This is a genomic window from Candidatus Tisiphia endosymbiont of Micropterix aruncella (assembly GCF_965178575.1).
GTDB lineage: Bacteria > Pseudomonadota > Alphaproteobacteria > Rickettsiales > Rickettsiaceae > Tisiphia.
The window spans coordinates 230,686-461,371 of sequence record NZ_OZ238268.1 but is presented as its reverse complement, the minus strand read 5'-3'; the positions used below and the strand labels follow the sequence as shown (position 1 = coordinate 461,371).

213 protein-coding genes, 7 tRNA genes and 3 pseudogenes are annotated in these 230,686 nt (G+C 32.8%); 107 read left to right on the top strand and 116 right to left on the bottom strand.

Going from position 1 to position 230,686, the window contains the following annotated elements:
• Window positions 1-240: 240 nt before the first annotated feature.
• Complete coding sequence (locus ACN1AG_RS02200) at window positions 241-1,152, top strand: Rpn family recombination-promoting nuclease/putative transposase (protein WP_417905331.1); 912 nt, start codon at window positions 241-243, stop codon at window positions 1,150-1,152.
• Here ACN1AG_RS02200 and ACN1AG_RS02195 read toward each other — a convergent pair.
• Window positions 1,141-2,868: an aminopeptidase P family protein gene (locus ACN1AG_RS02195; RefSeq protein ID WP_417905330.1), complete on the bottom strand. Its 1,728-nt coding sequence runs from the start codon at window positions 2,866-2,868 to the stop codon at window positions 1,141-1,143. The two genes, ACN1AG_RS02200 and ACN1AG_RS02195, sit on opposite strands and share 12 nt — an antisense overlap.
• A 24-nt stretch (window positions 2,869-2,892) precedes the next feature.
• Complete coding sequence (locus ACN1AG_RS02190; RefSeq protein ID WP_417905329.1) at window positions 2,893-3,618, bottom strand: helix-turn-helix domain-containing protein; 726 nt, start codon at window positions 3,616-3,618, stop codon at window positions 2,893-2,895.
• 329 nt (window positions 3,619-3,947) lie between these two features.
• On the opposite strand from ACN1AG_RS02190, the gene ACN1AG_RS02185 reads away from it, so the two are divergent.
• A complete protein-coding gene (locus ACN1AG_RS02185; RefSeq protein WP_417905328.1) occupies window positions 3,948-4,175 on the top strand; it encodes a hypothetical protein in 228 nt (75 codons plus the stop codon).
• 338 nt (window positions 4,176-4,513) lie between these two features.
• Here ACN1AG_RS02185 and ACN1AG_RS02180 read toward each other — a convergent pair whose 3' ends face one another.
• The 14 genes from ACN1AG_RS02180 to ACN1AG_RS02115 all read right to left on the bottom strand — a co-directional run bounded on the left by ACN1AG_RS02180 (window position 4,514) and on the right by ACN1AG_RS02115 (window position 17,329).
• Window positions 4,514-5,341: an LpxI family protein gene (locus tag ACN1AG_RS02180; protein WP_417905327.1), complete on the bottom strand. Its 828-nt coding sequence runs from the start codon at window positions 5,339-5,341 to the stop codon at window positions 4,514-4,516.
• Window position 5,342: 1 nt separating this feature from the next.
• Window positions 5,343-6,161 carry an acyl-ACP--UDP-N-acetylglucosamine O-acyltransferase gene (gene lpxA / locus ACN1AG_RS02175; RefSeq protein WP_417905326.1) on the bottom strand — a complete coding sequence of 273 codons (819 nt, stop codon included), beginning with the start codon at window positions 6,159-6,161 and terminating at the stop codon, window positions 5,343-5,345.
• A gap of 2 nt (window positions 6,162-6,163) precedes the next feature.
• Window positions 6,164-6,598, bottom strand: a complete 435-nt coding sequence (gene fabZ / locus ACN1AG_RS02170; protein ID WP_417905325.1) for a 3-hydroxyacyl-ACP dehydratase FabZ — start codon at window positions 6,596-6,598, stop codon at window positions 6,164-6,166.
• The gene (lpxD, locus tag ACN1AG_RS02165) at window positions 6,595-7,620 is read right to left on the bottom strand and encodes a UDP-3-O-(3-hydroxymyristoyl)glucosamine N-acyltransferase (protein WP_417905324.1); all 1,026 of its coding nucleotides are present in this window, start codon (window positions 7,618-7,620) and stop codon (window positions 6,595-6,597) included. Before lpxD ends, fabZ begins: the two co-directional genes overlap by 4 nt.
• 220 nt (window positions 7,621-7,840) lie before the next feature.
• A tRNA-Phe gene (locus ACN1AG_RS02160) sits at window positions 7,841-7,916 on the bottom strand.
• Between the two features lie 455 nt (window positions 7,917-8,371).
• Window positions 8,372-9,874, bottom strand: coding sequence for an Npt1/Npt2 family nucleotide transporter (locus ACN1AG_RS02155; RefSeq protein WP_417905323.1), 1,503 nt, complete (start codon window positions 9,872-9,874; stop codon window positions 8,372-8,374).
• A gap of 424 nt (window positions 9,875-10,298) precedes the next feature.
• Window positions 10,299-10,946, bottom strand: a complete 648-nt coding sequence (locus ACN1AG_RS02150; protein WP_417905322.1) for a hypothetical protein — start codon at window positions 10,944-10,946, stop codon at window positions 10,299-10,301.
• Between the two features lie 29 nt (window positions 10,947-10,975).
• On the bottom strand, window positions 10,976-12,403 hold the full coding sequence (locus ACN1AG_RS02145) for an NAD-dependent succinate-semialdehyde dehydrogenase (RefSeq protein ID WP_417905321.1): 1,428 nt from the start codon (window positions 12,401-12,403) through the stop codon (window positions 10,976-10,978).
• 619 nt (window positions 12,404-13,022) lie between these two features.
• The gene (locus ACN1AG_RS02140) at window positions 13,023-13,259 is read right to left on the bottom strand and encodes a hypothetical protein (protein ID WP_367364511.1); all 237 of its coding nucleotides are present in this window, start codon (window positions 13,257-13,259) and stop codon (window positions 13,023-13,025) included.
• A 69-nt stretch (window positions 13,260-13,328) separates the two neighbouring features.
• Window positions 13,329-13,661 (bottom strand): iron-sulfur cluster assembly accessory protein, encoded by a 333-nt coding sequence (locus tag ACN1AG_RS02135; protein ID WP_341753739.1) that lies wholly within the window; start codon window positions 13,659-13,661, stop codon window positions 13,329-13,331.
• A 4-nt stretch (window positions 13,662-13,665) separates the two neighbouring features.
• Complete coding sequence (gene iscU / locus ACN1AG_RS02130) at window positions 13,666-14,049, bottom strand: Fe-S cluster assembly scaffold IscU (RefSeq protein ID WP_341753738.1); 384 nt, start codon at window positions 14,047-14,049, stop codon at window positions 13,666-13,668.
• A gap of 60 nt (window positions 14,050-14,109) precedes the next feature.
• Window positions 14,110-15,366: an IscS subfamily cysteine desulfurase gene (locus ACN1AG_RS02125; RefSeq protein ID WP_417905320.1), complete on the bottom strand. Its 1,257-nt coding sequence runs from the start codon at window positions 15,364-15,366 to the stop codon at window positions 14,110-14,112.
• Between the two features lie 111 nt (window positions 15,367-15,477).
• Complete coding sequence (locus tag ACN1AG_RS02120; protein ID WP_417905319.1) at window positions 15,478-16,641, bottom strand: cysteine desulfurase family protein; 1,164 nt, start codon at window positions 16,639-16,641, stop codon at window positions 15,478-15,480.
• A 256-nt stretch (window positions 16,642-16,897) separates the two neighbouring features.
• Complete coding sequence (locus tag ACN1AG_RS02115) at window positions 16,898-17,329, bottom strand: Rrf2 family transcriptional regulator (protein ID WP_341757553.1); 432 nt, start codon at window positions 17,327-17,329, stop codon at window positions 16,898-16,900.
• Between the two features lie 164 nt (window positions 17,330-17,493).
• Here ACN1AG_RS02115 and ACN1AG_RS02110 point away from each other — a divergent pair, with 164 nt between their 5' ends.
• The 5 genes from ACN1AG_RS02110 to ACN1AG_RS02090 all read left to right on the top strand — a co-directional run bounded on the left by ACN1AG_RS02110 (window position 17,494) and on the right by ACN1AG_RS02090 (window position 23,359).
• The gene (locus ACN1AG_RS02110; RefSeq protein ID WP_417905318.1) at window positions 17,494-18,276 is read left to right on the top strand and encodes a hypothetical protein; all 783 of its coding nucleotides are present in this window, start codon (window positions 17,494-17,496) and stop codon (window positions 18,274-18,276) included.
• 237 nt (window positions 18,277-18,513) lie between these two features.
• A complete protein-coding gene (locus ACN1AG_RS02105) occupies window positions 18,514-20,652 on the top strand; it encodes an LPS-assembly protein LptD (RefSeq protein ID WP_417905317.1) in 2,139 nt (712 codons plus the stop codon).
• Between the two features lie 10 nt (window positions 20,653-20,662).
• Window positions 20,663-21,550 (top strand): SurA N-terminal domain-containing protein, encoded by an 888-nt coding sequence (locus ACN1AG_RS02100; protein ID WP_417905316.1) that lies wholly within the window; start codon window positions 20,663-20,665, stop codon window positions 21,548-21,550.
• The gene (rsmA, locus tag ACN1AG_RS02095) at window positions 21,550-22,413 is read left to right on the top strand and encodes a 16S rRNA (adenine(1518)-N(6)/adenine(1519)-N(6))-dimethyltransferase RsmA (protein ID WP_417905633.1); all 864 of its coding nucleotides are present in this window, start codon (window positions 21,550-21,552) and stop codon (window positions 22,411-22,413) included. Before ACN1AG_RS02100 ends, rsmA begins: the two co-directional genes overlap by 1 nt.
• 181 nt (window positions 22,414-22,594) lie before the next feature.
• The gene (locus tag ACN1AG_RS02090; RefSeq protein WP_417905315.1) at window positions 22,595-23,359 is read left to right on the top strand and encodes a polysaccharide deacetylase family protein; all 765 of its coding nucleotides are present in this window, start codon (window positions 22,595-22,597) and stop codon (window positions 23,357-23,359) included.
• 567 nt (window positions 23,360-23,926) lie between these two features.
• Here ACN1AG_RS02090 and ACN1AG_RS02085 read toward each other — a convergent pair.
• The 4 genes from ACN1AG_RS02085 to ACN1AG_RS02070 all read right to left on the bottom strand — a co-directional run bounded on the left by ACN1AG_RS02085 (window position 23,927) and on the right by ACN1AG_RS02070 (window position 28,534).
• Window positions 23,927-24,712, bottom strand: a complete 786-nt coding sequence (locus ACN1AG_RS02085; protein ID WP_367364503.1) for a succinate dehydrogenase iron-sulfur subunit — start codon at window positions 24,710-24,712, stop codon at window positions 23,927-23,929.
• A gap of 80 nt (window positions 24,713-24,792) precedes the next feature.
• Complete coding sequence (ftsH, locus tag ACN1AG_RS02080) at window positions 24,793-26,682, bottom strand: ATP-dependent zinc metalloprotease FtsH (RefSeq protein WP_417905314.1); 1,890 nt, start codon at window positions 26,680-26,682, stop codon at window positions 24,793-24,795.
• Between the two features lie 11 nt (window positions 26,683-26,693).
• Entirely contained in the window at window positions 26,694-28,127 is a 1,434-nt protein-coding gene (gene tilS / locus ACN1AG_RS02075) for a tRNA lysidine(34) synthetase TilS (protein ID WP_417905313.1), read from the bottom strand.
• Window positions 28,127-28,534: a hypothetical protein gene (locus ACN1AG_RS02070; RefSeq protein WP_417905312.1), complete on the bottom strand. Its 408-nt coding sequence runs from the start codon at window positions 28,532-28,534 to the stop codon at window positions 28,127-28,129. The genes tilS and ACN1AG_RS02070 overlap by 1 nt, the downstream gene beginning before the upstream one ends.
• Before the next feature lie 259 nt (window positions 28,535-28,793).
• On the opposite strand from ACN1AG_RS02070, the gene ACN1AG_RS02065 reads away from it, so the two are divergent.
• Both ACN1AG_RS02065 and ACN1AG_RS02060 read left to right on the top strand, forming a co-directional pair.
• Window positions 28,794-29,318: a hypothetical protein gene (locus tag ACN1AG_RS02065; RefSeq protein WP_417905311.1), complete on the top strand. Its 525-nt coding sequence runs from the start codon at window positions 28,794-28,796 to the stop codon at window positions 29,316-29,318.
• A gap of 448 nt (window positions 29,319-29,766) precedes the next feature.
• Window positions 29,767-31,272: an Npt1/Npt2 family nucleotide transporter gene (locus tag ACN1AG_RS02060; protein ID WP_417905632.1), complete on the top strand. Its 1,506-nt coding sequence runs from the start codon at window positions 29,767-29,769 to the stop codon at window positions 31,270-31,272.
• A 341-nt stretch (window positions 31,273-31,613) separates the two neighbouring features.
• Here the strand turns inward: ACN1AG_RS02060 and cyaY are convergent, their stop codons facing one another.
• From cyaY to ACN1AG_RS01995, 13 genes are all read right to left on the bottom strand, one after another.
• Window positions 31,614-31,925 carry an iron donor protein CyaY gene (cyaY, locus tag ACN1AG_RS02055; protein ID WP_417905310.1) on the bottom strand — a complete coding sequence of 104 codons (312 nt, stop codon included), beginning with the start codon at window positions 31,923-31,925 and terminating at the stop codon, window positions 31,614-31,616.
• A 2-nt stretch (window positions 31,926-31,927) separates the two neighbouring features.
• Window positions 31,928-32,896 carry an endolytic transglycosylase MltG gene (gene mltG / locus ACN1AG_RS02050; RefSeq protein WP_417905631.1) on the bottom strand — a complete coding sequence of 323 codons (969 nt, stop codon included), beginning with the start codon at window positions 32,894-32,896 and terminating at the stop codon, window positions 31,928-31,930.
• A gap of 452 nt (window positions 32,897-33,348) precedes the next feature.
• Window positions 33,349-33,735: a TfoX/Sxy family protein gene (locus ACN1AG_RS02045; protein WP_417905309.1), complete on the bottom strand. Its 387-nt coding sequence runs from the start codon at window positions 33,733-33,735 to the stop codon at window positions 33,349-33,351.
• On the bottom strand, window positions 33,713-34,042 hold the full coding sequence (locus ACN1AG_RS02040) for a DUF2672 domain-containing protein (protein ID WP_417905308.1): 330 nt from the start codon (window positions 34,040-34,042) through the stop codon (window positions 33,713-33,715). The genes ACN1AG_RS02045 and ACN1AG_RS02040 overlap by 23 nt, the downstream gene beginning before the upstream one ends.
• Before the next feature lie 3 nt (window positions 34,043-34,045).
• Window positions 34,046-35,713, bottom strand: coding sequence for an energy-dependent translational throttle protein EttA (ettA, locus tag ACN1AG_RS02035; protein WP_417905307.1), 1,668 nt, complete (start codon window positions 35,711-35,713; stop codon window positions 34,046-34,048).
• Between the two features lie 147 nt (window positions 35,714-35,860).
• A complete protein-coding gene (locus ACN1AG_RS02030) occupies window positions 35,861-36,352 on the bottom strand; it encodes a GyrI-like domain-containing protein (protein WP_417905306.1) in 492 nt (163 codons plus the stop codon).
• Window positions 36,353-36,371: 19 nt separating this feature from the next.
• A complete protein-coding gene (gene fsa, locus ACN1AG_RS02025) occupies window positions 36,372-37,022 on the bottom strand; it encodes a fructose-6-phosphate aldolase (RefSeq protein WP_417905305.1) in 651 nt (216 codons plus the stop codon).
• A complete protein-coding gene (locus ACN1AG_RS02020; RefSeq protein WP_417905304.1) occupies window positions 37,023-37,895 on the bottom strand; it encodes a ParB/RepB/Spo0J family partition protein in 873 nt (290 codons plus the stop codon).
• Entirely contained in the window at window positions 37,892-38,656 is a 765-nt protein-coding gene (locus tag ACN1AG_RS02015) for a ParA family protein (protein ID WP_417905303.1), read from the bottom strand. The genes ACN1AG_RS02020 and ACN1AG_RS02015 overlap by 4 nt, the downstream gene beginning before the upstream one ends.
• Window positions 38,631-39,230: a 16S rRNA (guanine(527)-N(7))-methyltransferase RsmG gene (gene rsmG, locus ACN1AG_RS02010; protein ID WP_417905302.1), complete on the bottom strand. Its 600-nt coding sequence runs from the start codon at window positions 39,228-39,230 to the stop codon at window positions 38,631-38,633. The genes ACN1AG_RS02015 and rsmG overlap by 26 nt, the downstream gene beginning before the upstream one ends.
• Window positions 39,230-41,077: a tRNA uridine-5-carboxymethylaminomethyl(34) synthesis enzyme MnmG gene (gene mnmG, locus ACN1AG_RS02005; protein ID WP_417905301.1), complete on the bottom strand. Its 1,848-nt coding sequence runs from the start codon at window positions 41,075-41,077 to the stop codon at window positions 39,230-39,232. The genes rsmG and mnmG overlap by 1 nt, the downstream gene beginning before the upstream one ends.
• 10 nt (window positions 41,078-41,087) lie before the next feature.
• Window positions 41,088-41,510 carry a nucleoside-diphosphate kinase gene (gene ndk, locus ACN1AG_RS02000; RefSeq protein ID WP_417905300.1) on the bottom strand — a complete coding sequence of 141 codons (423 nt, stop codon included), beginning with the start codon at window positions 41,508-41,510 and terminating at the stop codon, window positions 41,088-41,090.
• An 89-nt stretch (window positions 41,511-41,599) separates the two neighbouring features.
• A complete protein-coding gene (locus ACN1AG_RS01995; protein WP_417905299.1) occupies window positions 41,600-42,886 on the bottom strand; it encodes an MFS transporter in 1,287 nt (428 codons plus the stop codon).
• A 187-nt stretch (window positions 42,887-43,073) separates the two neighbouring features.
• Here ACN1AG_RS01995 and ACN1AG_RS01990 point away from each other — a divergent pair, with 187 nt between their 5' ends.
• Window positions 43,074-43,253 (top strand): DUF2706 domain-containing protein, encoded by a 180-nt coding sequence (locus tag ACN1AG_RS01990; protein ID WP_417905298.1) that lies wholly within the window; start codon window positions 43,074-43,076, stop codon window positions 43,251-43,253.
• Window positions 43,254-43,323: 70 nt separating this feature from the next.
• Window positions 43,324-44,040, top strand: a complete 717-nt coding sequence (locus ACN1AG_RS01985) for a ComF family protein (RefSeq protein WP_417905297.1) — start codon at window positions 43,324-43,326, stop codon at window positions 44,038-44,040.
• A gap of 58 nt (window positions 44,041-44,098) precedes the next feature.
• Here the strand turns inward: ACN1AG_RS01985 and ACN1AG_RS01980 are convergent, their stop codons facing one another.
• Window positions 44,099-50,404 carry an autotransporter domain-containing protein gene (locus tag ACN1AG_RS01980; protein ID WP_417905296.1) on the bottom strand — a complete coding sequence of 2,102 codons (6,306 nt, stop codon included), beginning with the start codon at window positions 50,402-50,404 and terminating at the stop codon, window positions 44,099-44,101.
• Window positions 50,405-50,847: 443 nt separating this feature from the next.
• On the opposite strand from ACN1AG_RS01980, the gene rplU reads away from it, so the two are divergent.
• From rplU to ACN1AG_RS01955, 5 genes are all read left to right on the top strand, one after another.
• Complete coding sequence (gene rplU, locus ACN1AG_RS01975; protein ID WP_341753929.1) at window positions 50,848-51,165, top strand: 50S ribosomal protein L21; 318 nt, start codon at window positions 50,848-50,850, stop codon at window positions 51,163-51,165.
• Between the two features lie 24 nt (window positions 51,166-51,189).
• Window positions 51,190-51,435, top strand: a complete 246-nt coding sequence (gene rpmA / locus ACN1AG_RS01970; protein WP_417905295.1) for a 50S ribosomal protein L27 — start codon at window positions 51,190-51,192, stop codon at window positions 51,433-51,435.
• 281 nt (window positions 51,436-51,716) lie between these two features.
• On the top strand, window positions 51,717-52,937 hold the full coding sequence (locus tag ACN1AG_RS01965) for an aspartate kinase (protein WP_417905294.1): 1,221 nt from the start codon (window positions 51,717-51,719) through the stop codon (window positions 52,935-52,937).
• 8 nt (window positions 52,938-52,945) lie between these two features.
• Window positions 52,946-53,545: a phosphatidylglycerophosphatase A gene (locus tag ACN1AG_RS01960; protein ID WP_417905293.1), complete on the top strand. Its 600-nt coding sequence runs from the start codon at window positions 52,946-52,948 to the stop codon at window positions 53,543-53,545.
• A gap of 245 nt (window positions 53,546-53,790) precedes the next feature.
• Window positions 53,791-53,867: transfer RNA gene (locus ACN1AG_RS01955), tRNA-Arg, on the top strand.
• Here the strand turns inward: ACN1AG_RS01955 and ACN1AG_RS01950 are convergent.
• From ACN1AG_RS01950 to ACN1AG_RS01935, 4 genes are all read right to left on the bottom strand, one after another.
• Complete coding sequence (locus ACN1AG_RS01950; RefSeq protein WP_417905292.1) at window positions 53,838-55,394, bottom strand: recombinase family protein; 1,557 nt, start codon at window positions 55,392-55,394, stop codon at window positions 53,838-53,840. The genes ACN1AG_RS01955 and ACN1AG_RS01950 overlap by 30 nt on opposite strands.
• A gap of 84 nt (window positions 55,395-55,478) precedes the next feature.
• Entirely contained in the window at window positions 55,479-55,679 is a 201-nt protein-coding gene (locus tag ACN1AG_RS01945) for a hypothetical protein (RefSeq protein ID WP_417905291.1), read from the bottom strand.
• A 10-nt stretch (window positions 55,680-55,689) separates the two neighbouring features.
• Complete coding sequence (locus ACN1AG_RS01940) at window positions 55,690-55,878, bottom strand: hypothetical protein (protein WP_417905290.1); 189 nt, start codon at window positions 55,876-55,878, stop codon at window positions 55,690-55,692.
• A complete protein-coding gene (locus tag ACN1AG_RS01935) occupies window positions 55,862-56,110 on the bottom strand; it encodes a hypothetical protein (RefSeq protein ID WP_341757964.1) in 249 nt (82 codons plus the stop codon). Before ACN1AG_RS01935 ends, ACN1AG_RS01940 begins: the two co-directional genes overlap by 17 nt.
• 324 nt (window positions 56,111-56,434) lie before the next feature.
• On the opposite strand from ACN1AG_RS01935, the gene ACN1AG_RS01930 reads away from it, so the two are divergent.
• The 25 genes from ACN1AG_RS01930 to ACN1AG_RS01810 all read left to right on the top strand — a co-directional run bounded on the left by ACN1AG_RS01930 (window position 56,435) and on the right by ACN1AG_RS01810 (window position 75,164).
• On the top strand, window positions 56,435-56,908 hold the full coding sequence (locus ACN1AG_RS01930; RefSeq protein WP_417905289.1) for a hypothetical protein: 474 nt from the start codon (window positions 56,435-56,437) through the stop codon (window positions 56,906-56,908).
• Window positions 56,905-57,726, top strand: coding sequence for an ATP-binding protein (locus ACN1AG_RS01925; RefSeq protein ID WP_417905288.1), 822 nt, complete (start codon window positions 56,905-56,907; stop codon window positions 57,724-57,726). Before ACN1AG_RS01930 ends, ACN1AG_RS01925 begins: the two co-directional genes overlap by 4 nt.
• Before the next feature lie 2 nt (window positions 57,727-57,728).
• Complete coding sequence (locus tag ACN1AG_RS01920; RefSeq protein ID WP_417905287.1) at window positions 57,729-58,265, top strand: hypothetical protein; 537 nt, start codon at window positions 57,729-57,731, stop codon at window positions 58,263-58,265.
• Between the two features lie 2 nt (window positions 58,266-58,267).
• Window positions 58,268-59,038, top strand: coding sequence for a hypothetical protein (locus ACN1AG_RS01915; protein WP_417905286.1), 771 nt, complete (start codon window positions 58,268-58,270; stop codon window positions 59,036-59,038).
• Between the two features lie 8 nt (window positions 59,039-59,046).
• Window positions 59,047-59,694, top strand: coding sequence for a hypothetical protein (locus tag ACN1AG_RS01910; protein WP_417905285.1), 648 nt, complete (start codon window positions 59,047-59,049; stop codon window positions 59,692-59,694).
• Window positions 59,695-59,796: 102 nt separating this feature from the next.
• A complete protein-coding gene (locus ACN1AG_RS01905) occupies window positions 59,797-61,452 on the top strand; it encodes an AAA family ATPase (protein WP_417905284.1) in 1,656 nt (551 codons plus the stop codon).
• Window positions 61,453-62,257: 805 nt separating this feature from the next.
• A complete protein-coding gene (locus tag ACN1AG_RS01900) occupies window positions 62,258-62,746 on the top strand; it encodes a hypothetical protein (protein ID WP_417905283.1) in 489 nt (162 codons plus the stop codon).
• Window positions 62,747-63,142: 396 nt separating this feature from the next.
• A complete protein-coding gene (locus tag ACN1AG_RS01895; protein WP_417905282.1) occupies window positions 63,143-63,586 on the top strand; it encodes a hypothetical protein in 444 nt (147 codons plus the stop codon).
• Between the two features lie 20 nt (window positions 63,587-63,606).
• Complete coding sequence (locus ACN1AG_RS01890) at window positions 63,607-64,191, top strand: hypothetical protein (RefSeq protein WP_417905281.1); 585 nt, start codon at window positions 63,607-63,609, stop codon at window positions 64,189-64,191.
• A 314-nt stretch (window positions 64,192-64,505) separates the two neighbouring features.
• Entirely contained in the window at window positions 64,506-64,745 is a 240-nt protein-coding gene (locus tag ACN1AG_RS01885) for a type II toxin-antitoxin system Phd/YefM family antitoxin (RefSeq protein ID WP_417905280.1), read from the top strand.
• Entirely contained in the window at window positions 64,742-65,119 is a 378-nt protein-coding gene (locus tag ACN1AG_RS01880; protein WP_417905279.1) for a type II toxin-antitoxin system VapC family toxin, read from the top strand. Before ACN1AG_RS01885 ends, ACN1AG_RS01880 begins: the two co-directional genes overlap by 4 nt.
• 56 nt (window positions 65,120-65,175) lie before the next feature.
• Window positions 65,176-65,640, top strand: a complete 465-nt coding sequence (locus ACN1AG_RS01875; protein WP_417905278.1) for a hypothetical protein — start codon at window positions 65,176-65,178, stop codon at window positions 65,638-65,640.
• Between the two features lie 33 nt (window positions 65,641-65,673).
• Entirely contained in the window at window positions 65,674-66,615 is a 942-nt protein-coding gene (locus ACN1AG_RS01870; protein WP_417905277.1) for a phage terminase large subunit family protein, read from the top strand.
• 185 nt (window positions 66,616-66,800) lie between these two features.
• Entirely contained in the window at window positions 66,801-67,160 is a 360-nt protein-coding gene (locus tag ACN1AG_RS01865; protein ID WP_417905276.1) for a hypothetical protein, read from the top strand.
• A gap of 71 nt (window positions 67,161-67,231) precedes the next feature.
• Entirely contained in the window at window positions 67,232-67,486 is a 255-nt protein-coding gene (locus tag ACN1AG_RS01860) for a type II toxin-antitoxin system Phd/YefM family antitoxin (RefSeq protein WP_341754388.1), read from the top strand.
• 13 nt (window positions 67,487-67,499) lie between these two features.
• On the top strand, window positions 67,500-67,793 hold the full coding sequence (locus ACN1AG_RS01855) for a type II toxin-antitoxin system RelE family toxin (protein WP_410520702.1): 294 nt from the start codon (window positions 67,500-67,502) through the stop codon (window positions 67,791-67,793).
• Between the two features lie 6 nt (window positions 67,794-67,799).
• Complete coding sequence (locus ACN1AG_RS01850; RefSeq protein WP_417905275.1) at window positions 67,800-68,408, top strand: DUF2460 domain-containing protein; 609 nt, start codon at window positions 67,800-67,802, stop codon at window positions 68,406-68,408.
• A complete protein-coding gene (locus ACN1AG_RS01845) occupies window positions 68,405-69,262 on the top strand; it encodes a DUF2163 domain-containing protein (RefSeq protein ID WP_417905274.1) in 858 nt (285 codons plus the stop codon). The genes ACN1AG_RS01850 and ACN1AG_RS01845 overlap by 4 nt, the downstream gene beginning before the upstream one ends.
• Window positions 69,263-69,268: 6 nt before the next feature.
• Window positions 69,269-69,730: an NlpC/P60 family protein gene (locus ACN1AG_RS01840; protein WP_417905273.1), complete on the top strand. Its 462-nt coding sequence runs from the start codon at window positions 69,269-69,271 to the stop codon at window positions 69,728-69,730.
• Window positions 69,727-69,951, top strand: coding sequence for a hypothetical protein (locus ACN1AG_RS01835; protein ID WP_417905272.1), 225 nt, complete (start codon window positions 69,727-69,729; stop codon window positions 69,949-69,951). The genes ACN1AG_RS01840 and ACN1AG_RS01835 overlap by 4 nt, the downstream gene beginning before the upstream one ends.
• Window positions 69,952-70,115: 164 nt before the next feature.
• Window positions 70,116-73,565, top strand: a complete 3,450-nt coding sequence (locus ACN1AG_RS01830) for a baseplate multidomain protein megatron (RefSeq protein WP_417905271.1) — start codon at window positions 70,116-70,118, stop codon at window positions 73,563-73,565.
• A gap of 280 nt (window positions 73,566-73,845) precedes the next feature.
• A complete protein-coding gene (locus ACN1AG_RS01825) occupies window positions 73,846-74,181 on the top strand; it encodes a DUF2793 domain-containing protein (RefSeq protein ID WP_417905270.1) in 336 nt (111 codons plus the stop codon).
• A gap of 74 nt (window positions 74,182-74,255) precedes the next feature.
• Entirely contained in the window at window positions 74,256-74,459 is a 204-nt protein-coding gene (locus ACN1AG_RS01820; RefSeq protein ID WP_417905269.1) for a hypothetical protein, read from the top strand.
• Window positions 74,460-74,466: 7 nt separating this feature from the next.
• Entirely contained in the window at window positions 74,467-74,757 is a 291-nt protein-coding gene (locus ACN1AG_RS01815; RefSeq protein WP_417905268.1) for a hypothetical protein, read from the top strand.
• Window positions 74,758-74,768: 11 nt separating this feature from the next.
• The gene (locus ACN1AG_RS01810) at window positions 74,769-75,164 is read left to right on the top strand and encodes a D-Ala-D-Ala carboxypeptidase family metallohydrolase (protein ID WP_417905267.1); all 396 of its coding nucleotides are present in this window, start codon (window positions 74,769-74,771) and stop codon (window positions 75,162-75,164) included.
• Between the two features lie 55 nt (window positions 75,165-75,219).
• Here the strand turns inward: ACN1AG_RS01810 and ACN1AG_RS01805 are convergent, their stop codons facing one another.
• On the bottom strand, window positions 75,220-75,603 hold the full coding sequence (locus tag ACN1AG_RS01805) for a helix-turn-helix domain-containing protein (protein WP_417905266.1): 384 nt from the start codon (window positions 75,601-75,603) through the stop codon (window positions 75,220-75,222).
• 379 nt (window positions 75,604-75,982) lie between these two features.
• Between ACN1AG_RS01805 and ACN1AG_RS01800 the strand changes: the two genes are divergently transcribed.
• A complete protein-coding gene (locus ACN1AG_RS01800) occupies window positions 75,983-76,132 on the top strand; it encodes a hypothetical protein (protein WP_417905265.1) in 150 nt (49 codons plus the stop codon).
• A gap of 254 nt (window positions 76,133-76,386) precedes the next feature.
• Window positions 76,387-77,001 carry an HD domain-containing protein gene (locus tag ACN1AG_RS01795; RefSeq protein WP_417905264.1) on the top strand — a complete coding sequence of 205 codons (615 nt, stop codon included), beginning with the start codon at window positions 76,387-76,389 and terminating at the stop codon, window positions 76,999-77,001.
• 38 nt (window positions 77,002-77,039) lie between these two features.
• On the opposite strand, the gene ACN1AG_RS01790 is transcribed toward ACN1AG_RS01795, so the two are convergent.
• From ACN1AG_RS01790 to ACN1AG_RS01775, 4 genes are all read right to left on the bottom strand, one after another.
• The gene (locus ACN1AG_RS01790; protein ID WP_417905263.1) at window positions 77,040-78,371 is read right to left on the bottom strand and encodes an MFS transporter; all 1,332 of its coding nucleotides are present in this window, start codon (window positions 78,369-78,371) and stop codon (window positions 77,040-77,042) included.
• A 134-nt stretch (window positions 78,372-78,505) separates the two neighbouring features.
• Window positions 78,506-79,606, bottom strand: coding sequence for a hypothetical protein (locus ACN1AG_RS01785; protein ID WP_417905262.1), 1,101 nt, complete (start codon window positions 79,604-79,606; stop codon window positions 78,506-78,508).
• Window positions 79,607-79,736: 130 nt separating this feature from the next.
• A complete protein-coding gene (locus ACN1AG_RS01780; protein WP_417905261.1) occupies window positions 79,737-80,357 on the bottom strand; it encodes a hypothetical protein in 621 nt (206 codons plus the stop codon).
• A 22-nt stretch (window positions 80,358-80,379) separates the two neighbouring features.
• Window positions 80,380-81,780 carry a hypothetical protein gene (locus ACN1AG_RS01775; RefSeq protein ID WP_417905260.1) on the bottom strand — a complete coding sequence of 467 codons (1,401 nt, stop codon included), beginning with the start codon at window positions 81,778-81,780 and terminating at the stop codon, window positions 80,380-80,382.
• Between the two features lie 345 nt (window positions 81,781-82,125).
• Here ACN1AG_RS01775 and ACN1AG_RS01770 point away from each other — a divergent pair, with 345 nt between their 5' ends.
• Window positions 82,126-83,244 carry an MFS transporter gene (locus ACN1AG_RS01770; protein ID WP_417905259.1) on the top strand — a complete coding sequence of 373 codons (1,119 nt, stop codon included), beginning with the start codon at window positions 82,126-82,128 and terminating at the stop codon, window positions 83,242-83,244.
• Here the strand turns inward: ACN1AG_RS01770 and ACN1AG_RS01765 are convergent.
• A complete protein-coding gene (locus tag ACN1AG_RS01765; protein WP_417905587.1) occupies window positions 83,231-84,121 on the bottom strand; it encodes an IS982 family transposase in 891 nt (296 codons plus the stop codon). The two genes, ACN1AG_RS01770 and ACN1AG_RS01765, sit on opposite strands and share 14 nt — an antisense overlap.
• A 304-nt stretch (window positions 84,122-84,425) precedes the next feature.
• Window positions 84,426-85,133, bottom strand: a complete 708-nt coding sequence (locus tag ACN1AG_RS01760; protein WP_417905258.1) for an HD domain-containing protein — start codon at window positions 85,131-85,133, stop codon at window positions 84,426-84,428.
• 372 nt (window positions 85,134-85,505) lie between these two features.
• Between ACN1AG_RS01760 and ACN1AG_RS01755 the strand changes: the two genes are divergently transcribed.
• Window positions 85,506-86,831, top strand: a complete 1,326-nt coding sequence (locus tag ACN1AG_RS01755) for an MFS transporter (RefSeq protein WP_417905257.1) — start codon at window positions 85,506-85,508, stop codon at window positions 86,829-86,831.
• On the opposite strand, the gene ACN1AG_RS01750 is transcribed toward ACN1AG_RS01755, so the two are convergent.
• The gene (locus tag ACN1AG_RS01750) at window positions 86,731-87,474 is read right to left on the bottom strand and encodes an HD domain-containing protein (RefSeq protein ID WP_417905256.1); all 744 of its coding nucleotides are present in this window, start codon (window positions 87,472-87,474) and stop codon (window positions 86,731-86,733) included. The two genes, ACN1AG_RS01755 and ACN1AG_RS01750, sit on opposite strands and share 101 nt — an antisense overlap.
• A 370-nt stretch (window positions 87,475-87,844) precedes the next feature.
• On the opposite strand from ACN1AG_RS01750, the gene ACN1AG_RS01745 reads away from it, so the two are divergent.
• A complete protein-coding gene (locus tag ACN1AG_RS01745; RefSeq protein ID WP_417905255.1) occupies window positions 87,845-89,152 on the top strand; it encodes an MFS transporter in 1,308 nt (435 codons plus the stop codon).
• Here ACN1AG_RS01745 and ACN1AG_RS01740 read toward each other — a convergent pair.
• The gene (locus ACN1AG_RS01740) at window positions 89,085-89,750 is read right to left on the bottom strand and encodes an HD domain-containing protein (RefSeq protein ID WP_417905254.1); all 666 of its coding nucleotides are present in this window, start codon (window positions 89,748-89,750) and stop codon (window positions 89,085-89,087) included. The two genes, ACN1AG_RS01745 and ACN1AG_RS01740, sit on opposite strands and share 68 nt — an antisense overlap.
• A 166-nt stretch (window positions 89,751-89,916) precedes the next feature.
• Between ACN1AG_RS01740 and ACN1AG_RS01735 the strand changes: the two genes are divergently transcribed.
• From ACN1AG_RS01735 to ACN1AG_RS01690, 10 genes and pseudogenes are all read left to right on the top strand, one after another.
• Complete coding sequence (locus ACN1AG_RS01735; protein ID WP_417905253.1) at window positions 89,917-90,288, top strand: hypothetical protein; 372 nt, start codon at window positions 89,917-89,919, stop codon at window positions 90,286-90,288.
• A 3-nt stretch (window positions 90,289-90,291) separates the two neighbouring features.
• On the top strand, window positions 90,292-90,732 hold the full coding sequence (locus ACN1AG_RS01730; RefSeq protein ID WP_417905252.1) for a PH domain-containing protein: 441 nt from the start codon (window positions 90,292-90,294) through the stop codon (window positions 90,730-90,732).
• Window positions 90,733-90,877: 145 nt separating this feature from the next.
• Window positions 90,878-91,933 carry a PDDEXK nuclease domain-containing protein gene (locus tag ACN1AG_RS01725; protein ID WP_417905251.1) on the top strand — a complete coding sequence of 352 codons (1,056 nt, stop codon included), beginning with the start codon at window positions 90,878-90,880 and terminating at the stop codon, window positions 91,931-91,933.
• Between the two features lie 121 nt (window positions 91,934-92,054).
• Window positions 92,055-92,540, top strand: coding sequence for a TraD N-terminal domain-containing protein (locus ACN1AG_RS01720; RefSeq protein ID WP_417905250.1), 486 nt, complete (start codon window positions 92,055-92,057; stop codon window positions 92,538-92,540).
• A gap of 95 nt (window positions 92,541-92,635) precedes the next feature.
• A pseudogene (locus ACN1AG_RS01715) lies at window positions 92,636-93,910 on the top strand (type IV secretion system DNA-binding domain-containing protein).
• 39 nt (window positions 93,911-93,949) lie between these two features.
• On the top strand, window positions 93,950-94,654 hold the full coding sequence (locus tag ACN1AG_RS01710) for a hypothetical protein (protein WP_417905249.1): 705 nt from the start codon (window positions 93,950-93,952) through the stop codon (window positions 94,652-94,654).
• A gap of 284 nt (window positions 94,655-94,938) precedes the next feature.
• Window positions 94,939-96,564, top strand: coding sequence for a hypothetical protein (locus tag ACN1AG_RS01705; RefSeq protein ID WP_417905248.1), 1,626 nt, complete (start codon window positions 94,939-94,941; stop codon window positions 96,562-96,564).
• A 65-nt stretch (window positions 96,565-96,629) separates the two neighbouring features.
• Window positions 96,630-97,529: a tetratricopeptide repeat protein gene (locus tag ACN1AG_RS01700; RefSeq protein ID WP_417905247.1), complete on the top strand. Its 900-nt coding sequence runs from the start codon at window positions 96,630-96,632 to the stop codon at window positions 97,527-97,529.
• A 95-nt stretch (window positions 97,530-97,624) separates the two neighbouring features.
• The gene (locus ACN1AG_RS01695; RefSeq protein ID WP_417905246.1) at window positions 97,625-98,503 is read left to right on the top strand and encodes a tetratricopeptide repeat protein; all 879 of its coding nucleotides are present in this window, start codon (window positions 97,625-97,627) and stop codon (window positions 98,501-98,503) included.
• 3 nt (window positions 98,504-98,506) lie between these two features.
• Window positions 98,507-98,710 (top strand): tetratricopeptide repeat protein, encoded by a 204-nt coding sequence (locus ACN1AG_RS01690; RefSeq protein ID WP_417905630.1) that lies wholly within the window; start codon window positions 98,507-98,509, stop codon window positions 98,708-98,710.
• 53 nt (window positions 98,711-98,763) lie between these two features.
• On the opposite strand, the gene ACN1AG_RS01685 is transcribed toward ACN1AG_RS01690, so the two are convergent.
• The gene (locus ACN1AG_RS01685; RefSeq protein ID WP_417905245.1) at window positions 98,764-98,946 is read right to left on the bottom strand and encodes a hypothetical protein; all 183 of its coding nucleotides are present in this window, start codon (window positions 98,944-98,946) and stop codon (window positions 98,764-98,766) included.
• 88 nt (window positions 98,947-99,034) lie between these two features.
• Between ACN1AG_RS01685 and ACN1AG_RS01680 the strand changes: the two genes are divergently transcribed.
• The 4 genes from ACN1AG_RS01680 to ACN1AG_RS01665 all read left to right on the top strand — a co-directional run bounded on the left by ACN1AG_RS01680 (window position 99,035) and on the right by ACN1AG_RS01665 (window position 101,140).
• Window positions 99,035-99,858 (top strand): IS5 family transposase gene (locus ACN1AG_RS01680; protein ID WP_417904739.1). Its coding sequence is split into 2 segments (ribosomal slippage): window positions 99,035-99,422 and window positions 99,422-99,858, totalling 825 coding nucleotides; the frame shifts between segments, so codons are not numbered across the junction.
• Complete coding sequence (locus tag ACN1AG_RS01675) at window positions 99,845-100,174, top strand: AAA family ATPase (protein WP_417905244.1); 330 nt, start codon at window positions 99,845-99,847, stop codon at window positions 100,172-100,174. Before ACN1AG_RS01680 ends, ACN1AG_RS01675 begins: the two co-directional genes overlap by 14 nt.
• A 16-nt stretch (window positions 100,175-100,190) precedes the next feature.
• Window positions 100,191-100,322, top strand: coding sequence for a S16 family serine protease (locus tag ACN1AG_RS01670; RefSeq protein WP_417905243.1), 132 nt, complete (start codon window positions 100,191-100,193; stop codon window positions 100,320-100,322).
• A 116-nt stretch (window positions 100,323-100,438) separates the two neighbouring features.
• Window positions 100,439-101,140 (top strand): HD domain-containing protein, encoded by a 702-nt coding sequence (locus ACN1AG_RS01665; RefSeq protein WP_417905242.1) that lies wholly within the window; start codon window positions 100,439-100,441, stop codon window positions 101,138-101,140.
• On the opposite strand, the gene ACN1AG_RS01660 is transcribed toward ACN1AG_RS01665, so the two are convergent.
• A complete protein-coding gene (locus ACN1AG_RS01660; RefSeq protein ID WP_417905241.1) occupies window positions 101,103-102,413 on the bottom strand; it encodes an MFS transporter in 1,311 nt (436 codons plus the stop codon). The two genes, ACN1AG_RS01665 and ACN1AG_RS01660, sit on opposite strands and share 38 nt — an antisense overlap.
• 507 nt (window positions 102,414-102,920) lie before the next feature.
• Between ACN1AG_RS01660 and ACN1AG_RS01655 the strand changes: the two genes are divergently transcribed.
• The 6 genes from ACN1AG_RS01655 (at window position 102,921) to ACN1AG_RS01630 (ending at window position 109,373) form a co-directional block, all read left to right on the top strand.
• Window positions 102,921-103,187 carry a hypothetical protein gene (locus ACN1AG_RS01655; protein WP_417905240.1) on the top strand — a complete coding sequence of 89 codons (267 nt, stop codon included), beginning with the start codon at window positions 102,921-102,923 and terminating at the stop codon, window positions 103,185-103,187.
• A complete protein-coding gene (locus ACN1AG_RS01650) occupies window positions 103,184-104,293 on the top strand; it encodes a hypothetical protein (protein ID WP_417905239.1) in 1,110 nt (369 codons plus the stop codon). Before ACN1AG_RS01655 ends, ACN1AG_RS01650 begins: the two co-directional genes overlap by 4 nt.
• Before the next feature lie 23 nt (window positions 104,294-104,316).
• Complete coding sequence (locus ACN1AG_RS01645) at window positions 104,317-105,030, top strand: hypothetical protein (protein ID WP_417905238.1); 714 nt, start codon at window positions 104,317-104,319, stop codon at window positions 105,028-105,030.
• A 350-nt stretch (window positions 105,031-105,380) separates the two neighbouring features.
• The gene (locus tag ACN1AG_RS01640) at window positions 105,381-106,745 is read left to right on the top strand and encodes an MFS transporter (protein ID WP_417905237.1); all 1,365 of its coding nucleotides are present in this window, start codon (window positions 105,381-105,383) and stop codon (window positions 106,743-106,745) included.
• 141 nt (window positions 106,746-106,886) lie between these two features.
• Complete coding sequence (locus tag ACN1AG_RS01635) at window positions 106,887-107,987, top strand: IS4 family transposase (protein ID WP_417904556.1); 1,101 nt, start codon at window positions 106,887-106,889, stop codon at window positions 107,985-107,987.
• 36 nt (window positions 107,988-108,023) lie between these two features.
• Window positions 108,024-109,373, top strand: coding sequence for an MFS transporter (locus tag ACN1AG_RS01630; protein WP_417905236.1), 1,350 nt, complete (start codon window positions 108,024-108,026; stop codon window positions 109,371-109,373).
• A gap of 18 nt (window positions 109,374-109,391) precedes the next feature.
• On the opposite strand, the gene ACN1AG_RS01625 is transcribed toward ACN1AG_RS01630, so the two are convergent.
• Window positions 109,392-110,060 carry an HD domain-containing protein gene (locus ACN1AG_RS01625; protein ID WP_417905235.1) on the bottom strand — a complete coding sequence of 223 codons (669 nt, stop codon included), beginning with the start codon at window positions 110,058-110,060 and terminating at the stop codon, window positions 109,392-109,394.
• A 289-nt stretch (window positions 110,061-110,349) separates the two neighbouring features.
• On the opposite strand from ACN1AG_RS01625, the gene ACN1AG_RS01620 reads away from it, so the two are divergent.
• The 3 genes from ACN1AG_RS01620 to ACN1AG_RS01610 all read left to right on the top strand — a co-directional run bounded on the left by ACN1AG_RS01620 (window position 110,350) and on the right by ACN1AG_RS01610 (window position 116,728).
• On the top strand, window positions 110,350-110,898 hold the full coding sequence (locus ACN1AG_RS01620; protein ID WP_417905234.1) for a hypothetical protein: 549 nt from the start codon (window positions 110,350-110,352) through the stop codon (window positions 110,896-110,898).
• Between the two features lie 116 nt (window positions 110,899-111,014).
• Complete coding sequence (locus ACN1AG_RS01615) at window positions 111,015-113,693, top strand: UvrD-helicase domain-containing protein (RefSeq protein ID WP_417905233.1); 2,679 nt, start codon at window positions 111,015-111,017, stop codon at window positions 113,691-113,693.
• A 35-nt stretch (window positions 113,694-113,728) separates the two neighbouring features.
• Window positions 113,729-116,728, top strand: coding sequence for a sodium:solute symporter family transporter (locus ACN1AG_RS01610; protein ID WP_417905232.1), 3,000 nt, complete (start codon window positions 113,729-113,731; stop codon window positions 116,726-116,728).
• Here the strand turns inward: ACN1AG_RS01610 and ACN1AG_RS01605 are convergent.
• A complete protein-coding gene (locus ACN1AG_RS01605) occupies window positions 116,718-117,341 on the bottom strand; it encodes an HD domain-containing protein (protein WP_417905231.1) in 624 nt (207 codons plus the stop codon). The genes ACN1AG_RS01610 and ACN1AG_RS01605 overlap by 11 nt on opposite strands.
• A 514-nt stretch (window positions 117,342-117,855) precedes the next feature.
• Window positions 117,856-118,782, bottom strand: coding sequence for a hypothetical protein (locus ACN1AG_RS01600; protein WP_417905230.1), 927 nt, complete (start codon window positions 118,780-118,782; stop codon window positions 117,856-117,858).
• Window positions 118,783-118,904: 122 nt separating this feature from the next.
• Here ACN1AG_RS01600 and ACN1AG_RS01595 point away from each other — a divergent pair, with 122 nt between their 5' ends.
• The 4 genes from ACN1AG_RS01595 to ACN1AG_RS01580 all read left to right on the top strand — a co-directional run bounded on the left by ACN1AG_RS01595 (window position 118,905) and on the right by ACN1AG_RS01580 (window position 122,014).
• The gene (locus tag ACN1AG_RS01595) at window positions 118,905-120,053 is read left to right on the top strand and encodes an IS4 family transposase (RefSeq protein ID WP_417905229.1); all 1,149 of its coding nucleotides are present in this window, start codon (window positions 118,905-118,907) and stop codon (window positions 120,051-120,053) included.
• 485 nt (window positions 120,054-120,538) lie between these two features.
• Window positions 120,539-120,748 carry an ankyrin repeat domain-containing protein gene (locus tag ACN1AG_RS01590; RefSeq protein WP_417905228.1) on the top strand — a complete coding sequence of 70 codons (210 nt, stop codon included), beginning with the start codon at window positions 120,539-120,541 and terminating at the stop codon, window positions 120,746-120,748.
• Window positions 120,749-121,001: 253 nt separating this feature from the next.
• Entirely contained in the window at window positions 121,002-121,727 is a 726-nt protein-coding gene (locus tag ACN1AG_RS01585; RefSeq protein ID WP_417905227.1) for a hypothetical protein, read from the top strand.
• A 95-nt stretch (window positions 121,728-121,822) separates the two neighbouring features.
• Complete coding sequence (locus ACN1AG_RS01580) at window positions 121,823-122,014, top strand: hypothetical protein (protein WP_417905226.1); 192 nt, start codon at window positions 121,823-121,825, stop codon at window positions 122,012-122,014.
• A 387-nt stretch (window positions 122,015-122,401) separates the two neighbouring features.
• On the opposite strand, the gene ACN1AG_RS01575 is transcribed toward ACN1AG_RS01580, so the two are convergent.
• Together ACN1AG_RS01575 and ACN1AG_RS01570 are read right to left on the bottom strand one after the other, a co-directional pair.
• Entirely contained in the window at window positions 122,402-124,660 is a 2,259-nt protein-coding gene (locus ACN1AG_RS01575; RefSeq protein WP_417905225.1) for a tetratricopeptide repeat protein, read from the bottom strand.
• 206 nt (window positions 124,661-124,866) lie between these two features.
• Window positions 124,867-125,091, bottom strand: a complete 225-nt coding sequence (locus tag ACN1AG_RS01570) for a hypothetical protein (RefSeq protein ID WP_417905224.1) — start codon at window positions 125,089-125,091, stop codon at window positions 124,867-124,869.
• A 262-nt stretch (window positions 125,092-125,353) separates the two neighbouring features.
• Between ACN1AG_RS01570 and ACN1AG_RS01565 the strand changes: the two are divergent.
• Both ACN1AG_RS01565 and ACN1AG_RS01560 read left to right on the top strand, forming a co-directional pair.
• Window positions 125,354-126,243 (top strand): annotated as a pseudogene (locus ACN1AG_RS01565) (Rpn family recombination-promoting nuclease/putative transposase).
• Window positions 126,240-126,365 carry a hypothetical protein gene (locus ACN1AG_RS01560; RefSeq protein ID WP_417905223.1) on the top strand — a complete coding sequence of 42 codons (126 nt, stop codon included), beginning with the start codon at window positions 126,240-126,242 and terminating at the stop codon, window positions 126,363-126,365. Before ACN1AG_RS01565 ends, ACN1AG_RS01560 begins: the two are co-directional and overlap by 4 nt.
• A 129-nt stretch (window positions 126,366-126,494) precedes the next feature.
• On the opposite strand, the gene ACN1AG_RS01555 is transcribed toward ACN1AG_RS01560, so the two are convergent.
• Both ACN1AG_RS01555 and ACN1AG_RS01550 read right to left on the bottom strand, forming a co-directional pair.
• Window positions 126,495-126,860 (bottom strand): hypothetical protein, encoded by a 366-nt coding sequence (locus ACN1AG_RS01555; RefSeq protein WP_417905222.1) that lies wholly within the window; start codon window positions 126,858-126,860, stop codon window positions 126,495-126,497.
• Window positions 126,842-127,213 carry a hypothetical protein gene (locus tag ACN1AG_RS01550; protein ID WP_417905221.1) on the bottom strand — a complete coding sequence of 124 codons (372 nt, stop codon included), beginning with the start codon at window positions 127,211-127,213 and terminating at the stop codon, window positions 126,842-126,844. Before ACN1AG_RS01550 ends, ACN1AG_RS01555 begins: the two co-directional genes overlap by 19 nt.
• A gap of 235 nt (window positions 127,214-127,448) precedes the next feature.
• Between ACN1AG_RS01550 and ACN1AG_RS01545 the strand changes: the two genes are divergently transcribed.
• A complete protein-coding gene (locus ACN1AG_RS01545) occupies window positions 127,449-127,871 on the top strand; it encodes a helix-turn-helix transcriptional regulator (RefSeq protein WP_341757985.1) in 423 nt (140 codons plus the stop codon).
• A 17-nt stretch (window positions 127,872-127,888) separates the two neighbouring features.
• Here the strand turns inward: ACN1AG_RS01545 and ACN1AG_RS01540 are convergent, their stop codons facing one another.
• Entirely contained in the window at window positions 127,889-130,156 is a 2,268-nt protein-coding gene (locus tag ACN1AG_RS01540; protein WP_417905220.1) for an NB-ARC domain-containing protein, read from the bottom strand.
• Entirely contained in the window at window positions 130,146-131,549 is a 1,404-nt protein-coding gene (locus tag ACN1AG_RS01535; RefSeq protein ID WP_417905219.1) for a hypothetical protein, read from the bottom strand. The genes ACN1AG_RS01540 and ACN1AG_RS01535 overlap by 11 nt, the downstream gene beginning before the upstream one ends.
• Window positions 131,550-132,077: 528 nt before the next feature.
• Here ACN1AG_RS01535 and ACN1AG_RS01530 point away from each other — a divergent pair.
• Window positions 132,078-133,323, top strand: a pseudogene (locus tag ACN1AG_RS01530) (AAA family ATPase).
• A 31-nt stretch (window positions 133,324-133,354) separates the two neighbouring features.
• Here ACN1AG_RS01530 and ACN1AG_RS01525 read toward each other — a convergent pair.
• From ACN1AG_RS01525 to rpoH, 13 genes are all read right to left on the bottom strand, one after another.
• Complete coding sequence (locus tag ACN1AG_RS01525; RefSeq protein ID WP_417905218.1) at window positions 133,355-134,515, bottom strand: MFS transporter; 1,161 nt, start codon at window positions 134,513-134,515, stop codon at window positions 133,355-133,357.
• A 751-nt stretch (window positions 134,516-135,266) separates the two neighbouring features.
• Complete coding sequence (locus ACN1AG_RS01520; protein ID WP_367363849.1) at window positions 135,267-135,785, bottom strand: IS630 family transposase; 519 nt, start codon at window positions 135,783-135,785, stop codon at window positions 135,267-135,269.
• Entirely contained in the window at window positions 135,757-136,119 is a 363-nt protein-coding gene (locus ACN1AG_RS01515) for a helix-turn-helix domain-containing protein (protein WP_417904510.1), read from the bottom strand. Before ACN1AG_RS01515 ends, ACN1AG_RS01520 begins: the two co-directional genes overlap by 29 nt.
• A 124-nt stretch (window positions 136,120-136,243) precedes the next feature.
• Window positions 136,244-137,149: an LD-carboxypeptidase gene (locus tag ACN1AG_RS01510; RefSeq protein WP_417905217.1), complete on the bottom strand. Its 906-nt coding sequence runs from the start codon at window positions 137,147-137,149 to the stop codon at window positions 136,244-136,246.
• Between the two features lie 75 nt (window positions 137,150-137,224).
• Window positions 137,225-137,299, bottom strand: a tRNA-Thr gene (locus ACN1AG_RS01505).
• Window positions 137,300-137,457: 158 nt separating this feature from the next.
• Window positions 137,458-137,793, bottom strand: a complete 336-nt coding sequence (locus tag ACN1AG_RS01500) for a YraN family protein (protein WP_417905216.1) — start codon at window positions 137,791-137,793, stop codon at window positions 137,458-137,460.
• Between the two features lie 206 nt (window positions 137,794-137,999).
• A tRNA-Met gene (locus tag ACN1AG_RS01495) sits at window positions 138,000-138,076 on the bottom strand.
• Between the two features lie 61 nt (window positions 138,077-138,137).
• Entirely contained in the window at window positions 138,138-138,614 is a 477-nt protein-coding gene (rpsI, locus tag ACN1AG_RS01490) for a 30S ribosomal protein S9 (protein WP_341757523.1), read from the bottom strand.
• Window positions 138,615-138,620: 6 nt separating this feature from the next.
• Window positions 138,621-139,088, bottom strand: coding sequence for a 50S ribosomal protein L13 (gene rplM / locus ACN1AG_RS01485; protein WP_341753937.1), 468 nt, complete (start codon window positions 139,086-139,088; stop codon window positions 138,621-138,623).
• 120 nt (window positions 139,089-139,208) lie between these two features.
• The gene (locus ACN1AG_RS01480; protein ID WP_417905629.1) at window positions 139,209-140,450 is read right to left on the bottom strand and encodes a PQQ-binding-like beta-propeller repeat protein; all 1,242 of its coding nucleotides are present in this window, start codon (window positions 140,448-140,450) and stop codon (window positions 139,209-139,211) included.
• A gap of 296 nt (window positions 140,451-140,746) precedes the next feature.
• Window positions 140,747-141,400: a DUF2659 family protein gene (locus ACN1AG_RS01475; protein WP_367364537.1), complete on the bottom strand. Its 654-nt coding sequence runs from the start codon at window positions 141,398-141,400 to the stop codon at window positions 140,747-140,749.
• A gap of 28 nt (window positions 141,401-141,428) precedes the next feature.
• On the bottom strand, window positions 141,429-142,181 hold the full coding sequence (ybgF, locus tag ACN1AG_RS01470) for a tol-pal system protein YbgF (protein ID WP_417905215.1): 753 nt from the start codon (window positions 142,179-142,181) through the stop codon (window positions 141,429-141,431).
• 350 nt (window positions 142,182-142,531) lie between these two features.
• Window positions 142,532-143,416, bottom strand: coding sequence for an RNA polymerase sigma factor RpoH (gene rpoH, locus ACN1AG_RS01465; RefSeq protein WP_341753940.1), 885 nt, complete (start codon window positions 143,414-143,416; stop codon window positions 142,532-142,534).
• Window positions 143,417-143,551: 135 nt separating this feature from the next.
• Between rpoH and ACN1AG_RS01460 the strand changes: the two genes are divergently transcribed.
• From ACN1AG_RS01460 to ACN1AG_RS01440, 5 genes are all read left to right on the top strand, one after another.
• Window positions 143,552-144,112, top strand: a complete 561-nt coding sequence (locus ACN1AG_RS01460; protein ID WP_417905628.1) for a cytochrome c oxidase assembly protein — start codon at window positions 143,552-143,554, stop codon at window positions 144,110-144,112.
• A gap of 336 nt (window positions 144,113-144,448) precedes the next feature.
• On the top strand, window positions 144,449-145,243 hold the full coding sequence (gene map / locus ACN1AG_RS01455) for a type I methionyl aminopeptidase (protein WP_417905627.1): 795 nt from the start codon (window positions 144,449-144,451) through the stop codon (window positions 145,241-145,243).
• Window positions 145,244-145,251: 8 nt separating this feature from the next.
• Window positions 145,252-145,932 carry a RadC family protein gene (gene radC / locus ACN1AG_RS01450; RefSeq protein WP_367364542.1) on the top strand — a complete coding sequence of 227 codons (681 nt, stop codon included), beginning with the start codon at window positions 145,252-145,254 and terminating at the stop codon, window positions 145,930-145,932.
• Window positions 145,929-146,948: a UDP-phosphate alpha-N-acetylglucosaminyltransferase gene (locus tag ACN1AG_RS01445; RefSeq protein WP_417905214.1), complete on the top strand. Its 1,020-nt coding sequence runs from the start codon at window positions 145,929-145,931 to the stop codon at window positions 146,946-146,948. Before radC ends, ACN1AG_RS01445 begins: the two co-directional genes overlap by 4 nt.
• Complete coding sequence (locus ACN1AG_RS01440) at window positions 146,929-147,249, top strand: DciA family protein (RefSeq protein ID WP_417905213.1); 321 nt, start codon at window positions 146,929-146,931, stop codon at window positions 147,247-147,249. Before ACN1AG_RS01445 ends, ACN1AG_RS01440 begins: the two co-directional genes overlap by 20 nt.
• Window positions 147,250-147,264: 15 nt before the next feature.
• Here the strand turns inward: ACN1AG_RS01440 and metG are convergent, their stop codons facing one another.
• The gene (gene metG / locus ACN1AG_RS01435) at window positions 147,265-148,803 is read right to left on the bottom strand and encodes a methionine--tRNA ligase (RefSeq protein WP_417905212.1); all 1,539 of its coding nucleotides are present in this window, start codon (window positions 148,801-148,803) and stop codon (window positions 147,265-147,267) included.
• A gap of 108 nt (window positions 148,804-148,911) precedes the next feature.
• Between metG and ACN1AG_RS01430 the strand changes: the two genes are divergently transcribed.
• Window positions 148,912-150,399 carry a carboxypeptidase M32 gene (locus tag ACN1AG_RS01430; protein WP_417905211.1) on the top strand — a complete coding sequence of 496 codons (1,488 nt, stop codon included), beginning with the start codon at window positions 148,912-148,914 and terminating at the stop codon, window positions 150,397-150,399.
• A 460-nt stretch (window positions 150,400-150,859) separates the two neighbouring features.
• On the opposite strand, the gene ACN1AG_RS01425 is transcribed toward ACN1AG_RS01430, so the two are convergent.
• A complete protein-coding gene (locus tag ACN1AG_RS01425; protein WP_417905210.1) occupies window positions 150,860-152,812 on the bottom strand; it encodes a primosomal protein N' in 1,953 nt (650 codons plus the stop codon).
• Window positions 152,813-152,996: 184 nt separating this feature from the next.
• Between ACN1AG_RS01425 and ACN1AG_RS01420 the strand changes: the two genes are divergently transcribed.
• Entirely contained in the window at window positions 152,997-153,710 is a 714-nt protein-coding gene (locus ACN1AG_RS01420; protein WP_417905209.1) for an HD domain-containing protein, read from the top strand.
• Here the strand turns inward: ACN1AG_RS01420 and ACN1AG_RS01415 are convergent.
• From ACN1AG_RS01415 to hemE, 4 genes are all read right to left on the bottom strand, one after another.
• The gene (locus ACN1AG_RS01415; protein WP_417905208.1) at window positions 153,637-154,992 is read right to left on the bottom strand and encodes an MFS transporter; all 1,356 of its coding nucleotides are present in this window, start codon (window positions 154,990-154,992) and stop codon (window positions 153,637-153,639) included. The two genes, ACN1AG_RS01420 and ACN1AG_RS01415, sit on opposite strands and share 74 nt — an antisense overlap.
• A gap of 218 nt (window positions 154,993-155,210) precedes the next feature.
• Window positions 155,211-155,648: a protoporphyrinogen oxidase HemJ gene (gene hemJ / locus ACN1AG_RS01410; protein WP_417905207.1), complete on the bottom strand. Its 438-nt coding sequence runs from the start codon at window positions 155,646-155,648 to the stop codon at window positions 155,211-155,213.
• A 202-nt stretch (window positions 155,649-155,850) separates the two neighbouring features.
• Complete coding sequence (gene hemH / locus ACN1AG_RS01405; RefSeq protein ID WP_417905206.1) at window positions 155,851-156,939, bottom strand: ferrochelatase; 1,089 nt, start codon at window positions 156,937-156,939, stop codon at window positions 155,851-155,853.
• Window positions 156,917-157,936 (bottom strand): uroporphyrinogen decarboxylase, encoded by a 1,020-nt coding sequence (gene hemE / locus ACN1AG_RS01400; RefSeq protein ID WP_417905205.1) that lies wholly within the window; start codon window positions 157,934-157,936, stop codon window positions 156,917-156,919. Before hemE ends, hemH begins: the two co-directional genes overlap by 23 nt.
• Before the next feature lie 394 nt (window positions 157,937-158,330).
• Here hemE and ACN1AG_RS01395 point away from each other — a divergent pair, with 394 nt between their 5' ends.
• The 6 genes from ACN1AG_RS01395 (at window position 158,331) to ACN1AG_RS01370 (ending at window position 165,335) form a co-directional block, all read left to right on the top strand.
• Window positions 158,331-159,176 carry a pyruvate, water dikinase regulatory protein gene (locus ACN1AG_RS01395; protein WP_367364552.1) on the top strand — a complete coding sequence of 282 codons (846 nt, stop codon included), beginning with the start codon at window positions 158,331-158,333 and terminating at the stop codon, window positions 159,174-159,176.
• Window positions 159,177-159,406: 230 nt separating this feature from the next.
• Entirely contained in the window at window positions 159,407-159,724 is a 318-nt protein-coding gene (trxA, locus tag ACN1AG_RS01390) for a thioredoxin (protein ID WP_367364553.1), read from the top strand.
• A 75-nt stretch (window positions 159,725-159,799) separates the two neighbouring features.
• Entirely contained in the window at window positions 159,800-160,537 is a 738-nt protein-coding gene (locus ACN1AG_RS01385; protein WP_367364554.1) for an ABC transporter ATP-binding protein, read from the top strand.
• Window positions 160,537-161,313, top strand: a complete 777-nt coding sequence (locus ACN1AG_RS01380; protein ID WP_417905204.1) for an ABC transporter permease — start codon at window positions 160,537-160,539, stop codon at window positions 161,311-161,313. Before ACN1AG_RS01385 ends, ACN1AG_RS01380 begins: the two co-directional genes overlap by 1 nt.
• A 235-nt stretch (window positions 161,314-161,548) precedes the next feature.
• Window positions 161,549-164,821, top strand: coding sequence for an FAD-dependent oxidoreductase (locus tag ACN1AG_RS01375; RefSeq protein ID WP_417905203.1), 3,273 nt, complete (start codon window positions 161,549-161,551; stop codon window positions 164,819-164,821).
• Window position 164,822: 1 nt separating this feature from the next.
• A complete protein-coding gene (locus ACN1AG_RS01370) occupies window positions 164,823-165,335 on the top strand; it encodes a methylated-DNA--[protein]-cysteine S-methyltransferase (protein WP_367364556.1) in 513 nt (170 codons plus the stop codon).
• Window positions 165,336-165,504: 169 nt separating this feature from the next.
• Here ACN1AG_RS01370 and ACN1AG_RS01365 read toward each other — a convergent pair whose 3' ends face one another.
• The gene (locus ACN1AG_RS01365) at window positions 165,505-166,068 is read right to left on the bottom strand and encodes a NifU family protein (protein ID WP_367364557.1); all 564 of its coding nucleotides are present in this window, start codon (window positions 166,066-166,068) and stop codon (window positions 165,505-165,507) included.
• Window positions 166,069-166,111: 43 nt separating this feature from the next.
• A tRNA-Leu gene (locus tag ACN1AG_RS01360) sits at window positions 166,112-166,197 on the bottom strand.
• A gap of 658 nt (window positions 166,198-166,855) precedes the next feature.
• Here ACN1AG_RS01360 and ACN1AG_RS01355 point away from each other — a divergent pair.
• Window positions 166,856-167,773: a hypothetical protein gene (locus ACN1AG_RS01355; RefSeq protein WP_367364558.1), complete on the top strand. Its 918-nt coding sequence runs from the start codon at window positions 166,856-166,858 to the stop codon at window positions 167,771-167,773.
• Complete coding sequence (locus ACN1AG_RS01350; protein WP_417905202.1) at window positions 167,758-169,557, top strand: glycosyltransferase family 2 protein; 1,800 nt, start codon at window positions 167,758-167,760, stop codon at window positions 169,555-169,557. Before ACN1AG_RS01355 ends, ACN1AG_RS01350 begins: the two co-directional genes overlap by 16 nt.
• 272 nt (window positions 169,558-169,829) lie before the next feature.
• Here the strand turns inward: ACN1AG_RS01350 and nuoH are convergent, their stop codons facing one another.
• The 4 genes from nuoH to ACN1AG_RS01330 form a co-directional block, all read right to left on the bottom strand.
• Window positions 169,830-170,843, bottom strand: a complete 1,014-nt coding sequence (nuoH, locus tag ACN1AG_RS01345; protein WP_417905201.1) for an NADH-quinone oxidoreductase subunit NuoH — start codon at window positions 170,841-170,843, stop codon at window positions 169,830-169,832.
• Window positions 170,840-172,900 (bottom strand): NADH-quinone oxidoreductase subunit NuoG, encoded by a 2,061-nt coding sequence (gene nuoG, locus ACN1AG_RS01340; RefSeq protein WP_417905200.1) that lies wholly within the window; start codon window positions 172,898-172,900, stop codon window positions 170,840-170,842. Before nuoG ends, nuoH begins: the two co-directional genes overlap by 4 nt.
• 176 nt (window positions 172,901-173,076) lie before the next feature.
• Entirely contained in the window at window positions 173,077-173,472 is a 396-nt protein-coding gene (locus tag ACN1AG_RS01335) for a TrbC/VirB2 family protein (RefSeq protein WP_417905199.1), read from the bottom strand.
• Between the two features lie 272 nt (window positions 173,473-173,744).
• Window positions 173,745-174,098 carry a TrbC/VirB2 family protein gene (locus ACN1AG_RS01330; RefSeq protein ID WP_417905198.1) on the bottom strand — a complete coding sequence of 118 codons (354 nt, stop codon included), beginning with the start codon at window positions 174,096-174,098 and terminating at the stop codon, window positions 173,745-173,747.
• A gap of 213 nt (window positions 174,099-174,311) precedes the next feature.
• Here ACN1AG_RS01330 and ACN1AG_RS01325 point away from each other — a divergent pair, with 213 nt between their 5' ends.
• The gene (locus tag ACN1AG_RS01325) at window positions 174,312-175,202 is read left to right on the top strand and encodes an IS982 family transposase (RefSeq protein WP_367363772.1); all 891 of its coding nucleotides are present in this window, start codon (window positions 174,312-174,314) and stop codon (window positions 175,200-175,202) included.
• A gap of 312 nt (window positions 175,203-175,514) precedes the next feature.
• On the opposite strand, the gene ACN1AG_RS01320 is transcribed toward ACN1AG_RS01325, so the two are convergent.
• From ACN1AG_RS01320 to ACN1AG_RS01260, 13 genes are all read right to left on the bottom strand, one after another.
• The gene (locus ACN1AG_RS01320; RefSeq protein WP_417905197.1) at window positions 175,515-176,840 is read right to left on the bottom strand and encodes an MFS transporter; all 1,326 of its coding nucleotides are present in this window, start codon (window positions 176,838-176,840) and stop codon (window positions 175,515-175,517) included.
• 284 nt (window positions 176,841-177,124) lie between these two features.
• Window positions 177,125-177,619 (bottom strand): ATP F0F1 synthase subunit B, encoded by a 495-nt coding sequence (locus tag ACN1AG_RS01315; protein ID WP_417905196.1) that lies wholly within the window; start codon window positions 177,617-177,619, stop codon window positions 177,125-177,127.
• The gene (locus ACN1AG_RS01310) at window positions 177,619-178,098 is read right to left on the bottom strand and encodes an ATP F0F1 synthase subunit B' (protein ID WP_417905195.1); all 480 of its coding nucleotides are present in this window, start codon (window positions 178,096-178,098) and stop codon (window positions 177,619-177,621) included. Before ACN1AG_RS01310 ends, ACN1AG_RS01315 begins: the two co-directional genes overlap by 1 nt.
• Before the next feature lie 6 nt (window positions 178,099-178,104).
• Window positions 178,105-178,329, bottom strand: coding sequence for a F0F1 ATP synthase subunit C (locus ACN1AG_RS01305; protein ID WP_341748043.1), 225 nt, complete (start codon window positions 178,327-178,329; stop codon window positions 178,105-178,107).
• Between the two features lie 176 nt (window positions 178,330-178,505).
• Window positions 178,506-179,234: a F0F1 ATP synthase subunit A gene (locus tag ACN1AG_RS01300; RefSeq protein WP_341754091.1), complete on the bottom strand. Its 729-nt coding sequence runs from the start codon at window positions 179,232-179,234 to the stop codon at window positions 178,506-178,508.
• Window positions 179,234-179,503, bottom strand: coding sequence for an AtpZ/AtpI family protein (locus tag ACN1AG_RS01295; protein ID WP_417905194.1), 270 nt, complete (start codon window positions 179,501-179,503; stop codon window positions 179,234-179,236). The genes ACN1AG_RS01300 and ACN1AG_RS01295 overlap by 1 nt, the downstream gene beginning before the upstream one ends.
• A 121-nt stretch (window positions 179,504-179,624) precedes the next feature.
• Window positions 179,625-180,821, bottom strand: coding sequence for a radical SAM family heme chaperone HemW (gene hemW, locus ACN1AG_RS01290; RefSeq protein ID WP_417905193.1), 1,197 nt, complete (start codon window positions 180,819-180,821; stop codon window positions 179,625-179,627).
• Window positions 180,822-180,866: 45 nt separating this feature from the next.
• On the bottom strand, window positions 180,867-181,208 hold the full coding sequence (locus tag ACN1AG_RS01285) for a nucleotidyltransferase family protein (protein ID WP_417905192.1): 342 nt from the start codon (window positions 181,206-181,208) through the stop codon (window positions 180,867-180,869).
• Window positions 181,174-181,659, bottom strand: a complete 486-nt coding sequence (locus ACN1AG_RS01280; RefSeq protein ID WP_417905191.1) for a nucleotidyltransferase substrate binding protein — start codon at window positions 181,657-181,659, stop codon at window positions 181,174-181,176. The genes ACN1AG_RS01285 and ACN1AG_RS01280 overlap by 35 nt, the downstream gene beginning before the upstream one ends.
• Before the next feature lie 167 nt (window positions 181,660-181,826).
• Complete coding sequence (hemA, locus tag ACN1AG_RS01275) at window positions 181,827-183,071, bottom strand: 5-aminolevulinate synthase (protein ID WP_417905190.1); 1,245 nt, start codon at window positions 183,069-183,071, stop codon at window positions 181,827-181,829.
• A gap of 43 nt (window positions 183,072-183,114) precedes the next feature.
• The gene (gene mutL, locus ACN1AG_RS01270) at window positions 183,115-185,142 is read right to left on the bottom strand and encodes a DNA mismatch repair endonuclease MutL (protein ID WP_417905189.1); all 2,028 of its coding nucleotides are present in this window, start codon (window positions 185,140-185,142) and stop codon (window positions 183,115-183,117) included.
• Complete coding sequence (locus ACN1AG_RS01265; protein ID WP_341753834.1) at window positions 185,117-185,290, bottom strand: zinc-finger domain-containing protein; 174 nt, start codon at window positions 185,288-185,290, stop codon at window positions 185,117-185,119. The genes mutL and ACN1AG_RS01265 overlap by 26 nt, the downstream gene beginning before the upstream one ends.
• A 92-nt stretch (window positions 185,291-185,382) precedes the next feature.
• Complete coding sequence (locus ACN1AG_RS01260; RefSeq protein ID WP_417905188.1) at window positions 185,383-186,054, bottom strand: phosphatase PAP2 family protein; 672 nt, start codon at window positions 186,052-186,054, stop codon at window positions 185,383-185,385.
• A 31-nt stretch (window positions 186,055-186,085) separates the two neighbouring features.
• Between ACN1AG_RS01260 and ACN1AG_RS01255 the strand changes: the two genes are divergently transcribed.
• From ACN1AG_RS01255 to ACN1AG_RS01245, 3 genes are read left to right on the top strand one after another with little or no spacing between them, the layout of a single operon-like run.
• A complete protein-coding gene (locus tag ACN1AG_RS01255; protein ID WP_417905187.1) occupies window positions 186,086-186,832 on the top strand; it encodes an MBL fold metallo-hydrolase in 747 nt (248 codons plus the stop codon).
• A 1-nt stretch (window position 186,833) separates the two neighbouring features.
• The gene (locus ACN1AG_RS01250) at window positions 186,834-187,556 is read left to right on the top strand and encodes an amino acid ABC transporter ATP-binding protein (protein WP_417905186.1); all 723 of its coding nucleotides are present in this window, start codon (window positions 186,834-186,836) and stop codon (window positions 187,554-187,556) included.
• Window positions 187,553-188,257, top strand: coding sequence for a TIGR02281 family clan AA aspartic protease (locus ACN1AG_RS01245; protein WP_417905185.1), 705 nt, complete (start codon window positions 187,553-187,555; stop codon window positions 188,255-188,257). Before ACN1AG_RS01250 ends, ACN1AG_RS01245 begins: the two co-directional genes overlap by 4 nt.
• Window positions 188,258-188,932: 675 nt before the next feature.
• On the opposite strand, the gene ACN1AG_RS01240 is transcribed toward ACN1AG_RS01245, so the two are convergent.
• The 4 genes from ACN1AG_RS01240 to uvrB form a co-directional block, all read right to left on the bottom strand.
• Window positions 188,933-189,736 carry a DsbA family protein gene (locus tag ACN1AG_RS01240; protein ID WP_417905184.1) on the bottom strand — a complete coding sequence of 268 codons (804 nt, stop codon included), beginning with the start codon at window positions 189,734-189,736 and terminating at the stop codon, window positions 188,933-188,935.
• Window positions 189,737-189,963: 227 nt separating this feature from the next.
• The gene (locus ACN1AG_RS01235) at window positions 189,964-193,716 is read right to left on the bottom strand and encodes an acyl-[ACP]--phospholipid O-acyltransferase (RefSeq protein WP_417905183.1); all 3,753 of its coding nucleotides are present in this window, start codon (window positions 193,714-193,716) and stop codon (window positions 189,964-189,966) included.
• An 82-nt stretch (window positions 193,717-193,798) separates the two neighbouring features.
• The gene (locus tag ACN1AG_RS01230) at window positions 193,799-196,084 is read right to left on the bottom strand and encodes an N-6 DNA methylase (RefSeq protein ID WP_417905182.1); all 2,286 of its coding nucleotides are present in this window, start codon (window positions 196,082-196,084) and stop codon (window positions 193,799-193,801) included.
• A gap of 290 nt (window positions 196,085-196,374) precedes the next feature.
• The gene (uvrB, locus tag ACN1AG_RS01225; RefSeq protein ID WP_417905626.1) at window positions 196,375-198,363 is read right to left on the bottom strand and encodes an excinuclease ABC subunit UvrB; all 1,989 of its coding nucleotides are present in this window, start codon (window positions 198,361-198,363) and stop codon (window positions 196,375-196,377) included.
• Between the two features lie 74 nt (window positions 198,364-198,437).
• On the opposite strand from uvrB, the gene grxC reads away from it, so the two are divergent.
• The 3 genes from grxC (at window position 198,438) to ACN1AG_RS01210 (ending at window position 199,256) form a co-directional block, all read left to right on the top strand.
• On the top strand, window positions 198,438-198,710 hold the full coding sequence (gene grxC, locus ACN1AG_RS01220; RefSeq protein WP_341754140.1) for a glutaredoxin 3: 273 nt from the start codon (window positions 198,438-198,440) through the stop codon (window positions 198,708-198,710).
• A gap of 375 nt (window positions 198,711-199,085) precedes the next feature.
• Window positions 199,086-199,162, top strand: a tRNA-His gene (locus ACN1AG_RS01215).
• A 17-nt stretch (window positions 199,163-199,179) separates the two neighbouring features.
• Window positions 199,180-199,256 (top strand) — tRNA-Arg (locus ACN1AG_RS01210).
• Window positions 199,257-199,284: 28 nt separating this feature from the next.
• Here the strand turns inward: ACN1AG_RS01210 and hemF are convergent.
• Both hemF and ACN1AG_RS01200 read right to left on the bottom strand, forming a co-directional pair.
• Complete coding sequence (hemF, locus tag ACN1AG_RS01205; protein ID WP_417905181.1) at window positions 199,285-200,118, bottom strand: oxygen-dependent coproporphyrinogen oxidase; 834 nt, start codon at window positions 200,116-200,118, stop codon at window positions 199,285-199,287.
• 44 nt (window positions 200,119-200,162) lie between these two features.
• Window positions 200,163-201,443 carry an MFS transporter gene (locus ACN1AG_RS01200; protein ID WP_417905180.1) on the bottom strand — a complete coding sequence of 427 codons (1,281 nt, stop codon included), beginning with the start codon at window positions 201,441-201,443 and terminating at the stop codon, window positions 200,163-200,165.
• Window positions 201,444-201,705: 262 nt separating this feature from the next.
• On the opposite strand from ACN1AG_RS01200, the gene ACN1AG_RS01195 reads away from it, so the two are divergent.
• The 4 genes from ACN1AG_RS01195 to tsaD all read left to right on the top strand — a co-directional run bounded on the left by ACN1AG_RS01195 (window position 201,706) and on the right by tsaD (window position 207,642).
• Entirely contained in the window at window positions 201,706-203,283 is a 1,578-nt protein-coding gene (locus tag ACN1AG_RS01195) for a patatin-like phospholipase family protein (protein ID WP_417905179.1), read from the top strand.
• Window positions 203,284-203,915: 632 nt separating this feature from the next.
• On the top strand, window positions 203,916-204,770 hold the full coding sequence (locus ACN1AG_RS01190; RefSeq protein WP_417905178.1) for a cytochrome c oxidase subunit 3: 855 nt from the start codon (window positions 203,916-203,918) through the stop codon (window positions 204,768-204,770).
• 392 nt (window positions 204,771-205,162) lie between these two features.
• On the top strand, window positions 205,163-206,611 hold the full coding sequence (gatB, locus tag ACN1AG_RS01185; RefSeq protein WP_417905177.1) for an Asp-tRNA(Asn)/Glu-tRNA(Gln) amidotransferase subunit GatB: 1,449 nt from the start codon (window positions 205,163-205,165) through the stop codon (window positions 206,609-206,611).
• The gene (gene tsaD / locus ACN1AG_RS01180; protein WP_417905625.1) at window positions 206,608-207,642 is read left to right on the top strand and encodes a tRNA (adenosine(37)-N6)-threonylcarbamoyltransferase complex transferase subunit TsaD; all 1,035 of its coding nucleotides are present in this window, start codon (window positions 206,608-206,610) and stop codon (window positions 207,640-207,642) included. Before gatB ends, tsaD begins: the two co-directional genes overlap by 4 nt.
• Here tsaD and ACN1AG_RS01175 read toward each other — a convergent pair.
• Window positions 207,637-208,884 (bottom strand): multidrug effflux MFS transporter, encoded by a 1,248-nt coding sequence (locus ACN1AG_RS01175; protein WP_417905176.1) that lies wholly within the window; start codon window positions 208,882-208,884, stop codon window positions 207,637-207,639. The two genes, tsaD and ACN1AG_RS01175, sit on opposite strands and share 6 nt — an antisense overlap.
• 98 nt (window positions 208,885-208,982) lie before the next feature.
• A complete protein-coding gene (locus tag ACN1AG_RS01170) occupies window positions 208,983-209,687 on the bottom strand; it encodes a winged helix-turn-helix domain-containing protein (protein WP_417905175.1) in 705 nt (234 codons plus the stop codon).
• A 471-nt stretch (window positions 209,688-210,158) separates the two neighbouring features.
• On the opposite strand from ACN1AG_RS01170, the gene rpsF reads away from it, so the two are divergent.
• Genes rpsF through rplI form a run of 3 tightly spaced genes read left to right on the top strand, consistent with a single transcriptional unit; the run spans window position 210,159 to window position 211,407 of the window.
• Window positions 210,159-210,527 (top strand): 30S ribosomal protein S6, encoded by a 369-nt coding sequence (rpsF, locus tag ACN1AG_RS01165; protein ID WP_341757819.1) that lies wholly within the window; start codon window positions 210,159-210,161, stop codon window positions 210,525-210,527.
• Between the two features lie 27 nt (window positions 210,528-210,554).
• Entirely contained in the window at window positions 210,555-210,839 is a 285-nt protein-coding gene (gene rpsR / locus ACN1AG_RS01160; RefSeq protein WP_367364796.1) for a 30S ribosomal protein S18, read from the top strand.
• Between the two features lie 13 nt (window positions 210,840-210,852).
• A complete protein-coding gene (gene rplI / locus ACN1AG_RS01155) occupies window positions 210,853-211,407 on the top strand; it encodes a 50S ribosomal protein L9 (RefSeq protein WP_417905174.1) in 555 nt (184 codons plus the stop codon).
• Between the two features lie 180 nt (window positions 211,408-211,587).
• On the opposite strand, the gene ACN1AG_RS01150 is transcribed toward rplI, so the two are convergent.
• From ACN1AG_RS01150 to ACN1AG_RS01135, 4 genes are all read right to left on the bottom strand, one after another.
• The gene (locus ACN1AG_RS01150) at window positions 211,588-211,839 is read right to left on the bottom strand and encodes a BolA/IbaG family iron-sulfur metabolism protein (protein WP_417905173.1); all 252 of its coding nucleotides are present in this window, start codon (window positions 211,837-211,839) and stop codon (window positions 211,588-211,590) included.
• 585 nt (window positions 211,840-212,424) lie between these two features.
• Window positions 212,425-213,975 (bottom strand): patatin-like phospholipase family protein, encoded by a 1,551-nt coding sequence (locus ACN1AG_RS01145; protein ID WP_417905172.1) that lies wholly within the window; start codon window positions 213,973-213,975, stop codon window positions 212,425-212,427.
• A 176-nt stretch (window positions 213,976-214,151) separates the two neighbouring features.
• Window positions 214,152-214,703 carry a hypothetical protein gene (locus ACN1AG_RS01140; RefSeq protein ID WP_417905171.1) on the bottom strand — a complete coding sequence of 184 codons (552 nt, stop codon included), beginning with the start codon at window positions 214,701-214,703 and terminating at the stop codon, window positions 214,152-214,154.
• Window positions 214,704-215,275: 572 nt separating this feature from the next.
• Complete coding sequence (locus ACN1AG_RS01135; protein WP_417905170.1) at window positions 215,276-217,783, bottom strand: valine--tRNA ligase; 2,508 nt, start codon at window positions 217,781-217,783, stop codon at window positions 215,276-215,278.
• A gap of 158 nt (window positions 217,784-217,941) precedes the next feature.
• Here ACN1AG_RS01135 and ubiA point away from each other — a divergent pair, with 158 nt between their 5' ends.
• Entirely contained in the window at window positions 217,942-218,799 is an 858-nt protein-coding gene (gene ubiA, locus ACN1AG_RS01130) for a 4-hydroxybenzoate octaprenyltransferase (protein ID WP_417905624.1), read from the top strand.
• Between the two features lie 29 nt (window positions 218,800-218,828).
• Here ubiA and ACN1AG_RS01125 read toward each other — a convergent pair whose 3' ends face one another.
• From ACN1AG_RS01125 to cysS, 8 genes are all read right to left on the bottom strand, one after another.
• Complete coding sequence (locus ACN1AG_RS01125) at window positions 218,829-221,639, bottom strand: 2-oxoglutarate dehydrogenase E1 component (protein ID WP_417905169.1); 2,811 nt, start codon at window positions 221,637-221,639, stop codon at window positions 218,829-218,831.
• A 443-nt stretch (window positions 221,640-222,082) separates the two neighbouring features.
• Entirely contained in the window at window positions 222,083-222,985 is a 903-nt protein-coding gene (locus tag ACN1AG_RS01120) for a HEPN domain-containing protein (RefSeq protein ID WP_417905168.1), read from the bottom strand.
• 218 nt (window positions 222,986-223,203) lie between these two features.
• Window positions 223,204-224,289: a phospho-N-acetylmuramoyl-pentapeptide-transferase gene (gene mraY / locus ACN1AG_RS01115; protein ID WP_341757811.1), complete on the bottom strand. Its 1,086-nt coding sequence runs from the start codon at window positions 224,287-224,289 to the stop codon at window positions 223,204-223,206.
• Window positions 224,286-225,656, bottom strand: coding sequence for a UDP-N-acetylmuramoyl-tripeptide--D-alanyl-D-alanine ligase (locus ACN1AG_RS01110; protein ID WP_417905167.1), 1,371 nt, complete (start codon window positions 225,654-225,656; stop codon window positions 224,286-224,288). The genes mraY and ACN1AG_RS01110 overlap by 4 nt, the downstream gene beginning before the upstream one ends.
• An 18-nt stretch (window positions 225,657-225,674) precedes the next feature.
• The gene (gene tsf / locus ACN1AG_RS01105; RefSeq protein WP_367364597.1) at window positions 225,675-226,592 is read right to left on the bottom strand and encodes a translation elongation factor Ts; all 918 of its coding nucleotides are present in this window, start codon (window positions 226,590-226,592) and stop codon (window positions 225,675-225,677) included.
• 389 nt (window positions 226,593-226,981) lie between these two features.
• Window positions 226,982-227,869, bottom strand: coding sequence for a 30S ribosomal protein S2 (gene rpsB / locus ACN1AG_RS01100; RefSeq protein WP_341757808.1), 888 nt, complete (start codon window positions 227,867-227,869; stop codon window positions 226,982-226,984).
• A gap of 192 nt (window positions 227,870-228,061) precedes the next feature.
• Window positions 228,062-229,141 (bottom strand): hypothetical protein, encoded by a 1,080-nt coding sequence (locus ACN1AG_RS01095; RefSeq protein WP_417905166.1) that lies wholly within the window; start codon window positions 229,139-229,141, stop codon window positions 228,062-228,064.
• Between the two features lie 144 nt (window positions 229,142-229,285).
• On the bottom strand, window positions 229,286-230,668 hold the full coding sequence (cysS, locus tag ACN1AG_RS01090) for a cysteine--tRNA ligase (protein WP_417905165.1): 1,383 nt from the start codon (window positions 230,666-230,668) through the stop codon (window positions 229,286-229,288).
• Between the last annotated feature and the right edge of the window lie 18 nt (window positions 230,669-230,686).

Below are 230,686 nucleotides of genomic sequence, written 5' to 3'. Positions count from 1 at the left end.
ATTAAATAACAACCTTCATAGAACCTAATGAGTTTCTGAACCAAGTTTTTTGAAAATTGAAAAAATGTTATAATTATTTCAATTTTAGGTATATTTTTAGTTGACTAGCTAATGTATAAGTTATAAAAATGTCTTTTAGGTAGCTTCTTGGTATAAGCATTATTTATCGAATATTACTTAGTGCTTGAGAGTTTTTTTGCTATACTACTAATGAGTATTATATAATTTAAGTTATTTATTATGGCTATTTCCCGTTTTCTCGATCCAAAAAATGATTTTTGCTTTAAGCAAATCTTTGGTACAGAGAAAAATAAAGATATATTAATTCACTTCCTTAATGATATTTTAGGATATCAGGGAAAGGATCAAATTATTGAGGTTAGTTTTCTTAAAACCATCCAAGATCCTGTAATTGCTGCATATCGGCAATCTATTGTCGATGTTTTGTGTAAAGATCAGAATGGCACACAAGTAATTGTTGAAATGCAGGTTAGCGAACATAAGGGATTTGAGAAAAGAACTCAATTTTATGCAGCTAAAGCCTATTCACAGCAGATACTTAAAGAAGATAAAAATCATAAGAAGTTAGCAGTATATGCTAAACTAAAAGGGGTGATATTCCTAGCTATTGCCGATTTCATCATGTTCCCAGATAAGAAAGATTGGAAATCAACACATCGAATGTTGGATAACAAGACTTATGAACATGATCTCAAGGATTTTTACTTTATCTTTGCTGAACTGCAGAAATTCCATAAAACCATTGACCAACTAGAAACTATTGAGGAAAAATGGATGTATTTCTTTAAACATGCCCATCATAGTACTTTAATAGAAATGGAGCATTTAATTGGTCACGATATTATTATTAAAAGAGCTTTCCAAGCAATAGACCAAGCTTCTTGGTCAGAAGAAGAGCTAAATACCTATGATCATATAACCAAAACCCAACTAGATAATCTAGCAGTAGAGCAGTTCAAAATCGAACAAGCTGAAAAAGCTGCTGAAACTAGAGGCGAGGCTAGAGGTGAAAAGAAAAAAGCTATAGCTATAGCTATAGCTAAAATTTTACTTAAAGAAAATATGACGTCTGAGTATATAGCAAAGATTACCGGTTTGAGTATTGAAGAAATCAATAAGCTAGAAAAGTAATTGATTACTTAACCATTTCTGTCCTCTAATTGAAAGTAGAGGATAAACTTGTTGTTTAATTTTTTGATAGTATTGTTCTATATAATTTATCTCATCTGCGTTTAGCATTCTGCGATCTATTAAATCTTTTGCATAAGGAACAAGGGTAAGCGTGTCAAACTCTAGATAATTTTCATCCTGTAAAGTATTTTTGACATACATCAGATTTTCTATTCTAATGCCAAATTCGTTCGTTTTATAATAACCTGGCTCATTGGATACAATCATACTAGGTTCTAGAATAACGTTACTGCGTAAACTAATATTTTGTGGTCCTTCATGAACACTTAAGAAACTACCAACACCATGACCTGTACCATGTGGGTAATCTTGTCCATCTCTCCATAAAAACTGCCGAGCTAGCACATCTAAATTAGCTCCAGTAATAAGATTAACTGGAAACTTAATCATCGACAAAGCAATATGCCCCTTAAGAACTTGAGTGTAACGTAATTTTTGTTCTTTGGTAGGGTATCCACCTATAGCAAGAGTCCTAGTTACATCAGTAGTACAACCGTTATATTGACCACCAGAATCAATTAATAATATGCCTTTACCTAAGATTTTCTTTGCCCCCGTGTTTGTTGCTCGGTAATGAATTATAGCACTATTTTCCTTAAAGCCACATATAGTCGGGAAGCTATCCATAACATATTGATCTTGTTTAAATCTAAACCCTGTTAATATTGCTCCTAAATCATATTCAGTTTGATCTTGTAAATTTGGTAGTTCGAATAAATATGCAAAGAATTCGCATAGTGCCACCGCATCCTTAATATGGAAATTAATTGCATGGTTAATTTCAATATCGTTTTTACGGGCTTTAGCTAATTGACAAGGATCATTAATTTTTTCTATTATCTTAGTGCTTAGCAAATCTATGATATAATTTGAAGTGAAGTTTTCGTCAATTAGGACTTTATTAGCTTGACTCAATATATCAGCAAATTGTGCTGAAGGTAAGATAGTTATATGAGGACGAGCAAGTATAATATCTTGATCCACCCTATTTGGATTAGTAAATAAATATAGTTGATCCTTAGTGATTAGGACTATACCAAGCATCAATGGTGAATATGGAATGTCACTTGCTCTGAGATTTAATAACCAGCATATTGAATCTGCTGCAGTAACAATCATGGTATCTGCAGAATATTTAGTGAGTAGATTACGGCACATGGTAATTTTATCACTATACGATTGACCAGCAAACTTATCATCATAAATATATATTTTTGATGATGGCTCAGCCGGCCTATTACGCCAAATTTGATCTACTAAATTATTAGATACCTTATGTAAACGAGGCTTTATTTTAGAAAATATTTTTAACTTAACATTAGTGAAGAGTTTCGCATCATACCCCAATATACCATCATTACCTAAATAATCATCCCAAGGAAAATAGGGTAAATCTTTAATATCAAAAATCTCAAAAATTTTTGGATCTAGTTCACGCTTACTTTGTTCTAGATAACGACCATCTGTGAAAAAGATAACATTATTTTTGCAGATCACCACAATACCGTTTGACCCACTAAAGTTAGTCATATATTGCAGTCGTTTAGCACTTTCATGAACATACTCGCTAAGATATTGATCATTAGACGGTACTATATAGGCATCTATTTTATACTTAGCAAAAAGGGCTCTAATATTGCTAATACGTTCTTGCATTAAATTACCATCGATAAAAAAGATTTATCTTCCTCTGCTGCTATTAGGTGATTTCTTAATTAAAGAACTCACATGGCTGGGAGCAACATTATCTGTAGTCAGAGCCTTAGGTGATATATCACTTGCAATGGATTTCCCAATAAGTTGAGCGGCTTTTAGAACTTCAGGACTCAATGTTTTTAAGTTACCTAAAGATCTGTCTACCTGTTTCTCTCTTCCAAGCTGCGAAGTTCTACCTAGCATTCCATCAATAGGAGCTTTAAAATAATCAGCAATAGCTATAACCGCTTCGGTACTTAGCATTTTTTGGTTATTATCATCTTCTCTTAAAAAAGGACGAAGGGTGTCTTCACTACGACCAATTTTTGATCCTAATTCGTATTGAGTCATTTGGTTTTTGTTCATCTTCTCGGTGATAAAGCTCTTCAAATTAGCACTTAATGCTTCTGGAGATAGTTGCATATATTCTTGTTTTTCTTGAGGCTCAAATTCCTTTCTACCTAGCACTTCATCAATAGAGCAGTCAAAATAATTTGCAAGTTTGATTATGTTTTTTATTTCAGGACGTCGATTACCCAACATCCCTCTCATAGTAGTCGGAGGGATGCCTGCAAGTTCAGCAAGATCACTTGCCTTTAGTTGTTTTTCTTCCATTTTATTCCCAAGGAATTCTTTTATATTTTCAATCCAGCCCATTGTAAATATTTTTTTTATAAAATTGATCCGTGAAAAACGGTTTTTTCTTGACAATAAAAAATTGTCACAGTAAAGTTGTTTATCTTACTAAATGAACCAAAGAATTATTTAGTAAGATAAACTTTAAAAACTAAAACTATTTAGTACATAAATTCAACTACTAAATATAGGTAAGTTGAATAAAAACGAAATAATACTAAATGTTAGTTAAGCACAAAACCTCAATCATAAAAGGAAATGCCTTATGAATATATACAATATTTGCTCAGTAATCAAATTTATTCTTGCTTATTTAGCAACTTTATTTTTAAAAATGCAACCTCAACTACCCTATCTAATAATGAATAGGAATATTTTACCTACAATCATAGTAAGAGGGTTTTATGCAAAATGATCTTAATGATAAAGATCTAAAACAACTATATAGCAAGATTATGACTATATCAGGTTACATAATTGCCATGAGATCAGAGTGTATAAGAGGAGCTAAGAAGACTGAAGATGCTCTAAAAATCCTAATCAAGCGTACATATGACATTAGAGGTGGACTTTGGATATGTTTGATTACTATATGGTTTTTAACCATACTTTTTTTGCAGAAAAACTTTTAGCCAGTACTTATTAAATTTACAAACTTAAAATTGGAAGACGGAAAGCTAGACTTTATGTTACATTCACCGTTCGACACGTTCATAAAATGCACTAAAATCGAAGAATATTTAAAATCTAAGTCTAATAGTTCCTTAAAAGGAACAGTGCTTACAGTGAACGTGTTTGATTCGGAATGATCGAGTATTAATGCAGAAAGTGTAAATTGTAATCGGTTTTGACATTGCAAGCTTGGATCAAAAACGCTAACGTAAGTAATACTACTTACAGGGCAAAAAAGACGTCCCTGCGAAAGTAGGGGCTGTAAGATAAAATCTATTGCCTTAATTCTTTAGATACACTAAGTAAGTTTAATAAAAAGTCCGCATTCATTAGCGAGGCCAATAGTTCTTTCTATCTCTAAAATAATCACTTTATCTTTCTGTATGGCTAATCCTTTATAACCATAATTAGCTAAGTTACTTATTGTCTTTGCTCCTATTGTAGGTATATCAATTCTAGTATCTTGGCCTTTCTTCATCATTTTAATAAGTACACCACCTGTAGAATTTTTACGTAAATATGAACATCTTTCTATTAAATTATCTGTACCCTCAGCCGCCTCAATACCTATAATATACCCATTATCAACAATTACTGACTGTCCTACATCAAGACATCCGATACTATCTAATAGCTTTATCCCCAGTTCGATATCTGTATTATCTATTCTAGATGGAACAGCTATGGTCATAACATCATTATTTGTTCTTAATATTTCATAACTAGAAACTACTTTAAACCCTTTCTCTTCTAGGAAATCTGTCACTATACTAAGAAGTTTATCATCTCCTAAAAATTTTTGTTTCAATATGCGTGCAAGTAACCTTGATCCCATTAAATCTACTTTAATTGATCGCAAATTAGGACGATTTACACCACCAGCAAGAATTATATTTTTTACATCATACTTACGAAAATATTCAATTATTGGCTTAACCATACCGATTTTAAAAAATTGGTGGATAAAATCCTTATACAATACCGGATTTGCTTCTCCCTCCAAAGCTGCGATATAACATTGCCCGCCTTGCTTAATGAAACTATTGGCGAGTGAAATTGGCAATAAGCCATTTCCTGCTATAATTCCAATTATACTCTTTTGCTTTAAAGGGTATATTTGCAACATTTTACCTACTTACCTTATCATGCTCAACTTGTCTTGGCTGACAAAATGCTCTAGTAAGATCCTGTTTTATAAAAGTGATAATTTGTTCTACAATAGGATTACCTTTATATTGCTTTAAAACTATCTCAATTCTATCAGTAAAAATACCTTCGCCAATAAAAATCTCATCTACGGCTTTTATAGTATCAAGCGTTTCCTGATTATCAAAGCCACGTCTTTTCATCCCAACTAAGTTTATTCCTTCAAGAAATGCCCTTTCATTTGTAACTACTCCAAATGGAATCACATCTTTGCTCACTGCAGACATACCCCCCACCATCGAATGTTGTCCTATACGTACGAATTGCAGAACAGCAGAAAGCCCTCCTATAATGGCATAATCATCAACTTTAACGTGACCACCTAGGCTAGCATAGTTTGCAAAAATTACATTATTTCCTACGATGCAATCATGTGCTATATGTACTCCAACCATAAATAAACCATTATTACCTACAGAGGTAACCATACCACCACCTTTACTACCAGCTTGAATAGTTACATATTCTCTAATAGTATTATTACTGCCTATGATAACCTCTGACTCTTCTCCCTCATACTTAAGTATTTGAGGGGGCTGACCAATAGAAGCAAATGGATATATAACTGTATTAGCACCAATTTTTGTTTTTCCCTCTATAACTACGTGTGATTTTAACTCAATATTATCCGCCAAAACCACATCCGACCCAACAGTACAAAAAGGACCGATTCTGACATTTGCACCAATCGAAGCCTTTGAATCTACCATGGCAGTTGCGTGTATAGCTGATAAGGTCATTGTTAATTCCTATTTTTAACCATTGCAGTAAATTTACTCTCTGCAACTATCTGATCATTGACTTTGCTGTTACTTGAAAATTTCCAAACAGAACCTCTATTTTGTTCTATTTTAGCATAAATATGTAATGTATCACCTGGCTCAACAACTTTACGAAATTTTGCCTCTTCAATAGTCATAAAGAAAACATCTTTATCTTTGAAGTCCATTGATTTGGCTACTAAAATAGCAGATAGTTGAGCCATAGCCTCAATAATTAGCACACCAGGCATTACTGGTTTTGTGGGAAAATGACCAGTAAACTGCGGCTCGTTAAAAGTAACATTCTTGATACCAACAATAGACTCATTAAGTTTAAATTCTAGCACCTTATCTATTAATAAAAATGGATAACGATGAGGTAGCATTTCCATTATTTCTCTAATATTAATTGTCATCTATATCCCGTTTTTTTGTTTACAAGTTGCTTCATAATTACTGATTGTTTATGCCAATCTCTAATTGGTACTGCAGGATATCCACCAACTGTAGTTCCTAGTTCAACATCTTTTATCACGCCAGATTGGGCTGCTACTTGGACTTTATCGCCTAGTACTATATGTCCGGATATGCCTGACTGCCCTCCTAAAGCACAATATGCTCCTACCTTAGTACTACCTGCTATACCTGCTTGGGCAACAATAACTGACCCCCGTCCTATTATAGCATTATGTCCTATCTGCACTAAGTTATCTATTCTACAAAAATCTTCTATTATTGTATCATTTATCGATCCTCTATCAATAGTAGTATTACTACCTATTTCAACATTATTACCTATTTTTACCATACCAGTGTGCAAAATTTTCTTATGAATTCCTTTATCTGTTGCAAAACCGAATCCATCTTGTCCAATTCTCGCTCCCGCTAATATTACCACATCATCACCTATTATACTGTAACTTACTGAAACATTTGAGTATATTAACGCTCTATTACCTATTACTACTCCAAAATCTATACTCGTCCCAGATTCTATAATGCAATTATCTCCTATTATAACATGATCTTCAATAACAACGTTATGCCCTATATAACAATTACTTCCTATAGTGGCAGAATCTGAAATATAAGCAGATGGCATAATTTTGTTAGGATAAGTTTTTGCTTTACTATAAAACAAATCTACTAATTTTGCATAAGCAAAATACGGATTTTTTGTTTTTAATAAAATTGTTCCATTATTAGATTCGTGCAAAAAATTCTCTGGGACTATGCAGCACGAAGCTTTAGTGTTTTGGAATTGAATAATATATTTGTTATGAATTAAAAAACTTATATCACCAACATCAGCCTCTTCTAATGACTTAACATTATGGATTAACAAATCATTTGAGTATACTATCTCAGTATCTATTAATTTTACAATTTCTGATAATTTATAAGGAGCAGATTTCTTATAAAAACGTGAGTTTATCATGGTTATTTAATTTTACAAAATAATGGCGACAGTATAAACGCTAGTTAGAAAATACTCAAGTTTTCTTACAATAATTTACCCCAGTTCGGGATAAGAATTAGTTAATTCTTATCCCGAGTTCGCGTAATTTGTATTTCAGAATATTGTTCATGATTGTATAATAGTTATTATACAATCTAGATATTTCATAAAGTATACGATAAAAGATTTATCATAGAGATGGTGGCCAGAGCCGGAATCGAACCGGCGACACAAGGATTTTCAGTCCTTTGCTCTACCAACTGAGCTATCTAGCCGTATAAACAGACATATTGTGTAATAAACTCAAATCAATTGACTACAGCTAAAGATTCAAGGCAGAGTTTCTTATAACTAATTAAAAAAACTTTGTCCATATAATTTTTTAAATGATAAAGAGTATATAATTTTTATCTAGACAAATAACCCTGCATTCTCTCTGATTCCCCTTCAATGCCACCCCTACGAAAGCAGGGGGCTAGAAAAGTCTAAATAGTTTTCTTGGCTATTTTTTTAGACCCCTGCCTACGCAGGGGTGACATCGAAGGTGCTTAGAATAATAATTAATGTCGAATGCTCTAGTTTTAGATGACAACCGACTTAAACCGGACACTAGTACGCGGAAGCTAGGATGACATCGTTTTTGCTCCTGTAAACACTATCACTTATGTTGGAGTTTTTGATCCACGTTGGTCAAATACTGCGTAGTCCCATCAATCTAACTTCGTTACAACTAACTTTCGGATTTGACATCAGATATCTGAACTTTATATTCCTTATTAAGTGCTTTGATCGCGTATAGCCACAATATTACAATAACAAAAAACACACCAGCAAAATAAGGTGTAGCTTCAGTGAAGGTAAAAGCAGGGAGCAAGATAAAGAATGTTGACTGGATAATACCACCACCAGATTTACCGAACCTACCACCTATAACTTCTACCGCCGCTTGACCTTTAGTTCTAAGATCTTTATCAAGAGGAATATATGCCATATTTTTAGTAGCGTCAAATAGTGAGTATTTTGTTGCCTTACTTAAAATATTTTGAATCATGCCAATCATCACTGCTACTGCTAAAGGTCCAGAAGTGAATAAACCAGTAATATACATCGCGATAGTACTATCAAAGAAAATAAAGGCAAAAAAAGCAACCCCGGTAATTAACATCATCAAAGGAGTAATCATAGCGGCTGTGAACCAAGAAACCCTTCTTAGAATATTACTGCCAATAATCATGAATAATATAGCTGTAACACCTTGCCAAGCCTGAAATTGCCCCATATACATGGTATATTCTTCTTTAGTTGGATATAGCTGCTGAATTTTTGATTTCCATACACCTTCTACAAGATTTACTGACACACCATAACATATAATTAGTAAGGCAATAAGTCCTAAATATTTTGAGCTAAAAATCATTTTGAAGCTTTCTATGAGAGATAACTTAACCTTGCCTTTCTTGGTTGCTTTACTTGTTGAGTCATATAAAGTAGGATCGGTTAAAACATGCTGATTCATCCATCTATATAACAACATGATAACTACAGCACTACTCATCATAATAATAAGTAGTGGCGTAAATTTCAGTTCTTCTGAAACTATTTGAGTTTCTTTGCTTAAAAAATAGCCAAGTATTAATGCAGTGACTGGTAAAGATAAATTCGCTAACATACCAAACATAGAATAAAAACGCTTTGCCTCTTCAGTCTTAGTAATTTGGTTAGCAAATTGCCAAAACAATAAGCTAAGCATCATACTTCCCCAAAGTTCTGATATAGCATAAAAGATAGCAAGACTCCACTGACCAATTACCCTAATAAACCACTTAAAATTTGGATATTCATTACTCAATGCATCGATTGTTTCGGGATTAGGATGCACTAACTCTGGGTAAGGATATAAGATAAAAGTGAATAGGACAAAATATGCAAGAAAAAAACTAGTTACAGCATAAAAAACATTTTCTTGTTTTAACACATCACAAAGCTTTACGTAAGCAACCATAAATAGTACTGCCATTGGTAAAACAACATAGGTTTTTACAAAACTTATTGATTCAGGACCAATAGCTGTTACCACAAATCCATCTTTTATCGATCTAAGAGTGGAATAGTTGAGCAAAATACAAAACATCATAGCCGCCATCGGCAAAAATTTCTTATTTTCATGCCCTTCAATTGGCCAAACTACTCTTCTCATTTCTGAGAAATAACTATTATTTTCCACCTTATTCATACTATTTGATTATCATTATAAGTCAGTGGACTTATACAGATATATACAAGAAAAGTCAAACGAAATGATTATTTTTTGCTAGATAAGTCTAATTATTACTCGATAATCAAGTTTTTTCTAAGGCATACAATTCACCCCAATTTGGGATAAGAATTGATAAATTCTTATCCCGAATTCGCGTAATTCAGGGTAGTTTATGTCATCCGAGCTACGGCGGGGATCTCAAAAACCTTTACGTCTAATACCATTTCCCATTATTAACTACGCTAATACTACAGTTGTAGTTACTCCCCAGAGCTGTCATTCCCGCGTAGGCGGGAATCTACCGTCTTGCTAGAATGACATCTTCTCGACTTCTTTGCATGACTTTTAAACTGCCATGAATTATATAACTCAATAAAAACTTGATTATCGAGTGTACACTCTAGTTTTGGTTTTGTACTTCTTCTCCTAGTAGTGACACATATGTCGAAGAGGTGCTAACAGTATCATCACTAACACTACTCTGATATCCAAGATTAACTTCGCCATTATAGGAATAAGAAGCTTCAGCCTCCTCGTATGCAGATGTTGGTAAACAATTAGGCGTTAACTTGCTGTGTAATTTAATGAGATTGCTGCATTTAGCTATTTGACTATTTACTATTTCTATATTCACTCCTTCAGCATGAATATCAGATTGAGCTTTTCTCACTACTGCTACAAACTCATCTATTATAACCTGCATAGACTCAGGAACTTCTACCCGGTATTTAGGCAGCATTTCAGTACATTTTTTGGGTGTAAGCTGTAAGGCTGCTCCATACATTAGAGTTTTTATCTCGACATCTTCTTTCTCATTGCTACAAACATGGCAACGGCAATTAAAAAAGGCAAAAGCAGCTTTTACATTGCCTAAGCACAAAGATAGCCAAAAACTTTTTGCAGCCTTACTCCAGTTATCATTTATATTTTCCTGTTGTCCATTATCAAATTCTAATGAAACTGCCTTTTTGCTATAATATATTCCTAATTTATAAAAATTTTCAGCTGTATATTTTTCTTCTCCTGCCTTTTTTCTTGATTTTGCCATGTTGATATCTTCCTTAAGTTATATAAGGATTAATTATACAAATTTATAGATTTACTATTCAAATACTCAAATATCCCCTCATCCGAACCTTCCACTCCAAATCCTGAATTCTTGCGTCCGGCAAATGCTGCTTTGGCATTAGCAGGTAGTGAATCATTAATTGATACCATACCAAAATCAAGTTTTTCTGCCATTATTTGAGCTGTGGATATATTTTTGCAATATATATAAGCTTGCAATCCATACTCCGTATTATTGGATCGAGCTATAACCTCATCTATATTAGCAAATTTATAGCAGGCAAGAACCGGTCCAAATATCTCTGTTGTAAAAATCTCCATATTATCCTGACAGTTGCTAATAATTGTTGGCTCAAAAAAATTATTATGAGCTTTACCTCCACATATGATTTTCCCACCTTTATTTTTAGCATCTTCGATCAATTTTAAAATCTTATCTGTAGCTGCTTTGTTAATCAGTGGCCCTATAACTGATTCAGGATCAAAACCATCCCCTACTTTAAGGTTAGCAAATTTCGTAGTAAGAATCGATAAAAATTTATCATAAATTGTCTCTTCAATAAATATTCTGTTAGGAGAAGTGCAAGATTGTCCACTATTCCTGATCTTTCCTAATATAAGCTCACTTGCAGCCTTCTCTAGATCAACGTCACTTAATACAATAAATGGTGCATTACCGCCAAGTTCTAGAGACAAACGCTTCATAGTAGCACTAGAGTTTTGGTATAATATCCTCCCTACCCTAGTAGAGCCAGTAAATGATAATTTACGAATTCTAAAATCATTGCAAAATATCTGCCCAATATTATTGGCATCACCTGTGATAATATTTAGTACTCCAGTTGGCATGCCAGCATCACTTGCAAGTTTAGCCAAAATCAATGCAGAAAAAGGAGTGAATTCCGATGGTTTAAGTATAACACTGCAACCAGCAGCTAGTGCTGGGGCAACTTTTCTTGCTACCATGCTACTTGGAAAATTCCACGGAGTAATTGCACAAACCGGACCAACCGGTTCATATTCGGTAATAATTTTGTGATTTATTGATTTGCCAAGCTTGATTTTACCTTGAATATTATAAATATTACTGGCAAACCAATCAATAAACGATGCTCCATATGCTACCTCCCGCTTTGCATCTTCTAATATTTTCCCTTGCTCTAAGGTAATTATACAGGCTAATTCATCAATATTCTCTAATATTAAAGAATGCCATTTTCTTAATATGATGATTCTTTGTTCAAAAGAAGTCTGTGACCAATCTTTAAAAGCTCTAACAGAACTGTGAATAGCACCAACAATTAAATCATTGGGCAAATTTGGTATCGAGCCAATTACCTTGCCATTCGCAGGATTTGATACTTCCAACTGTTCTTGGCAATCTAGCCAATTTCCATCTATGTAATTTTTTTTATTAACGAAATCTAATAATTGCATGATCTATCACACATATTTAATTATTAAAAAGGTAACTTATAACCTCTTGCTTGAAGCTGCTGCCAGCAGGGTAATTTAAAAGTCGGGCTGCAAGCCTAATAGATAAAGGAAAAAGTGCTTAATATGCACTCGATGTCATCCCAGCGAAAGCTGGGATCTAAAAAAAATAGCCTGAAAGACTATTAAGTAATATAGATCCCGCTACCTACGCAGGAATGACATCGGTAGTGGTTAAACTTACATACTATAACAACTAATGACGGTGACTTTTAAATTACCTTGGCTAAACACATGCTTCCTAGACATTTTTCCAACAGAGCCACTATACCAGTTAAAATCATCATTTAAAGATATCGCTGTGTGTTCCCGTACGTTCTAGCCTTAATACTTCATCGTTTAAGTAATATCCAGTCAGGTTCTATATGACAATTCCAAATATTATTCATATTTACAATTTTGTGTAAACAATATTTGGTAGGTAATAACAAATGATGTTCTACACCTTAATTAATATTTTTTACCAACAAATCAGTTGTTTCTATTAATTTTGTAATGTTTTTACCACGTTTGTGCATTATAGATAATTCTTTCTCAAATCGTCTAGTAGCACTTTGTATAATCATATCAAGTTTAGTTTTTTGTACATTTCTTCATAAGATGGATATGTATTTATATTTAAGCCTTCTCTTGATTCTTTTAATGTTTTAACAGATTCTTCGTTTAATTTCTTTTCTTGATGTATTCTAATATATATAGCTTCTCTTACAAAATTCATTATTGTATCTTTTCTGTACGCAGTGTGAATTTTTAAGAACTGATGTAGTTCATTAGGAATATCGATACTTAGCCTTGTCATTTTCGTACTCATTATTTAGTAGCTACTTAAGTAAGTATATCAGTAAATTATAAAAACAGAAATATTTTTTTATATATTAAACGACTTTCCACACCCACAACTACCTTTTTCGTTTGGGTTATTAAAAGTAAACCCGGATTTAAACTTGTCTTCTACATAATCCATTTCACTTGCTAGAATATACATCAGAGCTTTTGGATCGATTAATATTCGTACACCTTTATCTTCTATCACCTCATCAAACTTATTCTTGTCATCCGCATATTCTACGTAATAAGATAGACCAGAACAGCCACCAGATTTTACCCCAACCCTAATACCAAAAGATGGTTTATTACGTTTGCCTATCAATAGCTTTATTTGCCTAGCTGCTGCATCAGTCAATGACATAATATTTTTCATAAGTCTACTGCAATTTTTTAGTTTTATAATCAGCTATTGCAGCTTTTATTGCATCTTCTGCCAATAAAGAGCAATGGAGTTTTACTGGCGGTAAAGATAGTTCTTTGGCTATTTCAGTATTTTTTATACTACCAGCCTCATCAATAGATTTACCCTTAACCCATTCTGTTACTAAAGAACTTGAAGCAATAGCAGAACCACAACCAAAGGTTTTAAATTTGGCATCTGTAATAATTCCATCTTCACTAACTTTAATTTGTAGCTTCATTACATCACCGCATGCAGGAGCTCCAACAAGACCTGTTCCAACATATGCATCATTTTTATCTAATGACCCTACATTACGAGGATTTTCATAGTGATCCAGCACTTTTAGACTATATGCCATTTTATTTCCTATCTATATTATAATAATTATAAGCAACCTACGCTGCACAACAATGACACATCAATGTGTTGCCCACTTGATTTGCTTTAAGTTAACTCCCTCTTGCACCATCTCCCAAAGAGGGCTTAGCTCTCTTAATTTATTAATTTTTGACGCTATTAACGCTGCAGCATAATCGATTTCTTCTCTAGTAGTAAATCTACCAATACCAAACCTAATAGAGGTATGTGCCATTTCTTCATCAACACCCATAGCTTTTAGCACATATGATGGTTCAAGCGAAGATGATGTACAAGCAGAACCGGATGAAACGGCTAAATCTTTAATAGCTAGTATCATAGACTCACCTTCCACATAAGCAAAACTTAGATTTAGATTCCCCTTATATCTATTATGCCTAGCACCGTTTAGGTAAACGTCGGCAATTTCTTTAGTAATATTATCATAAAACCTATCAAAAAGCTCTTCTACATGCTTAGCATCTTTTTGCATCTCAAGCAGAGCTATTTCAGCAGCTTTGCCAAGCCCAACAATTAAAGGAGTTGGTAGAGTCCCAGAACGCATACCTCTTTCCTGCCCTCCACCATTTAAAATCGGCACTAATCGCACCCTAGGTTTTTTCCTTACATATAAAGCCCCAATACCTTTAGGACCATAAATTTTATGCCCGGAAATACTTGCCAGATCAATGTTACAATCATTAACATCTATGGAAATTTTACCATATCCTTGGGCAATATCTGAATGAAAGAATACTCCTCGTTCACGACAAATTTTGCCAATTTCTTTAATTGGTTGGATAACACCAATCTCATTATTTACAGCCATCACCGATACCAGTATAGTTTGATCTGTTATGGCATTTTTCAATATTTCTAAATCAATCAAACCACTTGGCTGAATTGGCAAATATGTTACCTTAAATCCTTCATCTTCTAAATGTCTACAAGCATCTAAAACGCATTTATGTTCACTTACCACCGTCACTATATGATTTTTTTTATTACCATAGAATTTAGCAATTCCTTTAATAGCTAAATTATTAGATTCAGTAGCACCAGAAGTAAAAATAATCTCTTTAGGATCTGCTCCAATAAGCCTCGCTACTGCTTTTCTCGACAACTCCACAGCTTCTTCAGCTTCCCAACCAAAGGAATGACTCCTAGAATGCGGATTACCAAATTTAGTGGTAAAATATGGCAGCATACATTCCAGAACCCTTGTATCCATAGGAGTTGTCGCTTGATAATCCATATAAATTGGTAGTGATTTACCACTTAATTTTACTTTTTGTCTTAATTTTTCTAATTCATCCATACTAGTTACTCTTTTAGCGTTCCTGTGATTTTTAAGATCATCCCTGTACCTAGAAGGGTTATACGTCATTGCGAGGAAGTAGCATTGCTACGACGAAGCAATCCAAGAAAATTAGATATGGATTGCTTCGTCGCTACTAAAGTAGCTCCTCGCAATGACGTTTAAGTTAGAAGCGTATATTTCTTCAAATGCTTTAATAAACGTTACAACATCTTGGGTAGTTTGTTGATAATCAAAGCTGACTCTAATCGAAGACCTAGTATCATCCTCACTAAACCCCATATTCGATAAAACATGTGACTTACCAACTTTCCCTGATGAACAGGCAGAACCGGAACTAACTGCTATACCCCGTAAATCGAAAGCTATCAATTTGGTTTGTGCATCAGTGTTAGGTACGATTATCAACGTGGTATTTGGTAATCTTTCAACATCTTTCGACACTATTTTAACATTTTTATAGTTGCACAAATTTTGCTCCAAATATGTCTGTAATTTCTTCATTTTTTTATATCTATCTTCTATCTCTGTAGTCGTTATTGATGACACAAGCCCGAACGAAGCAATCGCTAGTACATTTTCTGTACCTGAGCGGATGTTTCTCTCTTGCCCTCCACCAATCATCATTGCTTTAAGTGTATGCTCTGCTTTAGCAATCAACGCACTACTTCCCTGTACTCCTCCCAATTTATGACTTGATATAGTAGCAAAATCAACTCCTAATTCTTTAATATTGACCGATATTTTGCCAACTGCCTGAACACAATCACTATGAAATACTGCCCCATATTTTTGGGCAATTTTAACCAGCTCTTGTACATTTTGCACAACACCACTTTCATTATTAGCTAGCATTACAGACACGAGCTTTTTATTGCTATGACTAACCGATAGCAGTTCTCCTAAATGCTGAGCATCAACAATGCCATCACTATCGACACGAATAATTTTAATATTATTTCTATATTTAACATGATCAAAGATCGATAAATGTTCTATGCTAGAAACAAAAATTTCTCCGTCATAATAATTATTCATCAGCAAATTATTACTTTCTGTGCCAGAGGAAGTAAAAATAACCTGATATTCTCTAGAATTTATGTCAACGCCCACAGATCTTGCAACTTGCTCCCTAGCTGTTTCTACTAAACTCCTAGCATAACGTCCTTTGGTATGAATAGAAGACGGATTATATGCTGCTTCGAGCAAATTCTTCATAAGCTCCTTAACCTTAGGATGAACGTTAGTAGTAGAATTATGGTCTAAATATAACATATAATAACCTCTGTTCGATATAACATTACCGTGTCCTCAGTTCGATGTAACAAGTTATATTGTTAAGCATCAACTGCGAACAATGTCATCCCTGCGAAAGCAGGGGTCTAAAAAAGTAGCCTAATAGGACAATTGAACATTTTTAGATCCCTGCTTTCGCAGGGATGACATATGAGGACACGGTAATGTTACATCAATATTTGAGGTTATAATAACATAATTTATTCGTCCACTAATACATAAGTTAAAATAATTTTCAAAAACTTTTAGAGCTATCTAGTGTATCAGCTAGCATATCAGCTACAGAGATGGTGTCAAAATAGTTCCTTATATGCTTACTTAAACCTAACCATAAATGATGAGCGTTACATTTTACTTTATTAGGTACGCAACTATTCTGAGATTTTCCTAAACATCTTGTCATTTCAATATTCTCATCTACCGCATCAATAATATTAGTAATCTTGATATTATTTAGTTTTTCATTAATGATGTAACCACCTTTTGGACCTTTCGCTGATCTAACTATATTAGCTTTCTTAAGTTTTGCAAAAATTTGCTCCAAATAGTTAACCGGTATATTTTGTTTTGCCGAAATCTCTGCCAAGGTAACAGGCATATCCGACATTTGAGATGCGATTTCTAAGATAGCCATTACAGCATATCGTCCCTTTGTAGTTAATTGCATACAACAACTCCACTATAATAACATTACTATATAATATCCTACTAATTTAGTCAAGTATTATTTTATCATAAAAAAACCCATTGACAGTAAAAAAATCGTTAACTACACTTTACTTATTACTACTATTAAAATTGAATTAATATTATAAATAATGGAGAGTAACTATGTCTAAGAACCAAGAAGATGATGCCACCTCTACAAGTAAAGAAACAATAGAAAAGCAACATAAAAAATTTTTAGATTCTTTAGAAAAGTCCCGGACAGAACTTGAGGGAAAGTCAGTAGAGGAAATCAAAAAATTAAGTACATTGGAATTGGCTAAGTATTTTTGTGATGTTCATCTGCTTATTAAATATTATCAAGAATACCACCAAACTTATTCTGATTCCTCTATTACTAGTAAGGAGCTAAAGCACAAAGCGTATATCTATCTAGAGGAACACAGTAAACCTGATATAGGTAAGTTTATAACAGTCTTTGACACGCTGAAAACTAATATCTTACAATTGCAAGAATACATTTCAAGTAATTTTGGAAGTCCATTCACTATATGGATTGAACCTATTATGGAATCTATGAATAATTTGCAAAACCTAAATCCTGAAAATCTTGAAAATATGATCAATAATATGGAGCTAGTACCTGTTATTGTTGGTTTTAAACAATTATTAGGTAATCAGTCCCTAAAAGACCCCTTGGCAACTTGGGAAATGATTATTAACAAAGGTGGTAAGGATGCCGTTGCAAATCTTACTGAAGAAGATAAAATTGCTATTGCTGCTAGTGAGGAAGAGCTAGAACTAGAACTAACTTTATTGCAAATTGATAATAAGATCGACCGTTTGAAAGAAGAAGAAAAGGTGCTAGAGATCCACTTGCAAGGTGAATATGTTTCTCAAGTACCTACAACTGGTTCTGGTAATTTGGGTGACGATGATTTAGCTTAAATGAACTGGCATAAATAGACCTAGGCTGTATCCTTGTAGGGCACATTGCCATCGATAACCTTACTTTGTCGAAAGTTCGAAGGTATAGCTAATCGAATTAGCTATAGAACAACCTAATTTTAAAAATTACTACTATTTAACGTCGGATTATCGTATAAATATATCAAATTTAGTATATAGTATTATATACTATATGACCGCATTTTATATACCCCCTCACTTCAAAAGTTATCTTTAATGCGAATTTTCTGCAATATATTGATTATTATTACTTTGTTATCGGTTTTTGGTTTTGCAATAGCTGACAAGCAAGGGATGAACAAACAATTTAGCTTTATGTCAGCGGATTATATTGAATATAACCAAAAAGAACAGCTTATTTATGCTAAAGGTGATGTTCAAGTTATATTGGATAATTACTTCCTAACAGCTAATTCTTTGATTTATGATATAGGGCAAGATAAACTTTGGGCTGAAGGTGATATTAGAATTAAAGATCAGCAAAATAGAGTTATTCTAGGAGATATTGTTATATTAAAAGACAAACTAAAGGCAGGGATAATCTCAGATTTTATTTTATATTTTGGTGATAATACACTATTAGTATCAAAATTAGCAGAAAGAGTAAATGAAGATGTTTTTCGTCTGCATAATACTACCTTTACTCCATGCAAAATACTATGTAACCAAAAACCTATTTGGCAAGTTTCTGCAAAAAATACTGAGATATATCTTAATAAGAATAAAATGGTTTATAATCACCTATTTTTTGAGGTATATGGTGTACCAATCTTGTATATACCATATTTTTCTCATCCAACACCTAAGGCTCCCGCAGAATCGGGAATATTGATACCTAGAGTGCGGGATAATGCTTTGGGAATACCGCTATATTATAGAGCTAAACCTAATCTAGACTTTACTCTAACCCCTAGGATTTTTTGGCAAAAGCATAATATTATATATAAAATTTTCGAACTAGAAGCTCGTTACAAACCGAATAAAACTGATTATATATCTTTAGACGCTAATTATGGTAAAGTACCATACTCTATAAAAGATGGTGATGTAACGATAAAAAACCGTAAGGTGAACTCATATTATCTATTAAGCAATGGTAATTTTACCAAAAACGATTATAGATACGGATTTAGGTTACAACGTACTTCTGATAAAGCTTATTTAAAAAATTACTATAACAATTATACTCCGTATTTAATGTCTAAGTTATATTTAGAACATGTCAATAATTATAATTACTTATTGACGGAAGGAATATATTTTGAAGGGTTGGGAACAAATGATTCTAGTAGTACGAATCCATTAATTTTCCCCAAGGTTAGAACCAAGAATGTTATACCTCTAAATGACGAAGAAACTAGTAACTTAGTTGTAGAGAATAATGCATTAATCTATAAAGAAAGAAGTGGAAAGGAACTAGGTCGAGTTGCATTACAACTGGCAGTGGATAATAATTTTTTAACTGAGGCAGGTCATTTGTTTAATGTTACCTTACGGAATAGATCAGATGTATATTTTATTAATCACTTATATCCAAATGATTCTAGGACTAATCATGTTCTAACTAGAAATACACCTGAAATCCAAAATATTTGGCGTTACCCATTAGCTGGATCAATTTTTGATAAAACTAGCCTGTTTGTAGAACCAATTATATCCGTAACTATTGGACGTAGACATAATTCTAATAAGAAATTTTCCTTTATTGATCCATCAAAATATGAACTATCAGAAAATAATATATTCAATTCGAATCGCTATAGTGGTATAGATTATCATGAATTTGGCAATAGATTAAGTTATGGGGTTAATTCTTCTATACTATCGGAAGAGAATTATACAAGTTTATTTCTAGGACAAACCTATAACACTGCTATTAATGCTAACTCTATTAATAATATCGAAAATGTTGGTAGAATTGCTAGTAGTTTTGCTGATAAGATAGAGCTGTTCTATAGATTTAGAAAAAGTAGAAATTTTGATCCAATTAGAGATGAATTAGGTGGAAGCCTTAACTCTAAGAAAATTCAGTTAACTGCTGGATTGGTTCAGATTTCAAATTTACAGAAATATTATTTTACAGATAAATTAACTGATAACAAAATAAGGCAATTTTACTATAATTTCACTTATCAATTAACAGAAAATTGGTCAGTTGCCTATGATATGAGAGTAAATTGGCCAAAAAGCAAACTAAATGTTCTTTCTAAGAGTATCCAGGTGACATACTTGAATGATTGTGTTAGAATAGCCGGAAAACTTTCAGACAATTATATGGTAGATGGTAGTAGGGGAATAAAAAAGAATTCTGCTGTACCTGCTATTTCTATAGGTTTAAAAATATTAAATATGTGAGTCTAAAATTATGAAGAAGTTATTTTGTTTAGTTGCTATCGTTTTTAACCTAGCTATAGCGAAAGCAGAATTATCCAATATAGTTGCATTAGTTAATAATGAGCCAATTACATTACATGAATTTTTAGCTAGAAAACACATGATCATGGCACTTAACAATATTAACAATCCTGATTCTCAAACAGATAAGCAACTTGACAGGATGGCAATTAACAGCGTGATTAATGATTTATTGCTTTATCAGTCTGTAAACGGTAAAAAAAGTTCTGATAGTGAGTTAAATGAGTCTATAGAGACTATTGAGCAACGTAATAAAATGGCAAAAGGACAATTAATGCAACTTTTGAAGAGTAAATCTGTAGATATTAATAGTTTTAAATCTCAGATTGGTGCTGAAATTATCAAAATGAATATTTTATCTAGTATTTCTAGATCAGTTGCTATTAGTGCAAAAGAAGTTGATGCTATAATATTAGCGACTAATTCAAAAGATGCAGAAATATCGGCTCAAATCTTTACTTCAAAAGATAAACAGGATAAAACTTTGCAAAAGATGTATGGGTTACAAAAACGCCTTACAAATTGTCACGATATCAAAGAATCTTTATATAAAGATTTTTCTACGTTAGAGATAGTTAATCAAAATTTAAGTACTCTAGATTCTACGCTACAAACAATTCTCAAGGATTTAAATACAGCAGAGAAAAGTAGTGTTTTCGAGATGCAAGATGGGTTTAAGTTAATCTTAATGTGTAATAAAAAGATAGTTAATGTTACTCTAGATGAAAATGATTATGTAGTAAATCTTCTGACCAATAAAAAAATGTCACAAAAAGCCCAAAAATACTTTGAGGATATGCGTAAGAAAGCATATATCAAAATAATGCTACCTTTGTGATATACTCGAATGATCCGAGTACACTACCTTCGATCGCCAAGCATGCCAGCCAACATGGTATTGTTCCTATTAAGAAATATGGTCAAAATTTCATTTTTGATAGTAGTCTATGTGATAAAATAGTTCGCGTAAGCGGTCTCCGAGAAAATGACTCTGTATTAGAAGTTGGTCCTGGTACAGCCGGACTCACTAGAGCTATCCTTTCCCACAGCCCTAAATCTTTAACTGTGGTTGAAACTGACGCTAGATGCATACCGTTACTGACGGAAATAAGAGAGTTATACCCTAATCTGCATATTATTCATTCAGATGCTTCTAAATTTGATCTATCAATCTTAAGTCATGACAAAACACATGATAAAATAACTATTATTTCAAATTTACCTTACCAAATAGGTACAGAGTTAGTCATAAAATGGTTAAAAAAATCATACTTAATAAGTAGTATGACTTTAATGCTGCAAAGAGAGGTTGTAGAGCGAATATGTGGTAAAGTTGGGACAAAATCTTATGGCAGATTATCAATAATATGTCAGTTACTTTGTTCAGTCGAAAAATGCTTTGATGTTAATCCGCAAGCTTTCTACCCTGCACCAAAAGTCCACTCTGCAATAGTGAGACTCGTGCCTTTTGATAATCCATTAACATCTGAACTAATTGGGAAAGTTGAACTAATTACTAGACTAGCCTTTAGTGAACGTCGTAAAATGATTAAATCATCTTTGAAGAAACTAACCCCGCACATAGAAGATTTGTTATCTCGATTAAAGATTGATAATTCTTCTCGATCTGAAAATTTATCACCACAAGATTATTTGTCTTTAGCAAAATTATACTCAAATGAACCACTACATCGCTATTAATATCACTACCAGTAAATATTTATTGTTAATTGTCAATTTTTTACTTTGGTATACTTGGTAATGTAATGGTACAATTCTATTTACGGTAAAAGCAACCTACTTAACACGCGAATTCGGGATAAGAATTTGCCAATTCTTATCCCGAATTGGGGTTTAACCATATAATCTCAGGTATATATTTATGAGAATAACCAAAATCTTCCTAATCTATTGTTTCGTAGCTATAGTAAATCTACCTTATGCATTATGTGCAGATACAAATAAAACAATTTATATAACATCTGATGATGGTCCTCTTGGAGGAACCAAAAATGTTATTAATGTCATGACCCAAAAAAAGACTCCTATTACCATGTTCATGGTAGGATTACATTATGATAATTCGAGTCCTAGCCTAAAGAAAGCTGTTGATCTAGCTAAAAAAAACCCTTTTATTGAAATAGGAAATCACAGCTATACTCACGCTAATAACCACTATAGGAATTTTTATCATCATCTTCCGGATGTAATTAAGGATCTTAAAAAAAATAATACTGTTTTTGGTTTCACTGGTTCACATATCAATACTAGACTACCAGGTAGAGATGTATTCCGTCTCCCTAACCTAAGTAAAGATGATCCATATATTTCAAAAGAAGAAGATAAAGTAGAAAGAATAGATGATGATGGAATATATAAAAATGGCTTCTATCTATATGGCTGGGATTTAGAATGGACACATAATCAGCATGGCAAGCCAATTCAATCCTTAGATGAATTAGTGCAAGAGATAGAAGATAAATTTAACAGAAATGATACTGTCTTACCTAATAAATTAATTTTACTTATGCATGATGAAATGTTTCAAGACCAATTTAATGGCAAAGAAAATTTAAGTCAGTTAGTTGATCTTTTGCATAAAAGAAATTATAAGTTTGATTTTATTAAAAATTATCACGTAGAGTGATTTTTATCTATAAATGCTTTAAAGAATTGGATTAGAAAATAAATGGTGAGCGAATAATTTATATTAACCTCGAGTATCGATGTAAGAATAATTATTATTCTCTGCACGCTCGATGTCATCCCTGCGAAGGCAGGGATCTAAAAATGTTTAAGCACTTAATCCTTGCTACTTCTTTAGACCCCTGCCTACGCAGGGGTGACATCCCCCACAATAGAGATGATACTAGGTCTAGTATTAACTTGTTACATCGAATTGAGGTTATATTAATAACAAGTATATTTTATTTAAGATTAGCTCTAGGGTAATTTGAAAATCACAATCAATAGTTACCGTATGTAGTAGCATGAACTATCAAAGATGTCATTCCCGCGTAGGCGGGAATCCATAATATCTAATAGTCTTTGCAGGCTATTTTTTAGATTCCCGCCTACGCGGGAATGACATCGTTTTTGATCCTGTAAGTACCATTACTTACGTTGGTGTTTTTGATCCATGCGGGCAATGCCTACGCGGGAGTAACATCAAGGATACACTAATGCTATATTGAACTTAGGTTGTCTATTCGCTTTACACTCCGTGACGTTCTATTATTTGGCTTTTTATCTCTGCAATAGCTTTAGCTGGATTTAAACCTTTCGGACAAGTTTTTGTACAGTTCATAATCGTATGACAACGATATAATTTAAATGGATCTTCTAAAGCATCTAAACGCTCTCCAGTATACTCATCCCTAGAATCAGCAATCCACCGATAGGCTTGTAGTAAAATCGCAGGTCCTAAATATTTATCACCATTCCACCAATAACTTGGGCAAGAGGTGGAACAACACGCACATAATATGCATTCATATAAACCATCTAGTTTCTCTCTATCCTTAAGAGACTGCAATCTTTCAGTATTGGAAGGTGGCGGACTGTCAGTTTTTAGCCAAGGTTCTATTGATTCATATTGAGCATAGAAATGCGACATATCAGGCACTAAATCTTTTACTACCTTCATGTGCGGTAGAGGATATATCTTGACATCACCACGAATTTCTTCAATAGACTTAATGCAGGCAAGTGTGTTAGTTCCATCTATATTCATCGCACAGCTACCGCAAATTCCTTCACGACAAGAACGCCTAAAAGTCAAGGTAGAATCTATTTCATTTTTTATTTTAATTAAGGCATCTAGAACCATTGGACCTGTCTTGCATAGATCTAACTCATAAATATCAATTCTAGGATTTTCTTCAGAATCTGGGTCATATCTATAAATTCTGATATTACGTAACTTAACCGCTTCTCCAGAATGTTGATATGTAGTACCTTTACGGACTTTAGAATTAGGTGGTAATCTAAGTTCTGCCATGTTTATTCCTTATCCAAAATTCTAACTATATTTCAGAGCAATTTAAAAGCACACTTCTCTACCGTAGCCACAACTTTAAATTACCCTGCTGTTCTTTTCTGATTTAGTTTCTTAACTTTTACAGTACCACCATGGTCATTTTTTATTGGAAATAAATTTTCCTCTTCTGAATTCATAGACCTACCACTAAGCAAGTTTTTAATCTGCTGACCGGACAATGTCTCATGTTCAATCAATACTTTAGCTAATAAATGAAGTTGATCAATATGTTTAGTTAATATATTTTTGGCAAAATCATAGCCTTTTTCAATAATTTTTCTCACTTCTGTATCAACTAATTCTGCTGTATGTACAGAAGTATGACCTGCTCCCCTACCACTAGTATACAGATCTTCATTACTCGAACCATGATATACTGGTCCTATTGCATCACTTAACCCCCAGTCCGTTACCATAGCTCTAGCCATTTGGGTTGCCATTTTAATATCTGAAGAAGCCCCAGAAGTAACTTTATCTCTGCCAAAAATAAGCTCCTCAGCTACCCTGCCAGCCATTGCCACCGCTATATCAGCTTCCATTTTATCACGTGGCATAGAAAAACGATCATTTTCAGGAAGTCGCATAACCATTCCAAGTGACCTACCCCTTGGAATAATAGTTGCTTTGTGAATTGGATCAGAAGCAGGACAATACAACCCAACCAATGCATGCCCTCCCTCATGATAAGCAGTTAGTTTTTTCTGCTCATCTGACATAACCATAGAACGTCTTTCTACACCCATTAACACTTTATCTTTTGCCTCTTCTAAATCTGCCATACTTACTTCTTTTTTACCCTTGCGAGCAGCAATTAATGCAGATTCATTGACAAGATTAGCAAGATCTGCTCCTGAAGATCCAGGAGTTCCTCTAGCTATGATTCTAGCGACTATATTTGAGGCACATTTTATTTTCTTCAAATGTACTTGTAAAATTTGTTCTCTACCATCAATATCTGGATTAGGAACAGTAATTTGGCGATCAAATCTCCCAGGTCTTAGCAACGCTGGATCCAATACATCTGGTCTGTTAGTTGCAGCAATAATAACTACCCCTTCATTATCCTCAAACCCATCCATTTCGACCAGCATTTGATTTAGTGTTTGTTCACGTTCATCGTTGCCACCACCCATACCAATACCTCTGTGTCGACCTACTGCATCTATTTCGTCAATAAAAATTATGCAAGGAGCATTGCGTTTACCTTGTTCGAACATATCACGAACACGGCTAGCACCAACGCCAACGAACATTTCAACAAAATCAGAGCCAGAGATACTAAAGAATGGGACATTTGCCTCGCCGGCTATAGCTTTTGCTAGGAGAGTTTTACCTGTTCCAGGTGATCCTATAAGTAAACATCCCTTTGGAATTTTACCACCAAGTTTTTGGAATTTGCTTGGGTCTCTAAGGAAATCAACAATTTCAGTTAATTCTTCTTTAGCTTCGTTAATTCCAGCAACATCTTTAAAAGTAATTTTCGGGCCTTTATCTGAAACTAGCTTAGCTTTAGATTTACCAAAACCCATGGCTTTTCCTCCACCTTGCATTTGACGCATGAAAAATACCCACCCACCTATCAAAAGAATCATTGGAAACCACGAAACAAATATGTTAAACAACAAGTTCATTTTTGTATCAGGTGGCACTATTTCAATATGAACCGAATTGCTATTTAGGCGATTTATTAGATCTGGATAGTCAGCAGCATAAGTCGAAAAAGAAGATCCATCACTTAGAGTTCCATCAATTATTCTACCCTGAATTTTAACAGAACTTATTGCTTTTTCATCAATTTTGGTTAAAAAATCTGAAAAAGCGATATTACTTTTTCCTCCAATAAAACCATCATTTTGAAACGCATGAAAAACAAGTACTATTAAAACAAAAATCGACACCCAAATTAGAACATTCTTACTTTGATTATTCATCTACTACTCACCTAACAGAAATGTGTAAAACGCGATATAAAATTAGGAGAGAAAGAAACACTAAGCCTTCTCCCCAAACCTTGGTCATTATAATACGATATATGGGGTATGGCTATAACTTTTTCAAGTATCTTGACTACTGGTAGGGTGAATAAAATAGCTATATGATTGTTAAAACTTGTGTCTTTCAGTATTTTAAAATCTAAATCTTGCCTTATTTTACTATAATCCTTGATCGTTAGGTTACTGATCAAATAACCTGAATTATTAGACCTCTTGTATAATTCTACTTCTGCTGGTAATTTGGGCGTCGGGGCTAGACTCGAATCCTCACATACGTTATTCGTACTGCTTGCGGTTCTGTGTTCCGGCTCTCCTACAAATTCCTGAGCTAGAGCGAATTCTAGTTCATTGATATAGAAATGAAATCTACCATCCCATGCATCTACATTATTAAGTCTAATATCTATAGGTAAATTCCTACCAAATTCTCGGTAAATTATTAGATTACTACTAATTTTTTTAATCACGCAACCATGGAGTGTCTTAATAAAGTCTATTTTTTGTTGTAATAGTTCTGTTATCATGCTTATTGAGCCTGATCTACTAGTGCGGTTCTTACCGCTAATAATGATAAGTACAAAACTGATTACCTGTAGTGTTATTGCACTAGAAAATTCTGCAAATTTTAATAAATTTACAGTAGCAAAACCGAAATCATAAATTTTTACTGATTCTGCAATGCAAGCAATCAATTCCGGTTGCCATTTTTCTTCTACTACTTGGTTAATTCTAGATTGTTGAGAAATTATTTGATTCTTTATAGATTCTCCTCCTAGGGATAGCTTTTTTCTAATGATATTTCGTTGATATTTGTCAGATTCATTAGATTTATCTTCAAACCATTTTACATTATTGGTAACTAAATATGCAATTAACTGTTGTTTCGGAATGTTAAATAATGGTCTCACTATTTTAACATTATTATACCAACTAATATTGCTAGCACTAAGTCCAAATAGGCTACTTTTTTTTTCTAATCTCAGACAATAATTTTCAATATAATCATCCAAGTGATGTGCTGTTAAAATTGTCAATATATCTAATTTGCTACATAAATCAGTCATTAATTTATAACGACCTTCTCTAGCCCTTGCTTGTAAATTAGAAAAATTATTTTGGTGATCGAAATGAAGCTGGTGATATCTATGTCCCAATTTATGGCTTAAGTCTCGTACATACTCATGCTCCATCTTAGACTGCTCTCGTAAATGATGATTAACTAACATCACTACTAGCTTAATACTATTAGTGCTAGCCCATTTATGTGTTAACATTAAAAGGGCTATGGAATCAGAACCACCCGAAATAGCCAATGCGATAGACCTCAGGTGAGGTCTATCAACTAGCCTTTCAATATTATGCTGAAATTGTTCATAAAGCATTATTTAGGCAAATCTTTTTTGTCAGATTTTTTCTCAATAGAGCTAGTATCCTCTTGGTTTTCAGCTGAATTTTTGCTTAAGGATAGTATTCTTTTTTTATAGTCTCGTTCTTTGGCAAGATAGTTTTGAGCTTCTTGTGAGATTTTTTTATATAATTCACGTTTTTGGCCATTAATTTTAGCCACTTCTATTCTATATTTTGTTATTTCTTCTCTTAGTTCTGCTGAAATTCCTGCAGCATAAGACTTGAAATCACTCTCAATTTTTTGTAATTCATCATTAGTGCTACTACTAATATTAGTTTTATTGGCATTTGATTTTGCAACTGTTGTACTTGCCAAGCTATTTGAACTTAGTAATAGTAATCCTATTATAGTAGTAATTAATCTCTGTTTTTTTATCATCATACGCTCCTAAAATGTTTTTATATATTTTTTGCTAAACGTGAAATCTAGCAAAATTTAATATACACTATAATAATCCTCTTTAGTCAATCAAAAGATACTGAGAAAATCTTTTTAACACCAAATAATATCATAATTTTTAATATACTATTATATTTAGAATATTAATCATTAAATATAATGATTTCACTTGATATTAATTGATACTTTATCTAAAGTAGTTGAATGCAACAAATTTGTTAATGTACAAGGAGGAAAAAATATGAGACGTAACAACCTTACTCAGGGAGACTGGGCTAATCATTACCGGAAACATAATTTTTTAAAACAAGATAAAGCTCTTCCTAAAGTAGAGCCTCTTAAGTCGTATACAGCTAAAGATATGCTGTTATTGACAACTCTTTCTATGATTCGCCCTAACTCAATAGATAATAAAGATAGTTTGCCAGCACATTATATTGTAAAATGTGCAACAAGTGAGGGTTATACATTAGAGGGTACTACTACCTTTGATGGTATTACTACTCCTAAAAATAATACTACTGAAAAACCAATTTCTCACGATCAGGATGTTAGTAGTACAATGTTAACAGGAGCAATTTTAGGCATAGCTGGTAGTTTAGCTGCTGGTTCTGTTATTATAGGTTCTGTCGCTATATACATAGCATGTAAAAGTTCTGACAGTAAGAACGAAAACGTTGATCACCCAATAGATATAATAACAACACCCCAATATGTACTAGAAGAGACTCAAGATATATCTTTAGCAGGTAATACAGCAACGTAGGTAGAACAGTAATAAAAATAATATAGTATCAACTCTTCGCTGCTTTCAAGAATTATTTTTTAAAAGCAGCATGGATGAACCGTAGTCACATATAACGTCAATTCGGGATAAGGATTAGTAAAAATGCTTTAGCTATAACTAATACAAGATTTTGGATATGTATAAATTGCATTTCTGTGAATTCATACATTAATTGCTCTTCGTAGTGTATATATGTCTGCTATTTTTACTAATCCTTATCCCGAATTAACGTATATAGCTAACTCGAGAGCGGTTAAATTTATGTTTATATCAACTATTGATTGTGACTTTTAAATTACCCTGCTCAAATTCGTGCTTATTCTTCTTGACACTAAAGACAATAAGCTTTAATATGTAACCCTAACCAATAAATAAGTAGGTTAGGCCTTATATGGCAGTTATTTCTAAAATTTTTTCGTATCTCTCTATAACTCACAATACATCACCTACCTCAAAATTAACAAATAGACTGTCAGAATATGTCTTTCCTATCGAAAGGCATGAATTATCTAAATTTCTATATGTAACATTGTTGATGTTTTGTATTTTATTTATACAAAATATTATCAGAGCCTTAAAAGACAGTTTGGTTAATACCATGATTGGTACCGAAACTGTATCATTCCTTAAATTTTGGGGGGTTCTACCTTCGGCATTTCTGCTGTCGATAATCTATGTGAAATTAGTAAATAACATGAAAGGAGAATATATATTCTACCTTATATTGTCAATTTTCCTACTATTTTTTGCCTTATTTGCCTTTTATATTTTTCCTAATCATCTAGCATTACATTTGAGTAGTGAACATGCTGGCGTTTTAATAAAGTCTTATCCAAACTTGAAATGGTTTATATTACTTTTATCTAATTGGAGTTTTTCTCTGTTTTATATTATAGCAGAATTGTGGCCAAGCGTGATATTTGCATTACTTTTTTGGCAATTTGTTAATAATATAACCTCGGTGGAACAATCGAAAAGATTCTATCCTTTATTTGGACTTTTTGCTCAAACGGGACTTTACATATCAGGTAAGTTTCTAGAAAATTTAGCTTATTTAAATCAATCTTTAATTAAAAAGTTTGACCTACAACATACAGAGACTGAACTTTCAGTACAAATTATATTAGGTTGTGTACTGGTATTAGGCGTAATAGCATTGGCAACTTTTTGGATGCTGAACCATAAAATATTAGATAAAGTTCAGGTAGAAAAACTGCAATTTTCTGTCAAGAAACAATCGTTAACTCTTATAGAAAGTTTTAAAATGATTATTGCTTCAAGATATATTAGATTAATTGCTACATTACTTGTTTGTTATGGTATAGCTATAAATTTAGTTGAAGGACCTTGGAAAGCATCAGCTTCAAAGATTTATAAAACACCTACGGAATTTGCTGCTTTTGTTGGCAATTACCTAAGTATTACTGGTATATTTACCATTTTATTTGTTATTCTTGGCTCTAATATTGTAAGAAGGTTGGGCTGGTTTACAGCAGCAAGTATAACGCCAATAATGGTCTTTATAACTGGCATGCTATTTTTTTCAGTATCTAACTTTGATGGGTTTGCTGCCATAATAGTGGTTAGCTTCATGCTAACTGATCCTTCTTTGATTGCTATTACAATGGGACTAGTAAACAATGTTCTAAGTAAATCAAGTAAATATACTTTATTTGATTCTACAAAAGAAATGTCATATGTTCCTCTAGATACCGAACTTAAGACAAAAGGTAAAGCAGCTGCCGACGTAATTGGTACTAAACTTGGAAAGTCAGCAAGTGCCCTTCTCCAGTCTTTAATATTTATTATTTTGCCTTGTGCGACTTATCAATCTATTTCTATATATTTAATGATAGTATTTGGCATAATTTGTACCATATGGATTTGGGTGATTAAAGAATTAAGTAAAGAGTACAATAATATAACATCATGAATCTTAGATATTATTCCTTAAATTTAAGATAATAACTAATATACTCAAATGATTTGAAGAATTGGATTTGAAAATGAATGGTGAGCATGCGAATCAATGATATTTTCAAAAAACAATTCTTCAAAGCAGAAGAGTATAGCTACAATCATAGTACCCTACATTTTTCTATAATCGTCATCGCAAGGCATCTTTAGATGCCTTGGCGATCTAGGTAAACAGCGAAGCTGTTTTTTCTAGTACGCTTCGCGTAATCTTGGATTGCCGCGTCGTCGCTTTCAGCGACTCCTCGCAATGACGATTATCAGCCATTTTAATAGTGGTTATATAAAAAATGTAGGGTACTATGAGCTACAATTTAGCATATTAATTTTTAACTCCTGCTCTAAAATAACAACTAGATCATCAGAGGATTTTGATTTCCATTTACCAGCAACATAATAAAAATGGTAAGGACCACTAATCGGTGAAGATAACCAAATTTCTTTAGCAGCTGAGTGTTTGTTAATAACAAATACTCCTTGGTTAGTAGTTAGGGTTAGAATATCACCTTGAAAATCAATATCGATAAGACAATTCTTATCTTCTGCTTCAATTGTATCGGCAATTAAAGATATTGTTTTTTCAGCCAATTTGGCAAATTCAGTATTGTCCATACTTAATGCTCCTTCAAACTGTTGCGATAAATCTCAACATACTTATTGTGATCGTTAAGGTTATTGGAAAAATTATGTCCTCCCTTAATGTTCACAACAAAATATAATGAATCAATTTTAGCAGGATTTACTACAGCTTCTAAAGATTTCACTCCAGGGCAAGAAATAGCTCCAAGTGGTAAATTAAAGACATAATATGTATTATAGGGTGATTGGATAGCTAAGTCTTTTTTAGTTAATCGCCTTGCTAGTTTATCTTTCCCAAGTGTTATAGCATAAATCGTCGTTGGATCTGCTTGCAATTTCATATGTTTGGTAAGACGATTTAGAAATACAGCAGCAATCAAAGGTTTTTCTGCATCTAAGCTAGCTTCCTTCTCTACAATGGATGCTAAAATTAAGACGTCAAGACGGGTTTTTAATGGGGAATTGGGTGATAATTTCTCCATGACTTTGTCAAGCTGCAGGGACATTAATTTTCGCATTTTATCAATGATCTGCTCTTTTTGATCACCATATGAAAAAAAATAAGTAGATGGCATTAAAAATCCTTCAGGAATTGTTCCTAGAATCTCACCAATTAAGCGTTCTTCATTATTAATCTTTTGTATTATTTCATGCACAAGCATACCCTCGGGTATAATCATTTTATGAATAATCGATTTGCCACTGGACAATATTTTTAAAGTTTGCATTGGAGAAATATTTTGAGTAAAAATATATTCCCCACTTTTTATAGGATGTTTTAATGAATATATTTTTGTAAGAAATGCAAATAAATAAGGATATTTAATGATTTTGTTATCATTTAATATCGTAGTAATTTGATTAATCGACAATTTAGGCTTGATTATTAGAGTTTTACTTTCTGCAAGTAAACCAGGTACAAATAAGTAAAATATACAAAAATTGATTCCGCTGATCAACAAAATCAATGTAATAGTTACAAAAACAATTTTTATTTTTAGTATTTTCTTAAACAAGCTATACCTAATTAGAATTAGATGATTTCAGAAGATTATAACATAAAATAAACTAGCACTAATAGTATACTTTAGAATAAAAAATCAAGAATTGCGTTGTCGTCTTCAGGAGCAGCATTGACCATAGTACCCTACTTTTTTCTATAATCGTCATCGCGAGGCATCTTTAGATGCCGTGGCGATCCAGGTAAACAGCGAAGCTGTTTTTTCTAGCACGCTTCGCGTATCCTGGATTGCCGCGTCACCGCTTTCAGCGACTCCTCGCTAATAGACAATCAGCAGCAATTTTAATAGTGGTTATATAAAAAAAAGTAGGGTTCTATGAGCATTGACATACGCCTCAACTTCTTCTTCACTTTGTAATTGTTCTCTTAAGTAATTAGCAAATTTTTCCATATGATCTCATATAACGCGAATTCGGGATAAGAATTAACTAATTCTTATCTCGAATTGGGGTATATACTCAAATGATTTAAAGCATGAGGTATTTTCTTGGAATTAATAGATACATTAAACGCCATAGAGACCCATTTTCCAAGTGCTTCCTCTTGATCTAAAATTTCAGGTAATACTTTCCAATATGATATAGTTACCAGCTTATTTTTGCTATTATAGGTAAATGGCTGTGAGCCAAAAGATTTAAAATATTTAGCGGCGAAGCTATCTGCTTTAAAATATAGCTCACTTTCTGCAATAATCCCTATTATCACTCTATCTTTATATATACCATAACTACCGAACATCGCACGAGTAGTTATTTGACCGAAAGGTGCTAATATATCTTTTATATATTCAATAAATTCATTATTTCTTACAATCTTGTACATACTTTGTACTTTTTATTTTTATAAGCTCATCATACTTTGCTTTAAGTTCATCTAGAGAATAATTACCATCATAATAGCCTTGGATATTAATGATTCTTTCTAAATAAAAATTCAACTGCTCAGCATTATTCTTTAGAATATCGTTATCAATTTTTAAGTCTTTCGTAATATAGGCCAATGCTTGATTTTTGATAGCTGAGCAGTATAATTTAAATTCTTGAATTTTTTTTATAATGCTTGGAATATCTTCTGGCTTCATTACTATCAGTGCTACTAACATAACCACTAATATTTCTCCTAGAGACATATTTTATACTAACTTTTTATGACGATATTTAGGATTAATAATATTTTCCCCTGTTAAATTAATCATATAATCATGGTAATCTTGGTAATTTCCTTCAAACCATGTAGCATTTCCATCTTTATCAAAAGCAATAATATGTGTTGCTATTCTATCTAAAAACCAACGATCATGGCTTATTACTAATACACATCCAGCAAAATCCAAAATCGCATCTTCCAAGGCTCGTAACGTATCAACATCAAGATCATTCGATGGTTCATCAAGTAATATAACGTTAGCTCCCTCTTTTAGTAATTTGGCTATATGCACTCTATTACGTTCACCACCAGAAAGTTGCCCTACTTTCTTCTGTTGGTCTCCACCCCTAAAATTAAAGGCTGCACAATAAGCTCGACTTTTCATTGATCTAGAACCAAGTTGTAACTCTTCAAGACCTGAGGAAATCTCATCCCACACAGTCTTGTTATCGTCTAAATCATCTCTTGATTGATCAACGTAACCAAGTTTAACAGTTTGTCCTAATTTAATAGAGCCGTGATTTGGATCAGTTTTGCCAGTGATAATGTTAAATAAAGTTGATTTACCTGCTCCATTTGGACCTATAATACCAACAATAGCTCCTGGAACAACCTTAAAGCTAAAATCTGATAACAACACCTTATCACCGTATCTCTTTGCTATATGCTCTGCCTCTATAACTAAATCGCCTAAGCGTGGACCATTAGGTATAATAATTTGTGCAGTGCCGGATCTTTGTTCTTTTTGTTTGGTCAACAAATCCTGATAGGCGGTAATTCTAGCCTTACTTTTTGATTGCCTAGCTTTTGGTGATTGACGTATCCATTCAAGTTCTCTTTTTAATTGTTTACTCCTATCATCTTCTTCTTTATCTTCAAGCTCTAATTTTGCTTGCTTTTGCTCGAGCCAAGCAGTGTAATTAGAATGCCATGGAACACATCTACCACGATCCACCTCTAATATCCAATCCGTTACATTATCAAGAAAATATCGATCATGGGTAATAACTACTACAGTACCTTTATAATTTTTTAAATAATTTTCTAGCCAAGATACCGATTCAGCATCTAAATGGTTTGTCGGTTCATCAAGTAATAACATATCAGGCTTTTCTAGTAAAAGTTTACATAACCCAACTCGCCTTTTTTCCCCACCTGAGATTTTTGTAACATCAGCATCTTTATCTGGACACCTTAATGCAAACATAGCAATCTCTATTTCCCTCTCTAAACTCCAAGCATCACAACTATCTATTTTCTCCTGTAGATCAGCCTGTTTTGCTAGAAGTTCGTTCATTGCATCATCTGACATTTCCTCAGCAAATTTATAGCTTATTTCATTAAATTCATCGATTAAAGCTTTCTTCTCACTTAAACTTTCCATAATATTATCAAAAACATTTCTAGTAGGATCAAGATGCGGCTCCTGAGCTAAATAGCCAACTCTAATCCCACTAGCTACAAAAGCCTCACCGTCATATTCTTTGTCAATACCTGCCATAATTTTTAGAAGAGTAGATTTACCTGCACCATTTGGACCAATAATACCAATTTTTGCCCCTGGTAAGAAGGATAAATACGTTTCTTTTAAGATTTGTTTACCATTGATAGTCTTACTTAGACCATTCATAACATAAACATATTGATATGACATAACTCTTAATTCCTTTATTGTCGATTATTTTTTATAATTTACTTGTAGCTTTTAACTTTATAAATAGTTGGTGGAAAGATTAACCTTAATATATATGAATTAATTCTATAGTTTTTGTAACATAAAGTATAAATTACTTTTTGCAGTTTAATTAATACCTATATAGATATCTACTATTGCGTTTTTGTAATCTATACTACGTTCATCATAAATTTCAAAATCTGCACGATAACTTCTAGTACCCCCCAAAGATTCTGATGACATTTGCCAAATTTTTTGCCAACTATTTATTACAATATCAGGCATTGAACCAGCTTCAGTGGTAAACTTTATATATTTTTGTTCAGGAATAATTAAACTATCTAGACCTTTTGGAATAACTGCAATGTCACTACTCTCTTCTCCAAGAAAATAACTATATTCTCCTGTATGATCACTTTCATACTCAGTATATACAGAAAAAATAACATTAGGATTTACCCTATTAGGGATTCTACTAGCAAAATCCTGCTGAAGAAACTTTTGAAAGCAAGAAGCAATTTGGGCTGTTTCAGGGTTCAGCTCAACTATGTTGGAAGTACGCACCTTATTAATACCTACAAGCTTTATAGTCTTTAATTGTAATTGAGTTTTTTTCATATATTCACCTTTTTAATTATTAAAACTTTAATCCAGATTTAGCCCAATCTCTATTAAAAACCTCTAAACCTGAATCTGTTAGTGGATGATCTAATAATTGTTTGATAATTTTACTAGACATTGTAGCAACATCAGCTCCATACATAGCAGATTGATAAACATGGTTAGGGTTTCTTATAGATGCCGCTAGGATTTTTGTCTGATATTGATAATTATCATACATCTGTCTTATATCGCTTATTAAACTCATACCATTTTGACCTATATCATCAAGCCTACCTATAAAAGGTGATACATAATATGCTCCAGCTTTTGCAGCAATAAGAGCTTGATTAACCGAAAAGCATAGTGTCATATTTACTTTCTTTCCTTTATCTGCAAAATACTGGCACACTTTAATACCATTCCATGTCATAGGTAATTTAATAACAATATTATTTGATATTCCTAAAATTTTATTACCTTGGCTAATCATAGTGTCAACATCATTGGCAGCTACTTCCACACTAACATCAGAGCGTACTATCTTACATATCTTAACAATGGTTGATCCAAAATCATCTTTTGTCTTAGACATCAAAGAAGGATTAGTAGTTATACCATCAATGATACCCAATTGGTTAATCTCATCAATTTCTTTAATATCAGCACTATCTAAAAAAATTTGCATTTAATTTAACCTCGACAAAATTGAATCAAGTTCCTCTAAACTATTATAGTGAAATATTAATTTTCCACCAATTGGATAGTCTTCAATAGTTACTTTTATATTAAATCTTTCTGACAATGATTTAGCTAATAACTGTAAATCATTATCTTTACTACCTTCTTTTAGGAATTTCTTTCCTACACGTTTCTCATGTTCTGGGGCTTTTGTATATTCATTTTTGGACCAGTGTCTTACCATATCTTCAGTTTGACGAACGTTTAAATCATTCTCAATAATATAATTAGCTATTATCTCAGCCTGCTCATGATTAATTAAACATCTTGCATGTCCCATAGTTAAAAACCCATCATTTATTTTATCTTTGATAGATTGTGGCAATTGATTTAGCCTTAATAAATTCGCTACATGACTACGACTTTTGCTAAGTTTTTCTGCTAGCTGCTCTTGTGTATAACCAAACTCTTTTATTAACCGCTCAAATCCTTCTGATTCTTCTATAACCGATAATTCCTCCCTTTGAATATTTTCAATTAGAGCTATTTCTATAATCTCTTTATCATTTAAATCTTTTATAATTGCAGGAATATCAGTAACCTTAGCTATCTTACAAGCACGCCAACGTCTCTCACCAGCTATAATTTTATATTTCCCATTGCTAATTGAACTAACAATAATTGGTTGTAACAAACCATTATTACTTATGGAATCGGCTAATTCTTTTATTTTATCATACTCAAATTTTTTCCTTGGTTGATTATTCCTAGCTTCAATTTTGTCGATATCTATAATTTTTACTAATTCATCTTTCTCTATAGTAAAAACCTCTTCTCCAAGCAAAGCTGACAACCCTTTACCTAAACCTTTGTTTTTCATATATTTCTACCTAAAATCTCTTTAGTAAGTTCCATATAAGCAATAGAGCCAGCACATTTATGATCGTAAATAATTGCTGGCTGACCGTAAGATGGTGCCTCAGATAGTTTTATATTCCTTGGAATAACTGTCTTAAATACCAATCTTCCTAAGCATTTTCTAACGTCCTCTTCCACTTGCTCAGTTAATAGATTGCGTTTATCATACATAGTAAATAAAATACCAGCAATTTTTATTTTTGGGTTTAGACTCTTCTCTATAATTTCAATTGTTTTTAGTAAATGACTTAACCCTTCTAATGAATAAAAATCGCACTGCATAGGAATTAACACATTATCACAAGCAACTAACGCATTGACTGTCAGCAGATTAAGAGATGGAGGGCAATCTATCATAACATAATCATAGTCATCGACTAAGTTATTTAATAAATCTGATAATAAATATTCTCGCTTTTTTATACTTAATAAATCCGACTCAGCACCAGACAAATTAGTATTAGCTGTAATTAATTGTAAATTTGGAATATTTGTTTGTATTATAGCTTCTTCAATAGGCTTTGAACCTGTTAATACCTGATAAATAGTAACCTTTCTATCTTGTTGATTTATACCAAAGCCAGTGCTACTATTTCCTTGAGGATCTAAATCTATTACTAAAATTTTTTTATCCATTACAGATAAAGCTGTCGATAAATTTACAGTAGTCGTAGTTTTAGCAACTCCACCTTTTTGATTAACTATCGCAACTATTTTTGTCATGTATATTACTAATTTCTAGAATTTTACTATTATTAGAAGTCTCACTATCATATACCGAATGACAAAAAGACCACCTCTTTTTGGCAATCTCAATTTCTTTTTGATACTGCTCACCTTTAAATAACAAATACTTATTTTTTACATTAATATGTTTGGTATAAACAAATATTTTCTCTAACTGAGCAAATGCCCTAGAAGTTAATATATCACAATCTAATTTAATATCTTCTATTCGTTGATTAACCACCTTTACTTTGTTACTAGAAATTTTAGAAGCTTGCAATAAAAAAATAGACTTTCTTATATCAGATTCCACTAAAGTAACATTCTGTATCCCTGCAATAGACAATACTATCCCTGGAAATCCACCACCCGAACCAACATCTACTAAATGGATATTTTGCTCATTTATGTATTTCATTAATTGCAAAGAATCTAAAATATGTCTTACCCAAAACTCATGTTCAGTATTACAAGAAACGAGATTAATAGTTTTATTCCATTTCAATGTTAACGATTGATATTTTTCAAGAGCATTTATTGTTTCACGTGAAATATTATCATAGTTAAGCATTAATTTCTATGTCTTGTTTTCATATAAATTATAATTGCTATTAAAGCGGCTGGAGTAACACCGGATATTCTTCTAGCCGCACCAATAGTATCTGGTTTATGATGATGTAGTTTTTCTCGTACCTCTGTAGACAAACTTGGTATTTTAAAATAATCAATATCATCATCTAACAATTCCAACTCTTCTTCTTTAAATAATTGAATATCTGCATTCTGTCTAATCAAATAAGAGGAATACCTTGATTCGATATAAAGATAATGAAGAAGTTTTCTATTTAATGAAACAAGCTCTGGAAAGATTTCTATTGTTTTATCGACACCAAAATTTGGTAATCCTAGCAAATCAAAGGCTGTTTTATGCGAACCATCCTGTGAGATAGACACACCTAGATTAGCTAACTTAGTGGTTGTTAAAGAAATATTTTTTACAATATTTTCTGCTTTATGAATATCTTCACATTTTTTGTTAAAAATCTCTTTGCGTAAATCAGATACAATACCAAAATCTATAGCCATTTGAGTTAGTCTTAAATCTGCATTATCTGCCCTAACTGAAAGCCTATATTCAGATCTAGAAGTAAACATTCTATAAGGCTCTGCTGTACCAAGAGTAATTAAATCATCAATCATAACACCAATATAGGCATCTGCTCTAGTCAAAATAAAATTTGATTGACTTTTTAGTGATAAAGCTGCATTAATACCTGCTATGATTCCTTGCCCCGCCGCTTCTTCATAACCAGTAGTGCCATTAATTTGACCAGCAAAGTATAACCCCTCAACTTTTTTTGTTTCTAACGTTGCTTTTAATTCTCTAGGATCAACATAATCATATTCTATTGCATAGGCTGGTCTTAACATTGTAGCCTTCTTAAGACCAGGAATTGTCTTTAGTAATGCTAGTTGTATATCTTCAGGTAATGATGTAGATATACCATTTGGGTATATAGTATGGTCATCCAAACCTTCAGGTTCTAAAAATATTTGATGACTTGCTTTAGAAAACCTAGTAACCTTATCCTCAATAGATGGGCAATATCTTGGCCCTATGCCCTCGATTTGTCCAGAATACATAGCTGATTTATCTAAATTATTTCTAATAATTTCATGAGTTTGTTCAGTTGTTCTAGTAACGAAACAATTTATTTGCTTTACCTTAATAGAATCTGTAAGTTCAGAGAAAGGGCGTGGTACGGCATCTCCAGCCTGCACTTCTACTTCGTTATAATCAATTGTTCTCCCATCTATTCTTGGAGGTGTACCAGTTTTTAACCTACCAAGAGAAAAACCTAGATCTTTTAATGTCTTAGATAAGCCGTATGATGGTCTTTCACCCACTCTACCAGATGGGATTTTTTTAGACCCTATATGAATGAGTCCAGATAAAAACGTACCTGTAGTCAACACAGTTTTTTGACATTCAATTCTCGTACCATCGTCTAAAATCAATGCTTTTACTTTAGAGTCTTGGATTTCAATATTTTCTACAGATGCATATAAAATTGTCAAATTTGGGTGATTTATCAAAGCATTATACATAGCTTTTTTATAAAGTTTTCTATCAGCTTGAGCTCTTGGTCCCCAAACTGCTGGTCCTTTACTTTCATTAAGCATCTTATAATGTATACCAGCTTGATCTATAATTTTACCCATAAGCCCATCAAGTGCATCTACCTCTTTCACTAGAGTACCTTTTGCCACTCCACCTATTGCAGGATTACAAGACATTTCACCAAGATTATCTAGCTTTAGAGTGATTAAAAGAGTATCTACACCACGACGTGCAGAAGCGGAAGCTGCCTCACAACCAGCATGACCACCACCAATAACTACAACGCTATATTTCATAAGACTTAAGTTATTCTACAATTTCTTTTTTAGTAAAGAATAATTGCACTTCTCTTTCTGCACTTTCTAAACTATCAGAACCATGGATACTATTAGCCTCAATATTCTCTGCAAAATCTTTTCGAATTGTGCCTAGTTCAGCATCATTTGGGTTAGTAGCCCCCATTATTCTACGATTTTTTAAAACAGCATTTTCCCCTTTAAGCACCTGCAAGACGACTGGACCAGAAATGATATATTCCACTAAACTATTAAAAAATGCCTTTGACCTATGTTCTGCATAGAAATTCTCTGCTTGATCTCTAGTTAGAATAGTCATTCTTTGAGCTACTATTTTTAGTCCAGTATTTTCTAAGTAAGAAATAATTTTACCAATTAGGTTTCTTTTCGTAGCATCTGGCTTAATCATTGAAAATGTATATTCTTGAGTCACGGTAAACCTTTATTAATTTATTGTTAATATTTATATAAATTTATATATTTTTGGCAAGCAAATTCTGATAGCACAGTTAAAGTAGTACTTTATACAATTTTTCTAGAACTATAATTCCAAGTTAAGGAAAAAAGTATTGCCCCCAAGAAAGCAGAAAAGATAAAAAATAAAAAAACACCATTCCAACCTAAATTATCAGAAATCCAACCAACACATACCCCAGCCAATGCAGCACCAAGATAACCAAATAGACCTGAAAGACCGTTAGCCGTACCAACTGCTTGTTTATTAGTAAAATCTGCTGTAGCAACACCTATTAAGACTTGCGGTCCAGATACAAAGAAACCAGCCAAAGCAAGAATAATCATGCTAAATATTTCATACTCGTTTGGTATTTGCCAAAATAAAATAAGAGTAAAAGCCAAAACAAACATAAATACTGAACCAACTGGTCCACGTCGTCCTTGAAATAGCTTGTCTGACATCCATCCAGCAACAACACCACCAATTAAACCTAAGATGTCATAAGAAGCAACTTGTAGGCCAGCTTGAGCAATAGTAACGTTTTTTAGTTCACGTAAAAATACGGGTGCCCAAAAAATTACACCTGACCGTACAATATAAACAAACATATTAGCAAAACACACATACCACACTAGCCTATTACAAAATACAATTTTTATTAGTTGCCTCGTTAATAAATTATCACCATCGCTTCCAAGAGATATATCACATTCTTTATACTCTTCCACTATGGGTAAATTAACCTCATTGGGAGAATTACGTAATCTATTAAATAAAAATAACGATATTAATAATGCCATTATTCCAGGAATTATAAATGCTGCTTCCCAACCATAAACGTCTATTAAATAGCCACACACTATCATAGTAGTTGCTCCACCAATTTGATTAGAAGTAGCCCCCAAAGACCATTTCATTCCTAATTCCTTAGAAGCATACCAATAAGTCAACATACGTGTTGCAGGCGGCCAGCCCATGGATTGAAACCAATTATTCAGAATCCATAAAAGACCCAGTGAGGTTATACTAGAAGCAAAACCCGATAACAATGTTATGATGCCTACAAGGGCAAGACCAATCACCATAAATATACGAGCATTTGATCTATCGCTAAAGAATCCATTACACAATTTTCCTACACCATAAACTATAGAAGAGGCTGTTAAAATCCAGCCAAGTTGAGTTTTTGTTACCTCAAAATGATCCATTAAAGCAGGCATTGCAATATTAAAATTCTGACGACAAAATATGAATGTTGAATAACCAATAATTATTGAATATAAAATTCTAATACGCCAGCTATTATACTTTCTAGCATAAGGAGGTCTTTCTTTGAATGTGGTACTTACCATCGTTTCCTCAGGTTATTACTTGCAAATATTTGAAGAGAGTATATATGCTTGTCAGGGAAAATACCACAAGCTATTATGTATTTTGTATCTAAAGCTTATTTTTTATCAAATGTACTTGAGATTTATTGCGAACTAGGTTAACCTCCTATAGAATCTAAGGTAATAAAATTAATTCTAAATGACAATTATGACAAAATTATTAAGATTTTCTATGTTTTTTGTTATACTCTTGCAGTTATTATCATGCACTCCTGGTCCTCCTTACGAGATTAAAAGCCCTTGTGTGTCTATTGAATCAACAGATTCTTCTAGTACTAGCAACCCATGTGTTCGTAGACCGGTAAATTTAACTAGAGATATTGCCTAAACCCCCATTTGGGATAAGAATTGACAAATTCTTATCCCGAATTCGCGTCTAAAGGTTTGCTTTTATAATAATGTACAAAATCAGTAGATTTTATAATTATCTAATAGATTATATCTTGCCAGCAAGATGTTTGTCTTGTGCTGAAATGACTGCCACTAAAGAGGATTTTTGTCTAAATTGTTGGAAGAAACTTGATTTTATTACAAAACCTTACTGCAATATTTGTGGTTGTAGATTAGATATATCAATTTTAGATAATATGTGTTGTGCAAAATGCTTTCAACATAAACCTTGCTATGACATGTCTCGTAGCTTAATTAAATTTAATGAGCATAGCAAAGAAATAATTCATGCCTTTAAATATCAAGATAAAACTATTTTCTCCAAAACTTTCAGCAAATTACTTTATAGACAATACCACAGCGAATTTCAAGATATTGACCTGATTATTCCAGTTCCAATGAATAGGTTCAAAAGATTGTTTAGAATGTATAATCCTGCTTTGATTATGGCTCAAGAAATCAGCAAACTACTAAAAAAACCGGTAAGTCCTGACGTATTAATTAAGTCAAGATGGACCAAATCCCAAACTTTTTTATCTAAAAAAGAACGAGAAAAAAACTTATCAAATAGCCTTATACTCAATAAAAAATATCAAATTATAGACCAAAAAATATTATTAGTAGATGATGTATTGACCACTGGCACTACCATTAACAAATGTGCTAAAATCTTAAAGGATTCCGGGGCTAAGAGTGTTTACGTTATGACAATTGCCATGACATAAATGGCAGGAAGGTGTCATTCCGGCGTGTAGGCGGGAATGACATCTTTTTTCGTTCTACTTAAAAATTCACTTTAACCTTCAAACTACCTTGGTGACCAATATATTTGCTGGCAATGTTAGCATTATAGGTAACGCCACATTCCATCATATTATATTTCGCAGTTAAGCCAGTACCAACAGTGAAGGAGGTCTTAGCAGGTTTAACTAATCTAGTCGATAATGGTTCATTTATCCCATCTAACCTTGCATCAATAATTGGTGCTTTTCCTTTGAAGTCATGATTAACGTAACCATGCAATTCTGGTATTAACAGTACTTCGTTAACCTTCAAGGTTATCGCAGTTCTTAACCCCAAAATACCTTCAAGTTTATTGTACGACCTTTTCTTAACAGCTAGGTTTTGGAATTTTGTACCAGTTTCCGTATAGCCAGCATCCTTAAATTGCAAATATCTGAGTCCAATTGTTGGGGTAATCATTAACTTTTCAGAAGCTTGATAATTATACCCTGCAAGTAATTGACCACTATAAGAAATAGATTTATACTTAGCAGCAGCAGTCTCTAGAGCAGTAACAGTTCTCACCTTCGTTGCGATCAGGCGTCCTTCTGAGTTCTTAACCCTAGTTATGCCATATGATGCTATAGCTTCAGTAAACCAATTATTTGGAAAATTATATAAACTATATAAAGAGAAGATATTAGTCTTGCCGTTAGTTTTATCACCAACCTTCTGATTTTGATGAGACATTTGTGTGTTAATTCGGCTATAAGCTGCACCAAGTAGCAGATTATCATTTACTAAACCATCAAATCCAACTATTCCACCAGCTGATTTCGATTTATAACCACTAACTCCTTCATACATTTCTTGGCAAGCAGTACCATAGAATGGACTACCCCATACTCCATACATTACCTGATCATCATCACCAGACCCTATAGCTGATGCAGGATTATGCATTCTCATATACTGTCTTGAAGCAATTTGGATAGCAGTTTGAGATATCAACGTTCCCATTATTGCAGATGTTTTTGCAAGACTCTCTCCTATTGAATGTTCATTACCAGGCAATAGTTTCTCAATCGCTAAATGGGCATTCTTTTGATCCATTTTACCAAGTTCGCCTCTGAATTTAGCAGCATCACCTGTTGCATTCAGCAATTGTTTATTAACAAACTCTTGTTCATGTGGTGCATATTTAGCAGAGTCTTTAACTAAAACTTTATTAGAAATGTCAGTTATATACAGTTTTAGATCACTAGAATCCATGGACCACTTTACAAAACGGTTTTGTTCACCAGTTGAGTCAAGACTAACTTTACTATTATCAATTGCAACAAGACCTTTACCATCAACTGACGAAATCACAAAATACTGAGTACCCCCTTTAGGAATTTTGTTAACATCAGTCTGAGCGTTCACTTTTATAATCAGCTGGTCTGCTTTCGATAAATCCAATTCACTATCTTTCTGAACCTCTATATTACCACCTGCTCCACTTGATGTATCGTAGGCAGTAACTAGTTCTATCTTTCCTGTCAGCTGTGCCTTACCAGTATATTGTAATTTATTAGCTGCAAGATCTACGGTGAAATCTTTAGCTGCTAAATTACCAGTTATAGAGGCTGTTTTAGGTAATATAATTATCTTAGCTTTATCTGCCTTAATATTAGCAAACCTAATATTTTGTTCTAATATTACAAACTTATTTGCAGCAAAACTTACTTCTGTTCCATCAGCAGTTTGTTTAAACCAAACATTATCGACAAACGTTACCTTACCACCATTAATTTTGGCATCAACCAGTACTGCATTATCAAATTTTGCAATACCTGCATTTTTTATTTCATCCGAAACAATTTGTGTACTATAGGCAAAACTTTTCAATAATCTTGATAGGCTAGACCCATCTACAGTGAGGTTTGGCACAGATATAGTTCTGTTTTTAGTACCAGCAAAAGTTGCAGTCTTATCATTAGCAATTGTTATTTGCTTAGAATAAACATCACCTTTTACCGTAGCATTATTATCAAAAGTTACATCAGACAATCTTAATTTTTCTGTTCCAAGGTTATAAGCAAAGCTTCTATCCGAGTTGAAAACTACTTTACCAGTATTATTATCTTTAGTTGATACATCGGAATAGACAGCACTATTAATAGTAATTTTATGATCACCCAGTAATTTAATAGATTTTAACCTATTCTTCTCTGACCCAATATCTTGTATTCCAGTGCTAAAATCTGCAGCTAATGCAAGAGTATGAACATTATTACCAACAGTACTAATGCCATCTACAGTACTTGTTCCATTTAAAGTTAAAGTTGCCTCTTTAGCATTAGAGAAGCTAATATTCTTCGCCGAAACTGCTTGGGTAATCGCTACATCTGCTCCCGCTATTTCTAGAGTATATACTGAATTTCCAGCACCTATTGTACTACTAACGGTTATAGCTTCTTTAGCATTACTAAATTTAACCGTACCTTGACCGGCTGCCTCTCCCTTAATATCATGGGTCGTCACAGTACTAGCAAACTCAGCAGTTGCCCCATTAGATATTATGATGTCCTGATTATTATCAGTTTGAACTTTGTCGCCAAATCTAGTAGTACCAACTTGGACTTCTATAGTACCAACAGGATTTTTGTCCGTTCCAACTACACCAGTAACGCCATTGTTGCCTTTGAATATTAAACCAACTGCAGTTCCTCCTGTTGAATTAATAGAACCTGTTAAATTACAGTTCGTAGCAAAAATTAAATTATTATTACCATTACCTTGAATTTCTTTAATATTATGATTGACACCTGCTAATTGTACATCACCTACCCCAGCTTTTAACACCTTTAAGTTAGTAATCTGCCTTGTTACTGTAGCATCTCCTAGGAATTCTAATGTTCCATTAACACCACCAATTATACTACCATTGATGTTCTTATTAGGTGCCAACCTAACTGTACCATCCTTATCTTGGAAATCTACATTACCTGTAATATCACCATTAGCGGTAAGTACAGTATTCGTAGCAAATAAAATATTGCTATTAACCGCACCCAATGTTAGTTCATTTACATTTAATTCTATATTTTTGCTATGAATGGTAATCTGCTGAGTGTTAAATTTACCAGCACCAGAAAAAATTACCTTTTTTAGGTTATTACCACCAGTACCTAAAGATAAGCCTACCCCAGCAATCGTCAATGTTTCTCCATCCACAACAGAATGAAGCTCAACTATACCCTTACCATCAGCACCTGCAGCACCTGGATCTAAATTATTTACCAAAGTTATAGTTTTATCTCCAGCAGCACTATTCCGTAAGGTTAACTGAGCATCTGCATGGTCAAAAGTAATCTGATCAGCCTTAGTAGCATTTAAATTAAAAACACCGTGTTCTGCATCAAGTATGTAAGTTGCTGGACCGGCACCAGCACCAAAATCCGCCCCAATATGAATATTTTTAATCTGTGCTGAAGTAGCACTTTTATCGGTAAATCTTGCCCCATTAATAATGTGCAACACTTGTGCATTATGGACGTCAAGTTTATTAGCAGCACTTCCTACAATGGTAACTCTACCAGCAACAAGCAATCCATTTAGTGCATCACCAGCACCAAAACTCTTTCCTCCTGCAGATTGTAGAGTTAAAGTTGCATTCTTACCTTCCATAAACACAAAACCACCACCACCAGCAAGTCCTGGTAAATCATCGTGAAAAATTATGGTGCTATCATTATTTTTTGTATATAAACCCAAGATCGAATCTGCATGCAAGAAATTAATCTTTTGATGAACAGCAGGATCAACTAGACCAAGAAGATTAACATGACCTTTTGAAGCATCTATTGTTAGAGTCCTAGCAGCAGGAGCAATAGTACCTATATTTATGGTTTTAATATTTCCAATCTGTGCATTTGTGGCTGTAAGGTTAGTACGAACATTTAAAGTACCATGATCACCATGCTCTATTGCTGAGTCGAAAGTATAAGGTCCAGCAGCACCGTTAAATGTCAGTGTTCCATCCTCAACAGCATCAAAAGTAACTTTCCCTCCAAAATGACCACCAATTGTTACAGCATGACCAACAGCATTACCAAAGTGAAGATCATCAGTATAGACACTTCCTCTTAATGTAGTAACACCGCCGGTAATAATTTGGTGAAGTCTCGCACCATCAGCACCAATATCCCCAGTTACCGTACCAATTCCTGCAAAGGTTAATGTTCCTGTACCAACTCCACCCGCAGTAACAGCACCAGTGATTGTCTGAGCAGCTCCTAGAGTAATTGTACCTGCATGACCTTTGAAGTTCACATTACCCGTAATCCCCAAAGCAGCATTTAAATTACCAGCCGCATTAAAATTCACATTACCCCTCATCAAACCTGCAGCGGTAACATCAGCAGCATCATGGTTAATATTAAAATTTCTAGCATTGGATGCACCCCCTAACTGTACAGCACCTCCTCCTATTCCAGCAATTCCAAAATTAACCTCTGCTAAAGCACAAGTAGCACCAATAGCCCCGGTTACTTCACCAACTCTTGCGAAGTTTAATATGCCAGCCTTAATAGCATCAACATTATCATTATCCACATTACCTTCGATTTTCTGACCAGCTCCTAGAGTAATTATACCATCATTACCTTTGAAGTCCACATTACCCTCAATCCCAGCATTAGCATTTAACCTACCAGTCCCATTAAAATTCACAGCACCCTTCATCAAACCTGCAGCATTGACAGTAATATTAGGATTATTTATATTAAAACTTGTGGCCTTGGCTGCACCCTGTAACTCTACAACACCTGTTTCAGTTCCCCCGAAATTGACCACTGTTAAAGCATTAGTAGCACCAATAGCCCCAGTTACCGTGCCAGCTCCTGCGAAGTTTAATACACCAGCAGCAACACCACCAGTGTTATCCACAGCACCAGTGATTGTCTTACCACTTCCTAAAATAATTGTACCTGCATGACCTTTGAAGTTCACATTACCCGCAATCCCAAAATGAGCAGTTAACCTACCAGCCGCATTAAAATTCACAGTACCAGTCATCAAACCTCTAGCAATAACTATAACATTGTTATGGTTTATATTAAAATCTGCGGCAATGGCTGCACCCCTTAAATTTACAACACCTCCCCCCGCATCAGGCCCAGCAGCAATTCCAAAATTAACCTCTGCTAAAGCCTGACCAACACCACCAATAGTGCCAGTTACTCCACCAGCTTTTTCGAAGTTTAATATACCCTTATTATCTGCACCAGTGGTGTTATCTACACTACCAGTGATTGTTACACCCTCTCCCACGTTAAGTACAGAATTTTCATGGGTAAGCTCAGTGTTATTAGCATAAACATTTCTACCAAAAGTAACTTGCCCTTCCTTTATCTTTATGAATGCTAAAGCATGATTTTCAGCACCGATATGCCCTTTTACTTCAGAAACCCCTCCTGCTCCTCCTTCGAAGATTAGCGTGCCACGAGATCTATTTGCACCATGAATATCAGGAATCTCTATATGAGCGTCAATGTCCGCATCTTTATTAACTTTAAGTATAGAATCGTTATGATTAAAATTAATAACTTCAGCATGAACTGATTTGTGTAAAGTAACTGTTCCATCACCGAGATTTATCTGCTCTAAATCGTGACCTTGAGTACCGACCTCCCCAATTACTTCAGCATTTCCTAGGAAGGTTAATCTTCCTTCATCATCACTATTCGTAGTGACAGCACCAATACTTATCCCATCGCCAACTACAAGGGTTGAAGCATTACCATCAGCATCATTACCACCAAGCGTTACATTACCCAAGCCGGTGTAGGTGTTTGCCACTGGTACAATAAAGCCATGCTGATCTGCAGCAGCTACAGTACCAGTTAAAGTTAAGGTGCGACCAGCTGCTATAGTTATAGGTAACCTCTCAGCACTAGGATTATTACCATCAGCATCAGTACTTACTATAGAACCAATTGAGAGATTTTCATTAACCGTAAGTCTGCCGGGATTATTGTGAGCTAAGTTGATAGCGGTAATAACGGCATTTTCTCTGTTAGCAGTAAGTTCAAAACCACCACCATAGGTGATTGCTAATTGTCGAGTTGCTAGATTAGGGTCCTTCCACACATCATCCACATTATATGATACTACGGGATCTAGAGGACGACCGACGTTATTAATTCCATTCCAATTCGCATTAGCATCACCATCCGTCAAAGTCGCATTTTGTCTAATTACAGCACCACGAGCCACACCAGCCGCCAATGCCACATTACTACTGCCTAGGCTAGCTACAACCGAGGCAATTGCACTACTAGCCAGCAAATTTTTAAAGAATTTTTGTTTTTTCACCATCATTTTACCATTTTATAATTAAAAAAATAATTCATTTCTAGATCCCTGCCTACAATGTCACCCCTGCTTCTCTTACAATGTCACCCCTATCCACCACGATGTCACCCCTACGTAGGCAGGGGTCTAAAAAAGTCTCACAAACCCTCTCGGTCTATTTTTCTAGATTCCGCACCGAAGCAGGAATGACATAGACCCTACACAGGGATGACAACAAAACTACTACAACTATTAGGCATTCTAACACATAGTTTATATCACATAGTTACTAATCATGTCAACAATACAAGGACATAATAATGATTAAAAACTGTGTTATTATCAATAAAATATGAACTATCTTTTATTTATAGCATTATCGATTTAATTACGAATTGCTATTGACTAAAATAGTTGCTGGTAATATAATGTCGACTTAATTTGTTTAAATTTTAGTTAGGATATTTTTCATGTTCGCAATCGTCAAATCAGGCGGGAAACAGTATAAAGTCGGCAGAAACAGTGTCATCAAAGTAGAAAAAATTGACGGTGAAAGAGGTGCAAAAATCCAATTTGACCAAATATTGATGATTGGTGAAGATTCAAAGCCATCTTTTATAGGTACGCCAATGGTTAAAGGAGCTCTTGTTACTGCTGAAATTACTAACCAGTTTAAAGATAATAAGGTTATTGTCTTTAAGAAAAAACGTCGTCAGAATTATCGTCGCAAGACTGGTCATAGACAGGAATTGACCGAACTGAAAATATTAGACATTACTAAACTATAATAGGATTTATTTAAGGATATATAGATGGCAACTAAAAAAGCTGGTGGTAGTTCTAGAAACGGCAGAGATTCAGCCGGTCGTAGGTTGGGTCTCAAAAAATATGATGGACAATATGTGATACCAGGTAACATTATTGTTAGACAACGTGGCACTAAATTTTACCCAGGTAAAAATGTTGGACTTGGTAGAGATCATACGTTATTTGCCTTGATTGCAGGCAAAGTAGAATTTTCTAGTAAGAGAAACCATAAAATAGTCAATATTGTGTAGTTATGATGTTATTTTTGCCTGCGGATGTCATCCTCACCTACGATGTCATTCCTGCGTAGGCAGGAATCTAGAACAATAGACCAAGAGGGTTTGTTAGACTTTTTTAGACCCCTGCCTACGCAGGGGTGACATTGTGGTGAATAGGAGTGACATCGTAAGAGAAGCAGGGGTTGTAAGATCGTATTTGGATTCCCGCCTACGCGGCAATGACATACTAGTAATCTACGCAGAGATGACATTGAAGCCACAGGAATGACATAGAAAATTACGCTTTCAGATTTATGTCAATAATAGTTCAAAAATTTGGTGGAACTTCCGTTGCTAACATTGCAAGAATAAAAGAAATTATTCCAATTATTAAGCTTGAAAAGCAGCATGGCAATCAAGTAATAATTGTCGTCTCAGCTATGGCTGGGGTTACCAACCAGCTAGTTACTCTATGTAATGAAGTTTCTAGTCTTAAGACTAATTCAGAACTCGCAGAATATGATGCCGCTCTTTGTAGCGGGGAGATGGTAACAGCATCTTTACTAGCCCTTAAACTACAAGAACAAGGCATGAATGCAAGATCTGTGCTGGCATGGCAATTACCGATCTTAACCAATGATAATTATAGCAAAGCTTTGGTTGAACAACTCTCTACTAGTTTATTAATAGAATGTATTAAGCAAAACATCATCCCAATAGTTGCTGGATTCCAAGGTGTCACTAATCATAATAGGTTGACAACGCTTGGTCGAGGAGGATCAGATACTACCGCCTCTTTAATTGCAGCTGCTATGAAAGCTGATAGATGTGATATATACACTGATGTGGAAGGAGTGTTTACTGCCGATCCTCGAATTGTCCCGGGAGCAACAAAATTATCACAGATTAGTTTCGAAGAAATGCTGGAATTTACATCTTGTGGGGCTAAAGTGCTGCATCCACGTTCCTTAGAGGTTGCTATTAGATATAATGTACCCATACGCGTTTTATCATCGTTTTTACTCCCATTATACCACGAAAAAAACGGTACACTAATAACATCTAGAGATAAAATTATGGAAAATAGGCAAATTACTGGTATTACTTCCAACAAAAATTTATTACAACTAGTGGTATCCTCCCAATTGAGTTTTTCCAAGATATGCAACCTCATCGCTGACCATAATATTCACCTAGAATTAATGGAAAATATTGAGGAAAATATACAATATAGTTTCATTATCCAACTATCCGATAAAAATAAATTACAACATTTACTAGATGATCTAAAAAATACTAATCAAATAAATAATTTTATCATTGACAGTCAAATTTCTATAGTATCAATTATTGGTTATGGTATTAAAAATGATCAAACCCTACTTGGTATGGTATTAAATGAACTAGAAAAAGAAAATATATCAGTGAAAAAGATACAAATCTCAGAAATTAAAATTTCTATCCTAATAAAAGACCTAGATACCGAAAAAACAATACGTTGCTTGCATCAATTATTTGAATTATCAGAAAATTAAGCAGAATTATGTCTAAAAGAAAAAAATTTGTAGAACTTTTTGTAACTTTTTTCTATATAGGTAGAATAAAATACTGTCCTGGTACATTTGGGTCTTTAGCTGCTTTCCCTTTGTGCTACTTGATCGTATATCTTTCTATAACTAATCAACTAATTTTTTCATTTACTAATTTCACAACTTTACAAGCACAATTTATTACTCTCTTTATTATTACTCTTTTGATTTGCCTGTTGTTATTTATATTAGGCACATACTTCTCTTCAATATACATACAATATGGTACACAGGACGATCCAAAAGAAGTGGTGATTGATGAGGTAGTTGGTCAAATGCTAACAATAATACTAAGTTGTTTTTCTGTGGTTTTCGTAAACTACTCAGGACTTACAAAATATTTAAGTTCACAAATAATAAATTTTATCTTTTTATTTGCTTTGCCCTTAGTGTTGTTTAGATTTTTTGATATAATAAAACCATGGCCAATAAATTGGCTCGATTCTAATATCAAAGGGGGTATTGGTATTATGGTAGATGACATTGCAGCAGCAATTTTTGCTTCAGTCATGCATTATGCTATCACTTTTACTTTAATAAATTGGTTTGGCTAAATAATATTTTAATTAGGCTGTTCTAGGTTTGGAAACTTATGATCTTGACATAATAGGAGTTTAGGGATATATTATACTCTTTCTAAAAATTTCACCATTTTCAACTTTAAAATGCTATCTAGGATTCAAGTATACTCGAATGATCCTACGAATTGAAAATGAATTAGGGACACACGCAGCGTACTTTGGTACGTGAATCCAATAATATCTCAAAAAGCAATTCTTTAAGCAGAAGAGTATATAAGGCACCCGTAGCTCAATTGGATAGAGTATATGACTACGGATCATAGGGTTAGGGGTTCGACTCCTCTCGGGTGCGCCATTCTCCGATTTCAGTGCATTTTACGAATGCGTCAAACGGTGGACGTAGCATAAAGTCTAGCTTTCCGTCTTTTAATTTTAGGTTACCAAACACTAAATTTATCAATTTACGTTTTCTCTCAATAGTAGAACCTTTGAAGGCTACGAACGCTCCGGAAGCCAGTTCTACTAGGTTAATCAGGAGTTCTGAAAATTTATCATCAGCATTTGTATGATTCTCTATTTCTCTAATAATATCTTTACGTTTTTGTATTAACTGTTTATGTTTCTCTTCATAAGTATTTTTGTCAATATCACCATCTAAAAATAAATCAGTCAATTTATCCGCACGTGTCGTAATTTTCGCATGTTCACAATTAAGTTCCTTAATACGTTGTTGATAATATTCTTGCTCCGCATTGACACCGCTTTTAATATGTGATATCACATCAACTAACATCTGTGGTTTCAAATGCATAGATTCAAAGACTTTTTCTACTTCTTCTAATATTTCTTCTTCTTTTATGTATATTATCTTATTAGAGTTAGTGGAATCCCAAGTTCGTAAATATGTCCATTCTCCAATCTGACCATTAATGTAGGTTTTCTTTTTAGTAGCAGCAGTGACTATTCGACCAGTAGTAGCACATTTTATTAACCCCCTAAATATATACTCTTTTTCTCCATATTTAAACGGTTTCTTATTCCAACCAAGGCGTACTGCTTGACAAACATCAAATAACTCCTTACTAATGATTGGTGGATAAATATGCGGGTATTCTTTATTAGTTTTTAGTACTCGCATTACTCCGTAATAAAATGGATTTGTAATAATAGCATAAAGATGAGAATGACACAAATAACCTTGATGACCTCTAGAATTACGCAGCCCCCATTCTTTGGTTTTCTCTAGTATTTCGGGAAGAGTATGACTACCTGCAGCATATGTTTCAAATATTTTTTTTATTAAATGTGAGCGTTCATGATCAACTATTATTTTTCCCTTACCTCGATCGTTACTATTACCACTTTTTACATGCAAGTAACCAATGGGAGCAGTGCTTATCCACTCTCCTTGACGTAGTTTTTGAGCTATACTGCGGTTTACGTTATCTCTAAGACTGTCAACGAAATTTTGAGCCATCATTACAAACATATTCCATACCATCCTATCTTGCGAAGTAGAATGCTTATGGATGATACAATTTTCCGTGTAAAAATGTAGTTCGATTTTTGCTCTTTCAATTAGATCATTTAGTAGAGGTGTTTCTTTATAGCTACGTTGTAATCGATCAACTTTATCTGCAACTACTGCTATAATTTCTTTTTGTTTTTTAGCAAAGTATATAGCTTCCTGAAACTTTTTACGATTACCTACTGTTGACGACTCCGAGAATTCAAATATCTTTAGAATTTCTAAACCTTTACGCAGACAATATTCTTGCAATCGGTATTTCTGTGCTTCAATAGAGTAGCCATCTTCTTGTTCTTTTGTTGAAACGCGAGCAAGTAAAATAGCTTTAACAGCTTTTAATGGTTTTTCTATCATATTTTCTATCTCCAATTACATATAGTTGTTTTAACAGAAGATTTAACTTAAACTCTCTTAATAGTCAATTTATTTTATCTTATTCTACTTTTGATTAAAATGAAGCAAGATTTTGACAAATTCTATTAAATTTCTAGCTGCCGTATGTGCTTCAACGTCGGATAATTTGCCGTTATATTCTGCTCTGATACCATTAACTATCGATTCATATAATTCATCTTTACTCCTTTTATCTTGTTTGATATGTGAGTGTTGTTTGTATGCTGTCGTTGGTTTTTTGTCCATTATTCTTTCCTTAATTATATTTCGATATAAATTGCTTAAAGCGTAAATATGGCATGCCTCCTCCTTCAAATCGCTTTAGCTTGAAAGTGACTGTACCAAAGGTAATACGACCTGTTGGATATCGTATTGCCCAGCCTAGGGTCGTGCCAAGGTCAAGTGCTAGGATAGTTTGAAGTTTACGTTTAATACCGGTAGTCATCTTGTTTTAATTCCTTTAATAATTCTTGTTCAAGAAATTCATCTGTAGCTCCGTAAAAATCATTTGGTGTTACAGCTCCTCGAGTAGTTATAAAAATCTTCATCATAATTTTTTCTCTTGGAATAGCTGCTTCATAAAGATATTTGTAAATATGGGTATGAGTTGTTTCAAATAAGCGAGCAGCTGCAGTAGGCTTTATTTTATTTACTGACATCCAAGTTGAAAGTTTCATAATCTTCTTAATTTTAATTGTAGGTTATAAAACCTAGCTAACTGTCATGTATAGAAAAATATTTTTTGTTAAATCAAAGGTTCTACATAGGAGTTTTAGAAATGTACTGAGTCATGGACTGATTTCTAATTATGGGTACTGTAATCTAAAATTATAAATCTGTGGAAAAATGTTATTTTAAATAACTAAATTAAAGAGCTTTTTGCTTGATCTATGCTAGATATCCGGTTTAAACAAGTTATTTTTAATAACTTAAGGTTGCAAAAATTGAAATTTCAAGGAATCCTATTAAGGGCATTTTATATTTCAAATAGGAGATTAATGATGAATAAAGATAACGTTTTACACGTACCAATTGGCTCGCTGGCAAAATACCAAATACAAGATTTGTACCAGTTATTGCAGCAAGTATCAGACCAACTTGAGCAAGCAAAAAAAACTAGAGAATGGCTTTTGTCTGCCATTAGCTTAAAGTATGGGGAACATGTTAGAGCTAAAAGGCTACGACTTGAGAAGGATACGGGCGTTATACATCTTGAGGATAATGGCTTTAAGATTAGTTGTGATGTTGTTAAGAAGGTTGAATGGGATCAGCACAAGTTGGCAAAGATTGTTACTGATATCTTAATTAACGGAGGGAATTTAAGTGACTTCATTGAAACCTACTACAATATCTCAGAGGCTAAGTATAACAGCTGGTCTAGCACAATTAAGAACATTTTTGAACCTGCTCGAACTTTAAAGCTGGGTAAGCCGATTTATAAACTAAACAGACTGGATCAGGAGGTAGCATTATGAGCAAGCTGCCTATTATCAGTGCCGATGAACGCTTAGCTGAAACAAGAGGTATTAAGGGATGTATTTTTGGTGGTTACGGAGTAGGTAAAACCAGTTTACTTTGGACGCTGCCAAAAAATAACACTTTATTCCTTGACCTAGAGGCAGGTGATTTAGCAGTAGAAGGTTGGCAAGGAGATACTATTAGACCGCGTACTTGGCAAGAATGTCGAGACCTTGCAGTGTTTATTGGTGGTGCTAATCCGGCTATTCGTGATGGTTTTGTTTACAGTAATGCTCATTATCAAGATGTTTGCAAACGCTTTGGGGAAGCTGCAATGCTGGATAAATATCAGACTATCTTTATTGATTCCATTACTGTTGCAGGTCGCTTGTGTTTACAATGGTGTAAGGGGCAGCCACAGGTAATTAGCGATAAAACCGGTAAAGAAGATATGCGTTCAGCCTATGGGTTGCATGGACAAGAAATGATTAGCTGGCTTACTACTTTACAACATAGCAGAAGTAAGAATGTATGGCTTGTTGGAATTTTAGAGGAAAAATTTGATGATTTAAACCGCAAAAATTTTGCCCTGCAAATAGATGGTAGCAAAACGGCAAATGAGCTACCGGGCATAGTTGATCAGGTCATTACTATGGCAGAGCTTAAAGCACAAGATAACTCAACTTACCGAGCTTTTATTAACCATACCAACAATCCATATGGTTATCCCGCCAAAGACCGATCAGGCAAATTAGCAATGATCGAACCAGCTGACCTTGGCAAATTAATGGAAAAAATTAAATCAGCAACAAGAATAACAACAGGAGGAAAATAATTATGAGCTTTTACGATTTCAATAATATTGAACAATTTAATTTTGAACTAATCCCAGCTGGGACTATAGCTAAGGTTGCTTTGCGAATTAAGATGGGCGGTTATGATGACCTAGAGCAAGGTTGGACTTTGGGTTATGCTACTCAGAATTTAGCAAGCAAGGCTGTTTACCTTAACTGTGCATTTACAATTTTACAAGGAAAATTAGACGAAAAATATATAGGTTACAAAATATGGCAGCTAATTGGTCTTTACAGTGAGAAGAATAATAATCTCTGGGGTGCTATGGGTCGCAGTTTTATCCGCTCTATCTTAAATTCAGCTAAAGGGTTTAGTGATAAGGATAATTGTGAAGCTGCACAAACTGCTAGAAAAATTAACAGTTTTGCTGACCTTAATGGACTGGAGTTTGTGGTTAAAATAGATGTTGAACAAGATCAGGAAGGTAATAAGAGAAACGTGATCAAATGTGCCATTGGTCTAGAGCATAAGGATTATGCTGCTGTAATGGGTCTTAGTAATATACCAAGTTGGGGCTGATTATGCTGGATTTTAATAGACCAATCAATACACCTGTCAGTAATACTATTAATGAGCAGTTGAATCTATTGCTGAACCAAGCATTAACATTAGAGAGAAAAACGTTGCCAAAACGTAAGTATTTAGGTGCTTCTAGCCTTGGTCATCCTTGTAGTAGAGCGTTGCAGTATGAATATCTTAGTGCTGTACATCATGAAACTTCAGGCTTTAGCGGTCAAACGCTTCGTATCTTTGAAGCCGGGCATTTGTTTGAAGAACTAGCGGCAAGATGGTTACGCCTAGCTGGATTTGAGCTAATTACTGTTGATGACAACGGTAAGCAATTTGGTTTTATGGTAGCTGATACTCGAATAGCTGGGCATATCGATGGGATTATTAAGACTGCTCCTAGTGGAATCAATATTACCTGTCCTGCCTTATGGGAAGCAAAATCAATGAACAATAGAGCGTGGAAGGAAACTGCAAAAAAAGGGCTAACCTTGTCTAAACCGCTTTATGCTGCTCAGATTGCTTTGTACCAAGCTTATATGACAGAGACTATTCCTAGTATTTCAAAGAATCCATGCTTGTTTACAGCTGTTAACAAAGATAATGCAGAAATTTACCACGAATTGATACCATTTGACGGGGAACTTGCTCAAAAAATGAGTGATAAGGCAGTAAATATTATCAGGGCTATAGAAGCTGATGAATTACTGCCAAGGGCTTTTACTAGCAAGGATTATTTCGAGTGTAAAATGTGCCATTACCAAAATAAATGTTGGGGTTCATAAAGAGAACTATGTTACAACCATCAAGAGATTATATAAAAACTTACTTTTACGTAGTATTTGGCTATTTAGAAGGTTTTATACCATTGAGGTCTTTTGCTGAAAAGGGCAATAACAACAGTCGACCACCAAGTAATATGTGGATAAAGGCTGATGATGAGGTGGTAGAACATGCTGCTAATTTTGCAAAGCTAGCTAATCAACGAAGCTCTGCTTTTTATGTTGTCCCCGGCACTGTTTCTAAAGCTGGAGTAGCTGGCAGTATTGATGTCATCCAAATGCAAACATTGCTTATTGACATTGATGAAGGCGATACTGAACGTAAACTAACGGATTTAACCGCAGCTTTAGGTGAGCCAACTATGGTTGTTGAGTCTGGAGGTACTACTGATTCAGGTCATGCCAAGCTACATATTTACTGGCAGTTAACCAAGGCAGTAATGGGCGATGATTTGCAGAAACTTCTAAAACTTAGATACCAAATTGCCCTAGCTTTCGGTGGTGACATGCATTTTAAATCAGCTCATCAACCAATTAGGGTTGCTGGCTCAGTTTACCATAAAGGGGGTCAGTATCATCTAGTTAAGATTAGGTCGTATAATCCAGTAGAATATGCAATAGAAGAGCTAATAACACGTGCTAACGTCAATTCGGGATAAGGATTAGTAAAAATGCTTTAGCTATAACTAATACAAGATTTTGGATATGTATAAATTGCATTTCTGTGAATTCATACATTAATTGCTCTTCGTAGTGTATATATGTCTGCTATTTTTACTAATCCTTATCCCGAATTAACGTGTGCTAGCTATCTTCCTACATTAAATAATAATATTGCTGTTAACGCTTTAAAACCATCAAATAATAATACATTGCCTTTTAATAGTTTACTAACCAATAAAGTCCATGAGGGAAGCAATGGTGAGCGTACTCGGTTTAACCATTTAAGCCGGGTAATTGGCTATTGGTTACGACGTTGTCATGATGGATTAATTAGTGAGGATGAGGCTATTGAGGAAATTCATAGCTATAACCTATCTAATGTAATCCCTTCTTGGTCTCTTGAAAAAATCAAACAGACGGTTAATGGTCTTTGGAAGTTGCATTTGCAAAAATACGGCGAACCGAAAAAGGTAAACTGTAAAGAAAATAGCAAATTGCCTATAATTAAAAGCTTTTCATTTAAGTCTCTTTTAGGGGACAAAAGTAGCCTACCTGAAGACATAATTGCCCCACGTATTTTAACACTAGGTGGCATGCTTGTGTTTGGTGGTTCACCTAAAGTTGGAAAAAGCGATTTTTTGTTGTCACTACTCGTACATATGGCAGCTGGTCGAGAATTTATTGGCTTTGTGCCACCAAGACCACTGAGGATTTTCTATTTTCAGGCAGAAATTGGTTATCATTATTTGCGGGAGCGTCTGCAAAATATGCAATTATCAGAAGAGTTGATTAATCTAGCTAAAGATAATTTATACATTACTCCAAATTCAAAGTTGAGTTTGGATGAAAAAACGATAGAGGCATTGGCTGAACACATAAAGCAGGTATTTCCTGATAAACTAGACATTATTGCAATTGATCCTATTCGTAATGTTTTTGATGGTGGCAGAAATGGAGCTACTGAAAATGACAATGATGCGATGTTATTTTTTCTGCAAAAGAGGATTGAGTTACTAAGAGATCAAGTAAATCTAGATGCTGGTATTATACTAGTGCATCACACTAAAAAAATCACTAAAACTCAGTTTGACGAAGATCCCTTTCAAGCTTTTAGCGGTGCTAGTAGTTTGCGTGGTTACTACACCGCTGGTACTTTGTTATATAAGCCTGATCTCGAAAGTAACGACCGCCACCTGATCTTTGAGTTGCGTAATGGCAGGGAAATACCAACTAAAATCATTTGTAAGAAAAATGGGCGATGGGTAGAAGAATCTATTGCAAATAATAAAAGAATAGCATTTAAAAAAAGTGGTTTGTTATTTGATAGAGAACGACAGAGAAGGGTTATGGTGATCCTCAATTTGCTTGAGTCTGAAGCTATCAAAGGCAAGTTTTATTTAATGAAGCAATTTGGTGAAAAGTTTCGTAATACTAATGATTTAGGAAATAAAAGAGCTATTTGTGATGATTGTTCTGCAGCTGCTACTAAAGGACTTATTAAGTTTTTTGATAATCCAAAAGATTATGGATTAAAACTTGTCAAAGAAGGGAAAGCAAATTTTGGTTTTATGTGTACTGAAGGGATGAGAATGTATTTAGGTGAATCTATAGATACCAACACTGGTGAAATATCCAAAAACTATAAAGCGATACTGCCCACACATTATAAACGTGACGGTGATGGCAAAAAAGATGAGGTACTTAATCCTAAAATTTGGCACATAGATTTAGAAGAAAGCATGAGGATTAAATGAAGATAAAATACGGAACAAACAATTGCCAAAAAACAAAAGTGCAATAAAGATGTAGAAATTTAAAGACGCAGCAAAAAATACTGCTCTTTTGGACTACCTGCAAACCCTTATATTACAAGGCTTTCATGGGATGTTAAAAGTGCAGTAAAGATGCAGTAAAAACGCACTGCTCTTTTGGAATATCTGCAAAACTTTTTAAAAGACTGGCTTGTATAGAATTTTTAAAGTGCAGCAAAGATGCAGAAATTTAAAGACGCAGCAAAAAAGTACTGCTCTTTTGGAAATACTGCAATTTTTTTTAAAGACTGGCTTGTAGAGAATTTTAAAAGTGCAGCAAAGATGTAGAAATTTAAAGACGTAGCAAAAAAGTACTGCATTTCTGGGCTGCCTGCAAAGGCTTATATTACAAGGCTTTCAAGTAATTTAAAAGTGCAGTAAAGAAGCACTGCTCTTTTGGAAAATACTGCAAACCCTTATACTATAAGGCTTTCAGGGGATAGCAAAAATGCATTTTAAAACGCAGCAAAGATGCAGTAAAAAAGCACTGCTCTTTTGGATTACCCGCAAACCCTTTTAGAAACTGGGATACAAGGCAGACCAAAAAAGCAGTACGCTTTTAAATAAAAATGCGTTTTTGGACTACCCGCAAGACCTTATACTACAAGCCTTTCAAGGTAGGTCAAAAAAGCAGGATTTTGTATATATATAAATATATATAGCAGACTTATAAAAAGTCTGCCGTAGATATATATTTTTGCTTCTGCTGGCAAAGTGGATCTGCAATAATTTTTACAAGGTAACAAACATGAAACACCATAAAACTGAAAGAACAGAATTAAACAAATTCGACAAAAGGCCAATAGCTAGGTTTTATCGCTGTTGGCTGGAGGATGAGGCAAATGGAGTAGCAGAAGGTAAGAGGCATGGGATCAACCATGAGCAGTTTAGGGCAGCTGATCGCCTAGCTTGTAATTACCAGAGAGTAATCATGGTTGGTGGTAGAGGTATAATCCAAATTGAGGCAAACAAAGACTTTAGCAAAATGCTGGGGTTTGAGATGCAAGTACAGGCAACTCGAGTTCATCAACGAATATTTGCTAAGCTTGGTAGGAAGTCACAGGAGATAGTTGAGCATTTTTGCCTACTGGAGTTGCCGTTGCGGCAATTTGAGCTAAAGCAAATACCACAGTGGCCTAAAGGTGCGGGCAGCACTAGATTACGTGAAGCACTAGATGATTTGATTGAGGTTTATCGGCAAGAGGGGCTAAAAAATTCTAGCAAAAATGTAATTTAAAGTAACATTTTTTGCCTTGAAAGCAGCATAACTCTAAGGGTGAGTAGTAACTTACAGTAACTTTTAGTTTTAGGCTATTGCAAGCTGGTAAACCTTAGGGTATAATGAAAGGCAAGAATGGGTGTAGTGGGTTTGGTAGCTTGGCATAAGGACAAAAGAGGAATATATGGCGGTAACAAGAGAAGAAGAAACAAAAAAGATGGCAAGAATTCTAGCAAAAATGTAATTTAAAGTAACATTTTTTGCCTTGAAAGCACTATAACTCTAAGGGTGAGCAGTAACTTACAGTAACTTTTAATTAAAAACTATTGCAAGTTAGTAAACCTTAGGATATAATAAAAGGCAAGAATGGGATAGTAGGTTTGGTAGCTTGGTGTAAGGGGAAAAGAGGAATAAATGGCAGTAACAAGAGAAGAAAAAACCAATAGCAAACTGCAGCAATTGTTAGCACCAGTAGCGATTAATGCAGATAAACTTGATGTAGAGGCAGTGGATGTATCAGGTTTTGAAAGTGGTATTTTTACGGTAATGGTAGGAGCGGCTAACGTGAATCCGAATGATGACAGGCATGTACAAATCAGGTTGCAACATTCAAACGACAATGTTAGTTTTACTGATTGCCTTGATACAGAGATTATAGGAGCTGTGCTTGGAGAGAATACTGGCACTTTTGCTTACCTTAAAACTAGACCTGATGAGACTACTGCTTTTATGGCAGGTTATATTGGTGATAAGAGGTTTGTAAGACCAGCAATTAAAGTAACAGGTGACCTTGGAGAGGGGGTTTTAATGGGTGTTGCTGCAATATTGCACGGTTCTAAATATCGTCCGGTAGCTTAAAAATTAGAAAGGTTGCAGTTATGAGTTTTACTATTGATGTGAGAAGTGATATAAACAGGATAGCCCGTTATATGGATAATATCGAGAAGAAACAGCTACCATTTGCAGTTAACTTGACTCTGAACAAAATAGCATTGCTTGTGCAAGAACAAATCTGCAAAAGAGTACCAATCATATTCAATAACAGCAAAAAATGGTGGGACAAACACCAAAGAACTGGTATCAAGGTGGCATTTGCTACTAAATATGCCTTAATATCTGCTGTGTACACTAAGGCTCATTTTGCCTACATTCAGGAAGAAGGTGGAATTAAAGTGCCATATCGTGGCAGTATGATTGCTGTACCAACCAGTAATGTACCAAAAAAACAAAGAAGTTCAAAAGCTTTGAGAGATCAACAGGGGAATAGAAGTATATTTAAACTTGGCAGATCTATTTATCGTAGGGTTAGTAGTCAAAGACTGGAAAAGCTATATAGCCTAACCCATGAAGCTCAAGTTAACCCAAGGTTTGGGTTTAAGGCTACAGCAGTTAATACTTTTAATAGCCGTTTTGATAAGGTGTTTACGACTTCTTTTAACTTTGCATTAGACACAGCAAAATAAAGGAGGCATAAGCAATTTAACAAATAGTATGAAAAACACGAAACGAAACAAGGTACTTTCTAGGCTTGTCGAACCTGGGTGACTGACCACCCCGACCCTTTCCTAGCGATAAAAATTTTTGGTATATTTCGTTTCTTTTAATTTAACAAAAGCTCTGTAACCCTTTAAATATAAGACTCTTACATTTAATGAGCTGTAGTAAAAAACGAAATTAAGTATAAACTTGTAAGCCATATATCTATTTTTAAACATTGTCTATACATATAATAAAATTTAGTTTAATCTTAATTTTTAAGAAGCATTAGAGAAAAGAAATGCAAATAGCAAGTATACATGAAGCAAAAATTCATTTTTCTGACTTAATCAAAAAAGCTCAAGAAGGAGAAGAAGTAATTATTTGCAAAGCAGGCAAACCAACAGTTAAAATAATAAAATATAATGCTGTATCAATTCCACGTAAAGCCGGAGCTTGGAAAGGAAAAATAAAAATTGCTAAAGATTTTGATCAATTGCCACAAAACTTATTGGCAAGTTTTATGGGGAAAGAGGAGTGAGTTATTTACTTGATACTCATACTTTATTGTGGTGGTTAGAAGACAACCCAACCTTAACAGTAGAATCTAGAAAAATTATTAGTAACCCTAATAACCTAATTTTTGTTAGTTCAGTAAATAGTTGGGAAATTACTATTAAAAAAGCTCTTGGCAAACTAGAAGCTCCCAATAACCTCGAACAAGTAATATTAGAGAGTGGTTTTTATCATTTGCCTATAAATATCAATCATACAATTTTTGTAGAAAAGTTAGAAAATTATCATGATGACCCTTTTGATAGACTCCTTATATCTCAGGCTATTATAGAAGGTTTGACTATAATTACTAGAGATAATAAAATAACTCAATATTCAGTTCCTATTATTATTGCATAAGTATGATAGTACTTCCGTATAATTTTAAGAATTGTTTTTGAAATAAACCAAGTTTAATGAATAACCATAAAGTATTAGACATTGCCAAAGCTTTGCAATTAAGTGAACGTAGAGTGCGTCAATTGGTTAAGGAAGCTATACTGCCTGCCCCAGTAGCTGGTAAGTATGATTTAGCTGACTGCATAAAGTCTTATGCACGATATCTTGAATCAAGACCAATTAGCAAAAATACCTCTGATAATTTAAACGCCCAAAAACTACGCTTACTCAAAGCTCAAGCAGATAAAGCAGAATTAGAAGTACAGATACTGGAAGGCAAATACTTAGCTAGCAGTGAGGTGGAACTTCATTGGTCTAATTTGATCATTGCCTTTAGAGCTAGGATGCTAAGCCTTCCAAACAATATAGCTCGGCAAATAATAGTACTTGATAATGATTTTGCGGCCATTGTGCATTGTTTAGAGGCGGAGATACATAAGGCACTTTTGGAACTCAGCAATTATGGGAGTGTTGCAAACTGATTCAAAAAATTTTCATCTTGCAACAATCCCATTATGCCAACAAGCCAAATAATTTGGAGTCAGATTACCAAGAAAATAGCCAAACTAGTAGCACCACCACCAAAGTTAAGCGTAAGTCAGTGGGCGGATAATTATCGTAAGCTGTCAAGTGAGTCCTCGGCTGAGCCGGGCAGTTGGCATACTAGTAAGACTCCGTATCAGCGTGAAATCATGGATGCAGTAAATGATCCAAAAATAGAGATGATCGTAGTAATGTCATCAGCACAAGTTGGTAAAACCGAAGTGATCAATAATATTGTTGGCTATCATATTCATCAAGACCCAGCACCAATGCTGATAGTGCAACCTACTGAAAAGCTAGCAGAAAGCTGGTCAACGGATCGTTTAACTCCTATGCTGCGTGATAGTGAGGTGTTTAAGAACTTAGTCAAAGACCCAAAAAGTAGAGATTCCGGCAATAAGATATTATACAAGCGTTTTCCGGGTGGACACATTACCATGGCTGGTAGTAATTCACCATCTTCACTGGCAAGCAGACCGGTTAGAATTGTGCTATGTGATGAGGTAGATCGTTATCCTGCTAGTAGTGGTTCAGAAGGAGATCCAGTTAATTTAGCCAAGAAAAGAGCCACAACTTTTTGGAACAGAAAAATTATTTTAACTTCCACCCCAACTATCAAATATTTTAGCAGAATAGAACTAGCTTATCTGCAAAGCGATCAAAGGCGTTATTATGTTCCATGTAAATTATGTGGTGAGTACCAAACTTTAAAATGGTCTCAAGTACGATGGCCTAAAGACAAACCTGAAGAAGCACATTATGTTTGTGAGGTAAATGGCTGCATTCTACATGATAATGATAAAATGTCGATGCTGCAGCGTGGCAAGTGGATATCTGAAGCTCAAGGAGAAAGTAACAATATTGCTGGTTTTCATCTAAGCGAAATCTATTCGCCTTACGTTAATTCGGGATAAGGATTAGTAAAAATAGCAGACATATATACACTACGAAGAGCAATTAATGTATGAATTCACAGAAATGCAATTTATACATATCCAAAATCTTGTATTAGTTATAGCTAAAGCATTTTTACTAATCCTTATCCCGAATTAACGTTTTTAGTGATTTTTTTAAACAACTGCAAGTTGATATATTAAAGATGACGCTTAAACAGGCTTTCTCTTGGGCTAGTGGTGGTACATTTGGTGAAATGTTTGGCGGCGGAAGAAGTTTAGGTGGGATAAGCTCCATTTTTGGAGGTTTGTTTGCAAGTGGTGGTACGGTAAAGCCCGGTAAAGCACATGTGGTTGGTGATGGTGGTGAGCCTGAGTTGTTTATTCCCAATAGTGTTGGTAGCATTGTACCCTTTAGCAAACTGGAGGCATCGGGTGCTAGCAACAACAATATTGTAGTTAACATGAATATTCAAACCCCGGATATTAGCTCATTTAACCAAAGCAGAAGTCAAATTGCCGCTGATATGGCAAGACAGATAGCAAGGAGTTCTAGAAATTTGTGACATATAACTTGACAAAAATTTGTACGTAACGTACATTTGGGTAGTAGATTAAAGAGGGTTACAATCCTACTATGAATTTTATTACCACTGTAGAAGCAAGAGAACATTTTTCTGAAGTACTGAATCGTAGTGCTTATGGGAAAGAAAGAATCATTTTTACAAGGCGAGGAAAAAAACTTGTTGCCATAATACCTATGGAAGATTTAAATTTGCTTGAAGCTCTTGAAGATAAATTAGATGTAGAGGATGCAAGAAAATCCCTAGAAGAAGCCAAGCAACGTGGCACTATATCTCTAGCTGACTTTAAGAAAAATGAAGATATTTAGAAGATATTAAATTGTGAGTGTTAAATACAATATCGAGCTAGCACCACTAGCTCAGAGACAACTCAAGAAATTACCAAGACAATTACAAAAGGACATTATCAAAAATCTCGAAAATCTAAACCCCAAAATACCTAATCTTGGAATAAAAAAATTAAGTGGGATGGATGATTTGTATAGATTAAGAGTTGGTGATTACAGAGTAATCTATAAAATTCAACATAACATCTTGCTTATTTTAGTTTTAAAAATAGGACATAGAAAAGATATATATAATAATCTTAACTCTCTGATTAACAAGCTAATTTAATCATTTATGTCTGTCTTTGCTGAGGTGCAATTTCCGCCTGAGATATCTTATGGTTCTAAGGGTGGTCCAATATTCTCAACTAATATAGTTACAACATTTAGTGGTCATGAGCAACGTAATATTAACTGGCAAATGGCAAGAAGCAGATATGATATTGGTAGTGGTATCAAGACGCAAGCCCAGTGGCAAGAGCTAATAAGTTTTTTTCGGGCAAGGCGTGGCAGAGCTATAGGTTTTCGTTATAAAGACTGGTCTGATTATCAAGGTATAAATCAGTTATTAGGCAAAGGGGATGGTCAAACAAAAAAATTCCAATTAGTTAAAAATTATATTAGTGGTGGCTATATTTATGCTAGAATTATAACTAAACCAGTAAAAAATAGTTTTTGCAAGATTTATCTTGATTCTTGTGTAGTGCAAACAGAAGAAATTGATATTGATTTTACCACTGGCTCAATTGTCTTTGCTCAACCTCCAAGAAGAGATGAAGAAATAAAGGCAGATTTTGAATTTGATGTACCAGTTAGGTTTGACACGGATCACCTTGATTTATCGATGGATAGTTTTGACATAGGCTCTTGGGGTAATATTCCTCTCATTGAAATTAGAGTATGAGAAATTTACCGCCAACATTAACTCATCACTTAAAATCTGAGGTGACAAGCCTTGCTACTTGCTGGAAAATTACTAGACTAGACAAAATAATTTTAGGATTTACTGATTATGACCAAAATTTACTGATTAATGATTTGCAATATGAGTCTATTGCCAGTTTTACTCCAAGCAATGTTGAGAGTAGCAGTAACATGGCAGTAGATAATCTTGATTTATCAGGGCAAATTTTTACCCCTAAAATAAATGCTAGCGATTTACTTGCTGGTAAATATGATTTTGCTGAAGTTGAAATATTTTTAGTAAATTATCAAGAGCCAAATAGTGGTAAGCTAATACAAAAGCGTGGAATATTAGGGGAAGTAACCTTAAATAGCAACATGTTTTGTGCTGAAATAAGAGGGCTTACACAATTCTTATCACAAACAATGTGTGACACTTATCTGCCTCATTGTCGAGCTAATCTTGGTGATACAAAATGCAAGTTTAACTTGCAACAGCTAGGATTTACTGTGGAAGAAACAGTATCGAGGGTGATTGACCAGCAAAGCTTCTTTGCTCAAAGCCTTAATCAGCCCAATGGCTGGTTTACTGGAGGTTACGTTATTTGGTATAGCGGTAGTAATCATGGACTAAAGATGGAAGTAAAAGATTTTGCTGATACAAAGATAATATTAGCTCTACCAATGCCTTTTGCTATTAGTGTATCTGATAAATTTGCTATTATTGTTGGTTGTGATAAAAGTAGTAAAACATGCATAGAAAAATTTCAAAATATTATCAATTTCCGTGGTGAACCTGATTTGCCCGGCATAGATAAACTGATGAGTACCGCTGGAACACGTAGAAGTAACTAAGTAATAATGATCAGCGGTAAAGATATAGTAACAAACGCCAGAACATGGCTTGGCACTAAGTATCATCACCAAGGTAGACTGAAGAAAAATTATGCCAGCAATGGTGGTGTTGATTGCATTGGGCTGATTATGGGAGTTGCTATGGAACTAAGGCTAGTTGGGGCAGATGGCAAACTATTAGCAGAATTTGATGAAACGAGCTATTCTCCTTATCCTGATGGGGTAAGATTAAAGCAGTTTCTAGATTTACATTTAAAAAACATTGATACCAACCAAATAAAACTAGGTGATGTGCTGTTGTTTAAGCTATTTAGCCAGCCCCAACATGTTGGTATAGCTAGCAACTATTTTAGTGGAGGTATAGGCATTATTCATTGTTATTCAGGTTCAGGCCAAGTAGTCGAACATTATTTATCAGCTGCATGGCAGAGAATGCTAGTTGGGATTTATAGGTTTAGCTACCAATGACCAATGCCATATTACCAGTAGCAGGAGCGGTAGGCGGCTTTTTCATTGGCGGACCTATTGGAGCGATTATGGGTGCTAATTTGGGTATGGCAGCCAATAATCTCTTTTTACCAAGAAAAAAGCAAAGTATTAAATTACCTACCCAAGAAGGGTCAAGGCTTAGTGACCTAAGGGTGCAGCTATCAAGTTACGGTGAAGTAATACACGTCAATTCGGGATAAGGATTAGTAAAAATGCTTTAGCTATAACTAATACAAGATTTTGGATATGTATAAATTGCATTTCTGTGAATTCATACATTAATTGCTCTTCGTAGTATATATATGTCTGCTATTTTTACTAATCCTTATCCCGAATTAACGTAATACCTAAAATATACGGCTCAATGAGGCTTGCTGGCAATATTATTTGGGCTACTGATATAAAAGAAGTGGCAACTGAGCATGAACATTCTGAAGGGCAAAACAGTGGTGGTAAAGGTGGAGGAGGCAGACAAACAGTTATTACTACTCAAAGCACCATCACTTATAGCTATTTTGTTAGCCTAGCAATTAGCATATGTGAAGGTGAAGTTAATGAAATTATTAGAATTTGGGCTGATAGCAAGTTGCTTACTGAAGATATCTTGAGAAGTAATCAGGGGAAATTTAACATTCATCTTGGTACTGAGGAACAAATGCCTGATGACATTATTGGTAAGTACAAATCTGCTCAAACATATCCAGCCTATAGAGGTTTATGCTATGTGGTAATAGAGGATTTTCCTCTTGAGCAGTTTGGCAATCGCATTCCGAATTTTACCTTTGAGGTTAAGCGTTTAGTTAAGTTTAAACCAGCAGTAGAGGACAAAATTAAAGAGGTAGTATTGATCCCGGGAGCTGGGGAATTTGTTTATGCTGATCAGATTTATACTAAACAAGATGGTATGAATATTGGCAATAGCTGGATGCCACTAAGGAACAAATACTATCTTAACATGCATAATTATGCAAACAAACCTAATATGTTTGTAGCACTGGAGCAAATGGCAAGGACTTTACCGAACCTTGAGTGGGTGGCATTAGTAGTAACTTGGTTTGCAACCTCTAGCAGAGCTATTGATTGTCGCATTGTACCCAAAGTAGAATATTATGGTGATAGCACAAAAATATTACCAACTGATTGGCAAGTAGCAGGAGTTGCTAGGTCGCAGGCTGAAGTAGTACTTTACATCAATGAATTTACTCCAACCTATGGTGGTACTCCTTCTGATGATAGCGTAGTAGCTATTTGTCAATATCTTAGAAAGTGTGGGTATAAAGTAATGTTTTATCCCATGCTCTTTGTAGATGAACTTGAGCCAAAGCCGAAACCTTGGAGAGGAAGGATAATAGCCACCAGCGTCAGTGAAATTGATAACTGGTTTAATAATCCGGTCTCAGGATATAATAGTTTTATTATGCATTATGCAGGTCTTATGGCTGGACAAGTTGATGCATTTATTATTGGCTCTGAAATGGTTAGCCTAACCTCCTTTACCGATAGAGCTGGATCATACCCAGCAGTTGAGCAATTTATTCAGCTAGCCTCTATGGTAAAAGCAAAATTAGGTAATACTCTAGTAACATATGCTGCTGATTGGACAGAATATCATCATACAAAAGGTGGTTGGTTTAATCTTGATCCACTGTGGGCTAGTCCAAACATTGATTTTGTTGGTATTGATGCCTATTTTCCGCTTACTGAAGACTTGCCACATTCTCAGATTACCGAAGAGCTTATTAAAAAAGGCTGGGAAAGTGGTGAAGGATGGGACTATTATTGGGACTGGCAAAGGAAGCAAAAACATTATTTTGCTGCTGAATCACCACAAACCCCTGATAAATATGCTTGGAAAAATTTACAACATTGGTGGACAACTGCACATCATAACCCGGATGGTGGAGCTACTAGCTGGCAGCCGAAGATGAAGCCTATATGGTTTACTGAATTTGGTTTTCCGTCAGTAGATGCTTGCACTAATCAGCCTAATGTATTTTATGACCCGACTTCCGTTGAGTCGTACTTTCCTAGAAATTCTAAAGGTAGAGTAAATTTTTTAGCTCAACGTCATGCACTAAATGCCACACTAGATTATCTAGCAGAACGTAATACTAAAGAAGGCTGTGAGCAACTGATACCAAAAAGATTTGTTTGGACTTATGACGCAAGACCTTTCCCTTTTTGGCCTGACTTTAAAAGCATATGGCAAGATGGAATATTATGGCCAACTGGTCACTGGATTAACGGTAAGCTGGGAGCTTCAAGCCTTGGGGCTATTGTTGCTGAAATTTTAGCAAGTGTTGGATTAAAGCCTACTGATTATGATGTATCTAGACTGACTCAAGATGTTTATGGCTATATTATCAATCAGCATATAACGGCAAGAGAAGCAATAGAACAACTGCAAAGTGCCTATTTTTTCGATGTAATAGAAAGTGATGGCATCCTTAAGTTTATGCTAAGACTTGAAGGTATGAGTGACATAGATATAGAAGAAGATAATTTAGTTACAGTAGGTACAGATACCAAAACTACTATAGAAATAAGCATTACTCAGGAATTAGAGCTACCACAAAAAGTAAGTGTTACTCATATTGACTGCCAACAAAATTATGATTTAGTCACTGTCCAATCACAACGGCAGGCAGTTCAAACCACAGAACAAGTAAATTTCTCATTACCAATAGTGTTAGATGATCAATCAGCCAAACAAATTGCTGATATTACCCTATACAATGCTTGGCAGGAGAGAATTAGTTACCAACTAACTTTGCCTCCCCAATATGGATTTTTAGAACCAACAGATATTATCAATGTTATCTGTAAAGCAGAAAATAATCAAGTGCAGCATCAGTTAAGGATTGTTAAAACCGATATGCAGCGTTCAGGGTTGATGAAGATTTTTGCTACTAGCTTTAGTATGGCGATGTATGACTTTCATAGCAACACAAATTATCTTACGTCAAATTATGAATTACCAAAACCATTAGCTGCAACTATCATGGAACTAATAGAGACGCCTACGCTGCCAACTGATGCTAAGACAAACCAACCAATGCTACGCATAGCCATAGTGCCTGATGGTAGCAACTGGCAAGGAACAGCTATATATAATAGTAGGGATGATGGTTACGATTACAAATTGCTAGCAACTACCACTGTACCCTCAGTTATGGGCGTGGTAACTAATCAGTTGTCTTTTGGATATACAGTAATTTTTGATTGTCATAACGAAATAATTGTACAATTGCTTTATGGATCATTATTAAGCATCAGCGAACTTGCGTTACTAAATGGTGCAAACGCCGCTCTAATAGGTGATGAGCTAGTACAATTCCAAAACGCTGAATTAATTGGTGACCATAAATATAAGTTAACAAAATTGTTGAGAGGTAGACAAGGAACAGAATGGGCTATTAATAAACACCAAATTGCAGATAAATTTGTTCTTCTAAATTCAGCAGTTATGGCAGTTAATCTAAATCATCACTTAATTGGTCGGAAGTTACTCTACAAACCTGTGTCAGTCGGTAGTTCATTTGGTGAAACTAATACTATAGAGAGCAAGTTTATGGCTAGAAATCTTAAACCTCTTGCACCAGTGCATACCAAGTCTGAAAAAGATAAGCAAGGTAACATTATTATCAGTTGGATTAGACGGAGTAGAATAGATAGTGATTGGCGTGATTATGTTGATGTACCACTTGGCGAAGAGTTTGAGAAATATCAGGTTGATATTAAAAGTGGTTCTAATGTTATTAGAACCCTTGAAGTCTCAAGCCCAAATGTTATATATAACGTTAATTCGGGATAAGGATTAGTAAAAATGCTTTAGCTATAACTAATACAAGATTTTGGATATGTATAAATTGCATTTCTGTGAATTCATACATTAATTGCTCTTCGTAGTGTATATATGTCTGCTATTTTTACTAATCCTTATCCCGAATTAACGTATATAGCAAACAAGCACAAACAGCTGATTTTGCCTATGCATCAGAACTACCGGTAAACTTAAACGCCAGCATTTACCAACTCTCCAGCCAAATCGGCAGAGGCTACGGGACAACTTTAACTTTGCTCTAAAAATTACTATGTCTTACACTTCTAGGTTAAAGTTACCCTATATCCATAGTGGGCAGGCACAAAAGGAGATTACTCATAACGAAGCACTAACTTTACTCGATATCCTCATTAATCCAGTGGTAGAAGCTACTCAAGTAACTATGCCGCCTCAAGATGCAACTGTTGGACAGTTGTACATAGTTAGTCAAAATCCTCAAGGTGAGTTTATCAGCCATGCAAACAAAATAGCCCAAAAGTTGGAGATTGGCTGGAAGTTTATTACTGCTCCTAAATGGCTGGAAGTAACACTTGATAGTAATGGCAGCAAATACCGCTTCGATGGAAATAGTTGGATAAAATCATAGTCCAAATTCCCAATCTAAATCTAACCTTCAACCAAAATTCTAATCTAAACAATAATAACTAATGAGAAATTATTATGAACATACTACAAGGTTTTAAAACTATTACCTTCAATATAGTCGCAATAGCAGCAAGTTGGCTTACTAGTGAGCATGCTATTGAAGTATCAGAAGATCATCAAACCGCAATTACTATCACAATTGTATCCCTTGTCAATATTGTCTTACGGTTTCTTACTAACACTCCTATAGGCGGTAGAAAAAACAAAAGTCAAAAATAAGATTCTCATGAGATTCACAGAAAAACGCATATGTGAAGCCCTAAGAAGAGAAATATTATTAAGTATAGAGGTACATCTTGAAAAAGCCATAGAGAAAGGTGTGATAAGTGCTTTAAAGTCCTTTGGTGCAGATATGGACAATCAACAAGAAGTACAATGCGATTTTCATTTTTTAAGGAAACTTCGCAAACGCTCAGAAGAATCAGGTCATATGTTGATACGGGCTGTAATTTCAGTAACCATAGGGACAGCAGCTGTAACCTTGTGGGAAGGTGTAAAGATAATCTTATTTAAATAAATAATAATAGTATGAACAGCAAATACTACCTACCATACTTTAGTCACCAAGAGCTAGCATGCAGGCAAACTGGTCAAATCATTTTAGCTGCAGGTTTTGCTGAAAAACTAGTTACCTTACGTAGCAAATTTAACTGTCCCATGCAGCTTACCTCAGCCTGTCGTTCTAAAGAATACAACCGCAAGATCGGCGGTGTACCAAATTCTTTCCACATCTACGACTATCCACGTTATGGCTTTACCGGCTGCTGTGCTATTGATGTAGCTACTTCAGACAATACCGTTAAAGGAAACCTTATCTCACTTGCTTGGCAGCTAGGTTGGTCTATCGGCATCAACAAAAACTTCACCCATTTGGATAGACGGATTGATTATACAGACCTGAAACAAACGATTTTTCTTTATTAAATTACACACAGTTCAAGTAACCGTTATATTCTTTTGCTCTTAAAAACTGATAAAATTACTCCGACGTTTCTTGTACTATAAGTGAATGTATCAAAATATTAATAGCTTGTTGATGTTTTGGATTACGAATTTTCATAAAATTTCTTGATACTTCAATACATATAAGTTGGTGTTGGGTAAGTACTGGTTCAGCACTACCTGTATTTCCCAACCCTTCAAGAAAATAATCAATATTTTTATCTAATGCCTTGGCGATAAGCATTAATCTACCTGTGGATATTCTATTAATGCCTTTTTCATATTTTTGTAATTGTTGATGGGTTACTTCAATTAAATCAGCAAGTTGTTGCCGTGCGTAACCTTTTGCCAATCTCAAAGTATAAATTTTTTCTCCAATCAGTTGATCAACTTGCTTTATGTATTGGTTTTTTCTTGCCATTCTATTTTCCTTGATAAAACATCGTTATAGATTTGTTATAGTATACTCCTGAAACACCATTAAACAAGTACTATAACCTAGCTTAGCCCCTACAATAGTGTATTGCTAGATTTTTCTATAACCTTAAGTCAGCACTTATCTAAACATTTTGTTCAGTTTTTAAAAATATATTAATGTAAATATTATAGCTATAGATTAGTAGTGACATTTTAGTTTAATAGTTTATTATGAACTACATGAATATAAAGGGAGTAGCTGTCTATTTATACAACAATAAAATGCAAAAATATTCATCTTTTTCAAAAAATATAATAAATTCCTAGTAATATTCTAATTTTTAGTTTAGCTTGTATAGCGATTTAAAATATTATAGTTTTTTATGGAAGAAGAGATTAATTATTGGGACAACTCACAGTATGAATCTTGTCAATATGCTACTAGGTTACTGGACAAATTACGTAAAGTGACGTTTATAGTAAACATGACTTCCAGCCTAGATACCAATTACAATAGTTGGAACATCACTTAATTAATAACAAAAGTACAGAGAGTTTTTAGCGGCTAGTGTATTTTTTGTGCAATTTATTGCAAAGAGCGGTAAAATGGAGACAGTGAAGACAGCTAGTTTGTTTTATTCTGATATTTTGATTATTAGTAATTAATATTTAGTAAATATAAAGTTTATATTTACGACTAAATAATTATATTGTAACTTTAGATATTATTATTATTATTTCTAATAATAGTGTTATACTATAGAATATAATTTAAAATGGTATTTTTATGGAAGATATAAATTGTTGGCAGTCAAAATATCAATCTTGCGAATATTCTGACAGGTTGATGAATAAACTTTATCAAATGAATCAGGAAGTGAATCGGCCTATAGATTTGGAAGAAGTAAGGAAAGGCATATATTATGCTAAGAAATATCATGGCAGCCAAATGCGGCAGTCAGGAGAGCTTTATTATTCTCATCCAATAGAGGTAGCATATATGATTTCTGATTATCTTTATCGCACTGACATTATTGTTACCAGTATACTGCATGACACCATTGAGGATACAAAACTTAGCGAAAAGATGATTGCCTATATCTTTGGGGAGCTGGTTGCTAGTCAAGTAGAAGACTTAAGCAGGAACAAGCCTTACGGGAAGATTAGCTCGGCGGAAATTATGGAATCGTTATGTAGACAAAAGAAATATGATGTAGCATTGATTAAATTATTTGACAGAGAGCATAACTTGCAAACAATTGGGGTTAAATCTCTAGAGAAAATTAATAAAACAGTTGAGGAAACTATTAACGGTTTTTTAATTTACTCAATGTATTTTGAAAAAATAGAGCTTGAACAAACTTTAATTACAAATTGTTCTAAAGCTATGTCTACGAAATAATATTTTATAGAAAGCGAAGATATGGTGCTTTTTGCATATTAATATAAAACCCCTCTTTCTTTTTCTAACTTTTCAAAACGTGATAAGCCCAAGATAAACCCTATTATTATTGGAATTACCACAAATAATATACCCCAATTACCAAAATATTCTACTAAATAGACAAAACTAAAAGAGGTAATAACATATACTAAAGCTCTAGATAAAGCATATATAACACTAGTATAAGTAAAACGTTTAAAGACTGGAAAATGTTTTAAAAAAATTGAATTAACTGGAGATGCATCACATGCAAAAAATATTATCAAAGATTGCATTAAAAGTATCTCATATGCATTTGTTGCGGTGTTTATCCAATATGGGCTAGCAATTAAAAAAACAGAAGATATAACTAGTTTAATTTTTAGAATTATTAATGGATAAATATAACACAATAAGAATGCTAATATAAGACAACTTAATACTTGCACTATTGAAACTATCAAATTGTTATGAATAATTTGCTCTGCTGTATAATTAAAAGAATATTTTAGAATATTGGCACAATGTACATAAGCAAAATAAAAACATAATGGCCACATACAATCTAGTAGTAATAATGCTACTGAGGTTTTGATACTAGCTTTTTCTTGTATAATAGGATGATTTTTTATATTTTTAGAATCTTGATTGAATTTTTTAAAATGAAGTTGTACTCGATGTTTTGCATTTACAAAATCAGTTGTTTCTCGTAAACGTGTTGTTGCAACTGCACCAAGTAGAGCTATACATGCACCAAACCAAAATGCCATCCGCCAATTAAATCCATATGTAGTAACTAATGATGCAATGCCTAAAGAAGCCATTGTGCCTATAGCTACGAATAAATTGATAGTAGCTACAGCTGGATACCTTATAGGCACATCAATAGTTTCGGTAAGGTAAAGTTGTGCTGCAGTTATTTCTCCCATTGAGGACATACCTTGAATAATACGGCATATTGTTATAGCAATAGAAGCAGTAATGCCAATTTGAGCATAAGTTGGTAGATTGGCCATTGTGAAGCAAGATAATCCCATTAAAAAAGTTGTTATAACAACAGTTGTTTTCCTTCCTACATTATCGCCAATATAACCAAAAATTATAGCCCCAAATGGTCTAAGCAAGTATGTAGAGCAAAAACTAGCAGCTGTTATTAAAGAAGCTGTGTGAGGATCTGTTGGTTCAAAAAACAGCTCATTCAACAATACCGCCATATGAACATAAAGCATCAGATCAAAATATTCAAGGAATGTTCCTATTGACAGTAACCCTACCGCTTCTTTTTGCTCTTTAGTTAGACTAGTTTGGGGATGGATAACCCTACCATCTGCTCGTACAAATTTGCTCATATTAGTGTTTAAACCCTTAAGTTATATTGTCTAGAGTTGTATATAATTGCATTAAAAAACCCCCTATATCGATTTAATATAAATGGTAATGACTTCTGACTTATCAGATAAGCATACGCATCAAGTTATATCCTTTATCCCAAGTAATCTAAATGATAGTCTTCCGTATGACCAATCACTACATCCCCATGATTTTCTTGTATTTTTTGTACCAGCCAATTATAAGTTCCACTACTTACTGGTAGACTGCATACTTTACCATGATACACAGTTAAAACAGACCAAGTTGGATTACTCGAAAGTTTTGGAGTATTTGGTACTGTCATTTTTTCTAGTTTACCATTTTGATCATAATTGATTTCTAAATAAGCTGCATCTTTTACTGACATTTTAGAGCCATCCGGATCGCTACAAACTAGCTGGATCTTATAAGTTACATCTAAGTTCACCTTATCAGGTAGCATGACTGATCTAAATTGTTCAATTTTTACTACATAGTTATTATTTACCTTAAAACGTATAGAAGTTGCTAGCATCTGCTCATACATTATACCACCAACTTTACCTTCCAAATCCAGTTCTATAGCCTTGCCCCAGCTAGTATATCCAAGATGTTTGAACCCACTGCTAGTAGAAGGGGTGTCATCTTGAGTTCGTTGTGTACTATTTCCTACAGTACCATAAGTAGGAACAATATTTGTTACCGGTAAATTAGCACTTGAAAAAATTCCTCCTGATCGTGTATCACTTGAACCAATTAGCCGATCCTTCCATTCCACTATAGAGTCTTCTATTGAAAGACCGATTGCTAGAGGTATGTCGATAAATATAATGCTACAACAACAACATATATTATCAAGGTCATTATCATGTTCTATTCTCTTGAGTATTTTTTCCAATAATTCTGTTTCTTTTTTCAGAGCTTTTATAGATTTATTTTTTTTTGCGTGAAGTTTTTCATATCGCTTATTATATATCTCAAATACAGCGGACACATTAGCACCATTGTAGCGCTCTCTGTTATAATGATCCATACTATTTGTGATTTTGGTTAAAAGATCTATATTTCTAGGGTCTGTCTTCCCTTCTTCCCAACTATATGGTTTTTTATTGTAGTAGGTTGGTCCTGCAAATTGCTGCTGCTCCCTTGTTGAACTGCTTGTGTTACTTTTATGCTTAGCTCTATCTTCATAATATTTATTTCTTACCTCATAGTCTGACCATGTTCCCTTCATATTGTCTCCTCAAATTATATTTTTTGCCCTATAATAGTTTTCTATAAATTTATGGTAATTTTTTAATTCCCTGTAACCAACAACCCCCTATACCAATTGGCATAGGGGATGATGATTTATGGAATTGATACTACATAATTTCACAACAGACATGAAGCTTAGTACTTCCAATTAGTGAGGTATCTTTTTCCGAGTCAAACGACGTATCAGGAGTTTCGTACGAATCATTAAGCTGAGAAGAAGATGCTCCCTGATGTGAGTGAAATTGTTGACAATGGAATTCTAATACTCCGTTAGCCCAAACTGCATCTGCCGCAGTAATTTCTGCATTCTTGTTTGGATATCTTGTGGTAATATCTTTAATAGATTTTGCCCATTTTTCAGCTTCCGAAGCAACATCTTTATGATTTCGTTGAGGCAGTAATTCTTTGCAAGATGGATCGCCTAATTTAGCTCCAACAGATACGTAAAGTTTATCCTTATATTCACTCTTTTCTACCCCTAAACCTTCGCGATAAAGACAAGCGAGTCCAGCAGTAGATTCTGCTTTTCCAAAAAGTAAGGATTCACGCCAATATCCAGCAACTGCTTTGTACCCACTAATCACTTGAGGTACTAAACCAACCTGTTCTTTTGCACCTTCCGCCTTGTCAAATTGTTCAGAAGCATATTCATATAAATTATTACTAGTACGTAATATAGTTCCTTTTGGGTCTATATAATTTTCTGACGAATTTTTTGATTTTGCCATAATTTACCTATTATTTAATTGATTACCTTTGTTTGTCATCCTTGTGTAGAGTAGTAAATTTGGGATTAGGAGTTGGCACAGGTTTTAGAGGAACAGGCTTTGCCTCAGATAATCCCTTAGTAATATGCTGATCCAAGTGTTTTTCTGATACTTGATTCATTACTGTCACTTGGTCATCATATCCTAATTTTTGTATCATTTTATTCCCAAGCTTACGTGATTCGTCTTTAAGAGTTTTATTAAGATTGGTTGGTGGCGTTTTATCTTGTTCTTGGTCAATAGTTTTAGAATCTTGTGGTGTTTTATCATTTGCTATTTCAGTTAGCTTAGAGGGAGAAGATGGTAGGTTAGTTCCTGCTATTTCAGGTTCTAAATTTTCTGCATTTTTAGTTTTATCGGTAAATTCACTACGAAGTAATGTATCATTAACTATGCCGTTGCCAGTAACAGCCTCTTCTTGATTTTTAAGTAAAGTAGTAAATTTACTTAATTTGTTATGTTTAACAGGATCTGTTTGTTGCAATTGTTTAATTAACTCATCAAAGTCACCCATTTCCTTTACAAAATCTTTGTGTTCCTCTTTCATCTCCTGAACCTTAGCATCCACCTCATCTTTCTGCTTCTGAGCTTGTGCCACAACCGGAGCAAAATCTGTAATTTTCTTATCCTGATGTTTTATTTTTTGCGTTACTTCTTCAAATACACTTGGTGAATGGATTTCTTTCGGTTTTTGTTTCTCTTTTTCAGCTTCCTTTTCTAACCTTACCTTTTCTGCTTTTAATTTTTCATTGTGCTTCATTACTCCATCGTAATGTTCATGTGTTTTATCACGATGTTCAAGTAAATTTTTATATTCTGTATTTTGTTTTTTAATCTGATCTTCGCTCTTTACCAGTTTTTGCAGTTCACTTTCTACATCTTTGCCATCTTTAAGATCTTTAACCACATCGTGCAACTGATTTGTCCAGTTTTTCCTTGCGGTTAAATATGCATCAGCATTTTTGTTAAACTCTGTATGTTGTTCTTTTAATTTTATGCTTTCTTGGTGGAATTGTGCTGACTGTTTAGCTTCTAACCTCTCAGCCTCCTTTTCTAAAAAATCTACCTGATTTTGTAACTCAACTGCTTCTCTGCTTTTTTCCTCTTGACTGTAACGCATATTTTGTTCAGCACGCTGCTCTTCTTTGGCAACAGCAGCTTGTAAAGCTTCTAAACTTTTTAGTATTTTTGTTGGAAGATCACTAGCTAACAAACTGCTTATAGCACTATTGAGTCTTGCTAATTCAGCTGGGTTAGTAGTATGCAGCTGAGATTTGATCTCATTAATAACATTCTCAAATTGAGTAAAATAAGCAGAGTCTTCTTTCTCTACTTTACCTTTATCCCCATCATCAAAATCATCAGCCATTTTATATTTTGCCATGCTAATAGGTTGATTTACGTTGCCATAATTTTAATTAGAATCAATTCTAAAATAATAGTCAAGTATTTTTTAATTATAAATATTATTATTTTTTAACTATTTTCTCTGCAAAGATTATTTTTAATAATTTACTAGGATATGATATTATTTTGATAATCAACATCCTTTGATCTCAGCCTATATTTTTACCAAATATCTCTTTTCCCCCTTCTAATTTATTTATAGAACCGTGATATTGTTACAACCAAGATTTATTATTTCAATTTTCGATACTATATTTCCTTGCTATTAATTAACCAAATCTTCAATATATATTAGTATTAATAAATATATTAAGGTGAATAAATGATAGGGTCTCAAAAAGAACAAAGAAGCCTAACTAAAGAACAAAAATCAGCTGTTGGATTGCTTTCAATTGGAACATTCCTAGAATATTTTGATCTGATGCTTTATGTGCATATGGCGGTATTGTTGAATGAGTTATTTTTTGAACCGACTGATCCTTACACAGCTTCTTTAATGACAGCTTTTGCTTTTTGTTCTACTTACGTTCTTAGACCATTTGGAGCTTTGCTATTTGGTTGGATAGGGGATAATATAGGTCGTAGAGAAACGGTAATTATTACAACATTAATGATGGCACTTTCTTGTTTTATAGTAGCTATTCTTCCAACCTATGCCCAAATAGGAGTCACCGCTTCTGTGATTATTACAATATGTAGAATGATGCAAGGGGTAACTTCTATGGGAGAAAGAATAGGAGCTATGCTTTATTTAACTGAAATATTAAAACCACCTATACAATATCCAGCTGTAACGTTGATTGGGGTTTGTGGTAGTATAGGTACAGTATTTGCTTTAGGTATAGCCTCACTTGTCACGTTATATGGCTGTAATTGGCGTTATGCTTTTGGTTTTGGCATGATCATTGCAGTAATTGGGTCAGTTGCTAGAACTACCTTAAGAGAAACACCAGACTTTGCAGATGCAAAACGTCGGATAAAAAAGACTTTTGAGGAATCTCAACAAGATACAATAACATTAAATAACAAACCTATTTATACGGAAAAGATTAATAAGATCACAGCACTATCTTTATTTTTGTTAGAATGTTCTTGGCCAGTTTGGTTTTATTTTGCCTATATTCACTGTGGAAATATCTTAAAAGATTCTTTCAACTACACACCGGCAGAAGTGATACATCAAAATTTGGGGGTATCAATAATAGAGTTATTAGCTTCTATAATATTAACCTATTTAAGTTATAAAATATATCCATTAAAGATTCTTAAAGCAATGTCCATAACAATGTTTATTTTTATTCTGTTTTGTCCGTACTTTTTGTATAATATTCCAAATATATTTGCAATATTATTAATACAATCATTTGTTGTTGCGTTAGGGCCTTCTGCTTTATTGGCTATGCCAATCGTTTTTAAACATCTACACGTCAATTCGGGATAAGGTTATAATTTAGAGGGAAGTTGAAATTGCAATTTATGGAAGGTTTATTTTTCTTAAGAGAATAGGCAACTAGTGTAGAAAGTATATGAACAAAAGCATTTATAGGTGATCTGTGTCTAGTATGCTCAAGGTTCATTTTGTTCTTTAAATAATCAAAAACTGTTTCAATTAAATTACGTTTTCTTAGCATAATCTTCTCCTTTAAATCCATTAATTTATTTGGCATATTTTTCTTAATCCCATGCACCATTTTTAATCCTCTTTCATATAAACTGACGAATAAGTTTTGCTTAATATATCCTTTATCTGCATACATAACTCCAGTTAAACCATCTGTTAACTCAGGTACTGGAATCCTATCATCAACGTTTCCTTTAGTCATTTTTAATGCTATAAATTGTCCTTTTTCATTAATAATTAAGTGTAACTTGAACCCATAAAAATAACCCATTGATGATTTGCTATGTTTTGCTAGCCCCTTAAATATTTTATTACTATATCGCCTTTTATTATGGCAAGCCTTGATTGTCGTTGCATCAATAAAATAACTACCTGTTTCCTCGCCAAATAACAAATGCATAAGAATATTAAGTGGGACAAACAATCTAGGCATTAACTCGACAAAACGGTTATAGCTCAATGCTTTTGGGAAATCACCTTTGTGGATATATTCTATACAAGTCTTATAAAAATATTTAAAGTTTTTAGCATAAGAAGTATGATACATTACCATAATTGTCATAATCTCGCTTAAACTCATATCACAACGGCGATTCCTTTGTTTTTCTGTTGGTAATAATTTCTTTTTTTCGTATTCATAGTAAATTTTACAAAAATCGTCTATAAAACTATATAATTCTGTGATATCTTTTTTCATGCCTGTGTTTATTTCTTTTTCCACAAAAACATTTATCACAGGCATTAACTCCTTGCAACTCTTATATCTACACTATTCTTTCTTATCCCTTATCCCTTATCCCTTATCCCTTATCCCGAATTGACGTATCTACCTGTTTTTAAACGATTTACTTGTGGTAGTCTTGCATACGCTTTAGCACGTGGTGTAATGTCTATTATTACTTCTTTTGGTATGGTATATTTGACTGAAAGTTTTGGTCATTGGGGACTACTAATTGTTATGATACCTACTTGTATAGGATATGCATTTGGGCTGAACCATTTTATAAAGTTGGAAAGACAAGCTGACTATTATGTTGATAATTAAACATTTGATCAGCCAACAACAAATCTGAGAGTATAGTTTTTTGTTGAGTACAAAGCTTTTTAAAATCTTGTTCTATTGTTGACATTCCAAGGAACATAATGAGAACCATAAAATCTCTTATAGTTTCTTCTACTATTTTTCTAGCTTTTTCCGGTGATTTAGCTCCTAGAGTTTGCAAGTTATGCTTTCTATCAAAAATTTTAATCAATGCCACATCATATTTCTTTTGTTGACATAATATATTTAATGTTTCTGCCGAGCTAATCTTGCCATGAGGCTTGACCCTAGTCAAATCTTCTACTTGACTAGCCACTTGACTGCCAAAAATATAGGCAATCATGGGTTCGGTCAGTTGTGTATCTTCAATGGTATCGTGCAGTAATGCGGTAACAATCATGTCAGTTCTGAAATATTTTGGAATTTCTAGGGCTGTGTACTGGGCAACCATATACGCCACTTCAATCGGATGCGAGTAATAAGGCTCGCCGGACTGCCTCATTTGACTGCCATGATATTTTTTAGCATAGTAGATGCCTTTTTTTACTACATCAATGTTTATTGGTTGCTTTACTTTTGTATTTAGCAAAATTAATTCATTAAGCAACCTCTCAGCATATGCACAATACTGGTATTGTGAATTATCCCAATAGTTTATCTCTTCCATAGAAAATCATAATATTTTTAATTATAAAGTTACAATAAATTAAAATTTTTATTACTCAAAGCATTTACTACTTTTGATTTTTAAAAAGACACAATATTTTCTAATCTTGTTGTAAAATTACAGTTTCTTATCCATAAAAATAATATCCAATAATTCGCTAACATGCTATGCAGTTTTGATATTCAACACCTCTTTGATCTCAGCCTATATTTTTACCAAATATCTCTTTTCCCCCTTCTAATTTATTTATAGAACCGTGGTATTGTTACAACCAAGATTTATTATTTCAATTTTCTGTTTTATTTTTTCTTGCTATCGTTCAACCAAATCATCAATATCCATAAACAGTATAAATAAATATAAGGTGAATAAATGATAGGATATCAGCAGGAACAAAGAAGCCTAACTAGAGAACAAAAAGAAGCAGTTGGATTGCTTTCAATAGGAACGTTCCTTGAGTATTTTGACCTGATGCTTTATGTGCATTTAGCGGTATTGTTGAATGAGTTATTTTTTGAACCGACTGATCCTTTTACTGCTTCTTTGGGGACAGCTTTTGCATTTTGTTCAACATATCTTTTAAGACCTATTGGAGCTCTATTATTTGGTTATCTAGGAGATAATTATGGTCGTAACATTACGGTAATACTTACCACTACCATGATGTCTGCTTCTTGTGTGGTCATGGCTATGTTACCCACCTATGCAGAAATAGGTATTACCGCTTCTATATTAGTTACTATATGCCGTATGGTTCAAGGTCTGTCTTCAATGGGTGAAGTAATAGGGGCTGATATATATGTTACTGAAATAACAAAACCACCAGTACAATATCCTGCTGTGTCTATGATAACTATATTTTCTAGTTTAGGCGGTCTTGCTGCTTTAGGTGTTGCTTATTTTGTTATTTACGAAAATTTTAATTGGCGTTATGCTTTTTGGGCTGGAGCAGGAATTGCATTAGTAGGTTCTATTGCTAGAACTAAACTTAGAGAAACACCTGATTTTGCAAATGCAAAAAGTAGAGTAAAAAATATTATTAAAAAAGCTGGGTTTAACCATGACTCAATAGAGTCCAATCCAATTGTACAAGAAAAGGTTAAAACAAAATCTTCAATTTCTTTGTTTTTAATTAATTGTGCATGGCCAGTATGCTTTTATTTTATTTACTTTCATTGTGGTAATATCTTAAAAAGTTCCTTTGGCTATACTGGCGAGCAAATAATTACTCATAATTTTTATATCGCTATAGCACAAGCTTTAAGCGTTATAGTAACGGCATATTTAAGTTATTACATATATCCTTTAATTCTTATTAAAATTAGAATGATAATATTCTCTATTATTATCTTAACATTTCCTTACATATTGTATAATTTAACGTCCCCATTACAATTACTTATATTTCAACTAGTAATTGGGACGTTTTCACTAGGGTTTTTTTCAGGTCAACCAATTTTGTACAAACATTTCCCAGTGTTTAAGCGTTTTACATATGCAGGTTTTATGTATGCTCTATCAAGAATTTTAATGTATATCATTACATCATTTGGATTTATTTATTTAACCAATTATTTTGGCAATTATGCGGTATTGGTTATAATGATTCCTGTAACTCTTGGTTTTGCATTTGGATTAAATCATTTTGGAAACCTAGAGAAAGAAGTAGGAAATTATCCTCAAAAAGATCTAAATTAAGTAAGTTATTACTGATTAAAGCCGTTAAACATAATCTCTCTAATTCCTCTGTTATTTTATTGAGTCCAAGGTATATAGAAAGAGGTATGAAGTGAGCCAAAGTCTCTTCTATTATCTTTTTAATTTTCTCGAGAGACTTAGCACTAATAGTTCTCAAATTATGTAATCTATCAAATAATTTGATGTGTAATACATCCTTTTTATATTGAGAGAATAGTAAGTTTACGGTCTCTCCCGCACTAATTTTTCTATCTATTTTAATTCTTGTTAAGTCTTGCACTTGACTAGCCACTTGACTGCCAAAAATATAGGCAATCATCTTTTCGGTAAGTGGTGTATCCTCAATGGTATCGTGTAGTAATGCAGTCACAATCATGTCTGCTCTGAAATATTGTGGAAGTTCTAGTGCTGTGTACTGGGCAACCATATACGCCACCTCTATTGGGTGCGAATAATATGGCTCGCCGGACTGTCTCATTTGACTGCCATGATATTTTTTAGCATAGTAGATGCCTTTTTTTACTACATCAATGTCTATTGGTTGCTTTACTTTTGTATTTAGCAAAATTAATTCATTAAGCAACCTCTCAGCATATGCACAATACTGGTATTGTGAATTATCCCAATAGTTAATGTCTTCCATAAAAACCATAATATTTTAATTATAAAGTTATAATAAACTAAGATTTTTATTACTCAAAGCATTAACTACTTTTGATTTTTAAAAAGATACAATATTTTCTAATCTTGTTGTAAAATTACAGTTTCTTATCCATAAAAATAATATCCAATAATTCGCTAACATGCTATGCAGTTTTGATATTCAACACCTCTTTGATCTCAGCCTATATTTTTACCAAATATTTCTTTTTCCCTTTCTAATTTATTTATAGCACCGTGATATTGTTACAACCAAGATTTATTATTTCAATTTTCTGTTTTATTTTTTCTTGCTATCGTTCAACCAAATCATCAATATCCATAAACAGTATAAATAAATATAAGGTGAATAAATGATAGGATATCAGCAGGAACAAAGAAGCCTAACTAGAGAACAAAAAGAAGCAGTTGGATTGCTTTCGATCGGAACGTTCCTTGAATATTTTGATCTGATGCTTTATGTTCATATGGCGGTATTGTTGAATGAGTTGTTTTTTCCAAAAGCTGATCCTCTTATTTCCAGTCTTCTTTCAGCTACGGCCTTTTGCTCTACTTATATTTTTCGACCTGTTGGTGCATTAATATTTGGTTGGTTAGGGGATAATATTGGTCGTAAAGTAACGGTAGTCATTACCACTTTTATGATGGCAATTTCTTGCATTACCATGGCTAACTTACCAACTTATGCTCAAATAGGTATTAGTGCTTCTATCATTATTACTATATGTCGTATTGTTCAGGGTATATCTTCTATGGGTGAAGTAATTGGAGCTGAACTTTACCTAACTGAAACTATAGCTCCGCCAGCACGATATCCAGCTGTAGCAATAATTTCTGTTCTTGCTGCTTTAGGTGGGACAGCAGCTTTAGGTCTTGCCTCACTTGTTACTTCTTATGGCTTTAATTGGCGAATAGCTTTTTGGATTGGTACAGTGGTTGCACTGGTTGGTGTTATAGCTAGAACAAGCCTTAGAGAAACAATAGAATTTGCCGACGCAAAACGACAATTAAAAATAAGTTTAGAAAAAGCTGCTGAAGATTCTAAATTATTAGCAAATCATCCTATTTTTCAAGAAAAAATTGTTAAAAAAACCTCTTTAGCTTATTTTTTAATGGAATGTTCAGCCCCCGCAAGTTTTTATTTTGTGTATATTTATTGTGCTAATGTACTAAAAGATTCTTTTGCTTATACAGCAGAACAAGTTATTCATCAAAACTTTATTGTTTCTTTAATAACTTTATTCAGTTTTATAATCAGAACATACCTAAGTTCAAGAATTTATCCATTAAAAATTTTAAGAGTGAAATTAGTAGCTCTAATCATCCTGTCTTTAAGTTGTCCGTACTTATTAAATAACCTTAGAAATTCTTTAGATGTTTTCCTACTTCAAGCATTTGTTGTTTTGTTAATGTCTGATAATATGCCGGCTACCCCAATTTTTTATAAGCACTTTCCTGTATTTAAACGTTTTACCTGTGCTACTCTTACATATGCCCTATCACGTGCTTTTATGTATGTCGTTGTATCCTTTGGACCAATATATCTAACTAAATATTTTGGTCATTGGGGGTTGCTTATCCTATTTTGTTTAATCAGCCTAGGGTTCGCATTTGGGCTATTTCATTTTGAAAGGTTGGAGAAAAAAGTAGCGTATCCTTAGAAAATGCCAAAGGTTGATTTTGTGGAAAAGACTGTGTAATAATAATAGATAAATATTGGTAACATAACCGTAGTAATTTTTGTGTTAATTGTGGGATTTCTAAGTACATAGTGATTATTACAAACTCTCTCATACTCTCTTGTACAATTTTCCTTATTTTTTCCGGTGATTTAGCTCCTAAAGTTTCTAAATTATGAATTCGGTCAAAAATTTTAATCAATGCTACATCATATTTTTTTTGTTGTAATAATATATTTAATGTTTCCGCCGAGCTAATCTTGCCATGAGGCTTAACCCTAGTCAAGTCTTGCACTTGACTAGCCACTTGACTGCCAAAAATATAGGCAATCATGGGTTCGGTCAGTTTTGTATCTTCAATAGTATCGTGCAGTAATGCGGTAACAATCATGTCAGTTCTGAAATATTTTGGAATTTCTAGGGCTGTGTACTGGGCAACCATATACGCCACCTCTATTGGGTGCGAGTAATATGGCTCGCCGGACTGTCTCATTTGACTGCCATGATATTTTTTAGCGTAGTAGATGCCTTTTTTGACTTCATCAATGTTTATTGGTTGCTTTACTTTTGTATTTAGCAAAATTAATTCATTAAGCAACCTCTCAGCATATGCACAATACTGGTATTACGTCAATTCGGGATAAGGATTAGTAAAAATGCTTTAGCTATAACTAATACAAGATTTTGGATATGTATAAATTGCATTTCTGTGAATTCATACATTAATTGCTCTTCGTAGTGTATATATGTCTGCTATTTTTACTAATCCTTATCCCGAATTAACGTGTAATCAGACAACTATCAAAGATGCCACAGGTGGCGAAATATCACTGAGGCAAAAAGTGGAAAATGATCTACACTTTGCTAAACAATCATATAATAAAGATACAAGACACGTGCTTAATGATAATTTATCCGTAGGAGAAAAAATAATAGTACAGTATCTACAAACCGTGCCATTAAAAGCGGTAAAAGATCAGGTGGACTTAGAGAGAAATTATGAAGAAACTCAAGACTCTACTTATGTTAGGGCTGTTGATCAAGCAATAGAAAATTCCAGTGAATTCTCAGTAAGAGCAAAGAAATATGTAAATAAACATCAAGATGGGAGCGAATAATATATGGAACAAATTAAGCCTATATTAGATTTTAGGTATTATGGTATGTATGGAATACTAATTTGTATTCCTTATATGTGTATTCTTAGAATTTTATATATATCAGATGTCAATACACTTATCCTCACTTTATTAATTCTAGTACCTTTTATATTATTTGGAGCTATAGCGTTAGAATATCATTGTACAGATTTTTTAATTGGAGCAGATAAAGTTTCATATATTAATAGTTTTATTAATTATACAAGGGTAGATATTAAGTACGAGGATATAAAAGAAGTAAGTTTAACACGTGGTGTCTTACAACGTATTTGTGGATTGGGTGCTGTTTCAATGATTAGTAACGCAACTATGAATCAAGCTGGTGTAACATTTTATAGTCTAAAAAATCCCCATGAAGTTTACAAGCTGATTCAAGCAAGAATAGTTGAGCAATATAAATAATAATAACTGAATGGGGATGAAGTAATTTTGCTAATGGATATACAAATTTTGTTAATTTTTCAGAAACTTGTTAAAAAATTGTATGATTTCGCTTAGTGCTACTTAAAAAATAAATATACTAAAAATATATTAATAGGAAAAATAAATGAACCAAATAATAACCAATGATCATAATTCTTTGATAGAAGATATAAAACTTCTGATCACTCAAGCCAAAAACCGAGTAGCAAGAGTAGCAAACTCTGAAATGACCATGGTATATTGGCATATAGGTAAGAGAATTAAGGAAGAAACTCTTAAAGATACAAGAGCAGAATACGGGCAGCAGATCATTCAAACACTGGCACAGCATCTTTCAGCTGAATATGGTAGAGGATTTACCCGTGCAGGATTGTTTAGAATGCTACAGTTTTATGAAGTTTTTCAGAAAGAGCAAATTGTCGCGACAGTGTCGCGACAATTGAGCTGGAGTCATATAATAGAGTTATTGCCATTGAAAGAACAAAACCAAAGAGAATTCTACGCATATATGTGTATACAAGGTAATTGGAGTGTACGGCAACTTCGCACTAGCATCCATAAAATGACTTATGAAAGAAGCGAGCTATCTAAGAAATCTGAAAAACATAGCGGACAAATCCTGTCGTTATTAAAATCAAATAATGAATTAGTTCCCGAGTTAGTGTTAAAAGACCCCTACATACTGGAGTTTTTAAATTTACCGGATGAATATTATGAAAGTGATCTAGAAAGTGCTATTTTGCAGCAAATTGAACAATTTATTTTAGAGCTTGGTACAGGATTTTCATTTGTTGCACGTCAAAAGCGAATGACCATAGATAATGAGCATTTTTACTTAGATTTACTTATGTATAATCGGAAACTCAAAAGGTTGGTAGCGATTGAACTCAAAACTGGCAAATTTAAGGCAGAATATAAAGGGCAAATGGAGCTTTATATAAATTGGCTTAAGAAGTATGAGACCTTTGAAGGAGAAAACCCACCAATTGGTATTATTCTTTGCACTGAAAAATCACATGCTCAAATTGAGCTTTTGGATGTATCAGCAAGTGGCATACATGTAGCAGAATATTGGACTGAATTGCCACCTATTAAGGTCTTTGAGAAAAAAATTCAGGAAATAGTCCTACAAGCAAAAAATCGATATGACCAAAAAGTAGTAGAAATAAAAAAGCATTAGTAAATATGAATATGAATGTTATTAATCAAGAGGAAATTTAAGTACATGAAGCAATTCGTTGGGGAATATGCAGATTTGGAAATAGTGCAGCGGTTTGCTGCACTATTTCCACAATAACCCTATGCAAATACAGAATCAGGGTAGTTTTACCCGTGGGTCTCAACTTTATGCCCATAAACTCCGTATGTTTGGACAGGGTACTAAAAATTCAGTCATAGTTGGCTTAGTGTGTGCTATTGGTTGGTTGTTATGGCGTATGTATCAACATTTAAGCCTTGTCAGTGTGTATTATTTGGTGATTGAGCGTTATGTGCAACTAAAGTTAGCAATTGGCAGGCATTTTTATCCTCTATCTAAAATAGGCATTGAGTTTTATCATTTTGAGAAGAAAGATTTTATTTATAGTTCGGCTCAGGAATTCATTTATCATTTTTGGCATGTTATGCCTTATAGTTCTAGCATTACTAATTTTTGGCATTGGTGTATTTACTCGGCGTTATTAGAGCTTTCTGCGGTATTTATCATAGGAATATTGGTTACCACAATATTCTTTATTCAAAGGGAAAAACAGATAATTGGTGTTACGTCAATTCGGGATAAGGATTAGTAAAAATGCTTTAGCTATAACTAATACAAGATTTTGGATATGTATAAATTGCATTTCTGTGAATTCATACATTAATTGCTCTTCGTAGTGTATATATGTCTGCTATTTTTACTAATCCTTATCCCGAATTAACGTGTGTTGCAAAAATAAGGGGTGGTGATCTAGTAGAGACAAAAGTTCTAGCTCGCATGTTACGTAAGGCAAAAGCTGCTTCAAACATAGTTATCTCAGGTCTACCGATAGTCAAGGACAGCGAAACGCAACATATATTACTAACTGGTACTACTGGCAGCGGAAAAACTAATATGTTAAATGAGCTATTACCTCAGATCAGAAAGCAAAATGATCGAGCTATTATTTTTGATTTAACAGGATCATTTGTTGACAAATTCTTTGATGGTAAGACAGATATATTACTAAATCCTTTTGAGGAAAATACTGAGAATTGGTTACCATGGAATGACTGTCAGGAAGATTTTGAGTTTGATGCTTTAGCTAGTGCTTTCATTGATGGTGAAGGCTTTTCTGATAAATATTGGGAAGAAGCAGCTCAAAAGGTATTATCGGAAGCTTTAAACAAACAAAAAGATAGCAAAGACTTAACAGCTTTACTTAATATTCTAACTAAAGTTAGTTTAACCGAATTTTGTAAGTATTTTGAGGAGACTTCTGCTGCTGGATTGGTATCTAAAGAAGGGGAGAAAGGAACTGCCTAGGTACGGGCTACCTTGATTAACAAAATTGCTAGGCTAAAATATCTAAAAGATGGCGGTAAATTCAGTATCAAACATTGGATCAATAATGGACAAGGTTGGTTATTCATCACTGCTCCACCCAATCAAAGAGATACTTTGCATCCTTTGGTATCTGCTTGGATTGATATCGCTATCAAAGGCTTAATGGAAAGATCACCGGAAGCTATAAATCAGAAAATGTGGTTTATATTAGATGAACTACCAGCTTTACAAAAAATATCGTCACTAAAAAGAGGGCTAGCAGAAGGGAGGAAATATGGTGGTTGTTTTGTTGCTGGCATTCAAAATATCTTCCAAATTGAAGAAATATATGGACATGCTGGTGCTTTGTCGCTGCTGGACATGTTCAATACTCGTTTTTTGTTTAAAGTAGGAGATAGTCGTACTGCTGAATATGCATCAAAGACTTTAGGTGAAAAAGAAATATCTGAGACTAAAGAAAGTTTGTCGTACGGTGCAGATAGCATGCGAGATGGGGTTAATATTAATACAATAGAACATACTAAACCTTTAGTGATGCCAACTGAAATATTAAGTCTACCAACGAGAACTTGTTATGTCAAGCTGGCTGGCAACTATCCAATAACAAGACTTAGCATGAAGTTGCAAATTTAAGATTTTAAAAAAATCAATTAATGGTTTATTAGGTAACATATGAAAGAAGAACAAGAAGAGGTAGCAGCCGAGAATATAACAGTTGATAATCAAATAAGTAGAATAGTTAGTAACTCACAAAAAGTAAGTGATGAACTGGAATATAATACACGGGCTATTACTAGTGCATCTAATCACTTAGTTAGTACAGTCACTAAAGCTGAAGATCAAATTAACAAGATGGTAAGTAGTCTTGAACAATGCGTGACTAAGCAAGAGAAAATCATTAGTGAAATTAATACTGAATCTCGAATGCTTGCAATGATTCCTGAGAAAATGCAGAACAGAATTAGCGAAATCGTCCCACAAATAGCTACTGAGGTAGAAAAAATTTATAATTCTAAAGTTGAAGAAATAAGACAACAATTTGAATTAATCGAAAAGACACTATTCAATACAGCTAAAAGTACTTCAGCTATTTTAGAACAGAATATTGATCAATTCACAAAAGATTTAATACAGGGTGCAACAACGGCAGCAACTAGTAATATGCATAAACTTTTAAAAAACCTAGCTTTAGTTGTAATGTTTTCAGGTATAGTGTCTAGTATTACAGCCTATGTGGTAACTAACAACTTTCCTAGATATGTAAGAGTAGAAAACGTTAACGACTTATCCGTACACAATAGCACTGTTAGTGTATGGAGGAAGATGCCACAAAACGAGCAGAATACTAAAATTAAAACTGAAACAAAGAAAAATTAAGGTGGAGGAAGGGAAGGAATGAGTAAAACTCATGCCTAAAAATCACATCAATGTTAAATTGTATTAAGGTACATAATATAAAGATATAAAAAAGTATAAAAATAAATAAAATAGTGTAGCATTTCTTCTAAATTTACAAGGTTAGATTTTATTTGAAGCAACGATTTAATCTAGGTAGGTTTTTGTTGAAACAATGTGCTTGTATGTATAATAAATAGTCTAATCAATAGATTATTTATTATCTCCTTAAATATCACGACATTACTACAACTACATATTGGTATATGGTAAATAGCATAGGAATAGTAAGTAAAAATGACAAAAGCGATAGATTAATAGTTATACCTTACATAAATAGCCAAGAAATTATAGGTGAGCCTAACCAAGTAATTGAATATAAGTTTAACAATTTAATATTTAGGAACATGATAAAAGATTCTCTACCTAAATATATTTTACTCACTCCTAAAACTAGATTAGAACAATATGCATCTGGTGTTAGAGCAGAAATAATATCTGTAGATTATCTTAGTGAAACATCTGTGATACTTCACTTAAAAACTATAGAAGGAGTTTTTATACATTTATTCAATCCTGTAGAAGGAGGAATAGCAACTGCCAATTATAAAGTAATACATGATGAAAACTTTGCAGAAATAAAAAGGGATGTAGAAAAATTAATCTTAGATATTAAGTATATACAAGATGAACATATGCCAACTCTTCCTGAATTTGATTTGGAATCAAATATCGAATCTTTAGAGCAATATTCTTATCGTTTAAGTTTCTTCATTGCTAGTTTTGTTAGTAAATATGTGAAAATCGATAATGAAGATTTACTTTATGGTAATAGTATTGTTAGGTTGAGAACAGCAAGATATGCTTTATTGAAATATTTAGACAATAAAGCCAAAGAAGAGAAACAAGATCCTATATTCCAAGAAAAATTATTGTCTAACAAAATATTTCCAGCTATTCCTATTGATTCTACAGATCAAAAAAAGATTGTTCCTTGGGTATATAACCATAACATCTGTATATCAAAAGCAATTCAAAATAAGTTGATAAGATATACAAAAATTTTACAAGAAGAGGAGTACTATGTTGTTCTAATTCCTGAATTTGACAGAGAATTCCTATATGATAATATAGGAAAAAAAACTATAGGAATATTAGTATCATTTAAAGACATTTTTGTTGACCTTCCTACAGAAAAATATGCATCGCTAAAATTAGAAATCACACCCAAGAAACCAGTGATGGTTTCAATTGTACAAGAGCATGAGTGTAAAGGAAAATATGAACCAAGATATATATTTTACTGTGAAGTACAAGACTTAGAATGTGAGGTTTGTGACTATGAAAACCTGCAAGTCTTAATAACTAAAAGTCTAAATATTTTTAGGGAGATTGAAAAATATTCAGGTGGTTCTATAATTAGTTTCAATAAAAATATGGCAAATAAAATTGATTATGCCATTAATATTAGTCATTATTTAATTTACCATATTATTAGCAAATTACCTTACTATGATACAATAAAGTTAACAGATCTATTTAATATCAACAACCTTGAAGCTCGATATGAAGCTATTGAAGTTCTATTATTTAAAATTCTTAATACTGAGAGGGAGAAAGCATTAGAAAAAATCAAAAACAAAGCAAATGAATCTGTTAAAGAAGTTAAAGATATTCCTCAAGGATTTTCTTTTGTGTTATTTAACAATCAAGTAAAAATAGCAGAATGCTTGTCGTTATTTGGATCAATAAGAGTATACTTAACACATTATAGTATCACTGAAGCCGAACAGATTGAACTAAATTACTATAACAATGAAAAAACAATATTAATTGTTAAAGGAAACTCAGACGATTTTTCACCGGAGACCAATACACACCTTGTATACTAGCTAAAGTTAATAGCATTGAAATCAACGAAGATAATGGAGCATATATATACGTAACTCCTGAGCAGATGGTAAACATAAAGGCAGTAGTTTTAAAAGATGGTATGTTTTATGGTAGAGCTGAAAAAATTATAATACCAAAGTCAACCAGTATAGAAGAATTGAGTCAATTAAGAAAGTTAGTCGAAAAATTAATTACGCTTTATCAGGAAACTACCTCAAGATACGATAAGGAAGTACCTATTTTTAATGAATCTTTTGTTAGTTTTGAGATGTATGCTACTAATATCAGCTTTTATATAGCTCAAAAGACTTTAGGTTATGAATATACATCATATGAAAAAGATATTAGCAAAAAATTCTGTAATAAAAGTACAATTGAGAAACTTACATATCTTATTGACTATATAGAGTCAAGTATATCTAGAAATTTATCTAAATCCAATGAGGTTGTACAAGATAAGAAAATATCGGCAACTGGTTATGTTGCGAAGATATCTAGTCCAACTACCTCCAGCAGCACTGATATTGATACCAGTAGCTTTACTACTAGTGAGCAGTGGTTACAATTAGGCAAATCTGAGGCGGAGAAAGGATTGTATTCGGAAGCAATTAGCCATTATAATCAAGCTACCAAGCTAAATCCAAATAATGCTGAAGGCTGGTACTTTAAAGCAAAAGCTCTTGATAAAATTAGTAAAACTGAAGAAGCTGGCAAATGTTTTGAAAAGGCTCTGTTATTAAATCTTGATCAACAATATATGAAAGAAGCCTTGAAGAAGGCTGAAATTTATGTTTATTCATTAGAAAAATATGAGGAAACAATAAAATATAATAATGAATTAATAAAGTTAGATGAGAATCATGATATAGGTATTAATTTAATATTACAGGCAAAAGTATATTTTCAATTAGGCAAGTATGAAGAAGCAAATAACTGTTATACGTCAATTCGGGATAAGGATTAGTAAAAATGCTTTAGCTATAACTAATACAAGATTTTGGATATGTATAAATTGCATTTCTGTGAATTCATACATTAATTGCTCTTCGTAGTGTATATATGTCTGCTATTTTTACTAATCCTTATCCCGAATTAACGTGTTATGATAAAATTATAACAAGGAGTGAAGATTGGTCTAATACTATACCACTAACATTAAAAGGTTTTGTTTTAGTTGAATTAAGTAGATTACAAGAAGCTATAGAGTGCTATAATAAATCTTTAGATCTTGCTCCACAATGGAATCATGACCATGTTGGTACTGATGCGTGTAAATTTGCTAAGCACTATGCTACTGTAACCAACCTGAACTATGGTCTTGCATTAGATATTTTAGGTAAGCAAGAAGCTGCTACTAAGGAATATGAAAAAACAATTGAATATCTAGACCAAGAACTCAACTCAGATAATGCTGAATGCCCAAATAATGTTTATTACTTTCTAAAAGCTATGACTTATTCTAAACTTAGGAAACTGAAAGAAGCTAATGAGTGTTATGACAAGTTTTTAATTAGCATTTCTCATGTAGGAACTTTTACTGAACTATATCTCTATCTAGAAATATATCTAACAGCATTAAAATCATATTATACAATATTAGATATCTCAGATCATCAAAGTGCATATGTCATCAAAAGCCAAATCAATCATATTTGGCAAGATTATGAGCAAGAGATGAAATGTTATGAGAAAATATTAGAATTAGAGCCGAATAATACAACTGCTTTATATTATATGGGAATGGTATGTGACACGTTGGGTAAAGCAGAAGAAGCGGTTAATTATCTTGAACAACTGATCAAATTAGATAGTATGACCCATAGCAAAACTGAACCACTAATACTGATTATCTTTCAAAATAGAATTAACATGGTATCATGGTATAATTTAGTATTAGGTCTATCATTAGTTAGAATTAAATTATTAATTCTATTTTGAAAGATAATCAGTATAAGATACAAACTATTTTACGATATAGGTAAGATATTATGTAAATTAGGGAGATACCAAGAAGCTTTGGACTATTTTGATAAGTCATTAACATTTGATGATAACAAAGAGGCTGATAGCTTAGCCTACTACGCCAATACTCTCAGTCTATTAGGAAAACATCAAGAAGCTATCGAGTATTTTGACAAAGCATGATCATTAGATTCTAATCATACATTTTCATACATAAATAAAGCTAGGGTATTAAATCATCTAAAAAAATATCGAGAATCATTTGAATGTTGTGATAAAGGATTAGCAATTAATCCAAATGACGCCAACTTTTTAGCACTACGTAAAACTACTTTAAGTAATTTAGATCTAGAAGATTTAATTGAGAACACCCCGCTTTCACTAGCAGCTAAAAATATTGCTCTTAAAGAATTTAGCATTATTCAGTCACTTAATGATAATAGACTTCTTTCGAAACTAGACAATGATGTAGAATGGTGTTATAAATATCTGATTTGAAGTAATAATATGAAATTCGATCAGATTAAAGAGTTAGAGGATAAAAAATTTCGTCGATTAACAGGAGTAAAGAAGGGAACATTCTCAAAGATGGTGGATATTTTGAGGCAAGCTGATGGTCTTAAGAAATCAAAAGGTGGGCGTAAAAATAAGCTCAATTTGGAGGAACAGTTGCTGATGGTCTTAGAATACCTTAGAGAATACCGTACTTATTTCCATATAGGTCAGAACTATGGGATTAGTGAAAGTTCAGCATATAAAGCTGTTAAATGGGTAGAAGACACCCTAGTTAAACACCCAAACTTTGCTCTTCCAGGTCGTAAAGCTCTAATGAAGAGTGATATGAATTATGAAGTAGTCTTGATTGATGCTACTGAGAGTCCTATAGAAAGACCTAAAAAAAACAAAAATTCTATTATTCAGGAAAGAAGAAAAGGCATACACTAAAAACTCAAATAGTGGTAGACAAGAAGACACACCAAGTAATATGTACAGATTTTTCTAACGGTAAAAAACATGACTTTAGATTATTTAAGGAATCCAAAATTCTTATCCATTCTAAGGTTAAAGCGATTACTGATACAGGATATCAAGGTATACAAAAAATTCACAATAATTCTGAGTTACCAAAGAAAAAAAGCAAGAAAAATCCTTTAACTAAAAATGATAAAAAGAATAATCGTAGGTTAGCAGGAGAAAGAGTTCTGAATGAAAACGTTATTGGTATGCTAAAACGGTTCAAAATTATTGCTGACAAATATCGAAATAGACGTAAAAGATTCGGTCTTAGATTTAATTTGATCTCTGGCATTTATAATTTTGAACTACGTTAACCAGTTTCGAAAGAGGTCTAATAATGTTGAGAAAGCTGACCATCTTAAATATTTACACAATTTACTTAAACTGCCGTGGGAGCAATATGATGATGTGAATATTGATCTTAAAAAAGCATCCAGCATATTAGATCAAGAACACTATGGATTAGAGGAAGTAAAAAATCGTATTTTAGAATCTTTAGTATTTATAACTCGTTCTAATTTCGCTAAAGCTCCAATAATTTGTTTGGTTGGACCACCAAGAGTAGGAAAAACTTCCATAGCTAGGTCTATTGCTAATGCTTTAGGACGTAAATGCGTTAATTCGGGATAAGGATTAACGTAATACAGTGATCATTCCGGAGGGCAACAAAAGAGATGTTGCTAAAATACCAGCTGAGATTAGGGATGTATTAACCATCATCCACATATCCCATGTTAGCGAATTATTGGATATTATTTTTATGGATAAGAAACTGTAATTTATACAACAAAATTAGAAAATATGCATATTTTTAAAAATAAAAAGTAGTAATGCTTTGAGTAATAAAAATTTTAGTTTATTATAACTTTATAATTAAAAATATTATGATTTTCTATGGAAGAGATAAATTATTGGGATAATTCACAATACCAGTATTGTGCATATGCTGAGAGGTTGCTTAATGAATTAATTTTGCTAAATACAAAAGTAAAGCAACCAATAGACATTGATGTAGTAAAAAAAGGCATCTACTACGCTAAAAAATATCATGGCAGTCAAATGAGACAATCAGGCGAGCCGTATTATTCCCATCCGATTGAAGTGGCTTATATGGTTGCCCAGTACACAGCACTAAAAATTCCAAGATATTTCAGAACTGACATGATTGTTACCGCATTACTGCACGATACCATTGAAGATACACAACTGACTGAACCCATGATTGCCTATATTTTTGGCAGTCAAGTGGCTAGTCAAGTGCAAGACTTGACTAGGGTTAAGCCTCATGGCAAGATTAGCTCGGCGGAAACATTAAATATATTATTTCAACAAAAGAAACATGATGTAGCATTAATTAAAATTCTTGACAGAAAGCATAACTTGCAAACAATTGGGGCTAAATCACCGGAGAAAGTAAAGAAGATTATTGAAGAAACTTTAATTACGTTTTTGTCAATAACAACAACTATTAACGGATTAGAATTAGAAAACGAATTGACTAAACTCTGTTTAAATGCTCTAGATATTTTAGAGATACACAATAGCCCTAGATTTTCTTTTAATTATAATTTCCAGCTGCCATCTCTAACTTTTTAAAATGAGAGATAGCAAATGTAAAACCAATAAGAGTTGGAATAATCATAAATAACAAGCCCCAATGACTAAAATAATCCACCAAGTAAACAATGCCGAAAGAAGCACCAGTGTACGTTAAAGAACGTGATAAAGCAAATGTAAAACTAGTATATGTAAAACGTTTAAATACTGGGAAATGCATACAAAACACAGCAAAACCTGGGAAACCTGTAGGAGCAAATACTGTAATAGCTATTTGAATAAAAAATAATTCTATAGGACTTGATATATTTTGTAATAAAATAGGACAAATAAGAGAAAAGATAGAAAATATTACTAATTTTACTTTAAGGATCTTTAAAGGATGTATTCTATAAACTAGGAAAGTGATAATTATAGTACTGAACATCTCTATTAAAGTAACGATAAAATTTTGATGAATAATTTGTTCTGCATTATATTGAAAAACATTTTTCAATATATTACCACAATAAATATAAGCAATACAAAACCATATAGGTCCTGTGCATTCTATTAAAAAATAAGCTAGAGAGGTTTTTTGATTAACTTTTTCTTGCCAAGCAGGATTAGATTTTAGCCCTTCTGTATCTATATTAGCTTTTTCAATGGTGTTTTTTATTCGTTTCTTAGCATTCGCAAAATCAGGTGTTTCTCTAAGAGTTGTTCTTGCTACTGCACCAATTAACGCAATTCCTGTACCAAACCAAAATGCTAGACGCCAATTAAATCCAAAAGAAGTAACCAGTGAAGCTATACCTAAGGCCACTGTTGCTCCTAAAGTTGAACAAACTGTAATAAACGCAACAATATGGTATTGTGCTGGTCGTTTGACCATTTCTGCTAAATAAAGTTTAGCTCCTACAACTTCTCCCATAGAAGACATACCTTGAAAAATACGACAAATAGTGATAAGCCAAGCAGCACTAACGCCAATTTGCTCGTATGTTGGTAGATTAGCCATTACTAGACAGGATAGTGACATCATAAAAGTAGTGATGATTACAGTTGATTTTCGTCCTATATTGTCACCTATCCAGCCAAATATTATAGCCCCAAAAGGTCTTAGTAAATAAGTGGAACAAAAGGCAGCACCTGAAAGGATGGCAGCAGTATGAGGATCATATTTTGGGAAGAATAGTTCATTTAACAATACCGCCATATGCACATAAAGCATCAGATCAAAATATTCCAAAAAAGTCCCAATCGATAATAACCCTACTGCTTCTTTTTGTTCTCTAGTTAGGCTTCTTTGTTCCTGCTGATATCCTATCATTTTTTCACCTTAAGTAATATATTTATATAATAACCTCACCCCTGCGTAGGCAGGGGTCTAAAATAACTTAACACAACCTAAATATTGGTCATTTTTTAGATTCCTGCCTACGCAGGAATGACATAACCCCTCGCAGGGGTGACACCCTAGGTTGTTAAACCAATGTCTTACATCGAATTGAGATATAACATAATATATTGATGATTTGGTTGAACGATAGCAAGAAAAAATAATACAGAAAATTGAAATAATAAATCTTGGTTGTAACAATATCACATTTCTATAAATAAATTAGAAGGGGAAAAAGAGATATTTGGTAAAAATATAGGCTTAAGATCAAAGAGATGTTGACTATCAAAACTGCATCGCATCCTAATAAATTATTAAAAATAATCTTTGCAGAGAAAATAGTTAAAAAATAATAATATTTATAATTAAAAAATACTTGACTATTATTTTAGAATTGATTCTAATTAAAATTATGGCAACGTAAATCAACCTAATAGTATGGCAGAATATAAAATGGCTGATGATTTTGATGACAGGGATAATGGAATAAAAGAAGAGGTGGCAGGTTCACCTCAACTTGAGAATATTATTAATAATATCAAATCCCAAATGCATTCCACTAACCCAGCTGAACTAGCAAGGCTTAGTAATGATATAGGTAGCTCTTTAACTGGTAACATCCCGGAAAAGATACTAGAGATATTGAAAACAATACAAGCTCTTGTGAACGAAAAGAAAGAACGTGCTGAACAGAAGAGATATTGAAAACAATACAAGCTCTTGTGAACGAAAAGAAAGAACGTGCTGAACAGAATATACGTTACAATCAAGAGGAAAAAATTAGAGAGGCAGAAGAAGAAGCTAAGTTACAAGCATCCATAGCACTTTTAGAAGAAGCAGCAAACGAAAAACGAGAGGCAGAGTTAAAGCAACACTTTGATGAATATATGTCATTTCAAGAAGATTTTCATAAGCAGTTAAAAGAACAAAGAGATCTTTTAGATCAAGCAATAAATAATCCAAAGTCTTTAACTCCCGAACAACGGGCTGAGCTGCTAGGGCAATATCCAACTAAAGAGAAGGAAGAAGAGGCACAGAAGAAACAGCAAGAAATGACTAAACGTTGGAAAACCCATTATGCTATTAAACATAAAGCTAATGAATCCATCAAATATAGACAAGGTCAAATTAAGGAAAATGATGCAATAATTAACAATCCCAATACTCCTGAGCCAGTGAGAAAAAGTAAGTTACAAGATAATGTCGTACATAAGCAAGAGATTGCTACAGCTAAAGAAAAGTTAACAGCCATTAATCCAGCAGAACAAGATGTAGAGGTTAATAGAAAACAACTGCTTGCCTTGGTGAAAAGTAATCGAGCTGAGTTAGCTATAGAACTATTAAAAGATCATCATAAGCATCACATAAAAGACTATGATGATGCAAGGCAACAAGATCCTAATCATCAAGGATATCACGAGCTGCACTCAATAATCATGGAGTTAGGTGGTCATGAAAAACTAGGGTTAGATAAACCTAAATATCCAGTACAACAACAACCAATTGTACCTTCTCAAAATATAAAAGATTCATCAGTAGTACAGCATCCAGCTGAAACTATTGAGCGTCCTGTTGTACAGGCAACTAAAACTCCTAAAGAACAGGCTAAGGCACATGCTCAATCTGTACGAGATAGTTTAGAACAAAGTCATCTGTTACCACAGCAATCCAATAGCAAAGTTAAAGCTAAAAATTCTCAACCTAATATTGATTCAGTAGCAAGTAAAGATCAAGGACAAAACAAAGGGGTAACATCCAATGCCATGTCTAAGTTTTTACAACGACAAAAAGCAATGGAAGGGCGTGGATAATAACATAAATTAAGGAGATTATTATGAAAACTAAAAGAGTAAATTTAATTGATGACCCAGAGGCAAGGAAGAAAATAGATAATCACTTGACGAATACATTTAACAACAGAGGAGATTTCGTGAACCTACAGAAAGCATATGATGTAAGTAGAAAAACAGAGCAAACTGATGTCTATAATACTGATCCTAACGTTAAGGACGTAATAATCTCAAGTGATAAAGATCATGCATGGGAGTTCTTTTTATATTTAGCAATAGGAGAAGCAAAAGCAACGTATTATTTAGCAACAAGTTTTATAAACGGCTATGGTACAATAAAAGATGATTCCTTAGCTTTTTTATCTATGGCAATAGGTGTTAAGCTCAAGGATCAAAAATCAATCGAATTGGTTGGTGATGAGCCTATCCCAAATGATGCTAAACAGTTGGCAGACAAGTGTGTAGTACAGATTAATAAAAATGCAAGAGAAGTAGGAAGTAAAAAAGTTACCTATGAACAAGCTATAGGCTACGGTAAACTAATTGATAAAATATTAGAATCTAATGCTAAACCAACATTTGCAGACAATATTCAAGAAGGTTCGATAAGTTTTTATGCTGACTTTGTTGAACTAGTAGAACCAGTACAGAATCTGTATCCCAATTTGCTTGGAGTAGGTGAAGATGTGCATGCGGATGTTGCAGCACTAGGGCAGGAAGATTCTAGTTCCAATCCTTGTTGTTGTGTTATATCATAGGTTGTAATGGCAAAAATGATGTCATTCCCGCGGAAACTTTGTTGCGTCTAGTATGTCATTCCCGCTTCGGTGCGGAATCTAAAAAAATAAACCGATAGGGTTTGTTAGACTTTTTTAGACCCCGCACCGAAGCAGGGGTGACATCGTAAGAAAGGTAGGAGTGTAAGGTTAATGTCATTCTGCGAAAGTAGCGGAATCTAAAGAAACAAACAGAAAGGGTGCTTTAGACATTCTAGATTCCGCACCGAAGCGGGAATGACATTAACCCTAGCAGGGATGACATATTAGTGATCTACGCGGGAATGATATCGTTTTTCTAGACAATATAACTTAAGGGTTTAAACACTAATATGAGCAAATTTGTACGAGCAGATGGTAGGGTTATCTATCCCCAAACCAGTCTAACAAGAGAACAAAAACAAGCTGTTGGGTTGCTGTCGATTGGGACGTTCCTAGAATATTTTGACTTAATGTTATATGTTCATATGGCGGCTTTTCTTAATGAGATTTTTTTTGAAACCACTGATCCTCATACAAGCTCTTTAATGACATCTTTTGCCTTTTGCTCTACATTTGTTTTCCGACCTGTTGGAGCAGTAATATTTGGTTGGTTAGGCGACAATATAGGACGTAAATCTACCGTTATTATTACAACTTTCATGATGGCTGCATCTTGTCTTGTCATGGCTAACCTGCCCACTTATGCTCAAATAGGCAGCTTGGCAGCTTGGATATTGACCATCTGCCGTATTGTTCAAGGTATATCTTCTATGGGAGAGATGACAGGAGCAGCACTTTATATAACTGAAACGATTAATCCACCAGCCCAATATGCAGGTGTAGGATTGATGTGGGTTTGTGGTGCCCTAGGAGAGGTAGCTGCTTTAGGAATTGCCTCACTTGTTACTGCTTATGGTTTTAACTGGCGTGCAGCATTTTGGCTAGGTGCAATAGTGGCATTGATTGGTTCTGTTGCTAGAACAACACTACGAGAAACACCTGAATTTGCTGATGCCAAACGTCAACTAAAAAGAGTTTTTGTACAAACTAATACAGATACCAGCACTTTAAAAAGCCATCCTCTTTGGACAGAAAAGGTTAGTAAGAAAGCGGCAATATCCTTCTTTTTATTACTATCTCCTGGTCCTGTATGTTTTTATTTTATTTTCATATATTGTGGTAATATTTTACAAACTAGCTTTGGTTATACAATATCCGAGGTTATTCATCATAATTTTATTATCTGTATAATAGAGTTCTTAACAATATTAATATTATCTCGTTTAAGTTTAAAAGTGTATCCGTTATTAACCCTGAGAGTTATATTAATAATATGTTCTGTTTTTATAGTATTTTGTCCGTATTGGCTGAATAATCTTCATTCTCCTTATGAGTTATTTTTGATTCAATTTATTATAGTTTTATTGGATGAATGCTTAGGTCCCGCTATGCCAATTTTTTATAAAAGCTTTCCTGTGTTTAAACGTTTTACCTGTGTTAGTATGACATTCGCTATGTCTCGGGCTTTGATGTATGTTATTACCTCTTTTGGTTTTGCCTACCTTATTGATCATTTTGGCAATTATGGATTATGGGTTATTATGATTCCTACAATTGTGGGGTTCGCATACGGACTATTACATTTTGAAAAGTTGGAGAAGAAGAGAGAAAATTATTTTCAATCAAACATTGATTTAGCAACAAAGGCTAGGTAATAATAGGTAAATATTGATAACATAAAGTAAGGGTTTAACCTCAGTACAGGACAAAGAGATTAAGGAGAGAATAAAAAATAGTAGATAACGCGTAGCCAAAGCTCTATTACTTAGGTTATTGAAGACTTAAGAGGCAAGAGAATGAGTACAGCGTTATCACAATTAATAGGAGACTACTTTTTTAATAGTTTTGCAAGCATAAAATTAATAGAACAAATAATATTAGGATTACTGCAAGTGAGAGATGTAAATCTTACCCAGCTTGCCTTAACGATAAAAGGAGATAAGCAAGAATCACGCTATAAGAAATTACAGAGATTTTTTGCCAAATGTGAATTATCATATACGTCCTTAGCCAAGTTACTGGTTAGGTTGGCTGGAATTGATGCTGAACAATGGTTACTAGTGCTTGATCGGACAAATTGGAAATTTGGCAAGCTTGACATCAATATTTTAGTATTATCTATTTGCCATAAAGGCATTGCTATACCAATTATGTGGGATATGTTGCCAAAAGCAGGAACTTCTAATAACATTGAACGTCAGCAATTAATGGAAAGGTTTGTTACTGTATTTGGCATAGAGAAGATGTCAGCATTGCTTGGGGATCGGGAGTTTATTGGTGATTTATGGCTAAAGTTTTTAGCCGATAAAATGATACCATTTTATATTAGAATCAAAGCCAATCTTACCATTGGTAGAGCAGAAGATGAGTTAGTTACTGCTAATCATTTAATTAAGAAGTTACAGAATGGTGAATATATGTTGTTTAAAGGAAAAAGATATTTGGGTAAGAATTATAAAGGATCTAAAGTATCTGTAGCGGCATTGCGTAATGATCAAGGAGAATTAGTAATCATAGCTACCAATGATAACCCTAATATAGCACTAAATATATATAAAAAAAGATGGGAAATAGAAAACCTTTTTGCTTGCCTTAAGACTCGAGGCTTCAATTTTGAAAATACCCATATAATACATTTAGATAGAATTAGTAAATTGCTTGGTTTACTTGCTATAGCATTTACTTTTGCTTATGTTGTGGGTCAATGGCAAAATTCTATCAAACCTATAAAGCTTAAAAAACATGGCAGAAAGTCTATCTCCTTATTCAGGTATGGCTTAGATTACTTGCAGAGAATATTTTTGAATATTGAAGAAATGATGGGAAAATGGATGGAAGTTATAACAAAATTTATTAAGCCAATGATACCATCTTTACTCCGATTATCACCTTGTTAATCTCTTTGTCCTGTACTAAGGGGTTTAACCACTAATATGAGCAAATTTGTACGAGAAGATGGTAGGGTTATCTATCCCCAAACCAGTTTAACAAGAGAACAAAAAGAAGCGGTAGGGTTACTGTCAATAGGAACATTCCTTGAGTATTTTGATCTGATGCTTTATGTTCATATGGCTGTATTGTTGAACGAGCTGTTTTTTCCTAAAACTGATCCTCATACTGCTAGTCTTCTTTCAGCCCTTGGTTTCTGTTCCACTTTTGTATTCAGACCAATCGGAGCTTGGTTTTTTGGTTGGGTAGGTGATACAGTAGGTCGAAAAACTACCGTAGTTATAACAACTTTTCTAATGGCATTTTCTTGCTTGATTATGTTTAGTTTACCTACTTATGCCCAAATTGGTATTACTGCTTCTGTATTAATCACCATTTGTCGTATAGCACAAGGTATGTCATCTTTAGGAGAAGTAGTAGGTGCAGAATTATATTTAACTGAAACGACTTCTCCTCCTTTGCAGAATCCTATCGTTGCATCTATTTCTATATTTGCTGACCTAGGTGCAACATTTGCTTTAGGTGTTGCTACTCTCGTTACTTCGTACGTATTTAATTGGCGATTGGCTTTTTTGTTTGGTGCAATGGTTGCACTAGCCGGAGCTGTTGCAAGAACACGCCTTAGAGAAACCCCGGAATTTGCTGATGCAACAAAAAAGTTGGTAAATAAGCTTAAAGCCTTCGGTTTAGAAAAAGACGATATTACTAATAAAGAAATTTTAGATGAAAAGGTTAACATAAAAACTATATTGGCTTATTCAGCGATCCACTCCACTGGACCAATTGATTTCTACTTTGTATATATTTATAATGCTGGTACACTTAAAGAGGTCTTTAAATATACTGCTGATCAAATTATTGGTCACAACTTGATTCTTGCAATAGGATATCTACTTACCGGTATTGTGTACACTTATTTAAGTTATAAAATTGATCCGTTAGAAATTTCGAGGAAACGATTAATAGTATTTTCTACTATAATTTTATTTTTTCCATACTTGTTAAATAATATTCAGTCCTCTTTCCATTTATTATTATTACAGTTATTTGTAGTTATATTTGGACCTAGAGTGTTTCCAGCAGCAGCAATATTTTACAAGCAATTTCCTATATTTAAACGCTTTAGGTGTACCAGCTTAGCATTTGCTATTATACGTGCGATAATGTTTATCATGACCTCCTTTGGATTAGTCTATTTAACTGAGTACTTTGGTCATTGGGGAATACTGATGCTATTCATACCATTTCTTATTTCCTATGGAGTAGGCTTGCAGTATTTTACAAGGTTAAGAAGCATAAAAGACGATTATGTTAATGGGGTTATAGTCAATTAATTTGAATTTATTACAAAATTAAAAAACATCTATGTTGTATATAGACTTTTTATGCGTAGCATCACAACATAGTTCATATAAATAATCATCTAATTGACTGTGTTCTAAATACATGCACATGGATAAAAAACTCTTTAAAGTTTCCTCTACTATCTTTTTAATTTTTTCAGGAGACTTAGCCCCAACTGTTTGTAAGTTATGCTTTCTATCAAAAATTTTAATCAATGCCACATCATGTTTTTTTTGCAGCCATAACGATTCCATAATTTCCGCCGAGCTAATCTTGCCGTGAGGCTTGTTTCTACTTAAAGCTTCTACTTGACTAGCAACCTTCTCCCCAAAGATATAGGCAATCATCTTTTCGGTAAGTTTTGTATCCTCAATGGTGTCATGCAGTATGCTGGTAACAATAATATCAGTTCTGAAATAGCTTGGAATCTTTGATGCTGCATATTCCGCTACCATATATGCTACCTCTATTGGATGAGAGTAATAAGGCTCGCCTGACTGACGCATTTGGCTGCCATGATATTTCTTGGCGTAATAAATAGCCTTTCTAACCTCATCAATATCTATTGGTCGGTTTACTTCCTCATTAATCTTACGTAATTTGTCCAGTAACCTAGTAGCATATTGACAAGATTCATACTGAGAGTTGTCCCAATAATTAATCTCTTCTTCTTCCATAAAAACCCTAATATTTTAAATCACTATACAAGTTAAACTAAAAATTAGAATATTACTAGGAATTTATTATATTTTTTTGAAAAAGATGAATATTTTTGCATTGTGTTGTTGTATAAATAGACAGCTACTCCCTTTATATTCACATACCCTATAAATCTTTGTGTAAACTGTAAGTGACTAGACAAAAAAGTACCAATAAAATTTATATTATTATAGAATTCTTGCTAGAAAAAACTATAATAATATTTCAATTTATAATAAAATTATATTAAGTTTATAATTACCGATTATGAAAGAATTGCATAAATTTGAGTGGGTAGAGAAGCTAGCAATCCTAATAAAAAGTGAAGACCAAATTAAACAACAGAATGAAAAATACAAATATTTTTATCAATATAAGTTTGACACTGATAAGCATTACGATGTAGTGTGTTATCATGATAAAAAATTGAAGGCATATAAAAAAGAGTTAGAAGAAAAACTTAAGAAGGAGCAGAGGAAGTCAAAAGAAGCAAAATCACTAGACGCACTTAAGATAATAGAGCAAAAATTAGAACATCAGAATAAGCAAATATTGGAAATCGCTCATACTGTAACAGAAGCTAAAGAACGTAAAGCTGAAGTAGATAAGACAATTGCCGTGCTAGAAGAACAACACAAAAGAAGTGAAAAACAATGGAATGCAGTGGAGAAAGAAGCCAAAGAGTGTCAATACTTAGATACTGATAAACATAAAGTATTGAAGATATTTGTTAGTTTGGCTAGGAATCAAAAAGCAGCTAATTTTTCTAACTTAATACAAGCAGACACTTCAAATCGTGCATTTTCCTTATATTAGCGAATTTGGAATAAAAGTTATCCTAAATTCCCAAATTGTTATATTTTATTATTTATTTCATAGTACTTTTAGTTTATTTTCTAACTTTACCTATACAATCAATTTGAGAATAACTAGTGTACTCTATACTTTATTATAATAATCTAGATTATAGTGGTCTTGAAACAAAATTTAATAAGGTGGTTAAATTTTTACAGGAAGGTGATTTTAAATCAGCAGAAGTTAAAAAGCTAAAACCTACTGATTATTTTAGAGCTAAACTGGATATAACTAATCGGGTGTTGTTTAAGCCTATAAAACATAAGAATCAGTATTGCTTACTTATTTTAGAAATAATTCGAAACCATGATTACAATAAATCAAGATTTTTAAAAGGCGGAGAAATAATTGAGGAAGATGTAGAATTTAAGCCACTTGCAATAAATAACATTGAGTTATTAAATGGTGACCCTACTGCTACTTCGTCTGTTCACTTGTTAAATAAGTTTATTATTTTTGATAAGCAGCAAGAAGATATATTACACCTCAACTTGCCTTTGCTGGTTATTGGTTCTGCTGGTAGTGGAAAAACCTCAGTAACTTTAGAAAAACTTAAAAGACTTGAAGGAAGAATCCTTTATACAAGTCTATCTAGCTATTTGGTACATCATTCACAAAAATTATATTTTTCTTGCAACTACAGTAATGATAAACAACAACTTGATTTTTTATCTTTTAAAGAATTTCTAGAAACTATAGAAATTCCTAAAGGAAGGCAAGTTAATGAAAATATATTTTTACTATGGTTTAACAAGCAAAATCTTGCTAGATCTATAGGGGATGGGCGTAAGGTATTTGAAGAATTTATGGGGGTAATAGCTGGCTCTTCTGTCGATAAAGCTTATCTTACCAAAGAAGACTACCTCAATTTAGGAATCAAGCAGTCGATATTTTCACCCGAACAACGGAATGAAATATATAATCTTTTTCAAAAATATACTGAGTTTTTAGATAAAGAAAACTATTATGACAGTAATATTATTGCTTATACATATACTAATTTAGTTGAGTCTACTTATGACGCAATTCTTGTTGATGAAGTTCAGGATTTTACTAATAGCCAATTATCTCTAATATTCAAAAGTTTAAAAGATAGAAGTCAATTTTTGTTATGTGGAGACGCTAATCAAATAGTTCATCCTAACTTTTTCTCTTGGTCTCAACTAAAATCCTTTTTTTATAATGATGCAGATTTAAGTACACATAACATCACTAGGATTCTAGCAAGCAATTATCGTAATACCTTGGAAGTCACTGAGTTGGCTAATCGTGTACTCCGCTTTAAGAATTATCGTTTTGGCTCAATAGATAAAGAGAGTCATTATCTAATAGAAAGCACTTCTGAAAATCATGGTAGTGTTAGTTGCCTAGAAGCTACATCAAATATTATAAAAGAAGTAAATGCACGAACATCTAGGTCTACAAGTTACGCCATTTTAGTGTTACATGATCATTACAAGCAACAAGCAAGAGAGTTTTTTAATACCCCACTTATATTCACCGTACAAGAAGCGAAAGGATTAGAATATGAGAATATAATTCTCTACAATTTTATATCCTCTGAACAAAGTTATACTACTATTATCAAGGATATGGATAGGTCATTTCTTGACTCAGATTTTAAATATTCTCGAATGAAAGACAAATCAGACAAGTCTCTTGAAATATATAAATTTTATATAAATTCGCTGTATGTTGCAATTACTAGGTCTATTTGTAATGTTTATATAATAGAGTCTAATCCTACTCATAAGTTCTTGTGGCTATTAGATATTAATCAAATTAAGGAAGTAAATATTGAAGCCAAGGAATCTTCTAGAGAGGAGTGGCAAAAGGAAGCGAATAAATTAATAGTACAAGGTAAAGAAGAGCAGGCAAAAGCCATTGAAGACAACATATTACAACATAAAGTAATTCCGTGGAAAATTATTGATAATCAACAATTGATTCAATTACGGATCGCTGTACTAGAACAAAAAACTGCTAGTAAAAAGGATATAATTAAACTGCTTAATTATGCAATAATCTATTCTGATTCTGCAATAATAAGAAAACTACAAGATATGGGAATAAAAGCTGCGAATAATATTGCAAAATGTGTTGCTTTAATGCAGGATGAATATTTTAGTGATTATACTTATAAAAATACTAGTGCTATGTTACAAAAAATTGATCAATTTGGTATTGATTATAGAAATGAGTTCAATCTTACTCCTTTAATGGCTGCTACATATATTGGCAAAAAGCTGTCTGTTGAAACCTTGATTTCTTTAGGGGCATCAGTAGATTTAATTGATAATAACCGTCGCAATGCCTTTATGATTGGTCTTGCTAGAGCAACAGATGATATAAAATATTGCACAGGACTTTTTCCAAGTATTTATGAATATTTAAAACCGGATTCGATTATAGTAAAAATAAATAATAAGCTAGTTAAGATTGAATCGTATAAATCTGAATATTTTTTCCTCTATCTTTTGCTAACAAAAGTAAGGAATATAACACATATCAAGGATGATAAACAGATAGTGTTTAAAGCCGGTAATATTAGTAATATGCTAAAGAATTTTCCGGAGAATGTTTTACCTAAACGATACAAATCACAAGAATATATACGATCTATACTTGCTCGCAATGAGGTAAATAGTAATTATCCCTATAACAAACGTTTATTTACTAGGGTACAAATAGGGGTATATAGTCTTAATAAAGAATTACAGATAAAACTTAATGATAATTGGGAAGATTTGTATTAAATCTACTCAAATTTGATCATAAAATGAGTTGTCTTATGCACTTTGACATTGATTTAGCAATTATTATCAGCTTTTTAGTAGTGAATATTTGTGCTGGTATATATTATGGGCGTGGAATAAAGACTATTAAAGAATATGCTATAGGTGATAGAAATTTCTCAACAGCTACAATAGCTGCTACTTTAATTGCAACTTGGGCTGGGGGAGGGATTTTTTCTATTGTTATATCAAAAACTTATGCTGATGGTTTTTATTCCTTAATTCCTTTTATATCTAATGTATTATCATTTTTAGTGGTGGCTTATTTTTTTGCACCACGTATGGCTGAGTTTTTAGGTCAACTTTCTGTTGCTGAAGTAATGGGTAACTTATATGGCAAAACTACTAGAACTATTACAGCTATAGCCGGATTGTTTTGTGTGATAGGTGTTGTTGCTATACAATTTAAAGTATTATCAACAACACTTAGTTATTTTTTTGCTATTAATAATTTAATTGCTGTATTAATTAGTAGTTCCATAGTTATAATTTATTCAACCTTTGGCGGTATTAAAGCTGTAACTTTTACTGATATAATACAGTTTTTTACCTTTGGTACATTTATTCCTATTATAGCGTTAACAATTTGGGAATCTTTTGACAACTCCACAATAGTATTTGAGGTAATTAAACAAAATCATATTTTTAATCTTAATGAGATATTTAATTATCACAATCCTAAATTTTGGTCTTTGTTTGCCTTATGCTTACATTTTTCACTTCCAGGACTTGATCCAGTATTTTTCCAAAGAGTATTAATGGCTAAGAATACTCAACAAATATACAAATCTTTTAATATAGCTGGTTTCTGCTCTTTGCTTATAATATTATTACTTGGTTGGATTAGTATTTTGATATTCGCTAGTAAGCAAGGACTAGATCCTAATAGTATCTATAGTTATATAATAGATAATTATGCATATGTAGGTTTAAAGGGTTTTATTATAGTTGGTATCATGGCAATGGTAATGTCTACAGCTGACTCTTACATTAACACATCTGCGGTACTCTTTGCTCATGATTTTTGCAAATCTTTAAATATAAAATGGGTAGAAAGAAACGAATTGTTATTATCACGTATTTGTTCTTTGATAATAGGCATTTTTGCTATTTTTCTTGCATTGTCAACACAAGATTTACTTGAGCTAGTACTATTTAAAGCTAGTTTCTATGTGCCAATAGTTTCTGTGCCTTTAATGCTTGCTATTTTTGGTTTTCGTAGCACAGAGAAAGCAGTATTAATTGCTATGAGTGCTGGTGTCATTACTGTAATAATTTGGCGAGTATTCTTGTCACACACAGGAATTAACACTGTAATACCAGGAATGATTGCCAACTTAATTTTTTTACTAGGAAGCCATTACCTTCTAAAACAACCCGGTGGGTGGGTAGGAATAAAAGACCCAAATCCTTTAATTGCAATGAGGCTTGAACGTAAAAGAAAATTCTGCAAATTACTTCAATCAATTAAAGAATTTAATATTTTAAACTTCTGCAGAAGTAACCTACCACAAAATGAAATTACTTATAGTTTTTTAGGTTTTTTTATCATAGCTTCAACTTATTCATCCTTATATACCATAGATGAAGTTACTAGAACTCATTATCACGAAATATATAATTTTATCTATCATTCAGTATTAATAATATCTACTGGATTCTTAACTTATCCGATATGGCCACCAACATTCAAAAACAAGAAATTTATTGCCATAGTTTGGAATTTAGGAATCTTTTATCTATTAATTTGTGTTGGCAGCATGTTGGTAATTATTAGCAAATTTAATACATTACAGTTAATGGTTTCCATGCTGAATTTGTTGATTATGTGTATATTACTCAGATGGCAAGTTGTACTCTTTATGACTATATCAGGTATATTTGTTTCAGTACAATTTTTTAAATATTATATGAGTGAGCATTTAGTTGATAATTTTGGTGATATACAATTTCAAATTATTTATGTTTTACTACTATTTAGCAGTGCTTTAATAGTCTTTCTTAAACCAAAACAACAAAATCAGGAAATATCTGAGTACATTAAGAATTATCTTGATGATGATAATAAACACAAGCAACTAGAATTAATTAAATTATCTCAATACAGGGAAGAATTTGTTAATAGACTTGATAAGTACTGTATAGGAGTCTTTAAATCAATACATCAACAAATTAATAATCTTGATCAAGAATTGCAAAATAATGATATTGAAAATTCTTTAGATAAAGAACAGATTATTAAGATCATTGATAGATTAAAATCCGGTGCTGAATATTTAGATCAGGTTATTGTTCAAGTGAAGGATTTAGTAAAAATTCATCCTGTTAAAGTGAATTTCAAACAATTTATTTATGATATAATTGATGAATATAAGAATACAAATAGTCATTATGATCTTGAGATAATTCTTGATTTTAAAACTAACATTAAAGAAATAGAAATTGATCCTCTGTTGATTAAAAGAACCCTTATGACATGTATTAATCATGGTGTAACAAATTCTAGTATTACCAATGTATCTATATCAGTATATGATACAGAACTTGAGTATGATGTGAATAGCCCCCTAAAAATCAGACGAGATGCAGTAACATTATCAATTATGATTGATAATGTTACATTAATACAACAAGACGTGAGTCTAATATTACAGCCAACATTTAATAGTATAAATGAGCTAAATTTTGCAGAAATTCATAAAATAATTACTGCTCATTATGGTAGAATTAATATTAGCTTAGATAATTTGGGTCAGGTAATTTATGCAATCACTATTCCATCTCGGTTAAAAGAAATTAGACCTAAGAAAATGGGTTTACCGGATAAACAACTAGATGAGGTAAAAACACAGAATATTCAGATAATTAATAAAAATAATGGCATAGTATGTGATATCGCTAGGCAATTAATAGATATAGGTATGAGTCTTCCAACTGTAGCAAGAATCACTAAATTAACCTTAGAAGAATTACAACAGTTAGATACTAAGGCTTAAGATTAAGTATTTTAAGCACAATAGAGTTTAACTCATGCTCTATTTCGAAAAGATTGGCAGATTTAGCAAGAGGAATATAGATCTGTAAAGTTTCATTAGCGATTCGTTTTTGTTTTTCAACCGATTTGATATAGTGGATAGTTCGCATGTTATGCAACCGGTCAATTACTTTAATAATTATAGCTTTACGTTCTATATCCTGAAAATTGTTAATTTTATAAAAAGTTTCTGCCTTAGACAGTTGGTATTCATTGGTTATTTTTGATAGTGTACAAACTATCTCTGCAATTTTTTTGCCAAAAATAAACTCTATTTGTTGAAGAGAAGATGGCGTATCTTCAACAACATCGTGTAATAAAGCAGCAGTAATAGTTGCGGTATCAAATAAATAGTCCATTACGAGACTGGCGACTTCTAATGGGTGACAAAAATAAGGTTCACCAGAATGTCTTGTCTGACCCTGATGATATAGTTTAATGTAATTAATAGTAGTTTCTATTAAAGAAATATCAATATTAAGGTTCTGTGCTTTGCTATTTGTCTTTATTTTTTCTATAAATAATTGTGTACTATCTAAATAATCATTTGCCTGCCAACTGTCAATATCTTGCATGACTACAGTACCTTAATATTTTTATGTTAAACTCATAATTTAAACTAAAATTTAAGGTATTACCAAGAATTTGATATATAATGATAAAATATTATTATATTTAATGATATTTATATCATCAGTGTTGTTGTATAAATTAAAGAGGAGTTGTTAAATTTAGAACTATACCCTTGTTGAGTAGTGACCAAGTTTAATATAACAGGTAAAAATAGGTGAAGCTCTAAATCTTAGATATTTATCTATCATATTTTATCGGCAAAGATAACTCTCTTTGCTTTTTTTGAGGTAATAAAAAACTACATCTCCATAGACATCCCATCCGTAGAACGTTCTATCCCCTTTTCTCGTTGTGCTTCTATAGTACGTCAATTCGGGATAAGGATTAGTAAAAATGCTTTAGCTATAACTAATACAAGATTTTGGATATGTATAAATTGCATTTCTGTGAATTCATACATTAATTGCTCTTCGTAGTGTATATATGTCTGCTATTTTTACTAATCCTTATCCCGAATTAACGTATAGTGTGTTTTAAACATTTAATAACCCTTGGACCATTGGCAAATTCATGAGGCGGGTGGGCTATCTGATATTGCAAATACTCAATAGGACAGACAAAGGTTTTATCAGCAACTTTTATCTCATAATCTGTTCCAAATTTTTGGAGATTGCTATTGATGTAAGCACCATAGTGATCCTCGCAAACCCGCCTTAGTTCTTTCTGAGTTACCTGTGGATCTTTAGTTTCTTGCAAAAATCTTGTTAGCTCTTGTGATGGTATTACCTTGTTTTCAATAGCATGCATTGTAGCTTTATGCAAATCGTCCATGACGTTATCTTTTTGTTGTTGGTATGCTTGATCAATTGAGTTAAACAAGCTTGGTTGGTAGTCACTATATTTGAGATTACCATGCAAACTGCTTAAGAACTCTTGTTTTTGCCCTAACACCTTTAACATCTCTTGAGGAGTTTTAGCTTTATCCCTATCCTTGTTAAACATCTCTAGGTTGCTCTTAATGTGATAAGCCTCACAAGCTCTGTCAATATTCTCATGAGTTGCTGCAATGTCAGGTGTTGTACGCAATTCTTCAAATATTTCATCCTTAGTTTTATCTCCAGTATTTAGAGCCTGTTGTACTACCTTATGCAATTGGTACACTATATTATCTTTTTGCTGTGTATTGGCTTGTTTTATTGAGTTTAGTAAATTCTGATCATGATCTGTATATTTTAGTTTCTCGTGCAGCCTGCTTAAGAATTCTTGCCTTTGCCCTAAAACCTTTAATATATCTTCAGGAGTTTTAGCTTTATCCCTATCTTTGTCAAACATTTTTAGGTTATTCTTAATGTAATGTACCTCACAAGCTTTTTCTATAGTAGCATGAAGATTTTTAATATTTTGACTTGATTTTAACGTTGTAATAATCTCCCATTCCGTCATTACTCCTTGCTCTTGTGCCCACAACTGTCGAAAGTTTGAAGGTAGAGGGGGTTTTAGAGGATTTTCATAAGTAAAAAAGTAGATATAATCAAGTATTAGTAAACATAAAGAGGCTAATACAAATGAATATATCGGAAATAATGAATTTAATAGATAAGGAAAAATTAGAGGAATTAGGAACATTATATAAAGTTGATAAAATCAATAACAAAATTACAGGAAAATTCATTGTTAAAAATTTTGTAAAATGCGTTCTTATGAAAAGAGCTGTTAGTTTACGCTCATTAGAGATGCTATGTAATAATAGCAAAGAATTGTCTGAGTTGTTAAAATCAAAAAGACCAAACAAGAAGCAAGTAGATCATAGTTCTATTGGTAAGAGGTTGGAAAGTATAAACGTTAAATATTTTCAAGGAATTTATGAAGATTTAGTAAATAAATATAACAATAAATTTGCAGGAAATGATAAACAAAAATTTAATATATTTGATTCAACAATTATTAGTTTATCTAGTAAATTATTGAAAGATGGTATAAATGCTGGAGGGAAGGAAACAGCTAGGCATATTAAGATTAGTGTTGGATTAAAGAATTCAATAGCAAATAGTATAAGATTTTGTAATGGACAATCGGAAGTCAGCGAAGATATAGCATTAGTTAAAGCGATTAACGAAGCTAAGATAGAAAAAGAAGATGTATTGCTATTTGATAGAGGAGTGTCAAGTGCAGATAGTTTTAGAGAGTTAGATAAGCAAGAAAAGAAATTTATTACCCGTATAAAGTTAAATAGAAAATATCATTTAGTTAAAAGAAACGATATAGTGAATGCAGGGAATTTAGATATTACAAGTGACGAAATAGTAAATCTATATAACAAGAAACATCAGAAAATTAATTGTAATTTAAGGTTAATTAAAGCTAAAAATGTTGCTAAAGATGAGTTATGGTTTTTGACTAACATATTAGATTTATCTGCAGAGGAGCTTGCTGAATCCTATAAGGAACGCTGGTCTATAGGAGTTTTTTTCAAATTTATCAAACAAAATTTACAATTTAAGAATTTTGTCAGTCATAATATGAATGGAATGCAGGTATATTTATATTGCATTTTAATAGCAGCAATTTTGTTTATAATTTTTAAAATTAGTAATAAACTAACAGGATTTAAGATGGCGTTATTAAAGTTTACTTTGTTCATTGAGAAGGAACTTATTAAAGATATTGTACTTTTTTGTGGCGGTAATCCAAACTTGGTGGAGCTGAAAATATGATCCCCTTCGAACTTTCGACAGTTGTGGCCTGCGACCCCGGTGATTAAATACTTTCGGATTTGCTAGTTATAACCTCCAGTATTCTATTGCTTACTACCCTATATAAAGTATCAGCTCTCACTACTACCGACTATTTCGGGGCTATCACGTTCACCTTTTGGTTTCGGCTCGATTGTTTCGCTGTCTACGCTTTACTACTGTCGTTACCTTCAGCAGCACAAGACTCGCTATATGGTGGAGCTAGCTACTCCTTCCATAACAGGACTTTCACCCGACGCACATACAATTAGACGATATATTGAAACTCAAGGTAAGTAACGCCTTACATCCCACACGCTAAAGACATATGGGTTTTACGGCGTTCTTTATAAAACAAAAATTAGTCAATGAGAAATTAGCATATGCGGTGCAAAATGGAGATATAGATGCTGTTAAAAGTGCAATAGCAGCAGGTTAACTATAGAGTATTTAAACTATCTAGGACGATGTTAATGATTGCCGCATGGCGTGGCTATCTTGATATAGTGAAAGTTTTAATTAAGGCTGGAGTAAATTGTAATGATAGAGACGGTCACAACGAAACAGCCTTAATCTATGCAGCAGATTGTGGTGTCGTTGACATAGTAAAATTGCTAATAAAAGCTGGGGCAGATTTAAATGTAAAAGATAGTTTAAATATGAATAATATGCGTTAAAGAGATCCTATTAATAAGATATCAAAATATAAATTATACTTCACTAATTCAACTAATCTTCTCAGCAACTTTTTCAACAGTCCGACATGTTATATATACATTAATATTCAAAAAAATATTCCATTCTATTATTTAGTAACTATTGATATTTTTAATACTGTCGATAACAAGGTGTATGACCGTATTTGGTAACAAGGTAATTGTCCGTAAATAGAGTATAAGTCTCTCTCAATAACAATAGAAGAGAGAGGTTATGCCAAGTAAGACAAAAATATTACAAGAGGTTATAAAAATGCGATTTGAAGAAATATACGACAGATACGATAGAGGAGAAATTAGCAACGAAGTTGCAGCAGATTTATTAGGATGTAGAGAGAGAACATTTAGACGAAAGAAAGTGAGGTATGAAGAAAGTGGATTTTTTGGTCTGTTAGATAGAAGGATAGGTCATATGCCACCTAACAAAGTAGCAGTAGATGAAGTAGAGCAAATGCTAAAATTATACGAAGAAACATACTATGATTTTACATCTAAGCATTTTCATGAACAGCTAGTAAAGAAACATAAATTTAAGCATAGTTATAATTTTGTTAGGATATCGCTGCAAGGATGTGGATTAGTAAGTAAACTTATTAATAAGAAGCCTCACCATCGTCTTAAAAGAGCTAGGAAGTCCATGGTTGGCATGATGCTGCATCAGGATGGTTCTACCCATGAGTGGATTTATGGACTAGGGTATCATCCGGACTTGATAGTGACAATGGACGATGCTAGCAATGAAATATATTCAGCATTTTTAATAGAGGAAGAAGGAACAGCAAGTTGTTTTATAGCCCTGACAGAAGTCATAGAAGCTAAAGGGTTATTTAGTTCTCTGTATGTGGATAGAGGTAGCCATTATGCTTACACGGCAATAGCCGGTGGTAAGGTAGATAAGAATAACCCGACACAAGTAACGTCAATTCGGGATAAGGATTAGTAAAAATGCTTTAGCTATAACTAATACAAGATTTTGGATATGTATAAATTGCATTTCTGTGAATTCATACATTAATTGCTCTTCGTAGTGTATATATGTCTGCTATTTTTACTAATCCTTATCCCGAATTAACGTATTATGTAAAATGTAGAGTAATGATACATGAATACACCAATGGAGAACTGGCTATTTTCCATGGTGCTAGGAGAGTAGCAAAATATGATGCAAGTGGCAAGGTAATTGTGGAGTTAAGCAAAAAGGCTGATAGCGTCAATATTGCAGCGTAAAGGGAGCTAGTTATTGTGAATCACTAACTTTAACTGGTTGTGGAATTATGGATAACTTCTAACGAAGTTTCCCACAATTCCACAACCACAACCATCTAAATTTTAAAAAATATTTTTTAAGAATTTTAAAAAAAAGATTCACAATAAAACGGACAATTACCTTGTTACAAAACCCGGACATTTTAGAATGTTATTGACAAGATATTTTTAATACTTTTATAAATTTATTCTCTAGGATATAATTGTTACACTAAATCAATAAAGGTACTAAAATATCACTATAGGCGTATATTCTCCAAATTTGATATAAAACTCCAACCATCTTTTTAGCTTTTCTAAATTTCGTTGGAACTTTAATATGGTTACGTTAAAATTTTGTCAATACAACTAGTTTCCTTTTACCCATAAATCCATATCATATCTCTTACAATACTCAAACATAGATACAGTATTAGAGTGATCTACCCCAAACTCCTTTACTTGCGATTTACCAAAGAATTTATAATTATATAAGTCTTTTGCTTTACATGCAGCCTTAGCTCCTTGACTATACATGTAACTAACTTGTGCCACATTCTTACTATTATCTCCATATAAATAATAATATATGGTATAAGCTTTCTTGTAGGATTCTATTGCTGCTTTTATCTTATTTTGAGCAAATAAAATATCGCCTTGTACTACATAACTAATAGCTAAATTTGGATCTTCTGAATAATCTACATCTTTAGGATTTCTATGCTCATCGGCTAAAAATATGGAGATAGCCTGGTTAACATGCTCTGAGGCTTGGTCTATCTTACCTAACCCTAGTTCACTTTTTGCCATTTGATTATAAATACGACCAAATATTTCATGAACATTTTTTCTAGAAGATTTATATAAATCATATAGTTGCTTAATTTTATCATATGCTTGTTGATATTCTTTAAGATAATTTAATATTCCTACTCCAACTAAATAAGGCTTTACAAGCATTACGTCATCTGGACTTACTCCATTTTTAATTAATGTTTCTATAAATTTATTACTTTGTTCTAATGCTTCACTATATTTCCCTTGTGCAACTAATAATAGTGATTTAATACTATGTATATAAGATATATCACTTTTATCCATTAAACCTTCATTAAACATTTCTTCTATAACTTGAATGTTTTTTTCTGCTTCTTGAAGTTGTCCTAATGAAATATTGCATACTGCTACATGATACAGCAAACCCCATTTTAAAGATTCATAACCTTGCAAATCATCAGATATTTCTTGTGTTCTTATAAAATATTTTATTGCCATCCTATGATTAGAATACCCACTATGATACACACCTATTGCTTGTAAGTACTTTGCATATGTATATTTCTCATCATTATTCATCAACCATAAATTAAACTTGCCAGTACCCTGCTGATCATTTTTATTAAACCAATTAACTAACCTTTCTGCATTACAGTAATCAAAATAATTAATATATTTTATTATTAGCTGTGCATTTAATTGCAGAAGTTTATATATATTTGCATTATATTTTTCAGCATTCCTAGCAAGAATTTCAAAATTTTCATGTATAGTTTTCGCTTTCCTAAAAATCTGGGCTTTTATCACAGTCTTTGGTACACATCCAACTAATTTAGTAACGATATCCTCTAAATAAGCTTTATTATTCTTATTACCATTAATCTCAGCTATTTTCTGAGCAATAACATCATGCATTTCAAAGATAGGGTTAGTGTCATTAGGATCAATGTTAGATATTAAGGCAAATTTAGACAGTTGATAAATATCATCGTTTATGGTACTTTGATCATCAGTAATAAAACTTAATAATTCTTTTGAAAAGCCTTGATTATTTATTAAGGCTATTTTATTTAGTAAATTTCTTGCATTTGGCTTTAATTCATTGATAGCTAATGTAATGTTCAATTTAATTTTGTCTGTTGATTGGTGAATTCTTTTCCTATATCCTTCTCTATTTAAACCTGATACATTATTTAATAATTGTACTCCTTGTACTATTAGGATAGGATAACCAGCAAATTCTTCACTCAAGAATTCTACTGATTTTGGATCATTATGTTCTAAAATATTGTTAGCAAGAATACGGATGTCACTTTTTTCAAATGCAGTCATTTTAAATATGTTCGGTAACATTTCACTATCTTGGGAACAAAATATAACGTGTCCATTATGTTCCCAATCAACAAACTCTTGAACTTTTTTATTTCCACTTACCTTTAGATTATCGAATACCAGCAACCATTTTTCTTGACTCGATAAATAGCTCATTACTTCTTTTCGTACTAATTTCATATCTTCTGATATTAGATCAGATTTAGTAGTACTATTAATCGCTTTTGCTAGCTTTAGCAATTCTTGGTTAATATCTAAATTACAATCAATAAACCAAATAAGTTTATAATTATTTTGATTCTCATAAGAATACATTCTAGCAAGTTGGGTTTTTCCCATACCACTAGTGCCTATAATACTTGCTTGTCGGTGTTTTATTAAATTATTTTTGAGCAAATTTAGTTGTTTAACATGATCAACAAAATAAGTTACTGGTGTAACGAGACTAGCTATTTGCCCTTGAGCGAATGAGTTAGAGGGCATAATGAATATTATTACTAATATAAAATATTTATTCATTTCTTTTTTTAGTAAAAGGTTTCAGAAAATTTACATTATTACTTAGTGGTATCTCTATAAGATTAACATGACTATAACCTATTCTACAATCAAAATTACGCACTCTAAGATATATTTTATTTCTTAGGTCGGGAAGAACATTAAATTTCAGACATTCTTAACTCCGTTAAGGTTGGCAAGTTAAACTCGATGATCAAGTTTTTTTATTAAATCATAGGAGTAACGTGTTGTTCATCAAATTTCCGTAAATGCTTTATAGATGAACGTAATTTAAACAAATTAGAAATTTGCTCTGTAAGCTCTTCTAATAATTTTGTTGGGTTATCCGATTTAACAATTTGTTCAATAAAAGCAATTAACGACTCCATAATAATCCTTTCACACAGAGAACCAAGTGTTACAGCCTGTTCTTTATTTTTAAACGAGACCAATTGTCCATTATAAATATAGCATATGGTCACACAATAAGCTCAAAATAAGATCCCGATCTGATCCCTTCAATGCCTTGTTGTTTAGCCAATTGACACCATCCTTCATATGATTTCCAGTCTTCAATAAAAACCTCTACTAGCCATCTAGCCGAATAGGCTTTTATTCTTGCATTGTATTTTTTACATTATATTACTTAATGCTTTATAGTTTTCGTGCTATAATCTTACCAGCAAAAATATGATATAATTTGGGTTATCTATCATGGCTATTTCTCGTTTTCTCGATCCAAAAAATGATTTTTGCTTTAAGCAAATCTTTGGTACAGAGAAAAATAAAGATATATTAATTCACTTCCTTAATGATATTTTGGGATATCAAGGAAAAGATCAAATCATTGAAGTTAGTTTTCTTAAAACCATACAAGACCCTACTATTGCAGCATATCGGCATCTATAGTCGATGTTTTGTGTAAAGACCAAAATGACACGCAAGTAATTGTCGAAATGCAAGTTAGTGAGCATGAGGGTTTTGAAAAAAGGGCTCAATATTACGCAGCTAAAGCCTATTCACAGCAAATACTTAAAGAAGATGAAAATCATAAAAAGTTAGCAGTATATGCTAAGCTTAAAGGGGTGATATTTTTGGCTATTGCTGATTTCATCATGTTTCCTGACAAAAAAAATTGGAAATCAACCCATAGATTGTTGGATTCCAAGATTTATGAGCATGATCTCAAGGATTTTTACTTCATCTTTGCTGAACTAAAAAAATTCCATAAAACCATTGATCAGTTAGAGAATATTGAAGAAAAATGGATGTACTTTTTCAAGCATGCTCATCATAGCACTTTAGCCGAAATGGAACATTTAATTGGTCATGATATTATCATTAAAAGAGCTTTCCAAGCAATAGATCAAGCCTCTTGGACGGAAGCAGAGTTAAATACCTATGATAAAATAACCAAAACACAACTAGACAATCTAGCAGTAGAACAATTTAAAATTGCACAAGCTGAAAAAGTCGCTGAAGCTAAAGGAAAAGCTGAAGCCATGCAAGCTGTTGCTAAAACAATGTTAGTTAAGAATAAACCGTTAAATGAAATTATTGAATTTACTGGTTTAACTAAAGAACAAATTGAAGATTTAAAATGAGCCATGACCCTCAAACTGTTACTGCTCTGAAATTATTGGCAGAAAATGCCACGTTTGAATATATTGCCAAAGTTACTGGTTTAAGTATTGAAGAAATCCAAAAACTAAAATCTTCTAATTGATTCAAATAATCTGAGATAGTTGTTATATACATGACTGCTTGAGTAAGCCAGTTACAGGTAAAATACCATTTCCTTAAAAAAATAATAATTATAGTATTTATGCAAACACAAATTATAGCATTATTTTTATTAAGTATGTTGGTTGTTATCTTTCTTCTCGATCCTTTCTTTAGGCTTGCTAAGTTTGACAAACTCTCTAAATTCATCAAGTAGTATTGTGATACATGTTTGCATCTCTTCCAAATGAAATGTGGTATGTAACAGGTGATGTTCTTTCTTAGCAATAAGGGTAGTTAGCTTTTTTATATCTTGATGCAACAAATCCAGTTCCCCTTTTGCTCTAGTATAGGTATTTGCAAACTCTTTGCCGCTACTGCTAATATTGTTATAGGTTAGCCTGATACTATTAAGCCACTTGACATATCGCAGAATTAAGAGTATTTGCCCGATGGTTATGATGCTAAATGCTAAAATGACTAATAATGGGTAATACATATCCTACTTCCTTTAATTTTTACACGTACATACTTTTTGATAAAATTGATTAGAGCAATAAGGTATAATTTGGGGCTAACAGCATTCTTGGTTTGCCAGTGCAACCTGCCAACATTGAATTTACTTTTGAAGTAATTGAGATTTAGTTGTAATCCGATATCACTATTATACAGATGGGGAAGCAGCTTAGATAAAATCTCAATAGCAGCTGTGTTACATTTCTTATCAAATGAATGCCCTAACTGATAATAATACCAAATACTTGACTCTAACTGTAGCGTGCTAGTAATAAGTATTTGTTGTTCTTTATCATCTACATTATTGCACGCAGAATGGTTTTGTGTTATAAGCATAGTTACCTGCGTTTTAAACAACGTTGTCAGTTTAACCAGTATTCTCTAAAAGTTTGGCGACCTCAGAAGAATACTGGTTGGTACTTTGTTATTTTTACATACCTATATAACTTCAAAAAATTCCATAGGTAGTTAATTGTATTATTACTTAACTTAATAATAATACCATATTATTACAGAGTTTTGTATTTTGCAATACATTTTACTGCATTCAGCATACATTTATAAAATTTTTATGTCTAATAACGCTGCTAATATAAAAAAGAATCTTGAAAGACTTCTCAAAGAGAGAGAATGGAGAGTTGTTGATTTAGAAAATAAAGCAAAAAAGGGACGAGTAGTACATAATATTATACATGGTACTACTAACAATCCCCGTATAGATATCCTAAAATCTTTGGCTGACGCACTAAATGTAGACATAGAAGAATTTTTACATGAAGATGACAAAGAGGAGAATGTTAACCTTACTCTTTTATTGGATACTTGCAAGAAAGTTATTGTAGAAATAACTCCTATATGTGATAAATACACAATAAAACCTAATAATATTTTGAAACTAATAAGAGAAGTTTATAAATATTCCATGGATCTAAATTTGACTCATGCGGATAATATCCACATAAAATGGCTTATCCAACAACATTATAAAAAGTAACATAGTATATGTAAAAATTAGTTACATATACCTTTTATCTCCTGAGTTCTTGGGTATTTTGGTCCAAAATATCTTATCAGCATTCCATAAAAATAAGAACATTGTACAGTTCCTTCAGCTTTATCAGGAAGGCTTTTAGCTGTTTTAGCTGCTTGAACAAATAAGTAACTAACATTATCCATATTGCCAAGATTTTTTATCCCATAGATATTCCAGTAGATATTTTTAACTAATCTATATGTACTCATGGCTTCTTCTGCTTTGCCTATAGCACTCAATGCATCACCTTTTGCTACTAAAGCATTGGCAAGAAATATATCTTTTGAATTATCTAAATCATTTAGTTTATTATTTCTTTCCTTACCTTCTACAAGAAGATTTACTGCTTCTGTCGCGTGGGTTAGTGCCTCTTCTTTTTTACCTATACCTACCTCAGACCTTGATAGTTCTGTTAAAGTTTGAGACAAAATACCTGCAGAAATTTTTGTATTCTTCTTATTGCTTAGATGTTTATATACTTTATTATTAATGACATCATAAGCGGCTTCAAAGTTTTGCATATAATTCAATATTCTAGCTTGCATTATATATTCAGGTGCTAATGTTAAGTGCATACTATTCTTAGCTACAGTACTATTGTCTATATCAATCAATAGTATATTTAAAGCTTCTTGATATTTACCTTCTGCCATAAGAATCATAGATTTATTATATTCTACTCCTCCAGCTCCTAAAAATGTTTTAAGAGTATCAGGACGAGCTTTCTCTTCTTTCCTTATATTTTCTTTAGCATTTTTAATATCTCCTACGCCAATTTGTATACCAGCTTTTATAGAATAAATGTAGGACTTTAACTCATCGTAATTTGCTAGTTTTTGAGCAATTTGTTCTGCTTGATCTAAATATTTCATTGCAATATTTATTGGTTGGTTAATAGTATAATATTCATATATTCCTATAAAAGTTAGGTAGCCACTATACACAGCTTTTTCTTTATCGCTACGAAACAATAAACTAATATTTGATACCTTGTTATTAAACCAATCGACCATTTTTTTTGCATTATCAGATTGACGCTGACCTATTAAATAATACCATAGTAATTTTTCTCTTAATTCAATGATTTTATATATATCAGCATTATAGTTATCGGCATTACTTAATAACATTTCTAAATTACTTTCTAAAAAGTCACTTTTAGTAATAACTTCTACTCTTTTATTTACTGCTTCAGGTATATAATTATTACACTCATCCAATAATAAATTAACATTTTGCTGATTTAATTTTTTACCAGCAATATTTAATAATTCCTCTTTAATAGCATCATGTACTCTAAATATTTGATTATTTCTATCTTCACTAATTTGCTCAATTAGACCAAATCTAACCAACTCCCTCAATAAATCAGATAGATTTTCACTATCAGGGACTATCTTTTCTAACAAATATCTAGGTATTTTTTGATTATTTACTAGAGTTATCTTATATAATAACTCTTTTCCACATTGGGTAATTTCTTTTAATATTATCTCTAAATGTCCTCTTATTTTATTATCATATTTTGCCATATATTTTATATATTCCTCAATTGTCATATGACTATTATTTTGTAGGAAAATTGCACTATGACCGATCATGTAAGCAGGATATCCTTTTAAGCTACCTACTAACTCTGATACAAATTTAGGTGATTGATTCTTCATAATCTTGTTGATTATTACAGTAGCATTCTCTTCCTTTAAATAAGGCACTGGGATTTTTGAAATTAAATATTTATCATCTTGTGAACAAATAATAATATGTCCTCCATGACTCCAATCTATAATATCTTTAATTTTATCGTTCTCATTAATATGGAGATTATCAAATATCAATAACCACTTACTTTGGTTTTTTAAATATTCCATTAAACTATTCTTAACATTTTTTGGATCTTCTGATATATAACACCCCTCCTTAAGACATATTTGTTTATTAATTTCTTTAGCAATTGTTATGAATTGTGGGATTAAATCCACAGCTACATCAAGAAACCCTATAATATTATATTCATGTTTATATTCTTTAACATATTTACGTACTAACTCACTCTTACCCATGCCGGTAATACCGGTAACACCCACTTTCTTATCATTTACTAATTTCTCTCTTAATTTGCTAATTTGCTCTTCATGATTAGTAAAATAATATACAGGTTTTTCTTTATTTATAATTATGGCATATACTGAATCACTAAGAGTAATTGCAGTAACAAATAGTGTAACGATAAGCCTATTGATCATTTTGTTTCCTATTATTTCGCAATTTATCTAACTGTATTACTTTAGCTTGTTGAGCATTAATATCATTTTGCTTTGATATCACACTATCAATTTTTATTTCTATAATTGTTTGATCATCTTTTCTAATCACTGAATGATTTATTTGAAAATCTTTCAATAAAAGAAATATTTGACCTAAATTTAATATATATAGGTTTGCTGTATTATTAAATATTTTCTCAGAATATCTTATTGCTAAATTTTTATCTAACCGAAAACCGTTGCTAGAATACACTAGCATGTTTTCTTGAAAAATTATTTTTACATATCTTCTATTCTCTGCATCCTTATTAAAATATAAGATATTAGATAATATACTAATGACTATCTGATTAAATATTTCCTGTTCAAAGGGAACTACAAGATGATCTACTGTATTTTCTATATTTAATATAATATTGGAATTATAACAAGCTGTATAACCCTTGAAGTAGTTTCTTATATCTAAAATTACTGAACTTAGCTCTACCTTAAAACCATTTTCTTTTTTCTCTTCTAGAGATTCTATTGCTAAAGGAAAATATTCATTATTATGTTTTTGTTCTATATTATGGTTTAAATCTACTCTACCAAGGAAGTTTTTATACATAGAGTTTTTAGAATACTGATAACATTTTAATATAAATTCCTCATTTACTTTATGAAATAATAAAATATCATTACTTCTCTGAATGTTCTCATGTAAATTTGACCGTAATCGTTCTAATAGTTCCTTAATTTTTCTGTCTCTATTAGATAAATAAATTATCCCTCTAATAACTAAAACAAAGATGATACCACTACCTAACATAAACCATAACATTTGTCGGTTTATTTTTGTTATAGCTTGTTCTTCATAAAGTGAGTTGGGATTAATATTTAGTTCTATAGTGCATACTAAATTTTTGTTTACTAAGTATTTTCTTGTTATACTACTACTAGTTTCTATATTCCCATTATTGATAATGTGGTATTCATTAAACTTGATATTGTAAATAAAGTTTTGTTCTGAAATAACGTTTAGCATTTCTTGTAATGTTATATAGGTTAAATAACACGAACTATAACGATTTGTAGATAAAGAAGCCTTAGGGAAAAGTATATTATCTTTTACATAGTCTTTAAGTTTTAATATCTTATTATCCGTGTTTTCTTGCTGATCATCATCAAAAACATATAAATGACTTATAATAAGCGATTTAATTAAATCATGTTGAGATTCCACACGTATTAAATTTTGATATTTATGTTCATACCAAAGATATTTATAAAACCCTACATTTGTAACTAATACAATGATTACAATAGAAAATATATAAAGTATACTTACTTTTATAACCTCTTTTTGCTCTTGTTGTTTCTTTAGGATTAACATATAATAACACTATCGTAGTGTAGCAAAAATCTAATCATTATTGCTACTAAAAATCTTTGACTATTAAGTTAAGCTTTTGAGTTTTTATCTAAACCTTCAATAGTTACTATGTCTTCTAATTGTAGTTTTCTATCCTGAGTTTGGTTTACAAGAATATTATAAGTAGAAATGGTTTTTTTCAAGATGTTTCTCTATTACTGCCCTATTTTTATTGGCTTTCCCTTCTTGCTTTTGGTATTTTTTTATCTTTAGTTGGAAACTATAATACTATAGTTAGAAAATAAGCTAAATGCTGCTAGGCTACTAAGTAAACTATGTAAGAAATAAGGAAGTAAATCAGCCAATAGATACCTCGTGGCACATCAAAAGCCGATTACATCTACATGGTTAATATAGTCATTATACTATACAAATGTTACAATACAGGTGCTGATTTATAACAATTCTTACCTCGATTTGGGTTCGAAAATCATCCACTAGGGTGCGCCATTCTCCGATTTCAGTGCATTTTACGAATAATCAACTAATATGATAGTCAAACTCTCTGATACTAACTTACATCACAAAAAAACTAACATTGTTAAAGATCATAATAAATTGCCTAAAATGAGAACAGGTACTGATGACTTTAAAACATTGTTGTTAAACAGTGATGTATTTATTGATAAAAGTCTAATGATCAAAGAGTTGTTAGAGGATAGTGGAGAAGTGATCCTAATTACTCGACCAAGACGCTGGGGTAAGAGCCTGAATATGGATATGCTCCGGAGATTCTTTGAAATTGAAGCAGATGAAAAAGGCAAGCCTTTACCACTAGAACAAAAGATAAATAACAAACTATTCCTTGGAGGTACAGTAGATTTAGGTATTAAAGGCGAAAGGACTCTAAAACCTTTAAAGATTAATAGTAATGAATACGCTATGGTTCAACAAGGTAATTATCCGGTTATTTCTATAAATTTCAAGGATGTTAAGGGCAGCAGTTACCAAGAAATTGAAAGCGGTATACGGAATCAGGTTATACAACTATTTGCGAATCATTATTATCTAAAACATTACCTAACTCAAGACATAGGACTATTAGATAGTGTACAAAAAGCAAAATTAGAACGATATTTTACAGAAGAGCTGACGAAAGAAGATTTAAAGTATAGTTTAAGGTTTTTAAGTGAAATACTTTACAAACATTTTAACCAAAAAGTTTATATATTAATCGATGAATATGATACACCAATTAATAGTTCATACATTGAATTTGGCGATAAATCAAAAGAGTTTGATGATGTACTAGATATTCCGCGGAATATTTGGCAGCGGCTTAAAGAGCAACCCTTATGTAGAAAAAGGAGTAATAACTGGCATCTTGCGTATTGCTAAAGCTAATTTATTTTCCGATTTGAATAATGTTAGTGAATATACCTTACTTGATAAAAATTCTGCTAAGTTTTATGGCTTCACCCAAGCAGAAGTTGATGAGCTATTAACCGTCGTCCCAACCAAAACTAATCCCGAAGAAATTAAAAACTGGTATAATGGTTACACCTTTGGTGGAGAGATCATCTACAACCCATGGTCAATTATGCAATGTCTTGCACGTGAGGGCGAGCTTGATCACTATTGGCTAGATAGTGGTGGAACTAACATTATCGATAAAGTTTTTGCATCAGATGAAATACAAGAATATCTAACTAAACTATTAGAGGGAGAAGGTATAGTAAAGAAATTATATAAACAAATTTCTTTAACAGAAATTGAAGATAATCAAAATACCTGAATTCGATGTAACAAGTTACATCGAATTCAGGTTAATTAAGTATTTTATATTCTTGTAATAATTTATAACAAGTAATTAACGTAATAATTATAGTAGTACACATGACAATTGCTAATGGTAGAAAAGTACCATGATGAAAATAACTAATTAACTGTACACATATTGCAGTAACAATAAATCTTCCTGACATTGCTACAGCCGTAATCCTACCCTTAGCATTTGGTATAGTTTCTAACATTAAGGGCCATAAAATATTACAAGGAAATATTACTCCAATAGCAATTAATTGGATCACTATAGTTATTATTAATGGATCATTAATCTTGTATATTAGTAAGATCATAGCAGAAATAATAAATACACTAAGCATTACAACACCAAAAAAGAAACATTTTTTTTGTCCAAATCTTTTCAAAAAATAACTACTAGAAAAATTGCCAATACAACATACTGCCGCCATAACCCCTTGATAAAAACCAAATTGTTGAATAGGTACTCCTAGGTCTCGCATATAGTAGATAGGAGAAATAGCAATAAAAACCCAATAACTCTGCAAAATAAAAACTGCAATTATTAAATAATAGATAGTCTTCTTTGATTTAAAAATTACATTATATTCTCTTAGTGATATTTTAACATTATAGTTTACTTGACTTTTAGGAATGAATAATATTCCCAATACCAAACAAACTAATCCCAGTGCTAACAATATAGAAAAATTACCTCTCCAACCAAGCAAAAAACTTACATAACTTCCTATTACTGGAGCAAAAGCCATCCCCAGGGTAATGGCTCCATTAAGAATCCCTAACATTTGTTGTTGTTGTTCAGCAGAATAGATATCAGCAATTACTACATAACCTAATACTGCTATTCCAGCAATACCGATGCCTTGTAATAATCTACCTAATAGCAATACATAATAATCCATTGCAAACGCACAAGATATGCTACCAATCACAAATATTATTAAACCTATAATAATAATTGCTTTTCTACCAAATCTATCCCCTAAATTTCCAACAATTAAGGAAGTAATACAGTGTCCTATAAAGTTTATTCCAAGTAATAACTCTACTTCAAAAGTAGAAATATTAAAGATAGTTTGTATTTCTGGAAAACTAGGAACAAATAAATCTATCTCAGCTCCCACTAAAATTTCCATAATTAAAATAGTAATAAATAAATACATAAAAATAATCTTTGTAAAATTCAGAAACAACTTGTTAATTAAGAGATATGTAACTCGATAATCAAGTTTTTATTGAGTTATATAATTCAGGACAGTTTAAAAGTCATAAAAAGAAGTCGAGAAGATGTCATTCCCGCGTAGGCGGGAATCTAAAAATACAAAAACACCTTAGACGTAAAGGTTTTTGAGATCCCCGCCGTAGCTCGGATGACATAAACTATCATGAATTGTATGCCTTAGAAAAAACTTGATTATCGAGTGTAATAAAATATAATGATATTATAGGCAAATGAAATGCGTTATCTCCAAAAAATTTGAATAATATAATTTAACTAATAAATCAATTCAATAATCAATTTTTACTAATAATTCTCACTTAATTTTTTGTTCGAAAATCATCCACTAGGGTGTGCCACACTCCTATCAGGGTTTCAGGGGGATTCCTAATTTATAGTCAGAAATTTTTATGCAACTTTGCAACCAATTTATAGTCGCAAAAATATTAGACCAATTTTCTCTCTAACTAATTTTCAAGGGGAGGGAATATGACGTAAATATTAACTTTTCCTAACAGTTTTGTAGAGAATCTCTGATACCATCTTTTATAATATAGTAGGTAATTTTTCCCACCTGAGTGGCGAAATCTTACCATTGCTTCAATACTACCTTCGCCTTTAAGCTCGCTTCATAACTTATTCTTTGCTGTCATAAAATTTTACCTTTTTTTATTGTTATAGTAAAATACATTGAATTAGGTGACAAAGAACATAGAAATAGCTTCGAATAATTTACTAGTTTCTGTTATCTTATTTTTAATCCATTTTTTCATATTAGCCCAAAATTTTTCTATTGGATTTAAGTCTGGTGAATATGGGGGTAAAAAAATAACCTTACAACCTACTGATTCTATTAATTCTTTCGTCTTCTTTGATTTATGGAAACTAGCATTATCTAGTACTACAACCTGTCCTGCTTTTAATTCTTTAATTAAAAACTTCTCAACCCAATTATTAAATAGTTCTGTATTACAAGTTCCATTAAACACAAAAGGGGCTATCGGCTTATTATTTACCAAACCAGCTATGATATTAGTTCTTTGATACTGTTTACCACTTTTTTGTCCAACCAACAATTCTCCTATCTTACCCCAACCTCTATCTTGGCAAATGGTCCTATCTATACCACTCTCATCAAGATACACCATTTGCTCTTTGTCATATTTACTGACCTTTTCTAAATATTCAGATCGTTTCTCTGCACTTGCTTCCAAATAGCTGAAGGTTTTTTTTATAACTATAGCCTAACTTCTTTAATATTCTTCCAACTTGAGTGCCTGTAATCCCAAATTTCTTACCAATATCTTTTAGCGTAATATTTGAATTATTTTTGACAAATTCTTCTAATTGTTGCTTGTCAACTTTACTTTTAAATCCTAATCTCGCTTTTGCTAATATTGTTCCTTCTTTTTTCTTCCTTACCTTCCAACGATTAATTGTATTCTTGTGTATATCAAATATCTTAGCAGCAGATATTTGACTATTACCTTTTTCTATATAATTTATTACTTTTTCTCTTAAATCTTGACTATATGGGCTTGTTGACATTTTTTTCTCTTATTTATATCATATAAACTCACCTAATTCAATGTCTTTCACTATATTTTATCCCGTTATTCTCGGATCAATAACTTTTTTTGGTCTAATTTTATGGGTGCATTATCAAGTTCTATTAAATAAACGGATTAGTGATTAATAATTTATTTTGACTAATAACAACTGATGTACCTAATGGCAGTGGTAGATTTCGTGCTATATGTCCTATATCTTTTATAAAGAAGGCAGGTACTTGTGAATTTTCTACTGCAATTTGAATTGCCGTTTGTGTAAGATCTCTACCATCTTGTTCCTCTCCGTTTGTAAATTCACCGAAAAGAATTGCTTGGCTTTTTTCTAAAATTCCCACTTGTTTTAATTGTTCTAATCTTGCAAATATTCTATAACCTCTTTCTCCTACATCTTCAAAAATTAATATTTTATTGGTAGAATTAAGTTGCCAGTTTGTACCAAGAGAATATTGCACCATAGATAAATTACCACCAAGGATTTGTCCTAAAATTGACTCTCTATTCGTTAAATTTTTTGCTATTGCATTTATAGGATAAAGATCATAAGTAAAATTTTTAGTATTACCTAAAAGAGCATTGATTATATAAATGTGGTCTTGAGCATTTACGCCTCGCACTATTCTGTCTAAAACTGTAGCGTGTAAAGATGACCACCCTATTATTTGGTTAAAATATAAGTGTAACGCAGTAATATCGCTAAAGCCTACTAATACTTTATATTTATTGAACATATGAGGTCTCAAAAAAGGAATTAATTCCATAGAACCATATCCTCCTCTATAAGCCCATATAACATTTGAATCTGGATTTTGTAAAGCTGAAATAAAGCTTTGTAGTCTTACTTCTAATGTTGAGGCACTAAACACACTTGAATCATCAATAATGTTATCTGCAATACTTATTTGTATATTATAATAATCCTTAAATAATGCTTGGATCTGATCAAAATATTGGTACATACCAGGCGTTTTTGAAGAAGGAGCTACAACATCTATAATTAATTTTTTCATTGAAATCTCTTAAGGCATTTAAAATTATATCCTTTCTTTAATTTATGATTTAAAATAAAAAGGTTGATACTAATATGGTGCCGCTAGTAGGAATTGAACCTACGACCTCATCATTACCAATGATGTACTCTACCTCTGAGCTATAGCGGCCTAGTTTTAAGAGAAGTCTCAGACTATATGAGTATGATCTTTTTGACATATATTGCTTTATTGGTCAAGCAATAATTTTAAAATAATTACTTAGTCAGTTAGCATTTGAGTGTATAGTGTATAATTAGATTCTTTTTCGTCTAGTAGAAAACACTCTATTACCATGCGTTTTCAATAATAATTGGTATACTGTAAGGTTTAATAATTATTAGGTCAAATCTAACTTGATAATTTTGGTATTTTGGGTTAGAGCTTAAAAATACACTAGCAGATCTTTTTATTCTTGCTTGTTGATGAGTTGATAATATCCGATCATCAACGTCAGAACGCCTTGCTTTTACTTCTATAAAAACAAGTTGTTTTCCACGTAGAGCGATAATATCAATCTCACCTACATAATATCTTTTACGATGGTGAAGAATTTGATAAAATTTAATTTTATAAATAATAATAGCCACATACTCAGCTACTAAACCGAATGTAATCCTTTTCATAATAATGTTTGCAAGAACTTGAAGAATTTCGAGTACATTCACCGCATAATAGCATATATATCAAGTAGCACTAATGACTTTTATATATAAAATATAAAAAAAATCGCCGTATACTTAATGCTTTAAAGAATTGGTTGTTGATTCTTATTATGAAAACCCCCATTATACAAATTCTAGATAACAAACCACCACATGAATTAGCATTTTGGTAGCGAGGGAGGGATTTGAACCCCCGACACGCGGATTATGATTCCGCTGCTCTAACCAACTGAGCTACCCCGCCATGATGGAAAGAGCTTCAGAAAATTACATGCTAGACAACTCCAAACAGACTCTGTAAAATTCTAACGTTTAGAGAATTGAGTACTTTTTCTAGCTTTATGCTTACCATATTTCTTCCGTTCTACAACCCTTGAGTCTCTTGTTAAGAAACCGGATTTGCGTAAAATACTATGAAATTCTGGTGCAATTTTGTCAAGAGCTCTAGAAACACCGTGTAGTACAGCACCCAGTTGTCCTGATATTCCACCACCTCTGACAGTACATATTATATCATATTGTCCAGCAGTATTGGTTACAACAAATGGTCGCAAGAGAGATTTGGTATGAGCTTCACGAGTGAAATATTGCTCCATATTTTTTTTGTTGACAATTACCTTGCCACTACCGCTTTTTAACCAAACTCTAGCTATTGCACTTTTTCTTCTACCTGTACCATAGACTTTATTATCACTGCTTCCTACAGGCGTTTTAGGCTTAACTAACTTACTCTGAACTGTATCGCTTTTGGTTTTTTCGCTTTGAACCTTTAATGTTGTCATAATTCACTATTTTTTATTCTTTGTATTTTTGCTTGCAAAATCATAAGACTCAGGTTGCTGAGCTTTATGTGGGTGTTCATTCTCTGCATAGACATATAGATTACCCATCTGCTTTGATCCCAAAACATTTCGCGTAATCATTCTTTTTACAGCAAGCTTAACGACACGTTCAGGATACTTACCAGACAGAATTTTTCCAGCTGTTGTATCCTTTATTCCACCTGGGAAACCAGTATGACGATAATAAAACTTACCATCTTTCAGGTCTGATTTTTTACCTGTCAAGCAAATATGCTTGGCATTAATTATTATTACATAATCTCCACAATCTAAATGAGGAGTGAAGGAAGGCTTATGTTTGCCACGTAAGATTTTAGCTACTTCACTAGCAAGTCTACCTAATACAAGGTCTTTAGCATCTATGACCCACCACTTCTTCTGAATTTGTGATGGTTTTGCAGAATAAGTTTTCACGTTATATATCTTTATTAATTAGAATTAATGTTATCATTGTCCCAGCCTAGGCTATACTAAATAGCATTATAACCACTATTTTGTCAAGATAAATGTAAATATATTTAACATAGTTCTTGACTACTCGACAAACATAATTTTTTTATCAGTAGCAAAATACACACTACCACAGCAGGTTTTTCCATGATATTCAATATTTTTAGTAATTTTAGTAATCTGTGGAGTAGTGCTTAAATTACCATTAACATCTGATTGGAAACTATATAATTCACCTTTAGTGGAAATAATATTTAAATTCCACTCTTTTGTCTCAACTACCTTACCAATTATAGGGGGTAGGAATGATGCAGCTTTAACTTTTTTAATATCTTTCCCATCATTTAGATCTGCTACAAACTTGACTTTACCAAAATCAGTACTTATAGCAGCTATTTGTCCAGCATTATTTGTTATAAATAAACTATTACCAACTAACAGCATGGATTGCACATCATAAGCTTTGGTTTGCCAAAGAATATTACCCGTCATGATATCTAACTTTACTATCTTACCAGCACTATTAGCTATATATATATGAGAGTTATTGACAATAGGTTTGCATAATATAGATGCTGCCTCAAAATTTGGTAAACCTATTTCCTGCTGACTAGATAAATCGTTAGTCCATAAAACTTGGCCGCTACTAGCTTCTAGAGCAAGAATTTGTCCTGAATTATAGTTTACTATTACATGATTATTTTGTACTATTGGGCTAACATGGTAACTTGATGACAAAGTTTCTACTACACCTTCATGTTGCCAAACAAAATTTAAGTTATCAATATTAATCGCTAATATTTGATTAGTTACTGTTTGAACTACAATAGTATGATTATTAATTAATACCGGTTTTACTCTAGTAATATCAGGCAACTCTTTTCTGATTATTTCATGACCTGACCTACTATCTAATACTACCAAGAATCTTGAACCATAGGTAACATATAGTTTATCATTGTGGCATAAGATCCCTCCACCAACATAATAATCACTCTTGTTAGTGCTGATATTATATGACCACATAATAGATTTATCTTTCATAGAAAAAGCGGAAATATTACCTTTAGTATCAATGGTATAGGCAACAGCTTTATTAAAAATTGGCTCTGATATTATTTTATATTTTGCAACAGTATATTCCTTATTTTGCAGCTGTTCAGGGCTAAATATATTTGTTTTTACAGTAGAATCTATTTGAATTGTTTCATTACTTTCTACAGATAATCTAGGAGTTAATTCTACAATATTTTTAATCTTTTTAGCTCCAAGACCGCAAGAAGTTAGAATAAAAGGTAGTAAGAAAATAATTAATCGTTGTTTTATCATAATTTAAGCCTTTGTTATTACGCGAATTCGGTGAAATTATAGATTGCTTCGCCGACCTACGGTCTCCTCGCAATGACGTTTTATAGACGTATACGTATATGTCATTGCAAGCGAACGTATGTGAGCGTGGCAATCCATTTTGCTAAAAACATGATTTTAAAAGATTAAAATCATGTTTTTAGCTTTAGAAAGGTTTAAAATGCATTCGCGTTAGCCGCTTTAAGAATGCATTTTTCCTTATATTAAAGCCAATTCGGGATAAGAATTAACTAATTCTTATCCCGAATTGAGGTTTATTGTAAGTTTGAAAGTAAAGCTTTAGCCTGCTCTTTAACTACTTGAGTTGTACTTTCTAGTGATATTACCTTTTTCAAAGTATTTTCTGCTAAACCTTTTGAGTTGTTGTTAATATACCAAATTGCTTTGATAATATTTGCAGTACCAAAGAATGGTTTATTCTCATCATCAAAATAATTTAAATATTCCTCGATTTCATTAATGTTTACATTAGATAAATTTGTTTCGTCTATCATTAAACTTAACCAAACTAGACGTGCATATGCACTTGTTAATTCGGCATAATTCTTGTTATCAATAATTTTCTTTAATAAAGTTCTAGCCTCTATAAAATCTCCTTGTTGTATTTTTATACTGACTTGTTCGATAGCAGCAAGCTCTCCTACTTTATTATTACTTGTTTCAATTAAATTATCCAACGACTTTATGGTTAGGTCTTTATTGTCATTGATAAGCGACATAGACTTAACTAAAATATCACCTGTCTTTTGATTATTCTTTATTTTCTTACCATCAAGCCAATTGTTTATTAGCATAAATAATACAACTATTAGTGCGAGTATTATAGTTATAGGAAGAAGTTTTTTAAAGTAATAAAGTTTCTTTTCTTCATTTTTATCATTTAAGACTTCTTCTAAAATGTCAGTCATTATTATTTACCTTTTTGTTCATAAGAACCTAACGCTTACAAGCAAATTTGGTTCTTGCATCCTTAGCTCTTTTTATTGATGTAGCTGATCTACTCGGAAATTCTGTTTCAAGTTTATCAAGAATAGAGCATGCCTCTTGTATTTTCTTCAATTCCCCAAGAGATAATGCTAATTTTAACAATGAGTCAGAAGCTTTAGAGCCTTTTGGTGATTGTTTGTAACCTTTTAGATAATTTATAGCCGCTTTATCAAACATATTACGTCTAAAAAAAGATTCTCCGTACCAAAAATATGCATTACTTACCAAAGGACTATTAGAGTAATTTTTTAAAAAATTTGCAAATTTTTCTTCTGCATCGGTTAATTTATTATCTTTTAAAGAGGCAAGTGCTAAGTCATAAAGTTGCTTATCTTTTGCTATCCCCGAGATGGGTTTTGCAATATCATACGACGCAACTTCTTTTTGTGCTTCTTTAGTAGCTGGTATTTCAAAGACATCGCCAACTATAGAATCATCTGCTAAATTTTTTGCTGTACTGGTATCCTCAGAACTTATTACCTCTTGTTTTGTAGAGGCTAAAATTCTCTCTAATTTGGCAATAGTATGTTCAATTATTTCGACTCTGCCAAGTAAGTGTTGATTCTCTTTCTCCAAAATATCTAATCTTTCTGTGCAATCATTAGATGAATCAAATTTCAAACCTTTTCTAGTAATTTGATTTCCAGCAAATACTTGCGTAGAAATCAAAATAATCAATAAATATATAGAAACTGCTTTCATGAATTAATATTTAATTTAAATGTTGTAATACCATCTGAGTATACTAAATGACGTTGTTTTAGCCACATTATACCATTTCCCATTATTAACTACGCTAATACTACAGTTGTAGTTACTACCTAGAGCTGTCATTCTTAGCAACGGCGGGAATCTAAAAAAATAGCCTAAAAGACTATTAAACATTATTAGATCCCAGCTTTCGCTGGGATGACATCGTTTTGACATTAGTACTACACTGTAGCACTAAATAGCGTAGTTAATAATGGGAAATGGTATTATAACCCCAATTCGGGATAAGAATTAGTTAATTCTTATCCCGAATTCGCGTATTATGAGTTATGCATAAACCCTTAAACAGCTTTTGGCATCTGTTGCAATATAAAGTTTTTCACTTTCTCAAATGCTGTGTTTTCAATCTGCCTAATTCTTTCCTTAGATATTTTATATTCTATACTAAGAGTATCAAGAGTTTTTGGAGAATCTTTTAATTTACGCTCAGTGAGAATATGTAATTCACGATCATTTAATATCTTCATCGCTTGTGTTAACAAATTATGTTTGTTAACAGAATCCTCTTGGCTAATTAATCTTAGCTCTTGGCTTGGACGAGTTTCCGGTAAAAATTCAATTAGTTCGCTATCACTGTTATCATTTCCACTATTTACCAAATTATTCAATGATAAGTCTGAACCAGATAACCTAGAATTCATTTCACTAACTTCATTCTTAGTCACTCCAAGTTCTTGAGCAATTTGAACAAAATCTTGATCTGTAACAGCTCTTGAATATAGGTTAGTGATTTTATGCTTAATTTTACCAAGGCTGAAAAATAACTTTTTTTGTGCTGCCGTAGTACCCATTTTAACCAAAGACCAAGATCTTAGGACATATTCATGGATTGAAGCTTTAATCCACCACAAAGCATAAGTAGACAAGCGAAAACCTAAATCAGGATTATATTTCTTTACTGCTTGCATAAGACCTAAATTCCCTTCTGACACAAGCTCATTTAGAGGTAGCCCATAATTTCTATATCTAATGGCAATTTTTGCTACCAATTTCAAGTGGCTAGTTACTAGCTTATGAGCAGCTTCTAGGTCATTCTGCTCAAGATAGGCTTTGGCAAGTAGAAATTCTTCCTCTTGTGAAAGTGACGGAACTTTATTGATCTTTTGCAAATATTGATAAAACCCTGATTCTGCAGAAATTACTGGCACACTGATTTTGTTAGTCATATAATACCTTTAAAATAGATTCCTTTACTTAAGGATATACTAGAATGGGTACATAATATCATAAGTTTAAAATATTTTAAATAGACTTCTTGTAAAAAATTGAAATTTGACTTTTTACAAAAAGAGAGCAACATAGTGTTACAAAAATCTAATAGAAATTTTGCCTTAGCCCTAGTTAGTTTAGTACTTAGCATGGTTTTTTTAAGCTTTGCATCAATACCAATTTACAATTTATTTTGTAAAGTCACTGGATATGGTGGTACTACCACAAGACAGGAACTCAATATATATTCTCCTAAAAAAGGAACTAGAACCATAACTATAGAATTTGATTCCAATGTTGACAGTAAATTACCTTGGCGATTTATTCCTAAGCAAAGGAACTCTAAAGTTACCCTAGGACAAAATACACTAATTTTTTATGAATCTGAAAATCTAAGTAACGATGATATAATAGGAACTTCCGTTTACAATGTTACACCTAATAAAGCTGGTAAATATTTTGTTAAAATACATTGTTTTTGTTTTGAAGAACAGTTATTAAAAGCAGGAGAAAAAATGTTGATGCCAGTGACATTTTTTATAGACTCTGATTTTGAGGAAGATAAAGAAATGAATGATGTGGATACAATAACCCTATCTTATAGTTTTTATAAGGTAAGAACCATTGAAAAAGATTCAATGAAGTTCAAATAATAATTTAAAAAGTAGAAATTTAGTATATATTTATATAGCTAACCCGATAGCATCTAGTCGTAGTAAATTGACGTCTATTAGCAAGAAGCCGAACGTGACGAAGCAATCTAATAAATGTGGATTGCCACTACACTCACGTGGTCTCGCTAATAGACTGGAATATTTTTACCCAACGTCATTGCGAGGAGCTACTTTAGTAGCGACGAAGCAATCCATAAAAAGTTGTTAGAAATGGATTGCTTCGTCGGCTCACGCCTCCTAGCAATAACGGAGTAACATCAATCGGGTTATCTATGCTTTTAATAGATGATTTTAATAAAAAAAGTTAATTATTTTATGGCCATAACAATTCATTCACAAGAACACTTTAAGAAAATGCATATTGTAGGCAAACTTGCTGCAGAAACCCTAGATTTTATTACTGATTACGTAAAACCAGGAGTGAGTACGATCTATTTAAATGATCTTTGCCATGAGTTTATTGTGTCCAATAATGCAATCCCTGCACCTTTAAACTATAATGGGTTTCCAAAATCAATTTGTACTTCTGTTAATCATGTAGTATGCCATGGTATTCCAAATGATAAACTCCTTAAAAATGGCGATATAATAAATATCGACGTTACTGTAATTGTCGATGGATGGTATGGTGATACTAGTAGAATGTATTATGTTGGTGATGTAGGAATTAAAGCAAAACGCTTAGTGCAGGTTACTTATGATGCTATGATGATAGGAATTGAACTAGTAAAACCAGGAGTACATTTGGGAGATATCGGAAATGCTATACAAACTTATGTTGAAAAACATAATTATTCAGTTGTTAGAAATTATACTGGTCACGGGATAGGGCGTATATTTCATACAGAACCAACTGTTCTACATTATGGCAAAGCTGGCACTGGCTTAGTCTTGGAGGAAGGTATGTTTTTTACTATTGAGCCAATGGTAAATGCTGGACATCACTCCACTCATCTAAGTAAATTAGACGGTTGGACAGTCACAACAAGTGATAAATCATTATCAGCACAATTTGAGCATAGTTTAGGCGTAACCAAAGATGGTTTTGACATTTTTACTTTATCACCAAAACATTTGATACATCCACCTTATAAAACAGACTTATTGTAAAACTAAATATGAAAGATGATATACCCCATTATATTGGGCATAGACAACGCCTAAAACAACGTATTATTGTTTCTGCAGAAAATCTTGCAGATTATGAATTACTTGAAATGATATTATTTTTTGTAATACCTAGAAAAGATGTAAAACCATTAGCAAAGGAATTATTAACACAATTTGGTAGTCTCGCTAATTTAATAAATACAGATAAAGAAAAATTGCTTAATATTAAAGGAACTAATGATAATTTATATGTAAATTTTGTCATTATGCGTGAACTAACTAACAGAATGCTAAAACAAAAAGTAATAAATCAAAATGTAATTAGTTCTTGGAACGTTCTAATAGACTATCTAAAAGCAACGATGGGTAGCATGAAGACAGAACAATTTCGTATCTTATTTTTAAATAAAAAGAATGTCCTAATTGCTGATGAAGTTTTAAGCCAAGGCACTATAGATCAGGCAACAATATATCCAAGAGAAATAATTAAAAGAGCTTTATTTAATGAAGCTGGTGCAATTATATTGGTACATAATCATCCAAGTGGTGTTAGTAAGCCTTCAAATACTGATATTGAACTAACACACAAAATAGTAGAAACTTGTGCTAATATGAACATATCGGTTCATGACCACGTAATTATTACAGCCAATGAATATTTCAGTTTTAAGTCTAATATGCTATTATGAGTAACTTTATTAATTATAGTTTTTTGTTTTTATTATCTTTTATAGCAACAAGCTTTCTTACTTGGCTATTGATTTCTAGCCTTCCATCTTTTGGAGTGGTGGATATACCAGATCCACGTAGAGTACATAGTAGAATCACACCAAGAGGAGGTGGGCTTGCGATAGTTATAGTGGTAATAATTGCTCTTATCGCCTATGAATATTTTGGGGCAAAAACTCTGATAAACTCAATTAAAATTGTACCTTTACTGCTGATCATTTCTACCATTTCATTTTTAGATGATCTTATTTCTATTCCGATATTTGTAAGACTAATTTTTCACATAATTTGTTCTACAATAGCCATTTTTTTATTTTTATCTCCAGCAGTATTGTTTCATCATGAATTACCTTTATATATTGATTTTGTGCTATCTATAATAGGATTGATTGTCTTTTTAAATATTTATAATTTTCTTGATGGAATAGATGGCATTAGTGGTGCTGAATCTATTCATTTATCGATTACTATATTGATACTTTGTTATCTAAAATCTGATATAATAATAAATATAAATTTTATAATTATGCTTAACATCATTATATTAGCATGTTCCATAGGTTTTTTGATATTTAACTGGCATCCTGCTAAAATCTTTCTAGGGGACGTAGGTAGTATAAGCTTAGGATTTTTATTAGGTTTATGTTTGCTACTTATTTCAGCATCTAGTGTTCATTTGTTTGTTGCTTCATCTATTGCTAGCTTATATTACCTAGCAGATGGAGGATTAACCATACTAATTAGACTAGTTAATAAGGAGAAAATTTGGCAACCTCATTTAAAGCATTTTTTTCAAAAAGCAGTCAGAAATGGTAAGAGTCATAGGGAAGTAGTGAGTAGAATTATAATATGCAATATATTGCTCATGATATTATCAATTATTTCTCTGTATTTTCCTTTATTATCAATTATCTTTGCTATATTAGTAGTAATGGTTACAATAATTAATTTTGCCCATGAAACCGCTCAGCCATGACATCAATATAATTATTAGACGAATCTTTGGTAAACAGCACCCATTGCTTGCAGAAATTATGATTAATTGGAGCAAGATTGTTGGACCGAAATTTAGTACCAAAACTAGCCCGTTAAAAATATCTAGCCCTAAAGAGAAAGGACAGAGAATAAATATTTTACATGTACAAGTGGAAAATTCGAGCATCGCCTTAGAACTATCATTTCATCAACAGATAATTATTGAGCGTATTTCCGTTTATCTAGGTTTTAAGGCCATACATAGTTTAAGAACTACAATATATGCTACAAGAAATAACTAGAATAGACTTCTATTTTCATCGAGTATTATCCTGAAATCTTGGAAATATCGGCTCTGGCTGGTTAATGTTACTACCTAGAGCTAAAGTAAACTCCTTTGTTAAATGTTTAAACATTCTCTGACTTTTTGGTACACCAAGCTGATCAAGCATTTTATTAGCCGAATCAGGGATAAATGGTTGTAACATTACAGCAATATATCTTAGTGTCTCAAGTAGCGTATATAACACCTCATTCATCCTTACAGGATCAGTTTTTTTTAACTGCCAAGGAGCTTCTCGATCTATGTAAATATTGGCTTCTTCGGTTAAAGTAATAATATTTTCTAACACAGAATTAATAGCAAAAGTCTTAATGAACAGTGAATTTTCTGATATAATTTGGTGGGATAGCTTCATTAAAAATGACTCATAAATGCTATCGATAGATTTCTTGCTAATTGGCGGAATTTTTGCCTCATTGTTATTATAAACAAAGGCTAGGGTTCTTTGCAATAAATTACCAATTTTATTAGATAGCTCACTATTAACTCTATTGATTAAGCTACTACGAGAATAATTACCATCTGAGCCAAATATTACCTCTCTCATTAAATAATATCTAACTGGATCTAAACCAAATTCTTTTATTAATTGCAGCGGATCAATTACATTCCCTATAGATTTCGAAATTTTTTGCCCTTCATTAGTCCACCACCCATGTGCCATAACACATTTTGGTAGCGGTAAGCCAGCTGCCATCAAAAATGCTGGCCAGTATACGGCATGAAAGCGTAATATATCTTTCCCGACTATATGAACATCAGCCGGCCAAAATTTGTTATACTGGCTTGTATCATTTGGATATCCTAAAGCCGAAATATAGTTGGTTAGTGCATCAAGCCATACATATATTACGTGCTTTTCGTCATTTGGTACTTTAATCCCCCACTTAAAACTAGAACGTGATATGGATAAATCATGCAACCCTGATTTGACAAAACTAATAACTTCATTACGTCTAGTATTTGGTCTGATAAAATCAGGGTTGGCATCGTAAAAATCTAATAATTTATCTTGCCATTTTGATAGGGCAAAAAAGTAACTTGGTTCTTCAAGCCATTCAACAGGAGCTTTAGTCGGAGCTAGCCCATCTTCTGTTAATTCTGATTCATCATAAAAAGCCTCATCGCGCGTCGAGTACCAGCCTTTATAGCTATCAAGATAAATATTGCCACTATCCAGCAATTTTTGCCATAGACTACTTACCGCTTGTTTATGCCTAGCTTCTGTAGTTCTAATAAAATCATCATTAGAAATGTTCATTGAGTGCATTAATGTACGAAAAGTTTCAGATACTGTATCGGTAAATATTTGTGGTTCAACATTTTTGGCAATAGCAGATTTTTCTACCTTTTGACCATGTTCATCAGTACCGGTCAGAAACATTACCTCTTTACCTGATAAACGCATAAATCTTGCTATTACATCAGATGCAACACTTGTATAAGCATGTCCTATGTGAGGTATATCATTGACATAATAAATCGGAGTAGTAATGTAATATGTATTTTTCATAATGATCAATTGTTGGAAGCAAAATAGTATATTTATTATAGTTATTTTGTTAATATTAGTATACTGTAAAAATAGTTAGAATAACTTATTATAAGTAGGGAAAATTGTATGAAACATTATACATTATTAGAGCAAGAATTAGAGCAAATCTCTCAAATTAATAACGTGATTAATATACTTTATTGGGATATCGCAGTAAACATTCCGCAAGGAGCAATTGATAGTAGAACAAACGAAATATCACTGTTATCTTCCATGGCACATTCTAGATTACAGTCAAAAAAACTTGCTGAATTAGTAGAAGCTGTTTCTGAAAACCTAAATATGCTAGATATTTGGCAATTAGCAAATTTACAAGAAACAAAAAGACGGATCGTTGAATCTAGCTGTATAGATGATGATTTACGGAAAATGTATGTCACTGCTAGTGCAAAATGTGAGTTAATCTGGCGGAATGCTAGAAAAAATAATGATTACCTATCACTTAAACCTTACCTACAAACAGTATTAGATTGCGTACAAGAAATGGCGAAATCTAAAGCTGCAATATTAAATTGTACTAAATATGATGCTTTACTTGATACATATGACCCTGATCGTAAACTAGATGAAATTAAAGTAGTTTTTAATAATATAAAAAAAACCATACCACAATTAATTGCTCAGATAGTAGAAAAACAAAGCCAAGAACATGTTCTACCTATAGTTGATAGTATTAATAAAGAACAGCAAAAACTAATTGCCAAAAGACTTATGGCAATAATGGGGTTTAACTGCACTAAAGGTAGATTAGATGAATCAGCTCACCCATTTTGTATGGGTACTCCTGATGATATTAGATTAACTAATAGATATGATGAACATAATTTTATTTCAGGGATTATGGGGATTATGCATGAAACTGGTCATGCTTTATATGAACAAAATTTGCCCAACAAATATAAAAACCAACCAGTAGGTAAGGCTAAAGGTATGGCTGTCCATGAAAGTCAATCTTTATTTATGGAAATGCAAGTAGGTAGGTCAGGGGAATTTTGTCAATATCTATCAAAGCTACTTAAGGATGAATTTGAATTCAAAGGACTAGAATATTCTGCAGAAAATCTTTACAAATTAATGACAAGAGTCAAACCTAGTTTTATTAGAGTAGAAGCAGATGAAGTGACTTATCCAATGCATGTAATAGTTAGGTTTGAACTAGAAGAATTATTAATTAGTGGAGATCTAACTTTGGATGATTTGCCATATCATTGGAATAATAAGATGCAAGAATATTTAGGCATTACTCCACCAACAGATACAAATGGATGCTTACAAGATATACATTGGCCAATGGGGAGTTTTGGTTATTTCCCGTCTTACACTAACGGAGCAATTATTGCTTCAATGCTTATGAAAAAAGCACAGGAAGTTAATCACAATATAAAAAAGGAAATAACAAGAGGAGAATTCAATGGTGTAAACCAATTCTTGAATGATAATCTTAGAAGCTATGGGTCCTTAAAAAGCACCAGCAAATTAATTAAAAACGCTACAGGTGAAGATCAAATTCAATCGGAAATATTTTTAAAATATCTCCAACAAAAATATTTATAACTTATTTAACCTCAAGTATACTCAAATGATTTGAAGAATTGGATTTGAAAATGAGGGGTGAGCGAACTAGGTGTACATTTAGTACATGAGTACGCAAGTTCCTGATATTTTCAAAAAACAATTCTTCAAAGTAGAAGAGTATATCGATGTAACAAGTTAATATTAAACTTAGTATCATCCTTATTAGAGGGTGATGCCACCCCTGATTCCCCTTCGATGTCACCCCTGCAAAAGCAGGGGTCTAAAAAAATAACCAAGAAGACTATTCAACCTCAGTTCGATAAGAATTAATAATTCTTATCGAACTGAGGCTATTAGATATTATGGCTTCCTGACCGAAGCGGGAATGACATACTAGTGATCCACACGGGCAAAGCCTTCACGGGGATGACGACATTGTGAATAACTACAACTGTAGTACTAAGCTAAAGCTTTTACTTGCATAATCGTGAGAGTAATATCAATAAAAACTCTTAGGATCTATATCCACTTTCAAATGACAAAAAGAAGGGATTTTGATTAAACTTAACCATGTTTGTAAAAATTTTTGTAAATTAAATTTCCTATCCACTATGATTAGAATACGGTAGCGAAACTTTCCTGCTAATTTAAACATTAATGCACTAGATGGTCCGAGTATTCTAGCTGAACTTTTTGGTGCAATTGCAACTAGAGTTTTGGATATTTCAAGCACTTTATGCTCATTTTTCCCAGACAAAATTATTGATGCCATTTTGGTGAAAGGAGGCATATTCTCTGCTTGCCTTGTTTCAAGTTCATATTGTAAAAACTGATCTCCTCCATTTTTTATATAACTAAATATAGCATTATCTGGATAATAAGTTTGCATTAATACTAGACCTTTTTTATCTTCTCTTCCTGCCCTACCTCCTACTTGGTGAAGTAGTTGATAATTGCGTTCACTTGATCGCAAGTCTCCACCACCAATAGTCCCAAGATCAGCATCAACAACACCTACTAAAGTAAGGTTAGGAAAGTGATAACCTTTAGTAATCATCTGAGTACCAATTAGAATATCAACCTCAGAATGCTCCATTTTATATAGTAATTCGCGGATCTTTTCAGGTTTTTGGGCATAATCTTTGCTAATTACCGCAATTTTATTATCGGGAAAAAGATACCTAGTTTCTTCTTCAATTCTTTCAATCCCAGGACCACAAACAGTTAAAGAATCTTCTTCCCGACAATCAGGACAAAAAATATGAATCCTACTTTGATAACCACAATGGTGACATTCAAGTTTTTTGCTAGATTTATGTACCACTAACCAAGCAGAGCAAGAATTACAAGTAAAACGATAACCACAAAGTTTACATAACATCAAAGGGGCATAACCCCTACGATTCAAAAATAATAACACCTGCTCTTTGCTTGCTAGCTTTTTACCAATTAATGCTATTAACTCCTTAGATAAGTAAGAATTTTTTGATAATTTCTCCTTTTTCATATCAATTATTTGAATTTCTGGCAAAGTCGCCTCCCGGTAACGATTTGACAATTCAATTAATTGATACTTATTGGTACTTGCGTTAAAAATTGTTTCAATAGACGGAGTAGCCGAGCATAATACTACTTTTATTTTGGATAAGCTTCCCCGCAATACCGCCACATCGCGAGCATTATATAATATACCATCATCTTGCTTATAAGAACTATCATGCTCTTCATCAATAATAATTAATCCAAGATTACTATACGGTAGAAATAGACTACTTCTAGCACCAATTATAACCTTAATCTCATTGTTGAGCAAACCTCTTAAAATCATCTTTTTCTGAGCTTTAGTAACCGCAGAATTCCATATTACTGGCTGAAAGCCAAAGCGTGCTGTAAAACGATTTATAATTTGCTGACTTAAAGCAATTTCTGGTAACATTATCAATATTTGGTTACCTTGCTTCAAATAATCAGTCAATAGATGAAAGTAAATTTCTGTTTTACCTGATCCGGTTACTCCCTTAATAATTGATGGTTTATCCGATTGACTTAATAGAGAAAGTGCTTCTTGTTGCTCTATTGAAAGAGTTGGCAAAATAAAATCTTTGTTTAATTCTTGATGCTTTATTTTTATAGGTTGCTGGGCAATATCGATCGGCAAAGCCAACTTGGCAACCGAACCAAGTGAAGTCATATAATAATTAGCAGCCCATTTAATTAAATCTAATATTTCCTGATTAAACCTAAATTCAAGTGGCACTTTCTGTTTAATAGATTTAATTTTACTAGTGTTCTCTGAAACTTCAGTATCTAATTGCCAAACTATACCCGTTAATTCTTTATTCCTAAAGGGGACAACTACTAAATCTCCTATAGCTAATTTTAATTCATTTGGAATTAAATAATCCAACGGAAAAAGCTTAGCTAATGGCAATAATATTTTGGCAACTTGCATTGAAATTCATTTTCAGGTCATTTGAGTATACCATATACTATACACTAATTAGCAGAAGCACTAATAGATAAACAACAACAAAATGCAAAAATATTGATCTTTTTCAAAAAAATATAATAAATTCCTAGTAATATTCTAATTTTTAGTTTAACTTGTATAGCGATTTAAAATATTATGATTTTTTATGGAAGATATTAACTATTGGAACAACTCAAAGTATGAATCTTGTCAATATACTACTAGGTTACTGAACAAACTCTGTAAGATAAATGAGGAAGTAAACCAGCCAATAGATATTAACGAAGTTAAAAAAGCTATTTATTACGCAAAAAAATATCACGGTAGCCAAATGAGGCAGTCAGGCGAACCCTATTACTCGCATCCGATTGAAGTAGCATATATGGTAGCAGAATATGCAGCATCAGAAATTCCAAGATATTTCAGAACTGACATGGTTGTTACCAGTATACTGCATGATACTATCGAAGATACAAAACTTACTGAAAAGATGATTGCTTACATTTTTGGAAGTACAGTGGCTAGTCAAGTGGAAGCTTTAACTAGGGTTAAGCCTCACGGCAAGATTAGCTCCAAAGAGATTTTAAATTTATTATATCAACAAAAAAAATATGATGTAGCATTTATTAAAATTTTTAGCCGAATTCACAACTTACAAACTATAGGAGTAAAATCACCGGAGAAAGCTAGGAAGATTATTGAGGAAACTATAGAAGAATTTATACGTCTAGCTATACACTTAGAAGCAATTGATTTAGAAAAAAAACTAATAGAGTTATGTTATCAATATTTATCTACTATATCATCTAAGCAATATTTGCTACAGAGTCTAGATAAGTTTTCTTTTCAGAAAAATTTCCAGCATCTTTCTCGAGTTTAATAAAATGTGATAATCCATATGTACAACCCACAACTGTTGGGATTGTAATAAAATACAATCCCCAATGACTAAAATAATCTGTTAAATACACAAGGCTAACAGAAGTAATAAGATATACTAAAGCTCGGGATGCAGCGTATATCGCACTAGTATAAGTAAAACGTTTAAAGACTGGAAAATGCTTGAAGAATATTGCATTAGCTGGTGATGCTTCGCATGCAACAAATAATAGTAAAGACTGAATTATCGATATATCAAAGCCAGTTGTTGCATTATTCAATAAATATGGAATCATTAGGAAATATATGGAAACTAAAATTAATCTTATCTTTAATATCACTAGTGGATGATGTTTATTGGTGAAATATAGCACAAAAACCATGTTTCCTAGTAACATAGCAGATACAATAAAGTTATTGTGAATAATTTGCTCAGCTGTATAGTGAAACGAATATTTTAAAATATTAGCACAATGTATATAAGTAAAATAAAAAATTACTGGCCATATACAATCTACTAACAGTAAACTTATTGTTGTTTTCCAATTAATTTTTTCTTGAATATTGAGAGTATCTTGCATTACACGTTCAACGTCAATATTAGATCCGACATCTTTCAACTGATGAAAAGTTTTGTTTAATCGACGTTTAGCGTCGGCAAATTCAGGCGTTTCTCGCAGCGTTGCCCTAGCAATCATACCAACTAATGCCACACCTGCACCAAACCAAAAAGCCAATCGCCAATTAAGAGCATAAGAAATAACAAGAGAGGCTACACCTAAAGCAGCAAAACCTCCAAAGGCAGCACAAAAAACTATTGTAGCTACAGACACATATCGTCTTGGTGGTTGTAGATATTCTGTTAGATATAATTGAGTTCCTATGATTTCCCCTATAGAAGCCATACCTTGCACAATACGACATATTGTCACCAGCCAAGCTGCAGTAATACCTATTTGAGCAAAAGTTGGCAAATTAGCTATGACAAAACAAGATATTGCCATCATAAAAGTTGTAATGACTACAGATGCTTTCCTTCCTACATTATCGCCTATCCAACCAAATATTAATGCACCAAATGGTCTAAGCAAGTAAGTAGAACAAAAAGCAGCGGCTGAAAGAAGAGTAGCCGTATGTGGGTCAGTTTTGGGAAAAAACAACTCATTGAGCAACACAGCCATATGCACATAAAGCATTAAGTCAAAATACTCAAGAAACGTCCCTATTGAGAGTAATCCAACAACCTCTTTTTGTTCTCTAGTCAAACTAGTCTGTTTTTGCATAACCTTATTATTTGCTCGAATAATTTTGCTTATATAGTTGTTTAAACCTCACTGTTATGTTATCTATAACTAGCTATAATAATTAACCTCATTTCGATGTAAGACATTGGTTTAATAGCCTAGGGTGACATCACCATAGGTTAATTACTTACTTCAATAATTGTTATATGCGTCACGATTAGAAATCAGTAATATAAATAATAAAGCAGAAAAATATATTAATCAAATGGTTTTACAATTACCATAACAACAGCCACTATCATCAATAGTGCTGGTACTTCATTAATGATACGATAAAATCTTTCAGAATGATTATTTTTGCCGTCAACAAAATTCTTCCTCCATCTAGCTAATAAACCATGAAAAATAGTGATACCTAGAACTGCTGTCATTTTTACGTAAAACCATGTTCCTAAAGCTACTAATCCGTATATATAACTGTTAATTATACCTAAGGTATAAGTGCTGATCATAGCCGGATTCATAATGATTCTGAGTAACCTGCTTTCCATTAACTGAAACATCTTGTCAGTTTCACTACCTACTATAACTTTAGTGTGGTAGACATATAATCTTGGTAGGTATAGTAAACCTATCATCCAAGAAATTGCTGATACAAGATGGAATGCTTTAAACCATAAATAATAACTAGCCATTAATTTTACCTCCAATGTCTTATGGGAGTGTCAACTTAAGCAGCCTCGATGTCATTCGAGCTGCGGCGGGAATCTAAAAAAATAGTCTAAAAAACTATTAGATATTATAGATACCTGCCCACGCAGGGATGACATACTAGTGATCCACGTGGACAATGCTTATGCATAACATCGAGACTACTTAAAGTTGATACTCCATTACTTAGTTTTTTAAATTACAAGGACACATAGTAAAATTATAAGGACATATTCTTTTATTAATTGAACTACATATCAAATCTTTTGTATCGAAACCGTAATTAACTAAATTTGATACCATTTTAGTTATGCTATTGATGAACAATTTATTTGTTCCAAGAGCAGGAGTCCTAATATATTCTATTTTGTACTTACCAGCAATCTTTCTATATTCAATGTCCAATTCTACCAGTGTTTCAACATGTTCTGATACAAATGCTATTGGAACTATTATAAGAGATTTATCTTCTTTGCCCGCTATCTCAATTTCATCCTCTGTATTAGGTTTAAGCCATTCCACTGGACCAACACGACTTTGATAAGTTATTTTATAATCTAAATTATCTATACTAAGCTTAGACACCAAACTTTCTACAGTCTTTTCAATCTGCCACTGATATGGATCTCCTGCTTTTATTATTTTTACAGGCAGACCATGAGCTGAAAATAATATACGAAAACCTTTTTTGTTTTTCAATTTTTTTAATGATTGCTTTATTAATGATAAATGAGATTCAATAAATTCGTCATCGATAGGGTAGCAACAAATAGTTTTAATATGTTGATAATCCTCACTTTTATTTTTATAAAGAGAAGATATAAAATCTTTAATAGAAGATCCAGTAGTGGTGCTAGAAAAATGTGGGTATAATGGTAACAATATTATTTCTGAAGGGTTATACTCATTTATTTTTCTTACTGCTTCTTTGGAATCAGGATAAGAATAACGCATTGCTATAAAAATCTTAAAATCCTCATTCAGAGTTTGTTTTAACTTCTCTGTAATAGCAGCTTTTTGAGATTCTGTTTCTTGTAAAATAGGCGAATTATTACCTACTAGAGAATATATTTCCTGAGATTTTTTATTTCTAGTAATTGATATTATCTTAGCAAGAATAAACCTTAGGGGATTTGGCAGGTTAATAATTGCTTTATCATAAAATAAGTTAAATAGAAATCGTTTAACTGAGCTTAAGCTATTTGGTCCACCAAGATTAAAAAGTACGATGGCTATTTTTTTTTGAGATATTTTAGTATTTAAATTCTCTAACATAATTAACTAAAAACTCAACATTTTCAACTGGTGTATTTGGTAAAACACCATGTCCTAGATTAAATATAAAATTTCTTTCTTTAAAATTTGCAATTATTTTACTTGCTTTTTTTGCAATAATTTCTTTACTAGTAAGCAATATAAATGGGTCTAAATTACCTTGTACAACAATTTTCTCACTCCATAATTTCATGGCACTAGCTGGTACAAACTGATCTACTCCAATAGCATCCACTCCAGTATTACTAATATATTTTTCATATAAAAGCCCAGAACCTCTTGGAAAACCTATAATCGGTAAATATGGAAACTGTTCTTTTAGAGCTACTACTATTTTTTTTGTTGGTTGTACTATAAACTGATCATATTCTGCTTCTTCTAATATCCCTGCCCATGAATCGAATAATTGTACTAAATCTGCCCCAGCTTTTACTTGTTCCTTTAAATGAATAATAGTTTTTTCAGTAATAAAGTCTAGAAGTTCTTGTGCTAAGTTATTATTTTCATAAATAAATTTTTTACTTGTTTCAAAACTTTGTTTGCCTCTTCCTTCAAGCATATAAGTCATTACCGTCCAAGGACTACCAGCAAAACCTATCAACGCAGTATCAACTGGCAAATTTGCTTTAGTTTTATTGATTATTTCATAAATTACATTTAGTTTTCCATTAGAATTTCCTTCAAGATATTTAAAATCTTCTTTTGATTGAAATTTACGTAATATTGGCCCTATATTTTCTTCAAATTTTACATCCCAGCCAAGTGCATCAGGTAAAACCAAAATGTCAGAAAAAATTATAGCAGCATCAAAGCCATACCTTCTTATTGGTTGTAAAGTCACCTCTACAGCCTTATCAACATTATAGCATATATCTAGGAAACCACTAACAGTTTTTCTTATTTTTTGATATTCAGGTAAATATCTACCAGCTTGACGCATTAACCAAATAGGTACAAGATTATTTTTTTTCTTAAAAGTTTGTAAAAGTTGGTTCATAAAATAATCCATAATAATCTATATATTATATATAATATTTTTTTAGTTGATGTAGACATTGTTAATATGTAGATTAATTATATATACACATAGTTATACACATTTTTTTATTGCTAAATTACTAGTAAGGTTTATTGATTATAATTATTACTCACATTATTCATAGGATTATTTTTTTAGTGGATAATTCATAGTGGTTTATGTGTGTAGAATGAGAAAACGTGAAGGATATTAGATATCTAGCATTTTACACACAAAATTATCCACAAAATTATTCTTTAAATTATAGAGGTTATTAACTTCTATATACGGGATATATATGAGTAGTTATTGATTACTTTTAATATAGAGATTAAAATATGAATAAAAAATTATCCACAAAGACTAATAAACTATGAATAAGCTGATTATTCACTTAGTTTCAGACTCTTCAGTGCAAACAGTTAAACATGCAGCTAATACTGCCTTGTCACAATTTAGCAAAATTGAGTCAAAATTGTATCATTGGCCAATGTTAAGAAATGCAGAATCATTGAATGAGGTTTTGAAAAAGATCAAGATGAAACCAAGCATTGTATTATACACTATTTTAGATCACGAACTAAGAAGAAATTTAACTAAATTTTGTTATGATTTAAAAATTCCTTGTATTTCTGTTGTAGGTAGAATTGTAAAAGAAATTTCAGTTTTTTTAGGTATAGAAACAGAAGAAAGTTTAGTTTATGATTATAAATTTGATGAAGGTTATTTTGATAAGATTCATGCTATTGATTATACTCTTAGACATGATGATGGTCAGATGACTAGTGAATTAGACGAAGCTGATATTATTCTGATTGGTCCTTCTAGGACATCAAAAACTCCAACTTCTGTATATCTAGCATATAATGGATTTAAAACAGCAAATGTGCCTTATATTCATGGTTATCCGTTTTTAGATATTTTAGGCAGTATTACAAAACAGCTTGTAGTTGGTTTGATTATTAACCCAACTCGGCTAATTGAAATAAGAGAAACTAGAATGCATTCGTTACAGATGAGCGATAATACCAATTATACAGATTTTAAAATAGTCCAAGAAGAATGTATGCAAGTAAAACAAATTTGCGAGCAACAAGGGTGGCCAATAATTGATGTTTCAAGAAGATCTGTAGAAGAAACCGCTGCTGTAGCTATGAAACTTTATTATGATCGTAAGAAACATGTTCTTAACAATTTAGATACTAATATTTTTAAGTAAACTTAAAGCAGTCATTTACAATAAGAATTTTACTTAGTATGATTATATAGTTAACCCGAAAAGGTTTTAGCTAAAAGCGATGTCATCCCTGTGCAAGCAGGGATCTAGAGAAATAGACAAAAGAAGGGCTGTAGAACTTTTTTTAAGACCCCTGCTTTCGTAGGGGTGACATCAAGCCTGTTACATCGAACTCAGGTTAATTGTTAAAACAATATTAAAAATAAGAGATTATGGCAAGTAATATAACAGATGATTCTTTTAACAAAGAAGTTTTAGAGTCCACTACACCTGTATTAGTTGATTTTTGGGCTGAATGGTGCGGACCGTGTAAAATGTTAACACCTATTATTGAAGAATTAAGTAAGGCATTAGTGGGTAAAGTAAAAATTGTCAAAATGGACATAGATAAAAATCCCAATATACCTTCAAGTTTAGGTATTCGTAGTATACCTACAATGATTTTGTTCAAAGATGGAAAACAACTAGCTACTAAGACTGGAGTATTCCCCAAAAATATTATTGAAGAATGGATTAAAGCGAATTCGTGATAAGAATTAACTAATTCTTATCACGAATTGAGGTGATTAACTCTTCAGTAAAAATATAATACATGTTTTTAATATATGACGTCTAAACTAGTATCTATAGAGATATCTGATGGTTGTGTAGAAGGAATCAATAACCAACAAAGAGTAGAAAGTTTAAGACACTTTTTTATTAAAGGAGGTAAACTTTTTCCTTCGTCAATTCCTATCTTAAATAATATAAATCTTTCCTGTCAAAGAGGCGAAAAAATTGCCTTTATTGGTAGCAATGGTTCAGGTAAGAGTTCTTTACTTAAGGTGATTGCTGGAATTTACCCATTAAAGTTTGGAAAAATTAAAGTTCATGGTAACTTTGCTGCCATTATTGAGATGGGAGTAGGTTTTGAATTAGAGCAAACTGGCAGGGAAAATATCAAAATGCTCATGATTTATAATAATATGTTAGGTAAATACAGTAAAGAATTGGAACAAGAAATCATAGATTTTTCTGATCTAGGGAATAAAATAGATTTACCGGTAAAAAATTATAGCTCTGGTATGTTATCAAGATTGGCTTTTTCTGTATCGGCTTTTCAAGATTCAGATATTCTTTTGCTAGATGAAGTTTTTGCTGCTGGTGATAGTCATTTTATTGAGAAGTCGACCAATTTTATGAAAAACAAGTTACAAAATATACCTATTTTAATATTAGTAAGTCATCAAGAAAATATTATTAAGGAGAATTGCAATAGATGTGTGTTATTAAAAGAAGGTAGTATTATCGCAGACGGTAATCCAAATGAAATACTAAAAATTTATAATAGTGGGAATTATTAATGATAAAGTATTTTTTTTCCAAGAAATACTGGTTGTCAGTGGTGTTATTAACCCAAGCTTCTATATCTCGTCAAAATAAAGATTCTTTTTTAGGTTCGTTATGGGGTTTAGTTCAGCCTTTTGTGCATATAATGATCATTTCATATTTTTTTGGATTGGTACTTAAGATACCAAGAGAAGCAATGATTATAAACCTAGTTGGTGGTTTACCGTTATGGACATTTATTGTTAGCAGCTTAAATATATCATCAAATTCATTAATTAATCGTAGTGGTATTATAAAAAAGGTAATAATTTCTAGGACTATCTTTCCTATATCGGATAGTTTAATACAAGTTTATACCCTAATTTATTCGTTTGTAGCTATGTATGTAGCTTTTATCATTTTATATCCCGAAAAATTTAGTATATATATACTTTTTGTACCAATTCTTGTGTTACCACTGGTTATTTCTGTGATTAGTAGTTCTATTGCTTTTGCATTTTTAACCCCTTATATACGTGATGTTCCACAGATATTAAATTTGATTTTGAATGTTGCATATTGGACTATACCAATAGTGTACCCATATTCTATGGTACCAGAATCAAAGAAAATATTTTTTGAAATTAACCCCATTTTTCTTGTCATAAGACCAGTTCAATTCTTAGTAATAGAAGGAGTGCTGCCAGATGTATTTATGATTATAAAATCCTTTATTGTAGCCGTTATTGTTTCATTTTTCAGTTATCTTGGCTACAGATTTTTTTCTAAAAATGTCATATATTATATATAGCTAACCTAAAGAAGGTTTTACTCGATAACCAAGTTTTTATGAGTTATATAATTCAGGACAGTTTAAAAGTCATGAAAAGAAGCAGAGAAGATGTTATTCTTAGCAACGGCGGGAATCTGAAGAAATAGCATAGACAGGGTTGTAGATATTTTAGATCCCAGCTTTCGCTGGGATGACATAAACTGCCATGAATTGTAGCCTTCAGAAAAAAATTTGATTATCGAGTTTTAGCTATATGACACTTGCTTTCGGTTTAGATTTTGTAGATTTAAATAAATTAGAAGGTCTAAAAAAATTAGATGAAATTTTTTTAAATTTTCTGCGTAGCCATAGTTATTCTCTTTATGAAATTATTTTATCATTAAGGGCTAATCCCGATCAAGTTGATCAAAAATATTACTCAGATTTTTTATTAGAAATTTCGCCTGTTTTTGATGATTTTCTAGCTAAGTTATTTGGTATTGAACAAGAAATAGCCAATCTAAGATTTAGTCATAAAGAATTTGATGTAATTTATGAATGTAAGAGAAAGTTCATCCAGCGTATTGCAGTAAAAAAATATCCTCCTGAGAAACTAAAAGAGATTGATTTTGATAGTGTATCAATTTTTCTAGAAAAACTTTTAGGAGGGGAATTTACTCAAGGCAAGTTTGCTCGTCAAGTAATAAAATGGCAATTAGATGATGAAAAATATGCTTTTGAGTTAGATATAGCAGCAAAATATGCTGCCTTCATGGTTTATAATAGACCTCTTGCAGAAGTAGAGTTTCAAAGGAAATCTAATGAATCTGAAAGTATATTATTTTCTCTACCAAATAAAATAGATAAAGATAATTTAATAGATCTTAATAAGGTAGCTAAATATAAAAAACATGTAAGAGTAGGGTTTGATTATTTAAATCCTGCTCATTGTCAATCTCTTCAATGTCATCCTCACGTAGGCAGGGATCTAGATCCCCGCCTACGTGAGGATGACATTGGGATACAAGGAGATGACAGCATTAGTAGGGATGACATTAACCCTAGCCTAGATACAGTCTTAAATGCTACTCACTATTGTATCTACTGTCATAAACAGGGAAAAGACTCGTGTTCTAAAGGGTTATACTCGAATGATTCTGTGAATATACTACCGACTACGCCATCAAAGTCGGGCTGTCCGCTGAAACAGAAAATCTCTGAGATGAATTATGTAAAATCCAAGGGATTCAATTTAGCTGCTCTTGCTATTATTGTCATTGATAATCCAATGGTAGCTGCTACTGGTCATAGGATTTGTAATGATTGTTCCAATGCTTGCATTTATCAAAAGCAAGAACCTGTAGATATTCCTCTTGTTGAATCTAATATTTTGGAAACTACTTTGCTTCTACCTTACGGGGTGGAAATATATTTATTACTTACCAATTGGAATCCACTTAACATTTTTGCTCTGATGCCAAAGCCTCCAACTAATTACAAAGTTTTAGTAGTGGGTCAAGGACCAGCTGGGTTTAGTTTAAGTCATTATTTATTACGAGACGGACATACTGTAGTAGCTATAGATGGCTTAAAAATCACCCCATTACCTTTTGATATTAACAAGCCTATTAAATATTGGTCTGATTATAAAAAAAACTTATCAGAAAAAATACCTGAAGGTTTTGGAGGAGTAGCCGAGTACGGTATTACTGCAAGGTGGGATAAAAATAATTTAACTATATTACGTCTGATATTGGAGAGAAACAGTCATTTTAAGCTTTTTGGTGGTGTAAGTTTAGATAGTAATATAACTATGGAGCAGGTATTTCATTTAGGATTTGACCATGTTGCCTTGTGTGTTGGAGCTGGTAAGCCTAAAATCGCCCAAATGAAAAATTTTCTTGCAAAAGGTGTGAAAACAGCCTCCGACTTTCTAATGACCTTACAATCAGGAGGAGCTTTTTTAGAACAATCTAACACTAATTTGCTTATTAGGATGCCTATTATTATTATTGGTGGGGGACTGACCTCCATTGATGCAGCAACTGAAAGTTTAAATTATTATAAGTTACAAGTAGAAAAATTTCTAAAGAAGTATGAATTGTCAGTTGAGGAGAATGGGAAAAATCATACAGAACAAAATTGGACAGATGAGGACAGATTAATAGCCGAAGAATTTATCTCGCATGCAAAATTATTTAGGCAAGCACAAGATACGGAAGCTGTAAAAAAAATCCTCGATGAACTAGGTGGAGTTACAATTTGTTATAGAGGAAAGTTAAAGGATTCTCCTGCCTACAAGTTAAATCCTGAGGAAGTTATGTATGCTATGGCTGCAGGTGTAAATTTTGCTGAAAATATGATACCTTTAGGCATTGATGTTGATCAGTATGCTTACGCTGAATCAATAGAATTTGATAATTTAGGTATAAGGAAAAAATTTAAGGTAAGGACTGTACTTATGGCAATAGGTACGCATAAAGATAATAGTTATTTGGAAGACATATACTCAAATGATTTGAGTATAACATATTTTGGTGATTGTAATCCTCAATATTCTGGAAGTGTGGTTAAAGCCTTAGCAAGTAGTAAAGAGGGGTACAAGTTTATTGGAAAAAAACTTATCAAAAATAAACCAAGTTTTTTTGGTAATAATCTAGATTTTTTCGCTAAACTAGATTATTTACTAACTAGCCGTATCGAACGGATTGATATTCTATCTTATAAGATAGTAGAGCTGGTAATACATTCTCCTCTCGCTGCTCAAAATTTTCAACCGGGGCAATTTTTCCGTTTACAAAATTATTCTAGTGATATTTCAAAAATTATTGAACCATTGGCTGTCACTGGAGCTTATGTTGATGTAGAAAAAGGGTTAATTCATTTGATAGTTTGGCAAAATGGTAAATCAAGTAAATTATGTAGATATTTATCGCAAAATGAACTAGTAGTACTAATGGGGCCTAGTGGTAAGCCAACTGAGATATTAAAGGATAGCAATGTAGTGCTTGTTGGTGGAGGAGTTGGAAATGCAGTTTTATGCTCAATAGCTAAGGCTCTTAAAAATAATAATTGTAAAATTATATATTTTGCTGGTTATAAAAATTTACAAGATAGGTTCTATCAAGAGAGAATAGAAGAAGCAGCCGATATAGTAGTTTGGTGTTGTGAAGAAGGTATTTTATCAAAAAATAGGGCGGAAGATATTAGTGTTAAGGGCGATTTGGTGTATGCTATAATGGGGCATTGTTACCTTTGGAAAAATTTGAGCATAGATAGGATAATAGCTGCGGGTAGTATAGAAATGATGGAAGCTATAAGAGATATAAAAGATGATTTTTTTGGTAACAAAACTCAACTAATAGTAAGTCTTAATTCTCCTATGCAGTGTATGATGAAAGGTATTTGTGGACAATGCATTCAGAAAGTTACAGATGAAAGGAAATATATTTTTACTTGTGCCTGCCAAGATCAAGATGCAAAAATAGTTGACTTCACAGGGTTTAAAAGTCGTTTAGAACAAAACTCTCTCCAAGAAAAAAATTAAAATGACAAAAATATATAGATATATAGACTTACCAATTGCTCTAATATACTCAAATGATTTGAATATATTATTGGTATCAGATGGGAACTTCTTAACAGGTTTATATTTTGTAGGGCAAAAACATATGCCAATTTTAGATAGTAGCTATCATGAGCAGCAGAATTCCAGTATATTCGATCAAACTTACCAAGAGCTAACAGAATACATAAATGGTACTAGAAAAGAATTTACCGTACCTTACCGTTTCACGGGGACTAATTTTCAGGAGAAAGTATGGTCCACCATCTCTGCCATCCCATATGCTAGAGTGACGAGTTACAAGGATATTGCAAATTTAATATTTGCTCCTAAAGCTGTACGTGTAGTAGCAAACACTGTGGCACGCAACACTTTGTCAATTATAGTGCCATGTCATAGGGTTATAGGTACTGATGGTAGACTAACTGGTTACGCTGGAGGACTTGAACTCAAGAAAAAACTTTTAGAATTAGAAGAAGGCTGTTTAAGGATATGATTGCATCGAGAATGTACTATACTTGATAAAAATCAAGAATTGCGTTGTCGTCTTCAGGGATCGTAGGTAGCCACGTACTAAATGTACGCTCCGCTCCTCGACCCTTTGACTCCTAGCACTTCATAATTTTGATCTTCGTCTATCAACTCTTCATTTACGAGTAGTATATCTATAACTCATCTACAGCTTCAACAGATTCTACCTCGGGTATAAAATGTTTAAGCATTGATTCAATACCATTCTTTAAAGTAATAGCTGAACTAGGACATCCCCTGCAGGCTCCATGAAGCTCTAATTTTACCACTCCATTTTCAAATCCTCGATATATTATATCACCTCCATCCATGGCAACCGAAGGACGTACACGTGTTTCAATAATTTCTACAATCTGTTGTTCAATTTCAGACATCTCGTCAGAATTATTTATGGCAGATTGAGCATTTTCCTCATCAAAAACAGTAAAACCAGCAGTAAAATGATCCATAATAACCATCAAAATTTCAGGTTTTAACACTAGCCAATCACTTTCTTCTTCTTTAGTAATAGTAATAAAATCACTACCAAAAAATACAGATTTTACGTTATTTATACTAAATAATTGAACTACTAGCCTGCTTTTACCTTTTGCCTCATCAAGATTACTAAAATGAACCGGCTCGTTAGGGCTAACAGGTATGTTAGGGAAAAATTTTATCGCATTAGGATTAGGAGTAATTTCAGTTTGAATAAACATATACTTTTTCCTCGATAAAAAGAATGGTCTTGATAAAAATGAATGGTACCCGCGGCCAGACTTGAACTGGCAAGGGTTTGCACCCCACGGATTTTAAGTCCGTTATGTCTACCATTCCATCACGCGGGCAAGGTCAGGTTATTTTAGACTCTATGAAGATTGCACAGACTAATAAAAAAAACGCTAAAAAGCAAGTATTTTTACTATAAAAACCTCACTTTGTAAGAATAAATATTCTTATACCGAACTTAATACTACATTTGTAGTATTAAGCTTATTATAACCTCAAGTATTGATGTAATAAATTAATATACTCGATGAAAATCAAGAATTGCGTTGTCGTCTTCAGGGATCGTAGGTAGCCACGTACTAAATGTATGCCTAGCACCTCGATCCTTCGACTCCTGCTACTATCATAATTTTGATTCTATCGTCTATCAACTCTTCATTTATGAGTAGTATAAGTAGGCTCAAGTAATCATTGCCATTAGGGCTGATGTCACCCCTGCCGCCATTATATGTCATCCCAGCGAAAGCTGGGATCTAACACTATATAACATACCTTCTATGCTATTTCTTTAGACCCCTGCCTACGTAGGGGTGACATCCGAAAGAGCAGGGATTGACACTCTAGGCTATTAAACCAATGTCTTACATCAATACTTGAGGTTATTATAGCATATATTTTTTAGGTACTAATAGACTTTTGAAAATTTATTAAAATATCCATTTATTAAATTTATAATAGTTGTATTTTAGTAAATTTAAACCATTAATTGTTATTTGAGTGAAAACAACAACTATATTTATACTTCTGTTTATAATTTCCGTAACAAATAAGATTTATGCATCAGCTTGGTTAATTGACTCAGGCAAGTACAAATATACGGTTACTGCTAGCAATATTGATAAAAATTCTAAAAATATTAAACAAGTAAGAGCCAATCTTTTTCTACAAATTCAGTGTAAATTGGCATATTTAAAAGATCGTATTAAGTTGGTTAATAATTCATCGGCTCTTTATAATAAGTTATTTAGGCAAATTCAATTTTTAGAGCGTAGATCTAGAGAAATATCCTCATACCAAGACGAATTAATGCGAATTTTTGCTATCGAATATGGAATTAATAAAAACCAAAATTTAGGAATTCAATTACTTTATAAAGAAAATAAATTCCAGGGAAGTAATGACATGAACTACCTGTCTAATAATAAAGAAATTGGTATATTTTATAAAATTAAGCTCTTTCAGAACACTAATAGGATAGTCTCAGTTCAGCCAAGAATATACATGACCAAAGATGGTTGCCAGCAACAATTTTCTTATGAATTATTATTGCTATCAGCATTTTCCAAAAAAATTCGTACAATTTCAGTATTTGCTGAAAGTGTTTTTAGTTTTGGGCAAGCCCTAAATAACCCATATACAAGAAGAAGTCATTATAGTTTTTCAATATCTGAAGGCATTGAATTTCAAAATGGCATTATGTTAGTAGACTTTACCAAATATTATACTAGGAGAAATTACGGTAATATTTATAATAGAACTTTATATAAGCAACTTTCAATTGCAAAAAAGATTAAATTTGGTAATCTAGAGAAGAATAGCCTGACAACACAAATAGGGTATTTTTGTGATAAAAGCCTAATTAATAAACATTATAAAATATCAGGAGTAATATTTTCCATATGGATGGATGTATAAAAAATATTAATAGAGAATTTTTAGATATTCTACTAAAAGAACAACTACTTACGGATTTACAAATATCTCACGTTAAGTTCAAATTAATTGAGAGTACTGGTGAGAATGATTTTTTTAACGTGATAATTGCAGAAGGAATTATTAATAATGAGATGGTTATAGATATTTTGTATAAAAATAAATTATTGCCTCTATTGAATGTGCAAGAAACACAGGTTAAGATTTGCGATTATGCAAAAATTGATCAATATGTAGAAAATGGTTATTTCATTTATGAAAATGATAAAAGCAATAAAGTGCTTGCTATAAATGACCTAGCTTATTTAAGGAAGTTATCAACAATATATTATAATGTACAGATTAATTTGGTCAGAAAGAATGACTTCTATCAGCTACTTGAACAAAATTTTAGCCATTTGAATATAATCAAATCCAAATATTTTCTTGAATTTATCTCAGTATACATGGTAGCAAAAAATATCAATTACACTAAGTCAATCATCATATTTTTTGTGATATATTTTGGAATATTGTTTAATTTTAAACCTCTTTTTCATGTGATTAACATTACTTGCTATTTTGCACAAAATATTTTAAAAATTATGCTATTTAACCAAGCTGTCATTGTACAAAATACAGCGTTTAACAGTAGTGATATCTCCATTTTAAAAAATGATTCTCTACCTATTTACACTATTTTACTTCCATTATATAAAGAATCAAGCAAACTAAAGTCAATTATTAATTATGTCTCTAATATTAATTATCCTAAACATAAATTAGATGTCAAAATCATTATTGAAGCAGATGATTATTTGATGATCAAGGAAAGTATCCTATATGAATTACCTTCTTATATACATTTGCTTAAAGTACCTTTTAGTTTACCTAGGACTAAACCTAAAGCCCTTAATTATGCCATGCAATATTGCAGAGGAAAATATGTAGTAATATATGATGCAGAAGATAGACCTGATGCTGATCAACTCCTTAAAGCAGTAATAGCCTTTGATGAATTACCGAAAGAATATGTTTGTTTGCAGGCTAAACTTAACTTCTATAATGAGAATGAAAATTTACTCACTAAACTTTTTAGCATAGAATATTGTTTATGGTTTAAATATCTTCTGAAGGGTTTAAGCTTGATGGACTTACCAGTAACTCTTGGAGGAACTAGCAATCATTTTAAGGTTGACGCCTTACAAAAAATAGGTTTTTGGGACGCTTATAATGTTACTGAGGATGCTGATTTAGGAATTAGATTATATTCTTTTGGTTATAAAGTTCATATGATAGATTCTTATACTTTAGAGGAATCGCCTATAGATCTTATAAGTTGGATAAAGCAAAGATCTCGTTGGATAAAAGGATTTATCCAAACATTTTTGGTATTTCTTGCCCAAAAAGACAAATATAAAAGGTTTAAATTTTATCAAATAACTACTATTTTCATTTTTATTGGTTTTTCTTCTTATGGTTTTTGTTGTTTACCATTTCTAATGCTAACTATTAAAATTAATACATTCGCCATAATTAATTATTTATGGATAATTAACAGTTTTTTTGCTTTTTCATACCTTTACGGAAGTGCTTTTTTTATTTTACTGACTAAAAAAGGTAAAATAACTAATTTTCGAGCATTAGATATTGCTGCCTTGTTTGTGTGGCCTCTGTATTTTCTACTACATACGATAGCAAGTTATAAGGCGATTTGGGAGATTATTTTCATGCCTTTCAAATGGGATAAAACTCAGCATGGGGTTAGTACTCTAGACCTTGAATAACTTAACCTGAATTCGATGTAACAAGTTACATCGAATTCAGGTTAAGTTCAGGTTAAGTTATTTTAGACCCCTGCCTACGCAGGGGTGACACCGTAGTGTTTATGTTCTCCTTGCGTAAGGTTTATGTCATTCCTGCGTAGGCAGGAATCTAGAAAAATGACCAAGATAGGTTGTTAAGTTATTTTAGACCGCTACCTTCGCAGGGGTAACATCCGAAGGTGTAGGGAAGATATCGGGATTAAACCGATGTTTTATATCGAACTCAGGTTAAATTAGGGTAAATTACCGGTGAACATCAGAACGCTTGATACTAACACCACCCAAAACAAAGTAAAAGGTAAAAATACTTTCCAACCTAAACGCATTAATTGGTCATAACGATATCTAGGTAATGTTGCTCTTATCCATAAAAAACAAAATAATAAAAACCCGGTTTTTAGTATAAACCACATAAAACCTGGCACAAAATTTAAGACTTTAATGCCAAAAGGTGGCAAATAGCCACCTAAGAAAAATGTGGTGGTCATACCGCTAGCTAAAATCATATTAGCATACTCACCAAGAAAAAATAATGCAAATCCCATAGAAGAATATTCAACATTATAACCAGCAACTAGCTCAGACTCAGCTTCTGATAAATCAAAAGGCAATCTGTTCGTTTCTACAAGTACTGATATGAAGAATATTACAGCCATAGGTAACAACATCAAATCAACCCACCAAGGAAATAATCTTTGTTTTTCTATGATTTCTGAAAGATTAAGAGTACCCGTTGTTAAAAGTACAGTAACAATCACCAACCCTATAGATACTTCGTATGAAATCATCTGAGCTGACGAGCGAACAGCCCCAAGGAAAGCATATTTCGAATTACTTGCCCAGCCCGCTATGATTATACCATAAACAGCTAACGATGAGATTGCCATAATATACAAAACACCAACATTTATGTCGGCTAGTACAAGTTTCTTATCAAAAGGTATTACCGCCCAACCAATTAAACTAAGTATAAGGGTAATCATAGGTGCTAGGGTGAATAATATTTTATCAGCTTGGTTTGGTATAATTGTTTCTTTAAATAATAGTTTTACTGCATCGGCAATTGGTTGCAATAACCCAAAAGGTCCTACTACATTTGGACCTTTTCGGAGTTGCATTAGCCCTATTACTCTTCGCTCAGCATAGGTAAGGTAAGCTACGCACAGCAAAAGAGGAATAGTGATAGATAAAGTTTTCAAAGCCACAATAATTAATGGCAATAGATATTGTTGAAAGAACGATATCATGCAACTTTGTCCCTTTCTTGCTTTGACTCCACACATTTTGCCATAGTAACAGATGCTCTACTAATCGAGTCTGTCATATAGTAATTTATAGGTTTAGTCACTATATCAGATTTAAGTAAATTATCGAGGGAGGTAAATTTTATAAAATCACAGCTCATTATCTCAGAAATATTGGCAAATACTGGGAATTCTGCAGCCAACCTATTTCTTATTTCATCTAAATTATTCATGCCAAGATTTAGCCCTAAACTATTAGCTAGATTCTTTATAATAACCCAATCTTCTTTTGCTTGTCCTACTGGATGAGTTGCGGCTTTACCATATTGAGGCCTTCCTTCAAAATTTACGTAAGTGGCATCTTTTTCTGTATAGCTACTAGCAGGAAAGATTACATCTGCTACATTTGCTCCATTATCACCGTGATGTCCTTGATATACTACAAAAGATGATTTTATTTTGTTCATATCAATTTCATCACTGCCTAGTAAATATACAAACTTAATCTCACCCCTTTCTGCCTTTTGTAAAATTTCAGAAACTCCATTACCGCCGTTTTTAGGACTAAAGCCTATGTCTAAACTACCGACCATTGACGCATGATTATGCAGTATATTAAAACCATTCCAATCATCTCTAACTATCTTATATTTATCAACCATTTGGTGAATGAGTGCCAAAATAGCATAACCATCATCCCGAGAATATACACCATCACCAATAATTATAACTGGATTTTTTGCATGTTCTAATTCCTTAGCAAACTGATGTTCCTCTGATATTATTGCCTTAATTATGTCAGGGCTAGCCCCTAATTCATTTATATAATAAGTTTGGTTAGTAATATTGCCAATACGAGCTACTTTTAGCTTTCCCTCTCTTTGCAATATGCCAATACGAGCATTCAGGACAGGAGCTACTTGTCTGATATTTGTACCAATTAACAAAGCTAGATCAGCTTCTTTAAGTCTAGAAATTGTTGTGTTAAATAGATAGTTCCCCCTACTAGATTGGTCTATTTTATAATTAAACTGGTTGCTGTCAAAATTGTTACATCCAAGTTTCTGTAATAATGTTTTCAATAAAAACATTGATTCGGTGCATGCTAGCGTTCCAGCTATTGCTGCAATCTGATCACCGGCTTGATCACTAGCAAGAGACTCTAATTTTTGTGCTACTAATTCAATAGCATCATTCCAAGAGGCTTCGACTAATTTACCGTTTTTCCTGATATATGGAGAATCTAACCTTTGATATTTCAAACCATCATAAGCAAATCTTGCTTTATCTGATATCCATTCTTCGTTGATATCGTCATTAACCCTTGGTAATATCCTCATTACTTCAGATCCCCTACTATCAACCCTTATATTACAACCTTGTGCATCCAATACATCTATTGACTCAGTCTTTGTTAGTTCCCAACTACGAGCTTTAAAAGAATAAGGCTTGGAATTTAATGCTCCGACTGGGCAAATATCTATAATATTGCCTGATAATTCCGATTCAAGACTACGCTCAAGATACGAGGTTACCTCCATATGCTCCCCCCTGTAAAGAGTTCCTATTTCCTCAACCCCAGCAATATCAGTGGCAAACCTTATACATCTAGTACATTGTATGCATCTAGTCATATGGGTCTTAATCAAAGGTCCCATATATTTATCTTTGACCGTTCTTTTATTCTCTGAAAATCTAGAACTTGCTTTACCATATTTAAAGGCTTGATCCTGTAAATCACACTCACCTCCTTGATCACAAATAGGACAATCTAGGGGGTGATTAATCAATAGAAATTCCATCACTCCTTCACGAGCCTTTTTAACACCTATGGTATTAGTGTGGATAACCATACCTGAGGAGACAGGCATAGCACAAGAAGCAATGGGTTTGGGAGATTTTTCCATTTCCACCAAGCACATACGGCAGTTACCGGCAATCTTCAAACGTTCATGAAAACAAAAATGTGGGATTTCTATACCAAGCTTGCTGCAGGCACGAAATACGGTCGTGCCTTCCTCTACTTCGACTTCAGTACCATCTATAGTAAGTTTTATCATTATATATTGTAGTTTTATATTACGTCGAAATTATACCACATTATATATTACTCACTAATCTAAATTTTCCAATTTTGCAAAATTAACTAACAAAAAGAAAGCAGAGATCTGTATATCATAACTTTTTAGGCTATTTTTTAGATCTCCGCTACTAAAGATAAAACTAAGAGATGACTTCAAGTTCCTGTACATGCTACACTAGCAGCAGCTTTATCAGCTGCTACTATGTTTATAATGTCGGGAGCCTTAAACAATATTATAACACCAGTCACAGTAACCAATGCAATTTCCCATTTTAATTGTCCTCTAAGAGTTTGAATCCCTAGAACAACTATACCAATAATGGCTATACCACGAGCCGTATTACCACGAAATATTTTGATCATATTGCACAACACATTACCTACTGGATCACCAGTAGCATCAGCAGTACCAGTAGCACCAACAGCAGCTTTTTTAGCAGCAAAAGCATCCGGTGCTGCCATAATTAGAGCAATGCTACAAAGGATAAACAGCAAACGCCACACAAAATCATTATCAAACTGTTCAGAATAGGATCTACAAATATTCATATTTTACCTCGTTAACGAATTGTTTTAGATATGTGGATGATTCTATACTGTACATTTTTACAGTTCAAGGATTAATATAGGGTGATCGTAATCTAATGAGATAATTGCTGGAAAAGAAAGGTTTACGTGGTGTTTTAGTCACAATTTTTGCAAGTCTAGTTAATAGTTCCAATGCCTGCCTCTCCTTTTATGTCACCCCTGCGTAGGCAGGGGTCTAAAAATGTTTTGGCTATTTTTTAGATCTCCGCACTAAGATGAAACTAAGAGACGACTTAAGTTCCTTTACATGCTTCAGTATCAGCAGCAGCAGCACCACCTACCAGGGTTATAATGTCGGGAGCCTTAAACAATATTATAACACCAGTCACAGTAACCAATGCAATTTCCCATTTTAATTGTCCTCTAAGAGTTTGAATCCCTAGAACAACTACACCAATAATGGCTATACCACGAGCCGTATTACCACGAAATGTTTTGATCATATTACACAATACACTACCTACTGGATCACCACTAGCAAAAGCATCCGATGCTGTAGTAATTAGAGCAATGCTACAAAGGATAAACAGTAAACGCCACACAAAACCACTATCAAACTGTTCAGAATAGGATCTACAAATATTCATATTTTACCTCGTTAACGAATTGTTTTAGACATGTGGATGATTCTATACTGTACATTTTTACAGTTCAAGGATTAAATATAGGGTGATCGTAATCTAATTAGATAATACGTCAGTTCGGGATAAGATATAGATGAAATAGTAATAGATAAAAGGATTGTCAAAAAGGAGTGCCTGCAGTATTTATATTTTTAAACAAAAAAACAAACTACAGGCATGAAAAAAGATATCACAGAATTATATAGTTTTATAGATGATTTTTGTAAAATTTATTTGGAGTATGAACAGAGAAAGTTATTACCATCAAATAAGCAGAGAAATCGCTGTTGTAGCATGAGTTTAAGTGAAATGTTAACAATAATAATTATGTTTCATACATCCTATGCTAAGAATTTTAAATTTTTCTATAAAAGTTATATAGAGTGCATGCATAAGGATGATTTCCCTAAAGCCTTGAGTTATAATAGATTTGTTGAATTAATGGCACGATTATTCATACCGCTAAATATGTTGATTCATTTGTTGTTTGGTGAAGAAACAGGTATTTATTTTATTGACTCTACAACGATTAAAGCTTGTCACAATAAAAGGCGTTATAGCAATAAAGTTTTTAAAGGATTAGCCAAACATAGTAAATCCTCTATGGGGTATTTTTATGGTTTTAAATTACATGTAATAATCAATAATAAAGGGGAGTTTATGGCATTAAAAGTGACCAAAGGCAATGTAGATGATAGGGTTCCAGTACCGGAGTTAACAAAAAGATTAACTGGAATTATAGCAGCTGATAAAGGTTATATTAAGCAAAATTTGTTCTTAAATTTATATGAAAGAGGCTTAAAAATGATTCATGGAATTAAGAAGAATATGGAAAATAAATTAATGGATTTGAAAGAAAAAATCTTACTTCGAAAGCGTAACTTAATTGAAACAGTTTTTGATTATCTAAAAAATAAAATGAACCTTGAACATACTAGACATAGATCACCAATAAATGCCTTTGTCCATATATTATCTACTCTTGTTGCTTATTCATTAAAGAAAAATAAACCTTCAACAAAATTTGATTTTAATCTACATGTTCTCAATATCCTTATCCCGAATTGACGTATAATTGCTGGAAAAGAAAGGTTTAAGTGGTGTTTTAGTCACAATTTTTGCAAGTCTAGTTAATAGCCCCGATGCCATCCCTGCACCTTCGGATGTCACCTCTGCGAAGGTAGCGGGGTCTAAAAAAATCTAACAAACCCTCTCGGTCTATTTTTTTAGATTCCGCTACCTGTGCAGGAATGACATAAACCCTCTACGATGTCACCCCTGCGAAGGCAGGTATCTAGGATTCCCGCCTTCGCGGGAATGACATGTAAGACATTGGTTTAACAACCCCGATGTCACCCCTAATGGCGGACTGAGCTTACACTATGTAGTTCTCTTTTGTGGGTAACTTCCAGAGTCTTTTGCTAACTTCTTAAAATGTAATAACCCGTAGGTAAAAGCTATAATTGTAGGAATCATAATAATCAATATCCCCCAATTGCCAAAATAGTCAATAATATAAACGAAACCAAAAGAACTAATAACGTACATCAAAGCACGAGATACAGAACATATCATGCTAACATAGGTAAAACGTTTAAATACAGGAAAGCTTTTATAAAAAATGGGACCAGCAGAGACAAGACAGTACTTAAATAAAATAATGACTGTCTGAATGAGAAATAACTCAAACGGAAAATGAAGATTGTCCAGCCAATATGGACAAAATAAAATAAAAATAGAATATATAATAAGTATAATTTTCGCGGTTAATAATGGATATACTCTGTAATTTACATAAGATAATATTAATATAATTAAGAATTTTAATATACAGACAATAAAATTATGATGAATAACCTCAGCTGATGTGTAACCAAAATCGGTCTTGAGAATAGCACCACAATGCATAAAGAGAAAATAAAAACATACTGGTGTAGAACACTCTAATAAAAGGAAAGCTATTACTGTTTTTTTATTAATTTTTTCATTAACGACTGGGTCATTATGCAATTCTTTTATATCAATATTAGCTTTCTCATATTTCCTTTTTAGTCTCAGTTTTGCATTAGCAAATTCAGGTGTTTCCCGCAATGTTGTTCTAGCAGTAGAACCAATCAATGCTACTACTGTACCTATCCAAAATGCTAGACGCCAGTTAAAACCATAGGAAGTAACAAGTGAGGCAATTCCTAAAGCACCTATACTTCCTAAGGAAGCAAACAGCGCTATCAATGTCACACTTACATATTGGATTGGTGGGTTAATCGTTTCGGTTAAATACAGTCCTGCCCCTACTGACTCTCCCATAGAAGTCATGCCTTGAACAACACGGCAAATTGTTATTATCCAAGTAGCAGCTATCCCTATTTGAGCATAGGTAGGGAGATTAGCCATGACAAAACATGATGCAGCCATCATAAAAGTTGTAATTATAACAGTAGATTTACGTCCTATATTATCGCCCAACCAACCAAATATTAAGGCACCAACAGGTCGAAAAACAAAGGTAGTACAGAAGGCAAAAGACATCATTAAAGAGGTGGAGAGAGAATCAGTAGGTTCAAAAAATAACTCATTAAGAAACACCACCATATGAATATATAACATCAAGTCAAAATATTCTAAAAATGTACCAATTGAAAGCAATCCAACTGCTTCTTTCTGTTCTCTAGTTAGGCTTCTTTGTTCCTGCGGATACTTTATCATTTTTTCCTCCACTTAATATTAAAATGAGCTTGTATATTCTGCTACTTTTAAAGAATTGGAGTCTACTTAACCTCAGTTTGATGTAATAAATTAATAGTAGGCTCAAGTAATCATCGCCATTAGGGGTGATATCACCGCCATTATGTCATCCCAGCGAAAGCTGGGATCTAAAACTATATAACATACCTATCTATGCTATTTTTTAGACCCCTGCTTTCGCAGGGGTGACATGCAGGGACACCCTAGACTATTAAACTGATGTCTTACATCGAATTGAGGTACAGTTATTGTATAAATTTTTCAGATGCTGGATTTCTCATGAGTCTCTTAGCTATCTCACTATCTGATATGGAATCGTTTTTTGTAGATTGCATATATATAGCTACTAATTCTAGCATTTTATCGCAAAACTCAGATTGTAGCATTTGAGAAGCTTCTAGCTTTTGCCTATTCATTAAATCTATAGTCTCAAGTTTTTTGCTTTCTAGAAACTTATCAAATTCTTCGTTTTGCTGCTTAATTATATTATTGGCAGTTTCTTTGCCATCTTTGATCATTTTTTCTCTTAAAACTTCAATTTGTTGTATTTGGATTGCAGCATCTTCAAATAACAACGTCATATCTTCGTTAAGCTTTTGGGCTTCTAAGACTTGGTCTTTGATAGCCATAATTTTGTCATCTAACGATTTTAAAATTATATTTTTTATCGGTCTATAGACCAAATACACAAAAATTAGGAAACAGATGGCTAGCCAAAATTTTTCGTCAAATAATTGCATTATTTTATCTTTTTGTAAGATTCTTTTAGTAATTCTAAATCAACTTCTTGATTAGTAATTTTTTGAATTAATAATTTTGCTAAATTGATGCATGAATCATTTTCATCAATCCAAAATAATTTATTAGTTTTTTCTATATCATGATGATTATTGGCAATTTGTGCTTTCAACTCATTATGGAGTTGCATTTTTTTTGATAGAAGAGATGTTTCCATTGCATCCCTAGCTTCTTTTTTAATATTTTCCACTATATTTGATATTTCTGCTAGCGTACTTGCATATTGCTTGTGCAAGCTATCAGCTTTTTCCCCAAGACTTTCTGCACTAGCAATATTGGTATCTATATAAGCTTGCCTATTCTCAAGAATTTTTTCAGTTAGCGGTGCAATGAACTTATGAACTAGAAGGTATAAGATACTAAAAACAACTACCAACCAAAAGATTTGCGAACAATAAAAGGTAACATCAAATTGAGGCATAGTTACTTAAGAAAATATCAACAAAATTGCAATTACGAACGAGAATAAGCCCATAGCTTCCGTAAGTCCAGCTCCAATGAATGCCATTCTTTGTAATTGATCAGTAGCTGAAGGGTTACGGGCAATTGAAGACAGCAATGCACTGAATATACTACCTACACCAATGGCAGCACCTGACATACCAATAGCCATTAATCCTACACCAATAAATTTTAGAGACGTTCCGTCCATATTTAAACTCCTAAATATAAAAAATTCTAGGTTCTTGCGTGTGGCTTCATTTTTATTTTATTAGTAGATTTATAGGCATTTTTGTTCGGAGAACCGCAGCGGACCATGATGTACGTGAGGATTCGAGAACAAAAATAACGATCTATAAGACCATAAAAATGAAGCCTTCGCAAAACCTAATGTGAATTTACAGCATCATTCAAGTATACACAAGAAAGAATTGTAAATATATAAGCTTGAAGTATTGCTATAAAAATTTCAAATCCAATAAGGATCACAATTAGTGGAATTGGCAAAAATTTAAAGAAAATCATTAATGAAACTATAAATCCTGCCATCACCTTTAGTAATATATGTCCTGCCACCATATTAGCAGCTAACCTTAAAGATAAACTTATAGGTCTTGCTAGATAGGCAAATAATTCTATCAAAATCATAAGCGGAGCTAACCAAGATGGCGTACCTTTAGGCAAAAATATTGATAAAAAATGTATACCGTGATTAATAAAACCAATAATTGTAACCATAAAAAATATCATAATTGCTAAGGCAAATGTTACTATAATATGGCTAGTAACAGTGAATCCGTAAGGAAGCATGCCAAGCAAGTTACATAACAAAATAAACATAAACAAAGTGAAAATGAATGGTATAAACTTACGCCCCTTTTCTCCAACATTTTGATTGAGCATCACTGTAATTATATCATAAATTATTTCAGCACTAAGCTGTAATCTAGATGGTATAATTTTTTTGCCTTTTAAGGCTAAATAAAAATAGGAGAGGCCTACAACTCCAGCAAGTAACATAAACAAACTAGAGTTAGTAAAACTAATATCGAAACCAAATAAATTAATTTCTACTAGTTTCTTTATTGCAAATTGATCTAAGGGACTATGGGACATTATTTCTTATTTAGTTTTTGCCAAATTATTTTAAAACCTGCAAGCATACCTATCAACAAAAATATTATAATACAAAATGGTTTAGAATTAAACAATTTATCTAATGTAAAACCAACAAAAAACCCTAGCATCACACTAGAAAACAAATCTAACGCTATAGCCAGTGCATCAATTTCTTTTTTTGGATTAAGTTTAGGGTGAAAATGATTATTTGTTTTAAGTTTCTTAATCCTTTTTTGTATCTTATCTAACTCTTTTTGTTCCAACATATACATTAATATAAAGAAGTCTATTTAAACCTCAATTTCGGATTAATTTCATTAATCCAAAATTGGAATGAGAATGCATTTTTCTGATATTCTAGCCAGTTTTGGATTAAAATTTTTAATTTTAATCCAAAACTGAGGTTTTAAATAACCTTGGCACTATATAGCTATGTAACATTAGACCTTTGTTTGTAAGATTAATATGACCTTTATCACCTAATCCCTCATCCCACCTAAGTACACCTAGCTCTTTATAGTATGTTGCCTTTTCCATATCTAAAATCTCAAATAATTGTTTACCAGTTCTTTTCTGTATACTATCAATAGTTATACCCTTTTCAAGACGTAGTCCCATCATCAACATTTCTTCAATTATTTCTTGCATAGAAAGTTTATTAATCTGCTGAATACCACATCCTAAACTATCAACAGCTTGTAACCATTTTTCTGGTTTATGCCACATCATGATACTATAGAGATTAGATGTAAAATTACTATCACACATGTTAACCCTGCTGTGGCTACCTGGACCTATACCTAAATAATTGTCATATTGCCAATATGTCAAGTTATGCTTACATTCATGACCTAATATAGCATAATTTGATATTTCATATCTAAGATATCCTTGGGAGTTTAAATACCAGTTAGTCCACTCATAATGGTCAGCTGCTTGATCTGAGTTTGGTATAGTTAGATTTCCCTCGTTAAACAATTTATAAAATAACGTACCCTTTTCGATGACCAATTGATATAGTGAGATATGACCTGAGGCAAGTTGCATGGCATTGGTAAGTTCATCTTGCCAACTTTCTAGAGTTTGGTTACTTCTTGCATAAATTAGGTCAAAAGATATTCTAGGGAAAAGATGGCGAGCTGTTTCAACAGCTTTGATTGCTTGCCCTACATCATGTTGTCGTCCTAAACTCTTTAAGTCATCTTCCACTAGAGACTGGACGCCAATTGACACACGGTTTATTCCAGCTGATCTAAAGTCCCTAAATTTTTCAGTCTCAAATGAAGTGGGATTTGCTTCTAAAGTAATTTCTGTCTGCTCATCTATTATTGCTAAATTTGCTATTTTTTTAATTATTCCTTCAACAACAAATGGCTTCATTAAAGATGGAGTTCCACCTCCAAAGAAAATAGATTTTATATATTTATGACCTATAGTATCCTTGAAATGATCAAGCTCTAATTCATAACATTTCAACCATGTATCATGATCTACTTTATTTACAACATGAGAATTAAAGTCACAATACGGACATTTTGACAAACAAAACGGCCAGTGTATATATATCGATAAAGGATTTTTCATGTTTATGCTTAGTTTAACATTACTTTAGCATATCTGTTACTATCACTAAAGCAACTTCTCTTCAAATTGGTCATGCGTAAACAACAGTAGCATGTTAGCATCGATATGTTCTTTGAGAGGTGGATAGGTGATCAGATCATAAGATTGTACATCTACTTTAACCGGTAAGTTACTGTCATTAAGTAAAGTAAATATACGATCGAGGGTTTTTTCATCAAGCGAACCATAAATAACTATATCAATATCAGAATTAGGACGATAAGAACCAGTAGCACGCGAACCAAACAAACCAACACTCTCGATTTGTTTTGAGAAGGGCAACAAAATATTACGCAGTATGTTTAACTGTTCCTTACTTAATCCATGATGAGATATATTTACTTTCATCTACCATCTCTTCTTCTGTAAATTTCAGCATCACCAAATACATCTTAAAATACATGATCTCCAATTCAGGATAATAATCCTTTTCAATATTTATAATAATCTGTTCAAACTGTTTGAAATCGTAGGTATGTGACATCTTATTACGAGAATCTAAAGCATTCATCCATACTTCACCATTCTTAATCAAATTAGCGGCAATAGCTGCCTTAAGTACGGTAGCTGGGGTAATGGTTGATAGTATCACCCCCTTATATTCTAGGTAGTCTTTAAGTACGTTCCATGTCAATTCCCACGTATATTCAAAACGCTGTACTACTCCTTCCATCTCTAACTGACTTATCTTGCGTTCTCGCATTATGTACATCGCCTCGCGTAGCAAAGCAAAAGCACGTTTAAAATTATCAAAACGATATAGCCAGCGAGGAGTCTTTATATTAGTAAATGTGGTCATGTTAGTTCATTTCTTAATAATTTTCATTATATATTATTTTCTTTAGAAATCGATCGAAGAAAATGTATAAATATTAATTTAACAATCAGATGCAGGGTCGTCTCAAATCTGATTGTTTCTATAATTTCGCGTAATGCACATCTAGCTGATTTTGGAGTAATATTATACTACGCTGCAGGGTGTAAAGGTAATTTTATTATAGAGTAAGAATTGATTGATGGTGATATATCGAGGGTACTAAAAATTTCAACAAGGGCTGTGGTGAGGTCATGAATCATTTGGTCGGTATGGTTAGGTGTTGGGATGATTCTTAAACGTTCTGTGCCACGTGGTACTGTTGGGAAGTTAATATGCTGAACATAAATATTATATTTGTCCAACAACATTTCAGAGGCTTGTTTGGCTTTAATTGGATCACCAATAATTATTGGTATAATATGACTATCATTTTTTAAATAATTTACTTTAGCTTTATCAAAAGATTCTTTTACCTTGGCTATTACCTTTTGGTAAGTTTCCCTCTCTATATTAGAATTTTTTAAATGACGAATACTGGCAGTTGCTGCTGAAGCAATAATTGGGGGCAGAGAGGTGGTGAATATAAAACCTGGTGCAGTAAGCCTTATAGAATCGATAATTTGACGATTGGCTGCAACATAACCACCAATAGTGCCGTAAGCCTTACCGAGCGTTCCTTGGATCATATCAATTTTATCAGCACAACCTTGAAGATCGGCAACGCCAGCACCATGCTTGCCGTACAGACCAACTGTATGTACTTCATCAATAAAGGTTAAAGCATTATATTTTTTAGCTAAATTCACTATTTTTTCTATTGGTGAAAATAATCCGTCCATAGAATAAGCTGATTCAAAAACAATAATCTTCGGTCTATTAATATCTACCTTTTTGAGTAATTCTTCAAGATGGCAAGTATCAATGTGCTGATAAATATGTTTTTCAGCTTTTGAATTACAGATACCGGAAATAATAGAAGCGTGATTTAACTCATCTGAGAAAAAAACTATATTAGGCATTATTTTTGCCAGTGTTGCAAGGCTAGTATCATTGGCAACATAACCGGAAGTGAACACTAGAGCTAATTCTTTATTATGTAGGATTGCTAGTTCCTTCTCTAATTCTATTATGCTGCTATTATTACCACCTATATTTCTTGTACCACCAGAACCAATTCCATATTTGGATGTAGCATCTAACGCAGCTTTGGTAACATTTGGATGCTTACTCATACCAAGATAATCATTAATACACCACATTACAATATTTTTATCATAATACCAAGCAGATGGAAAGTTATTTGCCTGTCTTTGAACAGGCACAAATTCACGATATCTTCCTTCTTGTTTAATTCTAGTTATATGGTGATCGAATATATTATGATAGTTAGACATTACATTATTTTTTTATACAGTTTAAAACCTACCTAACCTCAGGTTACCTACGTCCAAATAATCGCTCAATATCTTTGAGTTTGAGTTCGATGTAAGTTGGTCTACCATGATTACACTGACCAGAAAATGGGGTTTTTTCCATTTGTCTTAATAATTCATTCATTTCTTCAGAAGATAATTTACGACCTGCTCTGATAGCATAATGACATGCATAGGTTTCTGTAACATATTCGATCAATTGAATCAAGGAAATATTTTCACCAAGATCAGATAAATTATCTGCCAAGTCTTGGGTAAGTTGGTTTATATCGGTATTTCCAAGTAAGCTTGGAGTCTCTGATACAATGATGGATCGCTCGCCAAATTTCTCTAGGCTTAAACCTAATTTAGAAAGATCCTCCTTTTTATTATACAATAAATCAGCTCTTTTGACATCCGGTAATTCTACTATCTCAGGCATGAGTAATCGTTGCTTAATTAATCCATTGTTACTTATCATTTGCTTAATTTTCTCGTATCCCAAACGCTCATGTGCTGCATGTTGATCTACGATAATAATACTATCTGCTGTTTGTGATATTATATAAGTGCCGTGCAGTTGGGCTCTCGCTGCTCCGAGTGCAACATTAGGCTTTTGGCATAACTCTACTTCTGCTGGTAATTTAGGCAATGGTGCTAGACTTGAATCCGTAACGGAATTTGCTGTATTGTTTGAAGGGCGAGGTTTCAATCCTCCTACGAATTCCCTAGTAGAAGCGAATTCTGCAAGAGGTTTATTATTATAATCTAGGTCTAGGATATCATCCTCTAGCACTTCTACTTTAGCATGTGGGTCTGTCTTTATTAATTGTTGCTGAACATTAGAACTATCATTGTGCCTAGGAATGGTTAAATTTTGAGCCTTATAAGTACTGATATTATCAGATATACTCAAACCATTTGGATATACTTTGTTAGAAGAAGAGGTAGGGTTCTTTTGGAATGCCTTATTTGTTTTAACAAAGTTATTAGCAGTAGTAGTATTGCGAAAAAGACCTAAGGCAGTTGTGGCAATATTCGTTGACACCATGTGACTTCTAGTGGCAAGGGCATCTTTGATAGAGCTTATCAGTAATCCCCGTATGGTACCAGGATCATGAAACCTTACTTCTGTTTTGGCAGGATGCACATTAACGTCAACCATGTGGGGATCTATCTGTAGAAACAAAACTGAAACTGGATGTCTATCCCGAGCTAAATAATCCTGATAGGCTAGTCTTAGAGCGATTTGTAGTAATTTATCCTTAACGGCTCTATTATTAACAAATAAAAACTGATCCTCAGCAGAAGCTCTATTAAAGGTAGGAAGGCTGGTAAAGCCATATACTGATATTTCCGGTCTTTGTAGATTAATATGGACAGAATTTTCAATAAAATCATAACCCAATATATCAATTATTCTTTGCTTTAAAAGATCATCAAAATTTCCATCTTGGCCTTTTACTTTTATGATGTTTTTGCCATCATGAGATAAATTAATGCTGATTTTAGGATGAGCTAATGCAATTTTCTTGATTACATCAACCGAAGCTGCCAATTCAGTTTTATCAGATCTTAAGAACTTTAGTCTTGCAGGGGTAGCAAAGAATAAATCACGTATTTCAATCTTAGTACCCTCGTTATGAATGGTAGGTTTAATCTCTTTATTATGTCCACCGCTAGATTGTATATGATAAGCCCTATCAGCCCCACGTGCCTTTGAAGTAATCAACATCTTACTTACAGAACTTATTGAAGGTAATGCCTCTCCGCGAAAGCCAAAAGTGTGAATATTTTGTAAATCTGACTCATCAAGTTTGGAAGTAGTATGACGTTCTACGGCAATTTTTAGATCTTCCTCAGACATGCCTATTCCGTCATCAGAAATAATAATAAGATTTTTCCCTGCCTGCTCAAGCATGATATCTATCTTAGTGCTAGCTGCATCAATAGCATTCTCAACTAGTTCTTTTACCACCGAAGCTGGTCGTTCAATTACTTCTCCAGCAGCGATGCGGTTTATAGTACTATCTGATAGGAGTTTTATCTTCATTACTTACTAACACAAATGTTTTACTACAATAAGGACACACAATAGATCCTTTAGTTGAATCAATCTCCAAATAAACTCTTGGATGATCAAACGGTGGTTCTTTGCCAAAACATGATACGGATGTAGAGATAGTCTCAATAATTTCCATATTTTGCATAAATTTGAAAGCTATATAAGAGTTTTTTTAGTATCTTACTACTATAAAACATAAGTGAAATTTATTCAAAATAAAAATTACTATTAGTGGTCTAGAAAATAATGATATAATAGAGAAAGAATCCTTTCACCAAACCATTTTATTAAATTGTTGGTAAAAATTTTAAAAATCATTTTACTAACCACTATAATCATTATGGTGATAAGGAAACTATAAAGAATATCAGCTGGGTAATGCATAGCAAGAGTAATACGTGAGACGGCCACTAATAAAACAATCACAAAAGCTATAATTTTTTGCCCCATTGTTATATATGGCCAAATACAGTAAGATACCATTAATGCTAATCCGGAGTGACTGCTTGGAAAGCTGGATAAACATCTTTCAAGTTCAACATTAGCAATTGTTACAAAACTATTAAGAGGTAATGAGCAAAATGGTCTAGCTATATTAACTGAAAACTTAAATAGAGCATAAGTACAACCGAATGTAGCATAAATTATACCAATCATTACCATTTTATTATATATAGACCAAAATTTGATCTGACGCTGATTAAAATCTTGAATCTTTTTTAACTGGATATAGAAATATCCACAATATATAAAATAAACGATAGCAAAGTTGGTAATATTAAAACAATAAGAGATAATTTGTAGAATATAAGCTATTATGCTAAAATGGTTAGTAATTCTATTGATCCACAAGAATATTTCTTGATTAAGGCCATGGAAATTATATAAAAGTTCAAACATTTTCAATTTCAATTTTGTTTGGTTTAAGTATATGCTACAAATAACAGTGCTAGGATGTGGCTCATCACTTGGTATGCCGATAATTAATTGTGATTGCAATATATGCACTTCTACTTCAAGTTACAATAAAAGAACTAGATCATCAATATACATCGATGATGGCAATAGTCAAATTCTTGTTGATTTTGGTTTTGACATCAAGAATCAATTAATGCGAGAAAAGATTAAAAAATTGGACGGTGCTATATTAACCCATTATCATGCAGATCATGTTAACGGTATTGATGATTTACGTGTATTTCCATTTTTCCAAAAAACACCACTAGAAATTTTTTCTGACAGTAGCACAGCATTGAAAACTGAGAATCGTCACCAACATTTATTTGCTCCGGACAAACTGATTGCAAGACCGGTAGATTTTTTTGCAAAATTTAAAATTAGTACCATAGATGTACAATTCTTCAGACAACATCATGGTCCTATAGATAGTTTAGGTATTAGAATGGGTGATTTTGTATATTCTAGTGATGTGCTAGCTTTTCCGGCAGAATCTAAACCATTCTTGAAAAATATCAATGTTTGGATATTAGACTGTATGGCGTATGAATCTAATGATTGCCATGCAGGATTAGATAAAATTTTACAGTGGAACGATGAATATAAACCTCAACAAATATTATTAACGAATATGAATCATTTTATTGATTACCATGAGATATCAAAAATATTGCCAAGTAATATAAAACCTCTATATGATGGTTACAAATTTATAGTTTAGCATGATAATACTCGATAAGGTTTCAAGAAACTATGGCAAAACCTATGCTGTTAAAGATATTAGTCTTGAGTTCAAGAAAAAAGAAACTATAGCGATTATAGGATCTTCTGGTAGTGGTAAATCCACTTTATTGCGAATTATCAATGCTTTAGAAGTTCCTACTAGTGGGCATGTGTTAATCGATGACAAAAAATTGACGCAAAAAAATAAAAGGAAGCTTTGTCTTAAAATTGGCATGGTTTTTCAAGCTTTTAATCTTTTCCCGCACTTAAATGTCCAAGATAATTTAATATATGCTCCTGTTAATATTTTAGGAATGAAGCAAGTGGCTGCCATTGCTAAGGCAGAGAAATTATTAGAACAATTTGGTTTAAAACAAAGAATTACCGCCTTTCCTGTCAATTTATCTGGGGGACAAAAACAAAGAGTGGCGATTTGCCGAGCCTTGATGATGGATCCAGAAATAATGTTATTTGACGAGCCTACTTCAGCTTTAGATCCTGAAAATATTAAAGATATTATTGAAATTATATCTTTATTTAAAAGTCAAATGACCATGATTGTAGTTACTCATCATATTAAATTTGCCAAAGCCATAGCCGATAGGATAATTTTTATGGATCACGGACAAGTTTTAGCTGATCAGCCGGCAGTAGAATTTTTTGAAAAACCTAAATCTCATAGAGCAAGATTATTTTTAGAGAATATAGGTGATTTAATGTGAGTAAAAAAAGTCTTGTAAAGTTAATTATTATTCTCTGTATTAGTACTATCATTACCTTCTTTGTACATAAACTGATAGAGGCACAACTTCTTGGTTTCTCTTGGGACAACCAGAAAAGTATAACTTGTTTTATAATGATTTTGGTAATTATCAGTATAGTTTATAATTCCTTTAGTCAACAAGGTATAAAGATACTCTCTATTCAATTATTAACTTGGGGCGGAATCTTCTTAATTATAATTACTGGTTATGCTTTCAAGTTTGAATTAAATTACGCCGCTCAAAGAGTCATATCCGTACTAATACCATCATATAATTGGGTCAATAAACAAGGGGAATTAGTAATTAGTCGTAGTAGCGATGGGCATTTCTACGTTAATGCCGTGGTAAATGGAATAAGAATTAAATTTATGATTGATACCGGAGCAAGTGATGTTGCTCTTACTATTAGTGATGCTAAAATGCTAGGATTTGACTTATCAAAACTAAATTACACTAGAACTTACTCTACAGCTAATGGTACGAGTAGGGCTGCTCCCGTGAGATTAAATAGTGTCGAGATTGGTAGAGGAGCTTTTTTTAGAAATGTTGAAGCTCACATAGGTACTGGCGGTCTTGACGTATCGTTACTCGGCATGTCGTTATTAGAGCGTTTTAAAGGTTTTAGAATAGACCGAGATATGTTGATTTTGAGTTATTAGGTGTATCCTCTTCTAGGAAACAATTAGCTAACATATTGATTTTCAAGCATTTTTTACTTTTTTGTTTCTTCCATTATGAACTTGATCGCAGAGCATATCAAGTGTGGAGTTCCTAACAAACTGCTTCTAATAGTTTGTTTATGTTTTTACATAATACGCGAATTCGGGATAAGAATTTGTCAATTCTTATCCCAAATTCGGTGAAATTATAGAAACAATCAGATTTGAGACGGCTCTGCATCTGATTGTTAAATTAACCTCAGTTCTATGTAAGAATAATTATTATTCTCTGCACGCTCGATGTCATCCCTGCGAAGGCAGGGATCTAAAAATGTTTAAGCACTTAATCCTTGCTACTTCTTTAGACCCCTGCCTACGCAGGGGTGACATCACCCACAATGAGATGATACTGGGTCTAGTATTAACTTGTTACATCGAATTCAGGTTAAATTAATATTTTGTTAAAAACATGATTTTAATTTTTTAAAATCATGTTTTTAGCTTTAGAAAGGTTTAAAATGCATTCGCAAAACCGCTTTAAGAATGCATAGCATTTTATTTGGTGATACTTTGAAGAATTGTGTTGTCGACATCGTTTTTGGTCTTGTAAGTACCATTACTTACGTTGGCATTTAAGCAAAGTTCCCATGTACCGTAGCTTGGATGACACCGAAACTACTTATTTTGACTTCGTATATTAGCAACTATCGTCTGTAATTGGTCTAGATCTACCATTCCTGCTATTAATTTACCATTAATAATATAAGCAGGTACTCCCTGTATTTTTAAACCCTTTGCTAACTTAACATTTTTATCGATGAGATTTTTTATTTCATCTTTATTAATTTCTTCCGCAATTACTTCAGGATTTAGATCATTTACTAGTAACAATTTTTCTACAGATTCTTTGGTAATAGATTTTAAGACCATTAAACCATCATGAATATCTTGAAACTTATTTGGAGTGGTTTTATAAACAGCTAAAGCAATAGTTGCAGCATAATTAGATGTATCACCAAGAATCGGGAATGGTTTTAAAACGACTTTAACCCCCGTATCTAATTTGATTAACTGGTTAATAAAGTTATGACCTTTTTTACAATAACTACAATTATAATCATAAAAAGCAGCGATGACTACATCTCCATTCGGGTTACCAAGTACAGGAGATGTAAGAGAATCCTCTATTTCAGATTTATTATCTTTTATATATTCGCTAGTTTTTATTTCCATTTCTTGCATTTTACGTTGCTGAAGACCTTCTATTGCCTGAATGATTATTTCAGGATTATTTAACAAATATTCTTTTATAATTTTCTCGGTTTTTTCCACTTCTTCTTTTCTGTCTAACACTTGCTGATCAAGAGTGTTAATCGAAACCGTAGTAGAAGCACTAGGAGTCTTCATAGTTTTATAAGCAAATAATGCTAGAAGAACAACAACAATAATCAATAATACTTTACCAACAACATTATGCATAATATTTTTCTATTAAATAGATTTAGGTTTTAAAAAAAGGTTTATACTCAAAATAGTAAATCAACAATTACTTTGCCTATAGCTAAACCCATTAACGCGAATTCGGGATAAGAATTTGTCAATTCTTATCCCGAATTGGGGTAAAAAGTACCCAAAAATGGATTGCTTCGTCGGCTTACACTTCCTCGCAATGATGCCTTGGGCTTTTAAACTGCTATGCTCTTACCTCATTCCAGCATTCTAGTTACTTTTCTATAATTTTCAAGCATTTTAGTTATTTGCCGATAATTTACTTTACCTATTGGTAGAATCGGTATTTCTTTAACAGGGATAATAACTGGTATATTCTTTTGGTTTGAGTCTATTGAATTTTTATGCATTATTTCTATGAATTTTTCACTATTTATGGTCTGACTTGTGGTAAAGAGAAAAATCTGTCTGTCTTTATTATCATCATCAGGGCAAATGGCAACATGCTTACTATCAACATCGATCATATTAGCTAAATCCTCTATTAATATCAGCGAAATTACTTCTTCTATTGTAACAAATTGCTGAATACGGCCTAATAAGGTAAGATATCCGCCTTCATCAATTTTTACGATATCTCCAGTATCATACCATCCCAAACCCAATTCTTCTGATGATGTAGGGTGGATAACTCCGGGATTATTAGAGTGCATATAGCCAAGCATAATATTTGGTCCTTTGATGAATAGTTGTCCTACCCCCTCTATTCCAATAGACCTATCGCATAATTCTACTTCTGTTGGTATACTCTTCTGCTTTGAAGAATTGGCTTTTGCAAATACTTGCGGGGAATTCGCGTACGAACAACGGTTTACTACGCCTAGTCCGCTCACCCCTTGTTTGTTGCCCCCATTCTTCAAATCATTTGAGTATAATTTATTTGTGCTACTGGTATTCTGCTCCTCACATACATTTGAGTACGTTGCGGGTCGAAGTTCTGTGGCTTCTTTAAATCCCTCAGCAGAAGCAAATTCTGCAAGAGGTCTATTGTGAATTGGTCTAATATAATATTCTATTTTAGGCATCAAACGTCCTACACTCCCAGCACGATAATGCATTGGGGTATTACAAGATATTATTGGAGATGTTTCTGACGTACCATATCCTTCAAAAATTCTTATACCAAACTTATCAAGCCATAAGTCCCTTGTTTCTTTTCTCAGTTTCTCACTACTGGTAAATACGTATCTTATAGAATAAAAATCGTAAGGATGAGCATAGACAGCATAACCATGCAAGAATATATCCGTACCAAACATAATTGTCGCTCCGATATCGTATATTACCTCAGGAATACTCCTATAATGCAGAGAAGACGGGTAAAGAAACACTGGTATAGCATTGAGTGTCATCATTATTGTTCCAGATAAACCAAAACAGTGAAAAAGCGGTAAAGCCATAAAGGCAAAATCATCAGGACTAAAATGTACCTTAGCTAGAAGTTGGCATCTATTAGCCTGCAAGTTCCTATGTGATAATACTACAGCTTTAGCCGTTGCTGAAATACCCGAAGTAAATACTACAACTGACGGATCATTATCATCATAACTGCTACATATATTGTTGTAATAACTTTGTGGGAAGAAGCTGGCAATAATAGCCTTAATTTTTAAGTATAAACCAATTCTTTGTGTTAAATCTTCAAGGTAAATAATTTTTATATTGACTGCTAAGATTTTTGCCACCACTTCCTGTAATCCAGCTTTTTCGACAAACTGTTTTGAAGTATATACTATTTTAACTGACGTTGTTTTACATGAAGCCACTATATTGCTAACCTCACTCATATAGTCAATCATAACTGGTCGACGGCAGCAGGCTTGCATAGCATAAAAAGTAACAATAGTTTCAACCATATTAGGTAGCATAAGACCTACATAGTCAGCTACTTCCGTATCCTGTTTTATTAAATTTGCTAAAGTAAAAGATCCCAATATTAATTGGCGATAGGTAATAGATTTATCATCAATATCTTGTATTATTTTTTTGTTAAAACCGTAAGCTTTTGCTGTCTCAATTAGAGACTGAAATATAGTATTATGATAATCAGAACTTTCAAACATCATATCAGCCATGATATCATAAAGAGCCTGACCTATATATTTACGCTTTTCCCTGTTATCTATATTCGGCTTAGAAGGAAATTTTACTGGTGGTAGAATAGTGATAGTAATCTTAGGAAATATCCGTGTTTTTAGTATGTTTTTAAGTTTGGAAAAATGAGTAAATTGTGTACCATCTATTCTTACAGGTAGAATTGTCGCATCAGATTTCTCAGCAATCATGCCAGGTCCTTCATATATCTTCATTAAAGAACCAGTAATACTTATTCTTCCTTCGGGAAATATAGCAATTTTTTTATCTTTTTGTACCTCTCTAATCAAAGTTTTTATAGCCATTGCATTAGTAGGATCAACCGACAGCGTTTTTGCCATTTTTAGAAATGGTCTTACCCACAATGCTTTAGCTATAGTTGTATTAATGGCAAAAGTCATTTCTTCAGGTAGATAGGTTGCAAGTAAGGCAGGATCAATATATGAAATATGATTAGCTATAATTACTGATCTTTTGCCGGCTTTATAAAAATTTTCAATGCCTTTAACTTCCACTCTATACATGCAATCAAAAATAAATTTCAAAATACTTCGGATAACAGCAAAAGGTACTATTTTTACTTCAGGAATTAATTGATAAATATAATAAGCTACTACTATGTTAAGTAGGCTAATAAATAATATAACAAATGGTATCGAATATCCCCAATGGAATAGCAATGAAAGTATTGCAGTAGACACAGCCATAAATATAGCATTAATAAAATTATTTACAGCAATTATTCTACTACGATGAGCTGAAGAGCTAAAATATTGTAATGACGCAAAAAGTGGAACAATATATAGACCTCCTATAGCAGCTATAAAAAATAAATCTATAATAATCCGCCAATTATGCCTTTTAGATAAAAAGACAAATATACTCTTTAACTGTTCCGGTTCATAATGAATTGCACTAATTCGACTGGCAAAAAACAGATCAATGCCAAATATACTTATGCCAATTGCCGAGACAAAAACATATTTTGTGGTAATTTCATTTTCAAAAATCTTACTACACCAAAAAGAACCAATGCCTACTCCAACTGAAAATGTTGCAAGGAACAAATTAGCGACATTTTCATCTGCTCCAAAAGTATCTTTAGCAAGAGATGGGATTTGGGCAAGTATTGCTGCACTGATAAACCAAAACCAAGATATACCAAGAATCGCTAAATATATTTGTTTTTTAGCTTTAGCATATTTAATCATTTCTATGCTTTCACGAAATAAGTTTAAATTTATTTTAATTTTAGAGTTAGAATTATTTGATTTTGGCAGAAAATAACTAGAAACAACGCCAACTATAGCAATAATTATCAAACTAATAGTTATTAGATTACCGCTTATAGTGTAGTACCCTCCAATAATAGTTCCAATTAAAATAGAGATAAATGTTCCTGCCTCAACAAATCCATTAGCTCCCAATAACTCATTTTGGTATAAATGATCCGGCAGAACACTATATTTTATTGGTCCAAAAAATGTTGAATGTATACCCATAAAAAATATAGATAAAAAAAGTATAACTAAACCATTGTAAAAAAATCCATAAGTAGCAAAAAGCACTATAGCTAGTTCAAATAATTTAATGATTTTAACTAAAGTTGATCGCTCATATCTATCAGCCACCTGTCCTGCAATACTTGCAAATATTACAAAAGGTAATACAAAAATAGTATTAGCAGCTAGCACAAGCAATTGGGTTAAATCCATCAGTTGGCTAGATAGTTTATAGGTAATTAATATAATTAGAGCATTTTTTAGTATATTATCATTCAGACAACCACAAAATTGTACTATGAAGATAGGCAAAAAACGCGTATCTCGAAATAAATATAACCGATTTGATTGCATGTTTTCTCCAAAGACATATTTTAGTTGCGGTATAGTATGTAATTTGTTACTTTATGTCAAATAATCTGAAATTATATTTAATTCATAAATGAGGTAAAATTTTATGTATAGATTCTTTAAGATTATTTTTAATTTTCTGAAATTCTTCCGTGATATTATTTAGTTTACTTATTTTTTCTAAAAATTCTTTCATTTCATTTTTTTTAAGTAATGGTATGTGTATATTACAAAGTTGTTCATAAGTTAAGTTTGCTCTAACAGCTCCATACTTTGTATCGTATTTGCCAATAATGGCTAAATAATATTTTGACTTTAAAATATGTAATAAATATTCGGATGGTAGAGTATCTTGGAATTTTTTTAAAACTCTAAAGACGATATAAATACCACTTACATAACCACCACTTAAATCCTTAAAGACTAAACCTAAAGAACCAACATTAATCCTATGCGGATTATATACCAAATCTCCAGCTTGAACCTGCTTGTATTTTTGGTTTATGTCCTCACCTTTTAAAATTTCATTGTCAAAAACACCAATACTATTACTTACACCTAAAATTCTAAAATCTGTAATTGGTTGTAAAGACGGCTCTGTTTTTTCTGTTATCTCCTCAATATAATTACCAAGTTTTATAATATCGCCTTTTAAATTAGCAAAAATATCAAAATAATCATAAATCCATAAACTATAAGCATTCTTGGTGACTTCAGTTGATGCTATTATAGCAGACTCAATTTCCAAAACAGTCTTTTTATTATTGAAGGCATCAAGTGCAGCTGGCAAATCATTGTCCTTAATTGGCTTCTTTCTTGAACCAAGTTCATGACCAACCGCATTAACTGCAAAAAAGAACGTGTTTGATATCTTTCTGTTTTTCTCGAAATACACAATGCTTGTTTTTGTTGGTGTGTAAGGTTCAAAAAGCTTTCTTGGCAATGAAACAATAGAAACATTTGATGAGTTATTAAAAATATACTCTCTTACCTTTCCAACATCGCCCCCCTCTGAAAGAAAATTTTCTTTTACAAGTAAACAACCTCTACCACCTAGTTTTAAAGCTTCAAAGCAATGCAAAGCACAAATAGCGTCACCATTATTTGATTGAATGGGATATAAATACCCAAACCTTGTTTGTTGCGAATATGGTGGATTTGTAATTACAATATCATATTTTTGATTTACATAATCAGAAATGGTGTCTTGTTTTTTGATATTACTATGTCCGTCTCCGAACAAAATCATATTCATTTTTGCAATTCTTGCATTTACAGTAATCTCAGAACCGTAAATTGTTTTTTTTCTTAGAATATTTTGCATCTCATCGTTAAACGAAGTTCTGATTTTTAAATATCTAAACGCTTCAATTAAAAACCCTCCTGTACCACAAAAAGGGTCATAAATGGTTTCACCAATTTTAGGATTAACCATACTTATCATTGTTCTTACAATGTTTCTAGGTGTAAAATATTCGCCTAAATCTTTAATTTTGATGCCTTGGTAAGCATTTTTTAAAAAATACTCAAAAGCATCACCATTCACATCACTATCTGAAGCTGTAAGGTTAAGTTTTGAAAGCTCACAAATAATTTCTTCAAAAATATCAGGTGAACTAATAGGGAATGCTTCGTTAAAAATATCGCCATATTTCTCGTTAATCTTAATCCAAACAACATCTTTTACATATTGATACAATTCTTTTCCTTTTCTCTTAGTAAATGAACTCCATCTAAGATACTCATCTAATGTATTCTCTTCACTTCCACACATCTTTAGAACAGAAATTTCATCAAGAATTTTTAAAAACAAAATATCAGAAAATGCCCCAAATCTATCAAGACCAGCTTGTAATCCATCCTCTCTTAGTAAATTAGCTGCACTTTTAAATACTTTAATAAGTTCATCTCTTGAATGCTGAATAAAATTTACCGCAGATAGTATTTCAGAGCCCTCATTAACAAATCTGAGTGCCGTATGGTGATTTATAAATTGCCTTACATCTTCCCCGTCAATTTTAAGATTACGTCCATTATACAAATATTGTGTTTCAATATAACTTCCATTATAAGCAAATATAAGAGGTGTATTTAGTGGTTTAGCATACAAATTCAATGCTTGGTTCATTGCTAATTGTATACTTTCATTCGGTTTTTTTGCCTCAATTATTATTATTGGTTCATTACTTCCTTCCTTGTATAGTACAAAGTCAGGTATTTTACCGTTAAGTAATTCTTTTTGCTTTGTAAGTTTCACTCTTTGCTGAAAGACGTTACATTTTGGGTCTTTTTCATCGACAATCCAACCAAGATTATCAAGTTGGACTAAGATATCATGCATTACAGATGCTTCTAATCTTTTAGTATACATATAGAATATTCCAATTTTACAAAACAGCTTGTTTTACCAACAAATTAAACATATCGTAATTATCTCTGTTAACCTGAATTCGATATAACAAGTTATTCCAAAATCGGTTATATCTATAAATATAACAGATTTTTATGATCCACTAATAGCTGTTTTCATTATTTTTGCGGTATTGCTTATTTTTTTCATCCCCTAACCAGTACATTACTATTACTCATTCTTTAAAAGGCTTATTCTTATCCCGAATTGAGGTTAATTAGATAGACCATTGGAACAGAAAGTACTTTAAATTAAGTTAACTCTAAGGCAGCTTCTTCCAGCATATTAATTTGGTCTCGTATTTTTGCCGCATGTTCAAATTCTAAATTACTAGCCTTTGCATACATTTCCTTCTTTAATTTATCGATATGAGCTTTCAATTTCACTGGATTGTCCAATAATATATGAGTTTGTTTTTTATTATCTAACTTACTATCCAATTTTTCTAATTCAATTAGTGCATGGATATGGTGATTAATTGTCTGCGGTACTATACCATGTTGCTCATTATATTCCTCCTGAATTTTCCTTCTCCTATATGTCTCACTTACTGCCTTATCAATAGACTTAGTATTGCGATCTGCATAGAGTATTACCCTTCCCTGACTATTCCTTGCAGCCCTGCCGATAGTTTGAATTAATGAGACTTCAGAACGCAAAAAACCTTCTTTATCAGCATCGAGTATTGCAACAAGTCCACATTCTGGAATATCTAAACCTTCTCGCAATAAATTAATACCAACAATAATATCTACAGTACCTTGGCGTAAATCTCTTATGATTTCCATACGTTCAAGAGTATGAACATTAGAGTGCAAATATGATACTTTATACCCTAACTCTTGTAGATAATTTGTTAAATCTTCTGACATTTTTTTAGTTAATGTTGTTACTAAAACACGGAATCCTTTATTTATCGTATATTGAATCTCGCTTATCAAATCTTCAACTTGGTTAGTCGCTGGTTTTATAATACATTCTGGGTCTAGTAGTCCCGTTGGTCTGATAATTTGTTCGACCATAATCCCTGCTGTTTCTTCCAATTCAAAAGGTCCAGGTGTTGCTGAGACAAAAACCGTCTGAGGCCTAAAATCTTGCCATTCTTCAAATTTTAATGGTCTGTTATCTAAGGCTGATGGAAGGCGAAACCCGTGTTCCACTAATACTTCTTTCCTTGCCCTATCACCATTATACATTGCTCTAATTTGCGGGACAGATACGTGACTTTCATCAACAAATAATAAAGCATCTTTAGGCAAATATTCAAATAAGGTTGGTGGAGGCTGCCCATTTGCTTTACCAGTTAGGAATCGAGAGTAATTCTCAATACCTTTACAACTGCCAGTTTCCATCATCATCTCCATATCATACTGGGTACGCTGATTTAATCTTTGAGCCTCTACTAATTTATCATGTGCTTTAAGAAATTCTAAGCGTCGTTGTAACTCCTCTTCAATTTGCGATATAGCATTTTGTACTACTTCTTTAGGTGTTACAAAGTGGGACTTAGCATAAATCACAGCTTGATCTAATTTAGCTAATTTTTCACCTGTAAGCGGATCAAATTCGCTTATATATTCAAGTTCATTGCCAAAGAATGACAATCGCCAAGCTTTATCGTTATAATGTACTGGGAATATGTCAATATTATCACCTTTTACCCTAAACGTACCGCGTTCAAACCCCACATCATTACGCTCATATTGTAAATTTACTAAGTCATTAAGCAATTTATCTCTAGCATAAGTTTCCCCAGACTTAAGGCTTATTGTCATCTGGTAATAAAGATTTGGTGAACCAAGACCATAAATACAAGACACTGAGGATACAACAATTACATCCCGACGTTCCAGCAGTGACCTAGTGGCAGAGTGTCTTAATAAATCTATTTGTTCATTTATCGAAGAATCTTTTTCTATATAAGTATCGGTTCTTGCAATATATGCTTCAGGTTGGAAATAATCATAATATGATACAAAATATTCAACGGCATTATTGGGAAAAATTGCCTTCATTTCTGAATAAATTTGGGCAGCTAATGTCTTATTATGTACCATAATAAGCGATGGTCTACCGGTTCTCTCAATAATATTTGCCATAGTAAAGGTCTTACCAGAACCAGTAATACCAAAGAGTATTTGTGAACGCATTCTAGATTCAAGACCTTTAACGATTTCATTAATTGCTCTTGGCTGATCGCCAGCTGGACTATATTTAGATACTATTGAAAATTTATTTATCATTAATTTGTAACTTGCTAAAAGTTTATTATATGTGGATAATAGTTTTATAACTATAAAATAGGATAACAATTATGCACAAAATTATTCTATACACCGTCATAATTTATACATTAACATATTGCCCCTATTGCACTAAGGCAAAAAAACTACTTAATCGAAAAAATATATCTTACAAAGAAATAATCGTAGACAATTATAGTGACAAGCAAAGGTTAGAGTTGCAAGCTAAAGCTAATGGACAACGTACATTACCACAAATATTTATTAATGATAAGCATATTGGTGGCTGTGACACTCTTCATAAACTTGAGAAAGAAGGTAAGTTAGATGAATTAGTAAAATAATATCATAACCTGAATTCGATGTAACAAGTTACATCGAACTTTCGTGTTATATATAGAAACAATCAGGTTTGAAGCGGCTGCCCACCTGATTGTTAAAATATAACACTCCATTCAATATGTGATTTTAATAATTAAAATCACATATTGAATGATGAAAAAAGTTAAAATGCACTCGCGTCAGCCGCTTCAAGAGTGCATTTTTCCTTATAACAAAGCCAGTTCGATATAAGAATTATTAATTCTTATATCGAACTGAGGTTATCATATAATTATGACAGCAAAAACTCTAAAAATAAATGTATTAAGTCATGGTAATTTGAGTTGAATATACTTGACTTACGGGTAATAATAATTTACTTTAACGCAGGTTACATGGCGGATGTAGCTCAGTTGGTTAGAGCATCAGATTGTGGATCTGAGGGTCGCGGGTTCAAGTCCCGTCATTCGCCCCATATTTGCTTAAGATTAAGCATTCGTAGCTCAGCTGGATAGAGTGTTGCCCTCCGAAGGCAGAGGTCGTTGGTTCGAATCCAATCGAATGCACCAAATACTTAAAAATCTAGGGATTATAAGGCTACCAGCGTACTTCTGGGGGCAGAGACATTAATATTGCTTCAACGTTGCCATCTGTCATTAAGCCAAACATTGTCCCACGATCATATAATAAGTTAAATTCAACATATCTACCACGACGCACTAATTGATAATCCTTTTGTTCATTAGTCCAAGGCAGTAGCATCTTTGTTCTAACAATTTCAGGATATACTGTTAGAAATGCTTGTCCTACGTCCTTAGTAAAAGAAAAATCATTATTAAAATCTCCAGTATTTAAATAATCATAAAATATACCACCTACTCCCCTTGGCTCATTTCTATGTTTTAAGTAAAAATACTCATCACATTGTTTTGTAAATTTAGGATAATAATTTGGATCATGTTTATCACAAGCACGTTTAAAAGCATTATGAAATTTTGTCGTCTCATTTTCATTAGAATAAAATGGCGTTAGATCTCCACCACCACCAAACCAATGGTTAGTAGTTTCAATGTAGCGTGTGTTAAAATGTACTGCTGGTATTAATGGAGAAGTAAGGTGAGCAACGATAGAAATACCAGTAGCGAAAAATTGTCTACTATTTTCTGTACCCGGTATATTTTTACTAAATTCTAGAGATAATTCCCCAAAAACTGTAGAAATATTAACACCAACTTTTTCAAATAAGTTACCACGCATTACAGACATTACGCCACCACCGCCGTTTTTTCGAGCCCATGGTGATCGTATGAATCTTGCAGTAGCTAAACCTTTCGCCTTACTATATTCAAGTTCAATTTTCTCGAATTCAGTACATACTTGATCACGTAAATTTGTAAACCATGTTACTGCTTTTTCTTTGTTATTGGTCATAGTAATTTATACCATCACTATAGTGGGAGTGTTAAAACAACTTATTATCTCTTGCTAGTTTTGAAAGAATTCCTACTAAGTAAACATCTTATTTCATTTCTCATAAAATAAATGATAACTAAAAATATACTAGAAATAGTCATAATATAAAAGGCAGGGGCATAAAACAAGCCTGTTTTTTCAACAAGCCAACGAGAAATAAGAGGAGAAGTCCCACCAAATATAGTAATACCCAAATTATAACTAAAGGATACCCCTGAAAATTTTTGTTCAGGAGTAAATAAAGATATAATAAAGCTATAGGCTGCCCCAGCTATTGCCCCACTAAGAATACCTAAGATAGTTAGTGCTAGAATTTGTTGCCACATGAACGGTAATGACATAGATAACAAAATAGGTAAAGCCAATATCAAGATCGCTAAGCTTACTAAAGCTAAAGTCTTAAATTTTCCAATAATATCAGTTAATCCACCAAATAATGGCATAGATACCATCGCTATAAAATTTGCATATAATGAATAAATAAGGGAAGTTGTATTATCAAAATGCATAACATCTTGGTAATACACATTAATGTAGGTTTTTACTAAATAGACGACGCTACTAGCAACTGCACCTGTACAAAAGGTTAAAAACATCGCTTTCCAAGCTGTCTTAACTACGTTGATAAAAGGTGCTTCTAAAGTTTTCTTTTGTTCAGCTAACATTTTAAAAATTGGAGTCTCTGATACACGAAGACGCAAGTAGAAACCAACAAGCCCCATAACTCCGCCTAGTAAAAATGCAAAACGCCAAGCAAAATCAAAATGATAAAAATATTGTCCAATAATAATTCCTGTAAGAGTAGCGATCAACGTACCAGCCATATTTGAACCATGTACTAAACCAGCAGTAAAACCTGGTCGTAAATTTTGATGATGTTCTAGAATAAAAATAGCAGCTCCAGCCCCTTCACCACTAATACATAAGCCTTGAAAAAGACGCATTATGGTTAATATTATCGGTGCATAAACTCCTATGTCATGATAAGAAGGAATTAGTCCCATAGTAAATGTTGGTATAGTCATACCAAGCATGGAAATAATTAAGGCTATACGCCTTCCATATTTATCGCCAACATAACCAAAAAATATACCACCAATTGGTCTAGTAATGAATCCTGCTGCAAATACCCCAAGAGCCAACAATATTTGTAAAAATTCTGAGCTTGAAGGAAAAAATGTGTGACCAATTACTAATGCAAATACTGAATATACTGTGAAATCGTAATATTCCAGTATATTGCCTGAAATTGCTGATAAAAAAACGGATTTAGGTTTGCTCATTAGATCTTATCAATCAAATTTAATTAAATCGGATTATAGACCACTTAACCAACTTATAAAGTGTAAAATAATTTTATTTTTTGTGACAAGCTACATATATTACAAAAAAGTTAATTATTATTTAGTATTATAGTGGTTATTATACAATATAGGTAGATAATAATTAGTAGTTTTCATCATCTATTGCTTGATTTTTTTGACAAGGTCTCCCACTATGGATGTTGTATAAATATTTTTTATTAACTTTAGTTGAGTTATAATTATGAGCGACATAGGTGCAACAAAATTGGGTAAAATAGATGAAATACAAGAGAGAGGAATAGATAAAATAGAAGAAAAGAGGGGGCTCTCTCTCTCAGGTGGTGGAATTAAGGGGATTCCTATGTTGGTTATACTTGCAGCGATTGAGGAATATACAGGCATGCCTATATCTAAATTATTCCATTTTATTGCTGGTACTAGTGTTGGGGGATTAATTGCAGCTTTATTGACCATCCCTAAAGAAGAGGGGTCAACCGAACCGCTTTTTTCAGCAAAACAAGCTTTAGAACTATTTGAAAATACTGCTGCTGATATTTTCCCACAAAAGTGGTATTTTAATGGGCCAATCGGTAACATATTCAGCCATAAATATAGTCAAAAACCTCTTAAAGCAATGTTAGAAAAATATTTGGGTAATAGTACATTGGATGAGGCTATAAGTCGCGTTATTATACCTGTTTTTGACGTAAGTGGCAAAAATGATCCTAATAAAGTTTTTGATAGTCATGCCCCTAACAGCCCACTAACAAAAGAGGTAGTTCTTGCTACTACGGCAGCTCCTACTTATTTTAAAGCTGTTGTTAATAAAGAGGGTGTAGGTGGTTTTGGCTATGATGCTGGAGTACCTTATGCTTTTGTCGATGGAGGCTTAAGTGCTAATCGTCCAGCAGCATCAGCTCTAGGAGTGCTGAAAGAAGGGCTAACTATTGAAAAACAAGTAGAAATGTTAAAACATACGACGATTTGTTCTATCAATTTTGAACACACTAATAGAGAAATGGAGATACCATCAAAAAAATTGGATGGTTCGATAGGTTGGGTAACTAAAGGAAACATAGTAAGCAAAATTACGAAAGCTACCGAAAGTAGTGCTACAAATGAAGTTAAAAAAGATTTACCAGAAGCTGGTCAATTTACAGAGATCTTAATTCCTATACCAAAAGAATGTAAGAAATTGGATAATGTTAAGCCGGATAATATAGCTAAATTAAAAGAAATTGGTAAGCAATATGTAGAAAATAACAAAGAATTACTTGAGAATCTCTGTAAAACATTGGTTGAGAGTGTCAATAGAGAAGAGAGCTTAAAAGCAGCAAATATTGACGAATCTAATGTCTCTAGTGCGTTAGTAGCGAGTGATAATACTGATGATGAAGGACAAGATAATAATGCTGCCAGTACTGTTAGTAATCGCGTAATATCGAATGAATGTGATAGACAAAAATTATTGATTAAAGATTTAGATGATAGTCAATATGAAACTCTACAAAAAGGCTTGAGTACTTTAACTCCTAGGGAATCTCAGCTTCTAGAAATGTTCTTACAAGTATTAGATAATACACAAATTGAAGCTCTATCCGGTCGGATTAGCTCAATCATCAACGGTAATCATATGGATGAGATACCTGAGTTAACTAATTCTCAAAATATGCTTCTTAGCTCTTTTAGTAAGATGTTTATACCTGATAATGATTATGCTTCGCTTCCGAGTACTTGTGGTCAAGAAGCTTTGGCTCAAGAAGTACCGTGTGATGGGAGAGGCTCAGATTTTTCACACGCTCCTCCTGAGGTGTATTAATTGTAATTGGGTTCTAATAAAAATCACAATTAATAGTTGCTAGAACGGTTTAAAAGGCAACTAGCCAGTATTAAAAGGATTGTAATGCAATAAGTTTTTGATGTCATTTCCGCGTATGCTTGCCCGCGTGGATCAAAAATACCAACGTTAGTATAGTACTTACAGGATCAAAAACGATGTCATTCCCGCTTCGGTGAGGAATCCATAATATCTAATAGCCTTTGCAGGTTATTTTTTGGATTCCCGCTCTTAGCTAACCTCGAGTATTGATGTAATAAATTAATAGTAGGCTCAAGTAATCATCGCCATTAGGGGTGATGTCACCGCCATTATGTCATCCCAGCGAAAGCTGGGATCTAAAACTATATAACATACCTTCTATGCTATTTTTTTAGACCACTGCTTACGTAGGGGTGACATCAAGGGAGAGGCAGGGACACCCTAGGCTATTAAACCGATGTCTTACATCAATACTTGAGGTTAGCTAGGAATAACATCATCAGTAGTTAAACTTATGTTTATAGCAACTACTGATCGCGACCCTTTAATTACCCTGTTGAGTATATTCTTGATATTTACAGAAGATAGCATAAAATAACCAAGCAGTGAATTGAATTGCTTATGAGTTTGTTATGTTACATAGATCTATTAAAAACAATAATGTTGTTTCTGTAGAAGAAAAACAACATCTATTTCATCTTGTTGATCCGAGCCCTTGGCCAATCCTGACTTCATTTGCCTTATTGCTTTTAGCTAGCGGTAGCATAATGTTTATGCATGCATATAGATTTGGTGAATATGTTTTTGGGGCTGGTATTTTTGCAGTGATTTTTTGTTTATATTCATGGTGGAGTGATGTAATTAAAGAGGGATTAATTGGAAAACATCATACGCAGCCAGTAAGAGTCGGATTAAGGATAGGTATGGCACTATTTATCTTGTCAGAAATAATGTTTTTTGCTGTATTTTTTGGGTCATTTTTTAAAGCAAACCTTTTTCCTGTAGGAATGCTAGATGGTGTATGGGTGGTAAAGGCTGGTGTATGGCCTCCTACTGGTATTCAAACATTTAATCCTTTTGACATTCCTTTTATTAACACATTGATTCTTTTATTGTCCGGTACAACAGTAACTTGGGCACATTATGCTCTTGAGGAAAATAACCAAAAAGATTGTGTGGCCGCTCTTGGCTTTACCATAATACTTGGGGTATTTTTTAGTTTAATGCAAGCTTATGAATATCATCATGCAGCTTTTGCTTTTAAAGATGGAATCTATGCTTCTAATTTTTACTTAGCAACAGGTTTTCATGGGGTTCACGTAATAATTGGCACTATATTTTTAAGCGTTTGTTATTATAGAGTGCGGCGAGGTGACTTCGTGCAAGATAATGGTCATTTGGGTTTTGAATTTGCAGCTTGGTACTGGCATTTTGTCGATGTAGTATGGTTGTTTTTGTTCACTTTTGTATATGTTCTTGGAAGATAGACCAGGGTAATTTAAAGACCACACTTTAAAATTGAAAAACTGAGGTAATTTTAGGTGGATATATGCTTATAAGCGTCATTGCGAGGAGGTTGTAAGGACGACGAAGCAATCCAGTAACATCATTTATCTATAGATTGCTTCGCTTACGCTCGTAATGACGTTGTGGTATAGGTGTTTGTAAACTCTCAGTTGTGGCATGATGCCTCTCTCGATGACGTTTGGACTGCCTATTAATATAACTTGTGTGCATCACCTAGCCATAGTACTATAGGTAGTTTAAAAGATATAGAAAATAAAGATTTATAAAAAACTACAATTTTTATCGAAAATATGATAAAGATTTAATCTTAAAAATTTTTCACATTTTATATAGTAAACTAAAGAGATTTTAAATGACTTATATTGTTGGTAATACAGGTAAATGGGAATATGTTATAGGCGTGGAGATACATGCTCAAATTTCTTCAAAATCCAAGCTTTTCTCTGCTAGTTCCGCCGAATTTGCTGCTCCTCCCAATTCACAAGTATCGTTGATTGATGCAGCAATGCCTGGAATGTTACCAGTATTAAATGAATATTGTGTTCACCAAGCAATTAAGACTGGTCTTGGGCTTAAGGCAAGAATTAATCTTAATTCAAGATTTGATCGTAAAAATTACTTTTACCCTGACTTACCGCAAGGGTATCAAATCTCGCAATTCTATCATCCAATTGTCCAAGATGGTTATTTAGATATAGTAACTCAGCAGGGAGCAACCAAGAAGATTAGAATTAATCGTTTGCATTTAGAACAAGATGCGGGCAAGTCTATCCATGATCAATCTCCGTATTATAGTTTCATTGATTTAAACCGGGCTGGTGTAGGATTAATGGAAATTGTTACTGAACCAGACCTTAGCTCACCGGAGGAAACGGCTGAGTTTGTTCGTAAACTCAGGACTTTGTTGAGATATATAGGAAGTTGTGATGGTGACATGGAAAAAGGTTCGTTACGTTGCGATGCTAATGTTTCAGTAAGGCTTCCCGGGAATCCACTTGGAACAAGGTGTGAGATCAAAAATATCAATTCGATTCGTAATATTATGCGAGCAATAGAGTTTGAAGCAAATAGGCAAGTGAATTTAATTGAAAATGGTCAGACAATAATACAGGAGACTAGATTATTTGATGCTGATATTGGTGAAACTAGGACAATGCGTTTAAAAGAAGAATCTCATGACTATAGATATTTTCCTGATCCGGATCTATTACCTGTAGTGATATCTGAGGAACTAATAGAGCAATTAGCTCAAGAACTACCAGAGCTTCCGGATGCAAAAATCAAAAGATATATTGCCGAATATAGTTTAAACACATATGACGCTGAGGTTCTTGCGGCTGATGAACAGGTAGCATATTATTTCGAAGCAGCAGTGACCTTATGCAATCCAAAGATACTTGCTAATTGGGTTATTAGTGAGTTATTTGGTCAGCTTAATAAAAATTCCATTAGCTTAAATGAGTGTAAAATTACCCCAAAAATGCTTGCCCAAATGGTGAAGTTAATAGAAGATGGGGTTATTTCAGGAAAAATTGCCAAAATAGTTTTCGAAACTATGTTTGAAACTGGCGAGCAACCGGAGAAAATTATTAAAGAAAAGGGCTTAGTGCAAATGTCAGATAGTGGTATACTATCTGCTATAATTGACGAAATATTGTTGGAAAATCCTGATTCTGTTGCTGCTTATAAAAGCGGTAAGGATAAATTATTTGGTTTTTTCGTAGGACAAGTAATGAAAAAAACTGAAGGCAAGGCCAATCCTAGCCTAGTGAATGATTTATTAAAGGAGAGATTACAATAATTAAAATATTAGGTATTGAATCAAGTTGTGATGATACTGGCGTGGCAATAGTCACCTCAGATAAAGAAATTTTGTCAAATATTGTTATTTCCCAGCACCAAGAGCATAAGCTATTCCAAGGGGTAGTACCGGAAATTGCCGCTAGATCACATTTACAAAATTTAGAAAAAGCAGTTAGATATGTTTTAGATGAAAGCCATCTTGAGTTATCTGATATAGATGGAATCGCAGCTACTTCCGGTCCTGGCTTGATAGGAGGAGTAATAGTTGGCTCAATGTTTGCCAGGTCCATTGCTAGTGTCTTAAAGAAGCCTTTTGTTGCAGTTAACCACTTAGAAGGACATTTACTTACTGCTAGATTAACCAATAAGGCTGAATATCCTTACTTACTTCTATTAGTTTCCGGCGGACATTGTCAATTTGTTGCCGTTTCCTCCCTTGGCAAATATAAAATTTTAGGACAAACTATAGATGATTCGGTTGGAGAGTGTTTTGATAAAGTAGCTAAAATGCTGGGTTTGCCTTTCCCTGGAGGAGTAGAAATTGAGAGAAGAGCAAAATTTGGCGATCCGTCTAAATATATTTTACCAAAACCTATTATTCATCAAAGTGGCTGTAATATGTCGTTTTCAGGTTTAAAGACTGCAGTACGCATATTAATATCCAAATTAGAACCTATAGGTGATCAAGAAATTAATGATATAGCAGCCAGCTTTCAATATGTGGTTGGAGAAATATTGTCAGTAAAAATGCTTAATAGCTTTAGAATATATGAAGAATTTATAGGTAAGTCGCTATTGCCACAAAAAACTTGTGTGCTTGCCGGTGGGGTTGCTGCTAATGATTATTTGAGGTCTATACTTAAGTATCAAGCTGCAACTCAAGGATATGCACTTTTAGTACCCCCAGCACATTTATGTACCGATAATGCCGCTATGATTGCTTATGCTGGGCTAGAACGTTTGCAAAACAATCTTACTAACCTACTCGATTTTTGTCCTAGAGCAAAATGGAGTTTAGAGGATTTATAAAAATGGGGAATTATTCTTTGCCATTTGCTGCTTATTAATAACAATATGAAACACTAACATCATACTAATTGAAATGATTAGCATGAATAATGGTAATTGTGTCAATGATCCGTTATGCATATATCCCATTAATGCTGTAAAACTTGTGACAATTATATAATACATAAAACCAAAAAGTGAAGCTGCTGTGCCAGCAAATTTGCCATAATCTTCCAAAGCTTGACTTAAGCAATTTGGAGCTATCATAGTGATGCCTGTCATAATAATACCTAGCCATAATAAAGTTTGTAATAAAGACCCTGTCACATTATCTTTATTAATTAGATTAAAATAACTAGATAACAAGAATAGCAAAGATCCTAAACACATAACCTTAATAGCTGCAAAAATAATATTATCAGAAGTTTTTTGCAGTTTATGCATCTTTTTGGATATAAGTCCACCTAAAGCTAAGGGAATACATATAAAAAATGATATCATACCAAATGATGAAGTTAAAATATTTAGTCCTGAGATAAAATAAAAAGGCGCTTCAGTAAAATAACCAAATAAAATACCATTCACTGCTCCAGTTAAAAATGCTAAACCAAGCAATCTTGGATCTTTAATCATTTTACCAAAACATTCTTTATAAAGTGGAATAACCAAACGTTCAGTTCTAAGATTTAGGTTAGTTTCTGGCAGTCTGGCTGATATTAACACCATGATAAATATTGCAATCACTATCAGAACAAGAAATACCGCCGACCAATGATAAAATTTTATTACAAAACCACCTATAATTGGTCCTATAGCAGGAGCAAATGCTATGGCAATAGCTATCGTTGAGAACATTTTACCACGCTCTGCTGGTTTTATTATATCTCTAGCTATGGCTTGCCCTAATACCGACCCAACACTAGCTCCAAAAGCTTGCATAAATCTTGCAGCAAGTAGCATATTAATATTATCTGCTAAATAACAAATGAAGCACGATAAAGTATAAATCAAAAATCCTGTAAGTATGCAAGGCTTACGCCCATAAAAATCAGATAAATTACCCCATATTAAAACACCAACAGCAAAGCCAAACAAAAAAATAGTAAGTGTGTATTCTGCTAAATTAGCACTAATTTTCAAATCCTTTGCTAAGTCAGGAAGTGAGGGGGTATAAATCGTCTCACTTAACGTCGGTATTATAACCATTAATATAATAATATACAATGGTGCGACTATGATATTCTCAATTTTATCTAGTTTCATTAATAACTTCCATTGGTTGCAGATCTTGTCCTTTATACATTAAAATTTTAGAACATTACACAAAATTTTTGGATGGTAAATAATTTCTTACTTTAATTCTAAGAATCTGGCAAATCAAGGCAATATCCTGTGGCACGGACCGTTTTTATAAATATCTCAGATTCTTTATTTTTTAGAGATGTTCTTATTCTATTTATATGTACATCAATAGTACGTAGGTCAATAGCTGTATCTCTGCCCCACACTTTGTCTACAATATCTTGGCGGGAAAATATTACTTTAGGTGCTTTTATAAAAAGTTGTAAAATCTTAAATTCTGTTGGTCCTAAACGAATTATCCTGCCGTTATTAGTTACTTTATAGGTAGTAAGATCCATACTTACTTCCTTATATTTTATAACTTTATCTTGTAGAATCAAATTAGATCGTCGGAGTAATGATCTTATTGAAATCATTAGCTGATCTGGCGTGAATGGTTTAATAAGAGAAACAACAAAGTTATTATCTTCCAAAGTATAATTAGACGGGGACTCTCCGGAATGTAGCAAAAAAATTACTGGTACTTTCGCTAAACCATTAATTTCTCTTAGTTTAGTTGCTATTTCTGTAGCAACTTTATCTTGTACCATCGAATCAACAATAATTATATCAGGGTGATTTGCAATAGAGGAGACCATAGCTTTTTCTATTGTATTAACCTTAACAAGGTCAAACCATGCTCTCTCTATGACGTTAGATAAAGAAACGTTAATGCTTTTAGTTGATTCTATAATAAGAACTCTAGGTGGTAATTTATCAAACATTTTAAATACTAATTAAATGAAGACTTTAGGCATGACTAAATTCTTCTTTGTATACCCAAATGATTGAGGGATTGGAGCATAAAACAAGGTATAAGCATGCTAGACATACATGTAAGTAATGTGAAGTACGCGAACCCTCAAAGTTTTTGCTGAGTCAATTTTTAAAGTAAAAAGAGTATAATTCAGTTATGCAAGAGTCTAATGTTACATTGTTGTGAATTTATTGTAATGATATTAATTTGACTTTTTAAAGTACAATATTATCGAATTAATTAATAAATTTCTACTAAATTTATTAATATAAGTCTACTAATTTAATTATTTGTTTACAATCCGTGTAAAACGGTTACATTTTTGCAATCAAAAGGTATTAGTGATTTATTAATTATGCTCTATAATAAAGATAACACTTGAATTAAATGTTTTTTATTGTTATAAATGGCTTTATTTTGTAGCTGGAGATTCTTATATATGGCTTTTTACGAATCAGTTTTTATCATACGTCAAGATATTTCGTCTGCTGATGTAGATAAAATTACCGATGACTTTACTAAAATTGTTAAAGATAGTAACGGTGAAGTTATTAAAACTGAATATTGGGGTTTAAGAAGTTTAGCCTATAAGATTGGTAATAATAAAAAAGGACATTATGTTTTTATGGGGCTTAAAACTGCTTTTTCGGTAATAAATGAACTGGAAAGGAAAATGAAGCTAAGTGAAAATATTATTAGGTTTGTTAATATCAATGTTGATTCAATAAGTGCTGAACCTTCGCCGATTCTAAGAAGTAAAAGTTCAGATCATGAAGAAATAGTTGATGTAACAATTAATAAAGACTAAATAGTAATAAAATTGGAAAATATTAAAATGTTTGAGAATGATGCTGTTGACTCTCAGTCAATGACTAGAATGGCTGATAGAAGTAATAAAAGAGTGTTTTTTAGAAAACGTAAGGGATGCCCTCTTTCTATTCCAAATGCTCCAGTAATTGATTACAAGAACCCTGATTTGTTACTAAAATTTGTATCAGAAGGTGGTAGAATGTTGCCTAGTAGGATTACCAATGTATGTGCCAAAAAGCAAAGAAAACTGAAGAATGCTATAAAAATTGCTAGAATCCTAGCGTTGTTGCCTTTTGTATTTCAAATTTGAGCAGAGGAATAAGATGGAAGTTATTTTGATTAAGCCTGTAAGAAAACTCGGAAAGATTGCAGAGATTCTTAAGGTAAAAAAGGGGTTTGCTCGTAATTATCTTATCCCCAAAAAGTTAGCAATTAGGGCAACAGAACCTAATAAACAGTTCATAGAAGCCCAAAAGCATGATCTTGAAACGAAGGAGCTAAAAATAAGATCTGAGGCAGAAGCTATTAATAATGTTATAAGTGGTAAGGAATTAATATTTATTAAGCAGTCTGCTGATGATGGTCGGTTGTTTGGTTCAGTGAATAATAAAGAAATTGCTGAAAGTTTGTCTAAGGCTTCTTTGCACTCAATATCACATTTAAGTATAATTCTTGAGAAACCAATAAAGTCAACAGGTGTATTCGTGGTAGAGGTTAGGTTGCACGCTGAGCTTAGTACAAATATAACGGTAATTGTTGCAAGGTCAGAATCTGAAGCACAAGATTACTCAAGGAACAATAAGCAAGATACTATTAGCTCCCTTGAAAGTTCTAATCAACAAGAAGCCTCTACTCCTAACGATGTGGAGCAGATATAAGACTAACTCTCTCCCTTCAGACCTCTTGCATAATTCGCTTCTGCTAGGGAATTTGAAGGAGACATGAAACCTCGCCCCACAGCAGACTATGATGTATGTGAGGCTTCGAGTCTAGGTGCATTGCCTAAATTACCAACAGAAGTAGAATTATGCAAAAGGTCTATTGCCCCATCCGTAGGGTTATTTGACTATATTTAATGGAGAGCTGGTAGTTTTTATGGTGATAGCATGTAATTTATTATTATTCAGTATTTCTGTTAAAGCTTTTTTTACCATCTTATGCTGATTAATTAGACTGATTCCAAGAAAAGCATCATCTTGTATTTCTAAGGAATAATGATCCTGATCTCCAGCTAAATCAACAATTTTTATTTTGGCATTTGGAAAACTATAACGTATAATTTCTTCAAGTTCTTTAATAGATATTGCCATTGTTCTTTAGATTTTTTTTATGTAACATAATCTTAGTTCGATGTAAGACATCGGTTTAATAGCCTAGGGTGTCTGCACCTTCGATGTCACCCCTGCAAAGGTAGCGGGGTCTAAAAGAATAGCATGGAAGATATGTTATATAGTTTTAGATACCAGCTTTCGTTGGGATGACATAATGGCAGCAGGGGTTGATGACATCATCCCTAATGGCGATGATTACTTGAGCCTACTATTAATTTATTACATCGATACTTGAGATTAGCATACAGCAAAAGCTTAAAGTCTGCAATCAGAGAAATTTAACAGTCGGTCTGTAGGGCTGGTAAAAGTAAGGGAAAGGGTGTTAGAATCTTATTACAAAGTTTTTTAATTTAAATAATTAACTTTGTATGGACTTCCCGTAAAATGCAAGAAAAACAATAACATATAACAGCAAAAAAGCAAATACAGTTTTGTGAAGCCAATTCTTTAAAGCAGGAAGAGTATATCATCCAATAAGCTAAACATTCTGTTATCACTAGGTAAGATTACTCTTAAGGCAAGTTCTCACCTAGTTAGTTTTAGCAATGCACTCTTTTTTACTTTCTAATAACAGTCAACTAAGTCGTCAGCATGTTCGTATAGTGGATCCTGTCCTTCAAGTTCAGTCACTTCTTGAGCACAAGAAATATTATCATCATGAGAGGTACTAATTATTAATGACTTAATATTTTCTAATAGCTCTGAACGACTCTCTGTATCTAACCCTACAATCCATTGAACGGTTTTTTGTACTTCTTCAGGTAGTGATTCAATTGTAGTAAGATCTAACTTTTCAGGAGATACATTATTAACATATTCTAAATATTCTAATGCACATTTGGAATCCTTTGCATATAACTCTTTAATCCACTGAAGTGTTGTTGTAAATTTCTCACTAATTACAGTAGGATCTGTTTTTCCATTAGTCACTATAGTACTACTAGATTCTAATTCATTACTTACCATTGCATTTAAGACTTCAGGTTCTGCAGTAGCCACCACTATATCAGAATAGTCTGAGTTGTTATCACTTTCATACCCTTCATCATTAACTCCATTACTTACCATTACATTTGAGACTTTAGATTCCTCAAGATTATCCTTCCAATCAGCTTTTAATCTATCACACAGATCTTGTACTAACTTGGAATTATTTTCTAAATATTGCTCAGCGACTACCTTTAACTTTGCTATATTATTTTGGCTAGAATCGTCTAAGTTTTTACATTCTTTTGGAATAGGAAGCAATATCTCTGTATTTTGCCCTTCACCCGTTAGATCTAACCTAACCTCATTTACATCAGCTTCCTCGTCATTTTTCATAAGTGTATCAATTAAGCCGTTAAGTAACCACCCTAATGCTCCATCAAAATTAGCTGACGGTATTTGGGATTTTGTTTGCTCAGTTTTTCCAAAATTGATAGAACAAATCATAGTGTTTTCCATAATGTCTGCTTGTTCATGATAACTAAGTCCTTCTTTAAGTACCTGTAGCACTGTAGCAGCTGGACGATTAGCACCAAGACCACCGTCGGCAAAAGCATAAGGCTTACCCGCAGCATAATCATAATCTTTTACGGTCTCTTTATTAACAACAGCTTTAAAATAGGTTGGGGCTGCTGTAGTTGCAAGAAGCACATCTTTTATTCTAACATGTGGACTATGTTTATCATGACTATCAAAGATATGCATACTATTCTTTCCTTCATTCAAATCAGCAACTGGTATAATAAGACGGCATAGACTATCATCCAATCTATTATCCCCTAAATGCTTTTCTAGCATTTTCTTCAAAGGTTCTTGACTATATTTGTGTTTTATTATTCCCCAGTTAAACCAGCTTTGAGGGAAGATTTCAGGAGCAGTGTTTTCAAATAATGCTAAAGCTTCTTTAGCTGAATAACGAGGCTCTGTTGATCCTTCTTCTTCAGGAATTGTTAATAAGGCTGCAATTAACCCACCAACGCTAGTGCCAGAAATAATATTAAATAATTTAGATATAGGTTGCTGGGTTATTTCTTCTATTTTCGCTAGTACAACTAACTCAGCTATTCCTTTTACCCCACCACCTGAAAGGCAAAGAACTTTGTTTTGTTCCGTTTGATTTGTAGTCATAAACTATGCCTCCGTAACTTTTTAAAGTTTCCTGATATTTAGGTTATCATAAAATTTATATTATAACAAATAAAATTTTGTATCATAATAAATAAAAGTAAAAAATAAATTATATAGTATCGTAGGGAATCCTAAAAATATTACACACCAAACTTAGAAATTAATTTATCAATTTTTCAAAGCATTTGAGTATATAACCTAACATGCTGCAAAATTTCCTTTGCAGCCTCACTAGCAGGAAGGAGTGTAACATCAAGCTCAAATAAATTAGGATGAGAAATTTGAATCAAAGGATATTTTGGATAAACATCTTGTACATCGATTGATTTGTAACGAAGCAGCCTATCTAGCTGTTGAATTCTCATAATATTTTCTTCTTCTGAAATCAATAATTTTACAGGAATAAATGTTGACTTACGGTTCGATGCTAGTTGTTGTACTTGATTAAAAAGCTTATGATCACCATCAATCTCATAGAGACAATTAGTAAGAACATAGTTATTATAAGTTTCTTGGCTTAGAAAATTAAAAATACCATCTCGTATATGTTTAATTGTATCCCAAGCAAATTTTGGAATAGGAGTCAATCCATCATAATTTAGAAGTGAGAAAATAGGATTATTGATATGCTGGTTGTCACATATGCTGTAGCCAGCTTTTGCTATTTCCTTTGCTATAGTATACTTGCCAGTTCCTGGTTTACCTATTAGGTAGATAACGGTAGTCATTTTGTTTAATCTCACTAAAAGCTAATTATATTAATTTAATAATCAGATGCAGAGCTAGGGTAATTTAAAAGTCACACTCTAGAGTTGAAATAAGTAATTATTAAGAACATCAAACGTCATTGCGAGAAGGCACGAAGTGCCGCCGAAGCAATCTACGCGAATTCGGGATAAGAATTTGTCAATTCTTATCCCAAATTCGGTGAAATTATAGAAACAATCAGATTTGAGACGGCTCTGCATCTGATTGTTAAATTAATCTTTTAAAATCATGTTTTTAGCTTTGGAAAGGTTTAAAATGCATTCGCAAAGCCGCTTTAAGAATGCATTTTTCCTTATATTAAAGCCAATTCGGGATAAGAATTAACTAATTCTTATCCCGAATTGGGGTAATCTAGGAAACAAAAAAAATAAAATTATCGTATTTTTGCTGGATTGCTTCGTCGGTTGCAGCAAGCAACCTCCTCGCAATGACGTTTGTAAGTACATGCTCATCTAAAATTATTTCGGTTTTTCAACTTTAAAGTGTGACTTTTAAATTACCCTGTGCAGAGCCGTCTCAAATCTGGTTGTTTCTATAATTTCAAAGCATTCGGAGTATATATTACATTAATTACAACATCGCCATTCTTTAAGACTTGATTTGTTGATGAAAATTGCTCAACAAATTCTATGGTGCGAGCAGACATAACGTTTTTGAGATCTATTATTAGCTCATCAGAAAGTTTTTCTCCTATAATTTCTAATATCTCAATATCAGCTTTGACTGACAAATTCTTTTCTGCTTTAGCTTTCCTAACCAAGTCTAGTATTTCAATAAGTCTATCAGGCTGAATTTGATCCACCGGAAAAGATAAGTTTTTGATTTGAGGCCAGTTGCCCCTTGTATGTATAGATTTTGTACTATACAAAATTTGCCAAATTTCTTCTGTTATATGTGGCAAGAAAGGGGCTAATAATTTGAGTAAAATTTTTATTGAATAATATAGGGTTATTATAGCACTATACTGCCCTTTATTATCTGAACCATCCATATTATAAGCCCGGGTTTTGGTGATTTCGAGGTAATTATCACAAAATACTGACCAAAAAAACTTTTCTATCAAATCCACAGCATTGGCATACTCATAATTTTGCATATCTGATTCAACTTTGCTTACTAACTCAACTAGCTTAACTATTAACCACTGGTCAAACTTATGACAAATCTTGCTTTCTATATCAGATATTTCAGCATTTTTATCTAGTGGGTCTAATTTATCGAAGTGAATAGCAGCAAATTTAGCAGCGTTCCATAATTTATTAACAAGCCTCTTGCCATTTTTCATTACGTCTTCAGAGTAAACAGTGTCTGCTCCAAGCTTAGATTTAGAAGTCCAATAACGTGTTACATCAGCACCGTATTGCTCAAGCAATTTTTGTGGCACAATAACATTTCCTTTAGATTTTGACATTTTGCTACGATCAAATGCTAGACACCATCCACTAATCATAATGTTTTTCCAAGGAAGTGTATTTTCATGTAACTGAGCTTTAAGTATTGTATAAAAAGCCCATGTCCTAATAATTTCATGACCTTGTGGACGCAAGTCAGCTGGGAATAATTTTTTGTGACGCTCGATATCTATGTTAAACTTTTCAGATATACCGTGACTACCTAATTGTGGTGAGATGGAACTTGTCGCCCAAGTATCCATAACATCATAATCCGCCTCTATTTCATCTCTAGAGTAGCCAATTGGTAGATCTTGGGTGGGGTCTACTGGTAACTGATTTATATGGGGAAATATAGCTTTGCCTACTTCACCAGTTCTTTTAGAATACCAAACAGGGAATGGCACACCAAAATAGCGTTGACGACTTATACACCAATCCCATGATAGACTATTTATCCAGCTCTCAAGCCTAATTTTCATATTTTTGGGATACCAATTCAGCTCATTTGCTCGTTGCATTAGAACATCTTTATGTTTTATCGTACTAACAAACCATTGAGGTGTTATAAGTATCTCTAGTGGTGTACCGGAACGTTCGGCACATTTTACTGTTTGAGTAATTTCTACCTGTTTGACTAATAAATTTTCCTCTTTTAAAATTTCTATAATTTTACTTCTAGCATCTTTTATTTTTAAAGCATTTATTTGATTATAAAAACGTGAATTTGATAATTCAGCTGGGCAATTTATGATCCCTTGTGCATCTATAATGATTTTCATGGGTAAATTATAAGTTTTCCACCAAATTATGTCGGTTGTGTCACCAAAAGTACAGCACATAACAAGTCCAGTTCCTTTATCTATTTTAACTAAATCATCTGCTAAAATAGGTACTTTAACATCAAATAGCGGTGTTATGGCAAATTGACCTTGCAAATGTTTATATCTATCATCATTTGGGTTATAAAATACCGCAACACAACCTGGTAGTAATTCTGGTCTAGTGGTAGCAATAATAATCTTCTCACCATTATTGGTGTGAAAAATTATATCATTCATCATTGACGTTTTTTCTTGATCCTCGATGTCAGCTTGAGATAAAGCTGTTTGATCAATTGGATCCCACAATATTGGTTGATTATTGCGGTAAATTTCTCCTTTGTCGACTAAGTCTAGAAAGGACATTTGTGATATTTTTTGTGATAATGGATTAATCGTTTGATATTCCAAAGTCCAATCAACAGACAAAGCTATTTGGTTAAATAATGAGCGGAATTTTTCTTCCTCAGAAATAACAACTTCCTTACATATTTCAATAAATTCATCTCTTGGCATACGGTTTGCTTTTAGTTGCTTTTGTTTTTCAACTAAACGTTCGGTAGGCAAACCATTATCATCAAAACTAATTGGATAAAAAATATTTTTACCCAACATCCGTTGGAAACGGACAATAAAATCAGCCTGAGTATAACTGTAAACATGTCCTATATGCAGTTGTCCTGAGACTGTTGGTGGTGGGGTATCTACTACAAAACTATTTTCTCTTGTTTCATTTTTATCCCAAAGATAAATTTTTTGTTCTTGCCAAAATTTTTGCCATTTTCTTTCGCTTTCACTAAAGCTATAATCTTTTGGAAATTCGGTCATAATAATATCTTAATTATATAAGGAATGTTACTAACTAACCTGAATTCGATATTCGGTTATATTTATATATATAGCAGATTTTTTTGATCCACTAATAGCAATTCCCAATTATTTTTGTGGTATTGCTCATTTTTTTTAACAAAGATATATCATAATTAATAGCAATGCCAAATAAATTTTTTCTGAGCCTTAAATTAATGAGGCTGCAAAGCCCTACTGGCTATCTGTTGCTATTTTTCTCAGCATGCTTTGGGGTACTGCTGACCAATATTACAATTTATAATTTAGTAAAATTATTATCATTGTTTTTTATCGGAAGTATCATTACTAGGGGAGCTGGTTGTGTTCTTAACGATATTTTTGATAAAGATTTTGATAAGCATGTTTTAAGAACAAAGGATAGACCACTAGCTAATGGATCATTAAATGTAAATGAAGCGATGATTTTGCTAACTATATTATCAGTCTGTTCCTTGACAATTTTATTATCATTAAATAAAACAGCGATTTGCCTAGGGTTTCTTAGCTTTATCATGATTGTTTTATATCCGCTAATGAAAAGAATGACAAGCTTCCCGCAAGTATTTCTAGGGCTAACATTTAATGGAGTATTGATTGGCAGTAGTGCCGTAATTGATAAAATATCAATAGAATCGGGTATTATGTATATTGCCTGCTGTTTTTGGATTATTGGTTATGACACTATTTATGGTTTTATGGATATAAAGGACGATAAGAAGATTAAGATCAAGTCAATGCCACTTTTTTTAGAAAAGAGAAATTATAAATTACATTTATATATTTACTATACCATCTTCATATTATTATTCATACTTGCTAACATTATAGCAACCCATCGACCTAACTATATAGCTATTCTCTGTGCTTATATAATGCTAACTTGGCAGGTAGTAACATTAGAAATCTCAGACCCACAAAATTGTCTTACTAGGTTTAAAAGTAATAATTACGTTGGCTTAATCTTGGCTTTAGGTGCATTAGATTTGAATAATTAAATAATTATGCTGACGTTCCTAACTTAACTCTACCCCTTAATTATCAAGGCTTCTTCAAGCAATTTTTTCTGTTGCTCATTATGTATGATCGGTGAGCCGACTGCTGGTGAAGCAGACTCATTCCTACCAACATATACAAATTGATTGTTAATTGATGCATTTTTTAGGCTCTCATTTAAGTGATCTTTAACAAAATTCCATGCCCCCATATTTTTAGGTTCTTCTTGACACCAAATAAACTCTGTAGCTTTATTATATTTACCTAATATTTTAACGATAATATCCGTTTGAAACGGATATAACTGTTCGAGTCTAATAATCACTATATCTAAAATATTTTTTTCCTCTCTTTTTTCTAATAAATCATAGTAGACTTTACCACTACATAATATAATTCGTTTCACTTCCTTGGCATTTATGGCATCATTAATTTCGTCTAGCACAGGTATAAAGCTTGTATTCTCATCAAGCTGGGAGAGAGGTGATACAACCATTTTATGTCTTAATAAAGATTTGGGTGACATTACTATTAGTGGTTTACGAATATTACTGTATATTTGACGACGTAATAAATGAAAAAATGAAGCTGGCGTCGTAGGATATGTAACTTGAATATTATTTTCAGCAGCAAGCTGCAAGAACCTCTCGAGTCTTGCAGAGCTATGCTCTGGACCTTGTCCTTCAAGTCCATGTGGTAGTAGTGCTACTATACCGCTCATCTTGAGCCATTTGCTTTCACTACTGGAAATGAATTGGTCGAAAATTATTTGAGCTCCGTTAGCAAAATCGCCAAATTGAGCTTCCCAAATTACTAAATCTTTTGGATTAACTAATGAATAACCATACTCAAAACCTAAAACTGCATATTCAGATAAATTACTGTCAGCAATTTCAAAATTTGCTTGGCTTTGCGATAAATTATTTAATGGTGTATAAGTTCTATCATCCACCTGACTATGTAACACTGCATGACGGTGAGAGAAAGTGCCACGCCCACAATCTTGACCAGTAAAACGTATTTTCGTACCTGTATTTAATAAACTGGCAAAGGCTAACTGTTCTGCGGTTGCCCAATCGATAGGCTTGTCTTGTTTTAAGCTATTTTCTCTTAACTCCAATAATTTTACAAGTTTTGGATTTAAAGGAAAATCTTTTGGTATCTGACAAAGCTTTATACCAAGTTCTTTTAAGGTGTTTTTGTTAACACCAGTAGAGAGCATTTGGGCATTTGACCGAGTATAACTAGACCATAAACCTTCCAAAAACTGAGCTTGCGGCTGATAATTTTTGGCTTGTTCATATTCTTGATCTAATTTCAGTTTAAATTGTTCTTTTAATGTAGGAAAATAATTTTGGTCAATTATTCCACCTGCTACTAGTTTATTTGCAAAAATAGTCGCCGGGGATTGCTTATTTTTTATTACATTATACATAACAGCTTGAGTGTACATAGGCTCATCACCTTCATTATGACCATATTTACGATAACAAATGATCTCAACGACTATGTCTCTAGCAAATTTATACCGGTAATTCACTGCAATATTGGTAGCCTTGATCACTGCTTCAATATCATCACCATTTACATGTAGAATTGGACTATTAATTATCTTAGCAAACTCAGTAGAATATCTACCTGGTCTAGTGTCATAACTATTCGCTGTAAATCCAACCTGATTATTAATGACAAAGTGAATAATTCCACCAACATTATAAGCCTTTAAATTCGACATAAATAAACTTTCAGCTACTACACCTTGACCACAAAAAGCAGTATCACCATGCACTAAAATACTCATTACCTTCTTACGGTTAACATCTTGCATGTTGTCCTGTTTTGCTCGTACTTTACCAGCTACCACTGAATTTACTGCTTCTAAATGCGAGGGATTATCTGCCATAGAGAGATGAACTTTAGATTGTCCTCTTATCCGATCTGATGAATAGCCAATATGATACTTCACATCACCTGAGATACCTAAATCATCCGGCAAGACACTTCCTGTCATAAATCCAGAAAAAATGGCTTTATAAGGTTTAGTCATTACCTTAGCCAGTGTGCTAAGCCTTCCTCGGTGGGCCATACCTATTACTACATCTTCTATTCCATGGATAATAGACATATTTATAGCTTTATCTATAGCCACTACGGCTGCCTCTCCACCTTCTACTGAAAAGCGTTTTGCTCCAGGAAATTTGGTATGTAGATATTGTTCAAATCCTTCAATCTCTACTAAGTCTTGCAATATATTTTTCTTGTCTTGTTCCAATATATTAAAAGCTTGAACGTTACTTTCCATTTGTTCAGAAAACCAAGTTTTCTCATCTTCATTGCTCACATGAGCAAATTCTACGGCAATATCTTTAGTATAAGTTTGATCAAGCAAATTAACCAATTCCTTAAGAGAACATGCTTTTATTCCAAAAAATTCATCATCAATTTCTATAATATTATTCAACTGATCTGTGGTAAAACCAAAATCTTCTATATTAAGTCTCAACTCATTTTTAGTCTTAAGAACCTCAAGATTCAAGGGATCTAGCTTGACTAAATAATGTCCATAATTACGGTAGCTGGCAATCATTGCTTTTGCTCTGAGCTTGTTAGTTGTAGCGGAAAATTCCGTAACATACGGCAAGGGTTTTTCTTGAGGTGCAGTAATAACATGAGCAATAGTTTTATTAACTTGGTAACTATTATTATTCTCAATAGTTTGGAAATAGTCTTGCCAGCTTTCATCAACTGCTTTATGATCTGATAAATATAGCTGATATAGTTCTTCTATAAAAACAGCATTGCTACCAAATAAAAAACTAGTTTGTTTTAAATTTTTATCCATAACTCCTATTCTTGATTAGTAAAAAGCCTAGATAGCATTCTCTGTGGGGAATGACATCGTTTTTGGCCTTGACCTTACGCATAACCCCCATGGCAATTTAAAAATTGCAGAAAAGTACAAGAGTCTATTAGCGAGACCACGTAGTGGTCGTGGCAATCCACATTTATTAGATTGCTTCGTCGCTACTAAAATAGCTCCTCGCTAATAGACGTCGGGCTGTTTTCTTCCTTATGACTTTTAAATGCCACGCGTAAGGTGAACTTGTAAGTATCATTTCACCCCAATTCGGGATAAGAATTGACAAATTCTTATTCCGAATTCGCGTTAGATGTCATTCCCCACGGGGAATGACATCAAGGCTATCACCATTACTATGCCTTAAACCTTTTCGGGTTAGCTATAAGTATCATTTCCAATTCTCCAAATCATTTGAGTATATACAATTACGTTACTTCTGTATTATTAATTCTTTCTAAACAGATTCTTTCAGTAACTGTCTTTAATTCTTCTACCCGGTTGATCAGGTAAAGTAATTGTTCTTTACTAATTTTATAGTGTTTATCATATCTTGCACCAACATAAGCACCTAGGAGTAACTTAAAGCACTCTTCTTGTTCAAGAGTCTCATGTGGAAATATCTTATAGAGGTCATAATGATAAATTCTAGCCTGCTTGCCAAGTTCCAGTATATCATGTAACTTTGGTTTATAACCAGTAAAAACTAGCAGAATAGCATTATAAAAGCTCTCGGTAGCTTGATGAAGCGAAAAGGCTGATAAAGCATTTTCATTATTTTCAAGATAAGCATTTACACCAATAAGAAATCCTTTACCTTTTCCAAACCAATATTCATATTCTTCCTCAGCTATTGGTCTTCGTTCCGACCATGGTAATTTTTTGGCTTCAGATAATATAAATTCACCACTATCATATAAAAGAACTCCTTCTTTCTTGATATCACAAAAGAAATACTGACCTTTTTCCAATTGGCTATTTACCCGCTTAATAGGCTCAAATATCAGGGTAACTGGCTGCCTTTTCATCATGGTATCTATATTCATTGGGAATTTTTTATCGAGCCTTTTTTCTATCGTATATTGTAGTTCTCTAGCTTGATGACCTGCATATTTGCCTTTCTTTAAAATCAACAAAAGATCAAAATCACTTTGATAGCTGTAGGTAATATGCTCTTGCTGATATATGTCTTGTACCCAATCTCCTCTAGCATAAGAACCAAATAAAATAATCATCGCTATTTTTGATTTGCCTACGTCTAGAATTTCTTTAATAATATTGTCTAGTTTTTCTTTAATAACTAATGATCGGCTAGGTAAGGTAGTTTTCATAAAGCTATTTTTTTTATCTTAGATCAACTATATACCAAATAATTAAATAATCAACAACAATTTAATCTTAGATTGTAAAATAATTTAAAATTACAACCAGTAATTGTTATATGTCATAATCAGTAACAAATAATATATATAGTCAATTGATGAGAAGTAGGTAGTGCCGTCTTCGATCGCTCCTGCTACCCAAGCTTCCTGAATTGACTATAGCTTTTCTACCGCAGTTTTAGTGAAGATAAACCAATTAGAGCAAATATTATGGCTATAATCCAAAAACGTATCACAACTTTTGATTCCGGCCAGCCATGTTTCTCAAAATGATGGTGCAGCGGGGCCATTTTGAAAATTCTTTTACCATTAGTAGCTTTAAAATAATATACTTGAATAATTACTGATAAAGTTTCAATAACAAATAATCCGCCAATAATTGCTAGTACAATTTCATGTTTGGTTATAACGCTAATAACACCAAGAACGCCACCAAGACTTAGGCTTCCAGTATCTCCCATAAAAATTTCTGCTGGCTGTGCATTAAACCATAAGAATCCTAGGCTAGCACCAACAATTGAAGCACAGAAGATAGTTAATTCAGAAATATTTGGTATATACATAATTTGTAGATAATTTGCATAGAAACTATTACCGACCAAGTAAATAATTAAGGTAAAAGAACCTGCAGTAATAGCAATAGGTACTATGGCAAGACCATCAAGACCATCTGTTAGATTCACCGCATTTGATGCACCAACTATCACAAACATGCTAAATGGTATATAAAACAAACCTAAATCAATCAATAAATTTTTAAAAAATGGAATAGTGAGCAGATTGTTTCCCTGACTATTGGAATCTCTTAATAGTAAACAGGCAATTAGACAAATAGTGAACTGAAATAATAATTTCTTCTTTCCGCTAACACCTTTATGGTGGTTTTTTGTTACTTTAGCATAATCATCCATAAAACCAAGTACACCAAAACTAACAAAGACAAATAACACTATCCATATATATTTATTAGTAAGGTCAGAGAATAATAGAGTGGAAAGACAAACGGTGAAGAGAATCATTATCCCCCCCATAGTTGGTGTTCCTACTTTTGCTTTGTGTGTTTCTGGTCCGTCGTCACGAATTGGTTGACCATATTTTTGTAAATTTTGTAAAAATCTAATTAACCTAGGCCCTATTAAAAAAGAAATGGTCAAACTAAATAATATGGCAAGTCCAATACGAAAAGTAACATAGTGGAATAAATTGGCTATATGTAATTTATGTATATAGGGGGCAAGAAGGTTGTATATCATTGTAGTAATTCAAAAGATTGTATAATTTTACTAAGTTGGATACTGTTAGATCCTTTTAGTAAGAGTAATTCATCGCCTTTAAGTAATTCATTTAAGTTTTCTATCAACAAATCAACATTATCAAAATGCATTTTTTCTATGTCATTTGGCAAAGAATCGTATATATGTTTGGTAAGATTACCTACTAAAAAAACCCTCTTAGCACTAGAATCAAGAATTGCTGGTATTAAGTCTTTATGGAATTTTATCGAATTTTCTCCCAATTCTAGCATATCACCTAGTATAGCAACTTTTTTCTGTCCACTAAGCTGTTTTAGATATAATAAAGCAGCTTTTACTGATGCTGGATTAGCATTATAATAATCACAGATAATTTGATAGTTTTGACCATTATATTTAGCGTTGACTAGTTTCCCACGTCCTTCAGTTAATGATATTTTGCTTAATTGTGTTGCTGCAGCATTAATATCTAAGTTCAGTATTGCTGCTACCTGAAGAGCAGCAGTATAATTTCTAGCATAATGTTCCGGTACAAAAGGAATTCTAATATCTATTTTAGTATTACAGATAGAATAATGTAGATGTACTTCTTGTCCAATATGCTCATATGATACTAATCTAGAATCTGTGCCTTCGGACTTACCAAAACTATATATATTATTAATCGATAATTGTTTAAGATTCTGTAAAATTCGGTCATAATATTGATGGTCTGAATTTACAACAGCTATGCCATTTTTTGGCATTCCTTCAAAAATTTCACATTTGGCATCAACCAGACTAAGCATAGATTCAAAAAATTCAAGATGGGCTTCTGCTATTGTAGTGATTACTGATATGTTAGGTCGTACCATTTTTGTCAGCTCTCTTATTTCTCCTGAATGATTCATACCCATTTCAAAAACAGCATATTCTATATCATCAGGCATCGAAGCAAGATTTATAGGCACGCCAAGGTGGTTGTTAAAATTTCCTCTACTAGCAAAAGTAGATCCAAAATAACTTAATATAGTTTTGATTGCTTCCTTAGTACCCGTTTTACCAATACTACCGGTAACACCAATAAACATTGCTTTAGATTTTTTACGTTTATACTCAGCCATGTGGTGTAGAGCAGCTAAGGTATCAGAGACCATAATTACTTTATTATCAGGTAACCCTTTTATTGCCTTACTAATAATTACTGCATTTGCTCCTCGTTCTAGAGCGTGTAAGGCATAATTATGTCCATCATTATTACCTTGCAGAGCAATAAATAAATCGCCGTTTGCAACGGAGTTGGAATTAAACTGAATCTGCCTCCCCTGAATATCAGGATGTACCTCAATATTCAACGCACTACTCAAGTCTTTTGCTGACCAAATCATTTGAGTATACTCTTTTTCCTAGCTTTGCATGACAGCTGCAACTTCGTCCGCAAAATTTTTATCTTCTTGCTTTATGCCTGCACCTAGTTCATATCTTATAAACTGTGTAATTTTAATCGAAGTTCCTAATTCTTTTGCAGTGTTATCCATAACTTCAAAAACTGTTAATTTATCATCAAATAAAAAGTTTTGTTCAAGCAGAACAACTTCTGCTAGGAACTTACGTATTCTACCTTCAACCATTTTTTCAATGATATTGTCCGGTTTACCGGAAGCTTTTGATTGTTCAAAAAATATATTTCTCTCACGTTCAATTAATGTTTGATCCAAAGTTGATGTATCAAGGCTATAAGGATTACTTGCCGCTATATGGGTAGCAATTTTCTGTCCTAATTCTAGGAGCTTAGCTTTATCTTTGGTAGCTGATTGTAAACCAACAATGACAGAAATCTTACCCAAACCATCAGCAACAGTGTTATGTACATAAGATGCAACTATACCTTCTGATACCTGTAAGACATCCATACGACGTAGATTTAAATTTTCACCAATTGTAGCAATATTATCTAATATTTCTTCTTCAACTGATCTACCTGTTGATGTTTTTGCTAATTTTAGTGATGGTAAATTATCTTGTTTCAAAGCTAGTTCAGCAATATTCCTAACCAATTGTTGAAATTTATCGTTTCTTGCAACAAAATCTGTTTCCGAATTTACTTCTATAATAGCCCCAACATTATCTTTAATGTGTATTGCTGTTAGTCCTTCAGCAGCAATTCTATCTGCTTTTTTTGCTGCAGCTGATAATCCTTTTTTTCTTAACCAATCAATAGCTGCTTCAAAATCTCCCTTTGTTTCAAGCAAAGCCTTCTTGCAGTCCATCATTCCTGCACCAGTTTTCTCTCTTAATTGTTTTACAAGTCCAGCATTTATCATTTTACTCTCCTTTATTTAAGGTTTATAGTTATTTTTATTGGATTGAGGAGTCTACCAACTCTTGAAATCATAGCAGTATATATGCTGTTAACTTAACCTGAGTTTGATGTAAGATATCGGTTTAATAATCTCGATGCATCCCTACATCTTCGATGTCATCCCTGTTAGGGTTGATGCTCCCCCTAATTCACCTTCGATGTCACCCCTGCTTCAGTGCGGGGTCTAAAGAAGTAGCAAGGATTAGGTGCTTAAACATTTTTAGATCCCTGCTTTCGCAGGGATGACATAAACCCTTCGGGGATGCTATCTAGACTGCTTAAGTTGATACCCATGTGACCTTCGCAGGAATGACATCGAGGCTACTTAAATTGACACCCCCTAAATACTAGTTATTTTTTTGTTGTAGCAACTTCTGCAAGCTCTAAAGCTGTCTCAAACTCTGACTCTAGTGCTTCTTGATTATTTAGGTCTAGAGTTTTAGAAAATTTCTTGGTTGATTTTAACTTAGTAATACCTTTTATATTTGTACCTTTTTCTTCATGAGTAGCTATGCTTCCTAAATCAACACCAGATGCAGCTAAAGCCTCTTCTATACCGGCAAGTGCTGCATCAGCAAACAAGGTGCAATAAAGTCTTATAGATCTTATTGCATCATCATTACCGGGAATAGGGTGGTCTATATTGTCTGGATTAGAGTTAGTGTCAACAATAGCAATTATTGGAATACCTAACTTTACTGCTTCTTGGATTGCTAAATGCTCCTTATTAGTATCAATTACCACAAGCAAATTGGGTCTTGTCCCAATATGTCTAATACCCCCTAAGGATTTAAGTAATTTATCCTTTTTACGGGTCATTTCCAGTATTTCTTTCTTAGTATAACCGGAATATTCCTCTTCATTCCCCAAAACTTTCTCAAGATTATCCAGCTTTTTTATTGAGCCAGAAATTGTTCCCCAGTTGGTTAACATACCACCAAGCCATCTGTGGTTAACGTAATATTGCCCACATTTTTCCGCATACTCAGCTATTATATCACTGGCTTGAACTTTAGTACTGACAAATAATATTTTACCGTTTTTCTTGACAGTTTCATAAATTACACCCAAAGCTATCTGCATCAGGGCAGCAGTTTGTTGTAAGTCAATTACGTGGATATCATCTCTGACACCATAAATGTAAGATGCCATTTTTGGATTCCAACGTGAGGTTTTATGACCAAAATGTACCCCAGCATCAAGTAAATCTCTGACATTAACAGCTTGTAGTTTAGACATTATTAAATCTCCTTAAAATGTTAGTTATGTACCTACTATATAGGTACTCCTCTGCAAGAGTTGATACCAAAGAAATTGGACTAACAACTAGGCTCTTACGTGTGAATTTTGCTTAAATACAATAAGCACAGCTTATTATATATTTGATCAACATATTTGCAAGGGTTATGTTGAACGTAATTATCAGGGTAATTATAGAGGTAATTCCATAATATTTACAGTATCCACTCCTCCTAGCTCAACTTGAGTATCAGAAGCATAAATATCGTCAAGTGCTATAGCGGATGAACCGTCATTACTAATTTGACTTACTGTAGTGACACTGTTACTGTTATTATTTTCTTTGGCTTGTGTAAAATGTGCAAACATACATGCTCCTACAATCGTTCCAAAAAGTGCTGGATGTTGCTGGGCAATATCTGTAAACTCTAATTCTTCTAATTTTATATTAGTAACTTCCTCTTCTCTAATAATCTTTGCTTTAATTAACTCTTGCACAAAAGAATTAGTGGTAATAGATTTTTGTAATTCTTTTAAATAGTTAGAAAAATCTATTTTTGTCATTATCCCCTCATTAGTTATAAAGATATCCGGCACGTGCAGTTTTTCTTTAACATTAGCAGCATAAGAAAGTAAGTTCTTTGCCATAACACTCAAACCACATGACATAAAAAAGTTATCTAATATTTTCGAATTGGTAGTATGATCGGCCTGCCAAGTCACATCATCACTTGATAAGAAACTACAAGTAGTATTTTTAAATTTTACTGGATTATCTAATAAGTGAGTACCGTAGCAAGATACAGATGTGAGTTCGGTAGAATCTACTTCATAAGTTAACCTTGATATTTGATCTATAATTAAAGAAGCAGGTAACATTTTCGGTGATCCCATTGTTCCTTCAGGATCATAACTTAGACCAAGGTGATATAGACCTTCTTTGATAATACCATGCATTTGCAAAATTATATTAAGTTTTTTTATATTATATTTTTCTATATAAGGCTTTGCAATCTCGTATATCTTACCTAAATCATTCCATCCATACCAATGATGACCAAAAACTAGTGTATGTCCTGCGGATCGTAAGGATTCTTCGCTAATAGGAGAGTGCAGAGCATTAAATACACTCAATCCTGAACCTATTAATTTTACATTTAGAGTTTCTGCTCCAGGCATTTCATAAAATTTATGTTGATTTAATAAGTTATAGTTGTCACAGGGTCCATTTTTAAATAGAACATCATTTTCAAAAATTTTTATCTCTTTCATAATTCTCCTTTAATTTCTTTTATATTAAGTAGCTGAAATTCAAAACCGGTAAAAACGATTTTAACTAGTCATATAAACATTTTTGATTTTAAATCAAGAAAATATAAAAAAACATTCCTTAATAGTTAGTAAATGTATTCTTAATCAAACTTTTCTCCAACTAGTTGATCCATCTAGTTTGTCTTCTAGAATTATGCCATCTTTTGATAAATTTTGACGAATTTGGTCGGCTAATAACCAATTTTTTTGTAATTTGGCTTGCCTACGTTGCTCAATATGCTGGAGAATCGGTTCATCATTTATTTCACAGTAAAACCACCTACTAGCTGGTTGGGTCATTAGACCTATAAAATTGCTGCATGAAAGTAGGTAAGAGGCATATAAGTACTTATCATCTTCTTTGTTACTCGCAAAGATCAGTTTAGCATAATCGTTTATTACTTTAATGGCTAGAGGTGTATTCAGATCATCGAATAAATGAGATAAAAATTCTTTTGGAATGTTTTGGACGTCAAGTTTGTTAATATCCAAATTGTCTATCGCTCTATACCAATAATTCATTGTTTTTGTAGCATCTTCTAGAGCTTTATTGTTGTAATCTAATGGTTTACGGTAGTGGCTACTCAGTAACAGTAATCTAACTACGCTACCAGGGATTTTTTTATCTATCAAATCTTTTACAGTAATAAAATTATTGAGTGATTTACTCATTTTCTCACCATTACAGGTCAGAAATCCATTATGCACCCAATATTTAGCAAAGTGAGAGTTTGGGAAAGCACATGTACTTTGTGCTATCTCATTAGTATGATGAGGAAAAATTAAGTCTGCCCCTCCACCATGAATGTCAAAATTTTCTCCGAGATATTTATAGCTCATCGCTGAACATTCTATATGCCAGCCTGGTCTACCTCTTCCCCAAGGGCTATCGAAATTTGCCAATATTTCTTCATCTTTACTGGCTGGTTTCCATAATACAAAATCATGTGGTTGCTTTTTTGATGGATTATTTTCAATACGCACCCCCTCTAGCATTTCATCAAGATTACGATTTGATAATTTTGTATAATTTGGGGCGGTAGAAATATCGAAATAAACATGATTATCTGCGATATAAGCGTGGTTTAGGTCAAGTAATTTTTGAATAATCACAATCATGTCATCAATATGCAAGGTGGCTTTTGGCTCGATATTTGGCGTTTTGCAACCTAGATATTGCATATTAGCATGAAATTCTTCGGTAATTCTAACTGTTAAGTCAGAAATCGTTATTTTGAGTTCTTTGGCTCTATTTATTATCTTATCATCAACATCGGTAATATTACGCACATATTTTACATGATTTTGACCAAATATTTTGCTTAGTGAGCGGTATAAAATATCGTATACTACTACGGACCTAGCGTTACCAATATGGGGATGATCGTAGACGGTTGGACCGCAAACATACATTTTTACTAAATTACTATCTAGCGGTATGAAAACTTCTTTCTTGTGAGTAAGTGTGTTATGTAATAATAATTTCATGTTTTTTAATCGTAATTA

Excerpts from the sequence above, each read along its gene's own strand:
- ACN1AG_RS02200 (WP_417905331.1), top strand. The coding sequence starts at position 241 with ATGGCTATTTCCCGTTTTCTCGATCCAAAAAATGATTTTTGCTTTAAG.
- ACN1AG_RS02195 (WP_417905330.1), bottom strand. The coding sequence starts at position 2,868 with ATGCAAGAACGTATTAGCAATATTAGAGCCCTTTTTGCTAAGTATAAA.
- ACN1AG_RS02185 (WP_417905328.1), top strand. The coding sequence starts at position 3,948 with ATGCAAAATGATCTTAATGATAAAGATCTAAAACAACTATATAGCAAG.
- ACN1AG_RS02180 (WP_417905327.1), bottom strand. The coding sequence starts at position 5,341 with ATGTTGCAAATATACCCTTTAAAGCAAAAGAGTATAATTGGAATTATA.
- lpxA (WP_417905326.1), bottom strand. The coding sequence starts at position 6,161 with ATGACCTTATCAGCTATACACGCAACTGCCATGGTAGATTCAAAGGCT.
- fabZ (WP_417905325.1), bottom strand. The coding sequence starts at position 6,598 with ATGACAATTAATATTAGAGAAATAATGGAAATGCTACCTCATCGTTAT.
- lpxD (WP_417905324.1), bottom strand. The coding sequence starts at position 7,620 with ATGATAAACTCACGTTTTTATAAGAAATCTGCTCCTTATAAATTATCA.
- ACN1AG_RS02155 (WP_417905323.1), bottom strand. The coding sequence starts at position 9,874 with ATGAATAAGGTGGAAAATAATAGTTATTTCTCAGAAATGAGAAGAGTA.
- ACN1AG_RS02150 (WP_417905322.1), bottom strand. The coding sequence starts at position 10,946 with ATGGCAAAATCAAGAAAAAAGGCAGGAGAAGAAAAATATACAGCTGAA.
- ACN1AG_RS02145 (WP_417905321.1), bottom strand. The coding sequence starts at position 12,403 with ATGCAATTATTAGATTTCGTTAATAAAAAAAATTACATAGATGGAAAT.
- ACN1AG_RS02140 (WP_367364511.1), bottom strand. The coding sequence starts at position 13,259 with ATGACAAGGCTAAGTATCGATATTCCTAATGAACTACATCAGTTCTTA.
- ACN1AG_RS02135 (WP_341753739.1), bottom strand. The coding sequence starts at position 13,661 with ATGAAAAATATTATGTCATTGACTGATGCAGCAGCTAGGCAAATAAAG.
- iscU (WP_341753738.1), bottom strand. The coding sequence starts at position 14,049 with ATGGCATATAGTCTAAAAGTGCTGGATCACTATGAAAATCCTCGTAAT.
- ACN1AG_RS02125 (WP_417905320.1), bottom strand. The coding sequence starts at position 15,366 with ATGGATGAATTAGAAAAATTAAGACAAAAAGTAAAATTAAGTGGTAAA.
- ACN1AG_RS02120 (WP_417905319.1), bottom strand. The coding sequence starts at position 16,641 with ATGTTATATTTAGACCATAATTCTACTACTAACGTTCATCCTAAGGTT.
- ACN1AG_RS02115 (WP_341757553.1), bottom strand. The coding sequence starts at position 17,329 with ATGCAATTAACTACAAAGGGACGATATGCTGTAATGGCTATCTTAGAA.
- ACN1AG_RS02110 (WP_417905318.1), top strand. The coding sequence starts at position 17,494 with ATGTCTAAGAACCAAGAAGATGATGCCACCTCTACAAGTAAAGAAACA.
- ACN1AG_RS02105 (WP_417905317.1), top strand. The coding sequence starts at position 18,514 with ATGCGAATTTTCTGCAATATATTGATTATTATTACTTTGTTATCGGTT.
- ACN1AG_RS02100 (WP_417905316.1), top strand. The coding sequence starts at position 20,663 with ATGAAGAAGTTATTTTGTTTAGTTGCTATCGTTTTTAACCTAGCTATA.
- ACN1AG_RS02090 (WP_417905315.1), top strand. The coding sequence starts at position 22,595 with ATGAGAATAACCAAAATCTTCCTAATCTATTGTTTCGTAGCTATAGTA.
- ACN1AG_RS02085 (WP_367364503.1), bottom strand. The coding sequence starts at position 24,712 with ATGGCAGAACTTAGATTACCACCTAATTCTAAAGTCCGTAAAGGTACT.
- ftsH (WP_417905314.1), bottom strand. The coding sequence starts at position 26,682 with ATGAATAATCAAAGTAAGAATGTTCTAATTTGGGTGTCGATTTTTGTT.
- tilS (WP_417905313.1), bottom strand. The coding sequence starts at position 28,127 with ATGCTTTATGAACAATTTCAGCATAATATTGAAAGGCTAGTTGATAGA.
- ACN1AG_RS02070 (WP_417905312.1), bottom strand. The coding sequence starts at position 28,534 with ATGATGATAAAAAAACAGAGATTAATTACTACTATAATAGGATTACTA.
- ACN1AG_RS02065 (WP_417905311.1), top strand. The coding sequence starts at position 28,794 with ATGAGACGTAACAACCTTACTCAGGGAGACTGGGCTAATCATTACCGG.
- cyaY (WP_417905310.1), bottom strand. The coding sequence starts at position 31,925 with ATGGACAATACTGAATTTGCCAAATTGGCTGAAAAAACAATATCTTTA.
- ACN1AG_RS02045 (WP_417905309.1), bottom strand. The coding sequence starts at position 33,735 with ATGTACAAGATTGTAAGAAATAATGAATTTATTGAATATATAAAAGAT.
- ACN1AG_RS02040 (WP_417905308.1), bottom strand. The coding sequence starts at position 34,042 with ATGTCTCTAGGAGAAATATTAGTGGTTATGTTAGTAGCACTGATAGTA.
- ettA (WP_417905307.1), bottom strand. The coding sequence starts at position 35,713 with ATGTCATATCAATATGTTTATGTTATGAATGGTCTAAGTAAGACTATC.
- ACN1AG_RS02030 (WP_417905306.1), bottom strand. The coding sequence starts at position 36,352 with ATGAAAAAAACTCAATTACAATTAAAGACTATAAAGCTTGTAGGTATT.
- fsa (WP_417905305.1), bottom strand. The coding sequence starts at position 37,022 with ATGCAAATTTTTTTAGATAGTGCTGATATTAAAGAAATTGATGAGATT.
- ACN1AG_RS02020 (WP_417905304.1), bottom strand. The coding sequence starts at position 37,895 with ATGAAAAACAAAGGTTTAGGTAAAGGGTTGTCAGCTTTGCTTGGAGAA.
- ACN1AG_RS02015 (WP_417905303.1), bottom strand. The coding sequence starts at position 38,656 with ATGACAAAAATAGTTGCGATAGTTAATCAAAAAGGTGGAGTTGCTAAA.
- rsmG (WP_417905302.1), bottom strand. The coding sequence starts at position 39,230 with ATGCTTAACTATGATAATATTTCACGTGAAACAATAAATGCTCTTGAA.
- mnmG (WP_417905301.1), bottom strand. The coding sequence starts at position 41,077 with ATGAAATATAGCGTTGTAGTTATTGGTGGTGGTCATGCTGGTTGTGAG.
- ACN1AG_RS01995 (WP_417905299.1), bottom strand. The coding sequence starts at position 42,886 with ATGGTAAGTACCACATTCAAAGAAAGACCTCCTTATGCTAGAAAGTAT.
- ACN1AG_RS01990 (WP_417905298.1), top strand. The coding sequence starts at position 43,074 with ATGACAAAATTATTAAGATTTTCTATGTTTTTTGTTATACTCTTGCAG.
- ACN1AG_RS01985 (WP_417905297.1), top strand. The coding sequence starts at position 43,324 with ATGTACAAAATCAGTAGATTTTATAATTATCTAATAGATTATATCTTG.
- ACN1AG_RS01980 (WP_417905296.1), bottom strand. The coding sequence starts at position 50,404 with ATGATGGTGAAAAAACAAAAATTCTTTAAAAATTTGCTGGCTAGTAGT.
- rplU (WP_341753929.1), top strand. The coding sequence starts at position 50,848 with ATGTTCGCAATCGTCAAATCAGGCGGGAAACAGTATAAAGTCGGCAGA.
- rpmA (WP_417905295.1), top strand. The coding sequence starts at position 51,190 with ATGGCAACTAAAAAAGCTGGTGGTAGTTCTAGAAACGGCAGAGATTCA.
- ACN1AG_RS01965 (WP_417905294.1), top strand. The coding sequence starts at position 51,717 with ATGTCAATAATAGTTCAAAAATTTGGTGGAACTTCCGTTGCTAACATT.
- ACN1AG_RS01960 (WP_417905293.1), top strand. The coding sequence starts at position 52,946 with ATGTCTAAAAGAAAAAAATTTGTAGAACTTTTTGTAACTTTTTTCTAT.
- ACN1AG_RS01950 (WP_417905292.1), bottom strand. The coding sequence starts at position 55,394 with ATGATAGAAAAACCATTAAAAGCTGTTAAAGCTATTTTACTTGCTCGC.
- ACN1AG_RS01945 (WP_417905291.1), bottom strand. The coding sequence starts at position 55,679 with ATGGACAAAAAACCAACGACAGCATACAAACAACACTCACATATCAAA.
- ACN1AG_RS01940 (WP_417905290.1), bottom strand. The coding sequence starts at position 55,878 with ATGACTACCGGTATTAAACGTAAACTTCAAACTATCCTAGCACTTGAC.
- ACN1AG_RS01935 (WP_341757964.1), bottom strand. The coding sequence starts at position 56,110 with ATGAAACTTTCAACTTGGATGTCAGTAAATAAAATAAAGCCTACTGCA.
- ACN1AG_RS01930 (WP_417905289.1), top strand. The coding sequence starts at position 56,435 with ATGAATAAAGATAACGTTTTACACGTACCAATTGGCTCGCTGGCAAAA.
- ACN1AG_RS01925 (WP_417905288.1), top strand. The coding sequence starts at position 56,905 with ATGAGCAAGCTGCCTATTATCAGTGCCGATGAACGCTTAGCTGAAACA.
- ACN1AG_RS01920 (WP_417905287.1), top strand. The coding sequence starts at position 57,729 with ATGAGCTTTTACGATTTCAATAATATTGAACAATTTAATTTTGAACTA.
- ACN1AG_RS01915 (WP_417905286.1), top strand. The coding sequence starts at position 58,268 with ATGCTGGATTTTAATAGACCAATCAATACACCTGTCAGTAATACTATT.
- ACN1AG_RS01910 (WP_417905285.1), top strand. The coding sequence starts at position 59,047 with ATGTTACAACCATCAAGAGATTATATAAAAACTTACTTTTACGTAGTA.
- ACN1AG_RS01905 (WP_417905284.1), top strand. The coding sequence starts at position 59,797 with ATGTCTGCTATTTTTACTAATCCTTATCCCGAATTAACGTGTGCTAGC.
- ACN1AG_RS01900 (WP_417905283.1), top strand. The coding sequence starts at position 62,258 with ATGAAACACCATAAAACTGAAAGAACAGAATTAAACAAATTCGACAAA.
- ACN1AG_RS01895 (WP_417905282.1), top strand. The coding sequence starts at position 63,143 with ATGGCAGTAACAAGAGAAGAAAAAACCAATAGCAAACTGCAGCAATTG.
- ACN1AG_RS01890 (WP_417905281.1), top strand. The coding sequence starts at position 63,607 with ATGAGTTTTACTATTGATGTGAGAAGTGATATAAACAGGATAGCCCGT.
- ACN1AG_RS01885 (WP_417905280.1), top strand. The coding sequence starts at position 64,506 with ATGCAAATAGCAAGTATACATGAAGCAAAAATTCATTTTTCTGACTTA.
- ACN1AG_RS01875 (WP_417905278.1), top strand. The coding sequence starts at position 65,176 with ATGAATAACCATAAAGTATTAGACATTGCCAAAGCTTTGCAATTAAGT.
- ACN1AG_RS01870 (WP_417905277.1), top strand. The coding sequence starts at position 65,674 with ATGCCAACAAGCCAAATAATTTGGAGTCAGATTACCAAGAAAATAGCC.
- ACN1AG_RS01865 (WP_417905276.1), top strand. The coding sequence starts at position 66,801 with ATGACGCTTAAACAGGCTTTCTCTTGGGCTAGTGGTGGTACATTTGGT.
- ACN1AG_RS01860 (WP_341754388.1), top strand. The coding sequence starts at position 67,232 with ATGAATTTTATTACCACTGTAGAAGCAAGAGAACATTTTTCTGAAGTA.
- ACN1AG_RS01850 (WP_417905275.1), top strand. The coding sequence starts at position 67,800 with ATGTCTGTCTTTGCTGAGGTGCAATTTCCGCCTGAGATATCTTATGGT.
- ACN1AG_RS01845 (WP_417905274.1), top strand. The coding sequence starts at position 68,405 with ATGAGAAATTTACCGCCAACATTAACTCATCACTTAAAATCTGAGGTG.
- ACN1AG_RS01840 (WP_417905273.1), top strand. The coding sequence starts at position 69,269 with ATGATCAGCGGTAAAGATATAGTAACAAACGCCAGAACATGGCTTGGC.
- ACN1AG_RS01835 (WP_417905272.1), top strand. The coding sequence starts at position 69,727 with ATGACCAATGCCATATTACCAGTAGCAGGAGCGGTAGGCGGCTTTTTC.
- ACN1AG_RS01830 (WP_417905271.1), top strand. The coding sequence starts at position 70,116 with ATGAGGCTTGCTGGCAATATTATTTGGGCTACTGATATAAAAGAAGTG.
- ACN1AG_RS01825 (WP_417905270.1), top strand. The coding sequence starts at position 73,846 with ATGTCTTACACTTCTAGGTTAAAGTTACCCTATATCCATAGTGGGCAG.
- ACN1AG_RS01820 (WP_417905269.1), top strand. The coding sequence starts at position 74,256 with ATGAACATACTACAAGGTTTTAAAACTATTACCTTCAATATAGTCGCA.
- ACN1AG_RS01815 (WP_417905268.1), top strand. The coding sequence starts at position 74,467 with ATGAGATTCACAGAAAAACGCATATGTGAAGCCCTAAGAAGAGAAATA.
- ACN1AG_RS01810 (WP_417905267.1), top strand. The coding sequence starts at position 74,769 with ATGAACAGCAAATACTACCTACCATACTTTAGTCACCAAGAGCTAGCA.
- ACN1AG_RS01805 (WP_417905266.1), bottom strand. The coding sequence starts at position 75,603 with ATGGCAAGAAAAAACCAATACATAAAGCAAGTTGATCAACTGATTGGA.
- ACN1AG_RS01800 (WP_417905265.1), top strand. The coding sequence starts at position 75,983 with ATGGAAGAAGAGATTAATTATTGGGACAACTCACAGTATGAATCTTGT.
- ACN1AG_RS01795 (WP_417905264.1), top strand. The coding sequence starts at position 76,387 with ATGGAAGATATAAATTGTTGGCAGTCAAAATATCAATCTTGCGAATAT.
- ACN1AG_RS01790 (WP_417905263.1), bottom strand. The coding sequence starts at position 78,371 with ATGAGCAAATTTGTACGAGCAGATGGTAGGGTTATCCATCCCCAAACT.
- ACN1AG_RS01785 (WP_417905262.1), bottom strand. The coding sequence starts at position 79,606 with ATGAAGGGAACATGGTCAGACTATGAGGTAAGAAATAAATATTATGAA.
- ACN1AG_RS01780 (WP_417905261.1), bottom strand. The coding sequence starts at position 80,357 with ATGGCAAAATCAAAAAATTCGTCAGAAAATTATATAGACCCAAAAGGA.
- ACN1AG_RS01775 (WP_417905260.1), bottom strand. The coding sequence starts at position 81,780 with ATGGCAAAATATAAAATGGCTGATGATTTTGATGATGGGGATAAAGGT.
- ACN1AG_RS01770 (WP_417905259.1), top strand. The coding sequence starts at position 82,126 with ATGATAGGGTCTCAAAAAGAACAAAGAAGCCTAACTAAAGAACAAAAA.
- ACN1AG_RS01765 (WP_417905587.1), bottom strand. The coding sequence starts at position 84,121 with ATGAAAAAAGATATCACAGAATTATATAGTTTTATAGACGATTTTTGT.
- ACN1AG_RS01760 (WP_417905258.1), bottom strand. The coding sequence starts at position 85,133 with ATGGAAGAGATAAACTATTGGGATAATTCACAATACCAGTATTGTGCA.
- ACN1AG_RS01755 (WP_417905257.1), top strand. The coding sequence starts at position 85,506 with ATGATAGGATATCAGCAGGAACAAAGAAGCCTAACTAGAGAACAAAAA.
- ACN1AG_RS01750 (WP_417905256.1), bottom strand. The coding sequence starts at position 87,474 with ATGGAAGACATTAACTATTGGGATAATTCACAATACCAGTATTGTGCA.
- ACN1AG_RS01745 (WP_417905255.1), top strand. The coding sequence starts at position 87,845 with ATGATAGGATATCAGCAGGAACAAAGAAGCCTAACTAGAGAACAAAAA.
- ACN1AG_RS01735 (WP_417905253.1), top strand. The coding sequence starts at position 89,917 with ATGTCTGCTATTTTTACTAATCCTTATCCCGAATTAACGTGTAATCAG.
- ACN1AG_RS01730 (WP_417905252.1), top strand. The coding sequence starts at position 90,292 with ATGGAACAAATTAAGCCTATATTAGATTTTAGGTATTATGGTATGTAT.
- ACN1AG_RS01725 (WP_417905251.1), top strand. The coding sequence starts at position 90,878 with ATGAACCAAATAATAACCAATGATCATAATTCTTTGATAGAAGATATA.
- ACN1AG_RS01720 (WP_417905250.1), top strand. The coding sequence starts at position 92,055 with ATGCAAATACAGAATCAGGGTAGTTTTACCCGTGGGTCTCAACTTTAT.
- ACN1AG_RS01710 (WP_417905249.1), top strand. The coding sequence starts at position 93,950 with ATGAAAGAAGAACAAGAAGAGGTAGCAGCCGAGAATATAACAGTTGAT.
- ACN1AG_RS01705 (WP_417905248.1), top strand. The coding sequence starts at position 94,939 with ATGGTAAATAGCATAGGAATAGTAAGTAAAAATGACAAAAGCGATAGA.
- ACN1AG_RS01700 (WP_417905247.1), top strand. The coding sequence starts at position 96,630 with ATGGTAAACATAAAGGCAGTAGTTTTAAAAGATGGTATGTTTTATGGT.
- ACN1AG_RS01695 (WP_417905246.1), top strand. The coding sequence starts at position 97,625 with ATGTCTGCTATTTTTACTAATCCTTATCCCGAATTAACGTGTTATGAT.
- ACN1AG_RS01685 (WP_417905245.1), bottom strand. The coding sequence starts at position 98,946 with ATGCTAAATTCTTTAAGAGCAATATTTTTAGCTGCTAGTGAAAGCGGG.
- ACN1AG_RS01665 (WP_417905242.1), top strand. The coding sequence starts at position 100,439 with ATGGAAGAGATAAATTATTGGGATAATTCACAATACCAGTATTGTGCA.
- ACN1AG_RS01660 (WP_417905241.1), bottom strand. The coding sequence starts at position 102,413 with ATGATAGGATATCAGCAGGAACAAAGAAGCCTAACTAGAGAACAAAAA.
- ACN1AG_RS01655 (WP_417905240.1), top strand. The coding sequence starts at position 102,921 with ATGGCAGAATATAAAATGGCTGATGATTTTGATGACAGGGATAATGGA.
- ACN1AG_RS01645 (WP_417905238.1), top strand. The coding sequence starts at position 104,317 with ATGAAAACTAAAAGAGTAAATTTAATTGATGACCCAGAGGCAAGGAAG.
- ACN1AG_RS01640 (WP_417905237.1), top strand. The coding sequence starts at position 105,381 with ATGAGCAAATTTGTACGAGCAGATGGTAGGGTTATCTATCCCCAAACC.
- ACN1AG_RS01635 (WP_417904556.1), top strand. The coding sequence starts at position 106,887 with ATGAGTACAGCGTTATCACAATTAATAGGAGACTACTTTTTTAATAGT.
- ACN1AG_RS01630 (WP_417905236.1), top strand. The coding sequence starts at position 108,024 with ATGAGCAAATTTGTACGAGAAGATGGTAGGGTTATCTATCCCCAAACC.
- ACN1AG_RS01625 (WP_417905235.1), bottom strand. The coding sequence starts at position 110,060 with ATGGAAGAAGAAGAGATTAATTATTGGGACAACTCTCAGTATGAATCT.
- ACN1AG_RS01620 (WP_417905234.1), top strand. The coding sequence starts at position 110,350 with ATGAAAGAATTGCATAAATTTGAGTGGGTAGAGAAGCTAGCAATCCTA.
- ACN1AG_RS01610 (WP_417905232.1), top strand. The coding sequence starts at position 113,729 with ATGCACTTTGACATTGATTTAGCAATTATTATCAGCTTTTTAGTAGTG.
- ACN1AG_RS01605 (WP_417905231.1), bottom strand. The coding sequence starts at position 117,341 with ATGCAAGATATTGACAGTTGGCAGGCAAATGATTATTTAGATAGTACA.
- ACN1AG_RS01600 (WP_417905230.1), bottom strand. The coding sequence starts at position 118,782 with ATGACGGAATGGGAGATTATTACAACGTTAAAATCAAGTCAAAATATT.
- ACN1AG_RS01595 (WP_417905229.1), top strand. The coding sequence starts at position 118,905 with ATGAATATATCGGAAATAATGAATTTAATAGATAAGGAAAAATTAGAG.
- ACN1AG_RS01590 (WP_417905228.1), top strand. The coding sequence starts at position 120,539 with ATGTTAATGATTGCCGCATGGCGTGGCTATCTTGATATAGTGAAAGTT.
- ACN1AG_RS01585 (WP_417905227.1), top strand. The coding sequence starts at position 121,002 with ATGCCAAGTAAGACAAAAATATTACAAGAGGTTATAAAAATGCGATTT.
- ACN1AG_RS01580 (WP_417905226.1), top strand. The coding sequence starts at position 121,823 with ATGTCTGCTATTTTTACTAATCCTTATCCCGAATTAACGTATTATGTA.
- ACN1AG_RS01575 (WP_417905225.1), bottom strand. The coding sequence starts at position 124,660 with ATGAATAAATATTTTATATTAGTAATAATATTCATTATGCCCTCTAAC.
- ACN1AG_RS01560 (WP_417905223.1), top strand. The coding sequence starts at position 126,240 with ATGAGCCATGACCCTCAAACTGTTACTGCTCTGAAATTATTGGCAGAA.
- ACN1AG_RS01555 (WP_417905222.1), bottom strand. The coding sequence starts at position 126,860 with ATGTATTACCCATTATTAGTCATTTTAGCATTTAGCATCATAACCATC.
- ACN1AG_RS01550 (WP_417905221.1), bottom strand. The coding sequence starts at position 127,213 with ATGCTTATAACACAAAACCATTCTGCGTGCAATAATGTAGATGATAAA.
- ACN1AG_RS01545 (WP_341757985.1), top strand. The coding sequence starts at position 127,449 with ATGTCTAATAACGCTGCTAATATAAAAAAGAATCTTGAAAGACTTCTC.
- ACN1AG_RS01540 (WP_417905220.1), bottom strand. The coding sequence starts at position 130,156 with ATGATCAATAGGCTTATCGTTACACTATTTGTTACTGCAATTACTCTT.
- ACN1AG_RS01535 (WP_417905219.1), bottom strand. The coding sequence starts at position 131,549 with ATGTTAATCCTAAAGAAACAACAAGAGCAAAAAGAGGTTATAAAAGTA.
- ACN1AG_RS01525 (WP_417905218.1), bottom strand. The coding sequence starts at position 134,515 with ATGTATTTATTTATTACTATTTTAATTATGGAAATTTTAGTGGGAGCT.
- ACN1AG_RS01515 (WP_417904510.1), bottom strand. The coding sequence starts at position 136,119 with ATGTCAACAAGCCCATATAGTCAAGATTTAAGAGAAAAAGTAATAAAT.
- ACN1AG_RS01510 (WP_417905217.1), bottom strand. The coding sequence starts at position 137,149 with ATGAAAAAATTAATTATAGATGTTGTAGCTCCTTCTTCAAAAACGCCT.
- ACN1AG_RS01500 (WP_417905216.1), bottom strand. The coding sequence starts at position 137,793 with ATGAAAAGGATTACATTCGGTTTAGTAGCTGAGTATGTGGCTATTATT.
- rpsI (WP_341757523.1), bottom strand. The coding sequence starts at position 138,614 with ATGACAACATTAAAGGTTCAAAGCGAAAAAACCAAAAGCGATACAGTT.
- ACN1AG_RS01475 (WP_367364537.1), bottom strand. The coding sequence starts at position 141,400 with ATGACTGACATTTTAGAAGAAGTCTTAAATGATAAAAATGAAGAAAAG.
- ybgF (WP_417905215.1), bottom strand. The coding sequence starts at position 142,181 with ATGAAAGCAGTTTCTATATATTTATTGATTATTTTGATTTCTACGCAA.
- rpoH (WP_341753940.1), bottom strand. The coding sequence starts at position 143,416 with ATGACTAACAAAATCAGTGTGCCAGTAATTTCTGCAGAATCAGGGTTT.
- map (WP_417905627.1), top strand. The coding sequence starts at position 144,449 with ATGGCCATAACAATTCATTCACAAGAACACTTTAAGAAAATGCATATT.
- radC (WP_367364542.1), top strand. The coding sequence starts at position 145,252 with ATGAAAGATGATATACCCCATTATATTGGGCATAGACAACGCCTAAAA.
- ACN1AG_RS01445 (WP_417905214.1), top strand. The coding sequence starts at position 145,929 with ATGAGTAACTTTATTAATTATAGTTTTTTGTTTTTATTATCTTTTATA.
- ACN1AG_RS01440 (WP_417905213.1), top strand. The coding sequence starts at position 146,929 with ATGAAACCGCTCAGCCATGACATCAATATAATTATTAGACGAATCTTT.
- metG (WP_417905212.1), bottom strand. The coding sequence starts at position 148,803 with ATGAAAAATACATATTACATTACTACTCCGATTTATTATGTCAATGAT.
- ACN1AG_RS01430 (WP_417905211.1), top strand. The coding sequence starts at position 148,912 with ATGAAACATTATACATTATTAGAGCAAGAATTAGAGCAAATCTCTCAA.
- ACN1AG_RS01425 (WP_417905210.1), bottom strand. The coding sequence starts at position 152,812 with ATGCAAGTTGCCAAAATATTATTGCCATTAGCTAAGCTTTTTCCGTTG.
- ACN1AG_RS01420 (WP_417905209.1), top strand. The coding sequence starts at position 152,997 with ATGGAAGATATTAACTATTGGAACAACTCAAAGTATGAATCTTGTCAA.
- ACN1AG_RS01415 (WP_417905208.1), bottom strand. The coding sequence starts at position 154,992 with ATGCAAAAACAGACTAGTTTGACTAGAGAACAAAAAGAGGTTGTTGGA.
- hemJ (WP_417905207.1), bottom strand. The coding sequence starts at position 155,648 with ATGGCTAGTTATTATTTATGGTTTAAAGCATTCCATCTTGTATCAGCA.
- hemH (WP_417905206.1), bottom strand. The coding sequence starts at position 156,939 with ATGTTAGAGAATTTAAATACTAAAATATCTCAAAAAAAAATAGCCATC.
- hemE (WP_417905205.1), bottom strand. The coding sequence starts at position 157,936 with ATGAACCAACTTTTACAAACTTTTAAGAAAAAAAATAATCTTGTACCT.
- ACN1AG_RS01395 (WP_367364552.1), top strand. The coding sequence starts at position 158,331 with ATGAATAAGCTGATTATTCACTTAGTTTCAGACTCTTCAGTGCAAACA.
- trxA (WP_367364553.1), top strand. The coding sequence starts at position 159,407 with ATGGCAAGTAATATAACAGATGATTCTTTTAACAAAGAAGTTTTAGAG.
- ACN1AG_RS01385 (WP_367364554.1), top strand. The coding sequence starts at position 159,800 with ATGACGTCTAAACTAGTATCTATAGAGATATCTGATGGTTGTGTAGAA.
- ACN1AG_RS01380 (WP_417905204.1), top strand. The coding sequence starts at position 160,537 with ATGATAAAGTATTTTTTTTCCAAGAAATACTGGTTGTCAGTGGTGTTA.
- ACN1AG_RS01375 (WP_417905203.1), top strand. The coding sequence starts at position 161,549 with ATGACACTTGCTTTCGGTTTAGATTTTGTAGATTTAAATAAATTAGAA.
- ACN1AG_RS01370 (WP_367364556.1), top strand. The coding sequence starts at position 164,823 with ATGACAAAAATATATAGATATATAGACTTACCAATTGCTCTAATATAC.
- ACN1AG_RS01365 (WP_367364557.1), bottom strand. The coding sequence starts at position 166,068 with ATGTTTATTCAAACTGAAATTACTCCTAATCCTAATGCGATAAAATTT.
- ACN1AG_RS01350 (WP_417905202.1), top strand. The coding sequence starts at position 167,758 with ATGGATGGATGTATAAAAAATATTAATAGAGAATTTTTAGATATTCTA.
- nuoH (WP_417905201.1), bottom strand. The coding sequence starts at position 170,843 with ATGATATCGTTCTTTCAACAATATCTATTGCCATTAATTATTGTGGCT.
- nuoG (WP_417905200.1), bottom strand. The coding sequence starts at position 172,900 with ATGATAAAACTTACTATAGATGGTACTGAAGTCGAAGTAGAGGAAGGC.
- ACN1AG_RS01335 (WP_417905199.1), bottom strand. The coding sequence starts at position 173,472 with ATGAATATTTGTAGATCCTATTCTGAACAGTTTGATAATGATTTTGTG.
- ACN1AG_RS01330 (WP_417905198.1), bottom strand. The coding sequence starts at position 174,098 with ATGAATATTTGTAGATCCTATTCTGAACAGTTTGATAGTGGTTTTGTG.
- ACN1AG_RS01325 (WP_367363772.1), top strand. The coding sequence starts at position 174,312 with ATGAAAAAAGATATCACAGAATTATATAGTTTTATAGATGATTTTTGT.
- ACN1AG_RS01320 (WP_417905197.1), bottom strand. The coding sequence starts at position 176,840 with ATGATAAAGTATCCGCAGGAACAAAGAAGCCTAACTAGAGAACAGAAA.
- ACN1AG_RS01315 (WP_417905196.1), bottom strand. The coding sequence starts at position 177,619 with ATGCAATTATTTGACGAAAAATTTTGGCTAGCCATCTGTTTCCTAATT.
- ACN1AG_RS01310 (WP_417905195.1), bottom strand. The coding sequence starts at position 178,098 with ATGCCTCAATTTGATGTTACCTTTTATTGTTCGCAAATCTTTTGGTTG.
- ACN1AG_RS01305 (WP_341748043.1), bottom strand. The coding sequence starts at position 178,329 with ATGGACGGAACGTCTCTAAAATTTATTGGTGTAGGATTAATGGCTATT.
- ACN1AG_RS01300 (WP_341754091.1), bottom strand. The coding sequence starts at position 179,234 with ATGTCCCATAGTCCCTTAGATCAATTTGCAATAAAGAAACTAGTAGAA.
- ACN1AG_RS01295 (WP_417905194.1), bottom strand. The coding sequence starts at position 179,503 with ATGTTGGAACAAAAAGAGTTAGATAAGATACAAAAAAGGATTAAGAAA.
- hemW (WP_417905193.1), bottom strand. The coding sequence starts at position 180,821 with ATGAAAAATCCTTTATCGATATATATACACTGGCCGTTTTGTTTGTCA.
- ACN1AG_RS01285 (WP_417905192.1), bottom strand. The coding sequence starts at position 181,208 with ATGAAAGTAAATATATCTCATCATGGATTAAGTAAGGAACAGTTAAAC.
- ACN1AG_RS01280 (WP_417905191.1), bottom strand. The coding sequence starts at position 181,659 with ATGACCACATTTACTAATATAAAGACTCCTCGCTGGCTATATCGTTTT.
- hemA (WP_417905190.1), bottom strand. The coding sequence starts at position 183,071 with ATGTCTAACTATCATAATATATTCGATCACCATATAACTAGAATTAAA.
- mutL (WP_417905189.1), bottom strand. The coding sequence starts at position 185,142 with ATGAAGATAAAACTCCTATCAGATAGTACTATAAACCGCATCGCTGCT.
- ACN1AG_RS01265 (WP_341753834.1), bottom strand. The coding sequence starts at position 185,290 with ATGGAAATTATTGAGACTATCTCTACATCCGTATCATGTTTTGGCAAA.
- ACN1AG_RS01260 (WP_417905188.1), bottom strand. The coding sequence starts at position 186,054 with ATGTTTGAACTTTTATATAATTTCCATGGCCTTAATCAAGAAATATTC.
- ACN1AG_RS01255 (WP_417905187.1), top strand. The coding sequence starts at position 186,086 with ATGCTACAAATAACAGTGCTAGGATGTGGCTCATCACTTGGTATGCCG.
- ACN1AG_RS01250 (WP_417905186.1), top strand. The coding sequence starts at position 186,834 with ATGATAATACTCGATAAGGTTTCAAGAAACTATGGCAAAACCTATGCT.
- ACN1AG_RS01240 (WP_417905184.1), bottom strand. The coding sequence starts at position 189,736 with ATGCATAATGTTGTTGGTAAAGTATTATTGATTATTGTTGTTGTTCTT.
- ACN1AG_RS01235 (WP_417905183.1), bottom strand. The coding sequence starts at position 193,716 with ATGCAATCAAATCGGTTATATTTATTTCGAGATACGCGTTTTTTGCCT.
- ACN1AG_RS01230 (WP_417905182.1), bottom strand. The coding sequence starts at position 196,084 with ATGTATACTAAAAGATTAGAAGCATCTGTAATGCATGATATCTTAGTC.
- grxC (WP_341754140.1), top strand. The coding sequence starts at position 198,438 with ATGCACAAAATTATTCTATACACCGTCATAATTTATACATTAACATAT.
- hemF (WP_417905181.1), bottom strand. The coding sequence starts at position 200,118 with ATGACCAATAACAAAGAAAAAGCAGTAACATGGTTTACAAATTTACGT.
- ACN1AG_RS01200 (WP_417905180.1), bottom strand. The coding sequence starts at position 201,443 with ATGAGCAAACCTAAATCCGTTTTTTTATCAGCAATTTCAGGCAATATA.
- ACN1AG_RS01195 (WP_417905179.1), top strand. The coding sequence starts at position 201,706 with ATGAGCGACATAGGTGCAACAAAATTGGGTAAAATAGATGAAATACAA.
- ACN1AG_RS01190 (WP_417905178.1), top strand. The coding sequence starts at position 203,916 with ATGTTACATAGATCTATTAAAAACAATAATGTTGTTTCTGTAGAAGAA.
- gatB (WP_417905177.1), top strand. The coding sequence starts at position 205,163 with ATGACTTATATTGTTGGTAATACAGGTAAATGGGAATATGTTATAGGC.
- ACN1AG_RS01175 (WP_417905176.1), bottom strand. The coding sequence starts at position 208,884 with ATGAAACTAGATAAAATTGAGAATATCATAGTCGCACCATTGTATATT.
- ACN1AG_RS01170 (WP_417905175.1), bottom strand. The coding sequence starts at position 209,687 with ATGTTTGATAAATTACCACCTAGAGTTCTTATTATAGAATCAACTAAA.
- rpsF (WP_341757819.1), top strand. The coding sequence starts at position 210,159 with ATGGCTTTTTACGAATCAGTTTTTATCATACGTCAAGATATTTCGTCT.
- rpsR (WP_367364796.1), top strand. The coding sequence starts at position 210,555 with ATGTTTGAGAATGATGCTGTTGACTCTCAGTCAATGACTAGAATGGCT.
- rplI (WP_417905174.1), top strand. The coding sequence starts at position 210,853 with ATGGAAGTTATTTTGATTAAGCCTGTAAGAAAACTCGGAAAGATTGCA.
- ACN1AG_RS01150 (WP_417905173.1), bottom strand. The coding sequence starts at position 211,839 with ATGGCAATATCTATTAAAGAACTTGAAGAAATTATACGTTATAGTTTT.
- ACN1AG_RS01145 (WP_417905172.1), bottom strand. The coding sequence starts at position 213,975 with ATGACTACAAATCAAACGGAACAAAACAAAGTTCTTTGCCTTTCAGGT.
- ACN1AG_RS01140 (WP_417905171.1), bottom strand. The coding sequence starts at position 214,703 with ATGACTACCGTTATCTACCTAATAGGTAAACCAGGAACTGGCAAGTAT.
- ACN1AG_RS01135 (WP_417905170.1), bottom strand. The coding sequence starts at position 217,783 with ATGACCGAATTTCCAAAAGATTATAGCTTTAGTGAAAGCGAAAGAAAA.
- ACN1AG_RS01125 (WP_417905169.1), bottom strand. The coding sequence starts at position 221,639 with ATGGATAAAAATTTAAAACAAACTAGTTTTTTATTTGGTAGCAATGCT.
- ACN1AG_RS01120 (WP_417905168.1), bottom strand. The coding sequence starts at position 222,985 with ATGAAAACTACCTTACCTAGCCGATCATTAGTTATTAAAGAAAAACTA.
- mraY (WP_341757811.1), bottom strand. The coding sequence starts at position 224,289 with ATGATATACAACCTTCTTGCCCCCTATATACATAAATTACATATAGCC.
- ACN1AG_RS01110 (WP_417905167.1), bottom strand. The coding sequence starts at position 225,656 with ATGATTTGGTCAGCAAAAGACTTGAGTAGTGCGTTGAATATTGAGGTA.
- tsf (WP_367364597.1), bottom strand. The coding sequence starts at position 226,592 with ATGATAAATGCTGGACTTGTAAAACAATTAAGAGAGAAAACTGGTGCA.
- rpsB (WP_341757808.1), bottom strand. The coding sequence starts at position 227,869 with ATGTCTAAACTACAAGCTGTTAATGTCAGAGATTTACTTGATGCTGGG.
- ACN1AG_RS01095 (WP_417905166.1), bottom strand. The coding sequence starts at position 229,141 with ATGAAAGAGATAAAAATTTTTGAAAATGATGTTCTATTTAAAAATGGA.
- cysS (WP_417905165.1), bottom strand. The coding sequence starts at position 230,668 with ATGAAATTATTATTACATAACACACTTACTCACAAGAAAGAAGTTTTC.